This window comes from Halorubrum rutilum, assembly GCF_024494565.1.
This window is the reverse complement of sequence record NZ_JANHDN010000001.1, coordinates 112091-328554: the sequence shown is the minus strand read 5'-3', so window position 1 is coordinate 328554 and position 216464 is coordinate 112091. Positions and strand designations below refer to the sequence as shown.

Here is a 216464-nt window from a genome sequence, read left to right as displayed (position 1 = left end):
GTTCGGCCGCCTGGATCTCGGGGTAGTCGAAGTCGAGCCGCTCCACCGAGCCGTCCGGGAGGTAGCGCTCCGCCTCGCGCACCTTCCCGGGGTTCGTCGTCACGTATCTGAGCACGGATCCGGGTGGGGGCGGCCGGAACGAATAGCCGTCGGTCGCGCTCGCGCGCCGGTCGACGACGACCGCCGATCGCTCGGCGACACGCTTTTGTCAGTTCGTCTGACCGTATGCGACATGGCCCTCCCGACGTTCGAGAAGACGAAGCTGATCGGCCTCGTCGCGATCCTCTCGTTCGGACTCACGTCGCTGTTCGCCGTCCTCCTCCCGGAGGCGCTGTCGGCGCTGATACCCGCCACGTTCATCCTCGGCTTCTTCGTGCTCATCCCGCTGGTGCTGCTGCTCGGGGACGAGTTCCCGCTGGTCGAGTCCGCGGATCCCGACGGGGAGTCCGCGTCGTCGACCGCGGCGACCGAGGACCCGCTGGCGACGCTCCGGGAACGGTACGCGAGCGGCGAGATCGACGAGGCGGAGTTCGAGCGGCGGCTCGACCGACTGTTAGAGACCGAGGAACCGGACGACCGGACCGACGCCGGCGCCGCGGGCCGACGCGAGTCTCCGGGCCGACGCGAGTCTCCGGGCCGACGCGAGTCCGGGGAACGGCGCGAGCGCGAGCCGGAACCGGAGTAGCGGGCGGGGGACCGCGGCGTCGACGTCCGCCTCGGTCGTCGCCGACCCGCGAGGGACACCCTCTTATGAGTCGACCGTCAGGAACGGACGGACATGCTGATCGCCGGAACCGTCGTCGCCGACCCCGAGACCGTGATCGCCGACGGCGCCGTCGTCGTCGAGGGCGAGACGATCGCCGCGGTCGGCGAGGAGAGCACCCTCCGCGACCGCTACCCCGACCACGAGCGCCGCGCGTTCGACATCGTCGCGCCCGGCCTCGTCGGCGGCCACGTCCACTCGGTCCAGTCGCTCGGCCGGGGGATCGCCGACGACGACGCCCTCCTCGACTGGCTGTTCGACGCGGTGCTCCCGATGGAGGCCGCGATGGACGCCGAGGCGACCCGCGCCGCCGCCGAGCTCGGCTACCTCGAATGCCTCGAATCGGGGACGACCACCGTCGTCGACCACCTCTCGGTCAACCACGCGGCGCAGGCGTTCGAGGCCGCGGTCGACACCGGGATCCGCGCGCGGCTCGGGAAGGTGCTGATGGACCGGGACTCCCCCGAGGGGCTGCTGGAGGACACCGACGCCGCGCTCGCCGAGAGCGAGGCCCTAATCTCAGAGTACCACGGCGCCGCCGGCGGCCGGGTCCGGTACGCGGTCACGCCGCGGTTCGCCGTCACCTGCAGCGAGGCCTGCCTGCGGGGCTGTCGCGCGCTCGCCGACCGCCACGAGGGCGTGACGATCCACACGCACGCGAGCGAGAACGAGGACGAGATCGCCGCGGTGGAGGCGGACACGGGCAAGCGGAACGTCCTGTGGCTCGACGAGGTCGGCCTGACGGGGCCGGACGTGACCCTCGCGCACTGCGTCCACACCGACGAGCGCGAGCGCGAGGTGCTCGCCGAGACCGACACGGTCGTCGCACACTGCCCGTCGTCGAACATGAAGCTCGCCTCGGGGATCGCGCCCGTCCAGGACTACCTCGACCGCGGGATCACGGTCGCGCTCGGCAGCGACGGCCCGCCCTGTAACAACACGCTCGACCCGTTCACCGAGATGCGGCAGGCGAGCCTCCTCGGGAAGGTCGACGCCCGCGACCCGACCCGGCTCCCGGCCGCGACCGTGCTGAAGATGGCGACGACGAGCGGCGCGCGCGCCGCCGGCTTCGACCGCCTCGGGACCCTCCGCGAGGGCCACCGCGCCGACGTGATCGGCCTCACCACGGACCGCACGCGCGCCACCCCGGTCCACGACCCCCTCTCGCACCTCGTCTACGCCGCCCACGGCGACGACGTGATGTTCGCGATGGTCGACGGCGAGGTCCGGTACGACGACGGCGAACACGTCGGGATCGACGCCGAGGCGGTCCGCGCGCGCGCCACTCGGGAGGCGAAGCGCGTGGTCGAGGAGGCGGGAATCGACGCGCCCGCGCCGTGATCCCCGCGTAGCCGCCTTGTTCACCGCTTGTGGACGCGCATCCGAACGTCCTCGGACGGCTGTAGCGTCAGCTCCATGTTCACGTCGGGCGCGGGCGAACTCAACAGCTCGAACCGCACGCGTCGCGCGAGGATCGGGACGACGTGTTTCAGCTCCATCATCGCGAAGTGCATGCCGATACACTGGTGGGGACCGCCGCCGAACGGGAAGTAGGCGAACTCCGGTCGCCGATCGCTCCGCTCGGGCGTGAAGCGTTCGGGACGGAATCGGTCGGGGGCCTCGAACCATCGGTCGTCGGCGTGGACGGTGAACTGGGGGAGCAGGACCTTCGTCCCCTCGGGGATCCGATACCCGCCGAGCCGCGTCTCCTCGGTGGCTTCCCGGAACAGCATCCCCGCGGGCGGATACATCCGCATCGCCTCCTTGGCCACGCGCTCGGTGACCGCGAGTTCGGGGAGGTCGTCGGCGGTCGGCGGGCCGTCCAACGCGGTCGTAACCTCCGTTTCGAGCCGGCGCCGCTCGTCCTCGTTGGTCGCTAACAACAGCCACGTGAACGTCAGCGCCGTCGCGGTCGTCTCGTGACCGGCGATGAGGAACGTGATCAGGTGGTCGTGGATCTCCTCGTCGCTCATCGCGTACTCGTGGTCGTCCTCCCTTTCGAGCATCGTCGTCAACAGGTCGTCGTAGCGGTCCGGATTCGCTCGTCGCCGTTCGACGAGCGCGTCGACGGTCTCATCGAAAGCGTCCATGACCCGCGTGTAACGACGGTTCCTGTGCGTCGGCACCCACGACGGGAGGAGCAGTTCCGCCGCCGCGAGACCGCTCATATCGGCCATGGCTTGGAGTTCGTCTGCGGCGTCGGTGATCACCTGCCGCCGCTCCCCGAGGTCGAAGTCGAAGAGCGAGTTCGTCAGGATCGAGAGCGTCAGGCGAGAGAACTCCTCGTTGATGACGACCTCCTCGCCGTCGTCCCACTCGGCGACCAGTCGGTCGGTGGCGGCGACCATGGCCGAACTGAACCCCTCCAGCCGATCCAATCCGAACATCGGCTGGAGGAAGTGTCGCTGTCGCCGCCACTCCTCTCCGCGGGTGAAGGTGAGCCCCCGCGGTGCGATCTCGTAGTCGAGGATCTCCTTGAGCTCGTCGAAGTTCCACCGCTCGTACGTGCTCGGGTCCAACAGCACGTCACCGATGTGATCGGGATGGAAGACGGCGACCGCGTCGATACGCGGGAACTCGCAGCGGACGACGTCGCCGTACTTCGCGAGTTCGTCGAAGAACCCCATCGGTCGCCTGACGTACTGATGGGCGTTCCCCAGCACCGGGAGCCCGTCGGGGCCCGGCGGGAGTTCGTCGGCGTCGCCGTTCGGTCCCGAACCCGCGTCACCGCCCGTCATACCCGCGCGTATGCGAGCGAAATCTCATAGGTATTTTCCACCCTCGACGGCGCGCGAGGCGCCCTGACGGGGACGCTCCGGAGCCGACCGTTCGACACGGCGGACCTCCCGGCCCGTCGGTTCCGTTCGGACGCTCCCGTCTCGACCTCTCGGGGGCGTTCGTCCGCCACGTCGGGGACGCCCGGACCTCCGCAACGGAACCCGGCCGCGACGGTTCGGTCCGAAACCGCGACGGGAGTCTCCCAAACGGGGTTAATCCGCGCAAATTCGGGGCGAGGATCTTCCTCTTATACCCGCGTCGGGGCCGTTCGACGAATCACCATGACGGACCGATCGCAGTCGACGGGCGACGACTCGTACGATACCTCGACCGACGGCTTCGGCCGACGGGAGTTCGTGGCGCTCGGCGCCGGGGCGAGCGCGACGCTGCTCGCGGGCTGTGCCGGCGACGGGGCGCTCCCCTCGTCAGGCGGCTCGGACGGCTCGGACGGCGCTGACGGCTCCGACGGCTCCGACGGCTCCCAGACGCTCACCGGAAACTTCCGGCTCCTCATCAGCGACGCCCCGGCCGACATCGCCGACTTCGACCGGCTGGACGTCACGCTCAGCGAGGCCCGCGTCTTCGAGGCGCCGGAGGGCGAGGAGGAAGATGACGACGAGGAAGAGGATGACGACGAGGAAGACGGTGACGACGACGACTCCGATCAGAACGCCACGGAGACCGACGGCGACGATGAGTCGGTGAACGGAACGGCGGACGAAGACGACGGGGCGAACGAGACAGACGACGGAGACGGCGGGGACGAGGAGGACGACGCGGACGAGGGGGACGACGCGGACGAGGAACCTGAGGAAGACGACGACGAGGACGAGAGTGACCGCGGCTTCACTGTCGTGGAACTCGACGGCGCGACGGTCGACCTCACGCGGGTGATCGAGGACGACGCGATCGCCGTGTTCGACGGCGAGATCCCGGCGGGGAGCTACGAGAAGATCGAGCTCGAGGTTTCGAACGTCGAGGGGGTCGTCGGCGGCGAGACGGTCGACGTCAAGCTTCCGAGCGAGAAGCTCCAGATCACGAACGGCTTCGAGGTCACGCCCGACGAGCCGGTCAGCTTCGTCTTCGACATCAACGTCGTCAAGCGCGGGCCGAACAACGGCTACATCCTCAAGCCCGTGATCTCCGGGAGCGGAGTCGCGGGCCGCGACGTCGACGTCAACGAGATCGACGACGAGGACGACGAAGACGACGAGGACGACGAAAATGATGACGACGAGGACGGCGAGGACGGGGCCGACGACGAGGAGAGCGACGACGGAGACGCGGAAAACGGAACGGACACTGAAACCGAGACCGCTACCGGAGACGGCAGCTAGCTACGACGACGTCTCGACGGAGGGCGCGGTCGCCGACGGGCACTTCGCCCACCGCAGCGCGGCGTCGTCGTCGTTGAACGCCTCGGTGTCGACCCCCTCGACGTCGATCGTGCGCTCGAGGTAGCGGCGCTTCGAGCGCTCGCCGACGACGGCGAACCGGTCCACGCCGCGGGCGACGGCGATCTGCGCGGACTCGCGGAGCGCCCGCCGTCCGGCGTCGGAGCACGGGCGGCTCGTTCGCACCACGAGCACGACGGCGCCGACCGCGCGGTCGGCGGTGACGCTCCGCCACCGGTCGAGGAGCGCCTCGCCGTCGGCGGGGCTGAGCCCCGTCCCGTGCGGAAACTCGACGACGACCACCGCGTCGTCGGTCCGCAGCGACCAGCGCTCGCTCGGTTGCATGCCGCTACGTCTCACCTATCGGCTGATAAATACGCGTCTCGAATTATCGGTTCTGATTTCCGGGCAGCGACGCGGGCGAGAGGAACCGCCCCGAGGGCGTTCAGGCCGACGGTTCTCGCGACGGCGCGGTCGGGTCGGACCGGAGTATCGATTTCGAGATCTATCGGTCCGAATCGCTGGCGGCGGTCGTCCCGTCGTCCGTCGCCGCCTCGACGACGGCCGCCGCGAGGGCCGCGAAGTCGGCGTCCTCCGGGACGACGTCGACGTCGATCCCGCGTTCGGCCGCCGTCTCCGCGGTCGGCGCGCCGATGGCGCCCGTGACCGCGTCGGCGAGGCCCGCGACCGCCGCGTCGCGGACCCCGCGCTCCGCGGCGGCGTCGAGGAAGTGCGTCACCGTGAGCGACGAGGTGAACGCGGCGGCGTCGAGCTCGCCCGCGGCGGCCAGCTCGGCGGACTCGCCCGCGCCCGCCGGCCGCGTCAGGCGGTACAACACCGTCTCGTTCACGGTCGCGCCCGCCTCGCGGAGGCCCGACAGGAGCACGTCGCTGCCGTGGTCCGAGCGCGCCACCTCGACGCGTCCGCCGTCGACGCGCTCCGAGAGCGCCTCGACGAGCCCCGCCGAGGTGTACTCGTCGGGGACCACGTCGACGGTCCAGCCGGCCTCGCGCGCCGCGGCCGCGGTCGCGGGGCCGATGGCGGCGAGCGCCGCGTCGCCCGGCTCCCAGCCCGCCTCGGCCGCGAGCTCGACGCCGGTCTTGCTCGTGAGGACGACCCACGGGGCCGCGGCCGGGACCGCGCCCGTCGGCTCGACCGCGAGCATCGGGTCGGCGACCGGCTCGGCGCCGAGCGACTCCAGCAGGGCCGCCGCGTCGTCGATCCGCTCGTCGGCCGGGCGGAAGACGGCGACGCGGGGGACGTCGTCGCGTTCGGTCTCGGCACCGCCGTCGCTCACGCCTCTCCACCCCGATCCCGGTCGTTCCGGAGGAACTCGACGACGCGGTCCCGGGTCGCGGCCACGTCGCCGATGACGGTGACGGCGGGCGGCTCGATCCCCGCCTCGTCGCGGACGTCGACGATCGTGTCGAGCGTCCCGGTCGCGACGCGCATCTCCGGCCAGGTCGCGCGCTCGACCAGCGCGACGGGAGTGTCGCCGGCGAGGCCGGCGTCGCGGAGCTCGGCGGCGTACGCCGGGAGCTTACCCACCCCCATCAGCACGACGATCGTGCCGCCGGTCGCGGCGAGCGCGTCCCAGTCGACCGCCGACTCCTCCTTCGTCGGGTCCTCGTGGCCCGTGACGAAGGAGACGGAGGAGGCGTGGTCGCGGTGCGTCACCGGGATCCCGGCGACCGCGGGGCCCGCGATCGCCGAGGTGACGCCGGGGACGACCTCGAACGGGACCCCGGCGTCGGCGAGGTGTTCCGCCTCCTCGCCGCCCCGGCCGAAGACGAACGGGTCGCCGCCCTTCAGCCGGACGACGGACTTCCCCTCGCGCGCCAGCTCGACGAGGCGCCGGTTGGTGTACTCCTGGGGGGTCCACTCGCCGCCGGCGCGCTTGCCGACGTCCTCGCGCTTCTCGGCCGGGATCTCGTCGAGGATCTCCGGACCGGGGAGCTTGTCGTGGAGGACCACGTCGGCCGACTCGATCAGCCGGGCGGCCTTCACGGTCATGAGATCCGGGTCGCCCGGGCCGGAGCCGACGAGGTAGACGGTGCCGAGGTCGGCGTCGGCTCGCCCCTCGGTCGGCGTCGCCGCCCCTCCTCCCTCACTCATCGTCCGCCTCCTGACGGGTCCCTTCGTCCGTCTCGGCCTCATCGCGGGCGGCCGCGATCAGGTCGGCCGCGCCCCGGTCCGCCAGGTCCGCCGCGAACGACTCGGCCGCCTTCGCGTGCGACCGGATCGGGAGGTCGCGGGTGTCGGCGACCTCCTCGGTGCCGTCGGTCGAGAGCACCCGAACGCGGGTGTGGACGTGTTCGCCCTGCACGAGCGCCGAGACGCCGATGGGCGCGACGCAGCCGCCGTTGAGCTCGCCGAGGATCGTCCGCTCGACGGTGACCGCCACCCGGGTCCGCGGGTGGTCGACCGCGGAGCGCACGGCCTCGATCACGTCGGGGTCGGTCGCGGTCACCGCGATGGCGCCCTGGCCCGCCGCGGGGACGAACTCCTCGCGCGGGAGCCGGGTCGTCGGGACCTCGCGGAACAGGTCGGAGCGCCGGAGCCCGGCCTCCGCGAGGACGACGGCGTCGTACTCCGTCTCCACCTTCCGCTCCATCGCCGAGCGCTCCAGGTCGGAGAGGGAGTCGAACCACTCCTCGACGGTGGTCTCGAACTCCTCGTCGACCTCGGGCTCGTCGCCCTCGGCGTCGGCGTCGGCCTCCCCATCGCCTTCTTCGCCCGTCCCGCCCTCTTCGGCGGTCATCGCGCTCGCCTCGCCCGCGGCGATCAGCCGGCGCTCGTGTTCCGCCTGGAGCCCGGGCGCGAGCAGCTTCTCGATCCGGGTGTCGACGTTCCCGCGCAGCGGCTCGACGACGAGGTCCGGGCGCGCGGCCTTGAGCTGGGCGGTCCGCCGGAGCGAGCCCGTCCCGACGACGGCGCCATCGGGGAGGTCCGCGATCCCGAGCCCGTCGGGGTGGACGAGCACGTCGCCGGAGGGCGCGCGCTCGGGGACGCCGGCGACGACCATGTCGTCCATCCCCTCGGTGGGCACGTCCTTCAGCGAGTGGACGGCGAGGTCGGCGTCGCCGGCGAGCACCTCCTCGTCGAGCGACCGGACGAAGGCGCCGGTCTTCCCGAGCCGGTGGATCAGCTCGTCGGGGATCTGGTCGCCGCGGGTCTCGACGCGCCGGAGCTCCACGTCGCGTCGGCGGCTCGACAGCGCGTCGCGGACGGCCCCGGCCTGTCGGAGGGCCAGGTCCGACCCGCGCGTGGCGAGCCTGAGGGTCTCGGTCATACCCGGACGGAGGTCCCCCGCGTTCAAAAGGGCATTAGTTCGGGCGTGGGACCGGCGCGCGGATGAAACGGGGAACGCCGACGCGATTATTTATAACTGAACGCGGTGGCGCGCGCCTCCGAGCGGCCGCCGGTGGCGGCCGCGAAGGAGCGCCGCGCGAGGGAGTCGCTGGCACCGACGGCGCCAGCGACGAGGTTGGGGAGGTGTGAGGCTGCGGTGCGGTTGCGGTCGGGTGGGACTCAAAGGGGCAGTCGGGAGGACGAAGACGCGCGACGCAAGGACCGCAGGCGCGAACGGAGTGAGCGACGAGGACCGTGGTTCGAAACGGCGAAGCCGTTTCGTCGTCACGAGACGCCTTCGGCGTCTCGAACGACAGCGAGCGCATCGAGTCCTCCCGGCCGGGGCTTTGGAAGAGTTCGCCGTCAATCTGTCAACAATTGGTTGTAAATAACCGCCTGGGACTCTGGAAGCGTTCGTCGGTGAGACCTGGTCAACTGAGTATAGCCGAGGGTTCAAATCCCGCGCCGCGGAACCCGAGTACATGTACGCGGTCGTCGGCTGCAACGAGTGCGCGGCCATGTGGCTCCTCTCCGACCCCCGGACCAGCGACAGCGCGACCTGCCCGCGCTGCGGGAAGACGCACCGGACGGCGAAGCTCAAGCGGTTCTTCGAGTCGGAGGACCGCGACGCGGCCCGGGAGGCCCGCGCCGCGCTGCTCGCGAAGAAGCGGGACGAGAGCGCGGCGTTCGCGGAGGTCGACCACGTCTCGGAGCTCGAACGCGCCGTCGACGACGCCGGGATCGACGACCGGGAGTACCTCGAAGCGGGCGGGATCGACGCCGACGCCGTCGACGAGGCCGGCGCCCGCGCCGAGGGCGGCGAGGCGAACTCCCGGACCCGGACGGAGGTCGTCCGCGACGCGGTCGAGGCCGCCGAGGAGCCGACCGAGTCGAACGTCGTCGCGCGCGCGAGCGAGCACGGGATTCCCCCGGAGGCGGCCCGCGAGATCCTGACGAAGCTGACGCGGCGCGGCGAGCTCTCCGAGTCGCGGGGGCGGTATCGGGTGCTGTGAGCCGGCCGGAGGAACGGTCGGCGCCGCCGTCCGGCGGCCCCGGACTCGACAAAGCACTTATATCGCCGGTCTGACGTGCGACGTATGGATACGCGAACTGCCCTCCTGGCGGCCGCGGCCGCGGTGCTCGTCGTGAGCGCGGTCGGGGTCGTCGCCGCGCCGGACGCCCTCGACGATCCCCGCGAGGAGACCGAGCGCCCCGGCGACCTCCACGTCGCCGGCGTGGTCGTCTCGCCGGGCGAGGTCCGCGGCGAGACCGCGGAGCTCCGACTCGGGGTCGACCTCCGGCACCGAGGACCGCCCGTCGAGAACGTCACCGTGCGCCACCGCGCGATCGGCGCCGACTCGGGACTGCTCGTCGACGAGACGACGGTCGACGTCGGCACCGTCGACGGCGGCGGCGAACGCACGATCAACGGCTCCGTCGACGTGGAGCGCGAGGGCGGCTACCGGATCGAGACGGTCGTCTTCGCCGACGGGGAGCGCCGGGAGAGCCGGACGACCCGCGTCGGCGGCGTGGCCGCGCTCACGCCCGACTACGCCGACACGCGGGTCGGCTTCACCGAGGGGAACGTCTGGCCGACCGTCGCGGTGAGCGTGCGCGAGGCGGACAACACCACCGCGACGCTGTCGGTCTCCGTCTCGGTGACCAACCGCGGGGACACCGCCTCCGAGCCACTCGACCTCCGGCTCCTGATGCGGCAGGCCGAGTCGAACGTGATCGCCGACGAGGCCAGCGAGACCGTCGGGTCGGTCCGGCCCGGTCGGACCGACACGGTGACGATGACGGTCGAGGTGCCCGCGAACTACAACTACTACGTCGACGCGGCGCTGTGGAGCGACGACGTCCTCATCGACGAGACGCAGGGGGTCGCCAACCTGAACCCCCGCGAGACGATCTCCGCCGACGAGACCGTCGAGGAGGTGGAGTTCTCCGTCGAGGACTTCGCTGGCGGCGACGACGCGGCCGGCGGCGCCGACGGCGCGGACGCCGGCGCGCCGACCGGCGACGGGAGCACCGAGGACGGCACGCCCGGCTTCGGCCCGGTCGTCGCGCTCGCCGCGCTCCTCGCCGCGGCGCTGTACGCGCGGAGGCGAGCATGACGGGCGACGAGCGTCCCGCCGGGGACGAGAACGGACGGACGACCGACCGCGACGACGACCGATCCACCGCCGACCGCGACGACGACCCACCCGCGACCCAACCCATGACCGACACCGACGCGACCGCGACGGGCGAATCGACCGCGACGGCCGAACCGACCCCGGCCGCCGAACCGACAGAACCAATCGCGACCGACGACGGCGACCCGAACCGGTCGACCGACGGCGGGATCGGTCGGCTCTCGACCGACCGCCTTCGGGGGATCCTCGACCGGGTCGGCCTCGCCGCGCTGGTCCTGCTCGCGCTGATCGCCGGCTGGGGGTTCTACAGCCAGACCGGGGCCGCGATCCGGACGTGGCTCGACCCGGCCTACCAGCCGATCGCGCTGGCGGCGTTCAACCTCGCGATACTCCTCGTCGCGCTCGCCGGCGTGGCCCACCAGCTCTCGCGCATCCGGGCGAGCGAGTAGGCGGAGACCGCGACGGGCCGCGAGGGCGGCGTCGCCGCTCTCACTCGTCGGGCAGGTCGTCCGTGCTGGCGGGGATCCGCTCCACCCGCCCGGCGAGCGTCGCCGCGTCGCCGGCGACCGCGGAGGGCTCGACGCCGGCCTCGTTCGAGACCAGTCGCACGTGCGCCGCGAGCAGCGCGAGCGCGCGGAGCCCCTCGCCCTCGGGGTCGTCGTCGGCCCGCTGCGCGAACGTCGTGTCGACCTCGCCGTCGCGGACGACGCCGACGTGGACCGCTTCGATGTCGTCGCCGTCGAGGAGCCCGCGGGCGCGGTCGAGCTCGGCGGCGAACGCGTCGCCGCCGGAGGTGCCGTCGCCGGCGGACGCGCCGTCACTGGAGGGACTCGCGTCGGCGTCCGTCGCGTCGTCGTCGCTCATGGACTCACGTACGCGAAGCCGAGGCAAAAGCGCGGCGCTCGCCGGGACCGGTTCGGGAGCCGCGGGCGGAAAGGGGCGAACCGCGTCGAAGCCGCGGGGGACCGGCGTTACTCCTCCGGACGCGGACGGGCGATGAACAGCGCCTCTTCGAGCGTGAACGGGTCGTACACCGACTGGTGGCAGACGCAGTAGGTGCCGTTGGCGGCGTCGTACCGGGCGGACTCCTCTAACACCTTGTAGTCGGGGATACAGCAGAAGTGCGTACAGACGTTGAGGTACGCGATGAACCCCATGTCGGTGGACGCTTGGAGCCACTCGTCGTCGGAGTTCGCGACGGCCTCCTCGATCCGCGGCGAGCGGATGACGATCGCGTTCAGGTTGGTCTCGGCGTCCTCGGACCGCCACGTGACCGACGCCGGCTTGCCGACGCCGTCGTCGCCGATCCCGTTGCCCCACGTGTCGTAGTTCTCGAAGTCGTCGACGTGGATGCGCTCGCCCGCGTCGTACGTCTCGTCCTGCCAGTCGTACTTCCCGGGGGCGGCGCGGAACAGGTTGTCCGACTCGAAGTCGGGCGCGATGTTCTCCTGGGACTCGACGCCGCAGTACTGGAACCACTCGCCGGAGTAGGTCTTCCCGCCGAGCTCCTCTTGAGCGACCTGGATCTCCTGTCCCTCCTGCGTGACCGTCTGGGTCTCGGGCCAGATGCCCTCGATGAACCCGTCGTCGGTCACCCGAAGCGGGATCTGCGGGAGCCCGCGCGGCGCCGGGCCGCCGGTCTTCGCGATCGTCGTCGCGACCGTCGCGCCGCCGCCGACCCCCCCGGCGGTCGTCAGCGTGTTCACGGTCGCCGACCCCATCGCCCCGACGCCCGCGAGGGCCGCGCCCCCGACGACGCCCTTGACGAAGCGTCGTCGACCGGACTCGGCCGGATACTTGTCGGACTTACTCATACGCGCAGTTCGGGATGGATCGGTAAAAAGGGTGACGAACCGGCCACCGCGGCGGTCGATCGGTCGGACCCGACGCGGGAGCGACCCGCACGGACGGCCGGGAGCGACCCGCACGGACGACCGGGAACGACCCGCACGGACAGTCGGTCTCGACGCGGAACATGATCGATCGGGATGTTCACTCGGAAGCGAGGCAAACATTCGTCGGGACATCGCTTTTAACCCGCGGCGACCGGTGTACCTGTGGTATGGAGTTGCACAATCGAGACGTGCGGACGGACGTCAGGGAGCTCGGTGCGCTCGTGGGTGACGTCCTCGCCGCGCAGGCCTCCACGGAAGCGTACGAGACGGTGGAAGACCTTCGGAACGAGGCGATCCGGTACCGTCGCGGCGACGCGCAGAGCCGCGCCCGGCTCCACGAGTCGGTCGACGGGCTCTCGTCGAACCGCGAGGAGATCGTCGCCCGCGCGTTCACCACCTACTTCGAGCTGATCAACCTCGCCGAGGAGCGCGAGCGCGTCCGCGCCATCCGGAACGCCGACGACGAGGGCGCCCTCCACGACTCCTTCGAGGCGACGATCGCGGAGTTCGCCGAGCAGGGCGTCGAGGCGGACGAGCTGCGCGAGCTGTTGGAGGACGTCCTCATCGAGCCGACGTTCACGGCCCACCCGACCGAGGCGCGCCGCGCGACGGTGAAGGCGAAGCTCCGCTCGATCGCCAACCACTTGGAGGAGCTCGACGAGCGCAACCTCACCGAGCGCGAGCGCAACGCGACCTGGCGCGACGTCACCGCCGAGGTGACGAGCCTCTGGGGTACCCGGCAGGTCCGCCAGCGCCGCCCGGAGCCGGAAGACGAGGCGCGAAACGTCGGCTGGTACCTGGAGAACACCCTCTTCGACGTCGTCGGCGACGCCTACGAGGAGTTCGAGGAGACCATCTCGGGGGAGTACGACGACGTCGACTGCCCGAAGCTGTTCGAGTTCCGGTCGTGGGCGGGGTCGGACCGCGACGGCAACCCGTTCGTCACGCCCGAGGTCACCGACGAGACGCTGGAGCGCCAGCGGGCCGTCGCCATCGAGAAGTACCGCGACCGGTGTAAGCGCCTCTCGGCCGTGTTGAGCCAGGACGGCGAGCGGTACGCGATCGACGACCGGCTCACCGAGTCGCTCGCGGCCGACGCCGAGCGGTTCCCGACGGTCGTCGAGGAGGCGCGGGAGCGCTACCCCGACGAGCCGTACCGCCAGAAGCTCCGCCTGATGCGCGAGCGGCTCGACCGCGTGGACGATGTCCGCCCCGGCGAGTACCCCGACGGCGACGCGTTCCTCGCCGACCTCGACGTGATCGCCGAGTCGCTCCGCGCCGACGGCCAGGACGCGGTCCGCGAGTCGTTCGTCGAGCCGCTCCGCCGACAGGTGGACACGTTCGGGTTCACGCTCGCCTCGCTCGACCTCCGCGACCACCGCGAGAACCACACCGAGGCCGTCGCCGAGGCGGTCGCGAGCGAGGGCGTCGACTACCGCGGGATGGACGAGGACGCGCGTCAGGAGTTCCTCACCGGAGCCATCCTCCAGGACGACCCCGTCGTCGACGCCGACGAGCCCGGCGACGTCTCCGAGACGACCGAGCGCGTGCTGGAGCGGTTCAGCGAGCTCGCCGGCTGGCAGGAGGAGTACGGCCAGCAGGCGATCGACACCTACTGCATCTCGATGACGGAGGAGCCGAGCCACGTGCTCGAAGTGCTCTTCCTGGCCGACCAGGTCGGCGCCGTCTCGCTGCCGGACCACTGCGGGCTCGACGTCGTCCCCTTGCTGGAGACCGAGTCGGCGCTCAACGGCGCCGAGCGCATCCTCGGGGCGCTGTTCGACAACGAGGCGTACGCGGCCGCGCTGGAGAGCCGGGGCGACCTGCAGGAGGTGATGCTCGGCTACTCCGACTCCAACAAGGAGAACGGGTTCCTCGCCGCCAACTGGGACCTCTACGAGAACCAGCGGCGGATCGCGCGGTTCTGCCGCGAGGAGGACGTCACGCTCCGGCTGTTCCACGGCCGCGGCGGCTCCATCTCGCGCGGCGGCGGCCCGATGAACGAGGCGCTGCTCGCGCTGCCGAACGAGACCGTCACCGGCCAGGTGAAGTTCACCGAGCAGGGCGAGGCGATCGCCGAGAAGTACGCCAACCCGCGGATCGCCGAGCGCGAGCTCGAACAGATGCTCGACGCGCAGATCCGCGCCCGCCACGAGGCCAACGCGGAGCCCACCGAGGACGTGCCCGACGCGTGGGTCGACGCGATGACGACGATGGCGCCCGCCGCCCGCGAGACGTACCGCGACCTGCTGAACACCGACGGCTTCGTCTCCTACTTCGGGCAGGCGACGCCCATCTCCGTCGTCGAGGACCTCAACCTCGGCTCGCGGCCCGCCTCCCGCTCCGGCGAGCGCACCGTCGAGGACCTCCGCGCCATCCCGTGGGTGTTCTCGTGGACCCAGACGCGGCTCATCCTCCCCGGCTGGTACTCGCTCGCCTCCGGCATCGACGCCTACCTCGACGAGGCCGGCGAGGAGGAGGGGCTCGAAACGCTCCGCGAGATGTACGAGGAGTGGCCGTTCTTCCGGACCACCCTCGACAACGCCGGGCTCGCGCTCGCCCGCACGGAGCCGGAGATCGCCGCCGAGTACGCCGACCTCGCCGACGACGAGCTCCGCGAGCGCTTCTTCCCCGAGCTGATCGGGGAGTACGAGCGCGGCCGCGAGCTCGTCCTCGAAATCAGCGGCCGCGACCAGCTCCTCCGGCGCGAGTGGCTCGAAGAGAGCCTCGACCGGCGGAATCCCTACGTCGACCCGCTGAACCTGCTACAGGCGAACCTCCTCGGCCGCACCCACCGCACCGAAGAGGAGGAGCGCACCCTCCGGCTCACCGTCAACGGCATCGCCGCGGGGATGAAGAACACCGGATAGCGCGGCGACGAGGCGGCGGACTCCCGGTTCCTTTTTCGACCGTATAGACCGCGTCGGCGAACCAGCTACGCGAACGTGGAGGGTGCGGGCGGGAATCCTCATATTTCGTATAGCGTCATTTGATGTAAGCCTTCGAACGCGGGGCGAACCACCGGGTATCGACGGGCGGAAGCGACGGTCGAGAAATCGGAGATCCGGCGGCGAACACGCCGCGAGAGCCGCCGCTCGACGGGAGAAGCAGAGCCGGAAAGCGAATCGGCGATCTACGCGTAGCGTTCGAGTTCCGGACGGTCGAGGTCCTCGAAGACCTCGGTGGCGACCTCCGAGAGGAACGCCTCGCCCTCGTCGGAGACGCGGCGGCCCTCGCCGGCGGCGGTCGTGACGAGCCCCTCCGCTTCGAGGGCCTGCAGCGACGCGCGGATGAGCTTGCGGGAGCCGCCCGAGTGGCGGCCGGGACGGACGGCGTAGCGGTTCGAACCCCGCTTCTTCGAGCCGTACTCGGTGGCGAGCCGCTCGATGCCGACGGGCTCGTTCTGGGCGACCTTCCGGAGCAGGCTCGCGGAGCGCACGTACCAGAAGTCCTCCTGTTCCGGCGGGAGCTCCTTGCCGGAGCCGCTCTTGGCGAACTCCACCCAGTTGGGCTCGTCGATCCGGTCTTCGAGTCGCGCGGCGACCTCCTCGATGAGGGCGTCCGCCGGCACGTCGTAGATGGTTACCATTGAGTACCGATTCACCCTAGCGTCGTTTAAAACCATCGTATCGAGAGAGCCCCGTGGTAGCCGTTTTCACGGTGTTGCGGCCCTCTACCGCGGCCTCGGGCGACGCGAGCGCGGGGCGGTCGCGACCGAGACGCGCTACTCGACGTACTCGTACTTGCGCTCGTTCATCCGGCCCCAGCCGGTGAAGACGAACTCCGACTCCGGCTGCGTGAACTCCTCGATCTCGCGTTCCACGTCCATGTCGTACTCGTGGACGTCGTGGACGTCCTCGTACTCCTCCCACGCGAGGTCGTAGCGGGCCGCGAGCTGGTCGTCGATGTCGAGCCCCTCGACCTCCGCGCGCCACCCCTCGCGGATCGTCTCCGCGTGGATCTCCGCCTGTGCGCCGGAGCCGTACGAGGCGACGAGCAGCGTCTCGCCGACGAACGACCGGTCGCGCGTCAGGGCGTCGCGCAGGGCGCTGACGCGGGCGATGTGGACCGAGCTCGTGTACCAGTTGCCGACCTCCCGAGAGAGCCCCAGCGTCGGCTCGACGGCGGTGTCGTACCACGTCTGATACTGCTCGGTGGTCTTCAGCTCGTCCATGTAGTCGCTGATGGCCGCCTCGTACGCCTCGCGGTCGGCGAAGTCGTCCTCGCGGGGCTGCCGGCCGATCTCGTCGGCGAGCTCGGCCTCGTACCCCGTGTCGCGGATGACGTGGCGGTACGCGAGCAGGGCCGCCTTCCGGACCATCCCCGGGAACGGCGTGTGGAACGGGGCGTACGCGAAGTCGTCGAGCGAGATGTCGTCGGTGACCGACTCGTAGTCCTCCAGCGCCTCCCGCATCCGGGCGAGGTACACCTGCACGGAGCGCTTCCCGTCGACGCTCGGGAACTGCTGGTTCGGTTTCAGGAAGTCAGTCTCGTCCTTCGAGCCGTATCCCTGCTCCGTCGAGAGCGCGACGAGCGACGGGTCCTCGTCGATCAGCATCGCGACGGCGCCGGCGCCCTGCGTCGCCTCGCCGGGGTCGCCGCGGGCGTACAGCGCGGTGTCGGTCGTGATCACGAGCGCGGCGCGGTCGCGGTGCCGCCCGGCCCGGATCCAGTTGTACGCGTCGTCGATCGCCTGCGTCCCCGCCAGGCAGGCGAACTTGCGCTCGCCCTTGTTGGCGTGGGTGAAGTCGCCGTCGTACACCTGCTCCAGACAGCCCGCGATGTACGTCGACACCGGCTTCGAGTGGTCGAACGCCGACTCGGTGGCGACGTCGATCCGACCGATATCGGAGGGTTCGAGCCCCTTGCGGTCCATCAGCCCCTTCGCGGCGTTCGCGCCCATCGTGACGATGTCCTCGTACACGTCCGGGAACGATGAGTTGTTGAGCCCGAGCCCCTTCGTGTACTTCTTCGGATCGTCGCCCTTCTCCGGGGCGAACGTGCCCGGCAAGTCGAGCTTGAGCTTCCCGGTCCAGATCTCGACGGCGTCGATGCCGACTTCGGTCATGCACGGTCGTTCATGCGGCCGGCATATGGGTGTGTCGATGGTGGTTTACGTCGATTGTGGAATAATGCCTCTCAAAGGAACAAGTACGCCGGTTCTAATATTAATAGCCTATTCAGTACTTATGTTACTGATTATATAACTTAATTCAACTCTTGTTGCTAGATTTTGAAGCAGTGATTCTCGTTTGTCAGGTCCAATTAAATAACAAATTGTTAATTAGAATATTTCTGACACATGAAGATACCAGTTCAAGATTTACGATCATAAGCTACTATCTACACAACTATACCAAACGCTGGAACTGCACCTCCAGTTCAGCATTCTGGTTTCTTGCTTGATAAGTTACTGTGATGTCACCTTCAACAGACGGATCGAGATTAATTGTAAACAAGCCAGTTCCACTAATCGTTCCGGTACCAATCTCACCATTCGTATCGCTCACCGTCACATCAACTCCACTGCCTTGGAAAGACGACCCGCTACCTACCTGAATCTCAAGAGTATAATCACCAGCAGGAACATTCTCAGTTGTAGTCGTCACATCAAATGATTGTTTATCTGAACCGCTAGTTACCCCTTGCAACAATGCTTCGTTTCCATCATCAGCTTGCATATTCTCGAAGTCAGACAGAGTACCGGCATCTGCAGTACCACTTGACGGGTACAGTGTAGTTGTCCCACCACCATCACCACCATCGGCTCCACCATCGCCACCATCGGTTCCACCATCGCCACCATCGGTTCCACCATCGCCACCAGTCCCGCCGCCGTTCTGTGTCGGATCCTCAGGTGCTTCCTGTACGCCAACTGTATCAACCGTTAGGTTCTCAGCAGTCGTACTGAGTTCCAAGTCGTAGATGTCGTCGTTGTTGTCGTCCGTAACGCTAACGTAGGCATCTTTGCTTGTGATGTTCGTCTTGTTTTCCCAGTCGCTCTCGCTCAGCCGTGTAGGAATAGTAATAGTAAGCGGCCCATCGGGAATTTCATCTGTGGGACTTACAGCCGGCTGAAGTTCTACTGTGACCCGGCCAGTCCCGCTCCGGCGAAATTCTCTTTGAAGCGCCACGATAGTTACTTTTTCTTCATTATCAACGAGCTCTTGACCCTCGATCACCGCGATTCCGCCTCCTTCCTCGCTAGCGTCAACGTAGAGCACGGAAGCGTCGTACCACGTCGGCGACTGATCGATTTCGTTGTAGCCCGGCTGGTACTGGAGGAATCGCGTCGGAATCGTCACGGTCCCCTCTGGCGTGCCGTTCGAGATGGTGATAGGTGGTGCCTCAACGGTCCGTATCGTCCCAGCCGGCGCTGGCGGATTAATCGCAAACAGGCGAGTCGAGTAACTGGTCCCCAGTCGAACCGTCTGATACTGCGGCCGGTCGGTGCTCCCCGCCTGCAAGATCCCCGCCCTGAGCTCGACGAGGTCGTTCCGGACCTCCTCGAAGTGCTGGAACTCGACCTGTGCGTTCTGCTGCGGCACGATCTGGACCTGATACAGCGAGAGCGCGAGGATCAAGAACCCAAAGAGGATCACGGTCCCGATCACGACCGACTGGCCTCGACGGTCGCGACTGAAGCGCATTGTGAGCCATCGGCGCCGCGCGGGTATAAAATCCTCCGTCCACCGTCTCAGTCGCGATAACCGACGGCGACGCGGTCGGGCGCGGTTCATCGCCCCGACTCAGTCGTTCTCGTCTGTTTTCCGCCACGCGGTCAACCGCGTCGACGCGACGACCGCGGAGCCCACGAACCCACAGAAGAGGCGGCATGCGTCCGAAGCTGAGGGACATAGCAGCGAGCGGCGTGACGAGGAGGAACGTGACGACGAGGGCGCCGAGACCCGGCGCGAGATCGACGGCGCCGTCCGGGTCGGTCACGCCCGAGCCGGCGCTTTCGGACGGTAAGCCCGGCGATCGCCCGAGCGTTGCGGATCGGTTGAGACCCGGACTACGAGGATCCTACCCGGTCAGTAAATTGTATAGCGCGATATAAAATTTGTCTCGCACTGCCGACCCCGCCCTCCGACCGGTCCGTTTTTGCGCGCGGCGCGTGGACCCGCTCGCATGGCGAAACAGCCGCACCTGCTGGTCGAGGAGGGCGACGTCCACGAGATCGCGGTCATCCCGGGCGACCCGGGGCGCGTCGACCGGATCGCGGACATCTGTGACGACAGCGAGCTCGTCGCGCGGAACCGCGAGTACAAGGTCGTCAACGCGAGCTACGAGGGGACCGACCTCACGATCTGCTCGACCGGGATCGGCTGTCCGTCGGCCGCGATCGCGGTCGAGGAGCTCTCGCGGGTCGGCGTCGAGACGTTCCTCCGGTGCGGCACCTGCGGCGCGTTACAGGCCGAGATGGAGGTCGGCGACATGGTGGTCGCGACGGGCGCGGCCAAGGAGGAGGGGACGAGCAAGCGCTACGAGTCCGCGAACTACCCCGCGGTCCCGGCCTACGACGCGCTGCGCGAACTCGTCGACGCCGCGGAGGAGAACGGCGAGGACGTCCACGTCGGCCCGATCGTCTCCGACGACGCGTTCTACAACGAGAGCGACGCGTACGTCGACGACTGGAACGACGCGAACCTGCTCGCGATCGAGATGGAGGCCGCGACCGTCTTCGCGCTGGCACGCCGTAAGGGGCTCCGGGCCGGGGCGATCTGCACCGTCGACGGCAACCTCGTCGCGGGCACGCAGAAGGGTGCGGACTCCGACGACGAACTCCCGGCGAAGGCGAAGGACAACGTCGAACGCGCGATCCGGATCACGCTGAACGCGGTCACCGCGCTGTAAGGGAACGGCGCGGCGGCGGCCGCGGGGTCGCGGTTACTCGTCTTCCGCCCGGAACTCCACCAGCGTCAGGTCCCGGTCGAGCGCGCAGGTGTCGTGGGGCGGCTCGCCGAGCACCTGGTCGATGACGCGCTCGTCGTCGAAGTCGGCGCCGTCGGGGACGCAGTACCCGTGGCTCGGGCATTCGGTGTGGGGGCACGGGCCGGCGAGCGAGACGCGGCTGCCGGCGTACGCCTGCTTCGACGGGACGTTCGCGGGGACGGGCGCGGGCTCGACCTCGACCGCCCGGACGCCGGCGTCGTGGACGGCGCAGTCGAGGACCTGCGCGTTCTCGCGGATCCCCGTCACGCGGTAGCGGGTCCCCTCGGAGAGGTTGAGACACTGGCCCCGGTAGGGGCAGCCCTCGCAGTCGGGCGACTCCCCCTCGTAGACGAACTCGCGCCCCGTGTCCGCGAGCCGCGTGCCGATGAGCGTGACCGTGGTCATGGGCGACACGACGCCCCGCGACGCCGTAAGCCTCCCGCCTCGCGGGTGATCTCCGCGGTTCCGGAGCACCGCGGGCCCAGAGCACCGCGGTCCGGGGAGCCGAGCGCGAACGGACCGGAGGGCAAGACACATCCCCGGGCCCCGGCAACGACGACCGAACGAATGATCGCGGCGCTCGCGCGGGAGGCGAAACGGGAGGCCGAGGCGGCGAACGAGCGGCGCGTCCTCGTCCTCGCCGGCGACCGCGACCGCGGGATCGACGCGGCCTACGACGCGATCGAGGCAGTCGAGGACGGGGGCAGGGGCGGGTCGACCGCCGTCGTCTCGACCCGCGAGGGGTTCCGGTTCGAGGAGCATCGCCCCCGGAACGCGGACGAGCTGCTCGGGCGCACCCGCGAGGTCGTGGTCCTGGACTGCCACGAGCGGTTCGTCCCGAACGCGCTCGGGCGGTGCGTCGGCGCGGTCGACGGCGGCGGCCTCCTCGTCCTCCTGACGCCGGCGCTCGACGACTGGCCGTCGGTCCGCGACCGCTTCGACGACTCGCTGGCGGTCTCGCCGTACGAGGTCGGCGACGTGACCGGCCGGTTCCGCGAGCGGTTCGTCGACACCCTGCGGGCGCACCCGGGGATCGCGATCGTCTCCCTCGGTGCGGACGGGCCCGAGGGCGACGCCGTCGAGCGCGACGGGCTGACGGGAGAAACCGCGACGGGGAGCGACGCGGTCGGGAGACCGACCGCCCCGCCGGACGCGACGTTTCCCGCCGCGACGTACGAGACGTGTCTCACGACCGACCAGGCCCGAGCGGTGCGGGCGTTCGAATCGCTCGCGACGCCCGGCAACGCGGTCGTCGTCGAGGCGGACCGCGGGCGGGGGAAGTCGAGCGCGGCCGGGCTCGCGGCCGGCGCGCTCGCGCTCGCCGGCGCCGACGTGCTCGTCACGGCGCCCGCCTTCCGAAACGCCGCGGAGGTGTTCGCGCGGGCGGGCGAGCTGATCGAGTCGAGAGGCGTCGACGGCGGCGAGACCGCCGCGGGGGGCGGAGCCCGCCGCATCGACGCGCCGGGCGGCGGTCGCGTGCGATACCGCTCGCCCGCCGAGGCCGCGGAGCTGCCCGGCGACCCGGACGTCGCGGTCGTCGACGAAGCGGCCGCGCTCCCGGTGCGGCTGCTGGAGGCGTTCCTCGACGGGTCGCTCTCGGTCGCGTTCTGCACGACCGTCCACGGCTACGAGGGCGCGGGCCGCGGCTTCGCGATCCGGTTCCGCGAGCGCCTGCTCGACGGGCCGCTCGCGGTGCGGGACGTCCGCCTCGACGAGCCGATCCGGTACGCGCGGAACGACCCGGTCGAGGCGTGGGCGTCGCGGGCGCTCCTGCTCGACGCGCGGCCGGCGGTCGACGAGGCGGTCGCGGGGACGACGGTCGACGAGGCGACGTACCGCGCGCTCGCGCCGGACGACCTGCTCGCGGACGAGGCCCTGCTCGGCGAGGCGTTCGGGCTGCTGGTCGCCGCCCACTACCGCACCGAGCCGAACGACCTCGCGCGACTGCTCGACGCGCCGAACCTCTCGGCGCGGGCGCTGGTCGCCGAGGGGCGGGTCGTCGCGGTCGCGCTGCTCGCGCGCGAGGGCGGGCTCGACGCCGAGACGCGCCGGGCGATGTACGAGGGCGAGCGCGTCCGCGGCAACATGGTGCCGGACGTGCTCACGAGCCAGCTCCGCGACGAGGACGCCGCGGGGCCGCGCGGGCTCCGGACCGTGCGGATCGCGACCCACCACGCCGTCAGGGACGAGGGGTTCGGGTCCCGGCTGCTCGACGAGGTCCACGCCGAGTTCGGCGCGGCGGTCGACTACTTCTCGGTCGGCTACGGCGCGACGCCGCGCCTCCTCCGGTTCTGGGACCGGGCGGGCTACCGGACCGTCCACCTCTCGACCTCGCGCAACGACGCCTCCGGCGAGCACTCGGCGATCATGCTCCGCCCGGAGACCGAGGCCGGCCGCGACCTCCTCGCCCGCCACGCCGCCGCCTTCCGGGACCGCGAGCGCGACGGGCTCTCGGACGCCCACCGCGACGTCGATCCCGACGTGGTCGTCGGGGCGCTCCGCGCCTGCTCGGCCTCGGTTCCCCTCGACCTGACCGAGACCGAGTGGCGCTCCGTCGTCGGCGCGTCGTTCGGTCCGGGGATGTACGACAGCGCGCCGGGCGCGTTCCGGGACCTCGCGATGGCGGCGCTGGTCGGGGGGAGCGACCTCGACCAGCGGGAGGAGCGTCTCCTCGTCAGGAAGGTGTTGCAGGGCCGCCCGTGGGAGTCGGTCGCCGACGGGCTCGGCTACGTCTCGACGGCCGCCTGCATGCGCGCGCTCGGCGACGCGTACGAGCCCCTCGTCGAGCGGTACGGGACCGAGTTCGCGCTCCGAGAGTGGGAGCGGTTTATCAGCGACTGACGGGAGTGCAGCTAGCGTATATAGATGAGTCGCGGTGGCGCGTGCCGGTGAGCGGCCGACAGGCCGCGAACCGCACGCGCGAGGGACGCCGCGAGCGCAGCGAGCGGCGAGGCTGGGGAGGTACGAGGTGCGGTTGCGGTGCCGTACGGATGGGACTCAAAGGGGCAGCCGGGAGGCGGGCGCAGGCGATGCAAGCACCGGAAGGAGCGAACGAAGTGAACGACTGAGGAGCGCAGCGAGCGTGCGCCCGCCTCCCGGCTGGGGCTTTGGAGGTCTTAACCGCACCGGCGATAGCAACGACGTACAACCGAGCGGCTGGGGCTTTGTCGGTGTTCGTCGGAGATCCGACATCGACCTTTATAAACGAACGACGACGGCGACGACGAGCGCCCCCACTGCACCGAACCCGACCGATCAGATCCGGTTCTCGCGGCCGGGATCGACGTCGATCGCGTCGACGGGACAGACGTCCACGCACAGCATGCAGTCGATACACTGGTCCTCGTCGGCCGGGTTCGCCTTGCGCTCCGACTCGGGGTGGCCGGGCGTGTCGACCCACTCGAACACGTCGACCGGGCAGTCCTCCAGACAGGCGCCGTCGGCGAGGCAGATGTCGAAGTCGACGGCGACGTGCGTGCCGCGGATCCCCTGCTTCTCCGGCGGCTCGACGGGCCCCCAGACGGCGACGCCGTCCTCCTCGCCGACCTGCTCCCGGCTCTGTTCGAAGTTCGGATCGATGGCCATCGTTGCCCCCGCTTCGCCGGTCGCGGGTTTAAACTCCGCGACGAAGGCGTTCGGTCGGCCCGCGCTCGCGTCGGCCCGCACCCGCCTCGGTCCGGACGCGATGCCGCGGCCTACGGGTGCGCGTAGTACGCCAGCAGGTCCTCGGAGCCGTCGGGGCCGTCCTCCTCGTCTGTCGCCGCGGGCTCGAACGCGTCGATCCGAGCGAAGCCGACGCGCTCGAACTGGACGACTGCGTCGGGGTCGACGTCGGCGACCGCGGGCTCGGCGACCCCTCGCACGTCGCCGTCGACCGTCCGCATGAGCGTGTCGAGCCCCTCGTCGACCGGCGCCCAGTGGATCACGTCCACGTCGCCGTCGCGGACCACCTCGATGTCGGCGTCGGCGAAGACCAGCTCGTCGCCCGCGTACCGGACGCAGCCGTACCCCTTGAGCCAGACGCGCTCGCCCTCGGGCGGGAGGTCCGGCGACTCGACCGCGACCCGCCCGGCGGGAACCTCGCGGTCGCCGCGGTCGGGGTGGTCGGGGTGGAGCGGCGGGCGGCCGGCCGCGGGCGCGGGGGCGTCGCCGTCGACGACCGGCAGCTCCACGGCGGGCGCGTCCGCTCGGTCGCGGACGAAGAAGTACCGGTTCGCCTCGTCGTCGACCAGGTCGCGGTTGTTCGCGTAGACGGACGACATCGCGAGGTCGACGTCGGAGGTGGACATCCCCAGCTCCGTCATCGAGTCGACGAGGGCCCGCCCCCGAATGCCGCGGCGGCGCATCGACCGGATCGTCGGCGCGCGCGGGTCGTCCCACCCCGTCAGCTCGCCGTTTTCGATGAGCTCCTTGATCGTCGAGGTGGAGAGCGTCACGTCGTACTCGTCGACCTGGACGTGGCCCCAGTGGAGCACCTCGGGGTACTCCCAGCCGAAGTAGTCGTAGACGAACCGCTGGCGCTTCGCGGAGTCCTGCAGGTCGATGCCGCGGATGATGTGCGTGACGCCCGTGAGGTGGTCGTCGACGCCCGACTGGAAGTCCAGCATGGGCCAGCAGCGGTAGTCGCTGGCTTCCTCGCGCGGGTGCGGCGTGTCGATCAGCCGGAAGGCGACCCAGTCGCGCAGCGCGGGGTTCTTATGTTCGATATCGGTTCGGACCCGGAGGACCATCTCGCCGGCCGAGTAGTCGCCGTCGACCATGGCGTCGAACTCCTCGCGGACCGTCTCGGCGTCCTTCTCGCGGTGCGGACACGCCTCCCCGGCGTTCTTCAGCTCGGAGAACGCCTCGCCGGGACACGAGCAGGTGTACGCGCCCCCCAGGTCGATCAGCTCGCGGGCGTGGTCGTAGTAGGTCTCCAGCCGGTCCGACGCCTTCAGCACGCGGTCGGCCTCGAAGCCGAGGTACGCGATGTCCTCCAAGATGGCGTCGTACGCGTCGAGGTCGGGCCGCTTCGTCTCCGGGTCGGTGTCGTCGAACCGGCAGATGAACTCGCCGTCGTACCGCTCCTTGTACGTCCCGATGACGGCGGGCATCCGGGCGTGGCCGACGTGCCAGGGGCCGTTCGGGTTCGGCGCGGCGCGCATCACGACCGCGCCGTCCTCGGCGTTCGGGAGGTCGGGGAGGACGCGGTCGTCGTCCTCGTCGTCGGCCTCCAGCTCCGCGAGCCGGTCGGGCGCGAGCTCGCCGAGCCGCTCGCGGCGCTCGGCCTCGTCCATGTCGGCGACCCGGTTCACGACCGGCGCGACGATCCCGGGAATCTCGTCGCCGTGCGGTCGGAACTCGGGGTGCTCCCCCATCAGGGGCCCCATGATGGCGCCCACGTCCGGGTCGCTGCCGTGTTTGAGCGCGTTGAACAGCGCGGCGGCCTCGCCGGCCGCCTCGACGCGCTCGCGGAGTTCGTCGTCCATGCCCGTCGGTTGTCGGGGTCGGCTCAAAAGCGCCGCGGAACGACGGCCCGCGGGAGGCCGCCGCCCGGGGCGCGAACGGGGACGGAGGGACGACCGCGGCGGGGCCGCGGGGGAGGGGCCGCGGGTAGGGGTAGTCGAACACAGCGCGCGGACGAACTTAAACGACCGAGACCGTTCACGGCTCGACGGACGCGTTCGGGTGGGATTACGACCGTGAACGGTCGAGAGGCTTATCATGCCGGAGCCGCGACCCGTGCGGTCGCGGTTCGCCGGGTTGATGTCGCGTCGCGCCGTTGGTGACGCATGAACACGGGAGCGACTCGGGGCGCCCTCCGGCCGGCGGAGGGGTCGGCGTGGTAGGACCCATGTCGGACGCGGAGCGCGACGCGGGGAACCGCAAGATCAAGCTCGGCTTCCTCCTCCTGGTGGCCGTCTCGCCGCCCCTCATCGCGCTCCAGTGGAACCCGACGCCGCTGGAGCTGCTCGCCGCCCTCGGCGGCGGACTCCTGTTGGGGCTGCTGTTCGTGTGGTACCTCGGCCGGCTCGCGGGCGAGTTCACCGGCGGGTCGCGGCGACCGGGACGACGCCGGTAGGACCCGGCAAGCCCCGGGCCCGTCTCGGACTCACTCCCCGTCCGTCCGCAGGGGGGTCCCAGCGCCGACGGCGACGACCTCGCCCGCGCGGTCGCCGGCGACGGACCGGGACGACGACAGCGGCGAGACGCTCACCTCGCCCTCGACCGCCGCGAGCCGGTCCGAACCCGGGTCGTCGGCGACGTCGCCGCGGAGGAACTCCCGCCAGAACCGATCGCGGAGCTCCATCCCCATCTCGCCGCGCCGCTCGCCGAACTCCCACCCCTCGGGGACGTCCTCCGCCTCCGGCCCCTCCTCGCCCGGGCGGAACTCGATCACGTCGAAGCCGCGCGCGGGCTCCGTGATCCGATAGGTCGGGTCGCTCGCGGCCTCGTCGTCCGCGGCCGGCGCGTTGACGTTCAACACGTCGGCGCCGAACGGGAGCGCGACCGAGTCGCCGCTGTCGCCGTCACTCGCGTCGTCCCCCTCCGCGCGGTCGAGCAGGTCGAGGACCGCCTCGGCGGCGAGCGCGAAGTCCTCGGCGTCGAGCGTCGGCGGTACGGGCAGGTTCCCGCGGTCGTACAGCGAGACGGCGACCGCGGGCGTGCCGAGGAAGGCGGCCTCCATCGCGGCGCCGACCGTCCCGGACTGCCCGAGGATGTGCGCGCCGATGTTCGGCCCGTGATTGCAGCCGGAGACGACGACGTCCGGGTCGAGCCCGAGCGCGACCTCGGCGACGGCGACGCAGTCGGCGGGCGTGCCCTCGACCGCGTAGCCGGCGTCCGTCTCCGCGTACTCCACGGTGGTCTCCCACCACGACCGGGCGCCGCCGACCCCGGACTGGTTCCGCTTCGGCGCGACGACCGTCACGTCGTGCTCGCGCGAGAGCGCGTCCGAGAGCGCCCGGATCCCGACGGCGTCGATCCCGTCGTCGTTGGTGAGGAGGATCTCGAGGGTCATGGGCGACACTGCGGCGGGCCGGGGGAAAACGTCGCCGGTCGCGGGCGATGAGACGGACGAGGGATCCGACGCGGGAACCGGCAGGCGTCGGGCGGGTGGTACTCCGGGGCGGTCAGCGGGAGGAGAGCGGCGGAGCGGGGATCGTCGAGCGCGGAGCGACGGGCGCCGGCGGCGGTCGGTCGACGTCGGCGGTCAGTCCGCGGCGACGGTCAGTCCGCGGCGACGTGCGGCGTCGCCTCCGCCAGCTCCAGCACCTCGTCGAAGAAGCCGAGCGAGTCGTGCGGACCGGGGTTCGCCTCGGGGTGGTACTGGCGGGTGATGACGTCGAGCTCCTCGCTGTCGAGCCCCTCGACGGTGTCGTCGTTGACGTTCACCTGCGTCACCTCCAGCGGACCGGTGTCGTCGACGGTGTAGCCGTGGTTCTGCGTCGTCATCACGACCTTGTCAGTGCGGAGGTCCTTGACTGGCTGGTTGACGCCGCGGTGGCCGAACATCATCTTCTCGGTCGAGCCGCCGAGCGCGCTCGTGATCACCTGCTGGCCGAGGCAGATGCCGGCCATCGGCAGCTCGCCGGCGAACTCGTCGACGACCGCCTTGGCGGCGGCGAAGTTCTCCGGGTCGCCCGGGCCGTTCGAGACGAAGAGCACGTCGGGCTCGACGGCGGCCACGTCCTCGGGGGTCGCGTCGTACGGGAGCACGTGGACGTCGGCCCCGCGCTCGGTGAGCGAGGAGATGATCGAGCCCTTCGCGCCGCAGTCGAGCATCGCGACGTCGGCGGCGCCGCCGCCCTCGTGGACGGTCGGCTCCGACACCGACACCTGCGCGCCGATGTCGGTGTGCGCGCTCATCGGCTCGCACGCCTCCATCTCCGCGACCGCGTCGTCGGGGGTCGCGTCCGGGCCGGCGGCGATCCCGCAGGCCATCGCGCCCTCCTCGCGGACGGTCGTGACGATCTCGCGGGTGTCGACGTGGTCGACGGCCGGGACGCCCTCGCCGGCGAGCCACTCGGCGACGTCGTCGGTCAGCTCGCGGGCGATCGCCGCGCGCGGCTGGACCGACTCGGACTCGAACCGCTCGGTTCGGACGCCGTAGTTCCCGATCAGGGGGTACGAGAAGGTGAGGATCTGTTCGGCGTAGGAGGGGTCGGTGAGCGACTCCTCGTAGCCGGTGTACGCGGTCGTGAACACCAGTTCGCCACGGGTGCGCCCCGGCGCGCGGGCGCGCGCTTCGAGCACGCGTCCGTCGGCCAGCGCGATATAGGCGTCCGACATTACGAGAAACGTACGCGTAAAGGGTAATAAATGCGTCGTTCGTAGATTCGTTACGATATTCGTAACGAGTAAGTCGCCGGGGGGAGTAGGTCGGGTATGGACGACCTCGACCGTCGGATCCTCTCGATCCTGCGACGGGACGCGCGGACCCCCTACACGGAGATCGCGGACCGCGTCGGCACCTCGGAGGGGACGGTGCGCAACCGCGTCGACCGCATGACCGAGGAGGGGATCATCGAGCGGTTCACCGTCACGACCCGCACGGGCAACGTGAAGGCGATGATCGAGATCTCGGTGGAGATGAACGTCGACACCGCCGCCGTCGGCGAGCGCATGGTCGAGTGGGAGGAGGTGGACTTCGTCTGGCAGGTCTCGGGCGAGGACGACGTCGTGCTCGTCGTCGACGCGGTCGACACGCGCGCCGTCAACGAGCTGATCTCGCAGGCCCGGGAGATGGACGAGGTGAAGTCGACGAAGACGCGGCTCATCCTCGACGAGCGGCTCGGGTGATCGGTTCGACCCGTCGATTCGGCTTATCGCCTCGATCGGCCGAGCGGCGCCGTCGCTGACGGGCTGAAAAGAACGGGAGAATTCGAGCGAGCGGCGCTCGCGCGCCCGTGCGTCCGTCGGAAGCGGCGGCCGCGACGCGTCTATTCGAGCGTGCCCTGAGTGACGAGGGTGTCGTCCTCCAGGTAGTGCTCGATGTGGTGGCCGTGCTCCTCGACGTCCTTGAGGGTGTCACGGAGCAGCTCCTCGGTGTTGTAGTCGCCGAGGTTGTTGGCGAGCTGGATGTGCTCCCGGAGCATCTCCGTGATGTCGCCGAACAGCTCCAGGTCGTTCTCCAGCGACGTCCGGATGTCGTAGGAGTCGGCGTCCTCCGGGCTCACCGGGGCGTGCTCCTCGTAGTTCGCGCCGCCCGACAGCGGCACGCCGCCGAGCGCCTGCGCGCGCTCGGCGAGCACGTCCGCGCCCTCTTCGAGGTCCGCCGCGACCTCGCCGAGGTAGACGTGGATGTCGCGGAACTCGGCGCCCTCGACGAGCCAGTGGTGCTTCTTGATCTGGTGGTAGAGGACGTACGTCGCCGCGAGGTCGGTGTTGAGCGCGTCGACGAGCTGCTCGGCCTTCTCCTCGGGAACGCGGAGCGCTTCGCTCTCGTGAACGTCTCCGTAGCGTTGACGTGCCTCTTTCTGGGTACTCATGTCTACCTCTGCGTACGCGCGTGGGGCACTTAACTGTTTCCACGATGGTAAGCAGAGTTTGGTATATAGAAAATTATTTTTTCATAGTACCCATGTCGCCCGCCACGTCGAGGGGATCGGCGCACGCGGTCCGGTCCGAGATCGCCGTCGGTCCCGCTCGCGGAGGCGTCCGGTGAGACGAGGTCGCCCACGCCGGGACCGCTCCCCGTCCGACGGCGCGCCGGTCCGCCCGCGAAGGGAAACGTCTTAATGGACTACGCGCGCAGTTCGTGGTGTATGAGCAACGGCGACGACGACCCGGCCGACGCCTCCGAGGAGGCCGACGCCGCGGACGACGCGGAGGCGGACGCCGGCGAGTCGACGGACGCGGCCGCCGCGCCGGCGCGTCCCGACGAAGCGACCGAGGAGTCCCTGAACGAGTACCTCGACGAGATCGCGGCGCTCCTCGACGACGCCGAGACCGAGGCGGACCTCGACGACGTCGACGCCCTCCTCGACGACGCCGAGGCGGGGATCGCGGAGGCCGACCTCCCCGAGCCCGACGAAGACGACGAGGACGCCGACGACCCGCGCGGCGACCTCGAAGCCCGGGTCGCCGAGCTGCGCGAGGGCGTCGAGGCGGCGCGCGGCCCGTACGCCGAGGACGTCGTCGACGCGATCGAGGGTGCCGAGGCGACGCTCGAAGGGACCGAGTGGACCGCCGCCGGCCGCGACGACGCGGCCGACGCGGTGAGCGCCTTCGTCGAGGCGGCCGCCGACGCGGTCGACGACGAGGTGGACGCGGACGCGATCGAGACGGACCCGGACGCAGGCGACGGGAGCGACGACAGTGCGGGCGACGAGAGCGGCGACGACGCGGCGGCCGACGCTTCCGACGCCCCCGAGGAGGACGAGACCGACGAAACGAGCGACGACGACCGGGTCGCCGCGCTCGTCGCCGCCCTCGACGCCGTCGCGGCGGGCGTCGCGGACGCCGCCCTCGACCCCGACGACGACGCGGCGGCCATCGCCGCGCTCATCGAGGCGACGGACGAGCTGGAGGCCGCGCTCGACGACGCCGAGGAGTGGGACGACCTGGAGACCCACGAGCAGCTCCGCGCGCAGGGGTACTACGACGTGCTCGGTCACTACAAGGACTTCCCGGTGGAGTGGGCCGCGCTGAAGGAGCACGAGACGCGCGGCAACGTCGACATGATCCTGCTCGCGCTCGACTCGCTCACCTCCGACTTCATGGAGCGCCACTGCCTCGAAGCGTTCGAGCGCATGGGCAAGCGCGGGAAGACCGAGGCCTCCGTGGAGGAGCTGCTCGGCCGCGCGGAGAAGCGCGACCAGTTCGCGATCCGCATCCTCGGGAAGATGGCCGCCGAGGAGGCGACGGAGACCCTCGTGGAGTACGTCCCCGAGGAGTCGAACCCGCAGCTCCAGAAGGCGACGTTCAAGTCGCTCGGCGAGATCGGCGCGAGCGAGGCGGTCCAACCGCTCGCGGACGCGCTCGTCGACGACGACACGGAGGAACTCGTCCGTCCGCACGCGGCGCGCGCGCTCGGGCTCATCGGCGACGCCCGCGCGGTCGACCCGCTCGCGGACGTGCTCGCCGGCGAGGGCTCGGACGACGTGCGCGCCGCGGCCGGCTGGGCGCTCCGCCAGATCGGCACCCGCGAGGCGCTCGAAGCCGTCGCCGAGCACGCCGACGAGCGCTCCTTCCTCGTCTCGACCGAGGGCGAGAAGGCCCGGCGCGCGCTCGACGCGGCGTCGGCGACCGCCTGACCCCGAGGTCCGCTGACCGCGGCCGTCCGACCGTTCTTATGCGATGGCGGGGCCACCGTCCCCGTGTCGCTCGCACCGTCGCGCTCCGCGAACGACCGGGCCGCGAGCCCCTCGGCCGCCGCGAGCGTCGCCGCGGTCGCGATCGGACTGCTGGTCCTGACGGCCGCCGCGCCGGTCGCGGTCGGGGGCGACGCCGGGACCGACCCCGCGGTCGCCGGACCCGACTCCGACGGCCCCGTCGCGCAGTCCGACGGCGGGTCGGAGAACCGAACGGCCGGGGGCGACGGGCCGCGGATCGTCGAGCTGTTCCCGAACCCGACGGCGGCGGAGAACCGGGGCGAGTACCTCGTCGTCCGGCTCCCCGAGCGCGGGAACTGGTCGCTCTCGGACGGGTACTACGACGCCGCGATCCCGGCGAACGCGAGCGGCGTCGTCGCGCTCTCGATGGACCCCGCGAACGCGACGCCGCTGCTCGACGACGAGCCTGCGAGCGCCGACCGCGGGCCGACGGCGCTCCGCGCGCTCGGCGATTACTTCCCCCTCTCGGCGTCCGGCGACCGGATCGAGCTCCGCCGGAACGGGACGGCGGTCGACGTCGTCGCCTACGAGAGCGCGCCCGAGGGCCAGCGCTGGCGCGCCGACTGGGGCGAGTGGCGACCGCGGGGGTACGACCCGCGGCCCGCGGTCCGGACCGCGGACGCGACCGTGACCCCGTTCGTGTTACCGGACAGTCCGGGGCGGCCCGTCGAGCCGCTCCGCGAGGCCGAGGACCGCCTGCTGCTCGCCGGCTACATGCTGGGGTCGGAGCGCGTCGTCGACCTGCTCGTCGCCGCCGCCGACCGCGGCGTCGAGGTGCGCGTCCTCGTCGAGGGGTCGCCGGTCGGGGGGTTCTCGGCGCGGAGCGCGCGCCTCCTCGACCGGGTCGCCGCCGCCGGCGTCGAGGTCCGCGTCCTCGACGGCGACGCCGAGCGGTTCCGCTTCCACCACGCGAAGTACGCCGTCGCGGACGACCGCGCCGTGGTCCTCACGGAGAACTGGAAGGCGTCGGGCACCGGCGGCCGGACCAACCGCGGGTGGGGCGTCGTCACCGGGACGCCGCGGTCCGCGACCGCCGGCGCGACGGCCGCGGACGACCTCGCCGCCCTGTTCCGCGCCGACGCCGCGGCGCCGGACGCGCGGCCGTGGAAGGCGTTCCGCGCCGACGCCGAGTTCCACGACGGAGGCGCCGCGAACGGGAGTTACCCGACCCGGTTCGAGGCGCCCGATCCGAGGGCCGCGGACGTCGAGCTCCTGACGACGCCCGGAAACGCCGCCGACCGGCTGGTCGCGCGGATCGACGCCGCCGACGACCGCGTGTTGGCGCTGGTCCCGCGGACCGGCGGCCCGGACAACCGGCTCGTCCGGGCGCTCCGGCGGGCCGCCGACCGCGGCGTCGACGTCCACCTGCTGCTGTCGAACGCGTGGTACGACCGGGAGGAGAACCGCGCGCTCGCCGAGGCGCTCGCGGGCGAACCGATCGCGGTCGCCGTCGCGGAGCCGCGCGGCCGGTACGGGAAGGTCCACGCGAAGGGCGTCGTGATCGACGACGCCGCGGTCGTCGGGAGCCTCAACTGGAACGCGGGCGCGGCGACGGAGAACCGAGAGGTGTTGCTCGCGGTCGAGGACGAGACGGTCGCCGACTTCTACGCCCGCGCGTACGCGGCCGACTGGCGCGGCGGCGGAGTCCACCTGCCGGTCGGGTTCGCGGGCGGGCTCGGGGTCGTCGTCGCCGGCGCCGGCCTCGTCGCGTACCGGGAGGTGACGTTCGCGTGACGGGCGCGCGGGGAGCGGGCGACCGGGCGGGGCCGTCTCAGTCGTCGAGCGCGGCCGTCGACGAGAGCGCCTCATCGATCTCCGCCTCGGCCATCTTCTCGACGAGCGCCTCGATGACCGCGCTCCGGCGGCCCTTCACGAACTTGATCGAGCCGACGACGAGGTGGCCGCCGCCGGAGACGCCCGCCTCCGGGAGCTCCTCGTTCAGCTCGGTCACCATGTTCGGGATGTCGAGCCGGACCCCGTCGGACCGGAGCACGCAGAAGTCCGGCCCGTAGCCGATCGTGATGACGGGGTCGCCCGTCTCCCTGACGCGGGTGTCGTGGAGCTCGCCGGTCGTCTTCCCCGGCGCCGGGTAGGTGAACCGGTGGGCGTACTCGTCGAGGTCGATCCGGTAGAGGTGGGCGCCGGAGGCGAGCCGCTCGTGGTCGACGTGGTCGTCGAGCGCGTCGAGCTGTCGGTCGACGTCGCGCTCGGCGCGCTCGGAGAGGAACTCGACCAGCTCCTCGTGGCGCCCTTCGTCCTCGCAGCCCACGTTCAGGGCGTCGTTGACGAGCGTCTTCCCCTCGGAGTAGCGCAGCCAGTGGGCGGCGTAGTCGAGCGCCTCGCCGATGTCGAGCAGGTCGGACTCGTCGTAGCCGGCCTCGGCGGCGAGCGCGACGTAGTCGTCCATCGCCTCCGCCTTCGAGCGGTCGGAGAGCCCGGCGACCGCGGGGACGTGCTCCAGCTCCTCCGTGATGGAGGGGTCGATCAGCCGGGCGAGCTCGACGCACATCATCCCCGTCGTGACCCGGTAGTCCTCGCCGTGGAGGTACGGGTTCACGTGGGCGTCGAGCAGCGGCTCGACCGCCTCGGGATCGGGGTGGTGGTGGTCGACGGCCGCGATGGGGATGTCGTAGTGCGCGAGGTTCTCGTAGGCGGGGACGTCCTCCTCGGTCGACCCGTTGTCGAGCATCAGGAGGAAGGGGAGCTTCTGGCCGTGGCGGGCGCGCCCCTCCAGCGCGAAGTTCAGGTCCCGGGTGACGTCCTCCATCTCGTAGTACGGCGCCTTGCTCGGGAGCCGCTTGAACAGGTGGCGCGCCGCGTCGGGGTCCTCGTGGACCTCCTGAACGAAGTTCTCCAAGGCGAGCTGGACCGGGATCGCGGCGCACATCCCGTCGCCGTCGGCGTGGTGGCGGACGCGGATCGGGCGGCCGGCGAGGACGGTCCGGCGGAGCAGCCGGGCGAGCTCGCGGAGGTCGTCGTGGATCGGTTCGAACGCCTCCCACTCGACGAGCGGGTCGACGTCGGCCGGCGCGGCGCGCTCGTCCAAGGCGGCCTCGAACCGCTCGCGGGCCTCGGCGGCGCGCTCGTCGGGGAGCCGGCGCAGCGAGTCGACCTCCAGCTGGAGGGCGTTCTCGCGGGTCTCGACGGCCCCGCTGACGTGGACCATGTCGCCGACGGAGATCTCCGGGTACGCGCGGACGCCGGCCTCCTCGAAGGCGGCGCAGGAGACGACGCCGGAGGCGTCGGCGACGGCGAAGATCGTCGGACCGCCGGTCTGTTTCGCCTGGACGACCTCGCCCTCGACGGTGACCTCGTCGCCCGGGGAGAGCCCGCGGACGCGAGAGATCGTCGGCTCGTGGGCGACCGCCTCGGTGCGGTAGTCGTCGAGGGGCTCGTCGTCGAACGCGACGTCGCCGTTCTCTTTCACCTCGGTCAGCCGGACGACCAGTCGGTCGCCGACCGCGTAGTCGCCGTCGAGGTTCGACTCGTGGACGAGCCCCGAGAGGGCGTCGGAGACGTCGACGAAGACGCCGTAGTCGACGACGCCGTTGACCTCGGCGTGGTACAGCGCGTCGGTCTCGGCGTCTTCGAGGGTGCAGTCGGGCGCCAGATCGTAGACGGTCGGCCGGTCGTCGGCCGCCCCCTTCGCCGCGGCGGCGTCGGGTTCGGGGCTCGAATCGCCCCGCGTGCCGGAATCCCCGGCGGAGTTCTCGCTCATGTGACGGTATCGGGAACGGCCGGTGTTAAGGCTGTTCTCTCGCGTCTCCGCCCGTCTCGCCGGGCGATCCGGTGCGGGTCGACCCGCCGGGCGCGAGCCCGCGGTCGCGCGGTCCGGAACCCCTATGGGGCGACGGCGCCTTCGCTGGCGTATGCGACTGTTCCGCTCGGACGAGCTCCTCGGGATCGCCCGAGAGACGATGGAGTTCGTCCTCGAAGCGAGCGAGGAGACCCACCCCAACGAGTACATGGGGTTCCTCCGCGCGGACGACGCCCGGAAGCTCGATATCGACCGAGACGGACAGGTGATCACCGACGTGCTCGTCATCCCGGGCACCGAGTCGAGCCCGACGAGCGCGAGCGTGCGGACGCACATGAAGCCGAACGACATGCGGGCCGTGGGGTCCGTCCACTCGCACCCGAACGGGGCGCTCCGACCGAGCGCGGCCGACCTGGCGACGTTCGGGCAGGGGAAGGTGCACATCATCGTCGGGGCGCCGTACGGCTGGGGCGACTGGCGGGCGTTCGACAACGAGGGGAACCGGACGACCCTCGACGTGCTCGACGTCGAGGTGCCCGACGAGCACTTCTTCGACTTCACTCAGGAGGACATCGACGCGGAGATCGTCGAGGAGAGCCGCGACGGCGGCGGCTTCCTCTCGTGGTTCAGATGACGCGGGTCGTCGCGCAGGGGACGTTCGACCTGCTCCACCCCGGCCACGTGCACTACCTCGAAGACGCGGCGGCGCGCGGCGACGAGCTCCACGCCATCGTCGCGCGCCGCGCCAACGTCACCCACAAGCCCGAGCCGATCCTCTGCGCGCGCCAGCGGCGCGACATGGTGGCCGCCCTCGACGCGGTCGACGAGGCGCACCTCGGAGACCCGGAGGACGTGTTCGTCCCCATCGAGCGGCTCGACCCGGACGTGATCGTGCTGGGCTACGACCAGCACCACGACGAGGCGGGGATCGCCGAGGCGCTCGCCGCCCGCGACATCGACTGCCGCGTCGAGCGGGCGTCGGGGCGGGAGCCGCGGTACGACGAGGAGCTGCTCTCCAGCGGCGACATCGTCGAGCGCGTCCTCCGGCGGCGCGGGGGGCCGGGTGAGGGCGGCGAGGGCGGGCGCGGATAACCGGACGACGGCGGCCGGTGAGGCCTCCCGATCCCGGGGGATCCGCCGAAGCGCGGGACATATATGGGTCCGCACCCAACCTCGCGCAAGTGACGATACCCGACCGATTCCCCGCGGTCCTCGCGGCGACGGCGATGGGGGTGTACCTCCTGCTCGTCGTCGGCGCCACGACCTCGCTCACGGAGGCGGCGGCGGCCTGTTCCGGCTGGCCGCTCTGCGGCGGCGGGGCCGCGCTCCCCGCCGAGACCGCCGGCTGGATCGCGCTCGGCCACCGCGCCGTCGCCGCCGTCGTCGGCGCCCTCGTGGTCCTGTCGGTCGCGCTCGCGTGGCGCGACAGGGCGAGCCGCCGCGTCCGCGGCGCCCTCGCGGCCGCGCTCCTGCTGTTTCCGGCGCAGGCCGGCGTCGGGGCGCTCGTCGCCCTCGGCGAGCTCCCCGCCTCGCTCGGCCCCGTCCACCTCCTGCTGGGCGTGACGATCTTCGGCGCCGTCCTCGCCGCGCTCGCGTGGCGGCTGGAGGCCGAGACCGGCGTCGCCGACGACGCTCCCGTCGACTTCCAGCCGGGGACCGACGACCTCCCGCCGGTCGAGGAGGCGCCCGAACCCGAGATCCCGACGGCGACGGTCCCGCGGCTGCGGGCGACCGCGGCCGCCTACTTCCGGCTGATGAAGCCCCGCCTGATGTGGCTGCTCTGCCTGGTGGCCGCCGCGGCGATGGCGCTGGCCGGCGGACCGGGGTTCACGCCGTACGTCGTGGCCGCGACGCTCGCCGGCGGCGCGCTCTCGATCGGCGCCTCGGGGACGTTCAACCACGTGTTCGAGCGCGACATCGACAGGCGGATGCAGCGGACCAACGACCGCCCGCTGGCGACCGACCTCGTCCCGGTGCGAAACGCGCTCGCGTTCGGGGTCCTGCTGGCGGCCGTCTCCCTCGGCCTCTTCTGGACGGTGAACCCGCTGACCGCGGGCCTCGGACTGGTCGCGATCCTGTTCTACAGCGTCGTCTACACCCTCGTGCTGAAGCCGAACACGGTCCAGAACACCGTCATCGGCGGGGCGGCGGGGGCGCTGCCCGCGCTCATCGGCTGGGCGGCGGTGACCGGCGAGGTCGGCGGCGGCGGGCTGCTGCTCGCGCTGGTCATCTTCCTGTGGACGCCCGCGCACTTCTACAACCTCGCGCTGGCGTACAAGGACGACTACGAGCGCGGCGGCTTCCCGATGATGCCCGTCGTCCGCGGCGAGACGGCGACGCGCCGGCACATCGTCTGGTACCTCGGCGCGACGCTCGTCGCCGCGGTCGCGCTCGCCGCCGTCGCCGAGCCGCTCGGCGCGCTCTACGCCGCGGTCGGCGTCGCTCTCGGCGCGGTGTTCCTGTGGGCGGTCGTCCGGCTGCACTACGAGCAGACGGAGTCGGCGGCGTTCCGCGCGTTCCACGCCTCGAACGCCTACCTCGGCCTGCTGCTGTTCGCCGTCGTCTTCGACGCGCTCGTGGTCTGACGGGCGGGCCGGGCGGCGCGAATTTAAAAGCGTTCGGCGCGAACGTGGGTTCGTATGACACGAGTCGAGATAGAGTACTGCGTACCGTGCGGCATGTTGAACCGCGCTCAGGACGTCTCGGAAGCCCTGCTCACACAGTTCGGCGAGGAGCTCGACGAGGTCGCGCTGGTCACGGGCGACGACGGCGTGTTCGTCGTCCGTGCGGACGGCGAGGTCGTCTTCGACAAGACCGAGGACGAGTACGACGTGGACGCCATCGTGCGCGCCGTCAGGCCGTACGTCGGCGCGGCGGCGTGACGGTCCGTCACTCCTCGGCGTAGACCGCCCGCGCCGAGTTCGTCACCACGAGGACGCTGCTCGTCGCCATCGCGAGCGCGGCGAGCAGCGGGTTGAGCACGCCGGCGAGCGCCATCGGGATCGCCGCCGCGTTGTAGGCGAACGCCCAGCCGAGGTTCTGCCTGAGCCGCCGGTTCGTCCCGCGGGTGACCGCGAACAGCTCCGGGATCGCGGCGAGGCGGTCCTCTAGGAGGACGGCGTCCGCGGCGTCGGCCGCCAGGTCGGTCCCGCTCGCGATCGAGACGCCGAGGTCGGCCGCGGCGAGCGCCGGCGCGTCGTTGCTCCCGTCGCCGACCATGGCGACCCGCTCGGTCGCCGCGATCCGCCTGACCGTCTCCGCCTTCGCCTCGGGCGGGACCGCCGCGAACACCTCGTCCACGGCCGGGTGGTCCTCGAAGCGGCGGGCCGCCTCGGGGGCGTCGCCCGTGAGCACCACGACGCGTCGCCCGCCCTCGGCGAGGTCGGCGACGACCTCGTCCCAGCCGTCGCGGACCTCGTCGCCGACGACGAGGACGCCGACGACCGCGCCCGCCCAGCCGACGAAGACGGGCACGCGCCCGTCCGCCCGGGCCGCCTCGCCGGCCGCGTCCAGCGACGCCGGCACGGTCCACGCCGCCCCGTCGAACAGAGACCGGTGGCCGGCGACGACCGCCTCGCCGTCGATCCGGCCGCGGACGCCCCGGTCCGTGACCGTCACGTCGGCGACCGACGGGGACGAGCCGTCGGCCGTCTCGTCGTCGGGGGGGTCCGTCTCGGCCGTCCGCGCCGCCCCGCCGTCGGTCGCGGGCGTCGGACCGTCCGCGGCGGCCGAGCCGTCCGCGGCCGCGACGATCGCCTCCGCGATCGGGTGCGCGGAGGCGCGCTCGACCGCCGCCGCCCGGCGGCGGACCTCGGCCGGCGACGCGCCGTCCGCGACCGTGTCGACGAGCCGCATCTCGCCGTCGGTGAGCGTCCCCGTCTTGTCGAGCACCACCGTCTCCACGTCGGCCGCCTCCTCGAAGACGGCGTCCGAGACGATCACGATCCCGCGCCGGGCCGCGTCGCGGATCCCGGCGGCGATCGCGAGCGGGGTCGCGAGCCCGAGCGCGCACGGACAGGAGACGATGAGCACCGTGAGCCCGACCAGCGCGGCGTCGACGGGCGCCGATCCGAGCGCGAGGGTGACGCCGGCGCCGGCGACGGCGACCGCGACGACGAGCGGGACGAAGGCGGTCGCGAGCCGGTCGACGAGCCGCTGGACGCCCGACCGCGAGCTCTGGATCTCCCACAGGAGCCGGACGAGCCGGTCGAGCGTGCTCGTCGCGTCCTCGCCGACCGCGACGACGACGGGCGCGTCGGTGACGACGGTGCCGCCGCGGACCGCGTCGCCCTCGCGCTTCGTCGCCGGGAGCGACTCGCCCGTGACGAGCGCCTCGTCGACGGCGGCGGTCCCCTCGACGACGGTCCCGTCGAAGGGGACGCGCTCGCCGGGGCGCACGAGGAGCCGGTCGCCGGGGTCGACGGCCTCGGCCGCGACGGTCTCGCCGGACTCGGTGCGGACCGTCCGGTCGCCGGCCGTCGTCAGCTCCGAGAGCATCCCGGTCGCGCGCCGCTTGACGATCGACTCGTAGCGGTTGCCGGCGGTGACGACCAAGATCACGGCGATCGTCACGTCGAAGTAGAGGTCGGTGCGGCCGACGAGCAGCGCGAGCGTGCTGTAGGCGTACGAGCTCCCCGCCGCGAGCGACACGAGGAGGTCCATGTTCGGCCGCCGCGCCCGGAGGCTCACGTAGGCGCCGCGCAGGATCGGGTAGCCGGTGTAACAGAGGACGATCGAGGCGAACACCCACACCTGCGCGAACAGGTACGTGCCCGAGACGCCGCCGAGATCCGCGATCGGCTCGTAGCCGAAGTAGGTCGGATAGAGGAAGAGGACGTACCACAGCATCGCCATCATCCCGAAGAAGCCGCCGCCGATCAGGAAGCGGACGACGTCGTCGTCGCGGTCCGGTTCCGGGTCGGCCCGGTCGCTCGCGGTGTACCCCGCGACCGAGAGCCGCTCGGCGAGCTCGTCGGCGCTCACGACGTCGGGGTCGTAGTCGACGCGGATCGTGTCGGTGGCGTAGCTCGCCTCGGCGGCCGCGACGCCCTCGCGCTCGGCCGCGGTCAGCTCCAGGAACGACTCGCAGGTCGCGCAGTGCATCCCGTCGACGCGGAGGAACGTCGTCTCGCCGTCGAACGACTCGTCCGGCTCGCTCTCGGGGCGTCGCTCGTCGAGGTCGTCGGCGTCGTCGACGTCGTCCAGCGACCGGGCCACCGCGAGGCAGCCGCGACAGCAGAACTCGCCGTCGACGTCGGGAGCGGTGTGGGGGTCGCCCCCGGTCGGGAGTTCACAGAGGGTGCAGTCCGACATGCGTGGAGATGGCGCTCGGCGCCGCCGCTACGCCTCGTCCGGGTCCGCCGCGTCGGACGAGGCCGATCCGGGACGGAGGCTCCCGCCGGTCGCGACCCGGAGGCTCCCCCAGATGATCAGGACGTTCACCAGCGTCACGGCGACGACGACCTCCGCCCGGTCGGCGAGGAACACCGCCGCCGGGACGGTACCGCCCAACACGAGGAGCAGGGCCCGCTGCAGCGTGAACTCCATACCCGGAGGTGGAACGCCCGCGTCATAGATAACGGCAAGATTCCCACGGTCTGGGAACGGATCGATCGTATATATTCGGGTGTGAACTACCGCGACTCATGGCGCAGACCGAGACCGCGCGCGGCGCGACGGGCGAGGCGAGCGGTGAGGGGGACGCGGAGTTCGACCCGATCGGGACGCTCACGCTCATCGGGATCTACTTCGTCATCCTGCTGCTGGCGTGGGTGTACATCTACTACGTCGAGTTCCTCGGCCGCGATCTGGTCGTGGTGGGGTGACCGCGGATGCATATCCACGCCTACGAGAAGCTCTGGCTCGCGGCGTCGATCCTGCTGATACTGCTGCTCATCGGCTCGGTCACCTACGGCGCCGTCGGCCCCGGGGTCGCGATGGTCGCCGACAGCGAGCCGACGGTGAACGCCCAGGCGCTCGACGAGGACGAGCGGTTCTCGGAGCCCCGCGTCGAACGGGTCGGCGAGAACGAGTACGCGGCGTACGTCGTCGCGCGTCAGTTCGGCTTCCAACCTGACCCCATCGTCTTGCCGGCGAACAGCACCGTGACGTTCTACGTCACTTCCGCCGACGTGATCCACGGGTTCGAGGTCGTCGGCACGAACGCGAACACGATGGTCGTGCCCGGCGAGGTCTCCGAGCTCACCGTCGAGGTCGACGGCGCCGAGGAGTACGGGCTCATCTGTAACGAGTACTGCGGCGCCGGCCACCACGTGATGGAGGGGAAGGTGAACGTCGTCAGCCAGGCCGAGTTCGAAGAGCGGAACGAGGGGGGTGACGAGGCGTGAGCGACGCCATCGAGGCCGAGCGCTCCTTCGTCGACGAGTTCCCCGACGAGGCGCGCGTCGTCCGCGCCGCCCTCCTCAGTTCCTTCTTCGCGCTGACGCTCGGCGCGGTCTTCGGGATCGTCCAGACGCTCCACCGGACGGGGGTGTTCCGGGGGATCATCTCCTCGACCGACTACTACACGTCCCTCACCGCACACGGCGTGTTCCTCGCGATCAGCTTCACGACGTTCTTCCTCGTGGGGCTGTTCACGTGGGCGGTGACGCGCAGCCTCGACCGCCCGCTCGTCGACATCCGGATCACGTGGACGTGGTACGCGATCATGGCGGTCGGGATGACGATGACCGGCGTCTCGATCCTCGCCGGCTTTTTCCCCGCGCTCGACATGAGCGCGGACGTCCTGTTCACCTTCTACGCCCCGTTGCAGGCGCATCCCCTGTTCTACGCCGGCCTCGCCGTCTTCATCGTCGGCTCGTGGATCGCCGGCGCCGACTGGTTCCGGACGTTCCTCGCGTGGCGGCGCGACCACCCCGACGAACGAATCCCGCTGCAGACGTTCATGGTGCTGACGACGATGGCGATGTGGTACATCGCCTCGTCGGCGGTCGCGGCGTCGGTGCTCCTCTTCCTCCTGCCGTGGTCGCTCGGCTTCATCGACCAGGTGAACCCGACGCTCACCCGGACGCTGTTCTGGTTCTTCGGCCACCCGGTGGTGTACTTCTGGCTGATGCCGGCGTACCTGCTGTGGTACACCGTCCTCCCGAAGATCGCCGGCGGACGGCTGTTCAGCGACCCGCTCGCGCGCGTCGTCTTCGTGCTGTTCCTCCTGCTGTCGACCCCGGTCGGCATCCACCACCAGTACCTCGACCCCGGGATCGCCGAGGGGTTCAAGTTCATCTCGATGACGAACACGATGTTCCTGCTGTTGCCGAGCCTGCTCACGGCGTTCACGGTCGTCGCGAGCGTCGAGTACGGCGCCCGGCAGCGCGGCGGGACCGGGCTCTTAGGCTGGCTCACCGACCTCCCGTGGCGGAAGCCCGAGTTCACCGGGATGATGCTCGCGGGGCTGATGTTCGCCGCCGGCGGCTTCTCCGGGATGGTGAACGCGGGCATGAACATCAACTACATGATCCACAACACGATCTGGGTGCCGGGACACTTCCACCTCACCGTCGGCACCGCCGTCGCGCTCACGTTCATGGCCGCGACCTACTGGATCTGGCCGCAGATCTCCAACAAACCGATCTACAGCCGGCCGATCGGGCTGTTCCAGGTCGTGCTCTGGTTCGTCGGCATGGCGCTGATGTCGAACGCGATGCACGCGCAGGGGATCATGGGCGTGCCGCGCCGGACGGCGGAGCCCGAGTACAGCGGCTTCGACTACCCGACGATGTTCGGCGGGTTCGAGGAGCTCAACGTCCAGATCGCGATCGGCGGGACGCTGCTGTTCGTCTCGACGGTGCTGTTCGTCGGGAACCTCGTGCTCACGATGGGGAACCCGCGGGTCTCCGGGCTCGCCGAGTCGCTGCCGCCGGCGCTGTCCGGCCCCGACGACGCCCCGCCCGTGCTCGACAACCTCCGGCTCTGGGTGGGGATCGCGCTGACGCTCGTCGTCCTCGCGTACGCCCTCCCGCTGGCGGCGATCGTTCGGCGCGGCGGGCTGCTCGGTCCCGGCGTGGGCACGTATCCGGCGTGGCTCGTGCCGCTGCGCGACGCGCTCGTCGGCGCCGCGACCCCCCTCGTCGGCGCCGTCGGCGAGGCGGTCGCCGCGCTCGTCGAGGTGGGCCGATGAGCCTCGACAGGACCCGCGGCGGCCTCCTCGTGGCCTTCGCGGTGTTCGGCGTGATCGTCTACGAGTTCCGGACGGTCCTCGACTTCGTCGGCGTCGAGCTCCCGCTCATCCCCTACATGGCCGGCGTCTTCGCGCTCGCCGGCGTCCTGCTGTGGATCGTCACGCTCACGGGCGGCTGGCGGACCGACCCCGAGCGCGACGAGCCGGCGTAGGCGACGGCGTCGCCGCCCGACCCCGCACCGATCGGTGACGCGGCGAGACCGGTCCGGGCCGGAGTCACCGGTCCTTTTGAGACGCCGGGGCGTCGGTGGTCGCGTATGTCAACACGAGACGATCCGCTCACGTTCGGCGTGCTCAGTACCGCGGGAATCGCTCGCGACGCGGTGATCCCGGCGATCGCCGCGAGCGACCACGCGGTCGGGGCCGTCGCGTCGCGCGACCCCGACCGGGCCGCGGCGTTCGCGGAGGCGCAGTCGATCCCGCGGAACTACGGCTCCTACGAGGCCCTGCTCGACGACGGCGGGCTCGACGCCGTCTACGTCCCGCTCCCGAACGGGCTCCACGCCGAGTGGACGACCCGCGCGGCCGACGCCGGGTTCCACGTGCTCTGCGAGAAGCCGCTCGCGGTCGACGCGGCGGAGGCGCGCGAGGTGACCGAGCGCTGCGAGGACCGCGGCGTCACGCTGATGGAGGGGTTCATGTACCGGTACCACCCGCGCACCGAACGGGTCCTCGAACTGGTCGAGCGGGAACTGGACGACGTGCGCACGGTGACCTCGACGTTCCGGTTCCCGCTGTACGGCCGGCCGGACGACGTGCGCCTCGATCCGGCGCTCGCCGGGGGATCGCTGATGGACGTGGGCTGTTACCCCGTCTCGCTCGCCCGGACCGTCCTCGGCGAGCCGGAGCGGGCGTACGCGCACGCGAGCGACACCCGCGACGCCGGCGTCGACACGGAGCTCGCGGGCGTGCTGGAGTACGCGGACGGCCGGTCCGCGCGGGTCGCCTCCGGCTTCGACACGCAGCTCGTGCAGCGCTACCGGATCGACGCGACGAACGGCTGGATCGAGGTCGAGCGGGCGTTCGACGCGCCCGCGGACGAGCCGGTGGAGCTGACCTACGAGGTCGACGGCCGGCGCGGCGTCGAGACGTTCGACCCCGTGGACCAGTACCGCCTGCAGGTGGAGCACTTCGCCGACCGTATCGCCGACGGCACCGCCCCGCTGACCGACGGCGCGGAGGCGATCGCGAACATGCGGGTCGTCGACGCGCTCGCCGAGAGCGCGGCCGAGGGCGGCGCGGTGGACGTGTCGTAACGGGTCGGCGCGCGCCGGACCGCTCACCGCGGTCGACGCCGGCGCGTCGAGCGAGCGTTTATTACCGCTCGGAGCCGATATTGCCCATCATGCCCAATACCACTGCCACCGATGCCGAGTCCGGCGGAGACGAGCGGCGTCGGCGACCGGCCTCGCTCGCCGACGCGGACGCGCTCGACGCGTTCGTCGCCGACGCCGACGCCGCGCTCGTGGAGTTCTACACCGACGGCTGCGGTCTCTGCGACGGGATGAAACCCGTCCTCGCCAACGTCGCCCGCGACCTCGGCGTCGACGCCGCCCTGATCAACCCCCGCGACGACCCGCCGCTCGTCGAGCGGTTCGACGTGCGGAGCGTCCCGCTGTTCGTGCTGTTCGTCGACGGCGAACCCGTCGCCCGCCGCGCCGAGGGGTTCGTCCCCGGCGACGAGCTCGCCGCGTGGGTCCGCGAGCACGTCGAGTGATCGGACGGGGCCCGGGACGCGCTCGTCGCTCGCGGGACGAGAGACACGGAGCGAAACGAAACCGCGACCGAGCGCCGGGTCGAGCCCCGGCGAAATCGGCCTTACAGCCGACCGACGTTCTCGACGGCGACGGACTCGACGCCGTCGACGTCGGCGAACGCCTCCTCGACCGCCTCGGTGCCGCCCGCGCCGTCGGGGACGATGACGGTCGGGAGGAGGGCGACGAGGCCGAACGCGACGTCGTCGCGCTGGAAGCCGCGGATCTTCGCGCCCTGCGGGAGCGACTCCTCCAGCCGGTCCTGCAGGTCGTCGAGGTCGACGTCGGGGCTGTTCGGCATGACCTTGATCTTGGCGGCGACGTCTCCCATACTAGGGCCCTCGGAAGCCGCAGTCGTGGCACTCGTAGAGGTTGCTCTGCTTCCGGCACTTCGCGCACCGGTGGATCGTCGCCCCGCAGTCCGGGCAGGAGAAGCGCGCGGCGTTCATACCGGCCACCTGGATGCCACAGGAGACGCACTGCCGCGTGCCCTGCGTTTCACTCTCGCTCATACACTGAAACACCACCGCGCGACTTTTAACCGTTGTTCTTTGGGGTCGACGGGAGAACGCCGGGTGCGCCGCGGTACCGCGGCGCTCGCGCGTCCCGCCCGTCGAGCGCGTTCCGGTTCCGAGGCATCCCGGAGACCGATGCCGCGTCACCCGATAATCAGCGGCCCGATCAACACGCCCATCAGGTGGACCCGCCGGGCGCCGACCCGGGGCGGAGCGAGTCCCAGCACGCCGGCGACGGCGAAGATACCGACGCCGAGCGGCCCCGCGAACAGGAACGAGACGCCGGCGAGCAGCGCCAGGACGCCGAGCGAGAGGCGGGTGTAGTCCGCGTTGCCGACGACCCGGAGGTAGGCGTCCCCGACGAGGAGGACGAGCGCGAAGCCGACGGCCGCGGCGGCCCCCGCGGCGACGAGGAGGATCGGGAGCGCGAAGGGGACGCCGGCCCGGTCGATCGCGACCGTGACGCCCGTCCGCGGCGTGCCGAGCGCGACGAGCGCGAACAGCGCGAATATCGTGTTCGCCGTGTTCGCGCCGCTCGTGGCGACGACGAACCCGCGGTCGCCGTCCTCTCGCGGGACCGCCGGCAGCGCCGCGACGGCGGCGATCGCCGCGGAGACGCCGGGGACGTAGCCGACCACCGCGCCCGCGAGCGACCCGGCGCCGGCGCTCACGCCGAGGTCGCGGGGGCTCATCGTGACCCGCGCGTCGGCCTGCGGCGGGACGCCCTCGCCGCCGAGCGCGTCGACGAGCACGGGCGCGCCGAACAGCCCGGCGAACAGCGGCGCGAGGACGCCGCCGGCGTCGAGCGGCGCCGCGGGGTCGACGTCGAGCGTCGCGAGCCCGAGCGCGGCGCTCGCGAGGAACGCGAGGAACCCGCCGACCGCGGCCCGCTTCGACGACTCGGTGAGCACGAGGAAGGCGACGACGCCCGCGAGGAGCAGTGGGAGGTGCGCCCGCACCGCGGGATAGCCGCGGATCATGACCCAGGTGATCGGCACGGCGAGGGGGACCGCGAGCGCGACCGCCAGCCCGGAGCCGACCGCCGAGAGCCGGATCGCCTCGCGGCCGCGCCCCGCGATCACGAGCCGGTGACCCGGGAGCGCCGCGACCGCCGTCGCCGCGTCGGGCACGCCGAGCGCGAGCGCGGGCACGATGTCGAGGAACGAGTGGACCACCCCGGCCCCGAGCATCGCGACGCCGACGAGCAGGGGGTCGGCGGCGACCGAGGGGGCGAGCCCCGCGAGCAGCAGCGCGAAGTTGTTCGCGTGGAGGCCCGGGACGAGCCCGCTCAGCGTGCCGAGCGCGGCGCCCCCGCACAGGAACGCGAGCGCGGCGGCCGCGAACGTCGGATCGACGACCGGGCGGACGAGGGCGTCCATCGCGGGGAGGTGGCCGCGGCTTCGGTGATAAGCCGGGGGGTGCGCGGTGAGACCGAGCGCCGCGGCTCCGGGAGAGCGAAACGAACGGTCGAAAACTCGGTCTCGTTAGGCCTTCTGGGCCGCCTGCGACTTCTTCTGGGTGACGTAGCCGGCGATCCGGTTGCGGACGCCCTTCGACTCGACGGTGGTCAGGGCCGTGACGCTCTCCTTGTTCGTCTCGAAGTTCGTGTTGAACGAGTCGGGATACCGTTCGAGCAGGACGTTCCCGAGCTGCTTGATGTACTTGGGTTTGATGGCCATACCGAGCGCTACCGCCGGGCCGAACTAAAAGGGTTCGTTCCGCCGCGAGCGGCCGCGAGGCGGTATCACGCCGGTCCGTCGGCCGCGCGGTCGCTCAGGCGTCGCCGTCGCGGTCGTCGCGTCCCGCCCCGGAACGCCGCTCGGCCTCGGCGAGCGCCCGCCACCCGGTCGCCTCGTCGATGCGGGCGAACGCCTCGCGCTCGGCCGGCCCGCCGCAGCGGTCGACCACGTCGGCGAAGTAGGTCAGGCGGTCGAGCAGGTCCGCCGCGTCGAACGCGGGCACGTCGAGCCGCGAGGCGGCCACGGTGGCGTCGACGACCGCGCCGAACCCGCGGTTGACCGTCGGGACGCGCTCCCGGCGGATCTCGGCCTCGACGGGAGAGAGCGTCCACGTCCGGATCGTCGTGTCGCCCTCGGTCTCGCTCCCGACCGCCTCGGCGGTCACCTCGACCCACGCGTCGGCCGTTTCGAGGACGGGCTCGTCGACCTCGCGAACCGTCAGCGCGGCGTCGACGAACGTCCGGGGGTCGGTCGTGAACTGGACGACGCCGCCGCCGCGCTCGGTGAAGTTCCGCCACGTCCGGGTGCGGCCGTAGGTCCGCGCGGTCACGGGGTCTTCGGGATCGTCCGGGGCGTGGAGTCCGAGCGCCGCGACGTTCCACCGGTCGTTCGGGCCGAGCGTCGTCACGACCGACTCCGTGACGCCGCGGAGCGCGACCGGCCAGCCGTCGGGGGTGACGGCGTCGGCGCCCTCCGCCGACGCTCCGCGGTCCCCGTCGGGGCCCTCCCCGTTCACGGCGCCACCTCCGCGCCGCGTCGGAGCGCGACGTACAGCGCCGCGCAGGTGAGGTCCGCGGTCGTCCCGGGGTTGATCCCCTCGTCGACGAACGCGGTCGCCAGTCCCTCCGCGGCGTCGAGGTCGGCCCCGTGGACCGCGTCGGCGTCGATCGCGTCGACGCCCGCGGCGGGGTCCGGGCCGACGCCGTCCGCCCCGTCGAGCAGCGCGGCCGCCCGAGCGCTCGCCTCCCGGGCCGTTCGGGAGTCGCGGGCCGCGGCGACCAGCGTGTCGGGCTCGGCGGCGAGCAGGCCGAGGAACGCCCGCGCGGCCCGGTCGGTCAGCGGCCCCTCGTCGGAGCGGATCCACTCGGCGGCGCGGAACGTCCGGGGGAACCCCTCGACCCACTCCCGCGCGTTGCGGTCGGGGACGCGGTCCGGGTCGTCGGGGTCGGCCGAGAGCGCCAGCACGTCGCGCAGCGTCAGCCCGCGCTCGCGGAGCGCCGGCGCCGCGTCGCTCCCTCGGCGCACGTCGAGGTCGGCCGCGCCCGCGGGCGGGTCCCCGACCGCGACGTCGACGCGCTCGAACGCGCGGTAGAAGGCGACCGCGTCGGCGACGTCGGTGTCGCGGGTCGCGCGGTCGACGGCGTCGGGCCCGAGGTCGCCCGGAGGCGACGCGTCCCCGCCCGCGACCGTCGCGCGGATCAGCGGGACGAGCAGCAGCAGACAGCCGAACTGGGTGTTCGTTCCCGCGCGGTCGGCCATCCCCGCCACCGCGCGCTCGAAGGCGTCGCCGACGGGAGCCGCCTCGTCCACCGCCAGTTCGAGCCCCTCGCGGGCGCCGACCGCCCCGCCGAGGAACGCCTCGAACCGGAGGTCGGCGAGGTCGCGGCGTCGGTCGACGTTCCCGGGCTTCGGGGTCCCGGCGACTTCGAGCAGGAGCGCGAGGACCGCGTCGTCGACCGTGGCGCGGTCGGCGGTCACGGCGGCGCCTCCCGTCGGCGTTCCGACTCCCCCGCCGACAGCTCCCCGTCACGCCACGCGCGCACCGCCTCGGCGACGCGCGCGAGCTCCGTGGGATGCTCGGTCGGCCGCCCGACGCTGACGGCGTCGGCCCCGTGCGCGGCGTACTCGGCGACCGTCTCCCGGCCCCGGACGCCGTTGTTGGCGATCGCGGTGAGGCCGGCGCGGGGGGCCGCTCCGGCCGCGGCGTCGTCTCCCGCCGTCAGGTCGGCGACGACGCCCTCCGAGTCCATCGCGTCGACGTGGAGCCAGTCGCCCCCCGCCTCGGCGACCGCGTCGGCGACGGCGACGAGGTCGGCGCCGGGGACCTCGGCGCGGACCTTCACGCTCGTCGTCGCGCCGGTCGCGGCCGCGGCGGCGACGTAGTCGGTCAGCCGGTCGCGGTCGCGCAGGAGGGACTCGCCGCAGCCGACCGCGCGGAGCTCCGGCTGGCGGCAGTGGGCGTTGACCTCGCAGACCGCGTCGCGGTCGGCGCAGACCGCCGCCGCCTCGCGCACCGGCTCGACGGTCGCGCTGCGGACGTTGATCCCGGGTCGGACCGGGGCGTCGGCGAGCGCGGCGAGCTGCCGGTCGACCCACGCGAGCGGGTCGTCGGGGAGGAACTCCGTGCGCCCCCGAGCGACGAGGTCGCGCGCGGCGGCCCGGCTCGCCGGGTCGAGCGCGATCCCGCCGAGCACCGCCGCGTCGACGTGCGGGGCCGCGGCGCGCGCCCAGTCGGCGTCGGCCGCGCCGCTGAGGCTGGCGGCGACGAGGAAGGGGGCCGGTCCCCCGTCTCCGTCCGCCGTCACTCGGCCACCTCCGGATCGGTCGCCGGCGCGTCCCTCACCGCCGCCAGCGCGCGCTCGCAGGCCCGGGCGACGCGCTCGGCGTCGTCCGCGCCGTCCATCCCGGTGTCGGTGCGCTCGACGTGGCGCTCCGGGAGCTCGGTCGGGTCGGCCTCGTCGAGGACGAACGCGTCCGCGAACGGGTACGCCGCGGCGACGCCCGCGGTCGACGGGTCGCGACCGACGCCCGCCATCAGGTCGGCCGCCGGGCCGGAGAAGACCTCGTCGCCCACGAACGGCGAGACCGCGACGACCGGCGTCTCGCGGAGCGCCGCCTCGAAGCCGGGGAGCGCCAGCATCGGGCCGACGCTCGTGACGGGGTTCGACGGCCCGATCACGATGGGCTCGGCGAGGGCGTCGAGGACCTCCGCCGTCGGCTCGGCGTCGTCCGCGCCCCGGAACTCCGCGTCGGCGACGGCCGGTTCGCCCCGGCGCGCGACCCAGTACTCCTGGAAGTGGATCGTCTCGCCCGCCTCCGTGTGGATCAGCGTCGCGACCGGGTCGTCGGACATCGGGAGGAGGTCGACATCGAGCCCGAAGGCGTCGGCGAGCGTCCGAACGACCTCGGTGAGCGTGCGCCCCTCGTCGAGCAGGCTCGTTCGGGTGACGTGGACCGCGCGGTCGCGGTCGCCGATCTCCATGAACTCGCCGACGCCCGAGAACCGCCGCCACCGCGCGATCTCGCGCCCGCTCGTCTGCGCCTCGGCGTCGAGGTAGCGCGGGGCCGCGCCGAGCCCGAGCTCGTCCGCGAGCCGGCGCAGCTCCGCGTGGGTCTCGGTGGTGTCGTCCGCGATCCCCCACCACGTCTCGCGGTCGAGGACGCCGCCGCCGGCGAACAGCACCGTGTCGACGTCGGGACAGACGAGGTGGCCGCCGAGCTCGACGTCGTCGCCCGTGTTGGCGACGACCGCGATCGCCTCCGGATCCCAGACGCGGGTCGCCCCGTCGAGGAGCTTCGGCGTCCCCGTGCCGCCGGCGAGGAACGTGACCATACGCGGGCAAGGCGGCGGGCGGATTTGTATCCTCGCCTCCGTGAGCGGCGACGGCGTGAAGCGGAATGGACGTACGGCTTCGGTTATAAATGATAGACGTCGTTCAACCGATTCTTATGATTGGCGCGTGCCGCCGAGCGGCCGACAGGCCGCGAGTCGCACGCGCGAGGGAGGCGGCGGGCCGGCGCGGCTCCGCCCGCGCCGGGCCGTCCGCCGAGGCTGGGGAGGCGTGAGGTGCGGTTGCGGTGCGGGGTGGGACTCAAAGGGGCAGCCGCGAGGGCGAAGCACACCGACGCAAGGACCGCAGGGAGCGAGCAACGCGAGCGACTGAGGACCGCAGCGAGGTGCGCGAGTCCTCGCGGCTGGGGCTTTAGAGTTGATTACCGCTGATCGGCAGTCTGCCACGTATGAGCGAGCGGCTGGGCCTCTGGAGGTGTTGACCGAAGATCCACGTTCGGCTACTTATACGCGATACTCGTCTGCATCTCCTCGGTATTGAACGCGCTCCCGGCGCCGTCGTCGCCGAGGACGATCACGCCGGCACCCGACTCGGTAATCGCCTCGAACTCCTCGATCGACCGGTCGGCCGCCGCCTGCGCCCCGAGCCCGTCTTCGAGATGCCCCACGGCCCGCCGAGAGAGCGTGACGCGCGCGATGTCCTCGCCGGCGCCCGTCGCGCTCGCGCCGCCGGCCTCGGTACAGAAGAAGCCCGAGCCGACCTGCGGCACGTCGCCGACCCGACCCGCGAGCGCGAACGACCGGCCGCCCGTGGAGGTCGCCGCCGCGAACCGCTCGCCGTCCGAGGCCACCGCGCCGACCGTGTCGTGGTCGGGGGCGCGGCCCGGTTCGTCTCCGCCCGCTCCGCCGTTGTTCAACCCTCCACCGGCCCGATCGCCACCCGACCCGAACCGCGTCGCGAGCCAGCCGAGGTGCTCGCGGGGGCCGCCCCGCGGCGGGTCCTCCGCCTCGTAACGCTCGCGCGTCTCGTCGGTGAGCAGGTCGACGCCGGTCTCGGTCCCGAACTCGCTCGCGAGGTCGACGGCGTGCCCGCCCGAGACGAGGACGTGCGGCGTCTCCGAGTGGACGACGCGAGCGACGCTCGCGGCGCGTTCGACGCCCGGCATCGAGCAGGCCGCGCCGACCTCGCGGTCGGAGGTCATCACGCCCGCGTCGGTGCGGACGACGCCGTCGGACTGGACCGCGCCGCCGACGCCGGCGTTGAACCGGGGGCTCGATTCGAGAGGCGCGAGCGCCGCCTCGACCGCGTCGAGGGGGGTCTGGGCGTCGGCGCCGCGTTCGGCCGCCCGGTCGAGCGCCTGCTGTCTCGGCGCCGGTTCGTCCGGGGCGCCGCCGGCGCCGCCGTGGACGACGACGCGCATCGGGGATCGCCGTGACATACGCGAGGGTCCCGCGGCGGGCGGATAAGCCCCCGGAAAACGGCGGGTGATGACGCCGAGCACAGAGCGATCCCCGCGGCCGCCCCCCGGTCCGGCGCCGCAAGAACTATTCCCGCCGCTCGGGGAGTCGCACCCATCGTGGACGAGCATCGGGGACGCGCCGCCGCAAGCAACTCGGAGTCCCGCGTCGGGGGAGGGCCGACGGACGAGGGATCGGTCCGCCGCCGCCTCCGGGCCGCGGTCGGCGCCCGCGTCGGGATCGACCGGCGGGCCCTCGCGGCGTTCCGGGTCGCGCTCGGAGTCGTCCTCCTCGTCGACCTCGCGCTGCGCGCCCGGAACCTCACGGCCTTCTACACCGACGCCGGCGCCCTCCCGCGGTCGGCGCTCGCGGAGGCGTACCCCCTCGCCGCCCGGCTCTCGCTGCACGCGCTCTCCGGCGCGACGTGGCCCGTCGCGGCCCTGTTCCTCGTCGCCGGGGTCGCCGCCGGCGCGCTCGCGGTCGGTCACCGGAGCCGGCTCGCGGCCGCGGTCTCGCTGGTCCTGCTCGCCTCGCTGCAGGCGCGGAACCCGTTCGTGCTCAACGCTGGCGACAAACTGCTCGTGCACCTGCTCGCGGCCGGGCTGTTCTGTCCGCTCGGCGCGCGCTGGTCGGTCGACGCCGTCCGTCGCCGGGGCTCGCCCGGGGGAGGGGAGAGCGGGAACGGAAGCGGCGCGCCGGAGGGCGAGCGGTTCATCGGTCCGGCCTCCGCGCTCCCGCTGGCCGTCGTCGTGGTAATCTACGTCGCCAACGCGGTCGAGAAGCTCCGGGGGACGGCGTGGACCGGCGGCGAGGCGGTCGGCCGGGTGTTCCGGCTCACGTACCTCCACGGCCCGCTCGGGGGACTGCTGCCCGAGGCGCCGGCGCTGTTTTCGGTCGCCACCTACGGCTGGCTCGCGCTGCTCGTCGCGTCGCCGCTGCTCGTCGCGTCCGCCGGCCGGGTCAGGGCGGCCCTCGCCGGGACCCTGTTCGCCGCGCACTGCTCGATGGCGCTCACGCTCCAGCTCGGCGTCTTCCCGCTGATATCGGCGGCCGCCCTGCTCCCCTTCTTCCCGCCGTTCGTCTGGGACCGCGTCGAGGGGTTCGTCGGACCGACGGGCGCGCGGTTGCGGGGGCTCGCGGAGTCGACGCCCGCCGGCGACCCGCGACGCGAGGGACCGAGGGACCGATCGACGCGCCCCCTTCCGAGTCGGGCGCTCCGCGGCCGCGCCGTCACCGCCGTCGCCGCCGTGCTCCTCGTCTCGCTGCTCGCGTGGAACGGGATGGCCGTCGGCCTCGTCGACGCGCCCGAGCCCGTGGCGGCGACGGCGGAGCCGACCGAGTACGGGTGGGACATGTTCGCGCCGAACCCGAGCTCGATCGACGCGCGCCTCCTGGCGACGGCGACGACCGCCGACGGCGACGCGGTCGACGCGCTGTACGGCGACCCCGTCGCTCTCGACCGGCCCCCGTCGGACGCCCGGGCGTACCCGACCGCGCGCTGGCGGAAGTACCTCACCCTGCTGGCCGGCGACGGGGCGCCCGCCCGCGTCGACCCGCTCCTCGCGTACCTCTGTGATCGATCCGCGGGGCCCGCGGGCGAGGCGGTCGCGTCGGTGACCGTCGAGACGGTTGAAACCGACGTCACGGAGGGCGGGGAGACCCGGGTCCGAGAGCTCGGGACGCGGGCGTGTCGGTCGGGGTGAGGTCCGGAACGGTGGCCGCGTCCGGGACGGCCGACGGGCGGCCGCCTACTTATTGCTCCGCGCCTCGAACCGGCGGGCGTGACGGACAGCGAGCGAACCCATCCGCCGACATCGGTGCTCCTCCCGACGGTGCGCTGGACCGAGGCGTGCTCCGAGGTGGCCGCCCAGCTCGACGGGAGCGACGAGCTGCTGGTGATCTGTGACACCGGCGACGACCCGGTGGCTCGGCGTCGAGAGGGTAGGGGCGGTGTCGAGGGAGGCGACGAGGCCAGTGTTGAGGGAGACGGCGACGGCCTCCCCGACGGCGTCCGCGTCGTCGTCGCCGGGGAGCCCGAGGGCTGTTCCGGCAAGGCGAACGCGATCGCGGCCGGGATGGAGGCCGCCGAGCGCGACCGGATCGTCTGGACCGACGACGACTTCCGGCACCCGCCGGGGTGGCTCGCGGCGCTCAACGCCGACTACGACCGACGGGGGCCGACCACGGAGGTCCCCGTGTTCGTCGGGGCCGACCCGCTCGGCCGGTTCTTCGAGCCGGCGTACGTCATCGGCGGGACGCTGCCGGTCTCCCGGGGCGGGATCGCGTGGGGCGGCGCGGTCGTCTTCGAGCGCGACGACCTCGACGAGGACGCCTTCCTCGCCGACCTCCGCCGGACCGTCAGCGACGACGGGACGCTCTCGGCGCACCTCGACGTGAGCGCCGCCGACCGGACTCGGACCGTCGCGGCGGGCGGGTCGCCGCGGGAGTCGCTGGAGCGGTTCGTCCGCTTCTTCCAGATCACGCGGCGCCACGCGCCGCCGGCGACCGCGGTCAACGTCGTCCTCTCGGTCGCCCTCGCGTCGCTGTGCCTGCTCGCGCCGGTCGCGGGCGTGGCGCTCGTCACGGCGCTCGCGGGGGCGGCGTACGCGCGGTTCGGAGTCCGGCGGGCGACGTTCCTGCTCGCCGGGCCCTCGGTGATCGTCTCGCCGGTCTTCCTCGCGTACGCCCTCGCGCGGCGGACGTTCGTCTGGGGCGGTCGGCGGTACCGGTGGCGGTCGATGTTCGACGTGGACGTGGAGCCGGCCTGAGCCCGAAAACCGGCAACACCTGCGAGCGCGCCGCTCCCGCCGAAAACGGCAGGCACTTTAGGGGGCCACAAGAATCCACGGACGTTCATGAGCTACGATAAGGTCGACGTCCCCGACGACGGCGAGGCGATCACGCTCGCCGACGAGGAGACCGGCGAGCTGAACGTCCCGTCGAACCCCGTCATCCCGATCATCCACGGCGACGGGATCGGCACCGACGTCGGACCGGCGGCACAGCAGGTCCTCGACGCGGCCGCGGAGGCGACCGGCCGCTCCATCGCCTGGATGCGCGTCTACGCCGGCGCCAGCGCCCGCGAGATGTACGGCGAGAACCTCCCCGACGACACCGTCTCGGCCATCCGCGACCACCGCGTCGCGATCAAGGGCCCGCTGACGACCCCCGTCGGCGCCGGCTTCCGCTCGCTGAACGTCGCGCTCCGGAAGACGCTCGACCTGTTCGCGAACGTCCGCCCCACCTACTACATCGACGGCGTCCCCTCGCCCGTCAAGAACCCGGGCGAGATGGACATGGTCACGTTCCGAGAGAACACCGAGGATGTCTACGCCGGCATCGAGTGGGAGGCCGGCAGCGAGGGGTCCGAGCGGGTGCGCGACTTCCTCGAAGAGGACATGGACGTGGCCGACGTCATCCACGACGGCCCGGTCGGGATCGGCGTCAAGCCCATCTCCGAGTTCGGCTCGAAGCGTCTCATCCGCGAGGCGATCGACTACGCGCTCGCGAACGATCGCGACTCGGTTACGCTCGTTCACAAGGGCAACATTATGAAGTTCACCGAGGGCGCGTTCCGCGACTGGGGGTACGAGGTCGCCGAGGAGGAGTACGGCGACGACGTCATCACCGAGGACCAGCTCTGGGAGGAGCACGACGGCGAGCGGCCCGAGGGCGCCCTCGTCGTCAAGGACCGCATCGCGGACAACATGCTCCAGCAGCTGCTGACCCGCACCGACGAGTACTCCGTCATCGCGACGATGAACCTCAACGGCGACTACATGTCCGACGCCGCCGGCGCGCAGATCGGCGGCCTCGGCATCGCGCCGGGAATTAATCGGGGCCACGGTCGCTGTCTCGCCGAGCCCGTCCACGGCTCCGCGCCCAAGTACGCCGGCGAGGACAAGGTGAACCCCACCGCGATGATCCTCTCGGGCCGCGAGATGCTCGACTACCTCGGCTGGTCCGACGCCGCCGACCTCGTACGCGAGGCCGTCGAGGAGACCATCGCCTCCGGGAAGGTCACCTACGACCTCCACCGCCAGATCGAGGGCGGCGAGAAGCTCGCCACCAGCGAGTTCGCCGACGCCGTCGTCGAGAACATCGAAAAGCTCGCCTAGGCGAGCTTTTCGAGCGCCCGGAAATCCCCGATTTCCGGGAACATCAACGAGCTCGCGTAAGCGCCGCTCTCCGTCTCGTTTCGTCTTTTATTCTGCCCTGCTCCGACACCGAGCGACGGCGCCGGAAGGGTAGCGCCGAGGGAATTACCGACCGGACTCGTAGAACTCCTCGCGGTAGACGCGCCCGAAGGCGTTCCGGCGGAGGGTGCTGGCGGCCGCGTCGGGCTCGTCTTGGAACGTCGCCGCGATCACGGTGTCGGCGAACGGGATCGGGTGCCAGACGAGGTTGTCGACGTTGTCGGAGCCGATCCGGACGACGTCGTCCGCGTCGAACTCGCTGTCGGCGAGCCACGCGTCGAACTCGGCCTCGTCGCCGACGTGGACCGCGAGCAGCTCGGCGAAGGTCGCGTCGCGCGCGGTCCGGACCACTTCGGGGGTGACGCGCTCGTCGTACTCGTCGGCGTCGAACGCCATCGCCTTCGTCGCCTCGCGGACGACGACCTGCGCGACCGGCCCGACCTCCTCGTAGCGTTCGAGCGCGTCGGCGCGGGTCTCCGGAGCGAACGTCCCTCTGGTGTGCATACCTCGGGTTCGGCGTCGACCGGAAAGGGCGTTCCGTTACGCGGACGGGTCGGCGTCGGTGGTGGCGTCGTTGCCGTCCTCGGCATCGGCGGCGTCGCTTCCGGTGGCGTCGCCCTCTCCGTCCTCCTCGAACATCTTCCGCGTCAGCTCGCGGGCCTCGCGCAGCGCGGCCTCGGTCTCCGGATCGGTCGCGCTCGACTCGTCGACCGGGCCGGACGCGCCGGGAGCGCCGCGACCGCCGGGAGCGACGTGGTCTCCGCCGTGACCGTGCCCCGCGTGGTCGTGGTCCCCGAGGTCGACGTCCGGTCGCCCGCGGTCGACGGTGTCCTCGAACACCTCGTGGTACTCGGCCGTCTCGGCGTGCGGCGTCACCTCGGCCGCGAGCCCGTCGGGGTCACGGTCGTTCCAGTCGGAAATGTGCTCGTCGAGCCACGCCTCGTGGTCGTCGCCGTGGAGCATCGCCGTGAACGCGAGGTGGTGCGCGAGGTGTTCGCCGTCGCGCTGCGGGGTCTCGCAGATGGGGCACGCGTATCCCATGTATGCGCGTGAGTTTGCGCGTGAGGCGTAAATCGGCGTCGGACGAATACGGAGCTGACGACGTTTATAAGCGGATAACTCCGGGCCGGTGGTGAACACCTCCAAAGCCCCGGCCGCTCGGTTATAAACGGGTGACTGTGGAGCGGCGGTGAACACCTTCAAAGCCCCGGCCGCGAGGACTCGGTGCGGTCGCTGCGGTCCTCAGTCGCTCGCGGTGCTCGCTCCCTGCGGTCCTTGCTTCCCGCGCCGTCGTCCTCGCGGCCGCCCCTTTGAGTCCCACCCCCACAGCGACCGCACCTCCCACCTCCCCAGCCTCGTCGGCCACTCTTCGCTTCGCTCCGAGTGGCCGACTCCCTCGCGCGTGCTGCTCGGCCGCGAGGCGGCCTCGCAGGCACGCGCCACCGCACCGCACGCTTATTTATAGGCTATCGTCGCCGTCGCGCCCGGGTATCGGCATCGCGTCGTCGGACTCGGCCGTGCCACCTGAGGACGCTGCCGCCACTATAACAGCAACTTTATCACTCGCACGGGGCGAATTTCCGGTAAGACTACTCCGTTAGGAGGTTCAACAGTGACTGAAGCCAACACACAACCGGAGGTGAACATCGGTCTCGTCGGTCACGTCGACCACGGGAAGACGACGCTCGTGCAGGCGTTGTCCGGCTCGTGGACCGACCAGCACAGCGAGGAAATGAAGCGCGGCATCTCGATCCGGCTGGGGTACGCGGACGCGACGTTCCGGCGCTGCCCCGGCGTCGACGCGCCCGAGTGTTACACCGTCGACGAGGAGTGCGCGGACGGCTCCGCGAGCGAGCCGATCCGGACGGTCTCGTTCGTCGACGCGCCCGGCCACGAGACGCTGATGGCGACGATGCTCTCGGGCGCCTCGATCATGGACGGCGCCGTGCTGGTCGTGAGCGCGACCGAGGACGTCCCGCAGGCGCAGACGGAGGAGCACCTGATGGCGCTCGACCTGATCGGGATCGAGAACATCGTCGTCGCGCAGAACAAGGTCGACCTGGTCGACCGCGACCGCGCCGTCGACAACTACGAGCAGATCCGGGAGTTCGTCGAGGGCACCGTCGCGGAGGACGCGCCGATCGTCCCCGTCTCGGCCCAGCAGGAGGTCAACATGGACCTGCTCATCGACGCGATCGAGTCCGAGATCCCGACGCCGGACCGCGACCCCGGCGAGAGCGCCCGGATGTACGCGGCGCGCTCGTTCGACATCAACCGCCCGGGCGCGACCGCGGCGGACCTCAAGGGCGGCGTCGTCGGCGGCTCGCTCGTCAGCGGCGAGCTCTCGGTCGGCGACGGCCTGGAGATCCGCCCCGGCCGCGAGGTCGACGAGGGGGGCCAGACGGAGTGGCGGCCCCTCGAAACGACGGTCCGCTCGCTGCAGGCCGGCAGCAACGACGTCGAGAGCGCCCGACCGGGCGGACTGCTCGGCGTCGGCACCGGGCTCGACCCGAGCCTGACGAAGGGCGACGCGCTCGCCGGCCAGGTCGCCGGCGAGCCCGGCACGCTCCCGCCGACGCGCAACGAGTTCGAGATGCAGGTCGACCTCCTCGACCGCGTCGTCGGGAAGGAGGACGACGAGAGCGGCGAGAGCGACATCGAGGAGATCAGCACCGGCGAGCCCCTGATGCTCACGGTCGGCACCGCGACGACGGTCGGCGCGGTGACGAGCGCGCGCGACGGCGAGTGCGAGGTGAGCCTCAAGCGGCCGGTCTGCGCCGAGGCGGGCGCGCAGATCGCGATCAACCGGCGCGTCGGCGCGCGCTGGCGGCTCATCGGCGTCGGGACGCTCTCGTAGCGTGACCGACGACGCCCGCGCGGACGGCCGCGAGACGATCGACGCGGGCGGCGACCCCGACGCGGAGTTCGGGGGCGACGGCGCCCCGGTCGTCGCGCTCGACGCGAGCGCGCTGATGGCGCCGGTTGAGGCGGACCTGCGGCTGTTCGAGGAGCTCGACCGGCTCCTCGGCGCGTACGAGGCGGTCGTCCCGACGGCGGTCGTCTCGGAGCTCGACCGGCTGCAGGGCGGGAACGGCGAGGCGGCGACCGCGGCGAGCGTGGGCGCGGACCTCGCGGCGCGGGCGGAGGCGGTGGCGACGGACGAATCGTACGCCGACGACGCGCTGGTCGAGCTGGTCGCCGAGGGCCGGGTCGACGGCGTCGTCACCAACGATCGACCGCTGGCGAACCGGGTGCTGGAGGCGGGCGCACCAGTAATCGGTTTAAGGGGTCGGAACGCACTGGCGATAACGGAACCCTAGCGGACGCGGACAACCAATCATGTACAAACGAGTTCGACTCAAGGATACGGTCGAGGTGCCGCCGAAACACCTGGCGGACGTCACCGACGAGCGGGTGAAAGCCCTGCTGCAGGACAAACTGGAAGGACGAATGGACGAGGACGTCGGCAGCGTCGTGAGCGTCATCGAGGTCCACGACATCGGCGACGGCGCGGTGTTACACAACCGCCCCGGCGTCTACTACGAGGCCGAGTTCGACGCGCTGACGTACGACCCCGACATGCAGGAGGTCGCCGACGGGACGGTCGTCGAGACCGTCGAGTTCGGCGCCTTCGTCGGGATCGGGCCGGTGGACGGCCTGCTCCACGTCTCGCAGATCACCGACGAGTACCTCACGTTCGACGGGGCGAACCAGCAGCTCGCCTCCTCTGACTCCGACAAGACCCTCGGCGTCGACGACGCCGTCCGGGTCCGCGTCGTGACGAAGAGCATCGACGAGCGCAACCCCCGCGACTCGAAGATCGGGCTCACGGCGAAGCAGCCGGGGCTCGGGAAACACGAGTGGCTGGAGGGGAAGCGGCTCCACCGCGAACAGACCGGTGAGGAGGCCGACTGATGGCCGAGGACCGCCTCGCCTGCCGTGAGTGTCACCACGTCAACGACCCCGACTCGCAGACCTGCGAGCACTGCGGGTCGTCGTCGCTGACGGAGGACTGGGCGGGCTACGTCATCATCACGAAGCCCGAGGAGAGCCAGATCGCCGAGGAGATGAACGTCACGAAGGCCGGGTCGTACGCGCTGAAGGTCCGGTAGCGACGCCGACGCCTTTCACACTTCGACACTACCACCCATGCTCACGCTCCCGGACGCCATGCGCGACGCGTTCAAGGAGCCGCTCGGCCCGGTGACGACCGACGCCGACGAGCTGCTCGCGGCCGCGGCCGAGACCCGCGCCGAGCGGGACGCGCCCGACGCTCCGATCGTCGCGGTGGGCGACGTGGTGACGTACCACCTGCGAGAGGCGGGCCGCGTCCCCGACGTCGCGCTGATCGACGGCAAGACCGAGCGCGAGGCGGTCGACGCGGAGATCGAGTCCGCGCTCGCGGCCGCCGAGGACCGCCGCGTGCGCGTCGAGAACCCCGCCGCGTCGCTGTCGGCGGAACTCCTCGCGGCGCTGGGCGAGGCGCTCTCCGCCGCCGACCCGGTCATCATCGAGGTGACCGGAGAGGAGGACCTGGCCGCCCTGCCGGCGATACTCGCGGCGCCCGACGGCGCGAGCGTCGTCTACGGCCAGCCGGGCGAGGGGATGGTTCGCGTCGCGGTCACGCCGACGTCGCGCGCGGAGGCCCGAGAGCTGTTCGAGGGGCTCGACGGCGACACCGCGGCCGCGTACGAGATTTTGGGCGTCAACCCCGAGAGCTTCGACGGGGAGAACGCGGAGTGAACGAGCCGAGCAATCGGATCATTCGCCGTCGACGACGGCGGTCGCCGCGAAGACGGCGAGACCGGTCCCCAGCGCTACCGCGGTCGCCAGCCGGGGCGTGACCGGGACCGTCAAGACCGAGGCGTACGGTTCGATCCCGGTACGCCGGAGGCCGCCGAGCGCGTCGACACCCCAGTGACCGCTCGTCAGCAGCGAGAGGCCGACGGCGACGCCGAGGCCGCCGGTGACGAACCCGATTCCCGTGAGCACGTCCTCGACGGCGAGGACCGACCAGACGGCGTCGCCGGTCGGGTCGGGGCCGCGCGCGAGGTGGCGCTGGAGCGCGACGAGGCCGAGGCCGGCCCCGCCGGCCGCGACGGCCCCGACCAAGACGACCGCCGCGACGCCGAGCGGCGTCGTGACTGGCGGCCTCGTGAACACCGCCTCACGGACCGCCACGGGCAGCGTCGCGGCGAGCGGTGCCGCGAACGAAGCCAGAAGCGCGACGGCGCCGCAGACCCGGGCCTTGCGGAGCGGCGACAAGGGGACGATGACGGTCCCTGCCCGGACGAGGTCGTACTCCGAGCGGTCGGTCGGGTCGAATTGGTAGTCGTCGGGCATCTGTATGGTAATTAATCTCATGGCCCAAAGAAGTGAACCCTGATATAGAAAGGGCTATTAGTCGACGGTCAGCGAGCAGTTCGGCGGCGTCACCCCCGCTTCGAAATCCTTTTACAGCTTTCGGGGGGATATACGCCTAACTGAACCATGGACGTCGATATCATCTCCGAGGAGGAGAACCCGATGTTGCACCGCACGGACATCCGATTCGAGACGACTCACGAGGAGGCGACGCCCTCCCGCCTCTCGGTCCGCGACTCGCTCGCGGCCAAGCTGGACAAGGCCTCCGAGGAGGTCGTCGTCCACGAGCTGAACACGAAGTTCGGCATGCGCAAGACGGTCGGCTACGCGAAGGCGTACGACACCGCCGAGGACGCGCTCGACGTCGAACAGGACCACATGCTCGACCGCAACAAGATCGGCGACGAGGCCGACGCGGACGCCGAAGAGGCGTAACGCCGCGCCGGATGCGCGTTCTCGGCATCGAGGGGACCGCGTGGTGCGCCAGCGCCGCGCTGTACGACGCCGAGACCGACTCCGTTCTCATCGAATCCGACCCGTACGAGCCGGACAGCGGCGGGATTCACCCGCGCGAGGCCGCCGAACACATGTCAGAGGCGGTCCCCGAGGTCGTCGACGCGGTCCTGACGGCGGCCGAGGAAGCGCACGGCCCGGACGCGGTCGACGCGGTCGCCTTCTCGAAGGGGCCGGGGCTCGGCCCCTGTCTCCGGACCGTCGGCACGGCGGCGCGGGCGCTCGCGGGGACGCTCGATGTCCCCCTCGTCGGCGTCAACCACATGGTGGCGCACTTAGAGATCGGTCGCCACCGGTCGGGCTTCGAGAACCCGGTGTGTCTGAACGCCTCGGGGGCGAACGCGCACCTGCTCGGCCACCACGACGGTCGCTACCGCGTGCTCGGCGAGACGATGGACGCCGGCGTCGGCAACGCGATCGACAAGTTCACGCGCCACGTCGGCTGGGACCACCCCGGGGGGCCGAAGGTCGAGGCCGCGGCCGCGGAGGCGGCCGCCGAGCGCGACCCGGACGCCGATCTGGTGGACCTCCCGTACGTCGTCAAGGGGATGGACTTCTCCTTCTCGGGGATCAGCTCCGCCGCCAACCACGCGTACGACGACGGCGTGCCCGTCGGAGAGATCTGCCTCTCGCTGCAGGAGCACGCCTTCGCGATGCTGACGGAGGTGTCCGAGCGGGCGCTCTCGCTGACCGGCGCGGACGAGCTCGTGCTCGGCGGGGGCGTCGCGCAGAACGACCGGCTCCGCGAGATGCTGGGGACGATGTGCGCGGCCCGCGGCGCCGACTTCCACGCGCCGGAGCCGCGGTTCCTCCGCGACAACGCGGGGATGATCGCCGTGTTGGGCGCGAAGATGGCCGCGGCCGGCGACACGGTGTCGATCCCCGATTCCGCCATCGACCCGGACTTCCGGCCGGATCAGGTGCCCGTGACTTGGCGCGAGGGCGACGCGTCGGTCGCCCGCGGGCGGGGAGATCGAGAGCGCGAGGGCGAAAGGTCGGCGGGTGATAGTGGCGGCGACGCCGACCGGCGGGGCGCGGAGGCGACCGTGGAGATCGCGGCGCCCGACGACGGGAACGCCATCGGGAACGAGGGCCGCCGCGTGATCAAGCGCCGGATCCCCAAGCGGTACCGCCATCCCGAGCTTGACCGCGCGCTCCGACGGGACCGGACCGTCGCCGAGGCGCGCCTGACGAGCGAGGCGCGGCGGGCCGGCGTCCCGACCCCGCTGGTGTACGACGTCGACGTGCCGGCGGCGACGCTGACACTGCAGCACGTCGGCGACCGCGACCTCGCCGCCGCCCTCGACGAGCGGTGGACGGCCGCCGTCGGCCGCCACCTCGCGCGGCTCCACGGAGCGGGGATCGTGCACGGCGACCCGACGACGCGAAACGTCCGGATCGAGGGCGGTGAAGGCGGGGACGGGCGGGCGACGCTCATCGACTTCGGGCTCGCCTACCACACCGGCCACGTCGAGGACCACGCGATGGACCTCCACGTGTTCGAGGGGTCCGTCCGCGCGACGGCGAGCGACCCGGACCCGCCGATCGAGGCGTTCGAGGCCGGCTACGCCGAGGCGGGCGACGGCGAGGTGCTCGACCGGCTGCGCGAGGTCGAGGGACGCGGGCGGTACCGCTGACCGGCGACCGGAGGCGGCGGCGGTGACCCCGCGACCGGGCCGCGGTCCCGCCACGATTTATATCCCCGGCGGGCGATGTCCCGGTATGGCAGACAAACCGTCTTCGGGAGAGATACTCGGGATCCCGTACAACTTCGAGCGGCCGAGCCTCGGCCGGCTGCTGTCCTCGTACTGGCAGCCCGGCAAGGGGATGCTAGTGGAGAAGCCGTTCGGCATCGGCTACACCCTGAACCTCGCCAACTGGCGGTCGTGGGTCGTCCTCGCGGTCGCCGGCGGGCTCTACTATCAGCAGAGCCAGTCCGTCGGCGATGACGCCGGCGACGCCGACGCGGACGAAGACGGGGACGGCCCCGTCGAAGTGATCGTCGAGGACGACTGAGCGCGTCGCCGCGGTCGCTGCGATTGCCGCGAGGAGGGTCGTCGCTCCGATCGCCGCGGAGGGCGCCGGTGGACGCTCTCGTCCGGTTCTCGCGATCGATTCCGAGACGCCGTATTTTAAATACCGGAACGCCGTAACCGGAACAATGAGAGTTCAGTTCGAATGCTCGTGCTCGGAGGAGATCTCCGAGTTCACGCGCGGGGAAACGAGCCGCGGCGTCCACGTCGAATGCGGCAACTGCGGGGCGGTGTACGCGGTGACGATCACCGAGCTCGACTGACCGGAGCGCCCTCGCGCCCCGGGCACCTCTTCGGCGTCAGCCTACCGGTTCTCGACGCTCTCCGACTCCGCCGCCGGCCCGGCTCCCGCCCGATCCGCCGCCGGCCGGTCCGCGGCCGCCGCGGACTCGAAGCGGAGCCGGACCGTGGTCCCGTCGTCCGTCGCCTCGAACCCGACGGTCCCCCCTTGGGTCTCGCACATCCACTTGACGAGCCAGAGCCCGATGCTGCTCGCGTGCGAGAGGGGGGTCTCTCGCTCCGCGCGCAGCACCGCGCGCTCGTCCTCGGGGATCCCCGGACCGTTGTCGCTGACCTCTAGGCAGGTGGTCGTCCCGTTCTCCTCGATCCGCGCCTCGACTCGTCGCGTCGACGCGTCGTTGTGCGTGACCGCGTTCTCGAACACCTCGCGGATCGGGTACTCCACGGAGCGGTCGGCGCGGATCCACGCCTCCTCGGGCGTCTCCATCCGCACCGCCACGTCCGAGTCGTCGACGTCCGCGGCCGCCTCGCGGGCCGCCTCGACCAGGTCGATCCGCTCCGCGGGCGCCTCGGGCGAGGACTCCTCGATGACGCGCAGCTTCTCGCTTATCTCGACCACGTCGTCGGTCGTCTCCCGGATCGTCTCCAGGAGCGCCCGGCTCCGGTCGTCGTCGACGCGCTCGCCGAGCAGGTCCGCGTATCCCCGGATGACGTTGAGGTCGTTGCGGACGTTGTGCCGGAACACCCGACTCAACACCTGAAGCTGCTGGTTCGAGGTCTCCAGCTCCCGACGGGCCGCCTCGGCGCGGCGGCGGTGGTACGTCAACGCGCCGTAGAGGAACAGCGAGGAGACGCCGACGACCGCCCAGCCGCCCGCGAGGCGGGCGGGCGTCCACGCGGCCGCGTCGCCGGCGGCGACGGCGACCGCCACGTCGACCGCGAGGACGAGCACCGACCCCGCACAGAGGAAGCCGACCGCCAGCCCCCGCGGCGAGCGGTCGTAGATCCGGTCCAGAGAAAATTTCATAATGGTGTCTGTAAACCTCAGACTATCTCAGTCGTAAGTAACGATAGCGCGGGCCGTCTTAAATCTGACCGCGTCACCACTCCTTGCAGGCGGGACAGACGAGGGCGCCGTCGTCGAACCAGCGCCGCGCGACCGACTCGCCGCACCGGTCGCAGGCGGCGCCGTCGGTCGTCCACGTCGCGGTCGGGGTCGCTGGGTCGGCGTCGGCCGTCGCTTCTCCGTCCGCGTCGACATCGTCCGCGTCGACGCTGCCGCCGCCCGTTTCGCGTTCGTCGTCGCCGGGGGACGACTCCGCCCCTCCGTCCGCGTCGCCCCCGGCGAACTCGTCGAGCGAGTAGTCCTCGGTCATCTACGCCTCGCGGCGGAGCCGCGCCACGACGTAGTCGCGCTCCAGTTCGCCGAGAAACTCCCCGAGCCGCGGCCCCTGGGTGTCGTCGAAGAAGAGGCGGTAGCCGGCCGCGAAGAAGTCGCCGACGTCGACGTCGTGGGCCCGCGCCGTCTCGTACATCTCCGCCTGGATCGCGTCGCCGTCGTGGCCCGCGGCGACGAAGTCGGCGAGGTCGTCGAGCGCGGCGGCCACGTCGTCGTCGAACTCGGCGTCCGGCAGGTCGGTCTGAAGTCTGTAGTCGTACTCGTTGCCGGTGCGCTCGGCCCAGTTGCGCGCCTTCTCGACGCGGGCGAGCGCGGCCGCGACGACCTCGTCGGAGGCGTCCGCCGGGATGTGTCCCTCGTCGCGGGCGAGCCGCTCCCGGAAGTCGAGGTCGTCGACCATCCCGAGGACGGCCGCGAACGTGTACGGGAGCCGGACGGGCTTCTCGGTCGGCGGGTCGTCGGCGCGACCGACGACGAACGGGTAGGCGCGCTCGGCGAAGGCGGTCAGGTCCTCGTCGTCGACCTCGCCGAAGTAGGCGCGCTCGAAGCGGTCGAACCGGTCGACGAGCTGGTCAAGCCGCTCGATGTCCAGGTCGCGTGCCTTCTTCGGGTGGAGCGCGAAGAAGTAGCGGAGCACCTCGGGTTCGAGGAGGTCGAGCAGTTCCGGGACGGTGACGAGGTTCCCGGCCGACGAGGAGAGCGGCTCCCCGTTGAGCGTGAACCACTCGTACACCATCGGAACCGGCGGCTCGATCCCGAGGACGTTGCGCGCGACGTCGACGCCGGAGGGCCACGACCCCTCCGCGTGGTCCTTGCCGAACGGCTCGAAGTCAACGCCGAGCACCTCCCACTGGCCCGGCCACTCCAGGCGCCACGGGAGCTTCCCCTCGCGGAACGTGGCGGTCCCCTCGTGGCCGCACCCGTCGACGACCTCGTCGCCGACTTCCATGTCGGTGCAGACGTAGTCGACGGTCTCCGCGTCGAGGTCGACCGCGGTCACCGTCTCCGTGACCTTCCCGCACTCCGAACAGATCGGGTTGAACGGGACGTACTCGTCGTCGACCTTGTCCTGATACTCCGAGAGCACCTCGCGGACGCCGTCCAGGTCGGAGAGCACCGTCCGGGTCACGGCGTCGAAGTCGCCGTCGGCGTACAGCTCGGTGTTCGATATCATCTCGACCGGGACGCCCAGCCGGTCGGCGTCCGCCTTCAACAGGGCGGCGAAGTGGGCCGCGTACGACTCGCGCTCGCCGAACGGGTCCGGGATCGCGGTGTACGGCTTCCCGAGGTTACGGCCCAGCGCGCCGGCGTCGACCTCGCCGAGGCCGACGATCTCGCCGTCGGCGTTCGCCAGCTTCCGGGGGAGCTTGCGGAGGGGGTCCTTGTCGTCGGAGGTGAACACCTGCCGGACCTCGTGGCCGCGCTCGCGGAGCACGGCGGCGACGAAGTAGCCGCGCATGATCTCGTTGAAGTTGCCGAGGTGCGCGACGCCCGAGGGGGAGACGCCGCCCTTGATCACGATCGGATCGTCCGGGTCGCGGGCCTCGACCTCGTCGGCGACGACGTCGGCCCAGAAGGCGCGGTAGTCGCCGGCGCGCTCGGCCGCTCGTCCGTCGCCGTCGTCGGCGCCTTCCGGGGCCGCGTCCGCCGCCGCGGCGCCGACCGCGTCCCCTCCTCCCTCGGAGAGGATGTGCGGGGAGTCGTCGCCGCTCACGCGTCGCTCGCCCCCGTCCAGTAGGTCGGCTCGTCGCTGCCGATCGGGACCACGTCGGTCCCGGTGTGGTCGCCGCGGAGCACGGCGTCGACGACGGCCTCCGGGTCCGTCCCGTCGAGGACGACGGAGCGGATCCCCGCCCGGTCGATCAGCTTGGCCGCGAGCAGGTCCACGGGGGCCGAGGCGCCGGCGTCGCGGCTCATCGGGAGCACGACGTCGACGAGCTCCGCCGGCGACATCGAGCCGAACTGGGTCGCGTCCGGGTCGGCGTTGGGGTCGGCGTCGTAGACGCCGTTCGCGCTCGTCGCGTACACGAGCAGGTCGGCGTCGACGGACTCGGCGAACGCGGCGGCGACGGCGTCTGTCGTCTGACCGGGGGTGACGCCGCCCATCACCGACACCTCGCCGCGCCGGAGGGCCGCGGCCGCCTCGTCGTAGCCCGTCGCCGGCGAGAGGTTCGCGCGGCCGTCGAGCGCGGCGATCAGGAGGCGGGCGTTGAGTCGGGTGGTCCCGATGCCGAGCTGGTCGAGCTCGACCTCGTTGGCGCCGAGGTCGCGCGCCGTCCCGATGTAGTCACGGGCGACGCCGCCGCCGCCGACGACGACGCCGGCCTCGCAGCCGTCGGCGGCGATCCGTTCGATCGCCTCGGCGTACGCGGCCACCCGGTCGGGGTCGAGATCGGGCGCGAGCACGCTCCCGCCGATAGAAACGACGACTCTCATTACCGTCGCATACCCCTGTCTCGCTCTTAAGGATTATCAAGCCCGGACGCGACCGGGTCCGGGCGTCAGCCTCGCGGGCGAGCAGCCCGATCGTCGCGATCGGCGACCGCGGCCGGGAAACGCCTAAGCCGCTCGCACCCCGCTCTCGGGTATGCAACCGATAGCGATCGCGGGCCCCGGCGCGGCGGACCTGGCGGCGGCGCTCGTCGACCGACTCGACGGCCGAACCGCCGTGGTGAACGGGGCCGGCGGCGAGCGCGGCGTTCTCGACGGAGCCGACGAGAGCGACGAGGCAACCGACGGCGGCGTCGCGGTCGAGTCCCCGGCGGACCGGACCGACGCCGACGCCGAGGTGACGCTCGCGGCGAGCGGCGAGTGGACGGGGCGTGGGCGGGTCGACGGCCTCGACGACCTCCTGGACGGGTTCGCTCCCGACCACGACTACCTCGTCGCCGTCGGGGACTCCCGGCTGCGGGTGCCGACGGTCCTGCTCGGAGCGGACGCGGACCCGGAGGACGTGCCCGGGACGGTGATCGCCGCGGCGGACGGGCCGGAGGGAGTCGACCTCGATCGCCTCGTCGCCGACCTCGACGCCGCCGAACCGTGGATCACGCGCGAGACGCTCGTGCGGCGGGTCGAGGCGTCCGCGGACGCGGACCGCGCGGGTGCCGTGGCGACGTTCACCGGCCGGGTCCGGGCGCGTGACGCCCCCGGCGACGACCGCACCACCCACCTGGCCTTCGAGAAGTACGAGGGCGTCGCCGCGGAGCGCATGGACGCGATCGCGTCGGAGCTGACCGAGCGCGACGGCGTGTTCGACGTCCGGATGCACCACCGGACGGGCGTGATCGAGGCGGGCGAGGACATCGTCTTCGTCGTCGTCCTCGCGGGACACCGGCGCGAGGCGTTCCGGACCGTCGAGGACGGGATCGACCGGCTGAAAGACGAGGTGCCGATCTTCAAGAAGGAGGCGACCGAGGCCGAGGAGTTCTGGGTTCACCGGCGCGACTGACGGGCGCTCGCTCTCCGGGCGGCGGCGTCCGCGGCCGAGAGCTCCGGCCGGGGCCGCCGCGCGCACCGGACGAGGGCCGGCCTCGGTCGCGGATCTGCCGGTAACATTTGCTGGCGAGACCGAGCACGACCCGTTCGCCGAGACCAGGAGGCCCCTGCGGTAACGGAAGCGTTTGAACGGTTCTGATCGTATTATAAAATGTCTACGTCATTCTGAAACAGTTTTAAACGGTTCGTCAGACACGTTTTAGCCGCCGCGGTCGGTCTGAAACGCCGCAAAAGTCGCTGAACACCGTCCAACGGTCTCACCTTTATAACACCCTCCGGGGACAAGCGGGGAGTGTACCATGAGCGCGACTGCGAACCCCTCCGCGAACGCGGACTCCACCGACGACCTCAGCAAGGAAGAGCGGCTGAAGCGGTACCTGCTCGACCGCGCCCAGGACGGCGAGATGTACTTCAAGGGGAAGTTCATCGCCGACGACGTGGACCTCTCGCCGAAGGAGATCGGCGCCCTGATGGTGAAGCTCCGCGACTCCGCGACGGAGCTCACCGTCGAGAAGTGGTCGTACACCGGCGCGACGACCTGGCGCATCGAGCCCGCCTGACGAGGACCGTCGAACCCGCCCGTTCCCGACGAAACCACGCGCTCTCGCGCGTCCCCGCTTTCTCCCCGCGAACCCCGCCCGATCCCCGCCGTTCGGGGTCGGCCGTTTTCCAGACCCGCGTTGACGCCGACGATCGCCGCGGCGCCCGCGTCGACCGACGCGTGCGGCGGTCGACGCGGGGTTTATACTCGCCGACCGGTTACGATCGACGATGCCAGAACGCGAGGACGGGGAGCCGTCGGAGGCGTCCGACGTTCCGCGTCCGGAGCCGCTCCGGACGTTCTTCCGGATCGACGAGGTCCGCCGGGAGGACGGCCGCGTCCGGTACGTCGGGGAGTCGTACATCCCGGAGCGCACGCTGTTGCGGAAGCTGGTCCCGCAGTTCCGCGACGCCGGGTACGACGTCGACGTGGAGACGGTCGAGAGCGGCCACGTCGTCGTCGCGACGCCCTTCGACCGCGGCCGGGACGGGATCCCGTGGGTCAACGTCGCCATGTTCGCGGCGACGGTCCTGTCGACGCTGCTCGTCGGCGCCGTCGGCTGGTACTACGTCCCGATCGGGGAGATCACCGCGAACCCGCTGACCGCCTTGCGGGCGTGGCCGTTCACGGCCGCGGTGCTCGGCGTCCTGATGACCCACGAGCTCGGCCACTACGCCGCCGGCCGGTACCACGGCGTCGACGTGTCGCTCCCGTACGTCATCCCGTTCCTCCCCCCGCTCGGCACGCTCGGGGCGGTGATCCGGATGCGCGGGCGGATGCCCTCTCGGAAGGTGCTGTTCGACATCGGCGCGGCCGGGCCGATCGCGGGGCTCGTCGCCACCGTCGTCGTCACCGCGATCGGCCTCTCGCTCGACCCGATCCGCGTCCCCGCGGAGCTCGCGAACGCCTCCGGGACCGTGATCCGGTTCAACAACCCCCCGCTGCTCGACATCATCGCCGCCCTCGTCGGCCAGCCGACGGGGTACGAGGACCCGACGCTCACGGCGCACCCGGTGGTGATCGGCGGCTGGGTGGGGATGTTCTTCACGCTCCTGAACCTCCTGCCCGTCGGCCAGCTCGACGGGGGCCACATCGTCCGCGCGATGGTCGGGCCGCGTCAGGAGACGATCGCGGCGCTCGTGCCCGGCGCGCTCTTCTCCGTCGCCGCGTACCTCTACTTCTGGCGCGGCCTCGGGCTCGACGAGTCGGTCGGGCTGTGGGCGTTCTGGGGGGTGTTCGCGCTCGTGATCGCGTTCAACGGACCGGCGAACCCCGCCGACGAGGAGCGGCTCGGCTGGCCCCGGGTCGCCGTCGGGCTCGCGACGTTCGGCCTCGGCGCGCTCTGTTTCCTGCTCGTTCCGATCCAGGTCGTCACGACGTGAGGCGGGCGGCCCCGGTCAGTCGTCGCGCCGCTCCTTCATCCCCTGTCTGGTGAACTGGGGGGTGGCCCGGATGCCGCGCTTCTTCCGGAACGAGCGGTAGAGCGCGACCGCGAGCGGGACCGCGAGGAGGAGCACGATCCCCGCGAGCCGCCAGGCGTCCGCGAACGAGTAGAGGATCGTCGCGGAGAGGACGCCGACCGCGAGCAGCACCGAGTAGGCGATCCGCATCGCGAGCTTGTCGAGGACGTTGGAGTCGTCCTCGATCGTGACGTCGACGTGGAGGTCGCCGCGGTTCGCCCGTTCGAGGAAGTCATCGGCCTTCGGCGGGACCGTGAACAGCGCCTCGGTCGTGCGCTGGACCTGGCGGCCGGCGTCCTCGGCGAGGTCGCGGGCGGTCTGCTCGTAGTACCCCTCCTCGCGGAGGTACTCGGTCGCCGTCGAGATGAAGTCGAACTCGGGGTCGAGGGTGACGCAGACGCCCTCGACGACGGTCGCGACGCGCAGGACCAAGGCGAGGTCGGGCGGGAGCCGGAGGGGGAACTCGTAGATTGTCGACTCCACCTGCTCGATGATCTGGTTCACCTGGTACTGCTCGATGTCCTCGCCGCTGGCGTCGGCGATGGCCAGCTCCATCACGTTCCCCATCACCTCGCGGTCCGCCTCGGGCGAGAGGGTCCCCATCGCGATCAGCGTGTCGAGGATGGCGTCGATGTCCTGCCGGGCGACGGCGACGTAGAACTCGACGATCTTCTCCTGAATGAACGGGTCCACGCGCCCGGCCATCCCGAAGTCGTAGAAGATCACGGTGCCGTCGTCGTCGACGGCGAGGTTCCCCGGGTGGGGGTCGGCGTGGAAGACGCCGTCGTCGATGATCATCTGCAGGTACACCTCCTGGAGCGTCTCGGCGATGGCGTTGCGGTCGAACCCCGCCGCGTCGAGCTCGTCGAGCCGGTTGATCTTCACGCCCGGCACGTACTCCATCGTGAGCACTCTGGGGCCGGAGACCGCCTCGTAGGCGGTGGGGATCCGGATCCGGTCGTTGTCGGCGAAGTTCCCCCGGATCTCTTCGAGCATCTCGCGCTCGCGCTCGTAGTCCATCTCCTCGCGGATCGTCTTCGCGAACTCGTCGGCGAGGTTCTCCAGCGAGAACGCCCGCCCGCTGCCGGTGAACCGCTTGACGATCGGGATCGACCAGCGGATCGTCCGGAGGTCGGCCTCGACCAGCGACTCGATCCCGGGCCGGCGCACCTTCACGGCGACGTCGTTGCCCTCGTAGGTGGCGGTGTACACCTGTCCGAGGCTCGCGCCGCTTATCGGGTCGCGGTCGAAGTCGTCGAACGTCTCGTCGACGGGACCGAACTCGTCTTCGAGGACGACCCGCGACTCCTCCCACGGCGCCGGCGGCACGTCGTCCTGGAGCCCCTCCAGCACCTCGATGTAGGCCGGCGGGAGGATGTCGGGGCGCGTCGAGAGGATCTGCCCCAGCTTGATGAACGTCGGGCCGAGGGTGAGCAGGATGTCGAGGAGGACCGCGGCGCGCTCGCGCTGGGTCTCCGCGTCGACGTCGCGGCCCCCGCCGAACAGGAGGAACCGCTTCCGGTCCCGCCAGTAGGCGACGATAAGCGGCGAGAACTGCCGGAGGACCACGAAGAACCGCCAGTAGGCGCGAAGGTTGACCAGCGTGACCACCCGTCAGGCGTCGGCCTCGTCGGCGGGGCCGTCGTCCTCGTCGGCGTCGCCTCCGTCGGCGTCGTCGACCGGGATGGTGCGCGAGACGTCGCCGGTCCGCTTCGGGATCTCGACCTCCAGGACCCCGCGGTCCATCTCGGCGTCCGCGCCGCTCCCGTCGGCGTCGGCCGGGAGCGGGAGCTCCGCGTCGAGGAACAGCGGCCGGTCCTCGCTGACGTAGCGGAACCCCTCGGGGACTCCCTTGTCGCGGCGCCCCTCGATGACGATCCGACCGTCCTCGGCGAGGACCTCGGTCGTCTCCGCGGTCGCGCCGGGGAGGTCGACGACGAGGACGTACCCGTCGTCTGATTCGAGCAGGTCCGCAAACACCGCGTCCGGGAGGTCCCGGAGCGCGTCGCGTAGCGCTGACATGGAGACGGATACGGTCGCCGCGGCGAAAAAGGTGTGGAAAGGGGGCCAGAGAGGGGGTCGGAACGGAGGGAACGGTCAGTCGTCGAGGTCGAAATCGAGGTCGAGGTCGTTGATGTCCTCGCCCTGGGACTCCCCCGGGAGGATGTCGCCGAGGCTCGCGCCGAACGCTCCCCCGGCCCAGACGACCGCCACCCGGGAGAGCCGTTCGAGCGCGCCGGGGTCGCCCTCGTGGAGCCGCCCCCAGAGGAGCATCATGAGCACGGAGGTGAACAGCGAGACGAGCAGGATCCCGGCGTAGCGCCGCGGGACGACGCCGAGTATCGGATGGCTGATCTCGATCTGCCGGAAGTCGGCGAAGTAGAGTAGCCCGGCGGTCATGACCAGCACGAACCCCACGTGCACGAGCAGGAAGACGGGGACGCCGCTTGGGGTGACCGCGGTGAACCACGCCGCGATCTCGAAGACGCCGCCCTCGACGAGCAGGGGGAGCGCGAAGAGGACCGACCCCACGAACGCCTCGGCCATGTCGCGGGAGGTGTACTTCGTGATCCGGGTCCGGAACGCCGCGCTCCCCGGCATCCGCTCGACGAGCGAGATCGTCTGCCGGACCTTCTCCCGCTCGTGGCCCTCGTCGACGGTGTCGCTGAGGGCGTCGAGCGTCGCGAGTAGGTCGTTGATGTCGGGGTCTTCGGGACCGTTCGGAGGGGCGCGCTCGCCCGCCCCGTCGGTCGATCGCTCCGAGCCGCCCGCGTCGGGAGGCGAGCTCGATCCGACGGACCGTCGTCCCGAGTCGTCGCCGTCCATTGGCGAACGGTCGACCGGGCGTCGCAAAAGCGTGTCGACGGCCGGGAACGCGTCGGGAACGGACGCGATCGTCTCGGCGGCGGGCGCGACTGCCCGGACGGGGACTCCATCGGGGGAGAGCCGGCGGCGAACGGTTTATGTATTGGTAGATGGTAACACGGACCACGAGGTGAGTACCGACGACATCCGAGACCAGATCACGTCCCCATCGACCGTCGGCGGTACCGTGCGACCGCAATCTGTCCGATCCACTCGTTTCGCGGCGGGGCGTTCCCCCCGGATCCGACCCTCGCGCCCCGCTACCCGCGGCTTCGAAGTCACCGATCGATCGTCGACCGCTCGCGCCGCTACTCGGATCCCTCCGAGCGGCGACCGAGGAACGACGAGAGCGCCGCGTTGAACGCGGCGGGGCGTTCGAGCATCGCGAGGTGCGCGGCGCCCTCGATCGCCGCGCGCTCGCAGTCGCCGATCCGGTCCGCGAGGTAGTCGTGGTACTCGGGCGGCGTGAGGGCGTCGTGTTCGCCGACGACCGCGAGCGACGGCGCCGCGACCCCGTCGAGCCGGTCGCGCACGTCGAACGCGTGGCAGGTGCGGAAGTCGCGCTCGGTGACCGCGCGGCCGCACTCGCGCATGCCGGCGCGCGAGAACTCGGCGTACTCCGGGGGCGCGTCGTGGAAGAGGCGGTCGGGCCCGTGGAGCAGGTCGATCGCCCGGTCGAAGTCGGTCGCGAGCGCGTCCAGCAGCGGCTCGGCGACCGCGAGCCTCGCGCCCGTGCCCGCGAGGACGAGCCCGTCGAGCGGGAGCTCGCGCTCCAAGGCGATCCACAGCGCCACGGCGCCGCCGAGCGAGTTCCCGCAGAGGACGGTCGCCCTCGTCGCCTCTGCGACGGCGACGACGTCGTCCGCGTACGCGTCGAGCGTCTCGGGGCCGGGCGGCGCGTCGACGTCGTCGCTGTCGCCGTGCCCGGAGAGGTCGAGCGCGACGACCGGAAACCGGTCGCTCAGGCGCGCCTGCGCCTTCCAGACGTCCTTACTCCCGCCGCTCCCGTGAACCAAGCAGACCGTCGGGCCGTCGCCGCCCCGGTCGGAGACCCGGTACGCGGTGTCGCGGCCGTCGTGGGTGACCCGCTGCATGGTCGCCGTCCCGCGCGGGAGGTGATAAACGTCCCGCGGATGCTAACCATTCGGCAGACGCTGACCATTCGGCGGACGCTGACCATTCGGCGGACACTAACCGTCCGGCGGACGCCGTCACCCGAGGGTAAGTCGGCGGCCGGTCTCCGTCCGAAAGCGGCCCGAACCGCAACACTACCGATACGCTCGCGATATCTCACGTCATGCGATTTTTAGCGACGTATTTATATACCCTCGCGCCTAACTTGTAGTTAGCATGAATCACCAACAGACCCGATCGACCGGCGACGGTCCGCTGCTCCGCCGGTTCGAGTACGAGGACGGGTGGATCGTCGCCGCCGATCTGGGCGCCGACGCCGCGAACGTGAGCGTCGACACGGTCGGCGAGACGGCGATCGTCGTCGTCGAGGGCGATGGCGAGCCGGTCGAGTCGGAGTTCGAACTGCCGGGCCCGGCCGCGTCGAGCGCGGTCGCGAACGGCGTCGTCACGGTCGAAGGCGGCGCGGACGGAGACGAGGCCACCGAGGGCGACACGGCGGAGGGCGAGCGATGAAGCTCACCGTCAGACCGCTCAAGCAGAAGGACGCCGGTCGCCGCCTCGCGGCGATCGACCGCGTCGCGGCCGAGGAGCTCGGGCTCTCCGGCGGCGACATCGTCCGCGTCGAGGGGTCGGACGGGGCCGCGATCGCCCGCGTCTGGCCCGGCTACCCCGAGGACGACGGCACCGGCGTCGTGCGCATCGACGGGCGGCTCCGCCAGGAGGCGAACGTCGGTATCGACGACCGCGTGACGGTCGAGTCGGTCGACGTCTCGCGGGCGGAGTCGGTCACGATCGCCTTCCCGAGCCAGCTTCGGGTACGCGGGCAGATCGCCCCGTTCATCCGCGACAAGCTCTCCGGCCAGCCGGTGACCGAGGGACAGACGATCCGCACGTCGATGGGCTTCGGCCTGATGGGCGGCCAGTCGCAGGCGGTGCCGATGAAGGTCGCCTCGACGGTCCCGTCGGGGACGGTCGTCATCACCGACGACACCGAGATCGAGATCTCCGAGGTCCCGGCCGAGGAGCTCGCCGAGCGGAGCGGGAGCGGCGAGGGCGCCAGCGAGGGCCCCGACGTGACCTACGAGGACATCGGCGGGCTCGACGGCGAGCTCGAACAGGTCCGCGAGATGATCGAGCTGCCGATGCGGCACCCGGAGCTGTTCAAGCGGCTCGGCATCGACCCGCCGAAGGGCGTCCTCCTGCACGGCCCGCCGGGCACGGGGAAGACCCTGATCGCGAAGGCCGTCGCCAACGAGATCGACGCCAGCTTCCACAACATCTCCGGCCCGGAGATCATGTCGAAGTACTACGGCGAGAGCGAGGAGCAGCTCCGCGAGATCTTCGAGGAGGCCTCCGAGGAGGCGCCCTCGATCATCTTCATGGACGAGCTCGACTCGATCGCGCCCAAGCGCGAGGAGGCCGGCGGCGACGTCGAACGGCGCGTCGTGGCCCAGCTGCTCTCGCTGATGGACGGGCTCGAAGACCGCGGCGAGGTCGTCGTCATCGGGGCGACGAACCGCGTCGACGCCATCGACCCCGCGCTCCGGCGCGGCGGGCGCTTCGACCGCGAGATCGAGGTCGGCGTCCCCGACCGCGACGGGCGCAAGGAGATCCTGCAGGTCCACACGCGGAACATGCCGCTCGTGGACGGGATCGACCTCGACGAGTACGCGGAGAACACCCACGGCTTCGTCGGGGCCGACCTGGAGTCGCTCGCGAAGGAGTCCGCGATGCACGCGCTGCGCCGGATCCGCCCCGAGCTCGACCTCGAAAGCGACGAGATCGACGCCGACGTGCTGAACTCCATCCAGGTCACCGAGGCGGACTTCAAGGAGGCGATGAAGGGCATCGAGCCCTCCGCGCTCCGCGAGGTGTTCGTCGAGGTCCCGGACGTCAGCTGGGACCAGGTCGGCGGCCTCGAAGACACCAAAGAGCGCCTCCGCGAGACGATCCAGTGGCCGCTGGAGTACCCCGAGGTGTTCGAGGAGCTCGACATGCAGGCCGCCAAGGGCGTCCTGATGTACGGCCCGCCGGGCACGGGGAAGACCCTGCTCGCGAAGGCCGTCGCCAACGAGAGCGAGTCGAACTTCATCTCGATCAAGGGGCCGGAGCTGCTGAACAAGTACGTGGGCGAGTCCGAGAAGGGCGTCCGCGAGGTGTTCAGCAAGGCCCGCGAGAACGCGCCGACGATCGTGTTCTTCGACGAGATCGACTCGATCGCGAGCGAGCGCGGCCAGAACTCCGGCGACTCCGGCGTCGGCGAGCGCGTCGTCTCCCAGCTGCTGACCGAGCTCGACGGGCTCGAATCGCTGGAGGACGTCGTCGTCATCGCCACGACGAACCGCCCGGACCTCATCGACTCGGCGCTGCTCCGGCCCGGCCGGCTCGACCGCCACGTGCACGTGCCCGTGCCGGACGAGGACGCGCGCCGGAAGATCCTGGAGGTCCACACCCGGAACAAGCCGCTGGCCGACGACGTCGACCTCGACGCGCTGGCCCGGAAGACCGAGGGGTACGTCGGCGCCGACCTCGAAGCGGTCGCGCGCGAGGCGTCGATGAACGCCTCCCGGGAGTTCATCGGGAGCGTCCCGCGCGAGGAGGTCGGCGAGTCCGTCGGCAACGTCCGCGTGACGATGGCGCACTTCGAGGACGCCCTCGGCGAGGTGAACCCGAGCGTCACCCCCGAGACGCGGGAGCGCTACGAGGAGATCGAGAAGCAGTTCAAGCGGTCGGACGTCGACCGCGCGGACGCCGAGCCCGGCACCGCGTTCCAGTAGCCGGAGCGTCGGCCCGCCGGCGTTCCCCGGTCGGTCTCTGACAGCCCCGGACGCGGCGTCTTTTCAGATCACTCCCGCCGTCGACAGCAGGAAGAACGCGGCGACGAGGACGATCCCGATCGTGACCAGTCGCCACGCGAGCTTCAGCACGAACTTGCCGACGACGATGACGAGCGCGACGGCGACGAGCGCGACGAGGAGCTGTCCCGCCTGACTCCCGAGGAGCCCGGCCTGAAGCGGCAGCGACGACACCGACGCGGCGAGCGAAGCGGTCATGTCCGGCCCCACGAGCACGTCCGGCATAAGCTTGTGGGGGAGAATGAGAGGGCCCGTCCGCGGTTATTGGATTCTGATACGTACACCGGTGAAAACTGCGGAACCGGACCGAAGGAGTCGGCCGTTTGGCGGTCGCGATCGCGGTAACACGGGACAGGACGCCCAAAATCGAGAGGTATCAACCCCCCTTTTGTTCCGGTGGGAGAGCCGTCACGTCGGTCGGTTTCTCACGAGAACGACCAGTTTCACTCCGCTCTGGCCATGTTTATGTGTCCGGAACACGTGCGAGTGTAACGTAATCTGATCCGGCGTCAGACAGGCGGACCGGGAATTACATATCGTATCGAACAGGTAGCCACCTATCCGGGCCGGGAGCGGAACACAGAAGGGCCTGCTGCGACAGTACGTAGACACCATACATGAGCCAGAACGCACGTCAACCGAGCGGGGTGGCCGTCGAATGAGCAGCGACGGCGTCGCCGCCGACGAACTCGAACTGCCGATCAAACGAACCACGGGCGAGACGATGGAGGAGCGCCTCACGGCCAACGCCTACCACAACATCCTGCCCGCGCGCTACCTCCGGAAGAACGCGGACGGCGAGAACGTCGAGAGCCCCGAGGAGCTGTTCGACCGCGTCGCGCGCAACGTCGCGCTCGCGGAGGCGGTCTTCGAGGCCGAGAAGCAGGGCGTCGAGGTCACCGTCACGCCCGACCAGCTGAAGCCCGACCACCCGCGGCGCGACGAGCTCGCGGAAGAGGTGTTCGGCGCCGGCACGACCGCCGCGGACGACGCGGAGACGACGCTGACCGCGCACAACGTCAACAAGTTCGCGTACGACACCGTCGTCCCCGAGCTGCCCGAGAGCGTGCGCGACCACGTCGAGGCGACCGCGGACCGGTTCCGCGACGGGATGGAGTCGCTCTCGTTCATGCCGAACTCGCCGACCCTCATGAACGCGGGCGACGAGCTCCAGCAGCTCTCCGCCTGCTTCGTCGATTCTCCCGCGGACGACATCACCGACATCCACCAGACCGCCAAGGAGGCGGCAGAGGTGTTCCAGTCCGGCGGCGGCATGGGGTACGCGTTCTGGAAGCTCCGCCCCTACGGCGACTCCGTCGGCTCGACGGGCGGGATCGCCTCCGGCCCGATCACGTTCATGCGGACGTTCGACCAGATGTGCGAGACGATCGCGCAGGGCGGCGCGCGCCGCGGCGCCCAGATGGGCGTGATGCGCGTCTCGCACCCGGACGTGATCCAGTTCATCCACGCGAAGAACAAGGACGTCTCCCTGGCCCACTCGCTGCGCCTGAACGACCCCGACGACTTCACGCACAACTCCTTCAAGGAGGCGCTAGAGGAGGCCCGGGGCCTCATCGACGAGGACGGGAAGGTCCCCGAGCACCTCCGGAACGCGGTGGAGGGACACCTCTCGAACTTCAACATCAGCGTCGGCGTCACCGACGACTTCATGGAGGCGCTGTACAACGACGAGGAGTTCACCTTCACCAACCCGCGCACGGGTGAGCCGCACATTACGACGCCGGAGACGAAGGAGATCTACGACATGTTCGGCCTCGGCGAGCACGTCGAGGTCGGCGAGGAGCTCTCTATCCCGGCCCAGGAGCTGTGGGACGACATGATCGAGGGCGCCCACGAGAACGGCGAGCCGGGCGTCATCTACCTCGAACGCGTCAACAAGGAGCACTCGTTCGACACCGAGGAGCACCCCGACCACCGGATCCTCGCGACGAACCCCTGCGGCGAGCAACCGTTGGAGGAGTACGAGGCGTGTAACCTCGGCCACATCAACCTCTCGACGCTCGCGGCGCAGGACGCGCCGGACTGGCGCGTCTGGTCCGCGGAGCACGCCGACGAGTACGCGTCGAAGGAGGCCGCCATGTCGGCGTTCCTCGAGGAGGCGATCGACTTCGAGGAGTTCGACGAGCGGATCGACTACGGCACGCGCTTCCTCGAGAACGTCGTGACGATGTCCGACTTCCCGGTCGACAAGATCGAGCAGAAGGTCCGGGACATGCGGAAGATCGGCCTGGGGATCATGGGGCTCGCCCAGCTGTACATCCAGCTCGGCATCCAGTACGGCACCGAGGAGGGCAACGAGGTCGCCCGCCAGCTGATGACCCACATCAACCACGCGTCGAAGCGGACCTCCCACGAGCTCGCGCAGGAGCGCGGGACGTTCAACGACTGGGAGGAGTCGAAGTACGCGGACCCCACCGAGTACCGCGAGTGGTTCGAGCACTACACCGGCCTCGACGCCGACGAGTGGGCGGACGGCTTCCCGATCCGCAACCACAACACGACGACGATCGCGCCCACGGGCACGACGTCGATGATCGGGAACACCACGGGCGGCTGCGAGCCCATCTACAACGTCGCCTACTACAAGAACGTCTCCGACGACGTGCAGGGCGACGAGATGCTCGTCGAGTTCGACGACTACTTCCTGCGCACCTTAGAGGAGAACGACGTCGACGTCGACGCCGTCAAGGCGGAGGCCCAGGAGCAGATGGCCGCGAACGAGTTCGACGGCGTGGACGGCCTCGACACCGTGCCGGACGCCATCGGCGAGCTGTTCGTCGTCACCGGCGACCTCTCCGGCAAGCAGCACGCGTCGGTCCAGTGCGCCTGCCAGGAGGGCGTCGACTCCGCCATCTCGAAGACGTGTAACTTCCCGAACGACGCCACCGCCGAGGAGATGGAGGAGGTGTACCGCTACATCTACGACCACGGCGGGAAGGGCGTCACCGTCTACCGCGACGGAACCCGCTCGAAGCAGGTGCTCACGACCCGCGCGAAGAACACGGAGTTCGCCGACGAGAGCGAGGCGGCCGAGGCGATCGTCGAGCAGATCGGCGAGGTGTTCGGCGGCATCGAGGCGTTCCTCGACAACGAGGACGTGCAGGCCGCGATCGACGCGGAGATCTCGGACCTGCTCGAAGCCAGCGAGCAGCCCAGCATCGACTACAGCGAGCGCAGCCCGCGGCCCGACTCGCTGTCGGGCGTCACCCAGCGCGTCGAGACGGGGTACGGCAAGCTCTACGTCACCATCAACGAGGACGAGAACGGCCTGCCGTTCGAGCTGTTCGCGAACATCGGTCACTCCGGCGGCTACACCAACTCCTTCACCGAGGCGCTCGCGAAGGTCATCTCGACGGCGCTCCGCTCGGGCGTCGACCCCGAGGAGATCGTCGACGAGCTGCAGGGCACCCGGAGCCCGAAGGTCGCCTGGGACAAGGGCGAGCAGATCCAGTCGATCCCGGACGCGATCGGCACCGCGCTCCGCCGCTACCTCGACGACGACGTCGACAAGGGGATCCCCCAACAGCAGAGCCTCGACGACGTCGAACGCGACCTAGCGAGCGAGCCGACGAGCCAGACCGACGGCGGCGCGGTCGGCGCGGTCGACGCGGACGCGGCGACCGACGCCCCGAGCGCGAACGGGGCCGGCCCGGCGGCCGAGGACGACGCGGCCGGCGCCGACGACGCGATGCAGGAGCTCATCGCGGCGGGCGAGTCGCCCGAGTGTCCCGACTGCGGCGGGATGAACCTCTACTACTCCGAGGGCTGCAAGACGTGCGAGTCGTGCGGCTGGTCGGAGTGCTGAGAGCGTAGCGAGTCGGTCGTTCGACGCTTGCAGTGCGATTTTTACGCGTTTCCGGCCTGAACGCCTCCAAAGCCCCAACCGCGAGGACGCCGAAGGCGTCTCGTGATGACGAGAGAGCTTCGCTCTCTCGAACCACGCTCCTCAGTCACTCGTTTCACTCGCTCTTTGCGGTGCTTGCGTCGCCTGCGGCGTCCTCGCGGTTGCCCCTTTGAGTCCCACCCACACGGCGACCGCACCTCACCCCTCCCCAGCCTCGTGGGGGGGGGGGGGGGGCCCCCCCCCCCCCCCCCCCGGCCGGGGGGCCCCCCCCCCCCCGCGACTCCCTCACGCGGTGCTGCTCGGCCGCAAGGCGGCCTCGCAGGCACGCGCCACCGCACACCCGTATATCAGAGATCGTCGTTGCTGCTCGCGGTTATTTAAATACGGAATCGTTGCCGTCGATCTGCAACACGCTCTTCCGCTACCGATCGAGAGACGAGCGTACCGCTTCGACGTATTAAAAACGAAACAGAGTCGCGATCGCCGGGTCAGTCGTCTTCGAGCGCCTGCGCGATGCGCTGGAGCTGGCGGGTCGCGTCGCGGACCTCGTCGCGGAGCTGGCGCACCTCGCGCACGAGCTCCTCGTTGCCGGCCTGGTCGCCGCCCTCCTCGCCGCGGCCGCCGCCACCGCCGCCCATCCCCGGCGGACCGCCGGCCCCGCCCGGACCGCCGCCGCCCATCATGCCGGACATCATCTGCGCGAAGGGGTTGCCGCCGCCGCCACCGCCGCCCATGCCCGGCGGACCGCCGGCGCCGCCCGGACCGCCGCCGCCCATCATCTCCTCCGGGTCGGGACGGTCGCCCTCCTCGCGCTCCTGCTCGCGCCGCTCGCGGATCTCCTCGACGCGCTCGCGGAAGGACTTCTCCTCGCCGCCGTCGTCGCCCTGGCTCCCGGCGGCGTCGTCGCCCTGATCTCCGGAGGGGTCACCGCCCTGTTCTCCGCCGGCGTCGGCGTCGTCGGTCTCGTCGTCTGCCATGGAGTCCGGTTCGGTAGCCCGGCCGAAAAGGGTTGTTGCTCGGCTCTCGACGCTGCGTTTATATCGGGTCGTTTCGTGCGCGGGTCGCCCCGCGAACGCCCTCCCGAGCGTCAGGCGCGGACCGGGCGGTGACAGTTCGGGCACTCCGTCGTCTCCGTGTCGCGGCCGACCGCCGGGACGTGGTCGCCGCAGTTCGGGCACCGCGTCCGACCGCGAGCGTACTCGGTGCTCGACGGGACCGGAGACCGTTCCGTGTCGTCGGTCATAGTTCCGTGACACCAGTTATCACACTAATAGCTTGTCACTATATCCCTAAAACGCCACAAAGGCGATTGGAGCGGGAGCGAAGTCCGGTACGGGTGATCGATCGCGCACCGAGACCGTTCACTCGTGTCCGGAGACCCGGACCGGTTCGTACGGCTCCTCCAGCCACTCCGCGTCGGACGCGGAGAGGTCGATATCGAGCGCTTCGACCGCGTCTTCCAGGTGTTCGACGCTGCTCGTGCCGACGATGGGCGTGTCGACCCACTCCTTGCGGAACAGCCACGCCAGCGCGATCTGGGCCATCTTCACGCCCTTCTCGTCGGCCAGCTCCGCGACGCGCTCGTTGACCGTCGGGCCGCCGCCCTCGCGGTACGGGTGTTCGTAGAGGTGTTCCTCGGTCTCCCCGCGGAGGGTCGCGTCGACCTCCTCGTGCGGCCGAGCGAGGTAGCCGCGGGCGAGCGGGCTCCACGGCATCACGCCGATCCCCTCCTTCTCACAGAGGGGAAGCATCTCGCGCTCCTCCTCGCGGTACGCGAGGTTGTAGTGGTTCTGCATCGCCGCGAACCGCTCGTACCCCTCGCGGTCGCTCGCGTGCAGCGACTCGGCGAACTGGTGGGCCCACATCGAGGAGGCGCCGACGTACCGCACGTCGCCGCGGCGGACCGCGTCGTCGAGCGCGGCGAGCGTCTCCTCGATCGGGGTGTCGTAGTCCCAGCGGTGGATCTGGTACAGGTCGATCGTGTCGGTGCCGAGCCGGTCGAGGGAGTTCGATAGCTCCTGTTCGATCGCCTTCCGCGAGAGCCCGCCCGAGTTCGGATTCGACTCGTCCATCCGGAAGTATCCCTTCGTCGCCACGACGAACTCGTCGCGGTCGTAGCCGTCGAGCGCCTCGCCGAGGACGCGCTCCGACTCGCCGTTCGAGTACATGTTGGCGGTGTCGAAGAAGTTCACGCCGAGGTCGATCGCGCGCTCGACGAGCTCTTTCCCCTCCTCCTCGTCGAGGACCCACTCGCGCCAGTCCGAGTCGCCGAAGCTCATGCAGCCGAGACAGATCTCCGACACCGTGGTGCCGGTGTCGCCGAGCGTGGTGTACTCCATACGCCGGGCAGGCGGAGCCGGGACAAAAAACCACCCGCGGGCGGGCGGCGTCGGACCCGCGCTCTCCACCGGAGCTATGGTTCCGGAGCCCGTGCGATCCGACGTGAGCGAGCGACCGATCCAGTGGCTGCTCGGCGACCAGCTCAACCCCGAGCTCGACGCCCTCGACGACGCCGGCGAGGTGCTCCTGATCGAGGCGCACGGCTTCGCCGACCGGAAGCCGTACCACGCCCACAAGCTGACGCTCGTCTTCTCCGCGATGCGCCACTTCCGGGACGAGCTCCGCGAGCGCGGCCACGACGTGACGTACCTGAAGGCGGCGTCGTTCGGCGAGGGCCTCGACGCGTTCCTCGCCGACCGGTCCGACCCCGGCCTCCGGCTGATGCGCCCCGCGAGCCACGGCGCGGGCGAGCGCCTCCGCGAGCTCGTCGACGAGCGGGGCGGGTCGCTGGAGCTGACGGAGAACGAGCTGTTCTGGACGACGCCGACCGACTGGCGCGAGTGGGCGGACGAGCCCGAGGGGGGATGGGACGGCGGCTCGCTCCTCGACGGGGACGGGACCGCCGAACGCACCTACCGACAGGAGGGGTGGTACCGCCACGTCCGCCGCGAGACGGGCGTGCTGATGGACGGCGACGATCCCGTCGGCGGCGAGTGGAACTACGACGACCTGAACCGGGAAACGCCGCCGGACGACTGGGAGCCGCCGGAGCGCCCGCGGTTCGAGCCGGACGGGCTCACCCGCGAGACCCACGCCTGGGTCCGCGACCGCTTCGACACGTGGGGCGAGGGCTCGCTCGACGGGTTCGCGTGGCCGGTCACGCGCGCGGCGGCCCGCGAGGCCCTCGACCGGTTCGTCCGCGATGGACTTCCCTCGTTCGGCCGGTATCAGGACGCCATGGTGACGGGCGAGCCGTTCCTCTCGCACTCCCTGCTGTCGCCCGCGATCAACCTCGGCCTGCTCGACCCGCGCGAGCCGGTGCGGGCGGTCGAGGCGGCGTACGAGGAGCGCGGCGTCGAGCCCGGGGCGTACGATCCGGCCGACGGCGACGCGGCGGGCGGCACCGAGGCGACCCTCGACGCGTTCGGCGACGACGAGGGGAGCGTCGACGGCGACGAGGGGAGCGTCGACGGCGACGAGGGGAGCGTCGACGGCGACGACTCAGACGCCGACCTCCCCCCGGTCCCCCTCAACGCCGCGGAGGGGTTCGTCAGGCAGGTGCTCGGCTGGCGGGAGTTCACGCGTCACGTCTACCGCGAGGCGATGCCGGAGCTTTCGGCGGCCAACCAGTTGGACCAGACCCGGGACCTCCCGCCCGCCTACTGGGACGGCGACACCGACATGACCTGTCTCTCCGAGGCCGTCGACCACGTCCGCGAGCACGGCTACGCTCACCACATCGAGCGGCTGATGGTGCTGTCGAACTTCGCGCTGATCTACGGCGCCGACCCCGCCGAGGTGAACGAGTGGTTCCACCTCGGCTTCGTCGACGCCTACCACTGGGTGACGACGCCGAACGTGGTCGCGATGGGGTCGTTCGGCACCGACGTGCTCTCCTCGAAGCCGTACGCCTCCTCGGGGAGCTACGTGAACCGGATGAGCGACCACTGCGCGTCGTGTCCCTACGCCGTCTCCCGCACGACGGGCGAGGGCGCGTGTCCCTTCAACGCCCTCTACTGGGACTTCCTGAAGGAGAACGAGGAGACGCTCCGCGGGACGGGTCGGATGGGGCTGATGTACTCGCACGTCGACGACAAGGACGACGAGGAGTGGGCCGCGATCCGCGAGCGGGCCGCGGCGGTACGTGAGCTGGCGGCGGACGGGGAGCTGTAGGAGAATCGGGAGTCGGCGCGACGGCGCGGCGGTCCTACTCGCCGCCCGCGAGCCGCCGCAGCCGGGGGAGCGCCTGCTCGTAGCCGAGCGCGACGACGCCGACGTACAGCGCGAGCAGTCCCATCGCGACGGCCCACGCCGCGAGCGCGAGGTCGCCGGCGGCGGCCGCCGAGAGTCCGAACCGTTCGAGCACGACGCCGACCGCCGAGGCCGCGCCGGCCCCGACGACGACGGCGAGGAGTTCCGCGAGTTCGACCGCGACCGCGGGTGCTTCGACCATATCGGCCCGCGACGGTCACGGGACATGACTCTTTCGAGTGCGGCGCGGACCGCCGCGTCCCCGGCGTCGTGTATTAAAAGGGCGCTTCCGCGCGAGAGCGGCCCTTTTATTTCCGGGAGCGCGTATCACCGCGTACGCATGAGCAACGGAGACGGCGACGGTCGAAACGACCTCCGGATGCCCGACGACGACGAGGTGTTCGCGGAGGTCGTCGAGATGCTCGGCGCGAACCGGGTCCGCGTCCGCTGTGCGGACGGGAAGGAGCGGACGGCGCGTATCCCCGGGCGGATGCAGAAGCGGGTCTGGATCCGCGAGGACGACATCGTCCTCGTCGAGCCGTGGGACTGGCAAGACGAGAAGGGCGACATCGCGTGGCGCTACGAGAAGAGCGAGGCGGAGCAGCTCCGCGAGGAAGGTCACCTGCAGTAGCGCGGGCCGCGCGCGGAGCGAACCGCCACCGACCGCCGCGCCGTTTTTAAGTCCGAACGACCCCGAACGAGCGTATGCTCCGGCTCGCGATGACGACCGACGCGGAGACGTTCGATCGGGTGCGCGAGCCGCTCGCGGACCGCGGGATCGAGGTCGAGCACGTGCGAGCGAAGGAGCGGTCGCTCCGCGTCTCGGGCGGCGAAGCCGACGCGCTCGGCGAGGGTGGCGGAGGCGCGGGCGGCGACGGGAGCGAGGGGAACGCCGAGTTCGACGGCTTCGACGTCGGCTTCGTCTACCCCTCCCGGCTCATGGAGGGCGCCGTCGTCGACGCGCGGCTGTCGGTCCCGTGGGTGAACGGCCGCGACGCCGTCCTCGCCTCGCGGAACAAGGCGGGCGCGCTCGCCGCGCTCGACGACGCCGGGCTCCCGACGCCGCGCACGACGCTGGTGTCGAATCCCGTGAGCGAGGCGGTCGTGGCCGACGCGGTCTCCCGGTTCTCCTACCCCGTCGTCGTCAAGCCGAACTCCGCGACGCGGGGCGTCGGCGTCGCGACCGCGGGCGACCTCGACTCCCTGCTCGGCGTCGTCGACTACCTGAACCTCGTCCACGACTACCGCGCGACCGGCGACAAGTCGTACCTGATCCAGGAGTTCCTCCCCGACGCGCGCGACTACCGCGCGATGGTCGTCGACGGCGCGTACGCCGGCGCGGTGCGCCGGGAGCTCCCCGCGGACGCCAGAGAGCGGGGCCGGTGGAAGCACAACGTCCACCGCGGCGCCGAGGCGACCGGCGTCGACCTCCCGGAGCGCGCGCGGGAGCTGGTCGAGCGGGCGGCCGAGACCCTCGGCATCGACTACCTCGGCGTCGACCTGCTCGAAACGGACGACCGACTCGTCGTCAGCGAGACCAACGCGCGGCCGACGGTGGACGCGGCGACGAAGTACGAGCCCGACTTCTACGACCGGCTCGCGGGGCTCATCGAGCGGACCGCCGGGAGCGAGGACTGAGCGGGGGAAAGCGGTCGGGGAAGCGGGGAGTAGACGGGGGAGCAGAGCGGTCAGGGGAGGAGAGAGCGGTCGGGGAACGCGGGGCGATTACTCCAGATCGATCGAGGCGGAGTCGTCGTCGCGGTCGAACGAGACTTCGAGGACGCCGTTGTTGAACGTCGCGTTCGCGGAGTGCTCGTCGACGGGGACCGGGAGGTCGACGGTCTCGTCGTACTCCCGCCGGTCGGAGGCCGCGGAGATGGTGAGCGCCTCGCCGTCGCACTGCAGGGAGAGCTCCTCCTTCGAGACGGCGGGGAGGTCGGCCACGAGCCGCACGCCGTCGTCGGTGGCGTACGCGTCCACGTGCGTCGCCGACCCGAAGCCGGCGTCCTCGGTGCCCGGTTCGCCGCTCGCCATCTCGTTCATCATCCGTTCGATCTCCTCGAAGAAATCGCCGAACGGATCGTCACGGTCGTCTCTGTCCATACTCGACGTGAGGGTGGTGACCCCGATAAGCCTTCTGTCGGTCGCCGTTTTGGCCGGCGGGGATCCGTCGCGATCGACACCGGACGTAACGAAATCGAACGATAGTGACCATCTCGCGGGCGACTCGCCCGGATTTAAGTATCTGCGGCTCGCCTTTTTCGGATATGAGTAAATCATATCTCGCAGCGGACGACGGCGTGAGCGACGACGAGGTCGTTCGAGTGGGGCTCAACGGGTTCGGGCGGATCGGGCGCAACGTGTTCCGCGCGGTGCTGGAGTCGCCGCGGACCGAGCTCGTCGGGATCAACGACGTGATGGAGTTCGACGACATGGCGTACCTCGCGAAGTACGACACCGTCATGGGTCGGCTCGACGGCGTCGAGCGCGAGGGCGACGCGCTGACGATCGGCGGCACCTCGGTCCCGCTGTACAACGTGCAGGACCCGGCGGACCTCCCGTGGGACGAGCTCGACGTCGACGTCGCCTTAGAGTGTACGGGCGTCTTCCGGACGCGCGAGGACGCGAGCGCGCACCTCGACGGCGGCGCGGACACCGTGATCATCTCGGCGCCGCCGAAGGGCGAGGAGCCGGTCAAACAGCTCGTCTACGGCGTCAACCACGACGAGTACGAGGGCGACGACGTGATCTCGAACGCCTCCTGTACGACGAACTCCATCACGCCGGTCGCGAAGGTGCTCGACGCGGAGTTCGGCATCGACGCCGGTACGCTCACCACCGTCCACGCCTACACCGGCTCGCAGGCCCTCATCGACGGCCCGAAGGCGAAGACGCGCCGCGGCCGCGCGGCCGCCGAGAACATCGTGCCGACCTCGACGGGCGCGGCCGGCGCGGCCCAGGAGGTCCTCCCGCAGCTGGAGGGGAAGATCGACGGGATGGCGATGCGCGTCCCGGTCCCGAGCGGCTCGATCACCGAGTTCGTCGTCAGCCTCGACGAGACCGTCACCGCCGAGGCGGTCAACGACGCCTTCCGCGACGCCGCCGACTCCGGCCCGCTCGCGGGCGTCCTGGGCTACACCGACGACGAGGTCGTCTCCAGCGACATCGTCGGGCTCCCCTTCTCCAGCTACGTCGACCTCCGGTCGACGAACGTGATCGCCGGCGGGAAGCTGCTGAAGGTGCTCACCTGGTACGACAACGAGTACGGCTTCTCGAACCGGATGCTCGACATGGCCGCGTACGTCCACGACGAGGCGTAGGCGGCCGGTCGCGCTCGACGCGCCTCCCTCGACGCCGTCGCCCCGGTCGGGGCCCCGACGGCAACGTTCACCCGGAGAACCACTCGTTAAATACCCCGTCGACGACCACCCATCCATGGCCGACTTCGACACCATCGACGACCTCCCGGCAGACAAACGCGTCCTCGTCCGGCTCGACCTCAACTCCCCGATCGAGGACGGAGAACCGCAGGACAACCGCCGCTTCGACCGCCACGCGGAGACGGTCCGCGAGCTCGCCGAGGCGGGCCACCGCGTCGTCTGCATGGCCCACCAGGGCCGCCCCGGCCGCGACGACTTCACGTCGCTCGCGGGCCACGCCGCGATCCTCGCCGACCACGTCGGCCGCGACGTGGCGTTCGTCGCCGACACCTACGGCGGCGAGGCGCTGGACGCGATCGACGCGCTCGGCGCGGGCGAGGTGCTCCTCTTAGAGAACACTCGGATGTGCGAGGACGAGCTCCCGGAGGAATCACCGGAAGAGAAGGCCAAGACCGAGTTCGTCCGGACGCTCGCCCCGCGCTTCGACGCGTACGTCAACGACGCGTACTCCGCGGCCCACCGGGAGCACGCCTCGCTGGTCGGGTTCCCGCTCGCGCTCCCCGCGTACGCCGGGCGCGTGATGGAGACGGAGTACGAGGCCAACACCGCCATCGCGACCCGCGAGTTCGACGGCCCGGTGACGATGGTCGTCGGTGGGACGAAGGCGACCGACGTGATCGGCGTGATGGACGCGTTAGACGACCGGGTCGACCGGTTCCTCCTCGGCGGCGTCGCCGGCGAGCTTTTCCTCCGCGCCGCGGGCCACCCGGTCGGCCACGACGTGGGCGAGATGGACCTGTTCGACGAGCAGTGGGCGGAGAACCGCGAGCTGATCGAGTCGGTGCTCGCCGAGCGCGGCGACGCGGTCCGCCTCGCGACCGACCTCGCGTACGAGGGACCGGACGGCGGGCGCGCCGAGGTCGCCGTCGACGAAATCGACGAGAAGACCGAGGGGTACCTCGACGTGGGCTCCGAGACGGTCGCCGACTACGAGCCCCCGATCCGCGACTCCGACGCGGTGTTCGTGAAGGGCGCGCTCGGCGTCTTCGAGGACGAGCGGTTCGCCGACGGCACCGTCGGCGTGCTCGAAGCCATCGCCGAGACCGACTGCTTCTCGGTCGTCGGCGGCGGCGACACCTCGCGGGCGATCGAGATGTACGGCCTGAGCGAGGACGACTTCTCGCACGTCTCCATCGCCGGCGGCGCGTACATCCGCGCGCTGACGGGCGAGCCGCTCCCGGCCGTGGAGGCCCTGGAGGCGGCGGCCGGGCGGCGGTAGGGCTACTCCTCGTTGAGGTCGAGGTCGAACTGCTCGTTCTCGGTGACCGCGTTCAACACGACGCTCGTGTTCGACTCGCGGATGTCGGCGTCGGTGAGGATCGACTTGATCTGGTCGTTCATCCCGTCCGTGTCGGTGAACTTCCCGATCGCGATCACGTCGTAGTCGCCCGTGACCTCGTAGACGCTCACCATCTGTTTCTCCGCCTTGAGCTTCTCCGTCACGTCGGGGAGCGCGCTCCCCTCCACCTTCAGCTGGAGCACGGCCGTCACGTCGTAGCCGAGCTTGTCGTAGTCGACGATGGGCGTGTACCCGCGGATCACGCCCTCGTCTTCGAGGTCTCGGAGGTGGTTCGAGACGGTGGTCACGGACACGTCGAGCTCGTCGCCGAGGCTCCGGAGGCTCGCGCGGCCGTTACTGAGAAGCGAGTTGACGAGCTTGGCGTCGAGGTTTTCGTACGTCATCACACCTATCCACGCCGTCAGGGGTTTATAATTTTACGAACGTCCAGCAGTATTGCCGCACTGGCGGTTCATGCGCCAAGCGATAAGGCCTTTATACTGGCAGATAACGAATAGACCGTCCAGAACATGACGGACGAACACGCGAAACCAGACGGCGGCCTCACGGCCGAAGAACAGGCGGTACTCGACGAGATCGAAGAGGAGAACATCGACTTCCTGCGGCTCCAGTTCACCGACATCCTCGGCGTCGTGAAGAACGTCTCCGTCCCCGCCCACCAGGCGGAGAAGGCATTCACCGAGGGGATCTACTTCGACGGCTCCTCCATCGAGGGGTTCGTGCGGATCCAGGAGTCGGACATGCGGCTCGTCCCCGACCCCGAGACGTTCGCGGTGCTCCCGTGGCGCAACGACGGCGACTCGGGCGCGGCGCGGCTCATCTGTGACATCGTCGACACCGACGGCGAGCCGTTCGTCGGCGGTCCGCGCCAGGTGCTGAAGAGCGTCCTCGAAGACGCCGAGGAGATGGGGTACTCCGTCTCCATCGGCCCCGAGCCGGAGTTCTTCCTGTTCGAGAAGGACGAGGACGGCAACGCGACGACGATCCCGCACGACAACGGCGGCTACTTCGACCTCGCGCCCAAGGACCTCGCGTCCGACGTCCGCAAGGAGATCATCTTCACGCTGGAGGACATGGGCTTCGAGATCGAGGCCTCCCACCACGAGGTCGCCGAGGGCCAACACGAGATCAACTTCAAGTACGACGACGCGCTCGGCACGGCGGACAACATCGCCACGTTCCGCGCCGTCGTCCGCGCCGTCGCCGAGCAGCACGACCTCCACGCGACGTTCATGCCCAAGCCGATCGCCGAGATCAACGGCTCGGGGATGCACAGCCACATCTCGCTGTTCGACGAGGACGGCAACAACGCCTTCGCTGACGACGACGACGAGTTCAACCTGAGCGAGACGGCTTACCAGTTCATGGGCGGCGTTCTGAACCACGCGCAGGCGTTCACGGCCGTCACGAACCCGACCGTGAACTCCTACAAGCGCCTCGTGCCCGGCTACGAGGCGCCGATCTACGTTGCGTGGTCCGACACGAACCGCTCGGCGCTCGTCCGCGTCCCCGACGCCGCGGGCGTCTCCGCGCGCTTCGAGGTCCGCAGCCCCGACCCGTCCTGTAACCCGTACCTCGGCTACGCGGCGCTCATCGCCGCCGGGCTCCACGGGATCGAGACCGACGCCGACCCCGGCGACCCGGTCCAGGAGGATATCTACGAGTTCGACGACGCGAAGCGCGAGGAGTACGGCATCGACACGCTCCCGCCGAACCTCGGCGCCGCGGTCGAGGAGCTGGAGCAGGACGAGGTCGTCTCCGACGCGCTCGGGCCGCACGTCTCCGACAAGTTCGCCGAGGCGAAGTCCCAGGAGTTCAGCGAGTACCTCACCCAGGTCTCGGAGTGGGAGGAGGACCGCTACCTCGAGACGTTCTAGGCCGGTCCGCGTCCGCGTCGCCGATCCCCGTCTCCTTCTCAGTTATTTCCGTCCGACCAGCCGCCCGCGTCGCGGTCCGGACGGACCGCACCGATCCGCTCCGGGAGCGCGGGCAGGGCGACGACGGCGACGACCGCCGCGGTCGTCGCGGTCAGCGTGACGACGACCGAGTCGGCGAGCGCGTACGCCCCCACCCAGAGCGCGCCGGTGACGGCGAGCGCCGGGACCGCGATCCCGACCGGGACCGACGACTCGTCGCCGGCGACGAGCCGCCAACCGACCGCGCCGCCGACCCCCGTGGCGATGCCGATCCCCGCCTCGACGACCTCGCCGGTGTGTCCGCCGGCGAGGGCGACGCCGGCCGCCGCGAGCGAGACGACCGCGGCCAGCAGGAACGCCGGGGCGGGGTCGAGTTCGGTCGTCGGATCGCGCCGGTCCGCCGGCGAGGCGCTCCGTCTCCGGACTCGCGGATCGCCGGCGAGCCAGAGCGCGAGGCCGACGGTTCCCGCGCCGACGGCCAGCCCGGCGACCACGTCGACGAGGTAGTGGACCTCGATGACCACCCGGGAGGCGGCCACGGCGACGGCGACGACGCCGGCCGCGAGCAGCCGTCTCCCGCCGGTCCACGCCCGGTCGTACACGAGCGCCAGCGCGAGGTACGCCGCCGCGCCGCCAGTCGCGTGCCCGCTCGGGAAGCCGAACCCGTCCGAGAGCACCTGCGCCTCGTACCAGCCGGTCAGGAGCGCGGGAAGCCACGTCGGGACGTCGGCCGGTGGCATCGCGCCCGGCGGTCGGGGGAGGGCGAACCACGCCTTGCCGAGCGCGACGGCGGCGTACGCGCAGGTGACGACGGCGATCGCGGTCGCGCCGGCGCGGCGCGGCGAGGCCGCGAGCCGATCGCCGGCGAACCAGTAGGCGACCGCCAGCAGCCCGAAGAGGAACCACGGGTCGGCGAGGTGGGTGACGGCCGCGAAGAGGACGACGGCGACCTCGGGGAGCGCGTCGACGAGGGCGGTCTCGCCGACCCCGCGCTCCGCGGAGACGAGCCCGGTCACGGCTCAGTCGTCGCCCCGGTCCCGGGCGTAGTCGAGCGCCTTCCCGGGCGTTTCGAGCAGGTTGAGGCCGACGCCGACGAGGATGAAGAGCGTGTACAGCCCGAGCGTCGACAGCCCGAGGACGAGCATCGCCGCGATGGCGTAGAGCCCGTCGAGGAAGGAGAACGCGCCGAGTATCAGCACCGTCCCGTACAGCAGCACGAGGTACGGTCCCCACCCGCGGGCGTGGCCGCGCCGCATCCGGGACCGGACGTAGCGTTTCAGCTCCGACTCCACCGCGGGCCTGTCGACGGTGCGCCGCTCGACGTCGTCCTCGAACTCGTCGAACTCCGCCCGCAGCCGCCCGACCTCCTCCTCCAGCGCCGCGACGTCCGGCGCCCCCTGCGGCCGCTCCTCGTCGCCGGCGTCGTCAGCGCCGTCCGACTCGCCGTTCATACCCGTGGGTCGGCCGCGGTCGTGTTGTAACTGCCGGTCCGCGGCGTGGCCGACGGCGGCCGAGGCGGTCCGGGAGTCGACGCCGCCCGGCGAACCGGACGCGTCTCGCCCGGCCAACACGACGTTGACGACCCCGCCGACCACGACGACGACCGCGGCGAGGTAGAGCCACGTGACGAGCAGCAGGACCCCGCCGATGACGCCGTACACTTGGTACTGCGCGGCGCCCGCGGCGTACACCTGGAAGCCGGCCTGCAGCAGCGTCCACCCGACCGCGGCGATCAGCGCGCCCGGTAACGCCTCCCGGACCCCGATCGCGGGCTGCGGGAGCAGGTAGTACATCGGGAGGAAGACGACGGCGAGGAACGCCGGCAGCGCGAGGATGCTGGCCGCCTCCGCGGCGGGGACCGCGTCGGCGGCCGCGACGAACGCGCCGACGCCGACCATGACGGCGATCCCCACGCCGACCGCGAGGACGACGGCGGCGGCGTCGGTGACCTGCTTCAGGAAGTCCGGCGACCCCTCGACGCCGTACAGCGAGACGAACGCCGTGTCGAGCCCGCGGAACACCTTCAGGGTCGACCAGAGCAGGACGGCCACGCCGAGCACGCCGGCGCCGGTCCGGCCGCCCGCGGCGGAGATCGCGCCGACGACGGCCTCCTCGCCCGCGGGGGTGAGGAACCCTCCGGCCGACGCCGCGAGCTCGGCGGCGATAACCTCGCCGAAGACGGCGGTGGCGACGACGACGAGTAGCAGCAGCGCGGGGATCAGCGAGACGAACGCGTAGTAGGCGATGGCGGCGGCGAGGAACGTCACCTGGCGGTCGAGCGCGACGTCGACGACGCGCCGCGCCGCGCCGAAGGCGGTGGTCGAGTGTCGGGACACGCTCCGGGGTTCGGGCGATGCCGACAAAAGCGGGGCGGTGCGGCCGAGACGGCGACGAGGCCGTCAGGCCGTCCCGTCGCCGAGGACCGCCGCCCGCATCTCGGGGATCGACGCCGTGCTCTTGACGGCGGTGCCGCGGTAGTGCGCGCGGCTGGCCTCGTGCCCCGCGCCCCGCAGGCGGTCGACGAACTCGTCCATGCCGATGGCGGGCTCGCCCCACTGCTTGTACAGCCGGTGCTGGTCGTAATGCGTCGGCGTGTCGAGCTCGCGCGCGACGGTTCCGAGCAGCTCGCGGGCGCGCTTCGCCTCGCCCATGTCGTCGGACACCTCGCGGCGGACCGCGCGGGCGAAGTCGGCGTCGGCGACCGGGCCGAGCCAGATCGGACCTGCCGTGAGGACGCGGTCGCTCCCGCACTCCGGGCACGCGTCGACCGGGTCCGCGATCAGCCCGCGGGTCGGCTCCCGCCAGAGGCAGTCCTCGCAGTTGTCGACGTGGCCGAGCTCGGCGACGCGGTCGTCGGCCGCTCGCGCGCCCGACTCCAGTTCGAGGTAGGTCCGCGCGTAGTGACGCGAGACGTGCGAGACGACCGGCGTCGCCGCCTTGTCGTAGCGCGCGGCGGTGCGGACCAGCGCGGAGATCAGCGTCCGGAGCCCCATCTCGGGGTGGTAGTCGGTGTTGCGCGGGACGGCGCCGTACTTCCGGATCCCGCTGTTGAGGTGGGCGCCGCAGAGCGGCGCGGTGTCGGTCGCCGTGACGCAGACGAGGTTCCGCGCGTTCGCGAGCGCGGCGTCCGCGAAGGGGATCGGCGTCCCGTACGGGTCCAGGTCGACGACGTCGAACGGGCCCTCGTCGTACAGCAGCGCGTTGACGTCGCGGTGGACCGCCTCCCCGTCGAGGTCGTTGGCGGCGAGGTTCTCGGCCGCGAGGTCGACGGCGTCCGGGTCGACGTCGGCGCAGGTGACGTCGTACCCCTCGGCGGCGGCGCGCACTCCCCGGACCCCGGAGGCCGCCATCGCGTCGAGGTACGACGCCGCGCGCGGCTCCCGCTCGCGGTACGCGCGGAGCGCCGCGACGGTGACGTCGCGGTTCAGCTCCTGTGTCGGGTTGAAGAAGACCCCGCCGCCGGTGCCCTCGCTGGCCCCGTCGCGGGCCTCGGGGACGGAGACGGTGAGCCCGCCCTCCTCGATGTCCATGCCCCGGCTTCGGCCATCCGGCACAAAAGGACCGCGCTCCGCCGGAGCGCTCTCGTCGACCGCCCGTTCGCGGTTCCTCCGGTCCCCTCCGCGATCGCTCCGGCGATCGCGAACGGCGCGGCCGCGAAGCGGGGCTTTTAGCCCCTCACCGCGGATAGACGAACACACTGATGCACGCTACGCTCGACCGAGACCGGAGCGGCCGTCCGACGCGCGAACGCGACGCGACCGCGGGGGCGGATCGGCGATGGTGAGCCCCGCCCGCGTCGACGCGCTCACCGACCTCGCCTACGGCGCGCTGATCATCCTGTCGATCGTCCTCATCGCGACGCTGAACGGGACCGACGTCGGGGTGGCGTTCGGGATCGGGGTGTTCGCCTCCTACGTCGTCCACGTCGTCTGGAAGATGGCCCGGTTCGACCCCGACTGGATGACGCGCGAGGTCGCCGACCAGGTCGGCAAGGAGGTCGAGAAGAGCGTGGGCGAGACCGTCAACAAAGAGGTCGAGAAGAGCGTGGGCGAGACCGTCAACAAAGAGGTCGAGAAGAGCGTGGGCGAGACCGTCAGCAAGGAAGTCGAGAAGAGCGTCGGCGAGACCGTCAGCAAGGAAGTCGAGAAGACGGTGGGCGAGAAGGTCGAAGAGACGGTCGGTGAAAAGGTCGAAGAGACGGTGGGCGAGAAAGTCGAAGAGACGGTCGAGAAGACCGTGGGCGACACCGTCAACGAGGAGGTGAGCGGAGTCGCCGACGACGTCAGCGAGGAGGTGAGCGGAAAGGTCGAGGAGACGGTGGGCGAAACGGTGGAGAAGACCGTCGAGGAGACGGTGGAGAAGACCGTCGGTGAAAAGGTCGAGGAGACGGTCGAGAAGACGGTCGACGAGAAGGTCGAGGAGACCGTGGAGAAGACCGTCGAGGAGACGGTGGGCGAAAAAGTGGAGGAGACCGTCGATGAGAAGGTCGAGGAGACGGTTACCGAGAAGGTCGAGGAGACGATCGACGAGGAGGTGGGCGACGGAGAGCGAGACGGCGACGAAGGCGACGCCGAAGACCGAGACGGCGACGCAGACGACGCCGAAGACGAGAGCGACGTCGACTATCGGCGCGGCGACACGTAGCCGCCGACGGAACGGACGGCCGACGGCGACGGCTCTTGATTTCCTGAATGCGTAATTTAGCCCCGGCTATTTTGAGTTTTCCGAAGGTCATAAATCCGGACGGCCGTTACCCGATACCGGACGCATGGGCCAGCACGATTTGGATCGGAGTCTCGGGCTGTACCCGACGATGATGATCAGCATGGGCGCGATGATCGGCAGCGGGATCTTCGTGCTGCCGGCGCTGGGGTATAAGAAGGCCGGACCGGCGGTGATCGTCGCGTACGTGCTGGCCGCGGTCGTCGTCCTGCCGGCCGCGCTGTCGAAGGCCGAGATGGCGACGGCGATGCCGGAGTCCGGGGGAACGTACCTCTACATCGACCGGGCGCTCGGGCCGCTGTTCGGGACGATCGCCGGGATCGGGGCGTGGTTCTCGCTGGTGTTCAAGAGCTCGTTCGCGCTCGTCGGCCTCGGCGCGTACCTGCTGCTGTTCGCGCCGCTCTCGCAGGGGGCGGTGGTGTACGTCGCGCTGGCGCTCGCGGTCCTCGTCGTCGCCCTGAACGTCTCGGGAACGAAGATGAGCGGCGGGATCCAGGCGGTCATCGTCACCCTCGTCGTCGCCGGGCTGGTCGCGTACGTCGTCAACGCGGGACTCGTCGCCGACGGCGCGCGCTACACGCCGTTCAGGACCGACGGGACCGTCGGCGTCGTCACCGCCGCCGCCTTCGTCTTCGTCTCGTACGCCGGCGTCACGAAGATCGCGAGCGTCGCCGAGGAGGTGAAGGACCCGGCGAAGAACCTCCCGCGGGCGATGCTGGGGTCGATGGCGGTCATGACGGTCCTGTACATCGGGGTGGTCGGCGCGATCATCGGCCTCAGCGACCCGGCGGTCCTGCGGACGGGCGGGCCGGGCGGCACGGCGTCGCTCACGCCGATGGCTGACGGCGCGGGCGCGCTCCTCGGCGGCGCCGGCGTGCTCTTCATCTCCGTGATCGCCGTGGTCGCGCTCACGAGCATGGCGAACGCCGGGGTCCTCTCCTCCTCGCGGTTCCCGCTCGCGATGAGCCGCGACGACCTCCTGCCGCCCGCGCTCCGGGCCATCGACCCGCGGTTCAAGACGCCGCGGAACGCCGTGCTGCTCACCGGGATCGTGCTGGTCCTCCTCATCAGATTCGTCCCGGTGATCGAGCTGGCGAAGCTGGCGAGCGCGTTCCAGATCCTCGTCTTCTCGTTCGAGAACATGGCGCTCGTCGCCTTTCGGGTCGCCGACGCGCCCTCGTACGACCCGGAGTTCACGGCGCCCGGCTACCCGTTCGTCCAGGTGTTCGGCTTCCTCGCGGGGCTCGCCCTGCTCACGCAGATGGGAGCGGTCCCGATCCTCGGGGCGGTCGGGATCATCGTCGGGAGCGCGCTCGTCTACCTCGCGTACGGCCGGTCCCGGACCGACCGAACCGGAGCGATCGGGACGATCCTCCGCGCCCGTCGCGGCGAGGAAGAGGACGGGGTCACCCAGACGAAGCCGGAGTGAGGGGCGGCGAGGGCCGGCGGGCGAGCCGACGCGGTCAGTAGTCCCGGTTGACGACGATCACCGGGTCGCCGGTCTCGTCGGCGATCCGGTCCGCCAGCGTCCCGAAGACGCGGTCGCCGAGGCGCGACTCCGGCTCGTACATCACGACCGCGTCGTAGTCGGCCGCGACGCGGACGATCTCCTCGTCGTGCCCCTCCCCCTCGACGACCAGCGTGTCGACCGATCCGGCGTCGAACCCGTCCGCGATCAGGCGCTCTCGGGTCTCCTCGACGACGGCCTCGCCGCGCTCGCGACGCTCCTCGCCCTCGACGACGTGGAACAGGGTGATCCGCCGGGTGCCGTCCTCGCTCAACACCCGGATGAACCTCGGCAGGCGATCGAACTCGGCGACGTCCGGGAGCGGCACGAGGATCCGCTCTATCCCCTCGGTCGGCGCGGGGTCGAGCTCTGCGGCGCAGTCCTCCTCGGCCGCGATCTGCCGGATCGCGGCGGCCCGGTCCTTTCCGAACACCAGTCGCGTCCGGACGGACGCGCCGGCCTCGGCGAACGCGTCGGCGACCTCGTCAAGCGTCGCCCGCGCCCCCTCACCGAACTGTTCGCGCGCGGCGCTGACCGGGGTCTGCTCGGGGAGGTCGTAGTGACCGAGGACGACGACCGTCAGCGACGAGAGGTCCTCGATCAGCACCGGAGACAGCGGCTCCGGGTCCGGGAGTTCGAGCGGGACGAGGATCGTGTCTGCCATGGCCGGCGGTTGACCGCCCGGAACAATAAACGGCGAGACTCACGACGTCGCCGCCGGGGGCTCGTCGCCGTCGGCGAGGAACGCGTCGAGGACGTCGTCCTCGGACGACTCCTTCGGGAGCACCGTGACCACGTCGTTCGGGCGGATCGACACGTCGCCGACCGGATGGATGATCGAGCCGTCCCGTTCGATCGACGTCACGACGGTGTCGTCGGAAAGGAGCCCGTCGGTGCGGGCCTCCGACGGCGAGTGGCCGACGATCGGCGCGTCGTCGGTGACGCACACCTCGATCACGGCGGTCCCGTCCGCGAGCGTGACGGTGTCCGTGACCACCGACCCCTCCGCGTCGTCGGAGAGGAACCGGGAGTACGGGGTGTGTAGCTCCGTCTGGAGCAGCTCCTCGTCCTCGATGCGGATGTCGAGTCCGGAGAGCGTGCGCGCGATCTCGCGGAGGTCGCTCGTCTCCTCGCCGACCGCGACCACCTGCAGGTCCCGGCGCCCCGCCATCAGCACGCGGACGTTGATCACGCCCGGAATGGAGCGGGCCGCGAGCGCCAGTCGCTCCCGCTCGTCGGCGGGAACGGTGCACATGAACACCGAGGTGAGCCGCCCGCCCGCCTGCTCGAAGTCGACGATGGCCGTGTAGCCGCGGATGACTCCGGCCTCTTCGAGGCGCTCGATCCGGTTCCGGACCGTCCCCGCGGAGACGTTCATCTCCTCCGCGATCATCGGTGCGGAGGTGTTCCGCGCGTCCGACATCAGCGCGTGGATGATCTGCCGGTCGATCTCGTCGAGGTGGTGGCTCACGGTCGACCGCCTCCCGGTCCGGTCGATACCGACCCGCGCCGTCGAAGGAGCGTCATGTCCAGCCGTACCCGCCAGGCCGTAATATGGTTTACTCACGGCGCGGAGGCGCCCTCCGCCGCGAACGAACCGAGAGGCGAGACGGTCGTCGCGGAGCGCGTCTGCTCGGGGCGCAAGTCTGGCGAGAAAAGACGTCGGAGAGCGACGCTACTCGTTGCCGAACATCTGGCGCATTTCTTGCTGGGGGTTCCAAATATGTGGGCGTCTTTCGACTGTGTATGGCCGACGTCAATGACACGAACTCCACCCGCGCGAAGTTCGAGCGCGAGCAGGAGCTCCTCGAAGACGCCACCATCGACGAGGCCGACCGCCGGGCCATCCGCGAGTTCGTCACGCACCGCCGGCAGATGGAGGATAAGTCGCTCAATACACTGATAAGCGATATAGGAAACCTCCGTCGGGCCGCCGAGCGCGCCGAGACCCCACTCTTGGAGATGGACATCGGCGACGCCCGAGCCTTTGTTGGCCGGCTGGCCGCGCCGAAGGCGAGCGGCGGCTACGGGCTCGACCCCGACGGATCCGGCATGTTCGGCTACAAGCGCGTCCTCCGCGTCTTCTTCCAGTGGCTCGACGCTGAGCCCCACTACGGTGAGTATGGGTTTGGCGAGCGGATCAGCCTGCCCGACCGCAACACCAAGGAGGAGACCATCTCGAAAGACGAGCTCCTCACCGAAGACGAGATTGAGCGGCTGAAGCGCGCCTGTATGAACAACCGGGATCCCGTCCTCATCGACTTCCTCGCCGACGTCGGGGCACGCATCTCGCTGGCGACCTCGCTTCGCGTCGGCGATATCGACGGTCTGGAGACGCCGCGACCGACCTTCTCGCCGAACACCGACGCGCTCAGCCTGAAGGGCGTCCGCGACGTCTCCTACCCGATTCTCTACTCGCGGGCCGAGCTCCGAGAGTGGGTCAACCGCAACCACCCCGACCACACCGGACCGAACGGCCGCGCACACGACGAGGCACCGCTGTTCCCCGTCGTCGAACACTACGACCCCGACAACCGAGAGATGATGGCAGCACACACCTCGACCGTCCGAAAATCGATGAAGCGGGCTGCCGACCGCGCTGATATCGATGTCGAGCGTGTCCATCCCCACCACTTCCGGCACGTCTTCATGACGCGGATCAGCGACTCCGAGCTGAACGACCGCGACATCGAGCACATGTCGATGCTCGTCGACGACCGGATGCGGATGCGCGACCGCTACGATCACACCGGCGACGCCGAGCGGAACGACTCCATCTTCCAGAGTCACGGGTTCGTCGACCCCGACGAGGGTGACGAGTCCGAGGGTGCGCCCGAGATCGTCGCCTGCTCGAACTGCCGTGCCGAGGTGAAATCCACCGCATACCACTGTCCCCGGTGTGGCTTCCCGCTTCGCGAGGAGATCCAGAACGCCATCGACGCCGCCCGCGCGGAGATGCGCGAGACAACCGTCGACGCCGACGAACGGGCCGAGCGCGAAGCCGCCGCCGACGCAGCGACCGTCGTCGAGAATGACGAGCGCGTCGCTGAGGAGTTCGCGATCGAGGACGGACACCTCGACGAGTGACTCACTCGGCATCGTCGTCACCTCCGACATCCTCGTTGGCGGCCCCGCCATCATCGTCATCTCCGGCATCCTCGTCGTCACCTCCGACAGTGAGGATCGCCCGCGCGAGCCGGCCGCGTGGCGTGTCCTCACCAGCCCACTCCCGGTAGACGTCGCCGTGGCGATCGACGGCTGTCTCCGCTCGGGTCGCGTCTTTAGACGCCTGTTCGTCGTTTGATGTAGCACTCATCGGTTTACCTTCTCCAGATTCGCGGCATGGATTCCGGACCGGTAGTCGGTCCCGAACTGTGCGTCGACGGCGGCTGCGACGGCCACGCCGTGGATGTTGGAAATGCACTCTGGGGTGAGCCCGCACACCGTCGTCAACTCCTCGTTACGCCGACAGACGACGACATCGCTCACGCGGTCGTAGCGCAGCTCGTCGTTATGCGGGAGCGGCGCCTCCTCGGGCATCGCGAGCGGCTCGCCGTCCCGCCAGGCGGCTAACACCGAATCAGCAGGGTCGGACGCCCGGTCGTGGAACCGGTCGCGAGCGTGCCAGGTGGCGTGGATGCCGTTTTGGGTCTCGGCGCTCATCCCATCACCTCGACGAGGATGGTGACGCCGAGCGTCACGGCGAGGCCGACCGCCACCCACCGAGCGACCCAGCGATGCGGCTCAGTCATCAGCCTCACCTCGCCCCTGCTGATACCGCTTCCAGGAGTCGTCACCGTCAGGCGCCTCACTCGCCGGGCGGTCAGTCGCTCGGCGGGCGATCTCCTGCGCCTGATTAGCGTGAACCCCCATCTCGATCAGCCGGTCGCTCACCGCATCCCGCGTGAGCCGCTCGTCGCGATCTCGGTGGTGGTTGACCCGTTTGTGCGTCTGGCGCATATTGTGGTCCTCATAGACGTACAAGAGCCACAGCAGCGCCTCTAGGTCGTCTGGACGCGGCTTTGAGGTCCGAATCTCACCCTCACACGGGTGACAACACGCTCGCTGGTCGTCGTCTGGCCGGACTCGAAACGTTGTGCCACAGGGGCACGTCCGGACTTCCGTCGTGTTCGTTGCCTCACCGTAGCAGTTGGTCGAGCAGTACCGCCGCCCTTCAGCCTCCGAGGGTGCGAGCTCGAACTCCTTGCCACAGTGCTCGCAGGTGAGCGTGACGCGGCTTGAGCGCGCGCGACTCGAACACTCGACCGAGCAGTAGGTTCCAGTGCTGCCGGCGCCGGGCTCAAACTCCTCGCCGCAGTAGTCACACGTCTCCATCTCGACGACGCGCTCGTCGTGAACGCGGACGTGATGGATCCGCATCCCCTGCTGGGTGTCGAACGTCTCCTCACAGCCGTCCCACTCGCACGAGACTCCGTCTCCGTCTTGAACACGACCGCCGTCGGTGATCGGTTCTCCAAACTCTGCTAGAGAGCGTTGTGGCTCTCGCTCTCGCACGACGGCGAGGTCGCCACAGCTCCCGCACTCGTACCGGTGGCGGACGTGCCGATCGAGGTCTCCGCCAGCCGCTAGGGCAGTGTTGTCCATCGCCCGACCGCAACACTCCGGATTTTCGATCGGCGTGGTGTCATCGATGTAACGGACCTGAGCATCATCACGATGGAGAACGCATGGATCGGCCGCGCAGTGATGGACCGAACAGGTCCGGTCGACCCCCCCGGTTCGATTACTCGGCACGCGCCTCACCTCCGTTTGCAAACCTCGCGAAATCCGCTTGGTGATCTGCGAGACCAACGACCTCGAAAGCCGGTGCCGCGAGCGGGTCGGGGCCGAATGATCTGTAAACCTCTCCGTCGCGGGCGATGAGCTCGTTTTGTCCACGGGGCGGGAGCTGGTCACTCACCAGATCGAGGTCGACGCCACAGAAGCCGACCGACCACGTCGGGAGGCCGTGCGAGCGTGACTCAGTGACGCTGGTGACCTTCTGCTCTCGTTCCGGCGGGACAAGGATACGATCGCCGCGTTGGACGAGTTCGCTAACATCACCCGTCGTCCGTGGGAACTCCACCTCCCGAACGGATCCGTCGATTGAACGTAGTCGATTCTCCTCAACGGTGAGGCCGAGACTTGACTCGTCGACGGTTTGTGCGGTCTCCTCGTCAAGGAGTCGGACAATTGTGAACGACCGCTGACCGAAGTGATACTCGCCGCTCCGGCGTTCGTGGTCGTAATGTGATTCAACCGCCTCCTTCGCGAGTTCAGGGTTCGGGAAGAGGCCTTGCCATCGACCTTCTCGGATACAGTGGTTATCGTTGCACGTGACGAGGATGCCCTCGCGAACAGACCTGATGGTCTCGCGGTTAATCGGACGTCCGACTACTATATCATCACGATGAGCAATTTCATCGGCATCTTGACCGCCGTCTGTAATCAGGCATTGATTTCTGGTTGTCCAATTTATTTGTTTACGGACGAGTATATTATCACTGGGGAAACATTCCCTAGTTGTCAGAGGCTCACCCGCGTCCCGCTCATCCTTTCCGCTGTCAGACATCAATTCCACCCCACTTCTCGGCAGTTGACTCGATGTCCGCAGCGATCTCCCGGAGATCCTCAGCATCGAGTTCGGCAGCGTGCCGCTGGATGACCGTCCGCACCTCGTCGCGAGCGTCGGTCTCGCTCATGCTTCACCCCGCTTCTGGTACTGCTTCCAGGAGTCGTCGCCCTCGGGGCGGGCCTCCTGCTGTTCGAGCCGGCCCTGCAGCTGGGCGTACGTCGACGGCGAGACGCGGCCGACCGCGCCGACGGACTCGACACGCCAGCTCGGTGCATCGGGCTGTGCACTCCGCCGCTTCACCGGCGGGTCTTCGAGCCGGATCTCGTCGGCCGCAACAACGAGATCACACTCCGAGTAGTGCTCCTCGCCGTTCATCTTCTTCGAGATCCGGAGCCGCCGCGTCCGCCACGTGTCGCCGGTCGGCGTTTCCCACTCGGTCGGCTCTGCGGTGTCGATGACCGCCCACGGGTTCGCGTAGCCGTCCCGTTCGGTCATCGTCAGCGTCAGCTTCTCTCCGACGGTCGCTTCGAGTGCGACCTCGCGACTGTCGACCAGGGGTTCGAGCTCCGAGTCCTGGCTCGCATCAGCCCCCTCGCTGTGGACGTTCGGATTCCGACAGGCACGGCACTCCTCGACGGCTCTGTTCTCGACCCACGTCCAGTCGCGCTCACGAAGGGTGCCAGCTCCACGGACGACCGAACAGTCGGTCGTGTGGTACGTGCCGTTCGTCCCGGACTGACCGCTCGCCGTCAGTACCGCCTCCCCGCGCCGCACCGACAGCGGGATCGCGGCCTCGCTCACGACGCTCTCCGTCTCTGCGAAGTCGACGTCGCGAGGGAGCACACCGACGATGTCCTTAGCGGCCTCGCGAATCCGATGGGCACGCAGATCCGAAACGTACGGCACCTCGGTGAGCGCACCCTCCTCGGTGATGAGGATGTCCGCAACCGTCTCGATGCCGGCGTCCTCCAGTCGACTCGCGACGTTCGTCCCGACGCCGTTCGTGTGCTCGGCGAGCGTGACGACGTCCGTAGTCGCGTCGAGCTCGTCACGCGGCATTGATACTCACCTCCCGATCGAGGCGGCCAAGCGCCATCTCGACTGAGTTCGTGATCGCACTGGCGTGATGGAGATACCACGGACTCAGATCCATGATGTCCGTGTCATCACGAATCCAGATCGCGACGGGCATCTCACGCTCGAACGCGTACATGACCTCCATTGGTGTCCCGATGGACTGCGTGTCGACGTACCCGACAAGCACCGCGTCGCTTGCCAGCAGTTTCGCTTTGTCGTTGGTGACGATCTCGTCAGCGCCGACCGTCGTGTGATCGTCGGGATCGGACACGCCATCCACAACGGTCAGGTCCTCGACTGGAACGTTGTACTTCGCGAGCGGGTTCTGGAAGTCGTACTGCTCGCCGTAATCACGGCCGACACGCTCGCGCCACTCAGCGCCTCCATCATCGAGTGCCGCGACTGGCCCAGCGAGGTAGACGGTTGTCGACTTAGAGGTCGTCAACGTCACCCACCTCCGTGTCCGGGTCCTGAAGCGCACTGTATAGTCCGACGTCACTGTAGCCTGCGATGTCGACGAAGTGGTCAGCGATCAGCTCGCCAGCCTGCATCCGCGACTGCTTGACCTGCTGCATCATAATCGCGGCCTGCCACGGCGCAATATCCGACTCCAGTTGCTCGTCGAGGAACGCCGTCCACAGCGCCGCAATCTGACGGTGGTTCGTGTAGGCGTCGCCGTGGCTGTCTCGCTCTTCCGACACGACAAGCGCCGCGGCCCGACTCGCATCACCGATGTCGTACGACTCAGGCATCAGCCTCCACCTCCTCAGCTTCGCGGGCATCACCGAGCGCGCCCTGGTACTCCTCCGGGAGCGACGCGAACGGCAGGATCTCCGAGTTGATGAACGCCGCGTACGTGCCGGGGCGGTCGCCACCGTCACGCATGCTTACCACCTTGGTTGGAACTCTCGTTGTTGTGGTACGATGCGTGTTTACTGTGAGACATCAGACCGATATTTTCAGGCCGGTTATCCCATCGAACGCCGTTCTTATGATGAACATCAATGTCGCTCTGTACGGAATCAAAACCAAACTCAGCAACCGCGAGCAGTCGATGGACTAAAACCCAATCCTTTGTGGTGCCGCCTGCCTCCCCATCATGCCAGTATTCATAGCCGTTTTGGAGTGTCTGAAACTTGGCATAGGGCTTAACCTGATACGAACCGCGTGGCCGCCGATCTATGCCGTAATTCTCCATCCACCGTCTGATTGTGTCAATTGAGGCGCCACAATCGTCGGCTATCTCTCTCAATGTCTTTTCTTTTTCACAATATTCAGTTCGGAGATACGACTTATCCTTATATTTAGACATTTACGCCACCCCCGTGTCGATCTGGTCGACGGCGAGCATCGGGTAGGTGGCCGACACCCACGCGCCGGCGCTCGCGCTGGAGCTGATGACGTAGTCGCCGCCAAACTGATACTCACGCTGCTCTGTGCCGTCTCCGCTGTCGTTGGGGCTATCTTGAATAGGCCCCGTACGTGAGTTGCTCATGGGTCACTCGCAAATGCCTCGTGTAGAGGCGGTCTGTCTGTGACCTGGCCGTCGGCGCTCCAACGCCGGCGGGTTTTCACCGCGGAGGCCAGGTCAACCGATAGTTACCCCGCCCTATACTTAGTCTTTTCCCGCTACTAACTGGATACTACCAGCTATTGGCCGAATTATTAAGGGCGAGTGGATAGAAGTAGTAGGTACATCGGTGTTACTATGAGTACGACCGTCGCACGGGAGACTGAGATGCGAAAAGACGCGGATTGGATGCGGCAGCCGACTGATGACCGCATCCTGGAGGTCCTCCGCGAGGAGGGAAACATGACTCCGCGAGCAGTCTCTCGTGAAGGCGAGGTCGCTCGCGTCGACGCGACTCGGGACTACGCAGGAGGGCGGCTTCGAGAACTTTGCCGATATGGTCTCATCGAGCGCGTCGACCGAGGCCTCTACCGCCTCACCGACGACGGCCGTGCCTATCTCGACGAGGAGCTCGACGCCGCCGAGCTCGACCCGACTGATTCCTGACATCGCATTCTGGCTGTCGCTCGCGCCCGGCATAAGCGAGGGGTGCATTTCGGAGGGGGCGACCGAGTGTGTCATCGCGACCACACCCACACGCTGGCGCGCTTGGAATGTAAACCGGGGCCGTACTTCCGCCCCCCGAGCGATGTGATGGCCTCGACAACACGAGCCACCGATGCCACCGTAATAGTGTCCGATTGCTTGCCGCCAGAGTCGCGTTGCCGTCGTGCGTCTACCGCCGTGGCCGTGCACCGTCAGTTCCCGGCCCTCAACCAAGTCCGGTCTCTTACGTCATCTGGAACGCTGGTGCGGCCTCTGTGATGACGTGCCCGAGCCAGTCAGGTGGCGATCGTGTGGGGCTGTCAGTAAGTGTCCCGTCCTCGTCGAAGGTGAGCGACCAGACGTCGTCGGCGTGTGCGACCTCGATGAGCGTGGCGCCATCGGCGGTAGCGATCATGACCTCGGCTGTATCACTACCGGGGGTGTCGAAACCAAGGGACGCAATATCGACTGTTGTGTGATGTGGGGTGGAGGACACACCCTACTATGGGTGCGGCCGCTACTAAATTATGGCCATCCGTTCGGGATGCGACGCGAGACCCGAGCACTCACTTGTGACGCCCAGCTCACCTGTGTCGTGTTCCACCTCGACGACTGTCATCTCGTCACGCTCGTCGATCACGACCGCGACGGCAGCATCGGCGGCGTCGAAGCCGACCTCGATCCGGTCGAGTAGCCTCACACCAGCCGCACCTCACTCACCGCAATTTCCTCACCGGTCTTCCGGTCGATCAACACGCTGTAGCTCATCGATCTGGGCAGCCGCCCGTGCGGACACGTCCGACAGACGATCGTGTCCTCGAGGAGCTCCCAGTTGGTATGCCCCTTCGGACAGGCGTACCGCCACTTGTCGGCGCCATCACGGTCGATCGCGACCGCCATCAGGTCACCCGGAGCTCGGGCGCCGCCTTCTTCACCACGGGACCGAGCCAGCGCGGCGCCGCCCGGCCAGGGGAGCGCTGCAGTTCGCCGTACTCGTTAAACGTGAGCGTCCAGTCGCCTGTGTCGTGTTCGACGTCGACGACCGTCGTCTCGTCACGCTCGTCGATCGCGACCGCGACGGCGGCGTCGGCGGCGTCGAAGCCGAGCTCACTCAACTCGACCGTCGTTCGGGCAGCCTGTGAGGGCATACCTGCGGCGAGGAGTGGATAGACAGTAAAAGGGGGCCGTACTTCCGGGGTGATAAAGAACTAGACTAATAATTCGCCTGGGAGAGAAGTTATATATTGTTAGAATCTTGTACCATTACACATGCCACAGGAACGTGTCCGCACGACAGATGAGAGCATCTCGTCCAAAGCCAAGTCACACGACTTGGAAAACCGGCTTAAATTTAGTGATACCAACGCAGTAAAATCTGCGTTGATAGAGCGTGCTGAGTCGTCCGATGAGGACCTTGTCACATTAGAAGCGGACGATGACTATGAGTTTGCGAATAATTTGAGTAAGGAGTTCCAGGACGAACTGGACAAATAAATGTCGGACGAAGTCCCCGTTGTCGATATTTTAGCTGGTTTAGATGGGAAAGTAGAGAAGATCGGTGATGAAATAACACACGAGCGGACTACAGAGATCGACGGCGAGGAGAAGATCGTCGAGTATGCCGCTAGGCATGGCGACTGGGTATATTGGTTATCTGCTGGCTCGAATGGGCACCATGTCACTGTGACATTTGCTTTCAGTATTGTCAATAATGTAGCCACAGTGTTTAATGAACCAGATATAAAGAGCATCTTAGGTCTCGATGAGCAGAAAATCACCGAGGAGCATAAGAAGGAAGCTGCTCGGGAACTACTGTCACAGATGAGGCCAGAAAATCAGGAGAAGCTCTCGTATCATCTGATAAAACTACTATCTAGTCCAACGTCTGGATTCAGTATTGATACGATGAATACCGGGACACCTGAAGCGTTTCAAGTAACCAGGAAGATATTCCCTAATGACTCTGGTTTCTCTCAAACAGAGTTCAATCACTCTGTCCAGACAGTAGTTAGTAATGGAGTAAACGCGGTTCAGTTAGTTCAGCAAGCGTTTGATATTGAGGAGTTTGTAGAATCAGAGATGTCTCCAGATGAAGAACGGGATGTTCCGTACGTCTACTGAAATAGATACACAAGCACTAATTTGTAGCCATTTCAGTCACTAACTCAATACCGCTTGACAAATTTTTCTGCTTAGTTGAGTACAACCACCGGTGGTCGAGCCGCTCTCGCTCAACGAGGTCATAGGCACGAAGCTTGTCAAGTTTGTTCCGCCGGTCGCGACGACTGATCGGCGTCCGTTCTCGGTTCGCGTACACCTGCTCTTCAATCTCCTCGTACTGCTGGTGCAGCTCGCGCCCTGTGATCTCACCGGCGTCGCGAATCAACTCGTAGAGGACGCGATGATGGAACGGGAGTGACCGAAGATTCGCCTTCCGGATGCTGGCACGAGCGCGCTCGTAGGCGTCATCGACGTCGGCATCGTAGATGCGACCATGCTCGCGCTCGACCGCGATCTCCGCCGCTGCTCGCAGCGTCTGGATACCCTCGCGAGCGACGCCGGCGACATCGTCGGCGATTGTCTCCAGTTGGTCGCGTGTGACGGCGTTATCGACGAGCCCGACGCGCGCCCGGTCGCGAAGGATGTCGGCGAGCTCGTCGACACCGAACCGGTCAAGTTCGATCCGGCCGCCGTGGAGATACTGTCGGACGCCCGACTCAGCACGGGCGAGCCAGTCGTCTGGCTCGTGGCAGATCACAACGATCTCGACACCTGGAACTGACGTGAGCTGGCCGACCGCATCCGTCCCCGCGATGTCGTCGGCCTCGTCGAGCAGGAGGAAGAGCTCCTCACCAGCGAGCGTCTCCCGAAGCCGCGCTGGGAGCTCGTCGTTCGGAGCGTTGTCGGCAACAGTACCACCGGCGCCACGGATGGCCTCGCGGAAGAGCTCGCCGGTCGTCGTGCCGAGTGCCTGGATCCATACCCAACGCGTCCCGAACTCGCGAGCGAACTCCTGAAGGACAGTCCGCCCGAGCGCCGTCTTCCCGACGCCACTCGGACCAGCGAGCAGTGCGCCCTGATCGTGGTCTGAGCGCGCTCGGTGGAGGAGTCGGATCAGCTCCTGGACGTGAGCTTCGCGATGCCGGAGGTCAGGTGGCGGGGTCTCGTCGTCGAAGACCTCTGGACGACGTATCATACAGGTGACTGCTGATGTGGACAGGGGTAATAAACCGCCGCCTCGCTTCCGGGGGTGAGCAGACCCGTGCGAAAGGCCGCACCACGATGGTGCGACCAGCGTCAGCGTGCAAACCCCGCGTGTGCTTGTGTTGCCGGCCCTCCAAACCGGCATCGCGACCCAGGATCGGTGTGTGTTCGTTCGCCGGTATCCCTTAGTTAGGCGATCGATCCGATCCTGGTACCTTGGTATAGAATGTCATGCAATATAATCTATTCGCTGTTGTAAGGCCGACACCGAAGATGACGACACGAAAAGGGAGAGGCTGAAAAGTGAGGTGCGATTAGCGGACGTACTGCTCTTCGAAGTACCGACTTACCACATCCCGCTGTTCGCAGTCGCGGTCATGAGGGAGGTTGTCGATCGTCGTCTGGTGACCGTCCGGGCCGTCGATACGGACCTTCGCGCCGCACTCCTCACAGACGAGCCACTTCGGCTCAGTAATCGCGAGCCCGTCGACCGAGGGCGGCGTGCCGGACGCTTCAATCCGGAACTTGGTTTCAGGATCGGCGAACGAGCGCATCGCCATCTACGGCCCCTCCGTGACGCGCACCGCCGCGCGGTGTTCACCGTCGACGACGAGCTCGGTGAGCGGGTCGGCGCCACACGGCACCCACGTCCGGCCATCGTGGCGGTCAACACGACGCTCGACCTTCCAGGGCTCCCCAGCGACACGCTCGTACCGGACGCGCCGGCGCTCGCCGTGCTCGGTCTCGTAGATGACCGTCGGGAGGTCGTCGGGCGCGGTCGACGTCGAGGAGTCGCGCGCCTCCGCAGTGAGCCGGCGGCGGACGCGCTGGAGGGTCGCGCGGGCGACCTGCTGCTGGGGCGTGCTGGTCAGGTCATCGACGACCGACGCCTCGACGTCGTCGAGCAGGCTCGCGAGGTCGCCCGCCTCCTCGTCAGGCATCGTCGCCCTCCGTTGCGACGTCTTCGACGGCCTTCGCCACGTCGGCCGCCGCGTCGAGCTCATCCTTTGTCATTGGAACGGTGGCATCGTACACGTTGCCACGGTGCTGCTTGATCCCTTCGCGGATGATGGCCACGACGCCGCGCTCGTGGCCGTCGACGAGTTCACCGAGGTCTTCGCTATTGTCCTCTTCTTGCTCGGCGTCGCCGGCGCCGTAGAACGCAGCATTACAGTAGTCGATCTCGTCGCCGAACGCGACCTGCTCGCCCGGCTCGTACCCGGTGAGATCCGGCGCCCAGCCGAGCTCTTGACACCACGAGGCGATCGCGTACTGCGCGACGGCCATCTGGTCGCCGTCCCACGCGCCGTCGTAGCGCGTGCCCTCCAGGAGCAGCAGCACGAGGTAGTCGATCGGGTTGTCGGCGGCAAGCAGCTCGCCGTCGACGGCGAGCCGAAGGGAGCTCCGGTCGGCCGTCGACGCCGGGAGCTCGTCGTCCTCTTCGGCCTGGCGCAGCTGTTCGTTGACCGCCGAGGCGTGCCCGGGCTCGTCGCTCACGACTCGAACACCTCCGTCCGGCCGTCCGCCGTCGCGATGCGTGGCGCACCGCGCACGGCGGCGCCGATCCCGGTATCGAGTGCATCGCGGTTGACCCACCCAGGGATGGGGACGGCACCTCTTGCGTAATCAACCCGCCGCTGGTGCAAGCATCTCGTCCCGCGGTGGAGTGCATCCCGACAGCCGCACGTCTCAGCGACGGCGTCAACGACGTACGTCGTGTGCGGCCGGTAGACGCGGAACTCCTCATCGCGAAGGTCGCGGTCAACGTGGGTGTCGACGACCGTCATCGGCTTTGTCAGGGCGCGGGCGGCCCGCTCGTCGAACGTCCCGGGGCCGGCCGTCGCGTCGACACTGTCGGCTTTAGACATCGTCGACCTCCATGTCGCCCCACGCCTGCTCGACGGGTAGATGCATCAGCCGCGCGCTGGGGAAGTCGTAGGTCTTCCCCGGCTTGTGCGCGTTCTGTGGGTTGCCGTCGACGTACACGCACTCGTAGACGGCGTTGTCGACGTCGATCCCGGGCAGGTATGGATGCATCTTGTACGTCGCGAGGTCGTACCCTTCGGCCTCGTAGTGCGCTTCAAGATCGTCGTATGAGCGCTGCCTGACAAACACGGCCTGCCGAGTGATGACGTCGATCGCGACGCCGCCCTCGACAGGCTCGGTCTGGACGTCCTCCAGGGCATTCGCGACGCGCTGCTCGTACGGGAGCTCGGCGTCGTCGAAGTCGGCGTCGACCGCGCCCTCAGGCATCGGCCGACACCTCCGGGAGAACCTCGTCGTAGACGTCGCTGAGGAGCTCGTCACCGCACTCCTGACAGACGGAGTGCGAGAAGTTAGCCCGCTCATCATCGTGGAACGAGACCGTGATCGTGGTGAACGGATCATCGCCATCGTGACCGAACACGTAGGTGTCACCACAGACGCCGCACGTGCCTTCGGACATCAGGCACTCACCTCCGCGCCGCAGGCAACGCGCCGGACGGTCACATCCTCGCCACGCTCCAGGTCGGCGCCCTCGCAGGCGACGATGTCGTCGAGCTCCTCCAGCTGGATACCGCCGTCGTAGCGGTCAAGCTTGTGCGCGAGCACGCGGTCGACGGCGCCGTCCCAGTCGCCCTGGACGCGGACGACCGGCGTCTCGATCTCCGCGTTGATGCGCTCGTCGACGACCGTGCGCGTGCCGACGGCGACGACGTCGAGCTGGCGCTGCCGGCCGGCAAAGAGCACCTGGTCGCCCACGTCAAGGGCGCGCAGGTCGGTGATCGTCTCGGTGCTATCAGTACCGTTTTGCGGTTGGGTTTCGAATGCGGACATGCTCTCGTTTGTGGAGAGCACCGGTCGGGTGCTCCTACACCCGGCCACCCTGACTCGTTGCCAGCCGCGGCCATCCGGTGCTTCCTACTACCCAGTATGTGCTACTTGCACTTATAGATTGTGCATACTGCATAGTTAGTTTATGTATGCAGTATGCATAAGTGCTAAGTGACTGTGCGATAGACACATACTCATGGCTGTGGAACAGCAGCGTGTGATAGAAGCCGGTGATCTCACCGACGCAGATCGGGCGATACTCGATGAACTCCAGGAGGGTGCCCGAACGAAAAAGTATCTTATCGACCAGACCGGGCTCCACCGCAACACGGTCGGGAACCGTTTGGATGTGCTAGAAGCTGGTGACGTGGTCCAGTCGCTCCATGACACAACCGCGCTCTACGAGCTCGTCGACGACCCGCGCGACGACGTCGATCAAGGGAGCGTCCCGGAGGATGCGCCGGTCGAGTACGTAGTCGCACTGGAGACACACATCGAGGCAGCCAACGAGGCGCTCGATAACGACGACCCGGATACAGTCCGGCGCCACGTCCGTGCTGCCGGCGACGAGGTCGGCGAGATACGCCTGCTTGATGAGGTGGAGCGCGATGCCTGAGCCGATCGTCATCGACGAGCGCGAACTCCAGGAGCTCTACAGCGACCTCGCGGACGCGACCACAGCCGCCGCGACAGGCAACCCGAACGAGTGTGCGTCGAAGGCGGCCGACGCGAAAGAGCGCGTCCTTGAGCTCCACGAAAACGCACCGACACTGGAGGAGATCGACGCCGTCAACGACTGATCGGACAGCCGGCGAACTCGTGAGATGGGCCACAGCGACCAGGGCGGCAACGAAGCGTACGACGTCGCGGAGCTGAAACAGGCGCGGGACGCACTCCTGGATGCGTAACGAGTCTCATCACACCGGAGAGCCCCTTCAGCAGGGGGCTGGCACCCGGGGCCCCTCATGGCTGGCCGCGTGTGCGTGATGTGTCTCACCCTATCTCGTACAGTGGGTGCCAGCAAACGGCGGTACCACACCACGTGTCAAAACACTTTGCTTCGTGACAACAGGGAACGACCCTACACGCTCTTTGGTGCTCGTGACTGAGTTCGAGATATGGCCGACACGTTCAGCGTCGACTGCCCGGGCTGCGGGACGACGAAGGGGCCGATGACTGACCACGCCGGCACGATCGGCGTCCACTGCTCGTGTGGCGTTTCGTTCTCCGTCGACATCGAGGCGCGCGACATCGACGAGTGGCAGGAGCGGGATTAACAACGAGAACACGCGACAAAATGAGCGGGTGGTGAATTCTTTAGTACGGTCGCGCCCACCCGGTAGATAGCGGTCGTGTCAAAGCGCCCGCAAGTCGCCGACGAGCGGCGATCTGCGTGGATGAAATACCACGCAGGAGGTAAGGATATGTCTGATATTTCGCTTCTACCTGGGGTCACAGCTCCAGGATTTGCGGTTCTCGCAGGAGCATGGCTCGTTCACGGCGGCATCGTGGTGGTCGGCGCAGGGCTCGCCCTCGCTGGACTCGCTGCGTGGTCGTACGTGAACTGAAATGTAGCCACCAGCTGACCGCTGGTGGCACTATTCATGTTGGATTCAAAGGATGGATATGCCTGATTTCGCCCCCTCGCAGGAGCAGGCTTACTCGCCGTCACAGCGGCGAGGCATGGGCCAGGTCATGGGGCTTCGATAGCAGTTTTTCTCAGTGGCCCCGACTACTACTACTACTAGCGCGTTGAAAAGTTTTGCTAAAAACCCCGATATCAGCTCTCTCGTCCGCTCACCCGGCTCAAACCGCCGATCACTCGCGAACCACGACGCGACCTCGCGGACACGACCACGCTGGAGGAGATCGGCGCCGTCGACGACTGACCGAACTGCCGGGTAGGCCGGCTCTCGCAAAGCGGGCTACACGAGCGCCCTCAATAGTGATCCTGCGACCGCCCGGCAACGTTACTCGTCGGTCGTGTTCCCGTTGTCTTCCTGCTGGGTGGCGATCTGTTCTTGGATCCGCTGTTGCCGGATATACTGAACGTAGTACTCACTGGGCAGGACCGCGCTCACATCGCCGTCTTGAAGCCCCCTGACGAACGTCGCAGCAGGCGCGTTGACACGGAGAAGACCGTACTCCGGTCCCGCGTCCTCGACTGAGACGCCGTCGGCGTCCGCCGCGGTTTCCTCGTAGGCGCGTACCGCTTCCGCCGTCAATTCCGCTTGTGTACTCTGAAGCTCTTCTTGCGCCTCTTGTCGGGTGAGTTCCCCTTCCTCGATTTGCTCCTGAAGGTCCTCTTGAGCGGTTGTCAGTGCCTCTTGGTCCGGTTGGACCTGGATTGTCAGTGTCGCTTGCGTCGCTTCCGTCGGGTCTGGCGCTTCTGCCTCGGACTCGTCGTCATTCGCTGTCGTCTCGTTGCCGTCATCGGTTTGGGACGGCGACCCTCCAGAGCAGCCGGCGAGGGCCGCAGCGGTACTCGTCCCAGTTACGGCGAGGAAAGATCGGCGATTTGTCCCATCTGTCATTGCTCGTGTATCATCGTCTTTCTCCGAGGTATAGCTCTTCTGTACGTTCCCGGCCAGTGGCCCGTGCTGCGGAGGGTGCTGCCGCCAACGACGACTCCACGAGAGCGGCTGTCGATCTCGGTCGAGGCGCTACAGGTCGGCTCTACTGCTCGTGTGGCGCCTCTGCGAGCGTCGGCACCGAGGCGCGCGACGTCGACGAGTGGCAAGAACGGTAGCCACGCCCCAGGCGAGAATCAGAGGCCGCACGTCGACGAGACGAAAGCAACGCCACCCGCTTACCTCATACTCTCACACGGGCTCGCTCGCGGGCGCGTCATGCGTACGCGTAGATACAACACGACTGATCAAGTACGGCCGAACAGCGCCGTTCGCAGCGGAGACACGCCTGCGCACCGGGAAACGGGGTGTCTCCCGGCGATACCGTTATTAGTCAATCGGCGATATCATGCACAATGGCATATTCTCTCGTCACCGAAGCGGAGTTTTGTTGGGTCCTCGACTGGCTTGGGCCGGCAGGCACCAGTGAAATCGCTGCGCACCTCCCGATCTCACATAGTGGCACCCATGCGCGCTTGCGACGGTTTGATGGCGCGTACGTCGAGCACGAGGAACCCCCACAAGGCGATTTCACATGGTGGCTAACTGATGCTGGTCGCGCTGTGGTTGACGAGGCCGACCTCCCGCCGATCGAAGAGGTAGATCTTGAGGAATACTTTGCCGGGCGCCAGACCACCCTCAACCCGAACACGATCCTCTACGAGATCGCGATTTATCAGGACGAGTGGACGCCGACGAGTGTGCTGTACGATGCGCTCCCGTACGGGACATCGACGATTCGGCGCCGCCTGACGAACATGTACGACGACGGGATCGTCGAGCGCGACGACAGCCAGAAAACAAACCACTGGCGGCTGACCGAGGCCGGCCGCGAGCAACTCGCCGAGGCTGACGACACCACGCCACACGACGATACCAAGCGCATCTTCGAAGAACCTCCTGTTTGAACGGATCGGTTTGCGTCGCTCGTCACACTGTGTTGGGCCACCGGCGTGTCGCCGTCGCGGACAATTGGTGTTGGTGCCGGTGGTCGATCCGCCCCGGCGCCAGCCACACCGAGCACAGAACCGGATCGGGCCGGACCCAGATCCCCCACGCCGTCTGCTGTCGGATTCGTCCCCGACTGATGTCGTGGACTGCCTCCGTGGCCCGCTGTGATGGCTACCGACGCCACACCGGCGAGACGCCTGTGCACTGGCCATACACAGTCTTTCGCGCCGATACCGTTATTAGTCAGGTGGCGAAATAATACAGCATGTCTTATTCTCTCGTCACCGAAGCCGAGTTCTGTTGGGTCCTCGATTGGATCGGCCCGGCGGGCACACGTGAGATATCCGAACACCTCCCAACCTCATATAAGGGCGCTTACATGCGCTTGCGACGCTTCGATGGCACCTACGTCGAGCACGAGGAACCCCCGCAACGCGATTTTAAGTGGTGGCTGACTGACGCTGGTCGCGCCGTGGTTGACGAGGCCGATCTCCCGCCGATCGAAGAGGTGGATCTTGAGGAGTACTTTGCCGGACGCCAGACCAGCCTCAACCCGAACACCATCCTCCACGAGATTGCCATCTACGAAGCCGAGTGGACACCGACGAGCATGCTGTACGATGCGCTCCCATACGCGAAATCGACGATTCGCGTCCGGCTGATGGATATGCACGACAAGGGGGTCGTCGAGCGCGACGATAGTCAGAAGACGAACCATTGGCGGCTGACCGCGGCCGGCCGCGAGCAACTCGCCGAGGCTGACGATACCACGCCACACGACGATACTAAGCGCATCTTCGAACAAAGCAGCCTGTAGACGGATCGGTTTGTGTCGCCGTCGCGGACGCTTGGTGTGGGTGCCGGTTGTCGGTCCGCCCCGGCACCAGCCACACCCAGCACAGAACCGGGCCGGACCGCGATCCTCACGCCGCCAGCTGTGAGCCAGATCCCAACACTGCCGGTACAAGGACTGTGTGACCAACTCACATGAATAGGGTGTCACGGTGACGAATTGCGAGGTACAGCCGCTCTATTGCCCTCATATGTTACTTGCGGCACACGTTCGCGTCACCGTTAGCATTAACATAGGTGCGCACAACGTGTGGGTTGTAGCGTGCCGACAGGCTACACTGAACCACCCAGAAAATGAGACACGGATGACAGCGGTATGAGCGAAGCAATGACAAACGAGGATAGCAACGGTCCGATGGCGCGGACGACGATCGAGGTCGACCGCCAGGTCTGGCGGCAAGTGCGCGCCGAGGCCGTGAGTGAAGGTAAAAATGTCTCCGAAAAGCTCGAGGAGATCCTGCGGGCACACGTCGAGCTTGAGGACGACAATGCGTAACCAACTTATTATGGTACACAATCGGACCCGGTTGCCCGGGTATAACGACGGAGGAATCGCATGACAGGCGGTCAAACGACGCGCGTGGGGGCGACGAGCCCACACGACGAGGTGACAGCATGAATATACCGCAGAAACTTGGTACTGGTGCGGCTATCTTCATGGCCGTGCTGATGGTGCTGTCGGTGGCTGCTGCGCCCGCAGCTGCGCAGTCAGTTGACAGCACGAGTTCGGCTACTAACGTTGCCGTTGATTCTGATAGTACCAGTCAGACGGTTACTATCGACGTGTCTGGGCTGTCAACAGGCACCCAAGATAGGAACTCCTTTATTGTTGATTTGGAGGAAGCTGGTATTGCTGGTGCTGACTTTAGCAATGCACAGGCGAGTGTTCAAGACACTTCAGGCGATAGTAGTAGTATATCAGAGAATGTCCAGTACGCTAACGTTGTAGTAATTGATGGTTCTCCTGAACTGCGAGTTGTTGTTGAAGAAGCAGCAACGGGCACAACCTCATTCACCGCCGCTGTTGATATTACTAATATTGACACGAATGGCGTTAGTTCGGGAGAGAGTCTCCGATACGATGTGCTATTCGACCTTGAAGACGGTCGCATCGGCTCGTGGGATCAGTTCGCGGTTGAAGATACCGAGGCAGTTGATTTCACCACCACGTCGGTGAAAATCGGTAACACTGGCTACGACACGATCAGTGCTGCACTAACCAACGCCGAAGCTGGTGACACCGTCGAAGTTGGACCGGGAACGTACAGCGAAAATAACATCGAAGATAGCCTTTCGGTCGACGATGTGACCCTCGTGGCTACTCAAGGGCCAAGCCAGACAACAATTCAGGCCGCCGGAGGGTCGATCTTCACCGCCGACGGTGATTACTCCGGTCTGACTGTTGAGGGCTTTACTCTCGACATCAACACCGGTTCCGCATCGACCGTTGAAGAACCAGTTCAGGGCCTCACGCTCCAAGATAACGTCTTCTCGGGTGACCCCGACGGTGGTGCGATGCTGGACATTGATGAAGGTGCCAGCGTCACCCTCCAGAACAACACGTTCAACGGAGCAGATGCCGACTCCAGCGGTGACGGTGCGATCGTCTTCACCGATGGATCTGGTGGCGACATCTCGCTCACCGCCAACACAATTACTGACTTCAGCGCCGATAACGGTATGATCGGTGTTGACTTCAGTAACGCCGACGACACGAACACACTGACGGTTGAGAGCAACTCCTTCGAAAACAACGCTCGCCACGTCAGTGATGGGACTGATGTCTCTCTGGACAACGTCTTCAGCAACAACGACTTCAACAAGTACGCAATTGTTGAGGACTCCTCAGACAACATCCAGACCGCGATCTTCGGCCAGCTTGACGCTGCCCGGACTGAAGGGACTGGCGATCTGCTTGACAGTGAAACCGTCATCCTCACTGGTGAACACACCCTCACCGGAACGATTAGCACGGCCACTGGCTCCGCCGCAAGTGACGTGACAATCCGGTCGGCAAGTAGTGCTGCTGCTGAGGATGTTGTCGTAACTGGTGCAGCTGGTAGCGACATCTTCCAGATCGACACCAGTAACGCTGGTGTTAGCAACATTAACGTCCAAGATCTGACGCTCAGGACGAGTGGTGGTGCATCCGCAGCAATTGATGACAACGACGGCAGTAACGCCATCGATGGCTTGACCGTCGAAAATGTCCAGTTTGAGCTTGCTAACGACCATACTGGTATTGAGGCCAATGCCGGCTCGGAAATCCAGGGTGTGTCGATCAGCGATAACACCTTCACGCCGCGCAGTCAGGGTAACAACTACGTTGCTATTAATCTGGCCGACGCCGGCGCTGGTAGTGGTACCCGACTAAGTGACGATGGTTCTCCGACTGAGGCTGTCATCTCTGGAAACACTATCTCCGCCGCTGATAGCGGGATCCTAGTGATTCCGGACGATCAGGATTCAGACAACCTCGCGGTTGCCATCGAAAACAACGATATCGAACTACTGGATAATGGTGGCCAGGGTATCGACATTCAGCAGGATGAGGCTGGGACACAAGGTGCAACCCCCGGCGATGACAAGATTAACGCAGACGAGATTGTCATTGACGGAAACACGATCACCAGCGGCGACGCAGGTAGCAATGCAGAGGCGGTTCGCATTGCTGACAACCCTGCTGGCTCGGTCAACACGATCGAAGTGACGAACAACGACATCTCGAATATCAACGATGGCGCTGGTAGTGGGACGGCTCTCGATATCAGTGCCTCCGGTGTGACTGTCGAAAACAACGAGCTCGCAAGCAACGCCCTGCACTTCGACGACGCCGGGGACAACTACGACGAGCAGACGGTACTCGACGACAATACCGTTGAGCCTGTTGTCCTAATCCTCGATGAAGAGGGCGGCACCATCCAGGAGAACGCCGTCTACGGTACGTTCAAGGCTGGTGTGGAGTCTACTAGTACTAGTGGCCAGTACGTTGAGGTTGGCTCGGGTGTCTACGAGGAAAGTGGCGTCACGACGCAGCACGCAGATGTGACGATCGCATCCGCTGACGGCGCTTCAAACACGGTAATCACGACCGAAGCAGCCAGCCCCATCCTCAACGTCGACACTGACGATGTTGTCGTTGAAGGGCTGACATTCAACCCGACAGCTGATAACAACAACCCCGACGTGGAAGTTGGTGGTGCTGAAGATCCGGTGATCCAGAACAACGTGTTCAATGGCCCCGGAACGGGTGACCGCACCGCGATCGCTCTGGACACTATCACCGATGGCGGTGATGGTATTCCGACCGTGTCGGACAACACCATCAGCGGATACGCGCTTGGTGTGAACCACAACGATGACGGCGTCAACACGAACGTGGTTCGCAACACCATCACGGACAACGCAGTTGGCATCCAAGCCAGCAGTGGCACGGATGACCTCACGATCCACTTCAACGACCTCGTTGACAACACCGTTGACGTTGACCTCAATGGTCAGGATGGTCAGAGCCTCCGCGCCAACTGGTGGGGCGACGACACTGCCCCGAGCGTCACCGAAGATGACGCTAACGAAGGGGATGTGACGAACGCTGGCACGGCAGGTAACGTCGTGACCGCGCCATGGTTGACTGAGTCGGTCGACACGCTGCCGACCGATCAGTACGTGGTTGTGGACGACCCGCGTGACCGTGTGGCTGGGACAGATTCGGCAACCGCCCTCGTCGCTGTGCTTGATGACGACCTTGCCGGCGATGCTGACGACACTAACACGGTGCTCACAGCGGATCCGAGTGGCCCGCTGAGTAATCTTGGAACACCCAATGCTGGTACCGGCGCGGACGCGGCAGATCCGCTCGTGTACAATAACATCCAGAGCACCGAGACCGGGGAGTTCACGCTAACCGCCCAGAATACGGACGGTCTCGTGACATCTGGTTCGGCTGTCCAAACGTTCGTGAGCAGCCCGGCTGGCGTTGAAGTGACCGCTGACACGGAAACGCTCGTCGCCGATGACAGCCAGACCGCTAACGTCACGCTCCAAGTTGTCGACGAGAATGGGAACCCGCTGAGTTCCAATAATGACGCAGTCTCGTTCGCTATCGACAACAGCTCGGATGCGGGTGTCAACACGATCATCCGTGAACAGAACACCGACGCAAACGGGCAGGCCCAGCTCCAGTTCTCCGCTGACACGGCTGGAGTCGATGTTGAAGTGACTGGCATCTACAATGACCAGGGCTTCTCTGACTCGGTGACAATCACCACAGTTGAAGAAGCGCAGGCCAACTTCTCGGTCGATCTGGTTGATGGTCCGACGACCATCACCCAGAACGAGTCCTTCAGTGCCACGGTGAACGTGACCAACACTGGTGACGCTGCTGGCACGCAGGACATCACGTACGACCTCGACGACGAGGCTGGCCTCTCGCAGCTCTCGGCCAGTCAGGAGATCTCCCTCGACGCGGGTAGCTCGACGGAGGTCACCTTCGAGGTCGCTGCGAGCGACACGAACAGCCTCGACACGGGCAACTACACGCACGTGTTCGCGTCCGACGATGACGAACTCACCGTCGACGCAGAGGTTGTCGCCCCGACTGACTCGCCGCTTGACGGTGCGGCTGGCGAGTTCGACGATGATGGTGACGGCACCATCACCGCCTCCGAACTCGGTGACGCCGTCAACGCGTTCGGCCAGGGTAACCTGACCGCTGCCGAACTCGGTGAGGTCGTCAACGCGTTCGGTCAGTCGTAAGTAACCACCCGCTCCCACACGGGTTCTTTGCGGTGCGGCTGCGGCTTGCGGCTTCATTTTTTGGACGGCTCACGCGTTGAGTGACAACACTATCGAGCAGACAGTAGCTCAACAGCGCGCTCACTCGGCGTGAACCGTGCGTCACTCGCAAACAGTGACGCGTATCAGTTGTTGGTAATACGATTTCTTTATTCGCCAGGTCAGTCGTCCTCGCAGACGACTTCGCGGAGTTTTCCGAGCAGCTCGGGGTTCGACTCGTGGATGTGCTTCATATCGCGGTGGGCTTCAGAATGGCAGCCCTCGCAAAGGGTTATCAAGTTCTCGGGGACGTCAGGGCCGCCAGCGACCACAGGTATGATGTGATGAACATTCGCGCTTTTTGCGGCCTCAAGATTGTCAATCACTTCATCACCACATCTCTGGTAGGTGTGATCATCACGTTCCAAGGCGATTTCCCGGCGCTAAGGTTCAGGATCACGCCCCGCACCAATCGATTTGCTTCGGCAGGAACCGGAACAGAAGCTGGAGTTGTATTCCTGGTATGACGGGACTTCATACGGTTCTCCACACCACTCGCAGGATAGTTCTACCATCTCCCGCAAACTGTCCCCATGAACCCGGGTGTGATGGCTGCGCATTGACCCTTCACTGGCAAAATTGTCCTTGCCGCAAGTAGGGCACTCGACGCTACTCATCATCCGTCCTCGCGTGGGTCTTCAACAAATTCGTAGAGTCCTCCCTGATTTACTTGCTTGACCCATCCAGCATTTTTCAGATTTCGGAGTGCGTACTCAACCTGCCCCTTGTCAAGAGAGGAGCTCTGACGCAGGAAGAGGGGATTCACACGGCCCCAAGGGTCACCGGAGTCGCGGCCTTCCTTGAACAGGTCGATGACAGCTTCCTCCCGATCATTCGGCTCGTAGTTCTCGTTGACCATCTGTTGTTCTTGCATCGTGGGCACGGGACATAATACTCAGTTCTTTGCCTAATGCTTTTTGGAGCATTATGCTGAATATTTTGCTTAGCATAAAGACTAAGTAGTATCCCACTGTAGAGGGTAGTGAGAAGCGCGGGACGCCTCGCAGAAGGTGAGGCCGGTGTTGAAGCCACCGACCCCGCGCTTCCGGAAGGAAGCATGCCAATGAAGACATCTGCCGGACTTCAGACTTCCGGCACGACGGACGAATCGACCGGTAAAGCGCGAATCGAAGGCCCGATCCCGGAGTTCGACAAGTACGGCGACTACACCGGCTACGACTACTTCCGGTGTACCGGTTGCGGCATCGAAGCGATGCGCCACCGCGACCTCCGCGACGGCGGATGCAAGTGCGACGGTGGGGGGCCCTGATGCAGCGCCGTACGTTCCTCGGCGCTGCGGCGGCGCTCACGACGCTCCCCACGGTCGAAGCGGCCAGCACCGGCGACGAAGCTCCGGACACGCAGGTGTGCGACGTCTGTGACGCTGAGAAGCCCGCGGAGATGGTCGAACGGACGACCGTCGAAACCATCGCCCCGCTCGAAGCAGACATCTGCCGGGCGTGCCAGCACGTCCAGAACCACGAGATGGGCGACGGGCAGTGCATGCAGTGTGGCGACGACGTCTCTCCCGGCTTTTACTTCGAGGTGAAGTTCCCGCTCGGCGCGGCTGAACTCCCCGGGATGCTCGCTGGCCAGCTGTGTGGCGACTGCGCTGGATGGCTCGCCTGCGACATCAACTACAACGGCATCGACGCCGACGACGACGCCAGCGACCAGCTGATCACCATCATCGACGAAGAGACCCGGCGGATGAACGAACTGGAGGAGTTGGAATGACGCTCCCCGACCCGACCGACGTGATCGCGCCGCGGGGCGACGATCTTCCCTACGAGACCTCGGGCTACCTCCAAGAGATGATGGGTGGCGCGTACCCGGACGGTGTGGTGCTGGACTACCACGGGTTGAAGCTGCACAACCGGTGCCAGTGCAAGAACGGCGTCCCCGTGTACGACATCTACACCGCCGACGAGAACTACGTTGAGACGGTCAACCTCAACGCCTTCCGGACGATCACCGAAGTCGAACAACTCCTTGACGAGATCGTGGCCTACGATCCGACCGACCGCGACGAGTGGGTGAGTAGCCGATGAGCAGCACCCCACTCCCGACGACGGTCGGCCAGTGTCACTCGCTCGCCGTCACGCCGGTCGGCGTGGACGTCGGCGTGAAGAACCTCATCGCGGCAGTCCCGGCGAACGGCGACGTGGAGTCGGCGTTCACCATCGAGGGCAGCCACATCCGGACGCGCCACGAGGCGCTTGTGGAAGCGATGCGGGCGCTCCAGGGCGCGAAGTTCGACAGCACCGAGGGGCAGATCCAACTGTTCGCGGCGCTCTGGCACCAGATTCGCCCACAGGTCTACGACGCGGCTGTCCGCGTCGTTCGGTACGCTCAGGAATTCGCCGGACCGATGCTGGTGCTCGAAGACCTGTCGTTCTGTGGAGCGACGTTGTGGGAGCGCCGGACAGCCGACGACGTCGGGACGTGGTTGCTCCCGGCGCTCCAGCACGCTATCGCGGTGAAGGCCCGCGACGCGGGCATCCCGGTGACGTACATCGATCCGAAGTACACGACGCAGCAGTGCCACGTCTGCGGCGAACCCGGCTCTGTCAGCCAGGATGCCGTGGAGTGCACCACCGAGGACTGTCCCGTCGGCACAGTCTCCCGAGACGAGAGTGCCGCCCTCAGCATCGCACAGCGAGCCGATCTCGCTGAAACAACCGAAGTGACCCATCACGCAGATGATTGAAAACATCGACCGCGACGTGTTCGTACGGATTCAGACCGACCTACTGGTGGTCGGCGACAGCATCATGACCGACCGGCATCACGCCTCGAACGGTAACTACGAGGATGATGACCCGCAGAACCAGATCGGCGGCATCATCCCTGCCTTTCCGCTCTCCGGCTGGCTCCGCCACGGGATGGAAGAGACTGTTCAGGAGTACGGCGGAACGGCCTGCCATCCCGGCGAGGCCAACGCGAACTTCATGAAGGACGGCGTGTACGACCGCGACCTCAACGCCGGCTACCACGAGAAGGGCACGTGCACTGACGACCCGAAGGAAGACGACGGCTGTGTGGTCTTCGACCTCTTCGGCGGCTTCGGTGGCATCCCCGGCAAGGTGATGCGCCGCCCGATCAAGTTCAACCCCGTCCGCTCCAGCGTAGACTACACGCGCGGTCAGGCCGAGGGTCACTACCGCCGGCTCAACCGGAACGTCGTCTCCCGGAACCGTGAGGACAACCGCGAACCGCTGCGGAACGCGGAGATCGACGCCGTCGCCAACCTCGATGGCTGCTGGCACCTCTCCTTCCGGGAGATGAAGCCGGAGTTCATCGGCTTGCTAGCCGAAGGCATCGACTTCCTCGATGCTCACAAGACCGACTTCATGCACCAGCTGGGCGGTGCCCGCAACTTCGGTGCGGGGGTCGTCGATTGCCACCTGATCAACCCACTCTACGAGGAGCGCGAACTGAAGCGTGTCTTCGACCGCGGGAAAGGCAACACGAACGCGATGGACGAGAAGAACGACCAGTGGGCCGAAGAGTACCGCCCGGCGTTCGTCGACGCGCTCGAGGAGTGCATCGAGGAGGGACCATGAGTGACGAGATGGTGGCGGTCTACCGCCACGATGCGCACAAAATGAACGGCCAGCCCCACGACTACGCTCCAGAGACGTTCGCGGGCGTCCCCGTGAACCAGACGGTCTCCCACGGCGCGGACGGTGATGCGTCGGCGCTGAGCCGACCCAGCGGCCAGCCTGAGCAGACCGTCGAGAACCACGAGACGCTCTACCGGCTCTCGCTGCTGACGGGCGACTCTCACTACGACGCCGAGAATTTCTCGCGTCCGCGCCTCTCTGAGGCCATCAGCGACCTGCTAACAGGCTCCGATCCAGAGGCGATGCATCGGGCGTGGCTCTCTTCGGACGTAGCGAGCGGGTTCAACGAGAGCATCTACTACCCGTACACGAGCCTGAAGTACCACACGCTGCTTGTGGCGGCGCTCTTGGACAACTACCGCTCCGGGCACGCGTTTGAGGATCTGCTGTTGGTCGTGGACGTCTCCGAGGAGATCGTGCCCCACCGGACGGTCTACGCGGGCGACCGCTTCACGCTCCGCATCGACGAGAGCGCGGGCAGGAACCCGTGGGCGTGCCTTGGAAGCCGCCCGTGGCGTTCGTGGGCGTCCACCTGGGCGCGCCTGACCGCACATCCGCTCGATGTCGATACTCACAAGCACGACATGGTGTTGGACGCGAACCTTCGCCGGATCTGGAGCTGGTCAACGGCACTACAGTACATCGAGGACTACGAGCGCGAGGTGGACTCATGACCCGCATCCAGCAGGTCCACTGGGAGCTCAACATGGACTACCTCGGGCATCCCTACTACGTCTCGGGGAACGCGATCTACCACGCACTCGGGATGCAGCTGGACCACGACGCTCACCAGCACATCAACGCCAGCCACGGGATGTTCGTGCCCGGTCAGTTCGGAAGGTTTCTCGAGGAACACAGTGAATCCGGCGTCCGGCCGTACATGGGATCGTCGCTCCCCGACATGGAGTCCTACGATGACCTGTTCCTCTTCCGGCACCCCGACCACCCGTGGCTGCTTGACTCTCGCCCCCGGGATGCGCTCAACACTCACGACATCCGATTTCAGAGCGGAATGCCCGCGCTGGCTCACCAGACCATCATGGGTCGACCCGATGATGCTCGGAAACAGCAGCAGACCACGCGCTGGTACGTGAACGCCTACCTGCACGCCGATGACCCCGATCTCCTGCCGCTGGGCGAGGACGTGCTTGACGGGCTCCAGTTCGGTGGGAAGCGCAACTACGGTTACGGCATGACCACCCTGAAAGACACCCAGGTCGTGGACCTCAACGAACTGGACTACTCCCGGCTCGAAGGCGGCGAGGGGTTCATCCTCGAACTCGTGACGCCGTTCGTACTCCGGTCAGAGTACCCGGCGGCGAACAACGTGGACGTGCCGTGGTGGTGGAGCGTGGACGACGAAGCGCAGCTACGCCACCGCCTGGAGAAGGTTGTCGAAGGGGACGACGTGTACGAGTTGGAGACGGTCGATCACGGCGTGGTCGTCGGCTACGACGGCGACCGGGCGATTGAGACCGCGAAGAACGGCATCACTCGCGTCGGGAACCACTCGAAGTACGGCTTCGGAGAGTTCCGGGTCAAACCGGTGCCGAAGCGAGGTGATAATCAAGAAGGAGATACTACCAGTAAAAGTAATCTGGTTCGTGATAGTACGATAGAAACGAGCCCCTGAGAGGGCCAATCCTCTCCTCGGTATCCAAGGGGTTAGTTTCACAGAGACAGATTAATAAAGATAATCGGATCACCGAGAACTGTTGGAGTGGTACGCCAGTCTTCTCCGGGAGCGCGTCGGCCACGGCCTCAAGGTCGACGCCGACCCGCTCGTCGACGACGTCAAGCTGCTCGTCGTAGTCGCCGTCGGCGAGCCGGTCGGCGATCGGGAGTACCCGACGTCGGAACCGCCATAGGTCGGGCCACCGACCCAGATACTGCCGCGCTGCGAGCAGCAGCACGAGCGCGAGCGCCGGCACAGCGATCGGCCCCCAAACGTCGACGGTGGCTAGTGGGTCACGAGCGATGCGTCTCAACGTGTCGAGCGTCAGTAGCGTTTGCATAGTGATTCCTCGTCGCGTCTTACCCAACAGCGCGGGTCCTGTCGCTGCTGGTGTAGGTTAAGATTCGATCACGATCGGCGTCGACACAGACATCGGGCGGCGCGTTAGGCTGTCAGAAATAGAGGTTACTTTCTGACAAGGAGCACTCTAACGAACTCGCGCTCAGCTTCTCGTTAGACTTGGAAAAATTCTGTTGTGCGACCAGCCCTATTGGGATTGTCCGAATGCGGTGACGACATCTCCGAGTTCGGCAGCGGTCAGGTTACCCTGGCCGAACGCGTTGACGGCGTCTCCGAGTTCGGAGGCCGTGATCGTGCCGTCACCGTCGTCATCGTATTCGCCGGCTGTGCCACCGAGCGGTGACTCAGCACGTTCCACCGAGAGCGTGATGCTATCCTGCTCATACGTATCGGTCGGGGCGGCCGTTTCAACTGTCAGGTTGCCTGTCGTCTCGAAGGCGACCGTCACAGTCCCATCAGCACCAGTTTGGACAGTCCGATTTGGCAGCGCAATCGGGATGCCAGCGACTGGTTCGCTTGTGTTGGTATTGCTAAGGGTGAGTGTCACATTTTCGCCGACTACAACGGTGTTGCTGTCTGCAGTAAGGTTCAGCGGAATCAGCGACCCATTAGGCATGTCGGCCTCAACTACAGTAAGTGTGAGCGTGTCGGCTAGGTATTCAGCGCCGGGAGCCCCAGTCGTAATGAGCCTCTTGTCTCCCGAGGTGGTGAACGAGACGGACACGGTTCCATTTGTGTTGGTTTGAACGGTCCGGTTCGGCAGATCAACAGTTGCGTTAGCGACCGGGTCGTTGGTGGCGTCATTGGTGACAGAGAGTGTGACGTTCTCACCGACTGCGACGGTGTCGCTGTCAGCTGTAAGGCTCAGTGGGTCTGGTTCGACTGGGTCTCCAGCCGTTGTCTCGGCCGTCTCCACGATTGTGAACAGCGAGAACCCATCGGTCTGTGTCTGGACAATAAACGAGGCCGCCGTTGTATCAATCCAGCTCGTTGAGAGGCTTTCGAAGCTCCCTGTGTTGTCGTTGAATCGCACCACGCGAATGTTCGCCGGATCATCAATATTCGAGCGCGAGAGCGTGAACTCGAGCGTGGCCGAACTGCTCTCAATCTCTGTGTCGCTTGGATCTATCTCGACCGCGGACACGACCTCTGCACTCTCGTCAACTGTCGACACATCCTCTTCGAGATCGTCTTTACTCTGGCTACCAGTGTCTGGAAGCTCGTCAGACACCGAGACCGTGACACTTCCGTCTTCGTCCGTATTCGATTGAATTGTCGTACTGGAGACCGTCGATGAGTCTGTCTCATCAACCGTTGTTGAGCCATCGCTGATCTGGTCGGCTGACGTAAATGAGGGGTCTGGATTGTCGGTATTGATTTGCGCATCTGCCCACGGCTCAAACTCGACACTGCCAGTAATGCTTGCCCCAGATGTTTGAGCCGGATTCGCCGCTGTGCTCGGACCATTCGCATCGCCCCACCAGTTGAGGGTAGCGTCGAGCGTACCACTACCAGCAAAGTCGACTCCAGTAGCGCCAGCGGGGAAATTATTCTCCGAGACGGTTATGTCAGCGCCGTCAATATTTATGTTGTTCCCCGCTCCAACGGCCCCCGGAATAGCGATTGCCGTCCCACTCGCAGCGAACGAATTCCGACTGATCGTGCCGTGTCTGGCTTCAAATTCAATCGCGTTTGTGCTATAACTATCAAAGTCGTTATTAGTAACGACATTTTGCGAACTCTCAGATGTTGCAGATGCTAATCCAGAGCCATAGGATGACTGACCTCCGAAGAAGAGGTGTTTGCCAACATCTCCAGCACTGCTCGTGAACGTGTTTTGATCAAACGTAATCTCTTCGTGATCGCCGCCAATGAACGCTGTAACCTCGCCGCTACCAGCAACAAGCGTATTCTTTGAGAACGTAACATCCGTTATTTCTGTGCTTCCCGCACCTGTAGCAGTGTCAACTGCATTATCGTTACTCCCGGCTTCTATCCTGAATCCGGTAACAGTAATTCCGGGATGATTCGACGGAATAAATACGGTTGCGGGCTGGGTCCCTTGGCCAACAAGTGTCGTACTCTTTGCACCAGCTCCCGAGAGCGTGAGGTCATCTGTGCCGAGTTTTATATCCTCAGTGTATGTTCCTGACTCGACTTGGATGGTGTCGCCAGAGTTAGCGTTAGTAACCGCACTACTGATTGTCCCGTACCGCCGATCTCCGATAGATACGGGAAGCGTATCTTCATCGACGAGTGCACGAAGCTCCGGGTAGTCATTTTCCTGAGTAGTCCAGATGCGTCCAAAGTCGAACTCAGACATCGTATCGATCGGAGCCGATCCCTGCAAATCGTTGCTTGAGAGGGATTCAACGTCTGAAAGGGATTTTTTTGCTGGTTGGTCTGGCCCACTCTGTCCAGGGCCGCGGGCGTCTGCAGACTCACCGTTAATTTCGACAGTGGAATCATAGTAGACACTCTGATCCACGACAGTAATCCCCTCAGAACCGACTTCATCTTCAAGCAGTCCCGTCACACCACCGAAGACGTTCGCTGTCTCAGGGTCGTCAATAAGAGATTCGGCTGAACCAGTAGCATATGTGTTCTCCAGTGTCACAGAGCCACCTGTAATCGCACCAATAACCCCGCCTGCACGGCCTGCAGCCGTCTTCGGACCCTCTACCTCAAGCCTAGCGTCTGAGTATGAGTCGGTGATTGTTAGACTAGCAGTACTTCTTCCGACAATTCCACCACCATTATTAGCAAATGAGAGGCTTGCGTCAGTGGCCGATTCAGTGATCGTCGTCTCAATTGTGGTGTACCCAATGATGCCTCCCGCTTCATTAGCACCGTTCCCGTCAGTGTTGAGATTTAACGAGCCGGTGAACTCACTCCTTTCGATTCTTAGGGTTCCACTTCCTTTTGCAAGGCCAACGAGACCGCCATGGTTGTCACCTATGGAACCAGTATTTTGGGTTATTTTGCCACTTACCGTGGTTCCTGTAATCGTTGTTGTTCCAGCGGCCCCGATGACGCCCACTAGACCACCCTGAGCGCCGTTCCCATCCACTTCAACATTCGCGGATGAGTCTGTAATAGATGCACCAGGACCACCTACCGAGGTAAGTCCAATCTTCCCAACAAGGCCGCCAATGCGACTGGCATCATCGTTTGAGGTGGTAACAGTAATACTACCATCTGCATCTACACGTTCAAGCTTCACAGATTTAGAGAAAGTTGCTCCAACGACCAGCCCACCACCGAAGGCCAAGTTGTTATCTGCTTCAACGCTGGAACCGGTAACGGTCACGTCAGATAACGTGCCACCGTCCATCAATCCAGCAACAACGCCAGTTGTATCGGTACCACCAGTGACGCTCGCACCGTCTATTGTTAGGTCCTCTACCACCCCACCGTTGATTGTGCCAAACAGGGCAGCGTGACCACTTGAATCAACCTGCAAGTCGTTGATCGTGTTGCCTTGGCCATCTAGCGTACCGCTGAACCCAGAAATTGGATCGAACCCATCACTCTCGACAACCTCGCGATAACCAGTGGTATCTTCATCGAGATCGCTGGCAAGTTCGTAGTTAGCACCAGGGTCATCACGAACGGCATCAAGATCGGCCCAGTCATCAATCAGATACGGGTCCTCTGCCGTTCCGGACCCTTCATCGGGGACTGCGGCCGCATTCCCCGTAAACGCCGTCGTCATCGCAACAACGGACAGAACCATCATCACCGCCAGAAAGAGCGCACGAGCCTTCACACGATAGTCGCTACTCATGCTCTCACCCCTGACGGCACCGCTACGGCTGCTGTAGCTCGGGGCTTCCGCGCTCGCACACACAGACGACGGTGGTTCATCATACTATCACCCTCTCGGTTTGCGAGCTGACGGTAGGAAGGCGTATTCTGGCCGAATCGCACACCAAGCGGTTGAGTGTGGCTCGACCAGCCGCTGGTTGAGTACTGGTGCGACGTGCGTGGTACGGGTGGGGGTGCCCATTCATTTCAACCAACATAAACTATCTATCTGACTTGTCTTAAAAATATTGGCCAAGCAGACCAACTCAGGTTGATAAAGACCGATAGCGCATACCTACCAACGTGGACGGTGTAGGCAACCACTCGGTCTTAGACATCGGCTGTGGCGAGTGGTTCGTGAGCGATGTGGCTCAGCGTGTCGAGTGTCAGTATACGCTGGATACGCATGGTGAATATCGCAAATTTTACTTGGCACTTCGGTGTGTATCACCGCGAGGGCAGACGCCCTCCAGCGAGGGGCAATCGTGTGCTCCCACGACCGCCCCTCCAGTCCTTGCTCGGTGAGTCTCGTGTCAGTCTGTTAGAAGCGTAGACTGTCTGGGTGGCTACTCAGCCTCACGACTGGTCAGGGAGCAGTTGAATCTTGACCTCAGCGTATAGTTCGTCAGCGTCGGGGTCGTAGCATAACTTCCCAACAGCCGTCTCGGTGTCGGGATTGTAGTCAGTGCCCGCTTCGACGCTGTTGAGTGCGTTGGTGAGCGCATCAGTACGAGCCTGTTGCGTCGTCTCGGTCGTCGTGACTGTCTCACCATCGCGTTGCTTATCGGCCCACTCAGGATCGTCGTTGCCCCAGTAAGTCTGTGTGATGCGATACGTCTCGTCGTCGTAGCGGAGTGTGAGTCGTGTCATAGTTTCCCAACCCAATTATCTCCATCTGAAACCAACTGTGTTTTGTACTTGTTTGATAGATTACTTTCCAGCGCAAGCACGTTGTCGCCAGCTGGAGTAACCGCTGTTTTATCTTCTACTGTTAGTCCAGGTCCAGAACCACTTCCTGTGTAGTAGTCCCACAGTACAGAACCATCGCTTAGTGAGAGTGCGTAGACGGAATTAGCAGTGGCAAAAACGGCGTTGTTTTTGATTGCTACACCTGCCTGACTATCATTCCCTGTATTTGTAGACCACTGCTCAGTCCCGTCGTTTAGTGAGAGCGCGTACACATTACCGTCCCCACTCGCCATGACAGCAATATTGTCGGTGAACGCCACGCCCGATTCTACACCCGACCCTGTTGAGTACGACCACTGTTCAGTACCATCACTTAGTGACACTCCATATATTTTGTTCGTATCAGACCCAAAAACAACAGTACCGTTTCGTATACCTATATCTGACCGCACCCTATCATTCACCGAGAACTCCCACTCTCCACCCCCATCTGATACTGACCTCGCGTACACGGCACCAGTATCGTCCGCATAAACAACGGTCCCATCACTGACTGCGACACCTGACTGTATATCGTCGGCAGGGGTCGCACTCCACTTTTCTGAACCGTCGTTGAGTGACAAAGCGAGGAGATCTTCGTAATAACCCGCAAATACCGTGTTATTACTAATTGCAATTCCGCTCGTAAAATCAAAGGCACCAGTTGAGTACGTCCACTGTTCAGTACCATCACTCAGTGACACAGCATACAAGCCACCAACATCTGTGTCACCAGCACTACTTGCAAAAACAACAATACCATCGCTGATAGCTACACCTGCGTCTACGGCAGCACCAGTTGAGTACGTCCACTGTTCAGTACCATCACTCAGTGACACACCGTATACAGTTCCATCATCATTTCCGAAAACAACAGTACCATCCTTACTGGTTACCGAAGATCGTACATAAGAGGGGGACGAAAATGACCACTGTTGACTATCTAAACTCGTAACAATCTTAGTAAGCGGATACCAGACTCCTCCCTCACCATTAGTAGGATCGGGTGTTTCAGTCGGTTCGGTTTCTTGAAAGTATATTTTCCCCGCATCAACAGCAGCCTGAGCGTCTGAATCCGTGTATGGGGAGTGATGTTGATCGCTTTGGACGTTCGTGAGATTCGCGTGGTCTTTGACGAGATCAGCAGTATCCGCTATCTCATCGTTGTGTTCGGTCCCCGATGGGTCAGTAAATGAGTCGCTGAACCCCCCATCGCTCGCACTGACCGATGCCACATCTATCCCATCTGTGTCACTTGGGAGCTGGTAGACCCCGTCACCGTCCGGGTCCGACCATGTGGCCAGCCGCTTGAGCGAGCCCGCGATCGTCGACCAGTGGATTGCCTCGCTGCGGGTGTAGACCACGGTCCCGTTCGGGAGCTCGCTAGCCGCCGCACTCGCCGCGGCCTCGTCGGGAAACGTGAGCGTCCCATCAGCAGCGACAAGCCGCCACTGACCGGACACCTCGTCCGCCGCCGTGTCGACCGCGCCGATCTTCAGCGCGCCGGCAGCCGACACACTCCCGGTGGTCACGATCAGCTGCGGCGAGTTACTCGTCCCCACGTTCGGATCGACGTAGAGGTGGTTCACTGCCCCACTCTCCAGCTGGACCGTCCGCCCGTCCAGATGCGTGGCGAGCTGGACGAGGTCGCGCTCGCCACTCCGCTGGGTGCCGTCATTGAGCGTCCACTCGGCGAGCGCCGACTCGAGGATGTGGGCGGCCTTGCCCTCTCCCACCTCGATGCTGGGCGCCGCCGGATCGTACCCGGAGAGGGCGAACCCGTCGATGATGCGCCCAACGGGGATCGTGCCGACGAGCGAGCCGATACTCTCGGCCGCGTTCCCCTCTCCAGATTGGACGAGTGTGTACTCAGCCATCAGCTGAACCTCCCGTGGCCGTCGAAGCAGCCATCGCCGAATTCGGTGAACGTGTCATCCTGATCGTCCTGGTCGCGCTGTGCGTCCTGCTCCTCGGCATCGTTCTGGTCGTTCTGTGCGTCCTGATCGTCCGTCTCGGCTGTCGTGTCTGTGTCAGTCATGGTTGATTGCACTGCAGTCAGTCACGGCCCGGTGCCACAGGAATAGTAAACTCCTCTGAGTGGCCGGATTCGACGGTCTTGGCGGCGAATTCGTCGATCGCCAGCACAACACCGTCGGCGTCAGGGTCGCCATCGAAGACGGCCATCTCGGAGATGGCGGTCCCACCAGCCACTTCGGTGCCACCCTTCACGCGGATGATCACCTCGAACGCGCCGGTGGTGGTGGTCTCGACGAGCTCGACGTTGTTGTTCGAGACATCGGCCAGGTACTCGCGCGTGGCGAGGCCCGTGGCCGTGGTCGATTCGTTTTGTCCGGACCCGAGTGCCACGAACGCGACCGCCTCCCGCAGGCGGTCGCCGATGGCCTCGAGTCCCTGATCAGTGAGTGTTGTCACAGGTGTCTGGGTCTGTTTTCGTCATCGCAAGCAGTCAAGAAGCGTTACAGCGTCTGCAGGCCCTCGCCTTCCGGGTCATCGGGAGAACGGAGAGGGGCAACGAGACGGTCAACCAGTTGCGTGAGCCACCGAATGCTTTTGCCGACGCGAACTCAACACTCGCCTATGGGCGTGTACACTGCAGATATCGCCGACCTCTTCGAGATGGGTGAGAACGACACACCTCGCGAACCGCTCGGAACGCGCCTTCGTGGGCGCGCTTCGGACGTCGATGTAGATCCCGTCGACGCTGTTCGTGAGATGCGCGAGCAGATATGAGGTTGTGCTTGGATACGAACATCATTCTCGCGACCGTCATCGACGACAGTGACACCGCCGACGTGGCAGCCACGCTTTTGGACACCCAGAGCCACGACTTTGTCATCTCGGCGCTGACGACGATGGAATTGCGGGCTGTCCTCACGAAGCGAGAACGACTTCCACAGGACGACGTTGAAGCGATCATCACGGATCTCACACGCGACGTCAACGTCTTCATTCCCGATAGCGGGGATTTCACTACGGCAGTGAAACTGCAGCGTGACACGCTCCTGTATCCGATGGATGCGATGATTCTCGCCTGCGCAGAGGGCGCAAATGCAACGCTTGTCTCCTTCGATTCGGAACTGCAAGAACACGGTGCAGTCGCCCCATCTGAGGTGCCCGAAAATGGACAGTGAGAGCGAGCTCAAACATGTTGATGGCCGTGCCTGCTGTCCGCAGGAGGGCTGTGACTGGTGGGTGCCAGCCGGGATGGAATATCTCTATGCCTGGCACCGTCGTGAGCACGAGTGATGGGTGGGTTGCAGCAACTCGCTAGCTGAACTCGCCCGTCCCGAACTGCTCCGTCCCGAAGGTTCCCGCACTGTCGACAGTCTCGTGCTGTGTGTCGGCCGCCCGAACAGTCGGCGTCGCCGACGCTGAGACGTGCATCACCGTGATCTCGGTCTCCCCGGACACGACCTGTACCCCAGCCGGAGAGAGCCGATTGTGCACGGGTTCCCGGAGCTCCACAACTGACGGGTCGGCGAGGTCAGCGAGCTCACGCACCGTCCCGCTTTGGTGGGCGCTCCACGCCTCGTTTTCGAGTGTGACCTCGTACTGCTGGGTGTCGAAGTCCTCGGTGAGCGAGACGTCGTCGGCTGTCGCGAGAACGCCGGCGGCGATCGCCGTCTCCACGCCGGGAACCGTCCCGCGGCCGTCGAACGCCGCCACAAGGCCAAGCAGGAACGACCGGTATTGCTCGTCATCACGCCCACGCCGGCGGCCGAGCACGCCGAAGTCACGACCGAGCTCGTCGAGCGCCTGCCCGCTCGCAGCACGCGGCTGGACCGACGCGAGCACGGCGTCGACCGCGGCGTCGACGTCGTCGGCCTCGACTTGCAGCTCGGCGAGCCACTGCTGCAGCGTCGTATCGTCATCCTGCGGAAGTGGGTACGGCACCCGCTCACCAAGCGGGACATCGGCGTCTGCATCGCGCTCAAGCATCTAGACCACCGTGACCGAGACCGTCCCCGGGATAGCCTTCTCGCGAGCACCGATCACGCGGTCGTCAGCAATCGTTCCCGAGGAGTCCGACACAGTCAGCGAGTCGATGCCCGTCACATCCGGATCCTCGGTCATCAGCGTCGCGACGATGCTGTCGCGGACGACATCCTCCCCGATGCCCAGCTCGCCGATGTACTCCGTCACGGCGCTCTCGAGTGCACTGGCGTCAGCACCAGTCCCGGTGACGTCCGCAGTCACGTCGATCGTGATCTGCGTCGGGCGGATCAGGTTGTGCTGGATACCGACCGGACGGAGTTCGTCGATCCGGGCTTGAACCTCCGCGTCCGAGGGCCCGCCGTCGACGATGACGTCCGCGTACACCGGGGTTGCGTCTTTGAACTCGTCGACGATCACGTCGGCCGTCGCGACGCCGTCGAACGCGGAGACGATGCCGCCCTCGATGCCGCCCGTGGTGCCGCCGCCGGAGTTCTGGACGATCGCCTGCTGGGCCCGCGCCCGGAGCTCGGCGTTCGTCTCGGCGTCTTCCCCGCCGGTCGTCGCCGCGGGGTTCGTGACGCCCTGGACGCCCTGCGGCGGCGACGGCATCACGGTGATCGTGTCCGAGCCGACGTTGTACTCGCTGCCACGCTCGGCTGCCTCGATCGACGCGGTGACCGTGGTCGAGCCGTCGGCGGGCGTCACCTCCTCGGTCGTGACGAACGCCCGCGACTCTGTGCCGCCGGTGGTCACGCGGAAGCCCTCGTCGACGACGACTGCGTCACTTGTCGTGGTGATCTCGAGCTCGCCCGTCGCGAACGCGCCGGGGTCGCGTGTCACCGAGTTCTGCGCCGCCTTCGCATCGAGGTCAGCATCCCGCATCATGCTGTTCAGCAGGTCGAGGTCGACGCTGCCACCCTCGCTCGCGGGCGTGAGCCCGAGCTCGTCGAGGTCATCGGTGGTGATCGGCCCGCCGGCGTAGGCGATCCACCCCGATAGCTGGGCGGCGAGGGTGGCGTGCCAGAGTACTGCCAGCAGCGAGGCGTAGCCCTCGTCGGTGAGCGCCTTCTCCGGGCTGTTCGGCGACCAGTTCGTCAGGTCCGCGTCGGATGCGATCACCCGGTCGCGGATGTCGGTGTAAATGTCGCTCTGTGTGGGTGGTGAAATAGGCACAGTATCGTACCTCCAGTTGATCCGCAGGGTGTCGGTCAGACGGTGAAGACGAACTCGCCGCGCGTGCCGGTCGTCGCCTCGACGACCAGCTGGACCTCGGCCGTCCGCCGGGCGTCATCGGGCTGGGTGATCGTGGCGTCGACGAGCTGCTGGATGCGGCCGATGTCCGACACGACCGACCGCACGAGAATCCGCACATCCTCGCGGAGGTTCGGGTTGAACCGCCGGCCGCGAAGGTCCTCCTCACGGGCAGCCCGTCCCAGCGCGAACGCGAGGTCGCGCTCAAGGACCGCCAGCCCGGACGTCTTCCCGATCGACCCAGTCTCCGACGCGACGACGTCCCACGACTGTTCGAACTCGATGCCGGTGCCGAATCGCTCGGCGTCTGTTAGCTCAGCCATTGGTAATGTGTTGTGTGAATCTGGGTCCGAGACAAAGATTGATACACAGCGGACATTGATTTAGTGAATGATGCCTACTGCGGACCGCGACGCCGCCCAAGACCGGATTGTTGACTATCTTCTCGGGCGCCTTGCAGACGAGAAGCCGTTTGTGAAGAGCCGCTATGTAGCGGCCGATCTGGGTATTTCGGCTAAGCGTGCGGGGCATCTCTTGTCTCGGATCGAAAGCGACGATCCTCGCGTTGAGTTAGAACGCCGCGGTGGCACCTCCGATGGGACAACATGGGAGATTGCACGACCAGATACACAGGAGTCGTGACTTGTAGGCAACTGCTCCTATTCACGGTGGGCAGGGAAAGATTGACACATCAGTCAGGAGTGCCTCGCCATTTGGGTCATCGGCGTCTGTTGATTCAGCCATGCGTGTGTGTCAGCGCGTTAGTCCCGCCGGCGTCGACGATCGACGCTGTCCCGCCGCTCCTGGGATCAGTCGTCGAGTCGCCAACGCGCATCACCGGGTTGCCGTCGACCGTGATCGGCGGTGACTGGTCCGGGACGAGATCGTGTGTCTGATAGTCGGTACAGCCGCCGGTCGGGCTCACTGCATGCCCGTGACTCGGGAAGTGCATCCGGTCGCCATGCGTGGCGAGTCCATCCCCGTCGAGGGTGACGGCTGCGGCGTTGTCGGCGTCCTGAACAGTTCCTGACGCTGTCTCGCCGCACACTGAGGGGTGGCCGGTCGCCTCACAGGACGCGCCGACGAGTGCGAGTGTGTCAGTTGCCACGAGGCATCACCACGAGAGCGTCGAGCCGTCGGTCACGTAGTCGAGCGACTCGAGGAACCACTGGAAGTTCCCAGCGCCGTCCGAGACGATGCCGTAGCCCGAGCCGTCGCCGATCTGGAACTCACCTGTCGACAGGTTCAGCTCTAGTCCCATGTCGGGGGCGTCGCTGTCCTCGGGCTGGCGCGTGACGCGGACGACGTCGTCGCCGGCGTCCGTCGACGCGATCTCGATCGTCGCGCCCTTTCGGCGGAGGCGGATGTCGCCTGCCGACGCGGTCGGCGCCCGGTCGTCATCGGCGTCGCCGTAGATCGCACCGTCGACGTACGGGTCGTCACCGTTCCGATACCCCACGAGGACGAGGTCGCCCTCGCGCGGGACGACCGCCACGCCCGCACCGGGCTGTCGAACCGGGATCTCCCGATGCTGCTGGTCGACCTCGCCACCGGGCGGGACGGCGACGTCGGCCTCGTGGTTCGACGGCTGCGACTCCTCGCCGGTATGTGCGCGCACAGCAACGACGCGCCCGACGCGTGGCGGGCTGCTCGCGTCGCTGATGCGGCGGAGTGTGTCGCCTCGTCGATTCGGGTCGAGTTCGTCAGTCACGACACCACCCCGCCGCACTGGATGGTCGTCCGGAAACCATCCTGACTCGTGATCCGATGCTGAATACCACTCACGAGATACTCACCTGTGTCGATCGTGTCGAGCGGCGAGACCGTGTCGTACGGCCGGATAGTCGGGTCGCCGGCCACCGTGATCGTGCCGGTGCCGCGCTGGCGTTTGAGTTCCGTCAGGATGGCCTCCGCGGCGTTCTCGGCCATCGCCTTCGTCTTGATCCGGGAGTCTTGGTGGGTGAACTGTGGCTCGCCGTCGCCGGCGGTCGCACGGACTGACTCCGAGGCGACGAGATGCATGGACTGCTGGCCCTTTCGCGAGGCCGGCGACGCACCCTCGACGCGGACGGACTGGTACGGCATGGTGCGCTCGCCCGGTGCGGCGTCGACGACCTGCTCGAGTTCATGCCGTGTCGTCCGCGCGCCGATCAACTGTGTGAGGTACACGCTATCGGCGGTGTCGACGCCCCAGACCGCATTCCCCCAGTCAGAGACGTCCTCCAGAATCTTGTCACAGCGCTCTTCGGAGAACTCCGCCGATGTCGTCTCTGCCGGCAGGTCGATCATCGCTGACGACCGCGCGTTGAAGTCCGCCGCGCCGAGTGCGGCCTTAGCAATCGTCGCGATATCGGCTTCGGTGAACGATTGCGTCAGCGTCGCCCGCTTCAGCTCATGGACAACGTCGTTCGCGATGAGGTGCACGAACCCGCTTCGCTGCTCGGCTTTCGTCACGCTTCCCGTGAAGATCGTCTCGCCCTGGAGCGAACAGGAGACGATGCGATCCTCTGTTGGCGGCGTCTCCATGAGAATGTCCGCCTCGAGTTCGGCGCTTGTGTTGAACCGGTCGATGTCGTAGGTGAGCCCGTCCGGGGATGTCGACCCAGCCGGCGTCTCACCGCCGAGCACGATGCGGTATGTCTCGCCGCCAACGGAGACGGAGCCGTAGACGGGCTCGGTCGCGATTGGCATCAGCGCACCTCCAACAGCGACACGGTGTACGTGTACCAGCGCTGGTCCGGGTCGCCGTCGGGATCATCGCCGCCGCCGAACGGGTCGGTATCGACGCCATCGACGAAGACGTCTCCCGAATGCCTCGCGTGGCGGAGGCCGACGACCTCGCCGTCGAGCTCGTCGAGCGCGGTCGCGTTCGCCCGTGTGGTTGTGCCCCGCAGGGTGAACTTCCGCGCCTTACGCCCCATCGGCTGGATGACCGTCGCAGTGTTGTCGGCCTCTGATTGTGGGAGCACCTCCAGTTCTGCCTTCTTCCCCGAGCCAGAACTGGAGAGTTCAGGGTGTGGGAAATCGGTGAATTCGACCGGCCCGAGGCGTGTCTGTGGGCGTGTGTCAGTCATGGATGACTCGCTATCCGGTTGGGTGCCCGCCCTCTCGCCGGCTTTGTTTCCTAAGTCGTCTGATGACCTTGTCAGCCGTCTGGTCGGCGTTGCCGCTGCGGTCCTCGACGACGAGCGTGTCGATGTTGACCGACTGATCCGTCGAGCCCGATCCAGTCGTCGCTGCCGGTGCAGCTGGCGGCGGACCTTCTCCGTCGGATCCACCTAGACCAGACGAACCATCACCATCGTCACCTTCGTCGCCGAACTTCGCGGCGTCAAGCTCGACACCGCCAGCCTCATCGATCTCCTCTGAGGTTTTCCTGACCATGTCGAGCACTGGGCCAAGGACGTTGTTAGCCACTCTCGCAAGCGCTTTGATCTTGCGCTGCATCCAGTCGATTCTGTTGTTGGCGTAGTCCATTATTTCGGCCCAGTTCGAGATCGCGAATGACAGTAGCCCTATCGGGCCGAGGAGAAGGGAGACCGGTCCGAGGAAGTCGCCGAGTGCCTTCGCAGTGCCGAGAACAGTGTTGAGGAGCATCTCCTGAACTTCTACGAGGGTGTTCCACGTTCCTGTCAGGACACCGGCGGCATCATCGAGGAGGCCAAAGTGTGACGCTAGCCCAAGAACAGCGCCGCCAACGGCTGCGATAGCGAGCCCGGTTGCGGTAACTGGGCCTAGCAGGGTTCCGATGGCAGCAATCAGTCCTTTGGTCGCTACCGTAGACGCAAACGTCGATGCAGAGTAGGCGGCCATCGCCGAACTCGCAATAGAGGCTGCCCCAGCAGCGAGAACCATTCCAGCGGCCGCGTTCTGTATCGGGCTCGGAAGTGCCTGAAATGTGCCAAGCAGCCCACCCAGAACGAAGAGGCTCGCGTTCAGGGGTGGTAAGAGGACATCCGAGGCAGCGATCCCGACTTCAGCAAGTCCCGCTGCGACCGGGACCGCAGCTGCTGCGAGCTGAAACAGGTCAGGGCCGACACGTGCGGTGGCGTCGCCGAGGAAGTTGATGAGTTGCGGGAGGTCACTGATCGCGCCGTCAAGCCGACTGAACAGCGGCGCGAGGCGCTCGGTCTGGTCGGCCAGCGCTGCGAACGCCTCAGGCGACGTCGCGACCGCGGCTTCACGCAGCCCACTTGCGACGCCGATCACGGTATCGTCGACGGCCTGCAGCGACGTCGACGCGTCTTCGGCAACGTCGACGACGGCCTCGAGGTTCCGCAGGGCGAACTGTTGCGTGACGTCGGCGTTCTGGATTGGGGCAAATGCATCAGCCAGTTGGTCCTTGAAGTTCGCGAACAACTCTTCTCGAGCGGCCGCCGCGTCCTCTAGCTCGCTGGACATGGCGGCCATCTCCTCTGCCCGCGCCTGGATGCCGGCAGCGGTGAGCCCGCCGGCGGCGAGGCCGCCGAGTCCGCTGAAGCCGGCAATGCCACTGAGGGCCGACCCGAGCCCGAGTACTGCAGGAGTCGCAGCGGCGGCGACGGCGCCGACACGGGTCAGTGGACCGGAGAGCCCCGCAACGTTTGCTCGGACCGAGCTCGAAGCAGCACTCTCAGCGGCACCGCTGAACGCGCCCAGCTGGGCCGCCGATTGCGTCGCTTCGTCACCAACTGATTCGAGGCGCTGCTCGAAGAGCGCGGCCGCGGCGGAGGCCTCTGCCTGCTGTTGGGCTACCTCGCCCATGCCCTCGGCGTAGACGGCCCCCTGTGCGGCGCCTTCAGCGAGCTCGGAGTTCGCCTTTCCGAGCGACCGCGCGAGGTCCGTCGCCTCCTCGTCGGTCCGCGCCGCGGCTGTCGCGAGTTCCGCACCCGCCACGGCCCCTTCGCGCATCGAGTCGGCGACCCGGTCCGCGGATGCGGCAGTCGTCTCAAGCGACTTCGAGATCTCGTTGGTGGCGACGAGTTTCGCTTTGAGCGTTTCTAGTTCCATTTAGTATCGACCTCGATTCGTGTCGGGTTGCTGTTTCTCGCGACGGATGCGTCGGGCTTCGGCGACAAAGACGGCTTGCGCCTCAGTCAGGTCGCGGACGTTGTCAACCTCTGGCAGCCCGAACTGCTCAATGTTCTCCAACAGATTCTGGGCTTTATCTCTCCGAGCGAAACTCGACGACGTCGTCGTCCGCCTGCGACACCTCCAGTACGGTGCGGAGCGCCTCCTCGAACGCCCGGTCGGGGAAGGCCGGCGACAGGATGATGTTCTTGGTCTTCTGGTCCGACAGCGAGGGGTGATTGAAGCTATCAACGATCGCGTTGATCGCTGTCCTGGTCCCCTCCTCGTCGAGGAGCATGCTCCGCGTGGCCTCGGCAAGGTCGACGTCGTGCTCTTTGAGCAGCGACATCACCTCGTCCTCGTCCATCTCCTCGAGCTCATCCTCGTCGATGTCGAGCTCTTCCAGGTCGAGGACGGGGTCGAAGTAGCCGTCAGGGAGCTGCGAGAGCAGGTCGTTCTTTTGTGGCTTCGGGAGTGGCCTCACGTCCCACTCGATGGGCTGGTCGTTGTACACGAACGTGAACGTGCCGTTGGCTCGGTCACCGCCCGTGATCTCGTCGTAGACGTCGAGTGCGTTGTTGCTCATGGTGGGTTACGCTAGAGGTTGATCGGGCGATGCTTGTCGGCCTGGAAGGGGATCTCGGTGGTCGTCTTGTCGCCACCGGGGAACTCCCGGCCGAACGACTCGATCTTCACCTCGGTGAAGCGGTCGCCGCCCTCGCTGCCGAAGATCTCGATGCGGATGTCGTCGACGGGCATCCCCTGCTCGTCCATGAGGAGCCGCTTGAGCTCCGCCTTCGAGCCCTCGGCCTCGATCGTTCCTGCGGCCCGCTTGCCCGTGTACGCCGACGGCTTCTCCATCGAGTCGTTGAACTCCGACTCGGCGATGTCGTAGCTGATCTCGTAGTCGGCGTTTGTGAACGGCACGTTGCGAGTCCCATTCGGCGTCTCGACCGTGAGCTCTCCGTCCTTGCCAGTCTCGTTCTGATCCATGTATTGTTACCTCAGGTGTTGATGGTCGCGGAGAACTCGATCGTGTCGACGATGCCCTCCGGCGTGAACCCGAAGCTCACGTTGAGCTTGCGCGGGTTGGCGTCGTCCTCGACCGCGGTCACGAACCAGTTCGTCTCCGTCCGCGAGTTCGGTTCGAGCACGCCGTCATCGACGAGGTCGACGATCTCATCGCCGAGCCGACTCTCGATGAGCCGGGTCGTGTCGTCGTTGGCGATGTCGCCCCGCGTGGCCCGGCCGATGGCCCGAGCAGCGAGGATGAGCTGGTCGGCCAGTCGACGGGCGAAGTAGCTCCGCGTCCACCCGGTCGCCGTCGACGTCGAGAGGTTGCCCTCGATCGACACCGCGCCGGCGTTCGACAGCGGGATGACGCCCTCGTCTTCGAGCGCCTCCTGGTCGGGGACGTTCAGCGTCTGGGTGAGCTCACCGACGCCGGTGAGCGTCTGGCCGATGACCGACTCGTCCGTGTCGACGCCACCGAACACGCCGGCGACTTCTCCAGACACAGTGTAGGAACTGTTCGCCTGTCGGACGGGGCCGGTGACGAACAGCGCGTCGTTGTCGAGGTTGTCCGCGTAGGCGTCGACGTCGATCGATGCCGAGCCGTCGGCGGCCGTCGCGTTCGGCTGGGCGTCGCCGGCGACGCGCACCATCTTCCACTGGTTCTCTCGCAGCGGGACGGCCGTCGCGATGGCGTCCGAGATGATGGACTCGGCCTCGGACCGGACGTACCAGAGGCCTTCCTCCTGCTCCTGGATGACGCCGGTCGCCGCGTCGAAGGCGTCCTGCCACTGGTAGTACTTGTAGTCGACCTCGTAGTCGTCGGTGTCGCCGGCTTCGACCTCGCCCGAGAAGGGGTTGACTGCGACTTCGTCGTCGGCGAGGTCGCCCGTCTGCGGCGGCGATTCGTACCGCCACACGGGCGTCGCCTCCTGCCCGGCGGTCGTGTTCTGGACCGTGATCTCGGCGGTGTCCTCGAGGATGGGTGCGTTGCCAAGCTCGCCACTGCCGCCGGCGATCGCCTCGCCGGTGACGGACTGCTTGGCGGGCATCACGCCATACATCATGGAGTAGGCGACGCCGTTCGCGGCTGCCCCGCGGAACAGCTCGACGAGCTCGGAGTCAGCGCCGAACGTCGATGCGAGTTCGCCCGGGCCCGACACCTGCGTCGGGTCGTTTGTCTGTGCGCTACCACTGCCCGGATCGCCGGCGCCGAAGAGGACGATCTTCTGTGCGGTGTCGAGGTTCAGCGCCCCGATACCGCCGCCTTCGACGTCGACAAAGATCCGGGCTGGATTGCCGTAGGTTGTCATTGCGTATCAGTTGGAAACCGTCAGTTCGATGGCGACGTCGTCGCCGCCCGAAGCAGTGCCACTCGTCGGCGTCTCGACGACCTCGACGTACTCCGTGTCGGTCGTGACCCGGTCGGTGAATGTGACTGTCAGGTCATGTCGCCAGCGCCGGATGCCCGGCCCGGCGAGGTCATCCTGCCGACGCCCATCGCCGACAAGGAACTCCTCGATCCCATCGGCCGTACCGCCCGCCCCATCGGGAAGTGGGATGTCTGGGCCCTGCGAGTCGTGCCGGTATAGTGCCCGCTCGAAGTTACCCCCGAGTTCGGTCGCGTCGAGCTGGGCATTCCCGGCAGCGACCCTGATGTCGGCCTGGATCTCGACGTCCTCCCACGTCGGCTCGAAGATCTCTCCGGTTCGGTTACCGGAGTCATCAGTCGTGTAGCCGACGCGATCAGTATTCCACTGCTCCGCCCGTGCGCCGGCGATGAACTGCAGTTCCACGACCGGCTGTTTGAGGCGGCTGTTCGCCCCCGGCGCGTCGATCTCTTCGGTGATGTAGTCGCCACCATCGAATGCTGTCGACTGCGTGAGTGCAGCGACGATGGCGTCGAGAACGTCTTGGGGTGTCATCTAGCTGAAGGCCTTCTTCGCGAGGGCGTCGATCTCGGCCTGGATGTTACGGGCGAGATCGGAGCGATGCTCCCGGAGTGCTGGCCGCATGAACGGTTGGGCAGGCGTTCCGGGGTGCTGGACAGAGCGCTTGCGGATGAGGTGGCCGTCCTCACCCTCGAAGTACAGAAACTCACCGGTCGTCGGCGTGATCACGTGCGGCGCTGACCCGAATTCGACGTCGGGCGCATAATCGACGGGGGTGCCGATGATGTACTCCGCGAGATCGATCCGGCGGAACGCGATCGACCACCGAAGCGTCCCGCTGTCGACCGCGACGAGTCGCTTGGCCGTCCGCTCGATCTGCTTGACCGTCTCCCGCGTGCCTTCGTCGACGGCGTCATCCATACCGTCGGCGAATTCACGGAGGCCCTCGGCGAACTCGGCGAAGTCATCGGCCGACTCCTCGAACCCATCAATGCGCACGCTCGGACCTCATGCGTTAGAGGACGAACTCCGTAGTGTCCTGACTCGAGTCTGCGTCTGAGCCCTCGATACTCGACCGCAGCGAGCGGTAGACGTCGTGGACCTCGGTCGCGAACTCCATCGTGTCATCGCCAGCGCCGCCGTACATCTGTCCCGAGAGCGCGTCCTCTGGGTGCTCGGGCCCAATGAACAGCAGATAGCTTGCGTAGGCGTTGGCAGCCTTCGCGTGGAGTGTCGTCGCGTCGCCGATTACGACGCCGTCGTTGACGTCGGCTTCGAGCTTGCTCTCGGCCGTCTCCGCCGCGTCGAGCTTGGCGTCGGAGTCTCCCTCCCACAGGTCCGGTCCTGTCAGCGGGATATCGTCGACTGACTCGATGTACTTGAGATCCGATTCGGCGTCGTAGCTCACGGATGATCACTACTCCTCGAGGGCCGCTTCGATAGCGTCCGTCGCGCCGGTGCGGTCCCGCCCCGCCTCCTCGGCGTCGAGCAGCGCCTGCAGTTCTGCGTCTGAGTACGCTTCCTCGTCGAGGTGTGCCTCGAGCTCGGCGTTCGTGTACTCGCCGGGATCGACCGGTGCCGAGACCGACTCGTCGTCCGCCGCGTCCGGCGACGGCTCATCATCAGCTTCGCCGTCACCGTCGGGGCTGTCCGACTCGTCTTCGGCGCCTCCATCAACGTACTCGAGTCGGACGTACCGCTCAGCGAGTCGTCGGGCGAGTGTTTCGCCCTCGACGGTCGCGGTGCCGCCCTCGAACGCGAGCTCTCCATCGGGGTGTGCCCCGAGTGTGAGCGTGGCGTCGTCGGCCACGTCGTCAGCGAGCCGAACTTCGTGGGGCATGTGGTGTCACCCTTCTACTCTCACGGCCGCCTCACTGAATTTCTCAGTCCAGCCGTAGGCCGCCTTGATCTTCGTCTTGATTGAGTCGGCGTCGAAGTCCGTCTTCTGATCGGTGTCGACCGGCTGCCACTCGCCCTCGTAGCCGAACTGGCTCGAATCGACGAGGATGGCCTCCGGATTCGCCGTCGCGTTCAGCGCGACGTTGGTGGTGAACATGTAGGTGATGCCACCGAACTCACCGATCTCGCCGTTGCGGACGACCTCGTCACCGATATCCGTCCCGCGTTCGGCGAGGAAGTTGGTGATCGACTCCTTGCCGGTCGGGCCGACAAGCGCCATGTCGGCGGTGAAGCCGTCCTCGCCACGGTTGGCGAGCTCGGTCGCGCCGGCGTTGACGTCCTGGAACGAGAGCGTGCCGTCCGCATCGCCGACTGCCTCCCCAGCAGGCGCAGCGCCATCGAGCACCGCGAACGCGGCGCGGTCCAGCCGCTTGGCCATGTTCTTCGCATGGCCGTCGAAGTGGTCCTGCAGGAGGTCGAAGACGTTGTCGTTGATGTCCTCCTCGGGGATCTTCGAGCCCTTCTTGAAGATCTGGCGGACGATACGCGGGCGACCGTACTCTTCACGGTCGTAGGAGGTGTCCGCGCCGGGCTCGACTTCTTCGGGTTCGCCCAGCTCCTCCGCAGGAACGGGGATCTCGTACTCTTCGCCAGCTCCGTCCGGGACGTCTTCGTCCTGGAAGAACTCGCGAACGACGGTGCGTGCGTCGACGCGATCCGCGGCGAATTCGCGGACGGTCGTCGGGTCGACAATCTGATTGACGTTAGGAAGTGCCATGATGTGGTGTCTCTGTGGGTGTCAGTTGGTGATGGTCTCGGCGGCTCTACACGTCGACATGGGCGTAGCCGTCGGGGACATTCGGGATACCACCCGGTGCCGCACCCTCGGCGTACATCGTCATGATGCCCTTCGTCGACGTGCCAGCAGCGAGCTGGCCTTCGGTCGCCGACGAGCCGAGTTCGACGCCGCCGGCGACGCCGGCCGCGACGTTCGCGACCACCGGCCCGGAGTAGGTGACGAGCACGTCGTCGCCGGCCTCGTAACCGTCGCCTTGGTTGTAGCCGACGATGCCGTACACCACCGGGTTGTCCGTGCCGTCGGCGGTGACGAGCTCGTCGTTCGCGTCGAGTGCGACAGCGTCACCGCCCGACAGCGCTTCACCTGCGGTCCGGGTCTCGGTGTGCTGAGCGTCGCCCTTGTGGGACTGGCCGGGTCGGAGGCTCATGCTTCACCTCCGGTCAGGTCGGCGAGTTCAGCTTCGACACGCTCACGCTCCTTCTCGACGAGCGGGCCCTCCTTGTCGTCGAGGTTGTCGAGCTTGGCCTCGAGTTCGGCCTTCTCCTCCTGCTCGGCCGCAGAGAGGTTTGCCTCGGCCCCCTCGCCGCTGCCCGAGCGGATGAACGGCTCCGTCCCGCTGTCGTCAGTCGAGAAGTCGGCCTCCTCGATCTTCGCGGAGAGCTCAGCGAGCGTGTAGTTCTCGGCCAGCTCATCCTCATCGAAGACGGTGTCTGCCGCAGCGAGCGCGGCCGCATACTGCTCGCGGGCCGCCTCGTTCTGCTCGCGGAGTTCTTCGACCTCGTCTTCGAGTTCGGCGATCCGGTCGTCAGTCTCGTCTTCGAGCTCCTCGACGCGAGCCTCTTTCTCAGACAGTTCCGCTTCCGTCTCTTCGAGGTCTGCCTCGAGGTCGTTGATCTGTTCGTCCTTCTCGTCGAGGCGTTCGAGGAACGCCTCAACATCCTTGTCGTCGTTGTCGTCGCTCATGGGTGTGTCAGAATCAGTGGTGGTGTCAGTATCGCTACCGTCCGGGACCTCGCCTTGCGGGTCATCGGGCTGGGGCGGTGACACCGTATCCCCCAGTACTGCGTCCGCTGCCTCAGACAACACAGCGGGATCGGTGCGGAGATCGCCGGCCGACAGCGCCGACTCGCTCATGTCGAGCCGGAGTTTGTCCGCGGTGATCGGCGGCGTCGAGAACGCTTGGTTGAGGGCCCGGAGTCTCTCGTACAGCTCCTCGCGAGTGACGCCGCCACGCGGGCCGACGCTGTAGGCCGCCACGACGTTGCCACGTCGGAGGTATCCCTCGGCGTCGACGACGGGATAGCTCGACGCCGACTTCGTGTCGCCGTCAAACAGGAAGTACTCCTCGTAGCCGTCCGAGGGGATCGCACTCCGGTCGAGTTTGCCGTCTCGCGTGCCACGGAAGCGAACACCACCAGCCGACTGGTAGGCGTTCAGCGCTGCCTCGACATCGAACGCATCGTCATCGAGTGCCCCTTGGACATCGGCCGCCGAGAGCGCTGCCACGGCCGGGTTCTGGTTGGCCGGCCCCGGAGCCGTGTAGTTCGCCTCCGACGCGCCGCGCTTCGGCGTCGCGAGGCCAGTGTACTCGTAGTCGCGCATGATCACCGCGCCGGTCTCGTCGTGCTGGTCAACCGTACTCGGGTTGCCTGCCTCGATCGAGACCTCGCGCTGGCCCGATGCAAGTTCCTCGGCGACGTCGGGATCGTCGATGCCGGCCTCGTAGACGACGCCGAGATTCGCCTGATAGGCCGCGCGGAGAACCTCGCCGACAGCCTCTCGCTCGCCGTCGCCGTGAATCTTGTAGACGGTCCGACCTTCGAGTGTGGGAGCCGCCTGTTTGAGCTCGGCCGCCGGCCAGTACTTTGGCCCGTTGAGGCCACGGGTTAGCTCATCGGCCCCGTGCGCGACGCCGTGAACGACCTGTGCATAGTCGTCGGCGTCGCGCTCGCGGCAGTAGGCGATGCGACTCTCTGTCGTTGCTGTCTGTGGCATAAACTGTGTCTCGCGTCCGTACCGGGAGGGCCTCGCCCCGGCGGGGTCATCGGTAGGTTATCAGTTTACTGAGGGAAGCAGCACACAGCGATCATTCGGGTGGATCGGAGGACGGAGCCCGTATTCACCGGCGAGATGATCCGGCTCATCCTCACCTGGTTCGAACGTGAACGTCGCCTCATGAATGTCTGATAGCGGTACTTCTCGTCCGTCGAGTCGCTCGCAGATTGGGCATACACGGGAGTCGTTCGCGTCAGACCACTCGCCGTGGGCGACACTGTCGACATCGGCGCGGCGGTAGCGCTCGATCGTGCTCTCCGAGTAGGCGTTCACCGTCTCCGTCCGGGCGAGCGTTTCTGCTCGCGTTTTTTGTAGCGTCTCGACTTCTTTCGTCAGCTTACTGGCAGTCTTCCGCGGATTCCAGCCTTCGTCGATCCCCTCCAGCAGTGTCTCGCGGACAGGCTCAACGGCGTCCTCGTCGATGCTCTGCAGGTTGTCATACGTCCGGGTGTAGACCTCCTGGAGCGCCCGCCGCGGTGCGGGCATGTCGAACAGCGCCTCGATGAGGTCTGTGTCACCGTCACCGGGAAGCGAACCAACACTGACGCCTTCCGACTGGAGTCGGCTCCGCGACTGTTGCCACGCTCGGGCGAAGGCCTGGCGGAGGTACTCGCCCGTCCAGTGGTCGCCGCGCCGGACACGCTCACGAGCCAGTGGCTCGAAGATATCCGCTTGGAGGCGCTGCTGGTACCACACGAGAAACGCCCCTACCTTCGCGGAGTCCGTCTGAAAGCGGTAGACGTTGGGCGCGTCGTCGGGAAGGTCGGACTGGCTCGCTGCCGCGCTCCCGTTCTCGGCGAGGCCGAAGATGTCCTCACTGTAGCCGACCCACTCGCGGATGCGGCCGCGGAGCCGGCGGAAGCGACGACGGATCTCCTTCCGCATCGCCTCGCGGACGTCTTCAGGCACTTCGGACATAGGTCAGTCACCCGGGAGTGTACCGTGTAGCGAGTTCTGCCGTAGGTCGTGGACCCATCAGCCCGGCGGCCTTGTCCGCATGCTCTTCCCAGATGGTGGTTGCCTCGGACGGTGTGATCCCGGCGGCCGTCACCGTGCGATCGTGGATGCTGTAGTCGTCCGCCGGCCACTCGGTGTCCCCGACCTCGACCGCGCCAGCAGCTGCATCATCGAGTGCATCGAGGAACGCCTCAAGCGTGTCTTGGTCCTCGAAGGGGTCGCCCCCGACGTTGCCGAAGTAGACACCACCGTCAGCGAGGTGCGCGTTGTAGGCTTTGTCATACTCTTGGAGCGGATCGCCACAGTACGGACAGAGCCGGCGTCCGTTCGCATCGGTGTCGGCCTCGTCGAACTGCTCGAACTGCTCACCCTCGCGCTCACAGTACGCTTCGTCAGCCTCGAGGCGATACGAGACGCCGTTCGTCGCCGGGCCGAACACGTGGTTGTCATCCGGCGAGTCCGATGGTGTAGCCAGTGACGCCCCAGTGAACTCGTCAAACGCCGCCCGAACACGCGGGTCGGCTTCATCGAGCGCTTCGAGCTCGGCCGCCTCGCCATCGCCGTCGAGTATCTCGTCGGTGTCCATCTCGAGGATAGTCCCGACGATCTCCTCACGCGGGATGATGACATCGGCACCGCCCTTCGGACCCGCCGCCGTCGCCAGCCCGTTCATCAGCGAGGCGAACGCCTCCGGATCGAACTCCTCGTTGCGCAGCGGCGACTCCGCATCCTCCGGGCGGATCTGGAGCCGTGGGACGACGTCAAGCGACTTGTCGCTGTGTGCGTCGCCGTAGAGGAACTCTTTGGCCTTCTGTATCAGCGGCTTCTGAAGGTCTGCCTCCAACCGGTTGCGCTCGCGTTCGACTTCGTCGCGGTAGTCCTCGCGCTGCTCTTTCGTGATGTCGCGATTGATGTCGCCGGCGAACCCGACTCGGTACAGCGGCGTCGGCATCGCCGCAAGCACCATCTCGATCTCCTGTTGGATCTGCGCGACTGCATCCGGGACTGCCCCTTCGAGCTCTTGGATCTCGACCGGAACGTTCGTCCCCGACACCGTATCCGGCGAGTTGACGTCGAGGTCGCTCCGGATTTTCTTGGCGAGCTCGCGATCGTCAGTGTCGACCTTCGCGATGATGTTCGCGAATGCCGTGTTCAAGATCGCCTGGTCGATGTGTTCGAGTTTGTTGTAGACTGCCTGGGCCCGACCAACAACCGACGCTGAGTCCGGACGACCGAACAGCGAGCCCGTGTCGGCGTCATACGCGGACACAGTGATGTCGTCGAGTGCAAAGGGGATCTCATCCCGTTCGTCCGTCCCGAAGACGTCGTCGTACTGGGCGATCGCCGCGGTCTTGCCCGCCGGCGTCTCCGGAGCCGCCTCACGCGAGTTGTCGCCGAGGTTCTGGATGGCGACCGACTCGAAGTCGTTAGTCTCGTCGTCCGGGCGGAGCACGATGTTCTTCCCTTCGCGAGTGTAGGCCGTGACCGACTCCGTCTTGATCGGCCGGAGGGCGAGCAAGCGTTTCCGGTCGGTCGGCTCGCCCCACGCGTGTTCGACGATCGCGGTTCCGCGACGGCCACGCCGGTCCTTGACGACAGCCTCAAGAAGGTCAACCGCCGAGGCGTCGAAGTCCCAGCCGTCGACGTAGCTCTCTGCGAGCCAGCGTTCGAGCGCGTCATCGAGATCCATCCCCTGATACTCCGAGTCAGGGTAGTCGCTGGGGACAGTCGGTGTGTCAGCCTCACCACCCGGCAGCCGTGCGTCGAGGATCACCGACACGCCCGGTTCGAGGACGTCAGACGCGAAGTTCTGGACCGGAACACGGATCAGTGGGTTGTTGTCGTACGCGTCGATCCACTGCTGGATGTCATCCTGATCCGGCTCTGCCGTGTGTTCGCGACTGCCGATGAGGATCGGTTGCTTGTCCCGGGCCTGGGGCTGCGCCTCAGCGTCGTCGTCGCCGTCCCCATCGGCGAGCGCTGCCGTCGTGTCGTCGGGGACCGACCGGCCAGTGGAAGCATCACGCATTGGTCAGGTCACTCCGTCCGGTTGTACGCAGCCACGTGGTCGCGATCAACCACGACCGGGTGCTCGCTGTCGGTCGGGTGGAGCTTGAGCTCGTCAGGATACTCGTCGACCCAGTCAATCCCTGCCCACGTCGTTTCACGGCCCTGTGCGTCGGCTGTGTCTCTCGTCCAGAGTACTGTTACCTGCATGATTGGTTGAATTAGAACACGATGGCATCGTCCGGGTCGAAGCCGCCGTCGGTACACTCGGCCGCCCAGACTGCCTGTGCCGCTGCGTCAAGGAAGTCCGGCGACCGACCGAGTCGCTCCTCGACCTTTTCTTTGGAGTTGACCGTCACGACCTCCGCGCCGTGCTCACCCCGCGAGTCGATCGTCTTCGTGCCGTACTCGATCGTCCGGCCGCCGATGACCAGCTCCTCGCGGAGGTCCGTGTCGATGTACGTCGCATCCGGGAGGACGTCGCCGAGAGCGGCCAGCGCCTCCGCCCGCTGCGAGGCGTAGTTCACGAGGCCGTACGGGTTGTCGTCGTCCGTGCCCTCCGTGAGCGGCTTCTTATCGCTCCCGAAGCGGTGGACGTCGGGCAGCCGGTCGTCGAGGTAGCTCGCGAGGCCGCTCCCCTCGCCCGAGGCGTCCACGGCGACCGGGTGGTAACGGTCGCCGCCGAGCCGCGAGTCGTGCATGAGCGCCGTCTCCTGCGCCGGGTAGTCCGCATCCTGCGTCGTGTAGCGAACCTCGAAGTCGCCGTTCCGGAAGTAGGTGATCGCGACCGTCCGGTCACTGCCCGGGCCGGCGACGTCGATCCCGGTCCCGAGCGGCCGGTTGGTCGTGTCGGCCGAGCCGAAGTAGTTCGTCGCGGCCGGATCCGTGTACGCCTGCTTCGCCGTGTTCGCCTTGTACGGCCGGTACGCACTGGCTGTGTCCGGCGGGATGACACCCGCACGCCGGCGGTACCATCGCGTGTCGAGGCCTTTCTGTCGCTCGTGTGCCGTCCGCGCCTGCTCGATGCCCGGCCACGGCTCATCGTTGAAGCTCTCCCAGTCGTCGCGGATCTTCCCCAGCGTGGCCAGCCCGTCGATCAGCGGCCCGTCTGCCTCACCTGTCTCGACCTGGACGTTGTGGCTCTCGAAGCTCGACAGCTGGACTGTCTCCCACGTCGGATCGTCCATCAGGTCCGCGACGACGTTCGTCGAGTCGACCGGCGGGTTCGAGATAGCGATGAGACGGTCGCGGTGGTCGGTCACCAGCGACGTCATCGCGTCGAGGACGTCTTTGTCGATCGCCTTCTTGTCGGCCTCCTCGATGATGCCGAGCGTGTAGGCCGTGTGGACGCCTTCGAGCTCGCCGGCGTCCTCGGGACTGGCCGCCTCGAAGTAGTGTTCGGGCTCGCCGTCGATCTCGATGCGCGGCGGCTGTTGCTTGTACGTCCCCGGCAGGCCGACGCCTTCGAGTGCGTTGTCGTGAAGCGCCTCGATCGGCTTACAGAACGTCCGCTTCAGCTTGGCGTACGTCCCGCTCGTCCCGAAGGCGATCGCCGGGTACTTCGTCAGCAGCCAGACGTTGACGATCGCTGCGAGGATGTACGACTTCCCCAGCCCGTTCGCCGTGACGACGACCACCTTCTCGTTGTTGACGAGCGCCCGGCAGATGCGCTGCTGGGCCGCCGTGACCGTGAGCCCGAGATAGTCCTCGATGGCGTCTTCGAGCCACGTCTCGTCGCCACGCTTGGCCCGAGTGGCGTAGTGCTCCGGGGGACGAACGGACGGCCCGTCGCCGTCGACGTCGTCGGTGGTGGCTGGGGTGCTACTCATCGTCGTCCTCCGTGTCGAAGTAACCCTCATCCACTTGCTCGGCGAGGATTTCGTAGAACGCGCCTTCCTGAACCTTCTCCCAGTCAGTCATCGTCGCCCTCGTACGCACCTTTCAGCGACTCAAGGAGCGCGCCCTCTAGGTCGGTGTTCAGGTTGATGTCGGTCTCGTAGATGCCGAGGACGTCCGCCTTCTCGCGCATGTGGGAGGCGGCCTCTTGGCGGGCGTAGCTCCGCCCGACGCGGTCAGGCTGATCGCGCTGAAGGCCGACGACGGCTTTTCGGTACTCGGGGCGACGTCCACGCTTCGCGCCGACGGGGTACTCCTCGCCCGGCTGGATGTGGCGAGGGTCGTTCGTGAACGCGATCGGGATGTCGCGTTCGTCAGCCCACTCGGGCCATCGGTCGTCGTCGGGGTCGAGCTGCTCCCAGTCGGAAACACGGAGATCGGTCTCGCCCTCGTTGACCTCCATCTGCGGGACCATCGCCAACACCGGCTCGTCGTCGACGGCGAGTTCGTCGTGGTCCTCGATCGCCTGCTGGTAGAGTCGCTCAAACCGTTCGGCGGCTTGGAGACGAACGTTCGCGTTCTCCTCTTCGATCGCCTGGATTATCTCTTCCTTCGGCTTCTCGTTGAGGTAGTTCCGGATCGTCGACGTCGTCAGGTCAGCGATCCCTTCGCGCTCGAAGCGGTCTCGAACCTCTTTGGCTGAGAGATTGTCGAGATAGTGCCACTTTAGCGCGAGGTTGACTCGGCGGTCTCTGTTGCTCATGGGGTAGAAGCGTCCCGCAGCGTCCTGGCGGGTTTTATATTTTAAATGGGGGCCGTCGTGGATAGCGTCGACATCACGATGCCGGTGTCGGGTGTGTCAGCAAACAGTGAATTCGTGAATTCACCGTAGCTTCTCGATGTCGAGTCGGATCGGCGCGGGCGCACCGAGCAGCCAGCCAGACGTCGTCCCGCAGTACTGGCAGGTGAACTCGGTGGCTTCGTCGTCGCGTTCGTCGATCGTCGCGTCCTTCTGATGCAGGAGGTCGTGGTCGCAACCGGGACAGAACGCCGCCGACGACTGGCGCTCGATCGGCCACAGTGACGGCGACCCGCACCCGCCACACTTCTGGGCCGGTGCGTCGCGGTCTTCGAAGGCCTGCCGGACAAGCCGGTCTTCGCGGCAGTCGTGACAGCGGACACGCTCCCACGAGTGGAAGCTAAGCCAGCAGCGGATGCGGTTGACCAGTGTTGCCGGGCGCTGGTGTTCCTCTGAGAGCATAATTACGTAATTACTAGCGCGCCGACTGGAGATCCGTGACGACCTTCGACGACGTGAGTGTCGGAACCTCTTCGATCCGGTTCTCCAGCTCGCCGAGGCGCTCAAGGACCTCGGCGTCGGCGTCTGCCTCGTGGACGATCTCAACGTTGTCGCCCCGGAGCGCTGGGAGAACAACCTCTTGGAACTGCTCGGCGCGGGTCCGGTCGTCGTCCGGAAGCAACGCGTCAAGCTCGTCGACGACGTCGTCCGGGAGCGAGATGGTCGTGGTCATAATTACGTAATTACTCCTCGCGACAGTCACTGCAGACCGGTCCGTCGTCCTCGTCAGCGCCCGATTGCCACTTCGATGGCGCATCGAACAAGTACTGCGTGTCGCACTCGGAGCAGGTCCACGCCATCACTCGCCCTCGTCGCTGCTCTCCTCGTCGCCTTGGAGCTCTTGAGCGGCGGCGACGCCCTCGCCCATTGAGTCGTCCCAGAGGTGATAGCCAGCGCCGAGCACGATCGCGACAGCGCCGAGCAGGATCAGCGTGTCAGCTTCGCGGCCGGTCCACTCCATCCCGAGCCACGTTCCGAAAAACGCGAGGATGATGACGCCAGCGACAAGCGTTCGGATAGGCTTCTCTTGCATTAGTCCTCGTCTTGCGTGTCCTCTTGGCTGAGGTCGATGCTGATCGGAAGCGAGTCGGCGGCCGCCTCCATCAGCTCGCGCTCGATACCCCAGAGTCTCCCGACAAGTAAGAACACCAGCGCTGTAAAAATCCCGTAGTACGGCGGGGCCACCGCCTCGATCCCCTCAAACGTGAGTGACAGCGTGATGGCGAGCCACACGAGCACGAGCGCGCCAGCGGTGATGCTTGCGAGGGGTCGATGTCCGTTAGGCATGATGGACTTCGCGAGGCAGTGGGCCTCGTCTTGAGGGTCGCTGAGAGGTGGCGTCATGAGACATCCATCAGGGGCTGACACTGGCATGGTCTCTCGGAGTCCAGCCGGCAGCCGCACTCGGAGCACCGATTCGGTCTGTACGTCGACGGTCGAGGGACATCTGTTCGAGTCATGGTCCTAGCGGTAGGCGCGCAGGTCGAGCGGGTCGCGCATCGTCAACCACGCGCGGGAGCTCGACGGGTCGTAGAACGCGAGCGGGCTCGCCTCGCCCTCAGTCGTGACGACGGACACCGTGTCCGTGTCGAACTGGTGTGAGGCGGTGGGGTCCTGATGCATCATTCTCCGATTTTCCCGTCGAACTTCCGCGGGTCGATCGGGAACACGCCGGTGACGCCGTCGTCGCTCACGCCGTGACACGTCGCGATGTCCGGCTCGTTGAGCCCGTCAACCTCACCGAGCTTCCGCGGGTACTCACCGACGGGCAGCGGCGACGCCGTGACGAAGATCGGCGGGCCGTTCCACGGGATCCTGCCGCTCACGTGATAGTGGCCCATCCAGATGATGTCGACCGCCTGCCCGAAGTTGAGCGAGTCGACGACCGTCGAGAGCCACTCCTTCTTTCGCGACGACGTCTCCGCCTGCGGCTTCCGGTCCTGGCCGTGGCGGAGCTGGCCGTGGATCGCGCCGTCGCGGAGCCAGAACGGTGTCGGCGACCCTGCCCGGCCGATGTTGAACCCGACGTTCTCACAGTAGCCGACCTCCGCGAGCTCGCCGACCGCGTTCCGGATCGACTTGTAGAGGAGGAGGTCGGCGTTGGCCTGTTTCGAGGAGCCGGACGCGCGGATGTCGCCGTGGTTGCCCGCCTGGCAGATGATGACGACGTTGTCGAACGCCTGCGAGTAGGCTTTCACCTGCCGCATCAGCGGCGGGTGGAGCGTGTCGGTCTGCTCGTCGAGCCACTGGTCGAGGTTCTCGTGTTGGCCCTCGTAGATGCCCTCATTGGTGACGAAGTCGCCACCCCAGAGCAGGTACGCCGTGTCGTAGGCGCTCCCGTGCTTTTCCTTGAGAGCAAGTGACCGATCCGTGATGTAGTCGATGATCGGTGGGAGGTCCTCACTCTGGTGGACGACCGAGTCGTCGTACCCACGGACGAGGTCGCCGGCGTGGAGGTCCGTCATGTGGACTACCCAGTCCTCGTTGCCGTCCGTGGCTGTCGTCTCGATCTCCGGCGTGTCGATCCGCTTCCACGCCTTGACGAGCTCGTTGTGACGCTTCTCCCACCAGCGGTTTGCTTTCCGGGTGCGAGTGCCCTTGTGTTCGCTCGACCGGAGCGTGTGGTCGCCTTCGATCTCGAAGAGGTCGGCCGTCTCGTCGTGGTATATCTGCCACCCCTTCGCTTCGAGCGTCTGGAAGTAGCTCTCGACGACCGACGGCGACTCACCGAGGTCCTCGGCGAGCTCCTCCGTGTCAGTCGCGGTTTGGAGCTGATGGAGGATGTACCGCTCGCGTTCCGTCAGGTCGGACGGGTCTGGTTCCTCCGGAAACGTGGTGTCCTCGTCGTCGTCTCCATCGTCCTGATCGGCAGCGCTGGCCTTCCAGCCTGGCGAGCCGTCAACGAACCACTCGTTCGTCTCGCGGTCGAACTCCAGCGGGACGCCCTTATCCTTTAGCGCGTTGCGATGCGACTCGACGGTCGTCAGCGCAACGTCGAACTCCTCGGCGATATCCCGGGACGTCGCCGGGAGCATCTCCAGGAGGTCGCGCTGGCGCTCGGTGAACTCAGGTGTGTCGTCGTCCATCTGGAGGTGAAACGGAGGGGTGTTACTGCGTCTCGAACGGCCGCGCGGGGAGTCGAACCCCGGACAGGGTAGCCCCGTAGAGGGCTTGGATCTCGCCACTCCCAATAGGGGCGTCTGTCACCTCCACAGGCACGGCAAGGCGACCGGACTTGGCAGGTTTGAACCGAACCGAACGGAACGATCGACGCGAATGTCCTCACGAAGGACGAGCATGTCACGATCTCGCCGCGTGGCTGCCGGTCGCTCGTGTGGCGCTGCACTCCCTCGGGCGCTGACCTGGTCTGGGCCCCCTCGGAGAAAAGCCGAGTGAGAACCACGCCCTCAGGAGATGGATCGACTCGGATTCGAACCGAGGCGTGCGACGTCTTCAGCGTCGAGCTCTCCCAGACTGAGCTATCGATCCGGTCGCTCCGCGTCGGACTCTGTCGTTCGGTACGTCAGCCCGTCCACGTCGACGATCAGGAGACCGTCCGGGCCGCGCACGTCGCCAGCGGGCTCGAACCCCACGACGTCGCCCTCGAGTTGCCGGTCGCCGAACGGGAACGCAACACGGTCGTACTGCGAGGCGCTCATGCCGGGAGCTCACCTCGCACCTGGTCGGGGGCGGCGTCCTCCCGCGTGACGGCGCGTCGGATGGCCGCCTCGGTCGCCTCGCCGAGACAGTCGTCGACGTGTTCGCCGTCGCGACGGCGGCGGAGTGCCTCCCGAGCGAGCGTCTTACGATGGAGGGTGACACCCTTCTCGTCGAGTGTCCGGATGGTCGCTTTGAGGAGTTCGCGGAACTTCGCCGGCGAGACCGCGCGCTCCTGGCAGGGGGTCGTGGCGGGCTCGTCGGTGTCGTCGAGCCATCCGAGCGCGGTCGCGAGTTCGTGGGCATCGGTCCGGTGATCGTCCCAGTAGCGGTCCCAGGGTGATTCGGTCCCGCAGCGGTCGCAGAACGTGCCCTGTTGGTCGCTGACGGTATCCGCGGGCCCGTAGTCGACGACCGTGTGATCACGATGGCGTTCGTGATGGGTCTCGTACTCCCGCGTGAGCCCGCCGCGTGTCGGGTTCTGCCGCTCGACGCGGATGACTCTGTGACAGGAGTTACACACGTCCGATGCGTCGAGCACGTGCTCGTGGTAGGCGGGTTGCTCAGGCATAGTTGCAAAAAACTCACGACCAACCGTCTCTCCGGTCCTGTCGTGTCGCGGCGGGTGTGGTGCCGTCATCAGCCCGATCGCCTCTGGTGCTGGCACCCGGCCGCGCCGGTCACCCGGCTGTCGTCACCCGTGTGTTGCTTGGCCAAACTCTTATACGAACCCCCGAGCGCAGATCCTGCGATCACTCGGCAACACTCCATTCAGACGTCGGTGGATCCTCATGACGTGGATCACAGGAGACGAGTCCTGCCTGATGGAGTCGGCGGAGCGCACTCAGCACCGTCCGCTCCGAACGACACAGGTCGTAAGCGAGCTTCCGGACGGTTCGGGGCCCGGATGCCGCTTTTAATTCGAGATAGACGACTGTTGACGACCATGGGAGCTCAGCGAGCTGGTCGCGAGTGTGAGCATCGAGATCACTGACAGCGACATCACTCATCGTCGCCTCCGTGGACGCGCTCCTCGTGACAGTCGCGCTGGCGCTCGGTCGCGAAATAGGCGAAGCACTCGTCGCAGCTGTAGTACGGCGTCACGAATTGGCCCCCACGACGGCGCCGCGCTGGCGACTCCAGGAGACCTCCTCGCCGTCTTCGTCGACAAGCACCGCCACGGACTCGGCGTCACGCTTGGCGGCCCGCTCGCGGCGCTCTGCGGGTGAGAGCCCGGCCTGCGCGAGCCCCTCGCCGTGTTCGTCGAGCTCGGCCTTCCGCGCTTCGAGCGCGTCGATGACGCGATCGCGCGGCTCACGGTCGTCCTGCATCGCCAGCCAACGTTCGACGCCGAGCCAGTAGTCGACGAGCTCGGTCGAGACAATCCCGCGAATCCGAGCGAAGATGAGCTCGCCCGTGGTGCCGTCGCCGTTGTCCGCGGCGACGTCCTCGACGAGGAACCGCGCCGGATTCTCGCCGAGGCGCTCGCTTTCTGTGGCGTTGAGGTCCGGCACCTCGGTCGCCTGCTCGTTGTGCTGGGTGGTCGCCGGCATCAAGCATCACCCACCCAGCGGATGCCGCCACCGCCCGGCTCGTAGGCGCGACCATCGTTCTTTGCGGCCTCGATGAGGTCCCACGGCGACTGGATCCCCTCATCTTCGAGTGCATCGACGACGTCGCCGATCTCGGCGCCGCCCGCGGTGTCCGGCTGGAGGTCGGTGACCGTCTGCTCTAGGAGCTTGATCTTCTGCTTTTGGCTCATCGAGCGGCCCGTCTCCTGGACGTCCGCGTCGTAGACGCCATCCTCATCGGTGCCGTAGTCGCGCATCGATTCGCCGACGACGTTCGTCGCGAACTGGACGTGGCGCATCTCGATGGTCTCCGAGAACTCGAACTTCGCCGCCGCTTCCGCGATGCGGACGATCCCCTCCAGTTTCCGGAACGTCACCGGGACAGGTGACTCCTCGTCGTAGCCGTTCAGCGAGCGCAGGTCGGTGAAGCTCTCGTCGAGCCACTCTTTCACCTCCTGGCTTGCGAACACCGGCTCAGGCTGCTGTTTCGCGAGGGCGATCCACTTCCGGAGGAGGTCACGATCGACCGGCGTCGCGATCGTCTCGGCGACCTCATCGGCGACATCCAGCCCCGCCATCTGCCGCTTCGCGGCGTCGCGAGCGTCGAGGATGTGCCGGGAGATCGTACTGTCACGCTCGGGGTCGGGTTGGTCAGTGAGCGTGAACACGAGGTCGAACCGACTCAGGAGGTTGCTCTCGAAGTCGAACTGGTCCTGGACGTTCTCGTACGGGTTGAACCGTCCGTACTTGGGGTTGCCCGCCGCGACCACTGCCGTCTCCGTCCGGAGCGTCGCGTTGATCCCCCACTTGTTGACGGAGATCCGCTGTTTGCTCATCGGGTCGAGCATCGCCGCGCGGACGTCGGCCGGCATGTCGTCGAGCTCGTCGACACAGACGGCGCCCTTGTGTGCCTTCACGAACGCGCCCGCTTCGAGCGCAGAGCCGCCGTCGCCGAAGTCGTCCTGGACGGCGGAGGCGGTGACGCCGGCGACAGTCGCGCCCTTCCCACTCACGCCGACCGTCCGCCACCCGAGGTCTTCGACGCGGTCGATAAGCTTCGACTTCGCGGTGCCGGGGTCGCCCAGCAGGAGGACGTGGAACTCGCCGCGGTCGTGGGTGCCGTCAGGGTAGACCGTCTTCGACCCGCCGACCATCGCGAGGATGAGCACGCGCTTGATCGCGTCGTTGCCGTGGATCTTCGGCGCGAGCGACTCGGCTGCGAGGTCGAGCGGGTCACCCTCGGCGCCGTCCGCGAGCTCGTGAATGCGTTCGCGCTCCTCGGGCGTGGTATCCACGTCGGTGTGGTCCGTCTCGTCGACGGCGAGCGCGCCGGCGTCGACGTACGGCTCGAACTTCCCGGTCTTCTGGTTGCCCTGCGTCTGCTGCTCAAGGTGGATCGTCCCGGCGACGGTGACGCGGTCGCCCGCGGTGACGATATCGGCGAGGTCGTCCTCGACGAAGACGTCGATCTCGGTGCCGCTCCCCTCGGCGATCTCCGGCGGCGTCGCGAGGCGGAACTGCTGGGCGTCGACGAACCCCGACTGGTCGAAGTTGACGCGGAAGGGGCCCTGTCGCTCACAGCCCTGGCACTCGTGCGGTTCCTGGAAGCCTGAGTCGCTCTGGGCGATGTAGGTCATCGTCCCGCAGCGCTGGCACTCGAACGCCGCCTCGACGATCTTCGAGTACTCGTCGGTGACCTTCGACACCTCGCCCGTGATCGCACGGTAGTTACTCGCCTGGTCCGTCGGGGAGAACCCGCCCGGGTAGTAGGTGTGCTCGGGCGGCAGGTTCGACACGCGGACGTGCGCGTTCGCGAGGTCGACATCAGCCGGGAGGTCGTAGTTGCGGAGCGCTTCCTCCAGGTACTCGCCCATCTCCCCGGGCTTTGTGAGGACGTCCTCGGCGATCTCCCGGTCGAACTCGTAGAGCTCGTCGTAGTCGATGACGAGTGACTTCTGGTCATCGTACCGCTGGGCGAGCGTGCCGACCGCGTCACGGTACCGTTCCCGGTAGAACCGGATCAGCGTCTCAGTCAGCGTCTCGTTCTCCTTGCGTCGGTCGTGGGTGGTGGACATCGTGGGTTTTTGTCCGCGAATAAAGCCCGTCCAACCGCTCGGACCGTCGAACGACGCCGGCCAGACGCCGGCCAGAACGACGGCCTCACAGCTAACGGACCATTGCTTACACAGCGCTGCTTGTGGTGATCTATGAGGAGTACAAGCGGCGGCGGAATCCCACGGGAGAAGACCGCCATCGCTAGCGCACCTCCTCCGAGGCGGTTTTATTCGCGGACGAAAACACGGCACCGCGCTTCGCCTCCTGGGCGTCGACGGTGAGGCTGCGGTTGCCGTTCGCCGGCGTCCGTACTTCGAAGCCGCGGACGTCGGCGGCGAGCTGCATCAACGTGTAGCAGTAGTCCGCCGAGGGTTCGCCCTCGAACACCTCCCACTTGATGTCGTCGTAGTCGAGCGCGGCGACGCCGCTCCCGGCCGTGGCCTTCTGGAAGGCGTGCTCGCGGACGAGGCCGACACGCTCGGCGCGGCTCAGCTGCTGGTAATCACGATCGTCGTCGAACTCCGAGAGCCGGAGCTCCAGCACGGCCACCTCTTCCTGGAGTTCGTTGATCTCGTCTTCGAGGTCGTCCACGCGGTTGGCCTTCGCGAGCGCTCGCTGCGCGATTGCGAGCGCGTCACGGGCGGAGACATCCTCGTCAGACATCGTCGACCACCTCGCCCGCGTCGGCGTCGTCGGGGCAGACGGGACGTTCGCGGCCGTCGTCAAGGCGGATGACGACCTCGGCGTCGGCGGTACAGCCGAGGGCGGTACAGACCGCCATCAGGCCGTCACCCCCGGAGCAGCTGCTAGCGGTGTCTGATCAGGATATCCGGATACGTCTCTTCGGTTTGCTAAGAAAGAAAGAGAAACCGTTAGCGGGCCTAAGGCCCGCGGATATTCAGTCGTCTGAGCCGAACATCTGGCGCATCATCGGGTGCATCTCCATCAGCTGCTCCTCGGCGATCTCCTCGTACAGCTTGTACGTGATCGAGACCGCGAGCAGCAGGCCGGTCCCGGAGACCGAACCGATGGTGCCGAGCAGGTTCGCCATCACGGCGAGGAACCCGACGAGTGCGCCGCCGATGACGGTCACCTGCGGGATGTACCGCTCCATCACCTTCTCGACGACCTGCGGGTTCCGGCGGAAGCCGGGGATCTGCATCCCGGAGTTCTGGATCTGCTTGGCGGTCGCCTCCGGGCCCATCCCGGTCGTCTCGACCCAGAAGATGGCGAAGATCGCCCCGCCGACGATCATGAAGGTGAGGTCGATCCCGAGCCGGATCGCGATCATCCACGGTTCGCCGGTCGCCGTGCCGCGGAACCACATCCACTGCTCCGGCTGCTGGATGGGGTTCAGGTAGTAGAACAGCCCGGACGTGGGCTGTCCCTGATCGCTGTACATCCCCAGCCAGGCCGGCATCCCCGCCCACTGCGAGGAGAGGAGCTGCCCGACGAACTGGATGTTCGCCTGCAGCGCGCGGACGAGGATCATCGGCAGGACGGACGCGTAGATGAGCTTCACCGGGAACCGGCCGCGCGCGCCCTTCACCCGGGCGTGCGACAGCGGGATCTCGACGCGGACCGACTCCGCGTAGACGACGATCCCGAAGATGAACACCGTCGTGAACAGCGCGAGGAGGTTTCCGGGCGCGAACAGCAGCGAGTCGATCCCGCCGGCGGTGAACGGCGACCCCAGCTCGGTGCCGCCCGTGGCGATCGCGTACCAGTTCGCCAGGAAGCCCCGCGCACCGAGCGCGGAGAAGCTGAAGAAGCCGCCGACGATCTGCTGGCTCACCGACGCGATGATGAACAGCCCGACGCCGGAGCCGACGCCCCACTTGCTCACGATCTCGTCCATGAACAGAAGGAGGACGCCGCCGACGAAGATCTGCGCGAAGATCAGCGCCTGAACGCCGAACGTCCCGATACCGAGCGCCTGCCCGACGGCCGAATCCGCGGGCAGGAACCCGCCGGTGAACACCATCGGCGCCGCCGTCAGCGCCGTCACGATGATCACCAACAGCTTCTGGAGGCCCTGATACAGGACCTGGTCGCGCGGGTCGTCGGTGTCGAGTCCGAGGAGGTTCGCACCGCCCAACAGCTGGAGGACGATGGACGCCGTGACGATCGGTCCGATACCGACCTGTAACAGCGAGCCGGACGAGCCGGCGAGCACCGACCGGAACTGCCCGAAGAAGTCGGATCCCTGTCCGACCGCCAACCCGAACGGGTTGATGTTGGTCAGGAAGAAGTAGACGACCAGGATGCCGGCCGTCCACGTGAGCTTCCGTTTGAACGGGACGTGCCCCGCCGGTCGCTCCACGACGGGCATCCGCGAGAGCACCGGTTCGGCGGCCTCCTTCCAGCTCATGATTACGCCTCGTCAGTCTCGTCGTCTGAAGTGTTTTCTGATTCGGCGGCGGCCTCCTCGGCGCGCTCGGAGAGCGTCGCCTCGCCGCCGGCCTCCTCGATCAGTTCGACCGCGCCGGCGGTGAACGCGTCGGCCGTGACGTGGAGCTCGCGGCGGACCTGTCCGCCGCCGAGCACCTTCACCACGTCGGCGTCGCGGCCGTCGTCGACGACGTCGCGCGCGTCGATCACGTACGCGTCGCCGTCCTCCTCGGCGAGGCCCTCCGCGGCGTACAGCGCCGCGTCCTCGTCGAGCTTCTGGACCTTGACTTCGAGGACGTCCGTCTGCGCGTCCTCGGGCCGCTTGAAGCCGTACTTGCCGAGCGGTCCGTAGTTGTGGAACTCGTGTTTCGCGCGGCCGGCCGCGCCGCGGCCGCCGCGGTGACCGGCGCCGCGCCGGTTCTTGTGCGTGCCGCCGCCGTGGGTGCGAGACCCGCGCTGTCGCCGTTTCTTGCTCGTCATCGCATCGCCTCCAGGAGGTCGTCGATCTCCTCGGTCGTGTGTCTCCCGAGTTCGCCGCCCTCGATCACGGGATGCTTGATTCCCTCGTGACCGCCGCGGGGCGCGTGGAGCCGGAGCGTCGGCGAGAGGCCCTGCTCGCGCAGGGTCGTCTCCTCGTCGACGAGCGCCTCCGCCAGCGCCTCCAGGTCGGCGTAGTCGGTGTTCGATTCGATCCACTCGTCGTCGACATCGGCCGAGCCCTCCAGGGGCTCGCCGCGTCGCGCGATGGTGGTCGCGACCGCGTCGACGCTCGGTTCCCCGAACGCGACGACGTCGTTGACCTTCGTGATCATGCCGCGGTACGAGTCCGTCTCGGGGACGAACGTCGCGTGGTTGACGCGCCCGACGTTCAGCATGTCGAGCGTGTCCTCGACGCCGTACTCGAGGTTGACGTCGCCGCGGAGCTGGACGATCGCCTGCATCACTCGCTCACCTCGTCGTAGTGGACCTCGCGCGCGTGCTGGGGAGTGCGGGACTGCGCCGCGTTCTCCAAGGCGTTGAACGTCGCCTTCGCGAGGTTCACCGTGGTGCGGGTGTTGCCGTCGGAGTTCGTCCAGGCGTCCTCGACGCCGGCGAGCTCTAAGATGTTCCGGACCGTCTCCGCGGCCGCGAGGCCCAGCCCCTGCGGGGCCGGCTTGATCTCGACCGTGACGGAGCCGGCCTTCCCGGTCGCCGTCCGGGTCAGGGAGTTGGTGCCGCCGGGCTGGTCCTCCCAGGAGCCGGAGCCGCGGTCGACGGAGATGATGTTCAGCTTCGCGACGTCGATCGCCTTCTGGATGGCGCCGCCGACCTGGTCGTCCCGGGCCTGCGCGTAGCCGAGATAGCCGTCGCGGTTGCCCACGGCGACCACGCAGCGGAACTTCACGCGGCGGCCGGAGTCGGTCATGCGCTGGACCATGTTGATGTCCAGCACCTCGTCTTCCAGCCCCGGGAGGAGCTGGTCGACGATCTCGGCCTCCTTCAGCGGGAGGCCGGAGTCGAGCGCCTGTTCCATTGACGAGATGTCGCCGTTCTGCACCTTGCGGCCGAGTCGCGTCCGCGGTTCCCAGCCGTCGTTGTGTCTACTCATGGTCCTCCTGGATTGTCGCGAGCACGTCGTCGAAGTGCTCGGGTACGTCGGCCGCGTCGAACTCGCCGCCGTACAGCGGCTCGTCGAGCTGCTCGTCGTACGCGGCGATGTGCTCGCCTCGCGTACGCGACCAGTCGGCCAGCACGCCGTCGTTGTGCGGGATCTCGAGGCCGGCGTCGATCGCTCCTTCCTGTACTGCGAACGTCTTGTTGCCGGGCGTCGCCGTGTTGAGCCCGATGTCGAGGACGGCCTCGTCGAGGCCGGCGTCGACGGCGCGGGCCCCCGCGAGGTACCCCGTGAGGTACGCGCTGGGGAGGTTCCCCGTAGGGGCCTCCCAGCCGTACGCAGCGAGGTCCTCGCTGGAGGCGGCCGCGTGGGTCTCGTCGCCGTCGGGTCCGGGAGTCACCAGCTGCGCCCTGACGTGAGCGTTGCTCACCCGAGCGACCAGGCGAGGCTTGCCCGATTTCAGCAGGCGCAACCTCTGATGGTAATCCGTCCGGACCTCGCGGCGGCGCCGCATCGGCACCTTGTATCGTGGTCCTGTCGCCATTAGTCCGTCACCTCGTAACCGTACTGCGTCTGGATGTACGCCTCCAGTCGCGCCACGTCCTCGAACTCGCCGCCGCTCGCCTTGTTGTAGAGCGTGCGGTACTCGCTGGCGTCGAGGACGTCCTCGTCGTCGCGGAGCTCCTTCAGGCGGGCGCGCTGCGCGCGGATCCGCGCCTTCCAGTCGTCCTTCGTGTTCTGTCGCGCGCCGGCCTTCCCCTTCCGGGTCCCGGCGCCGGACTTGTGTCCGTACGAGCGCTTCTCGGCGCGCTCGCGGGCCTGTCCGCGGGAGTTCGTCTTCGCGTCCTTCGCGCGGATCGTGCCCTGCTCGATGAGCTCGCGGACGTCCTCTCGCGTGATGGCGTCCTCGATCTCCTCCTGTGCCTCGGGGTCGAGCCAGACGCGGCCCTTGCCGACGTCTAACTCGTCCGCCGCGAGCCGCTTCTGTGCTTTCAGGTCACTCATCGTCGTCGACCTCCACTTCGACGTAGGTCGGGTTCAGCACGCGGATCTCGCGCTCCGCCGCCTCGTCTTCGATCAGTTCGCGCTTGCGACCGCCGACCTTCGAGGCGATCCGCACCGCCTGCGTGTCACCGTCGACGCCCTCGAGGTCGTCCGTGTTGTGCACGCGGACCTCCTCGAAGCCGCTCGGGTGCAGGTCGCGGGCCGCCTTCGGCGAGCGGAAGCCGGCCTCGACGACGGGCCCCTTCGCCTTCATGCGGCGGCGCTGCTTGGAGAGCCCGCCGCGCGGCTTGCGCCACGACGTCGGGATCCGCTTCTTCTTGTGGTAGTCCTGCCGGTTGAACTGCGGTTTCCCCTCGCGGTGCTTCTGTGCGAGCGCGCGAGCGGTCTCGTCGTCCAGCGCCGGCGTCTTGTCGGCGTGGCCGCGGGGGCGAAGCTCCGTCTCGACCGCCTCGTCGGATTCGGCCTCGTCGGCCGCCTCCTCCTCGGTCTCGTCTTCGATCTCCGCGTCCGCCTCCTCGTCGACCTCCAGCCCGCCGACGTCGGCCTTGATGCGCGCCGCGAGCGCGTTGCCGACGCCGTCGACCTCGGAGAGCTCCGATTGGGAGGCGGCCTTCACGTCCTCGACCGTCTCGTAGCCGGCCTCGCGAAGGGCGTCCGCCTTCGAGGGACCGACGCCGCTGATGTCTTCCAGTTCGTCTGCCATCGGTTAGGCACCTCCGGTCGGCTTCTCGACGATGTACACGCCGTCCTGGAAGACGCGCGTGTCCTTGTCGGTCACCTTCGTCAGCTGTTCGATGTCGGCGGCGGTCTGCCCCACGGCCTCCTTGTCGGAGCCCGAGAGCGTGACCGTCTCGCCGTCGACCTGTACGTCCGTGTCCCCGCGGATCGGGGTGCGTCGCTGTGCTCGCTCGCCGAGGAAGTTCTCGATGACGACCTCGTCGCCCTCCACGGTCACCTGCATCGGGAAGTGGGCGTAGTACACTTCCATCGTGTACTCCCATCCGTCGGTGACGCCGTGGATCATGTTGGCGACGTGGCTCTCGAAGGTGCCGACCGTGGCGTTCGTCTTCGCGTCCTCGCTCTCGGAGGCGATCGCGACGACACCGTCCTCGACCGTGACCTCGACGTCGGGGTACCAGAGGCGTCGCGTGACGCTCCCGTTGGGACCCTCGACGGTGAGTTCGAGGTGGTCGGTCTCGGCGGAGACGTCGTCCGGAATCTCGATTTCGACTCTGTTCATTGTTAGTAGACGTATGCGATCACTTGGCCGCCGATGCCCTCCTCGCGGGCCTCGTAGTGGCTCATGACGCCGTGGCTCGTCGTGACGATGAGCGTCCCGTAGTCGCGGGCGGGGAGGTATCGCTTCTCCCACTTCTCGAACTCGTCTGCGCCCGCGGAGTAGCGGGGCTTGACGGCGCCACACTCGTTGATCGCGCCTTTCAGTTCGACCTCGAACTTCCCGGCCTTCCCGTCGTCGACGTACTCGAAGCCGTCGACGTACCCGCGGTCGTAGAGGACCTCGAGGACGGAGCCGATGATGTTGGAGGCGGGCTCAACCGTGTACGACAGGTGGCCAACGCTCTCGGCGTTGTCCATGCCGGCGAGCGCGTTGGTGAATGGATCGTTTCCTGTCATGATTAGCTGTACTTCTCGAATCCCATGTCTCGGGCGACCTCGCGGAAACACTGCCGGCAGAGGTTGATGTCGTACTTCCCGACGAGCCCCTGCTCGCGGTCGCACCGCCGGCAGCTGTGCCGGGAGTCGGTGCGCTTCGCCGCGTGTTCGCCCGTGTCGTTGTTCGCTTCGCTCATTCCGTTACCTCTACGTCGAAGTTGGTCTCGAGGAACGCGGCCGCGTCCTCGACGGTCATCCGGTGGTTCGCGGGGATAGACGCCGTCGCCTTGTCCCGCTTCGACACGCGGTAGCCGGGCCGGACGATCGTCGTCGTCACGTCGAGCCCGTAGATGCCGATGTTCGGGTCGTACTCCTGGCTCGGGAAGTCGGTGTGGTCCTCGACCCCGAAGCTCAGGTTGCCCGTGTCGTCGAACTGGCTCCGCGAGACGTCGACGACGTCGAGCGCGGTCGCGAGGAAGTCGTGCGCGTCCTCGCCCCGCAGCGTCACCTTGACGCCGATCGGGTCGCCCTTGCGGATCCCGAACTCGGCGATGGTGCGCTTCGAGGTGGTCCGGACCGACTGCTGGCCCGTGATCTCCTCGATGATCTCCTCGGCGTCGGCGAGCGGCTCACCGCCCTGCCCGACGCCCATGTGGACGACGACCTTTTCCAGGTACGGCTCGCGCATCTCGTGGGCGGCGCTCTCGGACTCACTCATCCGAATCACCCGCCTCCTCGGCGTCGGTCGCGTCGTCCTCCTCGCCCGTGAAGTTCTCGTCGATGACGACGAGGTACTCCTCGACCGTCTCGTAGCCGCCGTCGTCGTCGTCGACGTACACGGTGTTCGAGCCCGAGCCGAGCGTCACGTCGATGTCGTCGACCTCGCCGATCCGGCCGGCGTGCTGGCCGGCGACGGCGGTGACCAGGGCGCCCTCCTCGTACTCGAAGTGGGCGACGATCTCCTTCGACTCGTTGTCGACGACGATCGAGTCCTTGGTGTCGTACGGCGCGTCGTCGTCGACGCGGACGTTCGCCCCGTCGTGGAGCGTCAGCTGGACGGCGCCGCCGGGGACGACGGTCTTGTTCGTGATCTTCCCGAGCCGGCTGCCCGCGGCCTCCTCGTCGACGGGGGTCAGCGCGAGCCGACCGCCCTCGTCGGGGAAGACGCGGAAGAACTCCCCGCGCTCGGGGAACGCCAGGATGTCGAACATCCCGATCGGACGCTGCTCGTCCGACACCGCGTCCCCGTTGACGAGGACCGAGTCGTTGTTCAGCGCGTAGCGCGCCTCCTTCGTCGAGTCGACGTAGCCGAGCACGTCCCGCAGCAGGACGACGAGCGGAACGCCCGCCTCGCCGTGCGGGCCCGCGCCCGCCTTCACGGTGAACGTGTTCGTCTTGCGCTCGACCGGCCAGGAGTTCGGTACCGACAGTCGCTTCTGGTGTCGCGTCATTCGTTGTCCTCCCGGAGCCGCGCCGCACGGCGGTCGTCTTCCAGGTCCAGATCGGTCACCCGGACGTTGCTCGCCGGGATGGGACGGGGAACCTCCTCCCCGTCCGCCTTCTCGACGGTGACGTCCTCGACGGTGATCCGTTCCGCGGACAGGTCGACGGCGACGACCTCCGCCTCCGTCCCGGCCGCGTCGCCGCGAAGCACCTCGACGGTGTCGCCGGCGTTGACGCGGACGTTGCGCTGTCCGTACTCCTCGCGGAGGTCGTCCGTGAGGGTGGCCCGGACCTGGTTCTGCCGCTCGTGGAGCGGCGCGGTCTCCGACCGTTTTCGCTGTTTGCGTGGCTGTTTCGTCATGATCAGACGATCATCGTCGCGGTCGAGGCGATGCTCCCGAATCGTTCGGCGACCTCGCGGGCGACGGGGCCCTTGATCTCCGTGCCCCGCGGCTCCTCGAGGTCGTCGATGACGACGGCCGCGTTGTCCTCGAACTTCACTCGGGTCCCGCTCGGGCGGCGGATCGGCTTGCGCTGGCGGACGACGACCGCCTCCAGCACCTGCCGCCGCATCTCCGGGGTCCCCTTGGTGACCGAGACGGTCACCTTGTCGCCGATACCTGCCTTCGGGTGGCGGTTCTTCGTGCCGGAGTAGCCCGACACGGAGATCACCTTCAGCTCGCGGGCGCCGGTGTTGTCGGCGCACGCGATCAGCGAGCCCTTCGAGAGCCCCTGCGTGACGTCGGCCTTGAGGGCCTCCATCACCGATCACCCGACAGGTTCTCGACGACGACGTGGGACTTCGTCTTCGAGAGCGGTCGCGTCTCCGCGATCGTCACTTCGTCACCGACTTCGAGCGAGTCGAGCACGCCCGGCACGTGGGCCGGGATGCGCGAGCGACGCTTCATGTACCGGTCGTATTTCGGTACGAACACGTCGTACTCTCGCTCGACGATGACGGTCTTTTCCATATCCGTCGACACGACCGTTCCCTCCCGGGTCTGGCCGCGGACGGAGAGCTGCCCGTGGAACGGGCACTTCTCGTAGTCGTAATCCTCCGGGTTGTCTGGCTCCGGAGGCGTGGGTACGTCGATTCCTATCGCCATTGTGTGACACCTCGTTCGGTGCGTTCGGCGGGCCGATGCCGCAACCGATCGCCATCCACCGTCACGTAGACCGCGTCTTTGCACTCGCCGCGGTGGCTCGCCGGATCCGCGCCGTCACCGGTGACGACGCTTTCGGACCCGGACGGGCCAGACTGACGGGGGCGGACCCCCGTAGTATCCGACCCGAGTTGGGACGCGGACCCCGACGACTGCGCGCCGTCGGCGGCTTCATCTGTGCGAGCGGTCGGCGTCTCGACGACGCCGAACTCGAACGTCGCGCCCGACTTGGGCACGCGCTTGTCCCCCGACGGCGTCCGGACCACGAGGGTGCCGAACGTCTCGGACAGCACGCGGCCGGCGACGCCCGCGTGGGCGTCGCTGGCGGCGTCGGCCACCCGAACCGGGAGGCCGACGAGTTCGTGCCGGACGAGCGTGTCGGGGGATATCATCGTTATTCGTCCTCGAAGTCGCCTTCTTCCTGCTGGATCGTCTTGATCCGCGCGATCGTCTTCTTCAGCTCCTTCACGCGGCCCGGGCTCTCCGGCATGCCGCCGGCCGCGCGCTGCGCCTTGGAGTTGAGCAGCTCGGTCTCCAGCTCCTCGAGCTCGACCTGGCGCTCGGCCGCCGTCATGTCGCGGATCTCGTCGGTGTAGAGGATCGCCATTATTCGTCCTCCTCCTCGTCGTCCGCGGCTTCCATCTCGGCGACCAGGTCCGCCGCCTCCGATTCGATCTCCTCGTCGAGCTCGTCGACGTCGTCCGCCTCGGCGTCGCCGACCGGTTCCTCGGCGGCGACGTCGGTCGCCTCCGCGGCCGTGTCCTGCGTCTCCTCGACGACCTCTTCGACGACCTCCTCGTCGATGAGGTCGGTCGGGTCCTCGTCGGGCACCTCGACGTCGTCGTCGTCCGCGCCGACGTCGGGGACCTCCTCGGGCTCCTCTTCGAGGAGCGCCTCGACGCCCTCGTCGTCACCGGCGGCGGCGGCCTGCTCGACCTCCGGGACCTCGGCGTCCTCGCGGACCTCGAAGTCGTCCGGGAGCTGCGCGCCCGGCGGGATGATCTTCACGTTGACGCCGATCGTCCCGAGCTTCATCACCGCGACGCCCTGGCCGTGGTCGACGACCTCCTCCGCGGGCTCGCCGTTGTGCTTGATATAGCCGCGGTTGAACTTCTCGACGCGCGAGCGCGCGCCGGTGACCTTCCCGCTCAGGACGATCTCGGCGCCCAGCGCGCCGGCGTCCATGATCCGGTCGATCGTCGTGTGACCGGCCTTCCGGAAGTACCAGCCGCGTTCGAGGGCGTTCGCGAGACGGTCCGCGACGATCTGGGCGTTCAGGTCGGGCTCGTCGACCTCCTGAACGTCGATCTGCGGGTCGTCCATGTCGAAGCGGTCCTCCAGCTCGGTGGTGATCTTGCGGATGTTCTTCCCGCCCTTCCCGATCACCATGCCGGGCTTCTCGGCCTTCAGGACGATCTGCGTGCCCATCGGCGTCTTGGCGACGTCCATGCCGCCGTAGCCGGCTCGGCCGAGCTCGTCCGCGAAGAACTCGTTGATCTGTGAACGGCGCAGGCCGTCCTCGATGAATTGGTGTTCGTCAGCCATTAGTCGTCGGCCTCCGGGTCCTCGATGATGAGCTCGACATCGGCGAGGGTGGTGTTCCACTGCGTGGCGCCCGCGGCCCGCGGGTTCCGTCCGGGTCGCTCGCCGACCTTGTGCGGGGCGACGTGTTTGATGACCATCTCGTCGCCGTCGAACCCCTGTTCGGTCGCGTTGTTCTTGACGTTCTCTAAGAGCTTCAGGAAGTCCTTGGCGGCCTTCTCGGGGTACCGTCCCGCGTCCCAGCCGTCGATGTCGGAGCGGTGGCCCGCGCCGGCGTTGTGCTGGCGCATGGGCACCGACGTCTCCTCGTCGATGACCTCCTGGAGGAACTCCTCGGCGTCGGCGACGGTCTCGCCTTTGATCTCCCGGGAGATCTCCTTGCTGTCCTTCACGCTGATGGGCCGGTCGCGGAGCATCCCCTTGGCGGTGGTCTCCGGGTCGGCCTCGACGCTGTAGTTGATTCCCATTGTTACTTGAGGGGCACGAACTTCGAGGACCGGGTCGCGCCGATGCCGGCCTGACCGTGTTCGACGGTGCTTCGCGTGAGGTGGAACTCGCCCAGGTAGTGTCCGATCATCTGGGGCTCGACCTGCACGCGTTCGAAGCTGTGTCCGTTGTACACGGAGAAGGTGACGCCGACGAACTCCGGCAGCACCGGCATGTCGCGCAGGTGCGTCCGGATCGGGTCGTCCGCCGTCGTCTCCTTGTCGCGGCTCCGCACCGTCTCCAGCAGCTTCTGCTGTTCGGTGCCGAGGCCGCGAACGATGCTTCGCCGCTGGCGTGCGGGGAGCAGTTCCGCGACCTCTTCGACGTCCATCTCCTGCAGCTCGTCGAGCGAGTGACCGCGGTAGGCGAACTCCTTGCCCTCGCGGCCGGTTCGGTAGTTGGAACTCATTTGTTGCCACCTCGTCCGGTGCGCTTGGATGCGATGTCACCCACCTTCCGTCCCGGCGGGGCGTCCCGCGAGACGGACTTCGGCTGGCCGGGGTGTTGGCGACCGCCCCCGCCGAAGGGGTGGTCGACGGCGTTCATCGCGACGCCGCGCACGCGCGGGTATTTGGTCCCGCGCGCCTTCATCTTGTGGTGCTTGTTGCCGGCCTTGACGAAGGGCTTCTCCGTCCGGCCGCCGCCCGCGACCACGCCGATCGTGGCGCGGCACTGCGGGTCGAGCCGCTTCACTTCCCCGCTGGGGAGCTGGACGACCGCGACGTCGCGGTCGTGGGTGAGAAGCGTCGCGGACACGCCGGAGGCGCGCGCGAACTTCCCGCCGTCCCCGCGGTTGCTCTCGACGTTACAGACCGGGACGCCCTCGGGGATCTCGGCCAGCGGGAGCGTGTTCCCGGGCTTGATCTCCGCCGAGACGCCGACCTGGATCGTCTCGCCCACGCGCACGCCTTCCGGCGCGAGCACGAGCCGACGGTCGTCGTCCTCGAACTCGACCTCCGCGAGGGGGGCCGAGCGGGCGGGGTCGTGTTCGATCCCGACGATCTCGCCGGTGACCGTGTCCACGTCTTCGAGCTTCTTGTGCGACAGTTCCGCCTTGTAGCGGTGGGAGGGGGCCCGGAACGTCGGGCCGCCGCGTCCACGCCGCTGTCCTTGGATTCGTCGTCCCATCTCAGAACACCCCGATGCGCGAGGCGATTTCGGTCGCGTCGTCGTCCTCGGAGAGCGTGACGGTCGCCTTCTTCTTGCCCTTCGAGGTCACCTGCGTGTTCACGTCGGTGACGGTGACGTCGTAGCGGTCCTGGACCTCCTCGCGGACGTCGGGCTTCGTCGCGTCGACGTCGACGAGGAACAGCAGCTTGTTCTTGAAGTCCATCTCGTTCATCGCCTGCTCGGTGACGAGCGGGTGCTCGATGACGGAGTTCATCGGTCGGCCACCTCCTCGACGGCGCTCTCGGTCCACAGCGTGAGTCGCCCCGGGTGTCCGCCGGGCGCGAGGTCCTCCGCGTTGACCTCGCCCGCGGTCGCGACGTCGACGCCCGCGAGGTTGCGGGCGGCGCGGGACGGCTCCTCGCTGGTGACGACGAGGACGGACTTCGGCTGGCTGTACTTGCGGCCGCGGGCCTTGCCCTGTCCGGCGCGGACGGAGCGGCCCTCCTCGGCGCGCTCGATGTCGGCGTCGGCGCCGACGGCCTCCAGCACGCCCAGGGCGTCCTGGGTCTTCTGGAGGTCCTCGAACTCGTCGCTCACGACGAGCGGGAGCGCGAGGTCGTCGTCGAACGCGTGGCCGCGCTCGGCGACGAGCTCGGCGTCGGTCGTGGCCGCGACGGCCGACCGGATCGCGAACTGCCGCTCCTTGTCGTTCAGTTTCTTGCTCTGGTCCTTCTCGGCCTTCGGCGGGTGCGCGGCGCGGCCCGAGACGGCGCTCGGGACGCGGCGGGCGACGTTCTCGGAGCGCGGGATATGTGCGAGCCCGCGCCCGGAGCCGAACGACTCCGCGGGAGTCCGCAGCCCGGCGAACTCGTCGGCGCCGTAGGCCTGTTTCCGGTTGGCCTGTGCGGCGGAGACCGCCCGACCGATGAGGTCCGGTCGGAACGCGGTCTCGAAGATCGCCGGCAGCTCGATACTGCCCGCGTCCCCGCCGTCCAGGTCGTGTACTGTTGCGTTCATGTGTTATCCCTGGTTGGATGCGGTGGATACGTACCGGACCTCGGGGTCGAGGCGCGGCTGGTCGTTCGGCCGGATGGCCGGGCGGAACCGAAGCAGGCGCTGGTCCGGACCGGGCAGCGAGCCCTTGATGAGCGCGTACTCGCCGTCGACCTCGCCGTAGTTGACGAAGCCGCCGTCGACGGAGGCGTCGTCGCCCTCGCCGAAGTCGATGAGGCGCTTGTTGAGCTCGGTGCGCTGGTGGTAGCCGGTCTGCCCCTGCTGGGGGACGGTGGAGCGCACGCGGGAGGGGTTCCACGGACCGAGGTTGCCGATCCGGCGCCGCCATCCCTGGCGGGCGTGTTTGCCCTTCCGCTTCTGGACGCCCCAGCGCTTGACGGGACCCTGGGTCCCCTTCCCCTTCGTGATGCCCGAGACGTCGGTGTACTGACCGGCGCGGAAGACGTCGCCGAACTCGTGGGCGCCGCCCTCCCCGACCAGGTCGAGCCCGAAGTCGACGCGCTCCTTGAGGGAGCCGCCGCCGACTCGGGTCTCCATGACGTCGGGCTTCTTCTTGGGTACGTTCGCGAGCTCCGAGGGGACGGTGTGGGTGATGACGCGGACGTCGTCGACGACGTCGTCGTCGAGCAACGCGCGCAGCTCCTCGGCGTCCTCCTCGAAGGTGTCTTCCGCCGGGAGGTCGAGGGCGCGGTCGAGCTCCTCGTGGAACTCGGTCGCCCAGACCTCTTCGACCGGCTTCTTTCCGTACGCCGTCTGTTCGTAGGCACGCAGGGCCACCGCGTACATCGGCGGCGTCTCGACGACGGTGACGGGAACGGACTCTTCCATCCCCTCACGCGGCGAGTTGGCCTCGTCGTTGACCATCACGACGTGCGTCATTCCGGCCTTGTAGCCGGCGAACCCCTGCAGCGCGGGGGCTCCGTCGTCGTCTGGCCACGAGCGAATGCGCGGGACCTCTCGGTCTGCGCGGGTGCGCGGGCCGTAGCCCAGCGAGCCTTTTCGTGGTCGGCTTGGTTGTGGCATGTGTTTACTCCGTGAGTGTGAGCGAGCCGAGAGTCACGAACAGAGCCTCCTCCGTTCGGACGACCTCGCTCGCCTGTGCCGGGATCGTATTCAGCCAGAGGTCGAACCCCGGATCGGGTTCGACCGGACGGCCGTCGGCGACGGCCGCCCGAATGTCGTCGGGCGAGAGCCCGAGCATCTCCGGAAGCCCCCGCTCGGGCGCGCCGAAGGCGACGGCGTAGCCGCCGGCCTCCCGCGCGTCCGAGACGATGCCGCCGAGCCGCGAGACGGAGAGTTCCTCCCCGTGTCGCGACGTCGCGACGGCCAGTCCGTCGCCGGCGAGCGCTTCCGACAGGTCCGCGGCCACGACCTGGAAGCCGTCCTCCGGCTTCCCGGTGATGCGGGCGCGGACCGGTTCTCTCGAAGAGACCCTGATGGTGACGCGCTCCCCCCGCTCGACCTCCGTTCCGGAGGGGACGAGCAGGGAGATCGGGTGTTCCCGCAGCGGGGAATTGACCCGGACGCGGCCTTCAGGTCCGACCTCGGTCACGAGTCCCTGTGTTTTCGACTCTCCCCCGTTCGGGGTCGAGCCGGTCCGCCACGGCACGCGGAGCGGCGGGAGCACGCCGGCGTACCGGAGCTCGTCGCGCTCCCCCCAGAGGTCCTTGCGGAGCCCCGGAGGGGTCGCGGCGTACCCCAGCACGGTCCGAACGTACTCGCCGCCCCGTCGCCGCTCGCCTTCCCGGTCCGGGAAGACGACCAGTCGATCCGCCCGGAACACCGCCGCCGCGCGGGCGACGTAGCCGAGTTTGCGAGTCGCCTCGCGATCGTCCTCGGCCTCCCGGACGACCGAAGACGGGACGCAGATCGTGAGTCCGTCTTCGGTACGCATCGTGGCGAGACTGTACCCCTCGATTTCGGACGGCACCGTAAAAGGATAGCGGTCCGGATTTCGGACTGTGGCGCGTTCACACGGGGTCTGGCGGGCGATTCGGGCGACGATCGAGGGAGTCCGTCGCACGGTCCGAGTGCGACCGCCGCGGTTCAGTCCGGGACAATCCGCGCGACCGGCGCGTCCGCGTCGTCGACAGCGACGTAGAGGTGACCCGTGGCCGGCTCGACCGCGAGCGCCCGGACGCGCCAGCCGCGGTCGGCGAGCAGCGGGTCGCGCTCGGTGACGTCGGCGCCGGCGGCGCCCGCCCCCTCGACCGCGAACCGACCCAGGTACTGCGCGGCGAGCGTGCCGGCGAACAGGTCGCCGCGCCACTCGGGAAAGGCGTCGCCGTCGTAGAAGACGGCGCCGCTCGGCGGGAACCCGCCGGAGCCGCACGGCCAGTAGTGGACGGGCGCGACGGCGTCGTCCCGCTCGTCGTGGCCGGGCGCGACGGGGTCGTCGGTCCCGTACCGACACGCCTCGCTGGCTATCGGCCAGCCGTAGTTGCCGCCGCGCTCGACGACGTTGATCTCGTCGCCGTCCTCCTCGCCGTGCTCGCACTGCCAGACCGCCCCCGTCTCGGGCCGTACCGCCATCGCCTGCGGGTTCCGGTGACCGTAGCTGTACACCGCGTCCGCCGCGTCCGGCTCGCCGACGAACGGGTTGTCGGGGTGGGCGTCGCCGTCGGGGGTCAGCCGGAGCGTCGCGCCGAGCTCGTTCGACCGGTCCTGCGAGACGTGGTCCGGCCCGAAGTCGGTGTCCCGCCGGTCGCCGACCGTGACGAACAGCGCGCCGTCGGGGCCGAACGTCGCCCGCGAGCCGAAGTGGAGGTCCGTGTCGCGGAACGGCTCGGCGACGCGGACCGCCTCGAACGCCGACAGCGTCGGGGCGTCGCCGCCGTCGAGCGAGAGCCGGCCGGCGCCGACGTGGGTCGTCGCGCCGTCCGCGTCGCCGCCGGCGGGCGAGTCCTCGGCGCGCGCCGAGTACGTGAGGTACACGCGCGCGTCGTCCGGGTAATCGGGGTGGACCGCGACGTCGAGCAGGCCGCCCTGTCCGGCCGCGAACGCCTCGGGCGCGCCAGCGACCGCCTCGACGCTCCCGTCCGCGGGGTCGACGAGCGACAGTCGGCCGGGCCGTTCGGTGACCAGCAGGCGGCCGTCGCCCGGGAGGAACGCGAGGCCCCACGGGCTTTCGAACCCCTCGGCGACGGTCTCGACCGCGTAGTCGACGTCGGCGCCGTCGTCGGGCGTGGGGTCGGAGCCGTCGCCGGATCCATCGGTACCGTCCGCGCCGGTGCCCTCGCCGTCGCCGAGACAGCCGGCGACCGCGGGGAGCGCGGCGGCGCCCGTGACCCCGACGGCGGCGCGGAGGGCGGTGCGTCTGTCGATGCGGTCGGAGGTGTCGGTCATCGTTCGGGTGCGTCTGGGACCGCGGCACCGATGACCCTTCCGCCGACCCTCGTTCGGAACCCTTATATCTCCGACTCGGACTATGTGCAGACGCGAAGCACGCACCGGTAGTGTAGTGGTATCACGCAACCTTGCCATGGTTGCAACCCGAGTTCAAATCTCGGCCGGTGCATTTTGCGAACGGAGTGAGCAAAATCACCGAGAGGGATTTGAACTCAGAAAGACGCAGCCCGCGCAGCGAGCGGAGCGAGCGAGCAGGACCGTCTTTCCCTAGTTCAAATCTCGGCCGGTGGATCTTCTCGCTGCGCTCGAAGATCCACCGGCCTGACTCCCCGCTCGCGCTGCTCGCGGGGAGTCTCGGCCGGTGCCGTTCTTAATCACACGAGGCGAGTTCTGGAGGGTCTCGTAACGGTCGCGACCCCCGACTGACGGATCGGGTTTCTCTCACGGCACCGCACAGCGACCGCACCTCACGCCTCCCCAGCCTCGTCGCTGGCACCCTCCGCTTCGCTCCGGGAGCCAGCGACTCCCTCGCACGCGCCGTTCGCGCCAGCCGGGCGCTCACGGGCGCGCGCCACGGCATAGGTTTTCGTCGGGGCATCGTTCGCCGACCGGTAGTTTCAATCGGCGATCCGTCGAACCCGTGCGTGTGACCGTTCCAACGAAGACGCTCCCGAGCGGCGCCGAGCTGCCGGCGCTCGGACTGGGCACGTACGACCTCGACGACGACGAGACGGCGGCGAGCGTGCGCGCGGCGCTCGACGCCGGCTACGCGCACGTCGACACGGCCGAGGGGTATCACAACGAGGAAGCGATCGGCGAGGTCCTCGCCGAGTACGACCGCGACGACGTCTTCCTCACCTCGAAGGTGCTCGCGAAGAACCTCAACTACGAGTCGGTGATCGAGTCGTGCGAGGCGTCGCTCGACCGGCTCGGGGTCGACTACCTCGACTTATACCTCATCCACTGGCCGAACCCGGCCATCTCGCTGCGCGAGACGCTCCGGGCGATGGCCGAGCTGCGCGACCGCGGGCTCGTCCGCGACGTCGGCGTCTCGAACTTCAGCGCGTACCAACTGAGCTGCGCGCACCACGTCTCGGACGTCCCGATCGCGGTGAACCAGATCGAGTTCCACCCGTGGTTCCAGCGCCCGGACCTCGTCGACTACTGCCGCGAGACCGACACCGCGATCGAGGCGGCCGCGCCGCTCGCGCGGACGGACGTGTTCGGCGACGAGGTCGTCGCCGAGCTGGCGGAGAAGTACGATAAACACCCCGCACAGGTCGTGATCCGGTGGGCGATCGACCGGGGCGTCGTCCCGCTCCCGCGGTCGTCGACGCCGGACCACGTCCGGGCCAACGCCGACCTCGACTGGGCGCTCGACGACGCCGACCGGCGGCGCCTCGACGAGCGCGACCGCGACGCGCCGGTGTACGACACTCCGGCCCGCGACTGGACGAGCGACGTGTACGGCATCGAGCGGTAGGGACTCGTGACCGGCGGTCGTCGCTCGCCCTCCTCACGCCGCGTCGTCGCCGAGCGCGACCGGCCGCCCGGTGTCGGCCGACTCGTAGATCCCGTCGAGCGCGCGCATGTCCGTGAGCGCGTGCTCGCCGTCCGGGTGGAACGGCTCGTCCGCCAGCAGCTGGTGGCCGAAGTACGCGAACTCCTCCTCGATCTGGTGGACCTGGTCGAAGTCGAGGTCGACGCGGGTCCCGTCGCGGACGACCGCGAACCCGCGGTCCTCGCGCTCGTAGAACGCCGGGTCGAGGACGAGCCTGGCCTCGGTGCCGGTGACCTCCAGCCGGCTCGCGTGCTGGGCGTTCTGGCTCACCGTGCACAGCGCGTCCACGCCGTCGGGGAACTCCAGCCGGAACGTCGCGTGCTCGTCGACGCCGGCGAACGCCTCGTGCTCCGAGCGGGTCCGCCCCGACACGCGCTCCGGGTCCTCGCCGAGCGCGAACCGCGCGGTGTTGATCGGGTAGACCCCGAGGTCCATGGCCGCGCAGCCGCCGGACAGCGCCGGGTCGAGCCGCCACTGGTCGGCGTCGCCGTCGAGCTCGCCGAGCATCGTCTGCGACATCGCCGCGTGGACGCCGACCACGTCGCCGGCGACGCCCGCGTCGAGGAGGTCGCGCAGCCGCCGGACGGCGGGGTCGGTCTGCATCCGGTAGCCGACCATCAGGGGGACGCCGGCGTCCTCGCACGCGGCCACGAGCCTGCGGGCGCGGTCGAGGGTCGCTTCGAGCGGCTTCTCGCAGAGGACCGCCTTCCCCTGCGCCGCGGCGGCCCGGACGTACTCCAGGTGGGTCGCGTTGGGCGTCGCGACGTACACGGCGTCGTACGCGTCCGCGACGGCGCCCGCCCGGAACTCGTCGGGCGTGACGCCGGTCACGTCGCGCTCGGCGGCGACGGCCTCGACGGCGTCCTCGTCGACGTCGGTGACGACCGTCGCCTCGGTGTACGCCGACCGCGAGATGCCCGGCAGCGCCCAGTCGCGGGCGAACCAGCCGGCGCCGACGACCGCGACTCGGACGGGGTCGGTGACGGCGGTCGGGTCGAGCGTCTCCCAGTCCCGGCGCGTGAACTCGTCGAGGTACTCCGCGAAGGCGGCTTCCATGCCGGACCGTCGGCGCGGGGGCCTCAAATAACCTCGACACGGCGGCCGCCGACCGCGGCGGCGACGCCCTCACCACGGCCCGTCGTAGTTCACCCGCGGCCGGTCGACGTCGACGCCGAGTTCGCGGAGCGCCGCGGTCGCGTTCTGAACGGGCGAGGGCGCCGGGCGGTCGAGCGCGTCTGCCGTCGCCTCGGCGAACCGGACGGTCCAGTCCCCGCCGACGACGACCGTCGCGCGGCGCGGGATGTCCGAATGCCCCTCCCACGAGTCGGCGAGCAGGTCGTACGACTCCGCGACGCCGCCGTGGAAGTCCGAGACGACCGGGAAGGGGAGGTCGAACCGGTCGGCGTACGCGAACCCCGCGTACAGCGAGTCGCCCGTGAGCGCGACGACGGCGAGGTCGTCGCGGTCGTGCCAGCCCGCGTCCCGCACCGCGGCGAACTCGGCCGTGCAGGTCGGGACGAAGTCCGCGGGGGCGAAACAGAGCGCGACCGCATCGTGCGCCTCAACGAGCCGGAACAGCGCCAGCTCGTCGGCGCGCTCGCCCGTGACCGCGGGCGCGGCGAAGTCCGGGGCCGTGTCGCCGACGTCGATCATGCGGGTGTCACGGGGATCGGTGCGCGCGCCCGGAGTAAATAGCCACGCCCCGGCCGTGCGGGAACGAACGGAGCGGGCCCCATGCCGCTCGATAGTGGGCGCGTTGACGGGTGCTACCGTCCCTCTCGACGGGAGTTATACGCGTGGGACGCGGAGTATGGTCGTGATCGGACCCCACGCGGAGACGCTGCTCGCCCTCGTCGGTACCTACGGGGCCGTCGCCGTCTTCGCCGTCTTCGCCCTCGAAGGGGCCCTCGTAGGGAAGGTGTTACCGGCGCGGACGCTGTTCGTCGCGGCGGTGGTCGCCGCGGGCGTCGAGGCGGTCGCGGTGCTCCCGGTGTTCGCCGCGGCGGTGACCGGCGCGACGGTCGGGCAGTCCCTCCTCTTCGTCGGCGTCCGCCGGTTCGACGCGGACCCGACGTCGCTCCCCCTCGTTCCGGTCGGCGAGGCGCGGCTGGACGGCGCGGGGCGCTGGTTCGACCGGTGGGGGCTCCCCGCGGTGGCGGCCTCGAACGCGGTGCCCGGCACGCGCGGCTGGCTCGCCGTGCCGACCGCGAACGCCTCGTCTGTCACCGCGCCGCGGTTCGCCGCCGCGTCGCTGGTCGGGTCCGCCGCCTACGCCGGCGCGCTGCTCGCGGTCGGGCTGGCCGTCGGCTTCGGGCTCGACGGCGCGGTCGGCGCGTACGGGAGCGAGCTGGTCGCGGCGCTGTAGGCCGGGCAGACCCGTCCCGCCCTCACAGCACGGTCCCGTGTTTCTTCTCCGGCAGGTCCTTCTCCACGCCCTCGTAGAAGGCGAACCGGGCCGCGAGCTCCTCGCGGAGCGTCGACGGGGGGACGATCTCGTCGATGACGACCTCGCTGGCCATCCGATGGACGTCGATGTCCTCGCGGTACTCCTCGCGGAGGCGCTCCTCCTCGGCCGCGCGCTCGTCGGGGTCGTCGATCGCGGCGAGCCTCCGGGCGTAGACGGCGTTGATCGCGGCCTCGGGCCCCATGATACCGATCTCGCCCGAGGGGAGCCCGATCACGCTCTCGGGGTCGTAGGCGGGCCCGCCCATCGCGTAGATCCCCGCGCCGTACGCCTTCCGGACGACGACGGTCTGCTTCGGCACCGTCGCGGAGGAGGTGGCGTAGATCATCTTCTTCCCCTTCTCCAGGATTGCGTCCTTCTCGACCCCCGAGCCGGCCATGAAGCCGGGCGTGTCACAGAGGTACAACAGGGGGATCCCGTAGGCGTCGCAGGTCCAGATGAACTCCGCGGCCTTCTCCGCGGCGTCCGGGAAGATCGCGCCCGAGCGCTCCGTCGGCTGGTTCGCGACGACGCCGACGGGGCGGCCGTCGATCCGACAGAACGCCGTGACGATCTCCGGGCCGTACCCCTCCTTCAGCTCGAACACCGACTCCGCGTCGGCGATCCGGTCGAGCAGGTCGCGGGCGTCGTACGGGCGGTTCGGCGCCTCCGGGATCACCTCGTCGATCCCCTCGGGCGAGTATTTCGGGGGCTTCGTCTCGCGTTTCGGGGGCTTCTCGCCCGCCCGGTCGGGGAGGTAGCCGATCAGGTCGGCGACGAGCTCGCGGGCGTGCTCCTCGTCGCGGGCGATCAGGTCCGCGGAGCCGGACTCCTCGGCGTGGACGCGGGGGCCGCCCAGCTCCTCCAGCTCGATCTCCTCGCCGGTGACCATCTCCACCATCCGCGGGGAGGCGATCGCCATCGCGGACATCCCCTCGACCATCACGGTGAAGTCGGCGAAGACGGGCGTGTAGGCGGCGCCGGCGATACAGGGGCCGTAGAGGACGCAGATCTGCGGCACGGCGCCGGAGAGCATCGAGTGGTTGTAGTAGTACTTCCCGATCCCCTCGCGGTTGGCGAAGAAGCCGGTCTGCTGGTCGATCCGACCGCCCGAGGAGTCCATCAGGTAGAGCACCGGCTTGCCCGTCTTCAGGGCCCGCTGCTGCATCCGGAGGAACTTCTCGACGCCCTTCGCGGCCATCGACCCGGCCTTCACGGTGAAGTCGTTGGCCATGAAGTGGACGTCGCGCCCCTCGAACTCGGCGGCCCCGGTGAGCAGGCCGTCGGCGGGGAGGCGGTCGCCGGACCCCTCGGGCTCGTCGCCCTCGTCGTCGGCGTCGCGATTCGGCGCGTTCGGGTGCCAGTCGTCGAACGCGGCGAACTTCCCGTCCTCGAAGTGGAGCCCGGCCGGGTCGCCGTCGCTCGCGCTCGCGTCGCCCGCGCCGCGCGTCCCGCCCTCGCCGCCGAACCAGAGGTCAAGCCGGTCGCGGACGAACAGCTTCCCCCGCTCCGCGAGCCGCTCGCGGTACTTCTCCGGTCCCCCCTGCAGGATGTCGTCGATCTCCGCCCGGAGGTCGCGCTCGCGGTCGGTGGGGCCGAGGTCGTCGTCGAGGGGGTAGGCCGTCTCGGGGGGCTCGGCGCTCGCGGCGGGCTCCGCCGCGTCGCCGACGTGGACGTCGACGTCGACGCCGAGGTGCTCCGCGAGCGACTTCGCGATCGCCTCGGCCTCCTCCGGCGTCGCCGCCGCGCCGACGTGGACTCTCATGGGCGCAAGATTTGCGGAGAGTCCTAAACAGTTTTCCATGCGGGTTCGGACGCCGCCGACCCCGGCTCGGCGGCGCCGGTCAGTCCAGCGCCGCCTGCAGCCGCTCGATCAGCTCCTCGTTGCCGACGTACAGCGGCACGCGGTCGTGGACGCCCTCTGGCTCGACGTCGAGGATGTCGATCTCGCCGTCGGTGGCCGCGCCGCCCGCCCGCTCGACGACGTAGGCGATCGGGTTCGCCTCGAAGGAGAGCCGGAGCTTCCCCTCGGGCGCGTCGACGAGCGCCGGGTACGCGAAGATCCCGCCGTAGGTGAGCACCTGGTTCACGTCGCCGACCATGGCGCCGCCGTACCGGAGCTTCAGCTCGTCCTCGATCTCGCGGGCGTAGGCGGTGAAGTCGTCGGGCCAGTCCGGGACGCGCCCGCCGAACCCGTAGACGAGGGGGTGGTCGGGGAGCGTCAGGTCGGCCTCGACGACGGAGCGGGAGACGGCGGGGCCGTCGTCGCCACCGCCGCCGGGATCGGCCTCCACCACCTCCTCGCGGACGCCCGACTCGTCGGCGACGACCATCGTCGTGATCGGGCCGTAGAGGACGTAGCCGGCGGCGACGAGGTCGCGACCGGTCGCGGGCAGCGGGGCGTCGTAGACCCCGACGACGGTGCCCATCGCGTTGTTCGACCGGAGGTTCGAGGAGCCGTCGAGGGGGTCGATCGCGACCGCGTAGGGACCGCCGTCGCCGTCGCTCCCGACCGCGCCGCCGGCGTCGACGGCGGCCTCGCGCTCCTCGCTGACGAACGAGCCGACGCCGTCGATCGCGGTGATCGCCTCGCCGAGCAGCTCGTCGGCGTAGAGGTCGCCGGCCAGCACCGACTCGCCCGAGGGGTTGTCCGTCCCGCTCTCGACGCGGCGGCCGGGGAGCGCGGCGCGGATCTCGGGGGCGGTCGCGGCGACCGCGTCGAAGACGGCCTCGACGGTCGAGTCGGCGGGATCGGCGCCGCCGGGGTCGGCGTCGTCGTCGGCGCGGTCGTCGCCGGGGTCGGGATCGCTCATCAGTCGGCGCTCTCGGCGGCCGCGAGCGCCTCGACCGGGGACTCCTCGTCGAAGATCACGGCCTCCAAGGCGTCGAGGATGCGCTCGGGCTCGTCGCGCTGGAAGACGTTCCGGCCGACCGCGATCCCGGTCGCGCCCGCGTCGATGGCGTTCGAGACGTTCCGGAGGAACTCCTCGTCGTCGCGCATCGTTCCGCCGGACATCACGACGTTGGCGGGGCCGGCCATCTCGACGGCGTGGCCCATCGCCTCGGCGGAGCCGGGGTACTTCACCTTCACCACGTCGGCGCCGAGCTCCAGGCCGAGCCGCGCGCCGTACGAGATCACGTCCGGGCTCCCGTCGTTGCGGAGCCCCTGACCGCGCGGGTACGACCACATGACGACGCCCATGTCGTGGGCGCGGGCGCCCTCCTGGGCCCGGCGGAACTCCTCGGCCATCTCGACCTCGTGGTTCGAGCCGCCGTAGACGGTGAACCCGATCGCGTCGGCGCCGAGCTCGGCCGCGTACTCCGGCGTGCAGTTGACCGCGCTGTCCGGCTCGCCCATCCAGAGGTTCGAGGTCCCGTTGAGCTTCAACAGGAGGTTCACCTCGTCCTCGTAGTCCGGGTAGTACGCCTCGGCGAGCCCCTTCTGGACGGCCAGCGAGGTGACCGCCTCGTGGGTGGCGAGCTCGAAGATCCGCTCGGGGTCGGCCGTGTCCGGGTTCGGCTCGAAGTCGACCGGTCCGTGCTCGATCCCGTGGTCGTACGCCAGGATCAGCGATTTGCCGTCGCGGGAGATGTCGTCGGCGGCGTGAGGAAGCATCAGTACGTACTCCCGTTACATCGATAAAAAACGCTATGGTCGTTTCGGCGGACGTAAAGAAACGAATTCGGCGGGCTCGGCCCGCTTCGCTCGCGTTCAAAAGGGAGGTTCGCGTGGTTCATACTTACTACTCAGATAGTTAATTATCTCTCGTCCGAAACGATCCCCGCCGGAGCGGGTCGCGGTGGAGAAGGAGGTCGCGGTGGAGAAGGAGGTCGCGGTCGGGCAGGGGATCGCAACCGATTCGAGAGTCGCAACCGGTCGAGGAGCCGGAACCGACCGGAGGGATCGCGCCGACGGAGCCGCAATACTTACCAGCCGCGGCGGGGCAGCGATTCGCATGCGGGAGCTATCCGACATCGACGTCGTCGGCGTGGTAGGGGCCGGCACGATGGGCAACGGGATCGCGCAGGTCGCCGCGACCGCCGGCTACGAGGTCGTGATGCGCGACATCGAACGGGAGTACGTCGAGCGCGGCCTCGGAAGTATCGACGACAGCCTCGACCGGTTGGCGTCGAAGGGCGCCCTCGACGAGGACCCCGGTGCGATCCGCGACCGGATCGCGGGCACCACGGACCTCGACGACCTCGCGACCGCCGACCTCGTCGTCGAGGCGGCGGTCGAGGAGATGGACGTGAAACGGGACGTCTTCGCCGACCTCGACGACGTGACCGACGACGACGTCGTCCTCGCGACGAACACCTCGACGCTGTCGATCACGACCATCGCGAGCGCCACGGACCGCGCGAGCGACGTGATCGGCCTCCACTTCATGAACCCGGTTCCGGTCATGGACGGCGTGGAGGTCGTCGTCGGGGAGCGCACCGCGGACCCGGTCGTCGAGTTCGCGCACGCCTTCGCCGCGGACCTCGGCAAGGAGACGTGGGAGGCCGACGACAAGCCCGGCTTCGTCACGAACCGGATCCTGATGCCGTGGATCAACGAGGGCGTCCGCGCCTTCGACGAGGGCGTCGCCGACAAGGCCGACATCGACCGCGGAATGAAGCTCGGGACGAACGTCCCGATGGGGCCCTTAGAGCTCGCCGACCACATCGGCCTCGACGTGGTCCTCGACGCCAGCGAGACGCTCCACGCGGAGCTCGGCGACCGCTACAAGCCGGCGTACCTCGTCAAGCGCAAGGTGGAGGCCGGCGACCTCGGCAAGAAGACGGGGCGCGGGTTCTACGAGTACGGCGAGTAGGGGAAGACGAGGGAGACGAGAGAGGCGGCCGGGGCGCGCCCGACTCAGGCGCCCTTCGCGTCCCGGTCGTCGTCCGCGGTCCACCGGCGCGCGCCGGGGAGGAGCCCGACCAGTTTCGTCACGTAGCCGAACCGGAACAGCCCCAGCTGCGAGAGCGCGCCGAGGGCGAACACGGCGACGAAGGCCGGCGCGCTGACGTCGAACAGGAGCGGCTCGACCGACGGCCCGGCGGCGGCCGCGTCGAGCGTCGCGGGGGTGATCGACCGCGACGCGAACGCCGCGCCGATGAACGCGGTCGAGACGACGAGCGTCGTCCGGCTCAGGACGAACCCGAGCAGCGCGCCGACCGCGACGCCCGCGAGCGTCGCGCCGACCAGCAGGAGCGTCCCCTCGATCCCGGCCGCGTCGGCCGCGTACAGCGGGCCGACCGCGAACCGACCGGCGAAGCCGCCGACCAGCCCGCCGATGGCGACGACGGCGAACGAGAGCCCGGCGTACGCGAGGAAGCCGCCGACGGCGGCGCCGACCGCGACCGCGACGCTCGTCAGGACCAGCCCGTCGACCGCGAGCAGCCCGACGAGGCCCGGCGCGGCGAGGTAGCCCGCGCCGCCCCCGACGAGCAGCCCGGTCAGCGTGACGGCGTAGACGGAGACCGCGGCGCCGACGAACGCGAGGAGCAGCCCCGCGAGGACGAGTCCGGCGTTGACTGGGGTGAGCATACGCCCGGCTTTTCGCCGGCGACGGTTAAAAGCCGCCGGACCGGGCGGTCGCGGCGGTCCCGCCGCTGAGGGGACCGGTCGGTCCCGTCGACCTCACCGCGCCCGCCGCCCCGCCTGCCGGTCGACGTGACGGGTGTAACCGCCGACGGCGAGGCCGAAGCCGACGACGAGCAGCAGGAAGCCGAGCAGCCGGCTCGTCCCGATCGTCTGGGTCGCGAGGAGCAGGCCGAAGGCGAACGCGAAGACGCCGGCGACGGCCACCGCGACGTCGACGAGCGGCGACGGCTGGACGGTCTCGCAGTGGGGACAGACCCGGGCGTCGCTCGGGATCGGCTCGCGGCAGTCGACGCAGCGAACGCGGTCGTTCGGCACGTGGACGGGGTTGGCGGGTCACGAACTTATAAGCGATCGACCGCTACTCCGGTGTCGCTCTCCGAGCACTCCGCTGATCGTTTATAAATAAATCTCGCCCGATCGACGGTAGACGCCTCCGAAGTCCCGGCCGCTCGACTGTGCGTGACTGGCTGCGGATCGACGGTAGACTCCCACAAAGCCCCAGTCGCGAGACGGGCGCACGCTCGCTGTGCTCCTCAGTCGCTCGTTTCACTCGCTCCTTGCGGTGCTTACGTCGCCTGCGCCCGCCTCGCGACTGCCCCTTCGAGTCCCGCCCCGCACAGCACCGCAACCGCGCCTCACGCCTCCCCAGCCTCGGCGGACGGGTCAGCGCGGGCGATGCCGCGCTGACCCGCCGCCTCCCTCGCGGTCGCCGCGCCGCCCCCGGGGGGGGCCGCGCGGGGGCGCGCCACGGGGATCAGTCGCAGTCGGGACACGGATCGGTTGCGGTCGGGACACGGATTTCGTAGATAGCGGCGGTCGGTCGCCCTCAGTCCGCCGCGACCGCGCCGGCGTCGTCGCTCGCGCCGAGCGTCTCCTCGACCTGCGTCACGACCGCCGCGAACGCGACGACCGCGAGCGCCGCGCCGACCGCGAAGGGGACGACGAAGCCGAAGCCGACGAGCCAGCCGGACGCGAGGGGACCGAGCGCGATGCCGAAGCCGAATCCCATCGTGAGGACGGAGAGGGTCGTCCCGGACTCGCCCTCCCGCGCGAGGTCGCCGGCGATCGCGAGCGACGGCGCGAAGACGAACGCGACGGCGACGCCCTGTCCCAGCCGGACGAGCGTCATCACGATCGGGTCCGTGACGATCCCCTGCAGCAGCGTCGTCGGGACGAGGAGGACGAAGCCGGCGAGCAGGAACGGCCGGCGCCCGATCCGGTCGCTGGCCTGGCCGACCGGCACCTGCAGGAGGACGTTCGCGACGGTGACCGCGCCGAACTGGACTCCGAACCACACCGGCGCCTGGTCGAGCCGGACGTTCACCTGGTTCTGGAGCGTCGCGAACAGCGCGATACACATCCCCATCGCCACCGTCGCCAGCCCGAGCGCGAACACGGGGTCGAGCAGGCGGTCGCCCTCGCCCCGCACGCGGATCGAGAGGTCGTCGCTCGCCTCGCTGGACTCGGCCGCGTCGCGGACCAGGAGGAAGACGAGGGCGAAGCTGAGGTACGCCCCGCCGCAGGCGGCGGCGAAGGCGGCGTCGAAGCCGTCGATCACGGGGAGTCCGACCGCCGTGAGGTCGTACGGGCCCGCCTCGACGACGGCGCCGGCCAGCACCGGCCCGAAGCCGAAGCCGATCAGCCGGAAGGTGTTGTAGACGCCGAAGTTGCCGCCGCGGTCGGCGTCGGCCGCCGCGTACTCGTTGACCAGCGCGACCGTCGCGGGGATGATCAGGGACGCGCCGAACCCCTGTATCGCCCGCAGGACGACCAGCTGCCAGTAGACGGTCGCGACGGTGTACAGCCCGCTCGCGGTCCCCAAGAGGAGGATGCCGATCAGCACGAAGGGTCGCCGGACGCCCATCCGGTCGGAGAGCCGTCCGGTGACCGGCTGCGAGAGGCTGTTGAGGAAGCCGAACAGCGAGAGGACGATCCCGATGAGCAGCGGCTCGGTCACGGTGACCGACGCCGCGCCGACGCCGACCTCCGTCCCGAGGAGCGCGCTGACGTCGATCAGGTCGCTCGCGACGTACAGCGGCAGCACGACGATGAGGAAGGAGTTGCCGGCGGCCCCGACCATCCGGGCGAGCGCGAGCACGATGACCCGTCGGTCGGTGTCGGCGATACCGGAGAGCGTCCCCATTTTCTTCCGCTTCGGTCGGGATTACAAAGGCGTTTGCGAACGGCGGGAGTCGTTCCGGTTCCGGGCGGTCCGGTCCGACTCGCGGAGGGTCGAGGCGAGGAGGCCGTCGACTCCTACGCCTCCGCCAGCGGCGGGCGACGGCGCTCGATCCCGCGGATCTCGAACCTCGCGCCGCCCTCGGCCGACTCGGTCGCCGAGACGGTCCAGCCGTGGGCGGTGGCGATCTCCTGGACGATCGCCAGCCCGAAGCCGGTGTTCCCCTCGACGCCGCTCTGGCCGGGCTCGAAGAGGTCGTCGGCGACCCCCTCCGGGATCCCCGGCCCGTCATCGGCGACGTAGAAGCCGCCGTCGAGGTCGCCGACGCGGACCGTCACGTCCGGGCCGCCGTGCTCCACGGCGTTCCGGATGAGGTTCTCGAAGAGGTTCCGGAGCCGGTCGGGGTCGGCTAGCGCCTCGCGGTCGGTCTCGACCGCCAGCTCGGCCGCGCCGGTGTCGACTGTCTCCCAGCTGTCCGCGGCGACCGCCGCGAGGTCGACCGACTCGGGGTCGCCGACGGTGTCGCCCTCGCGGGCGAGGGTGAGCGTGTGCTCGACGATCGACTCGATCCGGTCGAGGGCGGCGGCGGCGGCGTCGAGGTGCTCGTCGGCCTCGTCCGTCGTCATCTGCGCCAGGTCGACGCGGCCCTGCGCGACGTTGAGCGGGTTCCGGAGGTCGTGCGAGACGATGCCGGCGAAGGAGTCGAGCCGCTCGTTCTGGCGTTCGAGCGCCGCCTCGCGCTCCTTGAACCCCGTGATGTCCTCCTGGAAGCCGACCCACTCGGTGACCCGCCCGTCCGCGTCACGGATGGGGGCGATGCTGACCCGGTTCCAGAACTCGGTGCCGTCCTTCCGGTAGTTCAGCAGCTCGACGCTCGTCGGCTCCTCGGCCTCGACCGCTCGGCGGAGCTCGGAGACGGGCTCCTCGTCGGTGTCGGGCCCCTGCAGGAACCGGCAGTTCACGCCGATCGACTCCTCGCGATCGTAGCCGGTCATCTCGACGAACCGGTCGTTGACGTACACCATCGGGTTGTCCGGCAGGTCGGGGTCCGTGATGGTGATGCCGACGGGCGCCTCGTCGAGCGCGCGGGTCTTCGTCTCCAGCTCCTCGCGCCGCTCCACCTCGTCCGAGACGTCGCGCAGGATACCGACGCTCCCCTCGAAGCACTCCCCGTCGTACGGCAGCGCCGCCATGTGGTCCCGGCAGGGGACCGGCTCGCCCTCCCTCGGGACGATGTCGACCGGGAAGTGCTGGACGTCGGGGCCGTCGTCGGAGAGGATGGTGCCGAGCCGGTCCTCCGCCTCCTCGACGGCCTCGTCGTCCTTGATGAAGCCCGGCGGACTGCCGATTATCTCCTCGCGGTCGTAGCCGGTCAGCTCCGCGAACGGCTCGTTGACGAACCGGAAGACGCCGGTCTCGTCGACGACGTAGACCGGGTAGCCGAGCGCCTCGATGACGGTGGAGTAGCGGTCCGCGATCTCCCGGGTGCGGTGCTCGTCGACCGCCTGGTGAACCCGGTTCGCGAGCCGGCGGAGCTGCTCCGGGCCGCCCTTCTGGAAGTAGCCGGTGACGCCGGCGTTGAGCGCCTGGCTCGCGATCTCCTCGCTCCCCTTCCCGGTGTACAGCACGAAGGGGATCGAGCGGTCGGTCTCGCGGAGCCGCTCGAAGAACGCCAGCCCGTCCATGCCGGGCATGTCGTAGTCGCTGACGATGCAGTCGAACCGACCGCCGTCGAGCTCGTCCAGCGCGTCCGAGGGCGACGTGACGCTCGTCACCGCGACAGACTCCAGTTCGCGTTCCAGGTACGCCTCCGTCAGGTCGAGCACGGAGGGGTCGTCGTCGACGTGTAACACGTCGATCCGTTCGGGCATGGCACCCGGTACGGGGCGGCCCGTTAAACGAATACCGCCCCGGGTATCAGTTCTGAGGATCGAACCGGCGGAGGGCGCGGGGCGGGGCCGGACGGCGGGACGCCGAACGACGAGACGCCGACCCCCGGTTCCACTACCGCCGCGCGTGGCTGATTCTTAAGGCGACGGGGCGCGGAGCCTCGGGCGATGGCGGGCGGCACGCTCCCCGGGACGGCGACCGACGAGGCGGACGGGAGCGACCGCGTCGTGTTCCACGTCGACATGGACTGTTTTTACGCCTCCTGCGAGCGCTTGCGGCGCCCCGAGCTCGCGGGCGAGCCCGTGGTCGTCGGCATGGGGTACGAGGAGGGCGAGACGATCGGCGCGGTCGCGACCGCGAGCTACGAGGCCCGCGCGTTCGGCGTCGAGAGCGCGATGCCGATCTCGGAGGCGCTCGACCTGCTCCCCCGCCGCGCCGACGCCGACCCCGACGACCCGGACGCGCCGGACCCCGAGGCGGCCGGCCGGTACCTCCCCGTCGACCTCGACTTCTACAAGGCGGTCGCGGGCGACGTGAAGGCCGTCCTCCGCGACTGCGCCGACACGCTCCGCGAGGTGAGCGTCGACGAGGCGTACCTCGACGTCACCGACCGGACCGCGTGGGACGTCGCCGGGGGGAGCGCGGCGGCGGGGGAGAGCGACGGCGGCGGTCCTCCGCCGAGCGCCGCGGCCGGCCCCGCCGAGGCGCGGACCCTCGCGGAGGGGTACGCCCGGCACGTCAAGGAGCGCATCGAGCGCGAGGCCGGGGTGCCGGCGAGCGTCGGCGTGGCGCCGAACATGTCGACCGCGAAGGTCGCCAGCGACGCCGACAAGCCGGACGGGCTCGTGGTCGTGCCGCCGGGCGCGGTCGAGTCGTTCCTCGCGCCGCTCCCGACCGCCGAGATCCACGGCGTCGGCCCCGTGACGGAGCGGACGCTCGCCGAGATGGGGATCGAGACCGCCGCCGACCTCGCGGCCGCCGACCCCGACCGCCTCGCCGACGAGCTGGGCGAGCGCGGCCCGGAACTGCACCGGCGCGCCCGCGGCGACGACGACCGGGAGGTCACCCCGACCGGGCTCCCCAAGAGCCTCTCGCGGGAGTCGTCGCTGTCGCCGACGGCGGACGAGGGGACGAAGCGAGAGACCGTGGCGGCGCTCGCGGCCGACGTGGCCCGGCGGACCCGCGAGCGCGGGTGCCTCTACCGCACCATCGGGATCAAGGCGGTCCAGCCGCCCTACGACGTCAACACCCGGGCGCGGAGCCTCCCCGGGCCGGTCGACGACCCCGACCTCGTGGAGTCGGTCGCGTTCGACCTCCTCGACGAGTTCGCCGACGACCGCGTCCGCAAGCTCGGCGTGCGCGTCTCCAACCTCGACTTCGCCGAGAGCGACCAGTCGACCCTCGGAGGGTTCGACGCGGGCGAGGGGACGGGGGGCGGAGGCGGGACCGCGAGCGACCGCGGCCGCGAGGGCCGGACGCGCTCGGTCGCCACCGACGGCGACGGCGGCAAGCTCACCGACTGGGTCGGCGGTGAGCCGAGCGCCGGGGACCGGGGCGAGACGGACGAGTCGCGGGACCGGCGGGCGAGCGAGCGCGGTGAGGGCCAGGCGTCGCTCGGGGAGTGGGGGTGAGGCTCGGCCGCGGGGCCGCCGACGAGGACCGTCGGCGACGCCGCGAGCGAGAGCGGTAGCGACGCCGGGACCGGCGCGTGGATTTATCAGGCGACCGCGACGATCCGGGAACGTGTCCCTCGCTCGCCGCGTCCTCCTCGGCTCGAATCGGAACGGCTCGCCGCGTCGGAACCGGCTCCTCGCCCCGCCGCTGTTGTTCCTCGCCTCCTTCGCCGCCTACGCGCTCGGGGTCTTCGAGGTCTCCGGCGGGGTCGTGTTCCTCGCGGGACAGGCGGCGCTCCTCGGCGCCGTCGCGGCCGTAGCCCTCGCCTATCGACGGGCCGGGCTGGCGCTCGCGTGGGCGGCCGTCTACGGCGCGCTCCTCGGGTACAGCGCCGACCACTACCTGCTCGGGCTCTCCGGGCGCCCGGCCGGGGAGCGAGTCGCCGCGCTGCTGTCGGTCGACGGCCTCGTCTTCGTCGGCGTCGAGGCCCTGGTCTTGGGCACGCTCGCGTGGGTCGCCGGCGCGGTCGCGGTCCGCGCGGTCGAGGCGTTCCGGGCTCGAAGCGGATCGGATCCGACCGAGTGAGGGGATTTAGGTGCCCGAGCGCCGACCCGGACGCATGGACGATCTGGCGTGGGAGACGCTCGGCACCGAGATCGACTACCGCTGTCCCGGCTTCGACGTGCGTCGCGACGAAGTGCGGTTCCCGGGCGGCGAGACCGACGGCTTCCACTACGTCGACGAGCCGCCGGCGGTCGTGGTGCTCCCGTTGACCCCCGACGGCGACGTCGTCGTCATCGACGAGTGGCGGCAGGCGGTCGGCCGGGTCAACCGCGGGCTCCCGGCCGGGACGGTCGAGCCGGAGGACGCCGCCGACCTCGAACGGGCCGCGGCCCGCGAGCTCGCCGAGGAGACGGGGTACGAGGCCGACGCCTTCGAGCGCCTGACGACCGTCGAGCCGACGAACGGGATGGCGGACGCGGTCCACCACCACTTCCTCGCGACGGGCTGCGAACCGACGGCCGAGCGCGACCTCGACCACAACGAGTCGATCGCGGTCGAGACGGTCCCGTACGACGACCTGCTGTCGGCCGTCGTCGACGAGGGGCTGCGCGACGGGCGGGCCGTGACCGCCGTGCTCTGGTACGAGCTGCTGCACCGGTGAGGCGGGAGTGGGGCCGGCGACGACCGCACCCGGGGCCCCGGCACGAACAGCCCTATTATGCGTGGGCCCGTACGCCGGGTAATGGCTGACCCCTCCAGCGACGACGGGAATCGACGGGAGCCGGGGGCTTCCGGCGGCGAACCGAGCGCTCCCGACGGCGGCGAGCCGGCGGACGGCTCGACCGCGCCCGGCGACGGGCCGGCGACCGCCGACGACGCCGTCGCCTCGACCGCGCCGGAGGGCCCGGGCGGTCGCGCCGTCGCGGTCGCGATCGGGACGGCCCTGCTCCTGGGGGTCCTCGGTCCCGCGATCGCCCTCGCCAGCGGGGGCGTGGTGCTCGGGATCAACACCGTGACCGGCGGGCTCCCGCTCGCCGCGAGCCTCGCGCTCACGCTGGTGTTGGGCCAGTACGTCGCGTTCGGCGGGCTGGCGCTCGGCTACCTCGCGTGGCGGGGGCTCGACCGCGCCGGGATCGTCGCGTACCTCGGGGTGCGGCGGCCGAGCCTGAAGGAGATCGGCCTCGTGATCGGGAGCTGGGCGCTCATCCTGGTCGCGATCACGGCCGTCTCGGCCGTGATCCAGCAGCTCGGCACCGAGACCGCGTCCAATCAGAGCGCGGAGCTGGCGATGCAGAACCCCGCGATCATTCCCCTCCTCGTCGCGGCGTCGTTCCTCGTGATCGGGCCCTCCGAGGAGATCCTGTACCGCGGCGTCGTGCAGGGGCGGCTCCGGGAGACGCTGTCGCCGGCGCCCGCGATCCTCATCGCCTCCGCGATCTTCGCGGCGGTCCACGTGATGGCGCTGACGGGCGGGATCTCCGGGCGACTCACCACAATCGCCATCCTCTTCTTCCCGAGCATCGTCTTCGGCGCGGTGTACGAGTACACCGGGAACCTCGTCGTTCCGGCGCTGCTCCACGGCCTCCACAACGCCGTCATCTTCACGATCCTGTACATCACCATCGCTTACAGCGACGAGCTCCGAGCAGCGGCCGGCGGCAGCGCGGCGCTGCTACCGGTTTGATTCGTCAGGCAGCGAATCGAGGGTTCCTTCGACGGCGACGGGATGTTGTAAGCGACTGAGGCGGCGGCGCGTGCCTCCGAGCACCCGCAGGGTGTGAGGAGCACGCGCGAGGGAAGTCGGTGGTCCGGAGCGAAGCGGAGGACCACCGACGAGGTTGGGGAGGCGTGAGGCTGCGGTCGCGGTGCTGTGCGGGGCGGGGCTCAAAGGGGCAGCCGGGAGGCGGGCGCAGGCGACGTAAGCACCGCAACGAGGAAGCGAACAAAGTGAGCGACCGAGTGAGGAGCGCAGCGAGCGTGCGCCCGTCTCCCGGCTGGGGCTTTGGAGGTGTTTACCGGGGATCCGGTGACACCCACGTGTAACCGAGCGGCTGGGGCTTTGGGGGTGTCCACCAAGACCGAACAAGCAATGAGTTATAACCAAACGAGCGAAACACCATCAGCTATCGAGTAGCGGTGGACTGAGGGGAGTAAGCCCCCTTCGGTTCGTCCCGACATTCGGCTGAGCGTCCGCGCCGTGGCCGGACTACCTTGTGGCGCGGACTTGCACCGGCGAGGATTCGCCGTTCCATCCGTTCCCGCCCGTCGATCCTCCTCGGGTTAACTCCCTTCCCTCGCGGGTCGGTTCGCTCGTTCGCGGGTGACCCCGCGAACGCCGCCGGTCGCCGAGCCGACCGAACGCGATTCACAGGTCGGGGCGGGGGGTGTCGTTGCTGTTCCAGAGCCAGCCGTCTCCGACTCCGGGCGTGTGCCCGGTCGCCCGTCCGGCCGGTGGGGGGACTTTCCTCATGCCGGAGGCACGGGAGTCGGGCTCCCTCTGTCCGGCCCGACGTTCGCCGGGGGCGCGAATAAGCGATTCGGTCGGGGGTCGGCCGAGCCCGATTGGCGGGCGAGACGGGGACGGTCGGAGCCGAGACGGGAACGATCGGAGCCGAAACGATGGCGATCGGGACCGAGACGGGGACGCTCGGCGGTGACGCCGTGCTATCGATTCGCAAGGGAAGCGTTCAAGTCGTCAGCAACGTAATGGTCCTTTATGTCCGAGGCCCAGACCGTTCAGCTGTCGTACGACGACGGTGCACGAGCGGTCGAACTCGCGCGGGAGGCGGTCGAGTCGTTCGTCCGACACGGACAACGCGAACAACCCGGCAGCATGCGCGAGGCGTTCTACGCCCGCACCGGGGCGTTCGTTCGACTGGAGTCCACCAGGGGCCGAGGCCGGCTCCGCGGCTGCGCCGGCGCGTGGGAGACCTCCGACCAGCTCGGCCACGCGATCGTCGAGGCCGCGATCAAGGCCGCCTCCGACGACTCCTGCGGCTCGGAGGTCGAGCCGCAGGAGCTCGACAACCTCACCGTCTCCGTGTTCGTCGTCTCGAACACGGTGCTCACCAACGACCCCCTCGCCGACCTGGAGATCGGCACCCACGGCGTCGCCGTCGACGGCGGCAACTCGCACGGCTGGCTCTACCCGACCGTGCCCGTCGAGAACGGCTGGTCCGGCGCCGAGTTCCTCTCGCGCGCCTGCCGGAAGGCGAAGCTGGCCCCGGACGCTTGGCAGGACGAGGAGACGATGGTGACGCTCATCGAGGGCCAGGTGTTCCGAGAGCGCGCCGACGGCGGCGCCGTCGAGGAGCTGTAACCGGCCGGAACCGCGGCCGATCCGCGCACTTCTTCGCCCCCTATCCGTCCGTTCCGTACCCGACCGCCTCCGCGTCCGCGAGCGCGCGCTTTGTCGCGCCCGCGAGGTCGGCGATGTCGTCGGCGACGACCTCGCCGTCGCGGATCGCCGGCTCCATGAGCGACTCCGCGTCCTCGGGGCCCGAGCGGTCGGCGAGCCCGACCGCGTGTGCGCCGTCGGCGGTGCGGTAGACGGCCTTCGCGCCCGAGAGCTTGCCGCGCTTCGCGGCCGGCTCGCCGTCGACGGCGACGACATCGAGCGCGAAGTCGACCGGGTCGGCGTTGGAGACGTACCCGCCCACGCCGAAGCCGTCGACGACGTCCCGAAGCTCCCGGAGGTCGGCGGGACCGAGCCCGCCGGAGACGTACACGTCGACGTCGGCGTGGCCGCGGGCGTCGAGCTCCCACTGGACTTCGCGAACGATGTGTCTGAAGTCGCCGCGGCGCGAGCCGGTGGTGTCGAGCCGGACGCCGTCCAGCCGGTCGCCGAGCGCGTCGACCGCCCGGAGCGTCTCGTCGACCTCGTCGGAGTAGGTGTCACAGAGCGCGATCCGGGGCACCGACTCGTCGACGGCCTCGTCGAAGGCGCGCCACGCGGCCTCCTGTGCGCCGCGGCCGAAGCAGATGGAGAGCGCGTGGGGCATCGTCCCCGACGCCTCCCGGCCGATGAGGTCACCGGCGGCGACGTGCGAGAACCCGTCGAACCCCGCGACGAGCGCCGACCGCTCGACCGCCGCCGTCATCGAGGGGTGGACGTGGCGCGCGCCGAAGGAGAGCACCGACGACTCCGGCGCCGCGACCCGGCAGTCGAGCGCGGCGGTCGCCATCCCCGAGGCGTGCGAGAGGAAGCCGAGGAGGGCGGTCTCCAGCCGCGCGAACGCGAGGTACGGCCCCTCGATCCGCATCACCGGGCCGCCGTCGAACAGCCGGCCCTCGGGGACCGCGTCGACGTCGACGTCGCGCCCCTCCAACAGCGCGAGCGCGTCCTTCAGCCCGGCGAACAGCTCGAAGTCGCCGTCGGGGAACTGGTCGGCGGTCACCTCGGCGACGACCCGCGGGTTCCGGCCGGCGCCCTCCAGCGCGGCCTCGGTCCGCTCGAAGTAGGCGTCCGTCGCCCGACCGTCGCGGATCGCGGCCGCGTCGACGATGTCGAACTCGGTCATGTCACGGAACAGGCCCGCGCGAGAGAAAAGCGGTCCGGGTCCGACGCCGACGCTCCACCGACCTCCGGCCCGCCGGCGCCGGTCAGTCTCGGGTCCGGCGCGCGAGCAGCGACACCGCCGCCAGCAGTCCGAGGAGGGCGGCGACGACCCCGAACCCGGGGGCCGCGTCTCCGGTCGAGGCGTCCGGTCCCGACGAGCCGTCGGCGTCGTCGCCGTCGATCCCCTCGTCGGTCCCGTCGTCACCGTCCGAACCGCCCTCGTCGCCCGCGCCGCCGTCGCCGGTGTCATCGGTCCCGTCGCCGTCGGTCGCGGGCGGCGCGAGGTCCGCGTCGGGACGCACTTCAAGGACGCCGTCGGGCGTCGGGGCGTGCGCGATCGTCACGCGAGTCCCGTCGCGCACGACGCCGTAGGCGCCGGGGAAGTCGCCGCCGTCGATCTCGTACACCCGGCCCGCCTCGTACTCGTCGCCGCCGTGAGCGGTGATCATCGTGACGTACGTCTCGCGGAAGTCGGCGGCGTCGCCGGGGGTCTGCCACTCCGTCACCCAGACGTAGCCGTCGCGGGCGTCGTCGCCGTCGCCGGCGCGGTACGGGTAGAGCTCGTCGCCCGCCCAGCCGTCGGTCGACTCGTGGGCGTAGTTGTAGTTCGCGCGGGTCCGGAGCTCCTCGTCCGGCCGCGTGTGGATCCGGACGTTCTCGCGGGGGCTCGCGTCCGGGTCGAGCACCGGGTACCCGTACTCGAAGCTCTGGTACCAGAACATCACGAACATCGACGCCTCGCCGGTCGTCTCAGCGCCGTCGACCCCCTGGTCGGGATACGTCTCCCACTCGCCGGTCGCGGCGTCCTCGAACGTCACGTTACGGGTCTCGTACTCTGGGTTCCGGTGGATCACCTCGGCGGTGCTCCCCGGCGGCTCGGTCATCGTCTCGTTGACGGCCTCCCACCCGCCCTCGTCGACCAGCTCCTCGACGTAGAGCGCGCCGTCCGAGTACGGCTGGAGCACGGTCTGGAGGATGCCGAAGTTGAAGTCGGCCGGCGACCCGCCGCCCCCGCCGCTCGGCGCGTCGAGGCAGGTCCAGTCGGCCGCGCAGCGGGCGGCGTACAGCTCCTCGACGTGAACGGCCTCGCCCTCGACGATCCCGTCGACCGCGAGGTCGCCGTCCTGCGTGGCGCCGGCGTATCGGGGCCGCGTGAGGTCGTGGTACTGGTCCTGCATCCCGTGGACGAGCTCGTGCGCCAGCGTCGAGGGGTCGATCCGGGCCTCCTCGCCCTCGGGGACGACGAGGACGATCCGGTCCTGCGCCGGCGAGTAGAAGCCGGAGACGGCGCCGCCGAACACCGCGTCGATCTCGTCGTTCGCGTTCTCGTCCTCGCCGACGACGAACAGCGCCTCCCACACCTGGTCGTTCCAGCGCCGGAACGCCTCGTCGGTCGAGCCGTTCCCGCCGCTCGCGGTGTCGTTGGCGTACTCGCTCCGGGTGACGGTCGCGACCGGCACGTCCTCCCGGAACGGCCGCTCGCGGAGGTGCTCGACGCGCGCCATCGTCAGGTGCGTCAGCGCCTCCAGCTCGGACTCGTTGAGCCCGTCGCTCTGGTTGAAGGAGAGCTCCTCCTCGTAGTGGGTCCCGTTCCAGCAGCCGACGAGGTCGGCGCCGTCGCCGGCCTCGCACTCGGCCGCGGTCGCGCTGGCCGGCGCGGCGCCCCCGGCGGCCGCCGAGTTGACCGCGACGCTTTCGGCGACCGGACCGGCGGCGACCGGGCCGGCGGCGGCGACCCCGCCGACGCCGAGCGAGAGGAGGGCGATCGCGGCGGCGACGACCGAGAGGGTGAGAACCCGTCGCATAGGGGCGATTACGACCGACCGGATAAGTAGTTTGTCGGTGCGGCGGCTCCGGGGGCGCCGTCGGTGCGGCGGTCGGCCCGGGGACGGTCCGCGGTGGCGGCCCGGACGCACCCGGCGGTCGGCCCGGACGCACCCGGCGGTCGGCCCGGACGCGCCCGACGGTCGCCCCCGCTCCGGCTTCGGATTTTTGGGTCGCGACGCCCAACCGTCGCCCATGCCGTACGATCCGACCGAAACCGCGGTGATCGTCGTCGACATGCAGAACGGGTTCTGTCACCCGGACGGGAGCCTCTACGCCGAGCCGAGCGAGGCGGCGATCGGGCCGGTGACGGCGCTGGTCGAACGGGCGCGCGAGGCCGGCGCGAGCGTCGTCTACACCCGCGACGTCCACCCGCCGGAGCAGTTCGACGACGCGCACTACTACGACGAGTTCGACCGCTGGGGCGAGCACGTCGTCGAGGGGTCGTGGGACGCCGAGCTCGTCGAGGGGCTCGACGTGGGCGAGGCCGACCACGTCGTCGAGAAGCACACCTACGACGCCTTCTACAACACCGATCTGGAGGGACACCTCGACGCGCACGGGATCTCTGACCTGCTGATCTGCGGGACGCTCGCGAACGTCTGCGTCCTCCACACCGCCGGCAGCGCGGGGCTCCGCGACTACCGGCCCGTCGTCGTCGAGGACGCGCTGGGGTACATCACCGAGGACCACCGCGAGTACGCCGTCGACCACGCGGACTGGCTGTTCGGCGAGACGACGGCCCTCGGGGACGTCGAGTTCGCGGAGGCGTGAATCGGCCGGCGCGTCGTTATCAGCCGCGCAAATCGGCGTGTAACCCTTTTGAACCCCGGCGGGAACGGTCGGGTATGGAACTCTCTCGACGCGGGATGCTCGCGGGCGTCGGCGCCGCCTGCGCGGTCGGCGCCGTCGGGTTCGCCGGGGCGACGGCGGTGTCGGACGGCGGGGCCGCGAGCGACGCCGGCGCGGGCGGCGGCGGACCGATCGACGGCGACCCGGTGGGCGGGGGTTCGGCCGGGGCGGGCGAGAGCGGCGGCTCGGCCGGCGCGGTCGACGCCGACCCGGACGCCCCGTTCGAGGCGCGGCTCCTCCGCGACGGGGAGGTCGACCGGCGGCTGTTCGGCGCGGCCGACCTCGACGAGGTGGAGGGCGTCTTCGACGGCGACGGCGAGTACCTCGTGTACGTCGCGCTCGACGGCGACGGGGTCGACGCCTTCCAGGAGCGGCTGGCGGCGTCGGGCGCGGTCGGCGAGCCGGAGCGGTTCGTCGCGTCGATGACGCTCGACGGGACCGAGGTCCGGCGGGTCGAGCTGGACGAGCCGACGGTGAGCGCGCTGACCGACGACGGGTGGGGCGGGGTGCTGACGCTCCCGTTCGGCGAGGAGCGCGTCGCGGAGTCGGTGTACGAGTCGCTGGCGGCGACCTGACTCGTTAGGGACGACGGTGATGACCGGGGGGCGATCCGCGGCGCGGAGGGGGATCTGTTATGCCTCCGGCGTCGGTACGGGACGGTATGACCGAGGGCGACGGCGACGGGACCGCTTCGGAGGAGACGGCGGCCGGCCGGGGCGGCCGACCGTGCCCGCGCTGCGGGACGCCGATGTACCATCGACACTGCAAGTACGTCTGTCCGGCTCACGGCGTCGTCTACGACTGTAGCGACACCTTCTACTGAGCGCGGAGCGCCGCGGCGCCCCGGTTTTCGCTCGACCGGACCCCCTTCGCGTCTCTCGGATCGAGACGGAATCAACGGGCGTCGGGGTGAAAACAACAATGGATGTGCGAACTGTTATGTTCTTGGAGGTCGATTTTTCTGCCATGACCGGCGACCCGCTCTCGACCCTCTTCGCCGACCGCCAGGGGTCATCATGGTAGAGCACACCCAGGTTGCCCGGAGCAAGCGGATCCAGCGTCGCACGGGGAAGACGTTCCACGTCGCCACGCGGCTGCTGCCGGAGCGGATCCGCCACGCCACGTACGTGCTGTACGGCTTCTTCCGGATCGCCGACGAGGTCGTCGACGCGGAGGACACCGACCCCCCGGCCGAACAGCGCGCCGAGCTCGACCGGCTCCGGCGGGCCGCGCTCGGCGAGGAGGCGACGGACGACCCGGTGCTGGAGGCGTTCGCCGAGATCAAGGCCGAGCACGGGATCGCCGACGAGGACGTCCACTCGTTCGTCGACGCGATGGAGAGCGACATCGACACCGACCGCTACGAGACGTACGAGGAGCTGGAGGCGTACATGGACGGCTCCGCGGCCGCGGTCGGCCGGATGATGACGGCGATCATGGAGCTCGACGAGGAGACCGAGGCCGCGGCGCTCCCGCACGCCACCAAGCTCGGCGAGGCGTTCCAGATGACGAACTTCATCCGGGACGTCCGGGAGGACGTCGTGGAGCGCGACCGGATCTACCTCCCCTTGGAGACGCTCCGGCGGCACGACGTGACCGAGGAGCAGATCCTCGACCTCGAGTTCGACGCGAACGTCGCGGCCGCGATCCGCGAGGAGCTCGCCCGGACGGAGCGGCTCTACGAGGAGGGGGTCGCGGGGATCAAGTACCTCCCCGAGGACTGCCAGCTGGCGGTGCTGCTCGCGGCGGTGCTGTACGCTGACCACCACCGGCTCATTCGGAACCTGGGGTACGACACGGTGTCGACGACGCCGGAGCTCTCCTTTACCCGCAAGATCTCGCTGCTCGTCCGGACGCGCTGGAAGTGGCAGTGGAACAGGGACCCCGAGGCGGTGTTCTACGAGATGTGCCGCGGCTTCGACGGCGCCCGCGACCACCGGGAGCACGGGCCGCACGGCTCGGGCGTCGCGCAGTCGGACTGAGCGTGGGGGATCCGGGGCGCCGGGGACCGGGGCGTCGGGGGTCGGAATGAACCGGTCCCGCTTCGTCGGCCTCGCGCTGCTCGCCTTCGGACTCGTCTTTCTGTCGTTCGTCGTCCGCGGCACGACCCGCCTCCTCGCGCCGTACGAGCTGGCCGTGGCGCTGTCGGCGCCGATCCTCTTTGTCGCCGCGGGGCTGCTTGCGGTCCTCGTCGTCCTCGCGACGCTCGACGTGACGGGAGTTAGAGAGTTGGAGTGATCGACTTCTCCGCGCTGAACGCCTCCAACGCCCCGGCTGCTCGGCCGAACGCGACCGGCGACATCGAGATCAACCGCACGGCCCTAACCGCTCGACGATACGCTCCTGGCATCGAATCCGCGACGGACACCCCCAAAGCCCCAGCCGCGAGGACGACTTACGCTCGCTGCGCTCCTCAGTCGCTCGTTTCACTCGCTCCTCAGTCGCTCGTTTCACTCGCTCCTTGCGGTGCTTACGTCGCCTGAGTCGTCCTCGCGGCTGCCCCTTTGAGTCCCACCCCGCCCGCACAGCGACCGCACCTCACGCCTCCCCAGCCTCGGCGGACGGGTCAGCGCGGGCGATGCCGCGCAGAACCCCCCCCACCCCCGCGCGCTCCTCTTGGCCGCCGAGGGCGGCCACTCGGAGGCACGCGCCACCGCACCGGTTTATGACTGGTTGTCGTCGTCGCTCGCGGTTATTTAAATACCGCACAACAGAAGCCCAGTCGGTGACATCCGGGCGTCCGACCGAGGTGGGCGAAGTCGGAACGCCCTTTTGACCGCGGCTCGCAGGGGTCGTATGAACGTACGAACCGTTGCCGACCTCTCGCCGGCCGAGCGGCGCGCCCTCTTCGAGCGCGACGCCGGCGTCGACGCGGTCCGCGACGACGTGAGCGAGATCGTCGGCCGAGTGCGCGAGGAGGGCGACGTCGCCCTGCGGGAGTTCGCCGAGGAGTTCGACGGCGTGACGGTCGGCAACATCGACGTGACGGACGACGCCGAGCGCGCGCACGCCGAACTGGACGACGCGGACGACCCGGTCCTCGACGCGGTCCGCGAGGCCGCCGCCAACGTACGGGCGTTCCACGAGCGGCAGCGCCCCGAGGACTGGCGCGACGAGTTCGGCGGCCGGGAGCTGGGCCGCCGGTTCCGCCCGATCGACCGCGCGGGGGTGTACGTGCCCGGCGGCGCGGCGGCGTACCCCTCCAGCGCGCTGATGGGCGTCATCCCGGCGGTCGTCGCCGGCGTCGACCACGTCGCCGTCGCGACCCCGCCGGCCGAGGAGCTGAACCGGGTCACGCTCGCGGCGATCCACGAGGCCGGCGCCGACGCCGTCTATCAGGTCGGCGGCGCGCAGGCGATCGCCGCGCTCGCGTACGGCACCGAGACGGTGACGAACGCGCAGAAGGTGGTCGGCCCCGGCAACAAGTGGGTCACCGCCGCGAAGGCGGTCGTGCAGGGCGACGTCGAGATCGACTTCCTCGCGGGGCCGAGCGAGGTGCTCGTGCTCGCCGACGACACGGCCGACCCCGAGCTCGTCGCGGCCGACCTCGTCGCGCAGGCCGAGCACGACCCGAACGCCTCGGTCGTCGCGGTCACCGCCGACGCCGACCTCGCCGAGGCGGTCGCCGAGGCGGTCGACGCACAGGCCGCGGGGCGCGAGCGCGAGGAGACGATCCGCGCCGCCCTCGACAACGAGGCCTCGGGCGTGCTCCACGCGCGCTCGATGCCCGAGGCGGTGCTGTTCGCCGAGGAGTACGCCGCCGAGCACCTCTCGATCGTCGCCGACGACGACGAGGCCCTCCTCGACCGGATCTCGAACGCGGGCTCCGTCTTCCTCGGCCCGTACTCCCCCGTGGCCGCCGGCGACTACGCAACCGGCACGAACCACGTGCTGCCGACGAACGGCGGCGCGAAGCGCTACGGCGGGCTCTCAGTCGACACCTTCCTCCGGTCGTCGACGGTCCAGCGGCTCGACCGCGACGCGCTCGCCGACCTCTCGGAGACGGTCACGACGCTCGCGGAGGCCGAGGGGTTGGAGGCGCACGCCGAGAGCGTCCGGAAGCGGTTCGAGTGACTTACCGTCCCGCTGCCTCCCCGCACCCCGCCCCTGCCTGACCCGGAGCGGACGCTTGTCTCCGGAGCGGTATATACTGTCACAGATCAGTCCGAGCGGGTACGGGACGGTTCGTTCCCGCACAGTGTGTGCCGCCCCACCACAGAGCGGTTTAGACGGCCATATTCGGCTCATAGCAGGCTTCTTGCCCGTAAAACGCGGTTTTCGATCCGCAATGGTGGAAGACAGCGGCCAACGGCGGGAGTCGAGTTCGCGGCGTAAGTTCATCATGGCCGGCGGAGCGGTCGGCATCGCCGGACTGGCAGGCTGTACCGGTGGGAGCAGCGGCGGTAGCGGTAACGACGAGGCCGGCGCGGGCTTGGACGGCGGCGACGGCGGGGACGGCGGTGACGGGGGATCGGGCGACCCGATGCTTGCGGACGCCTCGGAGTTCGATCCAGCCGAGCCCAACTGGGAGGAGAATAACTACCTGATGACGGCGGTCTCGGAGAACGACTACTTCCAGGGGAGCCAGACGGACCTGGAGAACATGCGGAACCAGGACGTCGAGGAGATAGCTCACGGCGACCCGCCACGGGAGCTGCCCGACGACGAGAGCGAGTGGGTCGACCCCGACCCGCTCATTTTCGTGGACAAGCCCGGCGAGTCCGGCCAGACGCAGTACCAGGATACCATCCAGCCGCTGCTGGACCGACTCGAAGAGACCACGGGCCGGACGGTCGAGTGGCAGCCCGTCGACTCCAACGCGGCGACGGTCGAGTCGTTTCGGGCGGGACGCGGACACTTGGGCGATATCTCGACCGGAACGTCCGCCTTCGGGGTCAACCTCGGCGGCGTCGTCCCGTTCGCGGTCCCGATAAGTCCCTCCGGACAGTTCGGCTACCGGCTGCTGGCGGTCACCCGCGACGACGAGCACGATATCCAGTCGGTCAACGACTTCGCGCGCGACGACGTCGAGATCGCACACTCCGAACCGGCGTCGAACTCGGGCAATCAGGCGCCGTCGGCGCTTTTCGACCAGTTCTTCGACGTGACGGCCGGAGAGGACTACGAGGTCAACTTCTCGGGCGGCCACGACCAGACCGCCCGCGGCATCGCGGTGGGCGACTACGACGCCGGGCCGATCTGCAGCACCTGCGTCGACGACCTCGTCCAGGCGACAGAGGACATCGACTACGACGATTTCAAAGTGGTCTGGGCGAGCAACCCGTTCCCGCCGGGTCCGATGGTCCACCGCTACGACCTCCACCCGGACATCGTCGAAGGGATCAAAGAAGCGACCATCGGGACCGACTGGACGGACACCGAGTACGCCGAAAACACCGGTGAGGCCGAGTACGTCGAAATCGACTACAAGAACGTCTTCAACGACATCCTGATCATCCAGCGGTACAACGGCGTCGAGTACGAGAGCGGGAACCTGTAACGATGCTCGAAACGGACAGCCTCGGAAAGACGTACCCGACCGGTGACGAGGCGCTCAGCGACGTTTCCGTGCGGATCGACGGCCGCGAGGTCGTCGCGATGATCGGGCCGAGCGGGGCCGGCAAGAGCACGTTCGTCCGGTGTATCAACCGGCTGGTCGAGCCGACGACGGGGAGCGTTCGCCTCGACGAGACGGAGCTGACCGCGCTGGACGACGACGGGCTGCGGGACGCGCGCCGGAACATCGGGATGGTGTTCCAGGAGTACAACCTCGTCGAGCGGCTCACCGTGATGGAGAACGTGCTCTCCGGGCGGCTCGGCTACGTCTCGAACTGGGCGGCTCTCCGACGGAACTTCCCGCCGGAGGACGTCGAGCGCGCCTACGAGCTCTTGGACCTCGTCGGGCTCGACGGCATGGAGGACAAGCGGGTCGACGAGCTCTCCGGCGGGCAGCGCCAGCGCGTCGGCATCGCGAGGGCGGTCGTCCAGGAGCCGAAGATCCTGCTGGCCGACGAGCCGACCTCGAGCCTCGACCCCGAGACCTCCCGCGACGTGATGGAACTGCTCACCGACATCGCCGAGGACCGCGACGTGCCCGTGCTGATCAACATCCACGAGGTCGACCTCGCGGAGGCGTACGCGGACCGAATCCTCGGGCTCCACGCCGGCGAACTCGTCTTCGACGGGCCGGCGAGCGACCTCACCGACGAGTCGAAGGGAATCATCTACCGCGGCGAGGAGCCGCCGGAATCGGCCGCGACGGACCCGGACTGGCTGTCGGGTCCGGACGACGAGTCGAACTCGCGGAACGGGCAGAACGCCGGGTCCGACCGCCTGCCCGCGGAGGACTGACCCGTGGCGACCGAGTCGTCTTCGCCGACGGGGTCAACGGGCGCGGCGGATCGGCGGACGTGGCGGCGCCCGACCGCGTTCCGGAACCGGTACACGAAGTGGGCGGTGTACGGGGCCGTCCTCGCGCTCGTCGTCTGGTCGGTGGCGAGCCTACAGATCACCCTCGGGCGGTTCCTCTCGGGACTCGGCTACGGCTACGAGCTGATCGACTCGATGCTGCCACCCGAGACCGGCAGCGAATACACGCTCAGGCTGTTCGACCGCATGATCGAGACGATCGCGATGGCGATGGTCGCCACCGTCGCCGGGATCGCGATCAGCCTGCCGGTCGCGTTCGGAGCGGCGGAGAACCTCGCGCCGCGGCCGGTGTACTACCTGAGCCGCGGGATCATCAGCGCCACGCGCGCCATCGATGGACTGATCGTCGCGATCATCGCTGTCATCGCGCTCGGGTTCGGCCCGCTCGCGGGGATCGTCGCGATCAGCTTCAAGACGATCGGCTTCTTCTCGAAACTGTTCGCCGAGGACCTGGAGGACATCGACGTGGGCGGTGTCGAGGCAGTCCGAGCGACCGGCGCGACAGGCTTTCAGAGCGTGGTCTACGGGGTCGTCCCACAGGTCGTTCCGCGGTTCGCCGGCCTCGCCGTCTACCGATGGGACATCAACATCCGGTCGTCAACGATCGTCGGGATCGTCGGCGCCGGTGGGATCGGCGTCCTCCTCCAGCGAGCCTACCAACGGTACGAGTACGACTACGTGGCGGCGATCCTCGTCGCGATCATCGCCGTGGTCCTCGTCGCCGAGTTCGTGAGTGCCGTCGTCAGGCGGAGGGTCCAGTAATGGCGGGCGCCACGCGCGAGTGGAGCCGGTTCGACGCGCGCGAGCGGCTCTTCCGGATCGGGTCCGTCGCCGTCGCCGTCGCCGTCGTGGTCGCCTCGTGGGAGTGGCTCGACATGAGCCTCCAGTACGTGAGCACCGCGCCGGCGCAGGTCGGCGACCTCTTCGGGCGGATGGTCCCGCCGGACTGGGGGTACCTGCCGAACGCGGTCGGCCCGCTCGCCGAGACGATACAGATCGCCGTCGTCGGGACGATCGCGGCGGTGATGATGGCGGCCCCGGTCGCGTACATCTCCGCCGAGAACACGACGCCGAACCGGGCGACGTACGCCTTGGGGAAGCTCATCGTCACCGTCTCGCGGTCGGTCCACACGATCGTCTGGGCGCTGCTGTTCGTCGTGATGCTCGGGCCGGGCGCGCTCGCGGGGACCGTCGCGACCGCGGTCCGGTCGATCGGGTTTCTCGCGAAGCTCCTCGGCGAGGAGATCGAGGAGATCGACTTTGGACAGGTGGATGGAGTCCGCGCGACCGGCGCGAGCCCCGCTCAGCTGCTTATCTACGGGATCGTCCCGCAGATCAAGCCCGCCTTAGTCGGGCTCAGCGTGTACCGCTGGGACATCAACGTCCGCGCGGCGACGATCCTCGGGTTCGTCGGTGCCGGCGGGATCGGCGTCCAGCTGTTCGAGGCGATCGACTCGTTCGCGTGGCGGACGGTGTCGGCGCTTCTGGTCGCCATCCTCGGCGTCGTGCTGGTGAGCGAGGGGGTGTCGGCGTACGCCCGCCGGAAGGTGCGCTGAAACTCCCTGTCTGCGGGGCAGTCCCGGCTTCGGTCCGCCGAGATGGAACGGTAGGTAAGTACGAACGGCTCGCGCCGCGGTCGATCCGCGAACGGACGACGAGACACGAGATACATGATAATGACTCACGATACCGACGCCCGGACTGACGGACGGAACGACGAAGTCGTCCTCTTCGACATGGACGGCGTGGTCCTCGACGGCTGGGGGACCGATTCGGCGGTCCACGCCCGCGCGCTCGACGACGTCCTCGACGAGCGCGGACTGGAGGTCGCCGGCGACCGCCGCCGCTCGCTCGAATCGGACGCGTACGACGAGGGGTTCCGTGACGCCTGCGCGGCGCTCGGCGTCGACCCGGCGGCGCTGTTCCGCGCCCGCGAGGAGCGGAGCGCGAAGCGCTCGGTCGAGCGGCTGGCGGCCGGGACGAGACGGCTCTGTCCCGACGTCGACGCGATCGACGCGGTCGCCGAGCGCGTCCCGGTCGGGCTCGTGAGCAACAACTACCACCCGACCGTCGAGTTCGTCGTCGACCACTTCCGGCTCGACGCGTTCTCGTTCGTCCGCGGCCGGGACCTCGGCCCCGAGGGGTTCCGCCGCCGCAAGCCGGACCCGTACTACCTCGACGAGGCCCTCGACGCGCTCGGCGCCCGCGGCGGGCTCTACGTCGGCGACCGCGCGACCGACGTGATCGCCGCCGAGCGCGCCGGGCTCGACGGAGTGTTCCTCAGGCGCGAGCACAACGCCGACCTTGACCTCGGCGTCGAGCCGGCGGCCGAGATCGGGAGCCTCCGCGAGCTGATCGGGCTCGTCGATGCTGGCTCGCCCGAGGGGGCGGGGCGTCCGAGAGCGAACGGCGCGGACGACCGAACGCGGTGAGCGAGTTCGGCGAGCGCGGTGGGTGCGGGATTCGGAGGATCGGAGCGACGGTCACCCCGCCCCGTCGCCGTCGTCCTCCTCGGACGCGACCTCCGGGTACCACGCCGGCGGGACCGCGGCGGTGTCGCCGAGGCGGTCGTACCGGAACGCGACCCGGACCCGCTCCCCGGTCGGTTCGTGGACGTACGTCGCCGACAGTTCGAGCACCAGCCCGTCGGCGGTGACGAACGCGACCGACCGGAAGTCGTCGACCTCGTCGCCGAGCGCGCGCGGCTCGCCGCGCACCTCGATCCGGTACAGCGGGACCTCGGTGGCGGCCGCGCGGACGGTCGACTCGCTCCCGTTCAGAAACCGCCGGATCGGCTCCTCGGCGACCGTCGCGGCGAGCCTCGTCGCGTTCGGCGCCGCCGAGGGGGCGACGCGGCGGGTCTCCACGCCCGCCGGCCCCGCGGCCCGCTGGTAGACGGCGTCGCCGTCGGCGAACACCTCGACGACCCCGTCGCGGGTCGCGTTCACGACCGACGCGTTCGCGGAGCCGGTGAGCCGGTACCGGCGCGCCGACGCGACCGCGACCTCGACGCCGCCGTCGCCGGCGATCCCCACGCGACCGCCGGTCGCCGCGTCGAGATCGGTCGCGTTCGCCGGGCCCGAGGCGACGAGGAGGACGGACGCGGACGAGAGGTTCGCCGCGGTGGCGACGTGAGCCTCGGCGAGCGCGTCCGGGTCGTACACCCCGGTCAGGAAGACGCCGGGCGGCGTCCTGGCGGTCGACCCGATCGTCCCCGTGAGCGCCTCCTCGTCGAGCCCGAGGGACGCCGCGTCGTCGAGCGCGGCCGCGCCGCGCTCCGCGGACTCGGCCGTCCCGATCGCGCTCGCTGCGGCCGCGTACTCCCCGTCGGCCGGCGGCGAGGGCGCGACCGGGGCCGCGTCGCCGGCGGCGGGTCCGAACCCGGGGACGCCGGCGAGCGCGGGCGGTCCGCCGGCGGCGAGGACCGCGACGGCAGCCGCCAGCAGCGCGACGAGGACGACGGCGAGGAGCGCGCCTCGCCCGTCGATCGCCGCCGCCCGTCGGACCCGCGAGAGGCGGCGTCGGACGCCCTCCCGCCCCCCGTCGTCGGTCGCCGCGGCGGTCGCGAGGGAGACGCCGAACCGCTCGCGGAACAGGCGGTCCGCCGCGTCACGGTCGACCCCGTAGAGGAGCCGCTCGCGGAGGTCGGCCGGGGAGAGGTACGTCGCGCCGACCGCCTCGGCCCGCCGACGCGGCGAGGCGGAGAAGGGCCGTCGCGACCCGTCGCCGACGACCGCGTCGGCGTCGTCCGGGACGGGCGTCCCGACCGCGACGCGCCGCTCTCGGCCGTCGCGTCGGACGACGACGACGTTCGACTCGTCCGCCCGACGGACTCGCTCCCAGCCGCGCGCGGTCCACAGCGCGGCAACGAACTCGCGCCGCTCGGCCGCCGAGAGCGACCGGTACCGCCGGGCGAACGCCGCCTCTGACGGGACGCTCACGGGGCCAGTAGGCGTTCGAGCCACACAAACGTACCGCGGACGGTCGCGCTGGCCGGGACACCGGTCGGCGGGGATCGGAGGCGAGCGGCGCGGCCGGCGAACGTAACCGTCATCGGCAACGACGGGCGGGGTTCCGCCGGCAGGGTTTTTACCGTGCGAACGGAACTGGTTCGTATGAGCACCGAAACGGTCGACGCGTCGAGCGACCCGGCGATCGAGGTGACCCCCGACGCCGCGGAAGAGGCGCTCTCCCTGCTGGAGGGCGAGGACCTCGACACGGAGGAGGCCGGGCTCCGGCTGTTCGTCCAGCAGGGCGGCTGCGCGGGCCTCTCGTACGGGATGCGGTTCGACACGGAGCCGGAGGACGACGACCTCGTCGTCGAACACCACGGGCTCCGCGTGTTCGTCGACCCCGCGAGCCGGAACTACATCGGCGGGAGCAAGCTCGACTACGAGCACGGCCTGCAGGCGGCCGGCTTCGAGGTCGAGAACCCGAACGTCGTCTCCGAGTGCGGCTGCGGCGAGTCGTTCCGGACGTGAGGCGACGCGCCGGCCGCCCCTCCCCGCGTCGCCGTCGACGCACGTTTTTAACCGGTTCCGACCGGTAGTGACGGGTATGAGTCTCGACGGGTCGACGACGACCGACGGCGAGCGGGTGTACACCGATCGGACGATGGCCGAGCGGGGCGCCGAGGGGCCGTTCTACGTCGTCTTCGCGGACGCCGACGGGTCGGATCGGTGGGGATTCCGCTGCGGGAACTGCGAGTCGTTCGACACCGCGATGGACACGATGGGCCGGATCCAGTGCACGGAGTGCGGCAACATCCGAAAGCCCGACGAGTGGGACGCAGCGCACGAATAACCGCCGTCGAGAAATCGTGAGAAGGTTTATCACGGACGACGGCGAACGACGAGACAGATGGCCACTGCGAGCATCCCACCGACGACCGAGGCCAGAGACGTCTTCCGTGAACTCGGCTACACCGTCTCCGAGGGCGGACAGGAGTTCGTCGCGGAGCGGAAGTGGCGACGCGTGCTCGTGACGGTGCTTTGCATGGACGACGACGACCTGGACCCGTATCTGACGGACGGCGGCGAGACCCCGCGGCTTCGCTGTTTCGTCACGTGGCGCGACCGGGCCGGCGACCTCCGCGACCGCCTCGTCTCGAAGAAGCCCCCGTACGACTGGGCGGTCATCGGCATCGACGCCGACGGCGAGGACTTCGCGGTGATGGAAGGCGCGCCCGGCAGCCCCTGACGGCGTTTTCACCGCCCCGTTTTATACTCCCGTGCGTCCAATCAACGCGTGACATGGTGTTCAAGAAGATCACGCTGATCGGGACGAGCGAGGAGAGCTTCGACGCCGCCGCGGACGACGCGATCGACCGCGCCGAGGACACGCTCGAAAACGTCTACTGGGCGGAGGTCGAGGAGTTCGGCGTGGAGCTACAGAGCGCGGCCGACCGGGAGTACCAGGCGGAGGTCGAGGTCGCGTTCGAGCTGTCGGACTGAGGCGTCGAGAGCCTCGGACGAAGCGCCGAAAGCCTCGGACGAAGCGCCGAAAGCCTCGGACGAAGCGCCGAAAGCCTCGGACGAAGCGCCGAAAGCCTCGGACGAAGCGCCGAAAGCCTCGGACGAAGCGCCGAGAGCCGTCGAGGCGAGACGCTCGCGGGGGAGTCGCGGGCGGGTTCCGTTTTTTATGACCCCTTCGAGAAGCGCGGCCGAGCGCGCAGGCTATCGTCTCGACTGACACGTCTTCGTCGCGTGACGTCCGCCATTACCGCCGTTCCCGGGGGTCCGGCGGCGAGAGTGGGCGTCTCTGACCTACATATTTATGTGGAGTGGACACACACGGACAATCGTTAACAATGGTAAGTTCAGATTCGAATGTCGGAAACAAGAGTAACCGAACTGGCGATGTCGAGACGGATTCGGAAACCCGATCGTCGGTCGATCGACGACGGTTCCTGCAGGCCGCCGGCGCCGGCGCGACCGTCGCGCTGGCCGG

The 216464-nt window shown here is 68.4% G+C and carries 251 protein-coding genes, 2 tRNA genes and 1 other RNA gene (2 of these 254 running past the window's edge); 95 read left to right on the top strand and 159 right to left on the bottom strand.

Features of this window, described 5'->3' with window-relative positions:
• Nucleotides 1–115, bottom strand: partial view of a non-canonical purine NTP pyrophosphatase gene (locus NO900_RS01800; RefSeq protein ID WP_256407498.1) — the start only. 539 nt of this gene lie to the left of the window's left edge; the window shows 115 of its 654 coding nt (coding positions 1–115); it begins with the start codon at nt 113–115; its stop codon lies beyond the left edge, outside the window.
• Nucleotides 116–232: 117 nt separating this feature from the next.
• On the opposite strand from NO900_RS01800, the gene NO900_RS01795 reads away from it, so the two are divergent.
• Both NO900_RS01795 and NO900_RS01790 read left to right on the top strand, forming a co-directional pair.
• Nucleotides 233–685 (top strand): SHOCT domain-containing protein, encoded by a 453-nt coding sequence (locus tag NO900_RS01795; protein WP_256407497.1) that lies wholly within the window; start codon nt 233–235, stop codon nt 683–685.
• A gap of 93 nt (nt 686–778) precedes the next feature.
• Nucleotides 779–2104 (top strand): 5'-deoxyadenosine deaminase, encoded by a 1326-nt coding sequence (locus tag NO900_RS01790; RefSeq protein WP_256407496.1) that lies wholly within the window; start codon nt 779–781, stop codon nt 2102–2104.
• Nucleotides 2105–2124: 20 nt separating this feature from the next.
• On the opposite strand, the gene NO900_RS01785 is transcribed toward NO900_RS01790, so the two are convergent.
• On the bottom strand, nt 2125–3501 hold the full coding sequence (locus tag NO900_RS01785) for a cytochrome P450 (RefSeq protein WP_256407495.1): 1377 nt from the start codon (nt 3499–3501) through the stop codon (nt 2125–2127).
• A gap of 321 nt (nt 3502–3822) precedes the next feature.
• Here NO900_RS01785 and NO900_RS01780 point away from each other — a divergent pair, with 321 nt between their 5' ends.
• Entirely contained in the window at nt 3823–4878 is a 1056-nt protein-coding gene (locus NO900_RS01780) for a DUF4382 domain-containing protein (RefSeq protein ID WP_256407494.1), read from the top strand.
• On the opposite strand, the gene NO900_RS01775 is transcribed toward NO900_RS01780, so the two are convergent.
• The 4 genes from NO900_RS01775 to hemC form a co-directional block, all read right to left on the bottom strand.
• A complete protein-coding gene (locus NO900_RS01775; protein WP_256407493.1) occupies nt 4879–5280 on the bottom strand; it encodes a hypothetical protein in 402 nt (133 codons plus the stop codon).
• A 160-nt stretch (nt 5281–5440) separates the two neighbouring features.
• Nucleotides 5441–6232: a uroporphyrinogen-III synthase gene (locus tag NO900_RS01770; protein WP_256407492.1), complete on the bottom strand. Its 792-nt coding sequence runs from the start codon at nt 6230–6232 to the stop codon at nt 5441–5443.
• Complete coding sequence (cobA, locus tag NO900_RS01765) at nt 6229–7050, bottom strand: uroporphyrinogen-III C-methyltransferase (protein ID WP_256407491.1); 822 nt, start codon at nt 7048–7050, stop codon at nt 6229–6231. Before cobA ends, NO900_RS01770 begins: the two co-directional genes overlap by 4 nt.
• Nucleotides 7043–8227 carry a hydroxymethylbilane synthase gene (gene hemC / locus NO900_RS01760; RefSeq protein ID WP_256407490.1) on the bottom strand — a complete coding sequence of 395 codons (1185 nt, stop codon included), beginning with the start codon at nt 8225–8227 and terminating at the stop codon, nt 7043–7045. Before hemC ends, cobA begins: the two co-directional genes overlap by 8 nt.
• 541 nt (nt 8228–8768) lie before the next feature.
• On the opposite strand from hemC, the gene NO900_RS01755 reads away from it, so the two are divergent.
• The 3 genes from NO900_RS01755 (at nt 8769) to NO900_RS01745 (ending at nt 10873) form a co-directional block, all read left to right on the top strand.
• On the top strand, nt 8769–9299 hold the full coding sequence (locus tag NO900_RS01755; RefSeq protein WP_256407489.1) for a DUF5817 domain-containing protein: 531 nt from the start codon (nt 8769–8771) through the stop codon (nt 9297–9299).
• A gap of 84 nt (nt 9300–9383) precedes the next feature.
• Nucleotides 9384–10403, top strand: coding sequence for a DUF7490 domain-containing protein (locus NO900_RS01750; RefSeq protein WP_256407488.1), 1020 nt, complete (start codon nt 9384–9386; stop codon nt 10401–10403).
• The gene (locus tag NO900_RS01745; RefSeq protein ID WP_256407487.1) at nt 10400–10873 is read left to right on the top strand and encodes a DUF8060 family membrane protein; all 474 of its coding nucleotides are present in this window, start codon (nt 10400–10402) and stop codon (nt 10871–10873) included. The genes NO900_RS01750 and NO900_RS01745 overlap by 4 nt, the downstream gene beginning before the upstream one ends.
• Before the next feature lie 40 nt (nt 10874–10913).
• Here the strand turns inward: NO900_RS01745 and NO900_RS01740 are convergent, their stop codons facing one another.
• Both NO900_RS01740 and NO900_RS01735 read right to left on the bottom strand, forming a co-directional pair.
• Nucleotides 10914–11288, bottom strand: coding sequence for a DUF8113 family protein (locus tag NO900_RS01740; protein ID WP_256407486.1), 375 nt, complete (start codon nt 11286–11288; stop codon nt 10914–10916).
• Between the two features lie 107 nt (nt 11289–11395).
• Nucleotides 11396–12238, bottom strand: coding sequence for a Rieske (2Fe-2S) protein (locus NO900_RS01735; RefSeq protein ID WP_256407485.1), 843 nt, complete (start codon nt 12236–12238; stop codon nt 11396–11398).
• Nucleotides 12239–12486: 248 nt separating this feature from the next.
• Here NO900_RS01735 and ppc point away from each other — a divergent pair, with 248 nt between their 5' ends.
• Nucleotides 12487–15189, top strand: coding sequence for a phosphoenolpyruvate carboxylase (ppc, locus tag NO900_RS01730; protein ID WP_256407484.1), 2703 nt, complete (start codon nt 12487–12489; stop codon nt 15187–15189).
• A 263-nt stretch (nt 15190–15452) separates the two neighbouring features.
• On the opposite strand, the gene NO900_RS01725 is transcribed toward ppc, so the two are convergent.
• From NO900_RS01725 to NO900_RS01715, 3 genes are all read right to left on the bottom strand, one after another.
• Complete coding sequence (locus tag NO900_RS01725; RefSeq protein WP_256407483.1) at nt 15453–15908, bottom strand: 30S ribosomal protein S19e; 456 nt, start codon at nt 15906–15908, stop codon at nt 15453–15455.
• A gap of 135 nt (nt 15909–16043) precedes the next feature.
• The gene (gene hmgB / locus NO900_RS01720) at nt 16044–17387 is read right to left on the bottom strand and encodes a hydroxymethylglutaryl-CoA synthase (RefSeq protein ID WP_256407482.1); all 1344 of its coding nucleotides are present in this window, start codon (nt 17385–17387) and stop codon (nt 16044–16046) included.
• Nucleotides 17388–17670: 283 nt separating this feature from the next.
• On the bottom strand, nt 17671–18969 hold the full coding sequence (locus tag NO900_RS01715) for a hypothetical protein (protein ID WP_256407481.1): 1299 nt from the start codon (nt 18967–18969) through the stop codon (nt 17671–17673).
• Nucleotides 18970–19450: 481 nt separating this feature from the next.
• Between NO900_RS01715 and NO900_RS01710 the strand changes: the two genes are divergently transcribed.
• Nucleotides 19451–20176, top strand: a complete 726-nt coding sequence (locus tag NO900_RS01710; protein WP_256407480.1) for a guanosine phosphorylase — start codon at nt 19451–19453, stop codon at nt 20174–20176.
• A 33-nt stretch (nt 20177–20209) separates the two neighbouring features.
• On the opposite strand, the gene NO900_RS01705 is transcribed toward NO900_RS01710, so the two are convergent.
• Nucleotides 20210–20659, bottom strand: a complete 450-nt coding sequence (locus NO900_RS01705) for a UPF0179 family protein (RefSeq protein ID WP_256407479.1) — start codon at nt 20657–20659, stop codon at nt 20210–20212.
• Nucleotides 20660–20821: 162 nt separating this feature from the next.
• Between NO900_RS01705 and tmcA the strand changes: the two genes are divergently transcribed.
• On the top strand, nt 20822–23095 hold the full coding sequence (gene tmcA, locus NO900_RS01700) for a tRNA(Met) cytidine acetyltransferase TmcA (RefSeq protein ID WP_256407478.1): 2274 nt from the start codon (nt 20822–20824) through the stop codon (nt 23093–23095).
• Between the two features lie 414 nt (nt 23096–23509).
• On the opposite strand, the gene NO900_RS01695 is transcribed toward tmcA, so the two are convergent.
• Together NO900_RS01695 and NO900_RS01690 are read right to left on the bottom strand one after the other, a co-directional pair.
• Nucleotides 23510–23839 (bottom strand): 4Fe-4S dicluster domain-containing protein, encoded by a 330-nt coding sequence (locus NO900_RS01695; RefSeq protein ID WP_092567127.1) that lies wholly within the window; start codon nt 23837–23839, stop codon nt 23510–23512.
• 110 nt (nt 23840–23949) lie between these two features.
• A complete protein-coding gene (locus NO900_RS01690; RefSeq protein ID WP_256407477.1) occupies nt 23950–25722 on the bottom strand; it encodes a glutamate--tRNA ligase in 1773 nt (590 codons plus the stop codon).
• 365 nt (nt 25723–26087) lie between these two features.
• Between NO900_RS01690 and NO900_RS01685 the strand changes: the two genes are divergently transcribed.
• A complete protein-coding gene (locus NO900_RS01685; protein ID WP_256407811.1) occupies nt 26088–26315 on the top strand; it encodes a hypothetical protein in 228 nt (75 codons plus the stop codon).
• 30 nt (nt 26316–26345) lie between these two features.
• Here the strand turns inward: NO900_RS01685 and surE are convergent, their stop codons facing one another.
• A complete protein-coding gene (gene surE, locus NO900_RS01680; RefSeq protein WP_256407476.1) occupies nt 26346–27254 on the bottom strand; it encodes a 5'/3'-nucleotidase SurE in 909 nt (302 codons plus the stop codon).
• 209 nt (nt 27255–27463) lie between these two features.
• A complete protein-coding gene (carA, locus tag NO900_RS01675; RefSeq protein WP_256407475.1) occupies nt 27464–28525 on the bottom strand; it encodes a glutamine-hydrolyzing carbamoyl-phosphate synthase small subunit in 1062 nt (353 codons plus the stop codon).
• 96 nt (nt 28526–28621) lie between these two features.
• Between carA and NO900_RS01670 the strand changes: the two genes are divergently transcribed.
• Nucleotides 28622–29035 (top strand): Lrp/AsnC family transcriptional regulator, encoded by a 414-nt coding sequence (locus tag NO900_RS01670; protein ID WP_256407474.1) that lies wholly within the window; start codon nt 28622–28624, stop codon nt 29033–29035.
• 140 nt (nt 29036–29175) lie between these two features.
• Here NO900_RS01670 and dpsA read toward each other — a convergent pair whose 3' ends face one another.
• On the bottom strand, nt 29176–29724 hold the full coding sequence (dpsA, locus tag NO900_RS01665; protein ID WP_256407473.1) for a DNA starvation/stationary phase protection protein DpsA: 549 nt from the start codon (nt 29722–29724) through the stop codon (nt 29176–29178).
• Nucleotides 29725–30000: 276 nt separating this feature from the next.
• On the opposite strand from dpsA, the gene NO900_RS17440 reads away from it, so the two are divergent.
• Nucleotides 30001–31491 carry a HEAT repeat domain-containing protein gene (locus NO900_RS17440; protein WP_303654641.1) on the top strand — a complete coding sequence of 497 codons (1491 nt, stop codon included), beginning with the start codon at nt 30001–30003 and terminating at the stop codon, nt 31489–31491.
• 63 nt (nt 31492–31554) lie between these two features.
• On the top strand, nt 31555–33303 hold the full coding sequence (locus NO900_RS01655; RefSeq protein WP_256407472.1) for a phospholipase D-like domain-containing protein: 1749 nt from the start codon (nt 31555–31557) through the stop codon (nt 33301–33303).
• 37 nt (nt 33304–33340) lie between these two features.
• Here the strand turns inward: NO900_RS01655 and han are convergent, their stop codons facing one another.
• A complete protein-coding gene (gene han, locus NO900_RS01650) occupies nt 33341–35287 on the bottom strand; it encodes a Hef-associated nuclease (protein WP_256407471.1) in 1947 nt (648 codons plus the stop codon).
• Nucleotides 35288–35438: 151 nt separating this feature from the next.
• Here han and NO900_RS01645 point away from each other — a divergent pair, with 151 nt between their 5' ends.
• From NO900_RS01645 to NO900_RS01630, 4 genes are all read left to right on the top strand, one after another.
• Nucleotides 35439–35960 carry a Mov34/MPN/PAD-1 family protein gene (locus NO900_RS01645; protein WP_256407470.1) on the top strand — a complete coding sequence of 174 codons (522 nt, stop codon included), beginning with the start codon at nt 35439–35441 and terminating at the stop codon, nt 35958–35960.
• Nucleotides 35957–36418 (top strand): FAD synthase family protein, encoded by a 462-nt coding sequence (locus NO900_RS01640; protein WP_256407469.1) that lies wholly within the window; start codon nt 35957–35959, stop codon nt 36416–36418. The genes NO900_RS01645 and NO900_RS01640 overlap by 4 nt, the downstream gene beginning before the upstream one ends.
• An 89-nt stretch (nt 36419–36507) precedes the next feature.
• Nucleotides 36508–37911 (top strand): heme o synthase, encoded by a 1404-nt coding sequence (locus NO900_RS01635; RefSeq protein ID WP_256407468.1) that lies wholly within the window; start codon nt 36508–36510, stop codon nt 37909–37911.
• A gap of 54 nt (nt 37912–37965) precedes the next feature.
• Nucleotides 37966–38208, top strand: coding sequence for an Rdx family protein (locus tag NO900_RS01630; RefSeq protein WP_256407467.1), 243 nt, complete (start codon nt 37966–37968; stop codon nt 38206–38208).
• A 7-nt stretch (nt 38209–38215) separates the two neighbouring features.
• Here NO900_RS01630 and NO900_RS01625 read toward each other — a convergent pair whose 3' ends face one another.
• Nucleotides 38216–40639: a heavy metal translocating P-type ATPase gene (locus tag NO900_RS01625; protein WP_256407466.1), complete on the bottom strand. Its 2424-nt coding sequence runs from the start codon at nt 40637–40639 to the stop codon at nt 38216–38218.
• A gap of 27 nt (nt 40640–40666) precedes the next feature.
• Nucleotides 40667–40873 carry a DUF8131 family protein gene (locus NO900_RS01620; protein ID WP_256407465.1) on the bottom strand — a complete coding sequence of 69 codons (207 nt, stop codon included), beginning with the start codon at nt 40871–40873 and terminating at the stop codon, nt 40667–40669.
• A gap of 98 nt (nt 40874–40971) precedes the next feature.
• Here NO900_RS01620 and NO900_RS01615 point away from each other — a divergent pair, with 98 nt between their 5' ends.
• The 6 genes from NO900_RS01615 (at nt 40972) to NO900_RS01590 (ending at nt 45240) form a co-directional block, all read left to right on the top strand.
• On the top strand, nt 40972–41151 hold the full coding sequence (locus tag NO900_RS01615) for a hypothetical protein (RefSeq protein WP_256407464.1): 180 nt from the start codon (nt 40972–40974) through the stop codon (nt 41149–41151).
• 6 nt (nt 41152–41157) lie between these two features.
• A complete protein-coding gene (locus NO900_RS01610; RefSeq protein WP_256407463.1) occupies nt 41158–41673 on the top strand; it encodes a cytochrome c oxidase subunit II in 516 nt (171 codons plus the stop codon).
• The gene (locus NO900_RS01605) at nt 41670–43463 is read left to right on the top strand and encodes a b(o/a)3-type cytochrome-c oxidase subunit 1 (RefSeq protein ID WP_256407462.1); all 1794 of its coding nucleotides are present in this window, start codon (nt 41670–41672) and stop codon (nt 43461–43463) included. The genes NO900_RS01610 and NO900_RS01605 overlap by 4 nt, the downstream gene beginning before the upstream one ends.
• The gene (locus tag NO900_RS01600) at nt 43460–43675 is read left to right on the top strand and encodes a CbaC protein (RefSeq protein WP_256407461.1); all 216 of its coding nucleotides are present in this window, start codon (nt 43460–43462) and stop codon (nt 43673–43675) included. The genes NO900_RS01605 and NO900_RS01600 overlap by 4 nt, the downstream gene beginning before the upstream one ends.
• A gap of 105 nt (nt 43676–43780) precedes the next feature.
• Nucleotides 43781–44779 carry a Gfo/Idh/MocA family protein gene (locus NO900_RS01595; protein WP_256407460.1) on the top strand — a complete coding sequence of 333 codons (999 nt, stop codon included), beginning with the start codon at nt 43781–43783 and terminating at the stop codon, nt 44777–44779.
• Between the two features lie 86 nt (nt 44780–44865).
• Entirely contained in the window at nt 44866–45240 is a 375-nt protein-coding gene (locus NO900_RS01590) for a thioredoxin family protein (RefSeq protein ID WP_379791523.1), read from the top strand.
• Between the two features lie 101 nt (nt 45241–45341).
• On the opposite strand, the gene NO900_RS01585 is transcribed toward NO900_RS01590, so the two are convergent.
• From NO900_RS01585 to NO900_RS01545, 9 genes are all read right to left on the bottom strand, one after another.
• Nucleotides 45342–45608 (bottom strand): elongation factor 1-beta, encoded by a 267-nt coding sequence (locus NO900_RS01585; RefSeq protein WP_256407458.1) that lies wholly within the window; start codon nt 45606–45608, stop codon nt 45342–45344.
• A 1-nt stretch (nt 45609) separates the two neighbouring features.
• Nucleotides 45610–45789 (bottom strand): HVO_2753 family zinc finger protein, encoded by a 180-nt coding sequence (locus NO900_RS01580; protein WP_092565370.1) that lies wholly within the window; start codon nt 45787–45789, stop codon nt 45610–45612.
• Nucleotides 45790–45935: 146 nt separating this feature from the next.
• Entirely contained in the window at nt 45936–47171 is a 1236-nt protein-coding gene (locus NO900_RS01575; protein WP_256407457.1) for a tripartite tricarboxylate transporter permease, read from the bottom strand.
• A 105-nt stretch (nt 47172–47276) separates the two neighbouring features.
• Nucleotides 47277–47471, bottom strand: coding sequence for a 30S ribosomal protein S17e (locus NO900_RS01570; protein ID WP_256407456.1), 195 nt, complete (start codon nt 47469–47471; stop codon nt 47277–47279).
• Nucleotides 47472–47565: 94 nt separating this feature from the next.
• A complete protein-coding gene (locus tag NO900_RS01565; RefSeq protein WP_256407455.1) occupies nt 47566–48267 on the bottom strand; it encodes a DUF447 domain-containing protein in 702 nt (233 codons plus the stop codon).
• Nucleotides 48264–49229 (bottom strand): triphosphoribosyl-dephospho-CoA synthase, encoded by a 966-nt coding sequence (locus NO900_RS01560; RefSeq protein WP_256407454.1) that lies wholly within the window; start codon nt 49227–49229, stop codon nt 48264–48266. The genes NO900_RS01565 and NO900_RS01560 overlap by 4 nt, the downstream gene beginning before the upstream one ends.
• Complete coding sequence (locus NO900_RS01555; protein ID WP_256407453.1) at nt 49226–50056, bottom strand: beta/alpha barrel domain-containing protein; 831 nt, start codon at nt 50054–50056, stop codon at nt 49226–49228. The genes NO900_RS01560 and NO900_RS01555 overlap by 4 nt, the downstream gene beginning before the upstream one ends.
• Nucleotides 50053–51084 carry a 2-phospho-L-lactate transferase gene (gene cofD / locus NO900_RS01550; RefSeq protein ID WP_256407452.1) on the bottom strand — a complete coding sequence of 344 codons (1032 nt, stop codon included), beginning with the start codon at nt 51082–51084 and terminating at the stop codon, nt 50053–50055. Before cofD ends, NO900_RS01555 begins: the two co-directional genes overlap by 4 nt.
• A 458-nt stretch (nt 51085–51542) precedes the next feature.
• The gene (locus NO900_RS01545; protein WP_256407810.1) at nt 51543–52463 is read right to left on the bottom strand and encodes an isoaspartyl peptidase/L-asparaginase; all 921 of its coding nucleotides are present in this window, start codon (nt 52461–52463) and stop codon (nt 51543–51545) included.
• Nucleotides 52464–52619: 156 nt separating this feature from the next.
• Between NO900_RS01545 and NO900_RS01540 the strand changes: the two genes are divergently transcribed.
• The 3 genes from NO900_RS01540 to icd all read left to right on the top strand — a co-directional run bounded on the left by NO900_RS01540 (nt 52620) and on the right by icd (nt 56618).
• The gene (locus NO900_RS01540; protein ID WP_256407451.1) at nt 52620–54203 is read left to right on the top strand and encodes an HTTM domain-containing protein; all 1584 of its coding nucleotides are present in this window, start codon (nt 52620–52622) and stop codon (nt 54201–54203) included.
• Between the two features lie 78 nt (nt 54204–54281).
• A complete protein-coding gene (locus NO900_RS01535) occupies nt 54282–55268 on the top strand; it encodes a glycosyltransferase (RefSeq protein WP_256407450.1) in 987 nt (328 codons plus the stop codon).
• Nucleotides 55269–55355: 87 nt separating this feature from the next.
• The gene (gene icd / locus NO900_RS01530) at nt 55356–56618 is read left to right on the top strand and encodes an isocitrate dehydrogenase (NADP(+)) (protein ID WP_256407449.1); all 1263 of its coding nucleotides are present in this window, start codon (nt 55356–55358) and stop codon (nt 56616–56618) included.
• Between the two features lie 144 nt (nt 56619–56762).
• On the opposite strand, the gene NO900_RS01525 is transcribed toward icd, so the two are convergent.
• Together NO900_RS01525 and NO900_RS01520 are read right to left on the bottom strand one after the other, a co-directional pair.
• Complete coding sequence (locus NO900_RS01525; RefSeq protein WP_256407448.1) at nt 56763–57200, bottom strand: DUF5809 family protein; 438 nt, start codon at nt 57198–57200, stop codon at nt 56763–56765.
• Nucleotides 57201–57236: 36 nt separating this feature from the next.
• Entirely contained in the window at nt 57237–57737 is a 501-nt protein-coding gene (locus NO900_RS01520; RefSeq protein ID WP_256407447.1) for a DUF5810 domain-containing protein, read from the bottom strand.
• Nucleotides 57738–58308: 571 nt separating this feature from the next.
• Between NO900_RS01520 and NO900_RS01515 the strand changes: the two genes are divergently transcribed.
• Genes NO900_RS01515 through NO900_RS01495 form a run of 5 tightly spaced genes read left to right on the top strand, consistent with a single transcriptional unit; the run spans nt 58309 to nt 61439 of the window.
• On the top strand, nt 58309–59553 hold the full coding sequence (locus NO900_RS01515) for a translation initiation factor IF-2 subunit gamma (RefSeq protein WP_256407446.1): 1245 nt from the start codon (nt 58309–58311) through the stop codon (nt 59551–59553).
• Nucleotide 59554: 1 nt separating this feature from the next.
• Nucleotides 59555–60016 (top strand): type II toxin-antitoxin system VapC family toxin, encoded by a 462-nt coding sequence (locus NO900_RS01510; protein WP_256407445.1) that lies wholly within the window; start codon nt 59555–59557, stop codon nt 60014–60016.
• Between the two features lie 19 nt (nt 60017–60035).
• Nucleotides 60036–60611, top strand: coding sequence for a DNA-directed RNA polymerase (locus NO900_RS01505; protein WP_092566032.1), 576 nt, complete (start codon nt 60036–60038; stop codon nt 60609–60611).
• Nucleotides 60611–60808 carry a transcription elongation factor subunit Spt4 gene (gene spt4, locus NO900_RS01500; protein WP_008001262.1) on the top strand — a complete coding sequence of 66 codons (198 nt, stop codon included), beginning with the start codon at nt 60611–60613 and terminating at the stop codon, nt 60806–60808. Before NO900_RS01505 ends, spt4 begins: the two co-directional genes overlap by 1 nt.
• 37 nt (nt 60809–60845) lie before the next feature.
• Nucleotides 60846–61439, top strand: coding sequence for a GTP-dependent dephospho-CoA kinase family protein (locus tag NO900_RS01495; RefSeq protein ID WP_256407444.1), 594 nt, complete (start codon nt 60846–60848; stop codon nt 61437–61439).
• A gap of 18 nt (nt 61440–61457) precedes the next feature.
• Here NO900_RS01495 and NO900_RS01490 read toward each other — a convergent pair whose 3' ends face one another.
• Nucleotides 61458–62039 (bottom strand): hypothetical protein, encoded by a 582-nt coding sequence (locus tag NO900_RS01490; protein WP_256407443.1) that lies wholly within the window; start codon nt 62037–62039, stop codon nt 61458–61460.
• A 147-nt stretch (nt 62040–62186) separates the two neighbouring features.
• Between NO900_RS01490 and NO900_RS01485 the strand changes: the two genes are divergently transcribed.
• From NO900_RS01485 to NO900_RS01470, 4 genes are all read left to right on the top strand, one after another.
• Nucleotides 62187–62495, top strand: coding sequence for a 30S ribosomal protein S24e (locus NO900_RS01485; protein ID WP_092566026.1), 309 nt, complete (start codon nt 62187–62189; stop codon nt 62493–62495).
• An 11-nt stretch (nt 62496–62506) separates the two neighbouring features.
• Entirely contained in the window at nt 62507–64210 is a 1704-nt protein-coding gene (locus NO900_RS01480; RefSeq protein WP_256407442.1) for a bifunctional N(6)-L-threonylcarbamoyladenine synthase/serine/threonine protein kinase, read from the top strand.
• Nucleotides 64211–64295: 85 nt separating this feature from the next.
• Complete coding sequence (locus NO900_RS01475) at nt 64296–64589, top strand: DUF5808 domain-containing protein (RefSeq protein WP_256407441.1); 294 nt, start codon at nt 64296–64298, stop codon at nt 64587–64589.
• A gap of 145 nt (nt 64590–64734) precedes the next feature.
• Complete coding sequence (locus NO900_RS01470; RefSeq protein ID WP_254921679.1) at nt 64735–64869, top strand: hypothetical protein; 135 nt, start codon at nt 64735–64737, stop codon at nt 64867–64869.
• Nucleotides 64870–64910: 41 nt separating this feature from the next.
• Here the strand turns inward: NO900_RS01470 and NO900_RS01465 are convergent, their stop codons facing one another.
• The 4 genes from NO900_RS01465 to pyrH all read right to left on the bottom strand — a co-directional run bounded on the left by NO900_RS01465 (nt 64911) and on the right by pyrH (nt 68681).
• On the bottom strand, nt 64911–65873 hold the full coding sequence (locus NO900_RS01465; protein WP_256407440.1) for a sensor histidine kinase: 963 nt from the start codon (nt 65871–65873) through the stop codon (nt 64911–64913).
• A 73-nt stretch (nt 65874–65946) separates the two neighbouring features.
• Nucleotides 65947–66222, bottom strand: coding sequence for a DUF7573 domain-containing protein (locus NO900_RS01460; protein ID WP_256407439.1), 276 nt, complete (start codon nt 66220–66222; stop codon nt 65947–65949).
• Entirely contained in the window at nt 66223–67959 is a 1737-nt protein-coding gene (gene lysS, locus NO900_RS01455) for a lysine--tRNA ligase (protein ID WP_256407438.1), read from the bottom strand.
• Complete coding sequence (gene pyrH / locus NO900_RS01450; RefSeq protein WP_256407437.1) at nt 67956–68681, bottom strand: UMP kinase; 726 nt, start codon at nt 68679–68681, stop codon at nt 67956–67958. Before pyrH ends, lysS begins: the two co-directional genes overlap by 4 nt.
• 151 nt (nt 68682–68832) lie before the next feature.
• Between pyrH and NO900_RS01445 the strand changes: the two genes are divergently transcribed.
• The 3 genes from NO900_RS01445 (at nt 68833) to NO900_RS01435 (ending at nt 71663) form a co-directional block, all read left to right on the top strand.
• On the top strand, nt 68833–69693 hold the full coding sequence (locus NO900_RS01445; RefSeq protein WP_256407436.1) for a molybdopterin synthase: 861 nt from the start codon (nt 68833–68835) through the stop codon (nt 69691–69693).
• Nucleotides 69694–70039: 346 nt separating this feature from the next.
• Nucleotides 70040–70300 (top strand): DUF7123 family protein, encoded by a 261-nt coding sequence (locus NO900_RS01440; protein WP_256407435.1) that lies wholly within the window; start codon nt 70040–70042, stop codon nt 70298–70300.
• A 211-nt stretch (nt 70301–70511) separates the two neighbouring features.
• Nucleotides 70512–71663 (top strand): site-2 protease family protein, encoded by a 1152-nt coding sequence (locus NO900_RS01435; protein WP_256407434.1) that lies wholly within the window; start codon nt 70512–70514, stop codon nt 71661–71663.
• A 15-nt stretch (nt 71664–71678) separates the two neighbouring features.
• Here NO900_RS01435 and NO900_RS01430 read toward each other — a convergent pair whose 3' ends face one another.
• The 4 genes from NO900_RS01430 to NO900_RS01415 all read right to left on the bottom strand — a co-directional run bounded on the left by NO900_RS01430 (nt 71679) and on the right by NO900_RS01415 (nt 75700).
• Entirely contained in the window at nt 71679–73352 is a 1674-nt protein-coding gene (locus NO900_RS01430) for an ABC1 kinase family protein (protein ID WP_256407433.1), read from the bottom strand.
• A gap of 3 nt (nt 73353–73355) precedes the next feature.
• Nucleotides 73356–73763, bottom strand: a complete 408-nt coding sequence (locus tag NO900_RS01425) for an Hsp20/alpha crystallin family protein (RefSeq protein WP_256407432.1) — start codon at nt 73761–73763, stop codon at nt 73356–73358.
• 75 nt (nt 73764–73838) lie between these two features.
• Entirely contained in the window at nt 73839–74567 is a 729-nt protein-coding gene (locus tag NO900_RS01420; RefSeq protein ID WP_256407431.1) for a DUF2391 domain-containing protein, read from the bottom strand.
• A gap of 347 nt (nt 74568–74914) precedes the next feature.
• Nucleotides 74915–75700: an alpha/beta fold hydrolase gene (locus NO900_RS01415; protein ID WP_256407430.1), complete on the bottom strand. Its 786-nt coding sequence runs from the start codon at nt 75698–75700 to the stop codon at nt 74915–74917.
• A gap of 256 nt (nt 75701–75956) precedes the next feature.
• Here NO900_RS01415 and NO900_RS01410 point away from each other — a divergent pair, with 256 nt between their 5' ends.
• Both NO900_RS01410 and NO900_RS01405 read left to right on the top strand, forming a co-directional pair.
• Nucleotides 75957–76253, top strand: a complete 297-nt coding sequence (locus tag NO900_RS01410; RefSeq protein ID WP_256407429.1) for a DUF7127 family protein — start codon at nt 75957–75959, stop codon at nt 76251–76253.
• The gene (locus NO900_RS01405; RefSeq protein ID WP_256407428.1) at nt 76250–78517 is read left to right on the top strand and encodes a CDC48 family AAA ATPase; all 2268 of its coding nucleotides are present in this window, start codon (nt 76250–76252) and stop codon (nt 78515–78517) included. Before NO900_RS01410 ends, NO900_RS01405 begins: the two co-directional genes overlap by 4 nt.
• 63 nt (nt 78518–78580) lie before the next feature.
• On the opposite strand, the gene NO900_RS01400 is transcribed toward NO900_RS01405, so the two are convergent.
• Nucleotides 78581–78820, bottom strand: coding sequence for a DUF8029 family protein (locus tag NO900_RS01400; protein ID WP_256407427.1), 240 nt, complete (start codon nt 78818–78820; stop codon nt 78581–78583).
• 433 nt (nt 78821–79253) lie between these two features.
• On the opposite strand from NO900_RS01400, the gene NO900_RS01395 reads away from it, so the two are divergent.
• Nucleotides 79254–82421: an adenosylcobalamin-dependent ribonucleoside-diphosphate reductase gene (locus NO900_RS01395; protein ID WP_256407426.1), complete on the top strand. Its 3168-nt coding sequence runs from the start codon at nt 79254–79256 to the stop codon at nt 82419–82421.
• Nucleotides 82422–82948: 527 nt separating this feature from the next.
• On the opposite strand, the gene NO900_RS01390 is transcribed toward NO900_RS01395, so the two are convergent.
• The 3 genes from NO900_RS01390 to NO900_RS01380 form a co-directional block, all read right to left on the bottom strand.
• Nucleotides 82949–83437, bottom strand: coding sequence for a hypothetical protein (locus tag NO900_RS01390; RefSeq protein WP_256407425.1), 489 nt, complete (start codon nt 83435–83437; stop codon nt 82949–82951).
• A gap of 110 nt (nt 83438–83547) precedes the next feature.
• Nucleotides 83548–83703 carry a hypothetical protein gene (locus tag NO900_RS01385; protein ID WP_256407424.1) on the bottom strand — a complete coding sequence of 52 codons (156 nt, stop codon included), beginning with the start codon at nt 83701–83703 and terminating at the stop codon, nt 83548–83550.
• A 118-nt stretch (nt 83704–83821) separates the two neighbouring features.
• On the bottom strand, nt 83822–84799 hold the full coding sequence (locus NO900_RS01380; RefSeq protein ID WP_256407423.1) for an aldo/keto reductase: 978 nt from the start codon (nt 84797–84799) through the stop codon (nt 83822–83824).
• A 76-nt stretch (nt 84800–84875) separates the two neighbouring features.
• On the opposite strand from NO900_RS01380, the gene NO900_RS01375 reads away from it, so the two are divergent.
• On the top strand, nt 84876–86633 hold the full coding sequence (locus NO900_RS01375; protein ID WP_303654640.1) for a cryptochrome/photolyase family protein: 1758 nt from the start codon (nt 84876–84878) through the stop codon (nt 86631–86633).
• Nucleotides 86634–86667: 34 nt separating this feature from the next.
• Here the strand turns inward: NO900_RS01375 and NO900_RS01370 are convergent, their stop codons facing one another.
• Nucleotides 86668–86913, bottom strand: coding sequence for a DUF8151 family protein (locus tag NO900_RS01370; RefSeq protein WP_092566207.1), 246 nt, complete (start codon nt 86911–86913; stop codon nt 86668–86670).
• A 138-nt stretch (nt 86914–87051) separates the two neighbouring features.
• Here NO900_RS01370 and eif1A point away from each other — a divergent pair, with 138 nt between their 5' ends.
• Together eif1A and NO900_RS01360 are read left to right on the top strand one after the other, a co-directional pair.
• Nucleotides 87052–87342: a translation initiation factor eIF-1A gene (gene eif1A, locus NO900_RS01365; protein WP_094527997.1), complete on the top strand. Its 291-nt coding sequence runs from the start codon at nt 87052–87054 to the stop codon at nt 87340–87342.
• Between the two features lie 74 nt (nt 87343–87416).
• Nucleotides 87417–88349, top strand: coding sequence for an ATP-grasp domain-containing protein (locus NO900_RS01360; protein ID WP_256407421.1), 933 nt, complete (start codon nt 87417–87419; stop codon nt 88347–88349).
• 87 nt (nt 88350–88436) lie between these two features.
• Here NO900_RS01360 and NO900_RS01355 read toward each other — a convergent pair whose 3' ends face one another.
• Complete coding sequence (locus NO900_RS01355) at nt 88437–88814, bottom strand: Hsp20/alpha crystallin family protein (protein ID WP_092566213.1); 378 nt, start codon at nt 88812–88814, stop codon at nt 88437–88439.
• Nucleotides 88815–88978: 164 nt separating this feature from the next.
• On the opposite strand from NO900_RS01355, the gene gap reads away from it, so the two are divergent.
• Nucleotides 88979–90031 carry a type I glyceraldehyde-3-phosphate dehydrogenase gene (gap, locus tag NO900_RS01350; RefSeq protein WP_256407420.1) on the top strand — a complete coding sequence of 351 codons (1053 nt, stop codon included), beginning with the start codon at nt 88979–88981 and terminating at the stop codon, nt 90029–90031.
• Nucleotides 90032–90146: 115 nt separating this feature from the next.
• Entirely contained in the window at nt 90147–91370 is a 1224-nt protein-coding gene (locus NO900_RS01345) for a phosphoglycerate kinase (protein WP_256407419.1), read from the top strand.
• Between the two features lie 2 nt (nt 91371–91372).
• Here NO900_RS01345 and lrp read toward each other — a convergent pair whose 3' ends face one another.
• Nucleotides 91373–91834: an HTH-type transcriptional regulator Lrp gene (gene lrp / locus NO900_RS01340; RefSeq protein WP_092566218.1), complete on the bottom strand. Its 462-nt coding sequence runs from the start codon at nt 91832–91834 to the stop codon at nt 91373–91375.
• A gap of 126 nt (nt 91835–91960) precedes the next feature.
• Here lrp and glnA point away from each other — a divergent pair, with 126 nt between their 5' ends.
• A complete protein-coding gene (glnA, locus tag NO900_RS01335; protein WP_256407418.1) occupies nt 91961–93328 on the top strand; it encodes a type I glutamate--ammonia ligase in 1368 nt (455 codons plus the stop codon).
• A 38-nt stretch (nt 93329–93366) separates the two neighbouring features.
• On the opposite strand, the gene NO900_RS01330 is transcribed toward glnA, so the two are convergent.
• From NO900_RS01330 to NO900_RS01320, 3 genes are all read right to left on the bottom strand, one after another.
• A complete protein-coding gene (locus tag NO900_RS01330) occupies nt 93367–94383 on the bottom strand; it encodes a phosphatase PAP2 family protein (protein WP_256407417.1) in 1017 nt (338 codons plus the stop codon).
• Nucleotides 94384–94386: 3 nt separating this feature from the next.
• Entirely contained in the window at nt 94387–95703 is a 1317-nt protein-coding gene (locus NO900_RS01325) for a YihY/virulence factor BrkB family protein (protein ID WP_256407416.1), read from the bottom strand.
• A 63-nt stretch (nt 95704–95766) separates the two neighbouring features.
• Entirely contained in the window at nt 95767–96897 is a 1131-nt protein-coding gene (locus NO900_RS01320) for a tRNA (guanine(26)-N(2))-dimethyltransferase (RefSeq protein ID WP_256407415.1), read from the bottom strand.
• Nucleotides 96898–97144: 247 nt separating this feature from the next.
• Between NO900_RS01320 and NO900_RS01315 the strand changes: the two genes are divergently transcribed.
• The gene (locus NO900_RS01315; RefSeq protein WP_256407414.1) at nt 97145–98011 is read left to right on the top strand and encodes a hypothetical protein; all 867 of its coding nucleotides are present in this window, start codon (nt 97145–97147) and stop codon (nt 98009–98011) included.
• Nucleotides 98012–98135: 124 nt separating this feature from the next.
• A complete protein-coding gene (locus NO900_RS01310; RefSeq protein WP_256407413.1) occupies nt 98136–99518 on the top strand; it encodes an APC family permease in 1383 nt (460 codons plus the stop codon).
• Between the two features lie 34 nt (nt 99519–99552).
• On the opposite strand, the gene NO900_RS01305 is transcribed toward NO900_RS01310, so the two are convergent.
• Together NO900_RS01305 and NO900_RS01300 are read right to left on the bottom strand one after the other, a co-directional pair.
• Nucleotides 99553–100260, bottom strand: a complete 708-nt coding sequence (locus NO900_RS01305; protein ID WP_256407412.1) for a universal stress protein — start codon at nt 100258–100260, stop codon at nt 99553–99555.
• Nucleotides 100261–100299: 39 nt separating this feature from the next.
• Nucleotides 100300–101067 (bottom strand): Lrp/AsnC family transcriptional regulator, encoded by a 768-nt coding sequence (locus NO900_RS01300; protein ID WP_256407411.1) that lies wholly within the window; start codon nt 101065–101067, stop codon nt 100300–100302.
• A gap of 275 nt (nt 101068–101342) precedes the next feature.
• Between NO900_RS01300 and NO900_RS01295 the strand changes: the two genes are divergently transcribed.
• Nucleotides 101343–102683, top strand: a complete 1341-nt coding sequence (locus tag NO900_RS01295; RefSeq protein ID WP_256407410.1) for a site-specific integrase — start codon at nt 101343–101345, stop codon at nt 102681–102683.
• Between the two features lies 1 nt (nt 102684).
• Here the strand turns inward: NO900_RS01295 and NO900_RS01290 are convergent, their stop codons facing one another.
• From NO900_RS01290 to NO900_RS01240, 11 genes are all read right to left on the bottom strand, one after another.
• Nucleotides 102685–102912, bottom strand: coding sequence for a hypothetical protein (locus NO900_RS01290; protein WP_256407409.1), 228 nt, complete (start codon nt 102910–102912; stop codon nt 102685–102687).
• Nucleotides 102909–103259 (bottom strand): hypothetical protein, encoded by a 351-nt coding sequence (locus NO900_RS01285; RefSeq protein WP_256407408.1) that lies wholly within the window; start codon nt 103257–103259, stop codon nt 102909–102911. The genes NO900_RS01290 and NO900_RS01285 overlap by 4 nt, the downstream gene beginning before the upstream one ends.
• 81 nt (nt 103260–103340) lie before the next feature.
• The gene (locus NO900_RS01280; protein ID WP_256407407.1) at nt 103341–104201 is read right to left on the bottom strand and encodes an eL24 family ribosomal protein; all 861 of its coding nucleotides are present in this window, start codon (nt 104199–104201) and stop codon (nt 103341–103343) included.
• A gap of 139 nt (nt 104202–104340) precedes the next feature.
• Nucleotides 104341–105168, bottom strand: coding sequence for a hypothetical protein (locus tag NO900_RS01275; protein ID WP_256407406.1), 828 nt, complete (start codon nt 105166–105168; stop codon nt 104341–104343).
• The gene (locus tag NO900_RS01270) at nt 105161–105298 is read right to left on the bottom strand and encodes a hypothetical protein (RefSeq protein WP_256407405.1); all 138 of its coding nucleotides are present in this window, start codon (nt 105296–105298) and stop codon (nt 105161–105163) included. The genes NO900_RS01275 and NO900_RS01270 overlap by 8 nt, the downstream gene beginning before the upstream one ends.
• Complete coding sequence (locus NO900_RS01265) at nt 105295–106230, bottom strand: helix-hairpin-helix domain-containing protein (RefSeq protein ID WP_256407404.1); 936 nt, start codon at nt 106228–106230, stop codon at nt 105295–105297. Before NO900_RS01265 ends, NO900_RS01270 begins: the two co-directional genes overlap by 4 nt.
• Nucleotides 106220–106693: a hypothetical protein gene (locus tag NO900_RS01260; RefSeq protein ID WP_256407403.1), complete on the bottom strand. Its 474-nt coding sequence runs from the start codon at nt 106691–106693 to the stop codon at nt 106220–106222. Before NO900_RS01260 ends, NO900_RS01265 begins: the two co-directional genes overlap by 11 nt.
• Nucleotides 106680–107000, bottom strand: a complete 321-nt coding sequence (locus tag NO900_RS01255) for a DUF6378 domain-containing protein (RefSeq protein WP_256407402.1) — start codon at nt 106998–107000, stop codon at nt 106680–106682. The genes NO900_RS01260 and NO900_RS01255 overlap by 14 nt, the downstream gene beginning before the upstream one ends.
• Nucleotides 106993–107133 carry a hypothetical protein gene (locus NO900_RS01250; RefSeq protein ID WP_256407401.1) on the bottom strand — a complete coding sequence of 47 codons (141 nt, stop codon included), beginning with the start codon at nt 107131–107133 and terminating at the stop codon, nt 106993–106995. The genes NO900_RS01255 and NO900_RS01250 overlap by 8 nt, the downstream gene beginning before the upstream one ends.
• Nucleotides 107126–107446, bottom strand: a complete 321-nt coding sequence (locus NO900_RS01245) for an HNH endonuclease (RefSeq protein ID WP_256407400.1) — start codon at nt 107444–107446, stop codon at nt 107126–107128. The genes NO900_RS01250 and NO900_RS01245 overlap by 8 nt, the downstream gene beginning before the upstream one ends.
• A gap of 114 nt (nt 107447–107560) precedes the next feature.
• Nucleotides 107561–107743 carry a hypothetical protein gene (locus tag NO900_RS01240; protein ID WP_256407399.1) on the bottom strand — a complete coding sequence of 61 codons (183 nt, stop codon included), beginning with the start codon at nt 107741–107743 and terminating at the stop codon, nt 107561–107563.
• A 213-nt stretch (nt 107744–107956) separates the two neighbouring features.
• On the opposite strand from NO900_RS01240, the gene NO900_RS01235 reads away from it, so the two are divergent.
• The gene (locus tag NO900_RS01235) at nt 107957–108265 is read left to right on the top strand and encodes a DUF2161 domain-containing phosphodiesterase (protein WP_256407398.1); all 309 of its coding nucleotides are present in this window, start codon (nt 107957–107959) and stop codon (nt 108263–108265) included.
• A gap of 283 nt (nt 108266–108548) precedes the next feature.
• Here the strand turns inward: NO900_RS01235 and NO900_RS01230 are convergent, their stop codons facing one another.
• From NO900_RS01230 to NO900_RS01215, 4 genes are read right to left on the bottom strand one after another with little or no spacing between them, the layout of a single operon-like run.
• Complete coding sequence (locus NO900_RS01230) at nt 108549–108800, bottom strand: hypothetical protein (RefSeq protein WP_256407397.1); 252 nt, start codon at nt 108798–108800, stop codon at nt 108549–108551.
• Between the two features lie 24 nt (nt 108801–108824).
• Nucleotides 108825–109004: a hypothetical protein gene (locus tag NO900_RS01225; protein WP_256407396.1), complete on the bottom strand. Its 180-nt coding sequence runs from the start codon at nt 109002–109004 to the stop codon at nt 108825–108827.
• The gene (locus tag NO900_RS01220; RefSeq protein WP_256407395.1) at nt 109001–109204 is read right to left on the bottom strand and encodes a hypothetical protein; all 204 of its coding nucleotides are present in this window, start codon (nt 109202–109204) and stop codon (nt 109001–109003) included. Before NO900_RS01220 ends, NO900_RS01225 begins: the two co-directional genes overlap by 4 nt.
• Complete coding sequence (locus NO900_RS01215; RefSeq protein ID WP_256407394.1) at nt 109204–109452, bottom strand: hypothetical protein; 249 nt, start codon at nt 109450–109452, stop codon at nt 109204–109206. Before NO900_RS01215 ends, NO900_RS01220 begins: the two co-directional genes overlap by 1 nt.
• Nucleotides 109453–109573: 121 nt before the next feature.
• On the opposite strand from NO900_RS01215, the gene NO900_RS01210 reads away from it, so the two are divergent.
• On the top strand, nt 109574–109798 hold the full coding sequence (locus NO900_RS01210; RefSeq protein WP_256407393.1) for a hypothetical protein: 225 nt from the start codon (nt 109574–109576) through the stop codon (nt 109796–109798).
• On the top strand, nt 109799–110425 hold the full coding sequence (locus NO900_RS01205; protein ID WP_256407392.1) for a type III secretion system chaperone family protein: 627 nt from the start codon (nt 109799–109801) through the stop codon (nt 110423–110425).
• Nucleotides 110426–110441: 16 nt separating this feature from the next.
• On the opposite strand, the gene NO900_RS01200 is transcribed toward NO900_RS01205, so the two are convergent.
• The 8 genes from NO900_RS01200 to NO900_RS01165 all read right to left on the bottom strand — a co-directional run bounded on the left by NO900_RS01200 (nt 110442) and on the right by NO900_RS01165 (nt 114325).
• The gene (locus NO900_RS01200; protein ID WP_256407391.1) at nt 110442–111500 is read right to left on the bottom strand and encodes a Cdc6/Cdc18 family protein; all 1059 of its coding nucleotides are present in this window, start codon (nt 111498–111500) and stop codon (nt 110442–110444) included.
• 322 nt (nt 111501–111822) lie between these two features.
• A complete protein-coding gene (locus NO900_RS01195; RefSeq protein ID WP_256407390.1) occupies nt 111823–112068 on the bottom strand; it encodes a hypothetical protein in 246 nt (81 codons plus the stop codon).
• Nucleotides 112069–112449, bottom strand: a complete 381-nt coding sequence (locus NO900_RS01190) for a hypothetical protein (protein WP_256407389.1) — start codon at nt 112447–112449, stop codon at nt 112069–112071.
• Nucleotides 112442–113005, bottom strand: a complete 564-nt coding sequence (locus NO900_RS01185) for a hypothetical protein (protein WP_256407388.1) — start codon at nt 113003–113005, stop codon at nt 112442–112444. The genes NO900_RS01190 and NO900_RS01185 overlap by 8 nt, the downstream gene beginning before the upstream one ends.
• Nucleotides 113002–113376: a hypothetical protein gene (locus NO900_RS01180; RefSeq protein ID WP_256407387.1), complete on the bottom strand. Its 375-nt coding sequence runs from the start codon at nt 113374–113376 to the stop codon at nt 113002–113004. The genes NO900_RS01185 and NO900_RS01180 overlap by 4 nt, the downstream gene beginning before the upstream one ends.
• Nucleotides 113369–113761 (bottom strand): hypothetical protein, encoded by a 393-nt coding sequence (locus NO900_RS01175; protein WP_256407386.1) that lies wholly within the window; start codon nt 113759–113761, stop codon nt 113369–113371. Before NO900_RS01175 ends, NO900_RS01180 begins: the two co-directional genes overlap by 8 nt.
• Nucleotides 113754–113954, bottom strand: coding sequence for a hypothetical protein (locus NO900_RS01170; RefSeq protein WP_256407385.1), 201 nt, complete (start codon nt 113952–113954; stop codon nt 113754–113756). The genes NO900_RS01175 and NO900_RS01170 overlap by 8 nt, the downstream gene beginning before the upstream one ends.
• Nucleotides 113954–114325, bottom strand: a complete 372-nt coding sequence (locus tag NO900_RS01165; RefSeq protein WP_256407384.1) for a hypothetical protein — start codon at nt 114323–114325, stop codon at nt 113954–113956. The genes NO900_RS01170 and NO900_RS01165 overlap by 1 nt, the downstream gene beginning before the upstream one ends.
• 193 nt (nt 114326–114518) lie before the next feature.
• On the opposite strand from NO900_RS01165, the gene NO900_RS01160 reads away from it, so the two are divergent.
• From NO900_RS01160 to NO900_RS01150, 3 genes are all read left to right on the top strand, one after another.
• Nucleotides 114519–114938: a hypothetical protein gene (locus NO900_RS01160; protein WP_256407383.1), complete on the top strand. Its 420-nt coding sequence runs from the start codon at nt 114519–114521 to the stop codon at nt 114936–114938.
• Nucleotides 114931–115122: a hypothetical protein gene (locus tag NO900_RS01155; protein ID WP_256407382.1), complete on the top strand. Its 192-nt coding sequence runs from the start codon at nt 114931–114933 to the stop codon at nt 115120–115122. Before NO900_RS01160 ends, NO900_RS01155 begins: the two co-directional genes overlap by 8 nt.
• Before the next feature lie 318 nt (nt 115123–115440).
• A complete protein-coding gene (locus NO900_RS01150) occupies nt 115441–115599 on the top strand; it encodes a hypothetical protein (RefSeq protein ID WP_256407381.1) in 159 nt (52 codons plus the stop codon).
• Nucleotides 115600–116292: 693 nt separating this feature from the next.
• On the opposite strand, the gene NO900_RS01145 is transcribed toward NO900_RS01150, so the two are convergent.
• On the bottom strand, nt 116293–116856 hold the full coding sequence (locus NO900_RS01145) for a prolipoprotein diacylglyceryl transferase (protein WP_256407380.1): 564 nt from the start codon (nt 116854–116856) through the stop codon (nt 116293–116295).
• 452 nt (nt 116857–117308) lie between these two features.
• Between NO900_RS01145 and NO900_RS01140 the strand changes: the two genes are divergently transcribed.
• The 4 genes from NO900_RS01140 (at nt 117309) to NO900_RS01125 (ending at nt 123510) form a co-directional block, all read left to right on the top strand.
• Nucleotides 117309–117860 carry a hypothetical protein gene (locus NO900_RS01140; RefSeq protein ID WP_256407378.1) on the top strand — a complete coding sequence of 184 codons (552 nt, stop codon included), beginning with the start codon at nt 117309–117311 and terminating at the stop codon, nt 117858–117860.
• A 308-nt stretch (nt 117861–118168) separates the two neighbouring features.
• Entirely contained in the window at nt 118169–118720 is a 552-nt protein-coding gene (locus tag NO900_RS01135; RefSeq protein WP_256407377.1) for a hypothetical protein, read from the top strand.
• A 351-nt stretch (nt 118721–119071) separates the two neighbouring features.
• Nucleotides 119072–119251 (top strand): hypothetical protein, encoded by a 180-nt coding sequence (locus NO900_RS01130; protein WP_256407376.1) that lies wholly within the window; start codon nt 119072–119074, stop codon nt 119249–119251.
• 119 nt (nt 119252–119370) lie between these two features.
• Complete coding sequence (locus NO900_RS01125) at nt 119371–123510, top strand: NosD domain-containing protein (RefSeq protein WP_256407375.1); 4140 nt, start codon at nt 119371–119373, stop codon at nt 123508–123510.
• 200 nt (nt 123511–123710) lie between these two features.
• Here NO900_RS01125 and NO900_RS01120 read toward each other — a convergent pair whose 3' ends face one another.
• Together NO900_RS01120 and NO900_RS01115 are read right to left on the bottom strand one after the other, a co-directional pair.
• Nucleotides 123711–123956, bottom strand: coding sequence for an HNH endonuclease (locus NO900_RS01120; protein WP_256407374.1), 246 nt, complete (start codon nt 123954–123956; stop codon nt 123711–123713).
• Between the two features lie 248 nt (nt 123957–124204).
• Entirely contained in the window at nt 124205–124447 is a 243-nt protein-coding gene (locus NO900_RS01115; RefSeq protein WP_256407373.1) for a MarR family transcriptional regulator, read from the bottom strand.
• A gap of 204 nt (nt 124448–124651) precedes the next feature.
• On the opposite strand from NO900_RS01115, the gene NO900_RS01110 reads away from it, so the two are divergent.
• From NO900_RS01110 to NO900_RS01080, 7 genes are read left to right on the top strand one after another with little or no spacing between them, the layout of a single operon-like run.
• Nucleotides 124652–124858: a DUF8118 domain-containing protein gene (locus NO900_RS01110; RefSeq protein ID WP_256407372.1), complete on the top strand. Its 207-nt coding sequence runs from the start codon at nt 124652–124654 to the stop codon at nt 124856–124858.
• Entirely contained in the window at nt 124858–125325 is a 468-nt protein-coding gene (locus NO900_RS01105) for a hypothetical protein (protein ID WP_256407371.1), read from the top strand. The genes NO900_RS01110 and NO900_RS01105 overlap by 1 nt, the downstream gene beginning before the upstream one ends.
• On the top strand, nt 125322–125639 hold the full coding sequence (locus tag NO900_RS01100; RefSeq protein ID WP_256407370.1) for a hypothetical protein: 318 nt from the start codon (nt 125322–125324) through the stop codon (nt 125637–125639). Before NO900_RS01105 ends, NO900_RS01100 begins: the two co-directional genes overlap by 4 nt.
• Nucleotides 125636–126298, top strand: coding sequence for a zinc ribbon domain-containing protein (locus NO900_RS01095; RefSeq protein ID WP_256407369.1), 663 nt, complete (start codon nt 125636–125638; stop codon nt 126296–126298). The genes NO900_RS01100 and NO900_RS01095 overlap by 4 nt, the downstream gene beginning before the upstream one ends.
• Nucleotides 126291–127154: a hypothetical protein gene (locus NO900_RS01090; RefSeq protein WP_256407368.1), complete on the top strand. Its 864-nt coding sequence runs from the start codon at nt 126291–126293 to the stop codon at nt 127152–127154. The genes NO900_RS01095 and NO900_RS01090 overlap by 8 nt, the downstream gene beginning before the upstream one ends.
• Nucleotides 127151–127888 carry a DUF8168 family protein gene (locus tag NO900_RS01085; protein WP_256407367.1) on the top strand — a complete coding sequence of 246 codons (738 nt, stop codon included), beginning with the start codon at nt 127151–127153 and terminating at the stop codon, nt 127886–127888. Before NO900_RS01090 ends, NO900_RS01085 begins: the two co-directional genes overlap by 4 nt.
• Nucleotides 127885–128847, top strand: a complete 963-nt coding sequence (locus tag NO900_RS01080; protein ID WP_256407366.1) for a hypothetical protein — start codon at nt 127885–127887, stop codon at nt 128845–128847. Before NO900_RS01085 ends, NO900_RS01080 begins: the two co-directional genes overlap by 4 nt.
• On the opposite strand, the gene NO900_RS01075 is transcribed toward NO900_RS01080, so the two are convergent.
• The 6 genes from NO900_RS01075 to NO900_RS01050 all read right to left on the bottom strand — a co-directional run bounded on the left by NO900_RS01075 (nt 128795) and on the right by NO900_RS01050 (nt 136437).
• A complete protein-coding gene (locus NO900_RS01075; protein ID WP_256407365.1) occupies nt 128795–129229 on the bottom strand; it encodes a hypothetical protein in 435 nt (144 codons plus the stop codon). The genes NO900_RS01080 and NO900_RS01075 overlap by 53 nt on opposite strands.
• 207 nt (nt 129230–129436) lie before the next feature.
• Nucleotides 129437–133036: a surface glycoprotein gene (locus NO900_RS01070; RefSeq protein ID WP_256407364.1), complete on the bottom strand. Its 3600-nt coding sequence runs from the start codon at nt 133034–133036 to the stop codon at nt 129437–129439.
• Between the two features lie 596 nt (nt 133037–133632).
• A complete protein-coding gene (locus NO900_RS01065) occupies nt 133633–133926 on the bottom strand; it encodes a hypothetical protein (protein ID WP_256407363.1) in 294 nt (97 codons plus the stop codon).
• Nucleotides 133923–135881, bottom strand: a complete 1959-nt coding sequence (locus NO900_RS01060; protein WP_256407362.1) for an outer membrane protein assembly factor BamB family protein — start codon at nt 135879–135881, stop codon at nt 133923–133925. The genes NO900_RS01065 and NO900_RS01060 overlap by 4 nt, the downstream gene beginning before the upstream one ends.
• Nucleotides 135881–136042, bottom strand: coding sequence for a hypothetical protein (locus NO900_RS01055; RefSeq protein WP_256407361.1), 162 nt, complete (start codon nt 136040–136042; stop codon nt 135881–135883). Before NO900_RS01055 ends, NO900_RS01060 begins: the two co-directional genes overlap by 1 nt.
• Before the next feature lie 17 nt (nt 136043–136059).
• Nucleotides 136060–136437, bottom strand: coding sequence for a hypothetical protein (locus NO900_RS01050; RefSeq protein WP_256407360.1), 378 nt, complete (start codon nt 136435–136437; stop codon nt 136060–136062).
• A gap of 165 nt (nt 136438–136602) precedes the next feature.
• Here NO900_RS01050 and NO900_RS01045 point away from each other — a divergent pair, with 165 nt between their 5' ends.
• Both NO900_RS01045 and NO900_RS01040 read left to right on the top strand, forming a co-directional pair.
• Nucleotides 136603–136755, top strand: a complete 153-nt coding sequence (locus NO900_RS01045; RefSeq protein WP_256407359.1) for a hypothetical protein — start codon at nt 136603–136605, stop codon at nt 136753–136755.
• 8 nt (nt 136756–136763) lie between these two features.
• A complete protein-coding gene (locus NO900_RS01040; protein ID WP_256407358.1) occupies nt 136764–137156 on the top strand; it encodes a type II toxin-antitoxin system VapC family toxin in 393 nt (130 codons plus the stop codon).
• A gap of 136 nt (nt 137157–137292) precedes the next feature.
• Here the strand turns inward: NO900_RS01040 and NO900_RS01035 are convergent, their stop codons facing one another.
• From NO900_RS01035 to NO900_RS01025, 3 genes are read right to left on the bottom strand one after another with little or no spacing between them, the layout of a single operon-like run.
• Nucleotides 137293–137964, bottom strand: a complete 672-nt coding sequence (locus tag NO900_RS01035) for a hypothetical protein (protein ID WP_256407357.1) — start codon at nt 137962–137964, stop codon at nt 137293–137295.
• A complete protein-coding gene (locus NO900_RS01030; RefSeq protein WP_256407356.1) occupies nt 137965–139134 on the bottom strand; it encodes a baseplate J/gp47 family protein in 1170 nt (389 codons plus the stop codon).
• A 35-nt stretch (nt 139135–139169) separates the two neighbouring features.
• Nucleotides 139170–139535, bottom strand: coding sequence for a hypothetical protein (locus NO900_RS01025; protein ID WP_256407355.1), 366 nt, complete (start codon nt 139533–139535; stop codon nt 139170–139172).
• Nucleotides 139536–139602: 67 nt separating this feature from the next.
• Here NO900_RS01025 and NO900_RS17585 point away from each other — a divergent pair, with 67 nt between their 5' ends.
• The gene (locus NO900_RS17585; protein ID WP_425492654.1) at nt 139603–139854 is read left to right on the top strand and encodes a DUF7123 family protein; all 252 of its coding nucleotides are present in this window, start codon (nt 139603–139605) and stop codon (nt 139852–139854) included.
• Nucleotides 139855–139948: 94 nt separating this feature from the next.
• Here NO900_RS17585 and NO900_RS01020 read toward each other — a convergent pair whose 3' ends face one another.
• From NO900_RS01020 to NO900_RS00730, 59 genes are all read right to left on the bottom strand, one after another.
• Nucleotides 139949–140320, bottom strand: coding sequence for a hypothetical protein (locus tag NO900_RS01020; protein WP_256407354.1), 372 nt, complete (start codon nt 140318–140320; stop codon nt 139949–139951).
• Between the two features lie 6 nt (nt 140321–140326).
• Nucleotides 140327–140830: a hypothetical protein gene (locus NO900_RS01015; protein ID WP_256407353.1), complete on the bottom strand. Its 504-nt coding sequence runs from the start codon at nt 140828–140830 to the stop codon at nt 140327–140329.
• A gap of 89 nt (nt 140831–140919) precedes the next feature.
• Nucleotides 140920–141903 carry a hypothetical protein gene (locus tag NO900_RS01010; RefSeq protein WP_256407352.1) on the bottom strand — a complete coding sequence of 328 codons (984 nt, stop codon included), beginning with the start codon at nt 141901–141903 and terminating at the stop codon, nt 140920–140922.
• Complete coding sequence (locus tag NO900_RS01005; protein ID WP_256407351.1) at nt 141903–142286, bottom strand: hypothetical protein; 384 nt, start codon at nt 142284–142286, stop codon at nt 141903–141905. Before NO900_RS01005 ends, NO900_RS01010 begins: the two co-directional genes overlap by 1 nt.
• A 10-nt stretch (nt 142287–142296) precedes the next feature.
• Entirely contained in the window at nt 142297–144201 is a 1905-nt protein-coding gene (locus tag NO900_RS01000; protein WP_256407350.1) for a hypothetical protein, read from the bottom strand.
• Nucleotides 144202–144355: 154 nt separating this feature from the next.
• Nucleotides 144356–144847 (bottom strand): hypothetical protein, encoded by a 492-nt coding sequence (locus NO900_RS00995; protein WP_256407349.1) that lies wholly within the window; start codon nt 144845–144847, stop codon nt 144356–144358.
• Between the two features lie 11 nt (nt 144848–144858).
• Entirely contained in the window at nt 144859–145254 is a 396-nt protein-coding gene (locus NO900_RS00990; RefSeq protein ID WP_256407348.1) for a hypothetical protein, read from the bottom strand.
• 11 nt (nt 145255–145265) lie between these two features.
• On the bottom strand, nt 145266–146585 hold the full coding sequence (locus tag NO900_RS00985) for a hypothetical protein (RefSeq protein ID WP_256407347.1): 1320 nt from the start codon (nt 146583–146585) through the stop codon (nt 145266–145268).
• Nucleotides 146586–146591: 6 nt separating this feature from the next.
• A complete protein-coding gene (locus tag NO900_RS00980) occupies nt 146592–147197 on the bottom strand; it encodes a hypothetical protein (protein WP_256407346.1) in 606 nt (201 codons plus the stop codon).
• On the bottom strand, nt 147198–147662 hold the full coding sequence (locus NO900_RS00975; RefSeq protein ID WP_256407345.1) for an HK97 gp10 family phage protein: 465 nt from the start codon (nt 147660–147662) through the stop codon (nt 147198–147200).
• 16 nt (nt 147663–147678) lie between these two features.
• The gene (locus tag NO900_RS00970) at nt 147679–148071 is read right to left on the bottom strand and encodes a hypothetical protein (protein WP_256407344.1); all 393 of its coding nucleotides are present in this window, start codon (nt 148069–148071) and stop codon (nt 147679–147681) included.
• 9 nt (nt 148072–148080) lie between these two features.
• The gene (locus NO900_RS00965) at nt 148081–148473 is read right to left on the bottom strand and encodes a hypothetical protein (protein ID WP_256407343.1); all 393 of its coding nucleotides are present in this window, start codon (nt 148471–148473) and stop codon (nt 148081–148083) included.
• Nucleotides 148474–148509: 36 nt separating this feature from the next.
• Entirely contained in the window at nt 148510–149340 is an 831-nt protein-coding gene (locus NO900_RS00960; protein WP_256407342.1) for a phage major capsid protein, read from the bottom strand.
• Between the two features lie 46 nt (nt 149341–149386).
• Nucleotides 149387–149788: a hypothetical protein gene (locus tag NO900_RS00955; protein ID WP_256407341.1), complete on the bottom strand. Its 402-nt coding sequence runs from the start codon at nt 149786–149788 to the stop codon at nt 149387–149389.
• Nucleotides 149785–151356 carry a hypothetical protein gene (locus NO900_RS00950; RefSeq protein ID WP_256407340.1) on the bottom strand — a complete coding sequence of 524 codons (1572 nt, stop codon included), beginning with the start codon at nt 151354–151356 and terminating at the stop codon, nt 149785–149787. The genes NO900_RS00955 and NO900_RS00950 overlap by 4 nt, the downstream gene beginning before the upstream one ends.
• A 60-nt stretch (nt 151357–151416) precedes the next feature.
• A complete protein-coding gene (locus NO900_RS17510) occupies nt 151417–152325 on the bottom strand; it encodes a phage minor head protein (RefSeq protein ID WP_256407339.1) in 909 nt (302 codons plus the stop codon).
• A gap of 16 nt (nt 152326–152341) precedes the next feature.
• Entirely contained in the window at nt 152342–154402 is a 2061-nt protein-coding gene (locus NO900_RS00940; RefSeq protein WP_256407338.1) for a hypothetical protein, read from the bottom strand.
• An 8-nt stretch (nt 154403–154410) separates the two neighbouring features.
• Nucleotides 154411–154590 (bottom strand): hypothetical protein, encoded by a 180-nt coding sequence (locus tag NO900_RS00935; protein ID WP_256407337.1) that lies wholly within the window; start codon nt 154588–154590, stop codon nt 154411–154413.
• A gap of 11 nt (nt 154591–154601) precedes the next feature.
• Complete coding sequence (locus NO900_RS00930; RefSeq protein WP_256407336.1) at nt 154602–156209, bottom strand: hypothetical protein; 1608 nt, start codon at nt 156207–156209, stop codon at nt 154602–154604.
• An 83-nt stretch (nt 156210–156292) separates the two neighbouring features.
• Complete coding sequence (locus NO900_RS00925) at nt 156293–156979, bottom strand: hypothetical protein (RefSeq protein WP_256407335.1); 687 nt, start codon at nt 156977–156979, stop codon at nt 156293–156295.
• Nucleotides 156980–157099: 120 nt separating this feature from the next.
• Nucleotides 157100–157477, bottom strand: coding sequence for a hypothetical protein (locus NO900_RS00920; protein WP_256407334.1), 378 nt, complete (start codon nt 157475–157477; stop codon nt 157100–157102).
• 13 nt (nt 157478–157490) lie between these two features.
• The gene (locus NO900_RS00915) at nt 157491–157748 is read right to left on the bottom strand and encodes a hypothetical protein (protein WP_256407333.1); all 258 of its coding nucleotides are present in this window, start codon (nt 157746–157748) and stop codon (nt 157491–157493) included.
• Nucleotides 157749–157874: 126 nt separating this feature from the next.
• On the bottom strand, nt 157875–158108 hold the full coding sequence (locus tag NO900_RS00910; protein WP_256407332.1) for a hypothetical protein: 234 nt from the start codon (nt 158106–158108) through the stop codon (nt 157875–157877).
• A complete protein-coding gene (locus NO900_RS00905; RefSeq protein WP_256407331.1) occupies nt 158108–158362 on the bottom strand; it encodes a hypothetical protein in 255 nt (84 codons plus the stop codon). The genes NO900_RS00910 and NO900_RS00905 overlap by 1 nt, the downstream gene beginning before the upstream one ends.
• A gap of 177 nt (nt 158363–158539) precedes the next feature.
• Complete coding sequence (locus NO900_RS00900; RefSeq protein ID WP_256407330.1) at nt 158540–158698, bottom strand: hypothetical protein; 159 nt, start codon at nt 158696–158698, stop codon at nt 158540–158542.
• A complete protein-coding gene (locus NO900_RS00895; RefSeq protein ID WP_256407329.1) occupies nt 158698–160161 on the bottom strand; it encodes a helix-turn-helix domain-containing protein in 1464 nt (487 codons plus the stop codon). The genes NO900_RS00900 and NO900_RS00895 overlap by 1 nt, the downstream gene beginning before the upstream one ends.
• Nucleotides 160162–160490: 329 nt before the next feature.
• Nucleotides 160491–160564: transfer RNA gene (locus NO900_RS00890), tRNA-Phe, on the bottom strand.
• Nucleotides 160555–160734: a hypothetical protein gene (locus NO900_RS00885; protein WP_256407328.1), complete on the bottom strand. Its 180-nt coding sequence runs from the start codon at nt 160732–160734 to the stop codon at nt 160555–160557. The genes NO900_RS00890 and NO900_RS00885 overlap by 10 nt, the downstream gene beginning before the upstream one ends.
• Complete coding sequence (locus NO900_RS00880) at nt 160731–161303, bottom strand: peptide ABC transporter substrate-binding protein (protein WP_256407327.1); 573 nt, start codon at nt 161301–161303, stop codon at nt 160731–160733. Before NO900_RS00880 ends, NO900_RS00885 begins: the two co-directional genes overlap by 4 nt.
• Before the next feature lie 529 nt (nt 161304–161832).
• Nucleotides 161833–162285 (bottom strand): DUF8129 domain-containing protein, encoded by a 453-nt coding sequence (locus NO900_RS00875; RefSeq protein WP_256407326.1) that lies wholly within the window; start codon nt 162283–162285, stop codon nt 161833–161835.
• Nucleotides 162285–164378 (bottom strand): minichromosome maintenance protein MCM, encoded by a 2094-nt coding sequence (locus NO900_RS00870; RefSeq protein ID WP_256407325.1) that lies wholly within the window; start codon nt 164376–164378, stop codon nt 162285–162287. Before NO900_RS00870 ends, NO900_RS00875 begins: the two co-directional genes overlap by 1 nt.
• A gap of 181 nt (nt 164379–164559) precedes the next feature.
• Nucleotides 164560–165021 (bottom strand): hypothetical protein, encoded by a 462-nt coding sequence (locus tag NO900_RS00865; RefSeq protein WP_256407324.1) that lies wholly within the window; start codon nt 165019–165021, stop codon nt 164560–164562.
• On the bottom strand, nt 165014–165139 hold the full coding sequence (locus NO900_RS00860; protein WP_256407323.1) for a hypothetical protein: 126 nt from the start codon (nt 165137–165139) through the stop codon (nt 165014–165016). The genes NO900_RS00865 and NO900_RS00860 overlap by 8 nt, the downstream gene beginning before the upstream one ends.
• 117 nt (nt 165140–165256) lie before the next feature.
• Nucleotides 165257–166729 (bottom strand): preprotein translocase subunit SecY, encoded by a 1473-nt coding sequence (gene secY, locus NO900_RS00855; protein WP_256407322.1) that lies wholly within the window; start codon nt 166727–166729, stop codon nt 165257–165259.
• A gap of 2 nt (nt 166730–166731) precedes the next feature.
• A complete protein-coding gene (locus NO900_RS00850; RefSeq protein ID WP_256407321.1) occupies nt 166732–167229 on the bottom strand; it encodes an uL15m family ribosomal protein in 498 nt (165 codons plus the stop codon).
• Nucleotides 167226–167690: a 50S ribosomal protein L30 gene (locus NO900_RS00845; protein WP_256407320.1), complete on the bottom strand. Its 465-nt coding sequence runs from the start codon at nt 167688–167690 to the stop codon at nt 167226–167228. The genes NO900_RS00850 and NO900_RS00845 overlap by 4 nt, the downstream gene beginning before the upstream one ends.
• The gene (locus NO900_RS00840) at nt 167690–168337 is read right to left on the bottom strand and encodes a 30S ribosomal protein S5 (protein ID WP_092566242.1); all 648 of its coding nucleotides are present in this window, start codon (nt 168335–168337) and stop codon (nt 167690–167692) included. Before NO900_RS00840 ends, NO900_RS00845 begins: the two co-directional genes overlap by 1 nt.
• Nucleotides 168330–168887, bottom strand: coding sequence for a 50S ribosomal protein L18 (locus NO900_RS00835; protein ID WP_256407319.1), 558 nt, complete (start codon nt 168885–168887; stop codon nt 168330–168332). The genes NO900_RS00840 and NO900_RS00835 overlap by 8 nt, the downstream gene beginning before the upstream one ends.
• Nucleotides 168887–169348, bottom strand: a complete 462-nt coding sequence (locus NO900_RS00830) for a 50S ribosomal protein L19e (protein ID WP_256407318.1) — start codon at nt 169346–169348, stop codon at nt 168887–168889. The genes NO900_RS00835 and NO900_RS00830 overlap by 1 nt, the downstream gene beginning before the upstream one ends.
• Entirely contained in the window at nt 169341–170051 is a 711-nt protein-coding gene (locus tag NO900_RS00825; protein ID WP_256407317.1) for a 50S ribosomal protein L32e, read from the bottom strand. The genes NO900_RS00830 and NO900_RS00825 overlap by 8 nt, the downstream gene beginning before the upstream one ends.
• Nucleotides 170052–170054: 3 nt before the next feature.
• Nucleotides 170055–170588, bottom strand: coding sequence for a 50S ribosomal protein L6 (locus NO900_RS00820; protein ID WP_256407316.1), 534 nt, complete (start codon nt 170586–170588; stop codon nt 170055–170057).
• 2 nt (nt 170589–170590) lie between these two features.
• Nucleotides 170591–170983, bottom strand: a complete 393-nt coding sequence (locus NO900_RS00815; RefSeq protein WP_004047215.1) for a 30S ribosomal protein S8 — start codon at nt 170981–170983, stop codon at nt 170591–170593.
• A gap of 2 nt (nt 170984–170985) precedes the next feature.
• On the bottom strand, nt 170986–171159 hold the full coding sequence (locus NO900_RS00810; protein WP_256407315.1) for a 30S ribosomal protein S14: 174 nt from the start codon (nt 171157–171159) through the stop codon (nt 170986–170988).
• A complete protein-coding gene (locus NO900_RS00805; protein ID WP_256407314.1) occupies nt 171156–171680 on the bottom strand; it encodes a 50S ribosomal protein L5 in 525 nt (174 codons plus the stop codon). Before NO900_RS00805 ends, NO900_RS00810 begins: the two co-directional genes overlap by 4 nt.
• The gene (locus tag NO900_RS00800; protein ID WP_256407313.1) at nt 171673–172413 is read right to left on the bottom strand and encodes a 30S ribosomal protein S4e; all 741 of its coding nucleotides are present in this window, start codon (nt 172411–172413) and stop codon (nt 171673–171675) included. The genes NO900_RS00805 and NO900_RS00800 overlap by 8 nt, the downstream gene beginning before the upstream one ends.
• Nucleotides 172410–172766, bottom strand: coding sequence for a 50S ribosomal protein L24 (gene rplX / locus NO900_RS00795; RefSeq protein WP_256407312.1), 357 nt, complete (start codon nt 172764–172766; stop codon nt 172410–172412). Before rplX ends, NO900_RS00800 begins: the two co-directional genes overlap by 4 nt.
• Before the next feature lie 2 nt (nt 172767–172768).
• The gene (locus tag NO900_RS00790) at nt 172769–173167 is read right to left on the bottom strand and encodes a 50S ribosomal protein L14 (protein ID WP_256407311.1); all 399 of its coding nucleotides are present in this window, start codon (nt 173165–173167) and stop codon (nt 172769–172771) included.
• A complete protein-coding gene (locus NO900_RS00785; protein WP_256407310.1) occupies nt 173167–173511 on the bottom strand; it encodes a 30S ribosomal protein S17 in 345 nt (114 codons plus the stop codon). The genes NO900_RS00790 and NO900_RS00785 overlap by 1 nt, the downstream gene beginning before the upstream one ends.
• Nucleotides 173502–173960 carry a ribonuclease P protein component 1 gene (locus NO900_RS00780; protein WP_256407309.1) on the bottom strand — a complete coding sequence of 153 codons (459 nt, stop codon included), beginning with the start codon at nt 173958–173960 and terminating at the stop codon, nt 173502–173504. Before NO900_RS00780 ends, NO900_RS00785 begins: the two co-directional genes overlap by 10 nt.
• A 2-nt stretch (nt 173961–173962) precedes the next feature.
• Nucleotides 173963–174175 carry a 50S ribosomal protein L29 gene (gene rpmC / locus NO900_RS00775; protein WP_156586269.1) on the bottom strand — a complete coding sequence of 71 codons (213 nt, stop codon included), beginning with the start codon at nt 174173–174175 and terminating at the stop codon, nt 173963–173965.
• Nucleotides 174175–175113 carry a 30S ribosomal protein S3 gene (locus NO900_RS00770; protein ID WP_256407308.1) on the bottom strand — a complete coding sequence of 313 codons (939 nt, stop codon included), beginning with the start codon at nt 175111–175113 and terminating at the stop codon, nt 174175–174177. Before NO900_RS00770 ends, rpmC begins: the two co-directional genes overlap by 1 nt.
• Entirely contained in the window at nt 175113–175577 is a 465-nt protein-coding gene (locus tag NO900_RS00765; RefSeq protein ID WP_256407307.1) for a 50S ribosomal protein L22, read from the bottom strand. Before NO900_RS00765 ends, NO900_RS00770 begins: the two co-directional genes overlap by 1 nt.
• A 2-nt stretch (nt 175578–175579) precedes the next feature.
• Nucleotides 175580–176005, bottom strand: a complete 426-nt coding sequence (locus tag NO900_RS00760; RefSeq protein WP_256407306.1) for a 30S ribosomal protein S19 — start codon at nt 176003–176005, stop codon at nt 175580–175582.
• A complete protein-coding gene (locus NO900_RS00755) occupies nt 176002–176724 on the bottom strand; it encodes a 50S ribosomal protein L2 (RefSeq protein ID WP_049930183.1) in 723 nt (240 codons plus the stop codon). Before NO900_RS00755 ends, NO900_RS00760 begins: the two co-directional genes overlap by 4 nt.
• A 1-nt stretch (nt 176725) precedes the next feature.
• The gene (locus NO900_RS00750; RefSeq protein ID WP_256407305.1) at nt 176726–176980 is read right to left on the bottom strand and encodes a 50S ribosomal protein L23; all 255 of its coding nucleotides are present in this window, start codon (nt 176978–176980) and stop codon (nt 176726–176728) included.
• Nucleotides 176977–177723: a 50S ribosomal protein L4 gene (gene rpl4p, locus NO900_RS00745; protein ID WP_256407304.1), complete on the bottom strand. Its 747-nt coding sequence runs from the start codon at nt 177721–177723 to the stop codon at nt 176977–176979. Before rpl4p ends, NO900_RS00750 begins: the two co-directional genes overlap by 4 nt.
• A 3-nt stretch (nt 177724–177726) precedes the next feature.
• A complete protein-coding gene (locus NO900_RS00740) occupies nt 177727–178743 on the bottom strand; it encodes a 50S ribosomal protein L3 (protein ID WP_256407303.1) in 1017 nt (338 codons plus the stop codon).
• Between the two features lie 4 nt (nt 178744–178747).
• Complete coding sequence (locus tag NO900_RS00735; RefSeq protein WP_256407302.1) at nt 178748–179614, bottom strand: RNA methyltransferase; 867 nt, start codon at nt 179612–179614, stop codon at nt 178748–178750.
• Between the two features lie 152 nt (nt 179615–179766).
• Entirely contained in the window at nt 179767–181065 is a 1299-nt protein-coding gene (locus NO900_RS00730; RefSeq protein WP_256407301.1) for a PQQ-dependent sugar dehydrogenase, read from the bottom strand.
• Nucleotides 181066–181166: 101 nt separating this feature from the next.
• On the opposite strand from NO900_RS00730, the gene NO900_RS00725 reads away from it, so the two are divergent.
• Nucleotides 181167–181237 (top strand) — tRNA-Gly (locus tag NO900_RS00725).
• A gap of 477 nt (nt 181238–181714) precedes the next feature.
• A complete protein-coding gene (locus tag NO900_RS00720; protein ID WP_256407300.1) occupies nt 181715–182551 on the top strand; it encodes an aldo/keto reductase in 837 nt (278 codons plus the stop codon).
• A gap of 33 nt (nt 182552–182584) precedes the next feature.
• Here the strand turns inward: NO900_RS00720 and gfo6 are convergent, their stop codons facing one another.
• Nucleotides 182585–183685, bottom strand: coding sequence for a D-xylose 1-dehydrogenase Gfo6 (gfo6, locus tag NO900_RS00715; RefSeq protein WP_256407299.1), 1101 nt, complete (start codon nt 183683–183685; stop codon nt 182585–182587).
• Nucleotides 183686–183754: 69 nt separating this feature from the next.
• The gene (locus NO900_RS00710; RefSeq protein ID WP_256407298.1) at nt 183755–184282 is read right to left on the bottom strand and encodes a redoxin domain-containing protein; all 528 of its coding nucleotides are present in this window, start codon (nt 184280–184282) and stop codon (nt 183755–183757) included.
• Nucleotides 184283–184445: 163 nt separating this feature from the next.
• Between NO900_RS00710 and NO900_RS00705 the strand changes: the two genes are divergently transcribed.
• Nucleotides 184446–184994, top strand: coding sequence for a DedA family protein (locus NO900_RS00705; protein ID WP_256407809.1), 549 nt, complete (start codon nt 184446–184448; stop codon nt 184992–184994).
• A 22-nt stretch (nt 184995–185016) separates the two neighbouring features.
• On the opposite strand, the gene NO900_RS00700 is transcribed toward NO900_RS00705, so the two are convergent.
• The 3 genes from NO900_RS00700 to NO900_RS00690 form a co-directional block, all read right to left on the bottom strand.
• The gene (locus NO900_RS00700) at nt 185017–186837 is read right to left on the bottom strand and encodes an acyl-CoA carboxylase subunit beta (protein ID WP_256407297.1); all 1821 of its coding nucleotides are present in this window, start codon (nt 186835–186837) and stop codon (nt 185017–185019) included.
• A 79-nt stretch (nt 186838–186916) separates the two neighbouring features.
• A complete protein-coding gene (locus NO900_RS00695; RefSeq protein ID WP_256407296.1) occupies nt 186917–187885 on the bottom strand; it encodes a class 1 fructose-bisphosphatase in 969 nt (322 codons plus the stop codon).
• Nucleotides 187885–188688 carry a class I fructose-bisphosphate aldolase gene (locus tag NO900_RS00690; protein WP_256407295.1) on the bottom strand — a complete coding sequence of 268 codons (804 nt, stop codon included), beginning with the start codon at nt 188686–188688 and terminating at the stop codon, nt 187885–187887. Before NO900_RS00690 ends, NO900_RS00695 begins: the two co-directional genes overlap by 1 nt.
• A gap of 340 nt (nt 188689–189028) precedes the next feature.
• Between NO900_RS00690 and NO900_RS00685 the strand changes: the two genes are divergently transcribed.
• Entirely contained in the window at nt 189029–189889 is an 861-nt protein-coding gene (locus NO900_RS00685) for a 3-hydroxyacyl-CoA dehydrogenase family protein (protein WP_256407294.1), read from the top strand.
• A 44-nt stretch (nt 189890–189933) separates the two neighbouring features.
• Here the strand turns inward: NO900_RS00685 and NO900_RS00680 are convergent, their stop codons facing one another.
• The 4 genes from NO900_RS00680 to NO900_RS00665 form a co-directional block, all read right to left on the bottom strand.
• On the bottom strand, nt 189934–190608 hold the full coding sequence (locus NO900_RS00680) for a phosphate ABC transporter permease (protein ID WP_256407293.1): 675 nt from the start codon (nt 190606–190608) through the stop codon (nt 189934–189936).
• A gap of 93 nt (nt 190609–190701) precedes the next feature.
• Complete coding sequence (locus tag NO900_RS00675; protein WP_256407292.1) at nt 190702–190980, bottom strand: zinc ribbon domain-containing protein; 279 nt, start codon at nt 190978–190980, stop codon at nt 190702–190704.
• Between the two features lie 511 nt (nt 190981–191491).
• The gene (locus NO900_RS00670) at nt 191492–192808 is read right to left on the bottom strand and encodes an MFS transporter (protein ID WP_256407291.1); all 1317 of its coding nucleotides are present in this window, start codon (nt 192806–192808) and stop codon (nt 191492–191494) included.
• A 113-nt stretch (nt 192809–192921) separates the two neighbouring features.
• On the bottom strand, nt 192922–194715 hold the full coding sequence (locus tag NO900_RS00665) for a PAS domain-containing protein (RefSeq protein ID WP_256407290.1): 1794 nt from the start codon (nt 194713–194715) through the stop codon (nt 192922–192924).
• A 186-nt stretch (nt 194716–194901) separates the two neighbouring features.
• Here NO900_RS00665 and NO900_RS00660 point away from each other — a divergent pair, with 186 nt between their 5' ends.
• The 4 genes from NO900_RS00660 (at nt 194902) to NO900_RS00645 (ending at nt 198536) form a co-directional block, all read left to right on the top strand.
• Nucleotides 194902–196365, top strand: a complete 1464-nt coding sequence (locus NO900_RS00660; protein ID WP_256407289.1) for a Y-family DNA polymerase — start codon at nt 194902–194904, stop codon at nt 196363–196365.
• 112 nt (nt 196366–196477) lie between these two features.
• Entirely contained in the window at nt 196478–196933 is a 456-nt protein-coding gene (locus NO900_RS00655) for a hypothetical protein (protein ID WP_256407288.1), read from the top strand.
• A gap of 34 nt (nt 196934–196967) precedes the next feature.
• The gene (locus tag NO900_RS00650) at nt 196968–197513 is read left to right on the top strand and encodes an NUDIX hydrolase (protein ID WP_256407287.1); all 546 of its coding nucleotides are present in this window, start codon (nt 196968–196970) and stop codon (nt 197511–197513) included.
• Nucleotides 197514–197594: 81 nt separating this feature from the next.
• Nucleotides 197595–198536 carry a CPBP family intramembrane glutamic endopeptidase gene (locus NO900_RS00645; protein WP_256407286.1) on the top strand — a complete coding sequence of 314 codons (942 nt, stop codon included), beginning with the start codon at nt 197595–197597 and terminating at the stop codon, nt 198534–198536.
• Between the two features lie 455 nt (nt 198537–198991).
• On the opposite strand, the gene rnpB is transcribed toward NO900_RS00645, so the two are convergent.
• Nucleotides 198992–199354: RNase P RNA component (rnpB, locus tag NO900_RS00640), an RNA gene on the bottom strand.
• A gap of 214 nt (nt 199355–199568) precedes the next feature.
• Between rnpB and NO900_RS00635 the strand changes: the two genes are divergently transcribed.
• Entirely contained in the window at nt 199569–200171 is a 603-nt protein-coding gene (locus tag NO900_RS00635; protein WP_256407285.1) for a TIGR00296 family protein, read from the top strand.
• 40 nt (nt 200172–200211) lie between these two features.
• Here NO900_RS00635 and NO900_RS00630 read toward each other — a convergent pair whose 3' ends face one another.
• A complete protein-coding gene (locus NO900_RS00630; RefSeq protein ID WP_256407284.1) occupies nt 200212–201372 on the bottom strand; it encodes a nicotinate phosphoribosyltransferase in 1161 nt (386 codons plus the stop codon).
• A gap of 82 nt (nt 201373–201454) precedes the next feature.
• Nucleotides 201455–203215 carry an Hvo_1808 family surface protein gene (locus NO900_RS00625; RefSeq protein WP_256407283.1) on the bottom strand — a complete coding sequence of 587 codons (1761 nt, stop codon included), beginning with the start codon at nt 203213–203215 and terminating at the stop codon, nt 201455–201457.
• A 214-nt stretch (nt 203216–203429) separates the two neighbouring features.
• Here NO900_RS00625 and NO900_RS00620 point away from each other — a divergent pair, with 214 nt between their 5' ends.
• The 11 genes from NO900_RS00620 (at nt 203430) to NO900_RS00570 (ending at nt 212947) form a co-directional block, all read left to right on the top strand.
• Nucleotides 203430–204008, top strand: a complete 579-nt coding sequence (locus NO900_RS00620; RefSeq protein ID WP_256407282.1) for a cysteine hydrolase family protein — start codon at nt 203430–203432, stop codon at nt 204006–204008.
• A 74-nt stretch (nt 204009–204082) separates the two neighbouring features.
• Nucleotides 204083–204661: a hypothetical protein gene (locus NO900_RS00615; RefSeq protein WP_256407281.1), complete on the top strand. Its 579-nt coding sequence runs from the start codon at nt 204083–204085 to the stop codon at nt 204659–204661.
• Between the two features lie 86 nt (nt 204662–204747).
• The gene (locus NO900_RS00610) at nt 204748–204909 is read left to right on the top strand and encodes an HVO_2523 family zinc finger protein (RefSeq protein ID WP_256407280.1); all 162 of its coding nucleotides are present in this window, start codon (nt 204748–204750) and stop codon (nt 204907–204909) included.
• 193 nt (nt 204910–205102) lie between these two features.
• Nucleotides 205103–206068: a phytoene/squalene synthase family protein gene (locus NO900_RS00605; protein WP_256407279.1), complete on the top strand. Its 966-nt coding sequence runs from the start codon at nt 205103–205105 to the stop codon at nt 206066–206068.
• Nucleotides 206069–206114: 46 nt separating this feature from the next.
• A complete protein-coding gene (locus tag NO900_RS00600) occupies nt 206115–206324 on the top strand; it encodes a hypothetical protein (protein ID WP_256407278.1) in 210 nt (69 codons plus the stop codon).
• A gap of 558 nt (nt 206325–206882) precedes the next feature.
• Nucleotides 206883–208160: a histidinol dehydrogenase gene (hisD, locus tag NO900_RS00595; RefSeq protein WP_256407277.1), complete on the top strand. Its 1278-nt coding sequence runs from the start codon at nt 206883–206885 to the stop codon at nt 208158–208160.
• A 214-nt stretch (nt 208161–208374) separates the two neighbouring features.
• Complete coding sequence (phnD, locus tag NO900_RS00590; RefSeq protein WP_256407276.1) at nt 208375–209586, top strand: phosphate/phosphite/phosphonate ABC transporter substrate-binding protein; 1212 nt, start codon at nt 208375–208377, stop codon at nt 209584–209586.
• A gap of 2 nt (nt 209587–209588) precedes the next feature.
• Nucleotides 209589–210437 (top strand): phosphonate ABC transporter ATP-binding protein, encoded by an 849-nt coding sequence (gene phnC / locus NO900_RS00585; protein ID WP_256407275.1) that lies wholly within the window; start codon nt 209589–209591, stop codon nt 210435–210437.
• Between the two features lie 3 nt (nt 210438–210440).
• A complete protein-coding gene (gene phnE, locus NO900_RS00580; RefSeq protein ID WP_256407274.1) occupies nt 210441–211277 on the top strand; it encodes a phosphonate ABC transporter, permease protein PhnE in 837 nt (278 codons plus the stop codon).
• Complete coding sequence (gene phnE / locus NO900_RS00575; RefSeq protein ID WP_256407273.1) at nt 211277–212071, top strand: phosphonate ABC transporter, permease protein PhnE; 795 nt, start codon at nt 211277–211279, stop codon at nt 212069–212071. The genes phnE (NO900_RS00580) and phnE (NO900_RS00575) overlap by 1 nt, the downstream gene beginning before the upstream one ends.
• Before the next feature lie 114 nt (nt 212072–212185).
• Entirely contained in the window at nt 212186–212947 is a 762-nt protein-coding gene (locus tag NO900_RS00570) for an HAD family hydrolase (protein ID WP_379791418.1), read from the top strand.
• Between the two features lie 51 nt (nt 212948–212998).
• Here NO900_RS00570 and NO900_RS00565 read toward each other — a convergent pair whose 3' ends face one another.
• Nucleotides 212999–214456, bottom strand: coding sequence for a hypothetical protein (locus NO900_RS00565; protein ID WP_256407271.1), 1458 nt, complete (start codon nt 214454–214456; stop codon nt 212999–213001).
• A gap of 174 nt (nt 214457–214630) precedes the next feature.
• Here NO900_RS00565 and NO900_RS00560 point away from each other — a divergent pair, with 174 nt between their 5' ends.
• The 5 genes from NO900_RS00560 to NO900_RS00540 all read left to right on the top strand — a co-directional run.
• A complete protein-coding gene (locus NO900_RS00560) occupies nt 214631–214996 on the top strand; it encodes a HesB/IscA family protein (RefSeq protein WP_256407270.1) in 366 nt (121 codons plus the stop codon).
• Nucleotides 214997–215072: 76 nt separating this feature from the next.
• A complete protein-coding gene (locus tag NO900_RS00555) occupies nt 215073–215318 on the top strand; it encodes a DUF5816 domain-containing protein (protein ID WP_256407269.1) in 246 nt (81 codons plus the stop codon).
• Nucleotides 215319–215375: 57 nt separating this feature from the next.
• The gene (locus NO900_RS00550) at nt 215376–215714 is read left to right on the top strand and encodes a DUF7116 family protein (RefSeq protein ID WP_092566821.1); all 339 of its coding nucleotides are present in this window, start codon (nt 215376–215378) and stop codon (nt 215712–215714) included.
• A gap of 53 nt (nt 215715–215767) precedes the next feature.
• Nucleotides 215768–215968: a dodecin gene (locus tag NO900_RS00545; RefSeq protein ID WP_256407268.1), complete on the top strand. Its 201-nt coding sequence runs from the start codon at nt 215768–215770 to the stop codon at nt 215966–215968.
• 356 nt (nt 215969–216324) lie between these two features.
• Nucleotides 216325–216464 carry the start of an ABC transporter substrate-binding protein gene (locus NO900_RS00540; RefSeq protein ID WP_303654637.1) on the top strand. The gene runs 1186 nt beyond the window's last position, so 140 of the gene's 1326 nt are visible here — the first part of the coding sequence; it begins with the start codon at nt 216325–216327; the stop codon falls past the right edge of the window.

What these genes read in the sequence shown, in the direction of transcription:
- NO900_RS01795 (WP_256407497.1), top strand. Translation starts at nt 233, where the DNA reads ATGGCCCTCCCGACGTTCGAGAAGACGAAGCTGATCGGCCTCGTCGCG.
- NO900_RS01790 (WP_256407496.1), top strand. Translation starts at nt 779, where the DNA reads ATGCTGATCGCCGGAACCGTCGTCGCCGACCCCGAGACCGTGATCGCC.
- NO900_RS01785 (WP_256407495.1), bottom strand. Translation starts at nt 3,501, where the DNA reads ATGACGGGCGGTGACGCGGGTTCGGGACCGAACGGCGACGCCGACGAA.
- NO900_RS01780 (WP_256407494.1), top strand. Translation starts at nt 3,823, where the DNA reads ATGACGGACCGATCGCAGTCGACGGGCGACGACTCGTACGATACCTCG.
- NO900_RS01775 (WP_256407493.1), bottom strand. Translation starts at nt 5,280, where the DNA reads ATGCAACCGAGCGAGCGCTGGTCGCTGCGGACCGACGACGCGGTGGTC.
- cobA (WP_256407491.1), bottom strand. Translation starts at nt 7,050, where the DNA reads ATGAGTGAGGGAGGAGGGGCGGCGACGCCGACCGAGGGGCGAGCCGAC.
- hemC (WP_256407490.1), bottom strand. Translation starts at nt 8,227, where the DNA reads ATGACCGAGACCCTCAGGCTCGCCACGCGCGGGTCGGACCTGGCCCTC.
- NO900_RS01755 (WP_256407489.1), top strand. Translation starts at nt 8,769, where the DNA reads ATGTACGCGGTCGTCGGCTGCAACGAGTGCGCGGCCATGTGGCTCCTC.
- NO900_RS01750 (WP_256407488.1), top strand. Translation starts at nt 9,384, where the DNA reads ATGGATACGCGAACTGCCCTCCTGGCGGCCGCGGCCGCGGTGCTCGTC.
- NO900_RS01745 (WP_256407487.1), top strand. Translation starts at nt 10,400, where the DNA reads ATGACGGGCGACGAGCGTCCCGCCGGGGACGAGAACGGACGGACGACC.
- NO900_RS01740 (WP_256407486.1), bottom strand. Translation starts at nt 11,288, where the DNA reads ATGAGCGACGACGACGCGACGGACGCCGACGCGAGTCCCTCCAGTGAC.
- NO900_RS01735 (WP_256407485.1), bottom strand. Translation starts at nt 12,238, where the DNA reads ATGAGTAAGTCCGACAAGTATCCGGCCGAGTCCGGTCGACGACGCTTC.
- ppc (WP_256407484.1), top strand. Translation starts at nt 12,487, where the DNA reads ATGGAGTTGCACAATCGAGACGTGCGGACGGACGTCAGGGAGCTCGGT.
- NO900_RS01725 (WP_256407483.1), bottom strand. Translation starts at nt 15,908, where the DNA reads ATGGTAACCATCTACGACGTGCCGGCGGACGCCCTCATCGAGGAGGTC.
- hmgB (WP_256407482.1), bottom strand. Translation starts at nt 17,387, where the DNA reads ATGACCGAAGTCGGCATCGACGCCGTCGAGATCTGGACCGGGAAGCTC.
- NO900_RS01715 (WP_256407481.1), bottom strand. Translation starts at nt 18,969, where the DNA reads ATGCGCTTCAGTCGCGACCGTCGAGGCCAGTCGGTCGTGATCGGGACC.
- NO900_RS01710 (WP_256407480.1), top strand. Translation starts at nt 19,451, where the DNA reads ATGGCGAAACAGCCGCACCTGCTGGTCGAGGAGGGCGACGTCCACGAG.
- NO900_RS01705 (WP_256407479.1), bottom strand. Translation starts at nt 20,659, where the DNA reads ATGACCACGGTCACGCTCATCGGCACGCGGCTCGCGGACACGGGGCGC.
- tmcA (WP_256407478.1), top strand. Translation starts at nt 20,822, where the DNA reads ATGATCGCGGCGCTCGCGCGGGAGGCGAAACGGGAGGCCGAGGCGGCG.
- NO900_RS01695 (WP_092567127.1), bottom strand. Translation starts at nt 23,839, where the DNA reads ATGGCCATCGATCCGAACTTCGAACAGAGCCGGGAGCAGGTCGGCGAG.
- NO900_RS01690 (WP_256407477.1), bottom strand. Translation starts at nt 25,722, where the DNA reads ATGGACGACGAACTCCGCGAGCGCGTCGAGGCGGCCGGCGAGGCCGCC.
- NO900_RS01685 (WP_256407811.1), top strand. Translation starts at nt 26,088, where the DNA reads ATGTCGGACGCGGAGCGCGACGCGGGGAACCGCAAGATCAAGCTCGGC.
- surE (WP_256407476.1), bottom strand. Translation starts at nt 27,254, where the DNA reads ATGACCCTCGAGATCCTCCTCACCAACGACGACGGGATCGACGCCGTC.
- carA (WP_256407475.1), bottom strand. Translation starts at nt 28,525, where the DNA reads ATGTCGGACGCCTATATCGCGCTGGCCGACGGACGCGTGCTCGAAGCG.
- NO900_RS01670 (WP_256407474.1), top strand. Translation starts at nt 28,622, where the DNA reads ATGGACGACCTCGACCGTCGGATCCTCTCGATCCTGCGACGGGACGCG.
- dpsA (WP_256407473.1), bottom strand. Translation starts at nt 29,724, where the DNA reads ATGAGTACCCAGAAAGAGGCACGTCAACGCTACGGAGACGTTCACGAG.
- NO900_RS17440 (WP_303654641.1), top strand. Translation starts at nt 30,001, where the DNA reads ATGAGCAACGGCGACGACGACCCGGCCGACGCCTCCGAGGAGGCCGAC.
- han (WP_256407471.1), bottom strand. Translation starts at nt 35,287, where the DNA reads ATGAGCGAGAACTCCGCCGGGGATTCCGGCACGCGGGGCGATTCGAGC.
- NO900_RS01645 (WP_256407470.1), top strand. Translation starts at nt 35,439, where the DNA reads ATGCGACTGTTCCGCTCGGACGAGCTCCTCGGGATCGCCCGAGAGACG.
- NO900_RS01640 (WP_256407469.1), top strand. Translation starts at nt 35,957, where the DNA reads ATGACGCGGGTCGTCGCGCAGGGGACGTTCGACCTGCTCCACCCCGGC.
- NO900_RS01630 (WP_256407467.1), top strand. Translation starts at nt 37,966, where the DNA reads ATGACACGAGTCGAGATAGAGTACTGCGTACCGTGCGGCATGTTGAAC.
- NO900_RS01625 (WP_256407466.1), bottom strand. Translation starts at nt 40,639, where the DNA reads ATGTCGGACTGCACCCTCTGTGAACTCCCGACCGGGGGCGACCCCCAC.
- NO900_RS01620 (WP_256407465.1), bottom strand. Translation starts at nt 40,873, where the DNA reads ATGGAGTTCACGCTGCAGCGGGCCCTGCTCCTCGTGTTGGGCGGTACC.
- NO900_RS01615 (WP_256407464.1), top strand. Translation starts at nt 40,972, where the DNA reads ATGGCGCAGACCGAGACCGCGCGCGGCGCGACGGGCGAGGCGAGCGGT.
- NO900_RS01610 (WP_256407463.1), top strand. Translation starts at nt 41,158, where the DNA reads ATGCATATCCACGCCTACGAGAAGCTCTGGCTCGCGGCGTCGATCCTG.
- NO900_RS01600 (WP_256407461.1), top strand. Translation starts at nt 43,460, where the DNA reads ATGAGCCTCGACAGGACCCGCGGCGGCCTCCTCGTGGCCTTCGCGGTG.
- NO900_RS01595 (WP_256407460.1), top strand. Translation starts at nt 43,781, where the DNA reads ATGTCAACACGAGACGATCCGCTCACGTTCGGCGTGCTCAGTACCGCG.
- NO900_RS01585 (WP_256407458.1), bottom strand. Translation starts at nt 45,608, where the DNA reads ATGGGAGACGTCGCCGCCAAGATCAAGGTCATGCCGAACAGCCCCGAC.
- NO900_RS01580 (WP_092565370.1), bottom strand. Translation starts at nt 45,789, where the DNA reads ATGAGCGAGAGTGAAACGCAGGGCACGCGGCAGTGCGTCTCCTGTGGC.
- NO900_RS01575 (WP_256407457.1), bottom strand. Translation starts at nt 47,171, where the DNA reads ATGGACGCCCTCGTCCGCCCGGTCGTCGATCCGACGTTCGCGGCCGCC.
- NO900_RS01570 (WP_256407456.1), bottom strand. Translation starts at nt 47,471, where the DNA reads ATGGCCATCAAACCCAAGTACATCAAGCAGCTCGGGAACGTCCTGCTC.
- cofD (WP_256407452.1), bottom strand. Translation starts at nt 51,084, where the DNA reads ATGGTCACGTTCCTCGCCGGCGGCACGGGGACGCCGAAGCTCCTCGAC.
- NO900_RS01545 (WP_256407810.1), bottom strand. Translation starts at nt 52,463, where the DNA reads ATGCGCGTCGTCGTCCACGGCGGCGCCGGCGGCGCCCCGGACGAACCG.
- icd (WP_256407449.1), top strand. Translation starts at nt 55,356, where the DNA reads ATGAGCTACGATAAGGTCGACGTCCCCGACGACGGCGAGGCGATCACG.
- NO900_RS01525 (WP_256407448.1), bottom strand. Translation starts at nt 57,200, where the DNA reads ATGCACACCAGAGGGACGTTCGCTCCGGAGACCCGCGCCGACGCGCTC.
- NO900_RS01520 (WP_256407447.1), bottom strand. Translation starts at nt 57,737, where the DNA reads ATGGGATACGCGTGCCCCATCTGCGAGACCCCGCAGCGCGACGGCGAA.
- NO900_RS01505 (WP_092566032.1), top strand. Translation starts at nt 60,036, where the DNA reads ATGTACAAACGAGTTCGACTCAAGGATACGGTCGAGGTGCCGCCGAAA.
- spt4 (WP_008001262.1), top strand. Translation starts at nt 60,611, where the DNA reads ATGGCCGAGGACCGCCTCGCCTGCCGTGAGTGTCACCACGTCAACGAC.
- NO900_RS01495 (WP_256407444.1), top strand. Translation starts at nt 60,846, where the DNA reads ATGCTCACGCTCCCGGACGCCATGCGCGACGCGTTCAAGGAGCCGCTC.
- NO900_RS01490 (WP_256407443.1), bottom strand. Translation starts at nt 62,039, where the DNA reads ATGCCCGACGACTACCAATTCGACCCGACCGACCGCTCGGAGTACGAC.
- NO900_RS01485 (WP_092566026.1), top strand. Translation starts at nt 62,187, where the DNA reads ATGGACGTCGATATCATCTCCGAGGAGGAGAACCCGATGTTGCACCGC.
- NO900_RS01480 (WP_256407442.1), top strand. Translation starts at nt 62,507, where the DNA reads ATGCGCGTTCTCGGCATCGAGGGGACCGCGTGGTGCGCCAGCGCCGCG.
- NO900_RS01475 (WP_256407441.1), top strand. Translation starts at nt 64,296, where the DNA reads ATGGCAGACAAACCGTCTTCGGGAGAGATACTCGGGATCCCGTACAAC.
- NO900_RS01470 (WP_254921679.1), top strand. Translation starts at nt 64,735, where the DNA reads ATGAGAGTTCAGTTCGAATGCTCGTGCTCGGAGGAGATCTCCGAGTTC.
- NO900_RS01465 (WP_256407440.1), bottom strand. Translation starts at nt 65,873, where the DNA reads ATGAAATTTTCTCTGGACCGGATCTACGACCGCTCGCCGCGGGGGCTG.
- NO900_RS01460 (WP_256407439.1), bottom strand. Translation starts at nt 66,222, where the DNA reads ATGACCGAGGACTACTCGCTCGACGAGTTCGCCGGGGGCGACGCGGAC.
- pyrH (WP_256407437.1), bottom strand. Translation starts at nt 68,681, where the DNA reads ATGAGAGTCGTCGTTTCTATCGGCGGGAGCGTGCTCGCGCCCGATCTC.
- NO900_RS01445 (WP_256407436.1), top strand. Translation starts at nt 68,833, where the DNA reads ATGCAACCGATAGCGATCGCGGGCCCCGGCGCGGCGGACCTGGCGGCG.
- NO900_RS01440 (WP_256407435.1), top strand. Translation starts at nt 70,040, where the DNA reads ATGAGCGCGACTGCGAACCCCTCCGCGAACGCGGACTCCACCGACGAC.
- NO900_RS01435 (WP_256407434.1), top strand. Translation starts at nt 70,512, where the DNA reads ATGCCAGAACGCGAGGACGGGGAGCCGTCGGAGGCGTCCGACGTTCCG.
- NO900_RS01425 (WP_256407432.1), bottom strand. Translation starts at nt 73,763, where the DNA reads ATGTCAGCGCTACGCGACGCGCTCCGGGACCTCCCGGACGCGGTGTTT.
- NO900_RS01420 (WP_256407431.1), bottom strand. Translation starts at nt 74,567, where the DNA reads ATGGACGGCGACGACTCGGGACGACGGTCCGTCGGATCGAGCTCGCCT.
- NO900_RS01415 (WP_256407430.1), bottom strand. Translation starts at nt 75,700, where the DNA reads ATGCAGCGGGTCACCCACGACGGCCGCGACACCGCGTACCGGGTCTCC.
- NO900_RS01410 (WP_256407429.1), top strand. Translation starts at nt 75,957, where the DNA reads ATGAATCACCAACAGACCCGATCGACCGGCGACGGTCCGCTGCTCCGC.
- NO900_RS01405 (WP_256407428.1), top strand. Translation starts at nt 76,250, where the DNA reads ATGAAGCTCACCGTCAGACCGCTCAAGCAGAAGGACGCCGGTCGCCGC.
- NO900_RS01400 (WP_256407427.1), bottom strand. Translation starts at nt 78,820, where the DNA reads ATGCCGGACGTGCTCGTGGGGCCGGACATGACCGCTTCGCTCGCCGCG.
- NO900_RS01395 (WP_256407426.1), top strand. Translation starts at nt 79,254, where the DNA reads ATGAGCAGCGACGGCGTCGCCGCCGACGAACTCGAACTGCCGATCAAA.
- NO900_RS01390 (WP_256407425.1), bottom strand. Translation starts at nt 83,437, where the DNA reads ATGGCAGACGACGAGACCGACGACGCCGACGCCGGCGGAGAACAGGGC.
- NO900_RS01385 (WP_256407424.1), bottom strand. Translation starts at nt 83,703, where the DNA reads ATGACCGACGACACGGAACGGTCTCCGGTCCCGTCGAGCACCGAGTAC.
- NO900_RS01380 (WP_256407423.1), bottom strand. Translation starts at nt 84,799, where the DNA reads ATGGAGTACACCACGCTCGGCGACACCGGCACCACGGTGTCGGAGATC.
- NO900_RS01375 (WP_303654640.1), top strand. Translation starts at nt 84,876, where the DNA reads ATGGTTCCGGAGCCCGTGCGATCCGACGTGAGCGAGCGACCGATCCAG.
- NO900_RS01370 (WP_092566207.1), bottom strand. Translation starts at nt 86,913, where the DNA reads ATGGTCGAAGCACCCGCGGTCGCGGTCGAACTCGCGGAACTCCTCGCC.
- eif1A (WP_094527997.1), top strand. Translation starts at nt 87,052, where the DNA reads ATGAGCAACGGAGACGGCGACGGTCGAAACGACCTCCGGATGCCCGAC.
- NO900_RS01360 (WP_256407421.1), top strand. Translation starts at nt 87,417, where the DNA reads ATGCTCCGGCTCGCGATGACGACCGACGCGGAGACGTTCGATCGGGTG.
- NO900_RS01355 (WP_092566213.1), bottom strand. Translation starts at nt 88,814, where the DNA reads ATGGACAGAGACGACCGTGACGATCCGTTCGGCGATTTCTTCGAGGAG.
- gap (WP_256407420.1), top strand. Translation starts at nt 88,979, where the DNA reads ATGAGTAAATCATATCTCGCAGCGGACGACGGCGTGAGCGACGACGAG.
- NO900_RS01345 (WP_256407419.1), top strand. Translation starts at nt 90,147, where the DNA reads ATGGCCGACTTCGACACCATCGACGACCTCCCGGCAGACAAACGCGTC.
- lrp (WP_092566218.1), bottom strand. Translation starts at nt 91,834, where the DNA reads ATGACGTACGAAAACCTCGACGCCAAGCTCGTCAACTCGCTTCTCAGT.
- glnA (WP_256407418.1), top strand. Translation starts at nt 91,961, where the DNA reads ATGACGGACGAACACGCGAAACCAGACGGCGGCCTCACGGCCGAAGAA.
- NO900_RS01320 (WP_256407415.1), bottom strand. Translation starts at nt 96,897, where the DNA reads ATGGACATCGAGGAGGGCGGGCTCACCGTCTCCGTCCCCGAGGCCCGC.
- NO900_RS01315 (WP_256407414.1), top strand. Translation starts at nt 97,145, where the DNA reads ATGGTGAGCCCCGCCCGCGTCGACGCGCTCACCGACCTCGCCTACGGC.
- NO900_RS01310 (WP_256407413.1), top strand. Translation starts at nt 98,136, where the DNA reads ATGGGCCAGCACGATTTGGATCGGAGTCTCGGGCTGTACCCGACGATG.
- NO900_RS01305 (WP_256407412.1), bottom strand. Translation starts at nt 100,260, where the DNA reads ATGGCAGACACGATCCTCGTCCCGCTCGAACTCCCGGACCCGGAGCCG.
- NO900_RS01295 (WP_256407410.1), top strand. Translation starts at nt 101,343, where the DNA reads ATGGCCGACGTCAATGACACGAACTCCACCCGCGCGAAGTTCGAGCGC.
- NO900_RS01290 (WP_256407409.1), bottom strand. Translation starts at nt 102,912, where the DNA reads ATGAGTGCTACATCAAACGACGAACAGGCGTCTAAAGACGCGACCCGA.
- NO900_RS01285 (WP_256407408.1), bottom strand. Translation starts at nt 103,259, where the DNA reads ATGAGCGCCGAGACCCAAAACGGCATCCACGCCACCTGGCACGCTCGC.
- NO900_RS01280 (WP_256407407.1), bottom strand. Translation starts at nt 104,201, where the DNA reads ATGGACAACACTGCCCTAGCGGCTGGCGGAGACCTCGATCGGCACGTC.
- NO900_RS01275 (WP_256407406.1), bottom strand. Translation starts at nt 105,168, where the DNA reads ATGTCTGACAGCGGAAAGGATGAGCGGGACGCGGGTGAGCCTCTGACA.
- NO900_RS01270 (WP_256407405.1), bottom strand. Translation starts at nt 105,298, where the DNA reads ATGAGCGAGACCGACGCTCGCGACGAGGTGCGGACGGTCATCCAGCGG.
- NO900_RS01265 (WP_256407404.1), bottom strand. Translation starts at nt 106,230, where the DNA reads ATGCCGCGTGACGAGCTCGACGCGACTACGGACGTCGTCACGCTCGCC.
- NO900_RS01255 (WP_256407402.1), bottom strand. Translation starts at nt 107,000, where the DNA reads ATGCCTGAGTCGTACGACATCGGTGATGCGAGTCGGGCCGCGGCGCTT.
- NO900_RS01250 (WP_256407401.1), bottom strand. Translation starts at nt 107,133, where the DNA reads ATGCGTGACGGTGGCGACCGCCCCGGCACGTACGCGGCGTTCATCAAC.
- NO900_RS01245 (WP_256407400.1), bottom strand. Translation starts at nt 107,446, where the DNA reads ATGGAGAATTACGGCATAGATCGGCGGCCACGCGGTTCGTATCAGGTT.
- NO900_RS01240 (WP_256407399.1), bottom strand. Translation starts at nt 107,743, where the DNA reads ATGAGCAACTCACGTACGGGGCCTATTCAAGATAGCCCCAACGACAGC.
- NO900_RS01235 (WP_256407398.1), top strand. Translation starts at nt 107,957, where the DNA reads ATGAGTACGACCGTCGCACGGGAGACTGAGATGCGAAAAGACGCGGAT.
- NO900_RS01220 (WP_256407395.1), bottom strand. Translation starts at nt 109,204, where the DNA reads ATGGCGGTCGCGATCGACCGTGATGGCGCCGACAAGTGGCGGTACGCC.
- NO900_RS01215 (WP_256407394.1), bottom strand. Translation starts at nt 109,452, where the DNA reads ATGCCCTCACAGGCTGCCCGAACGACGGTCGAGTTGAGTGAGCTCGGC.
- NO900_RS01210 (WP_256407393.1), top strand. Translation starts at nt 109,574, where the DNA reads ATGCCACAGGAACGTGTCCGCACGACAGATGAGAGCATCTCGTCCAAA.
- NO900_RS01205 (WP_256407392.1), top strand. Translation starts at nt 109,799, where the DNA reads ATGTCGGACGAAGTCCCCGTTGTCGATATTTTAGCTGGTTTAGATGGG.
- NO900_RS01200 (WP_256407391.1), bottom strand. Translation starts at nt 111,500, where the DNA reads ATGATACGTCGTCCAGAGGTCTTCGACGACGAGACCCCGCCACCTGAC.
- NO900_RS01195 (WP_256407390.1), bottom strand. Translation starts at nt 112,068, where the DNA reads ATGGCGATGCGCTCGTTCGCCGATCCTGAAACCAAGTTCCGGATTGAA.
- NO900_RS01190 (WP_256407389.1), bottom strand. Translation starts at nt 112,449, where the DNA reads ATGCCTGACGAGGAGGCGGGCGACCTCGCGAGCCTGCTCGACGACGTC.
- NO900_RS01180 (WP_256407387.1), bottom strand. Translation starts at nt 113,376, where the DNA reads ATGTCTAAAGCCGACAGTGTCGACGCGACGGCCGGCCCCGGGACGTTC.
- NO900_RS01175 (WP_256407386.1), bottom strand. Translation starts at nt 113,761, where the DNA reads ATGCCTGAGGGCGCGGTCGACGCCGACTTCGACGACGCCGAGCTCCCG.
- NO900_RS01170 (WP_256407385.1), bottom strand. Translation starts at nt 113,954, where the DNA reads ATGTCCGAAGGCACGTGCGGCGTCTGTGGTGACACCTACGTGTTCGGT.
- NO900_RS01165 (WP_256407384.1), bottom strand. Translation starts at nt 114,325, where the DNA reads ATGTCCGCATTCGAAACCCAACCGCAAAACGGTACTGATAGCACCGAG.
- NO900_RS01160 (WP_256407383.1), top strand. Translation starts at nt 114,519, where the DNA reads ATGGCTGTGGAACAGCAGCGTGTGATAGAAGCCGGTGATCTCACCGAC.
- NO900_RS01155 (WP_256407382.1), top strand. Translation starts at nt 114,931, where the DNA reads ATGCCTGAGCCGATCGTCATCGACGAGCGCGAACTCCAGGAGCTCTAC.
- NO900_RS01150 (WP_256407381.1), top strand. Translation starts at nt 115,441, where the DNA reads ATGGCCGACACGTTCAGCGTCGACTGCCCGGGCTGCGGGACGACGAAG.
- NO900_RS01145 (WP_256407380.1), bottom strand. Translation starts at nt 116,856, where the DNA reads ATGACAGATGGGACAAATCGCCGATCTTTCCTCGCCGTAACTGGGACG.
- NO900_RS01140 (WP_256407378.1), top strand. Translation starts at nt 117,309, where the DNA reads ATGGCATATTCTCTCGTCACCGAAGCGGAGTTTTGTTGGGTCCTCGAC.
- NO900_RS01135 (WP_256407377.1), top strand. Translation starts at nt 118,169, where the DNA reads ATGTCTTATTCTCTCGTCACCGAAGCCGAGTTCTGTTGGGTCCTCGAT.
- NO900_RS01130 (WP_256407376.1), top strand. Translation starts at nt 119,072, where the DNA reads ATGAGCGAAGCAATGACAAACGAGGATAGCAACGGTCCGATGGCGCGG.
- NO900_RS01125 (WP_256407375.1), top strand. Translation starts at nt 119,371, where the DNA reads ATGAATATACCGCAGAAACTTGGTACTGGTGCGGCTATCTTCATGGCC.
- NO900_RS01115 (WP_256407373.1), bottom strand. Translation starts at nt 124,447, where the DNA reads ATGGTCAACGAGAACTACGAGCCGAATGATCGGGAGGAAGCTGTCATC.
- NO900_RS01110 (WP_256407372.1), top strand. Translation starts at nt 124,652, where the DNA reads ATGAAGACATCTGCCGGACTTCAGACTTCCGGCACGACGGACGAATCG.
- NO900_RS01105 (WP_256407371.1), top strand. Translation starts at nt 124,858, where the DNA reads ATGCAGCGCCGTACGTTCCTCGGCGCTGCGGCGGCGCTCACGACGCTC.
- NO900_RS01100 (WP_256407370.1), top strand. Translation starts at nt 125,322, where the DNA reads ATGACGCTCCCCGACCCGACCGACGTGATCGCGCCGCGGGGCGACGAT.
- NO900_RS01095 (WP_256407369.1), top strand. Translation starts at nt 125,636, where the DNA reads ATGAGCAGCACCCCACTCCCGACGACGGTCGGCCAGTGTCACTCGCTC.
- NO900_RS01090 (WP_256407368.1), top strand. Translation starts at nt 126,291, where the DNA reads ATGATTGAAAACATCGACCGCGACGTGTTCGTACGGATTCAGACCGAC.
- NO900_RS01085 (WP_256407367.1), top strand. Translation starts at nt 127,151, where the DNA reads ATGAGTGACGAGATGGTGGCGGTCTACCGCCACGATGCGCACAAAATG.
- NO900_RS01080 (WP_256407366.1), top strand. Translation starts at nt 127,885, where the DNA reads ATGACCCGCATCCAGCAGGTCCACTGGGAGCTCAACATGGACTACCTC.
- NO900_RS01075 (WP_256407365.1), bottom strand. Translation starts at nt 129,229, where the DNA reads ATGCAAACGCTACTGACGCTCGACACGTTGAGACGCATCGCTCGTGAC.
- NO900_RS01070 (WP_256407364.1), bottom strand. Translation starts at nt 133,036, where the DNA reads ATGAGTAGCGACTATCGTGTGAAGGCTCGTGCGCTCTTTCTGGCGGTG.
- NO900_RS01065 (WP_256407363.1), bottom strand. Translation starts at nt 133,926, where the DNA reads ATGACACGACTCACACTCCGCTACGACGACGAGACGTATCGCATCACA.
- NO900_RS01060 (WP_256407362.1), bottom strand. Translation starts at nt 135,881, where the DNA reads ATGGCTGAGTACACACTCGTCCAATCTGGAGAGGGGAACGCGGCCGAG.
- NO900_RS01055 (WP_256407361.1), bottom strand. Translation starts at nt 136,042, where the DNA reads ATGACTGACACAGACACGACAGCCGAGACGGACGATCAGGACGCACAG.
- NO900_RS01045 (WP_256407359.1), top strand. Translation starts at nt 136,603, where the DNA reads ATGGGCGTGTACACTGCAGATATCGCCGACCTCTTCGAGATGGGTGAG.
- NO900_RS01035 (WP_256407357.1), bottom strand. Translation starts at nt 137,964, where the DNA reads ATGCTTGAGCGCGATGCAGACGCCGATGTCCCGCTTGGTGAGCGGGTG.
- NO900_RS01025 (WP_256407355.1), bottom strand. Translation starts at nt 139,535, where the DNA reads ATGGCTGAGCTAACAGACGCCGAGCGATTCGGCACCGGCATCGAGTTC.
- NO900_RS17585 (WP_425492654.1), top strand. Translation starts at nt 139,603, where the DNA reads ATGATGCCTACTGCGGACCGCGACGCCGCCCAAGACCGGATTGTTGAC.
- NO900_RS01010 (WP_256407352.1), bottom strand. Translation starts at nt 141,903, where the DNA reads ATGCCAATCGCGACCGAGCCCGTCTACGGCTCCGTCTCCGTTGGCGGC.
- NO900_RS01005 (WP_256407351.1), bottom strand. Translation starts at nt 142,286, where the DNA reads ATGACTGACACACGCCCACAGACACGCCTCGGGCCGGTCGAATTCACC.
- NO900_RS01000 (WP_256407350.1), bottom strand. Translation starts at nt 144,201, where the DNA reads ATGGAACTAGAAACGCTCAAAGCGAAACTCGTCGCCACCAACGAGATC.
- NO900_RS00995 (WP_256407349.1), bottom strand. Translation starts at nt 144,847, where the DNA reads ATGAGCAACAACGCACTCGACGTCTACGACGAGATCACGGGCGGTGAC.
- NO900_RS00990 (WP_256407348.1), bottom strand. Translation starts at nt 145,254, where the DNA reads ATGGATCAGAACGAGACTGGCAAGGACGGAGAGCTCACGGTCGAGACG.
- NO900_RS00985 (WP_256407347.1), bottom strand. Translation starts at nt 146,585, where the DNA reads ATGACAACCTACGGCAATCCAGCCCGGATCTTTGTCGACGTCGAAGGC.
- NO900_RS00980 (WP_256407346.1), bottom strand. Translation starts at nt 147,197, where the DNA reads ATGACACCCCAAGACGTTCTCGACGCCATCGTCGCTGCACTCACGCAG.
- NO900_RS00960 (WP_256407342.1), bottom strand. Translation starts at nt 149,340, where the DNA reads ATGGCACTTCCTAACGTCAATCAGATTGTCGACCCGACGACCGTCCGC.
- NO900_RS00955 (WP_256407341.1), bottom strand. Translation starts at nt 149,788, where the DNA reads ATGAGCCTCCGACCCGGCCAGTCCCACAAGGGCGACGCTCAGCACACC.
- NO900_RS00950 (WP_256407340.1), bottom strand. Translation starts at nt 151,356, where the DNA reads ATGCCACAGACAGCAACGACAGAGAGTCGCATCGCCTACTGCCGCGAG.
- NO900_RS00940 (WP_256407338.1), bottom strand. Translation starts at nt 154,402, where the DNA reads ATGCGTGATGCTTCCACTGGCCGGTCGGTCCCCGACGACACGACGGCA.
- NO900_RS00935 (WP_256407337.1), bottom strand. Translation starts at nt 154,590, where the DNA reads ATGCAGGTAACAGTACTCTGGACGAGAGACACAGCCGACGCACAGGGC.
- NO900_RS00930 (WP_256407336.1), bottom strand. Translation starts at nt 156,209, where the DNA reads ATGAGTAGCACCCCAGCCACCACCGACGACGTCGACGGCGACGGGCCG.
- NO900_RS00925 (WP_256407335.1), bottom strand. Translation starts at nt 156,979, where the DNA reads ATGAGCAACAGAGACCGCCGAGTCAACCTCGCGCTAAAGTGGCACTAT.
- NO900_RS00920 (WP_256407334.1), bottom strand. Translation starts at nt 157,477, where the DNA reads ATGCTCTCAGAGGAACACCAGCGCCCGGCAACACTGGTCAACCGCATC.
- NO900_RS00915 (WP_256407333.1), bottom strand. Translation starts at nt 157,748, where the DNA reads ATGACCACGACCATCTCGCTCCCGGACGACGTCGTCGACGAGCTTGAC.
- NO900_RS00910 (WP_256407332.1), bottom strand. Translation starts at nt 158,108, where the DNA reads ATGCAAGAGAAGCCTATCCGAACGCTTGTCGCTGGCGTCATCATCCTC.
- NO900_RS00905 (WP_256407331.1), bottom strand. Translation starts at nt 158,362, where the DNA reads ATGCCTAACGGACATCGACCCCTCGCAAGCATCACCGCTGGCGCGCTC.
- NO900_RS00900 (WP_256407330.1), bottom strand. Translation starts at nt 158,698, where the DNA reads ATGCATCAGGACCCCACCGCCTCACACCAGTTCGACACGGACACGGTG.
- NO900_RS00895 (WP_256407329.1), bottom strand. Translation starts at nt 160,161, where the DNA reads ATGGACGACGACACACCTGAGTTCACCGAGCGCCAGCGCGACCTCCTG.
- NO900_RS00885 (WP_256407328.1), bottom strand. Translation starts at nt 160,734, where the DNA reads ATGAGCGCCTCGCAGTACGACCGTGTTGCGTTCCCGTTCGGCGACCGG.
- NO900_RS00880 (WP_256407327.1), bottom strand. Translation starts at nt 161,303, where the DNA reads ATGCCTGAGCAACCCGCCTACCACGAGCACGTGCTCGACGCATCGGAC.
- NO900_RS00875 (WP_256407326.1), bottom strand. Translation starts at nt 162,285, where the DNA reads ATGCCGGCGACCACCCAGCACAACGAGCAGGCGACCGAGGTGCCGGAC.
- NO900_RS00870 (WP_256407325.1), bottom strand. Translation starts at nt 164,378, where the DNA reads ATGTCCACCACCCACGACCGACGCAAGGAGAACGAGACGCTGACTGAG.
- NO900_RS00865 (WP_256407324.1), bottom strand. Translation starts at nt 165,021, where the DNA reads ATGTCTGACGAGGATGTCTCCGCCCGTGACGCGCTCGCAATCGCGCAG.
- NO900_RS00860 (WP_256407323.1), bottom strand. Translation starts at nt 165,139, where the DNA reads ATGGCGGTCTGTACCGCCCTCGGCTGTACCGCCGACGCCGAGGTCGTC.
- secY (WP_256407322.1), bottom strand. Translation starts at nt 166,729, where the DNA reads ATGAGCTGGAAGGAGGCCGCCGAACCGGTGCTCTCGCGGATGCCCGTC.
- NO900_RS00850 (WP_256407321.1), bottom strand. Translation starts at nt 167,229, where the DNA reads ATGACGAGCAAGAAACGGCGACAGCGCGGGTCTCGCACCCACGGCGGC.
- NO900_RS00845 (WP_256407320.1), bottom strand. Translation starts at nt 167,690, where the DNA reads ATGCAGGCGATCGTCCAGCTCCGCGGCGACGTCAACCTCGAGTACGGC.
- NO900_RS00840 (WP_092566242.1), bottom strand. Translation starts at nt 168,337, where the DNA reads ATGAGTAGACACAACGACGGCTGGGAACCGCGGACGCGACTCGGCCGC.
- NO900_RS00835 (WP_256407319.1), bottom strand. Translation starts at nt 168,887, where the DNA reads ATGGCGACAGGACCACGATACAAGGTGCCGATGCGGCGCCGCCGCGAG.
- NO900_RS00830 (WP_256407318.1), bottom strand. Translation starts at nt 169,348, where the DNA reads ATGAGTGACCTGAAAGCACAGAAGCGGCTCGCGGCGGACGAGTTAGAC.
- NO900_RS00825 (WP_256407317.1), bottom strand. Translation starts at nt 170,051, where the DNA reads ATGGCAGACGAACTGGAAGACATCAGCGGCGTCGGTCCCTCGAAGGCG.
- NO900_RS00820 (WP_256407316.1), bottom strand. Translation starts at nt 170,588, where the DNA reads ATGAACAGAGTCGAAATCGAGATTCCGGACGACGTCTCCGCCGAGACC.
- NO900_RS00815 (WP_004047215.1), bottom strand. Translation starts at nt 170,983, where the DNA reads ATGACAGGAAACGATCCATTCACCAACGCGCTCGCCGGCATGGACAAC.
- NO900_RS00810 (WP_256407315.1), bottom strand. Translation starts at nt 171,159, where the DNA reads ATGAGCGAAGCGAACAACGACACGGGCGAACACGCGGCGAAGCGCACC.
- NO900_RS00805 (WP_256407314.1), bottom strand. Translation starts at nt 171,680, where the DNA reads ATGAGTGAGTCCGAGAGCGCCGCCCACGAGATGCGCGAGCCGTACCTG.
- NO900_RS00800 (WP_256407313.1), bottom strand. Translation starts at nt 172,413, where the DNA reads ATGACGCGACACCAGAAGCGACTGTCGGTACCGAACTCCTGGCCGGTC.
- rplX (WP_256407312.1), bottom strand. Translation starts at nt 172,766, where the DNA reads ATGACGAAACAGCCACGCAAACAGCGAAAACGGTCGGAGACCGCGCCG.
- NO900_RS00790 (WP_256407311.1), bottom strand. Translation starts at nt 173,167, where the DNA reads ATGGAGGCCCTCAAGGCCGACGTCACGCAGGGGCTCTCGAAGGGCTCG.
- NO900_RS00785 (WP_256407310.1), bottom strand. Translation starts at nt 173,511, where the DNA reads ATGGCGATAGGAATCGACGTACCCACGCCTCCGGAGCCAGACAACCCG.
- NO900_RS00780 (WP_256407309.1), bottom strand. Translation starts at nt 173,960, where the DNA reads ATGATATCCCCCGACACGCTCGTCCGGCACGAACTCGTCGGCCTCCCG.
- rpmC (WP_156586269.1), bottom strand. Translation starts at nt 174,175, where the DNA reads ATGGCGATCCTCTACACCGACGAGATCCGCGACATGACGGCGGCCGAG.
- NO900_RS00770 (WP_256407308.1), bottom strand. Translation starts at nt 175,113, where the DNA reads ATGGCTGACGAACACCAATTCATCGAGGACGGCCTGCGCCGTTCACAG.
- NO900_RS00765 (WP_256407307.1), bottom strand. Translation starts at nt 175,577, where the DNA reads ATGGGAATCAACTACAGCGTCGAGGCCGACCCGGAGACCACCGCCAAG.
- NO900_RS00760 (WP_256407306.1), bottom strand. Translation starts at nt 176,005, where the DNA reads ATGAGTTCCAACTACCGAACCGGCCGCGAGGGCAAGGAGTTCGCCTAC.
- NO900_RS00755 (WP_049930183.1), bottom strand. Translation starts at nt 176,724, where the DNA reads ATGGGACGACGAATCCAAGGACAGCGGCGTGGACGCGGCGGCCCGACG.
- NO900_RS00750 (WP_256407305.1), bottom strand. Translation starts at nt 176,980, where the DNA reads ATGAACTCCGTCATCGAGCACCCGCTCGTCACCGAGCAGGCGATGAAC.
- rpl4p (WP_256407304.1), bottom strand. Translation starts at nt 177,723, where the DNA reads ATGAACGCAACAGTACACGACCTGGACGGCGGGGACGCGGGCAGTATC.
- NO900_RS00740 (WP_256407303.1), bottom strand. Translation starts at nt 178,743, where the DNA reads ATGCCACAACCAAGCCGACCACGAAAAGGCTCGCTGGGCTACGGCCCG.
- NO900_RS00735 (WP_256407302.1), bottom strand. Translation starts at nt 179,614, where the DNA reads ATGCGTACCGAAGACGGACTCACGATCTGCGTCCCGTCTTCGGTCGTC.
- NO900_RS00730 (WP_256407301.1), bottom strand. Translation starts at nt 181,065, where the DNA reads ATGACCGACACCTCCGACCGCATCGACAGACGCACCGCCCTCCGCGCC.
- gfo6 (WP_256407299.1), bottom strand. Translation starts at nt 183,685, where the DNA reads ATGGAAGCCGCCTTCGCGGAGTACCTCGACGAGTTCACGCGCCGGGAC.
- NO900_RS00710 (WP_256407298.1), bottom strand. Translation starts at nt 184,282, where the DNA reads ATGATCGACGTCGGCGACACGGCCCCGGACTTCGCCGCGCCCGCGGTC.
- NO900_RS00700 (WP_256407297.1), bottom strand. Translation starts at nt 186,837, where the DNA reads ATGAGAGTCCACGTCGGCGCGGCGGCGACGCCGGAGGAGGCCGAGGCG.
- NO900_RS00695 (WP_256407296.1), bottom strand. Translation starts at nt 187,885, where the DNA reads ATGAGCGATCCCGACCCCGGCGACGACCGCGCCGACGACGACGCCGAC.
- NO900_RS00690 (WP_256407295.1), bottom strand. Translation starts at nt 188,688, where the DNA reads ATGCTTCCTCACGCCGCCGACGACATCTCCCGCGACGGCAAATCGCTG.
- NO900_RS00685 (WP_256407294.1), top strand. Translation starts at nt 189,029, where the DNA reads ATGCGGGAGCTATCCGACATCGACGTCGTCGGCGTGGTAGGGGCCGGC.
- NO900_RS00680 (WP_256407293.1), bottom strand. Translation starts at nt 190,608, where the DNA reads ATGCTCACCCCAGTCAACGCCGGACTCGTCCTCGCGGGGCTGCTCCTC.
- NO900_RS00670 (WP_256407291.1), bottom strand. Translation starts at nt 192,808, where the DNA reads ATGGGGACGCTCTCCGGTATCGCCGACACCGACCGACGGGTCATCGTG.
- NO900_RS00665 (WP_256407290.1), bottom strand. Translation starts at nt 194,715, where the DNA reads ATGCCCGAACGGATCGACGTGTTACACGTCGACGACGACCCCTCCGTG.
- NO900_RS00660 (WP_256407289.1), top strand. Translation starts at nt 194,902, where the DNA reads ATGGCGGGCGGCACGCTCCCCGGGACGGCGACCGACGAGGCGGACGGG.
- NO900_RS00650 (WP_256407287.1), top strand. Translation starts at nt 196,968, where the DNA reads ATGGACGATCTGGCGTGGGAGACGCTCGGCACCGAGATCGACTACCGC.
- NO900_RS00645 (WP_256407286.1), top strand. Translation starts at nt 197,595, where the DNA reads ATGGCTGACCCCTCCAGCGACGACGGGAATCGACGGGAGCCGGGGGCT.
- NO900_RS00635 (WP_256407285.1), top strand. Translation starts at nt 199,569, where the DNA reads ATGTCCGAGGCCCAGACCGTTCAGCTGTCGTACGACGACGGTGCACGA.
- NO900_RS00630 (WP_256407284.1), bottom strand. Translation starts at nt 201,372, where the DNA reads ATGACCGAGTTCGACATCGTCGACGCGGCCGCGATCCGCGACGGTCGG.
- NO900_RS00625 (WP_256407283.1), bottom strand. Translation starts at nt 203,215, where the DNA reads ATGCGACGGGTTCTCACCCTCTCGGTCGTCGCCGCCGCGATCGCCCTC.
- NO900_RS00620 (WP_256407282.1), top strand. Translation starts at nt 203,430, where the DNA reads ATGCCGTACGATCCGACCGAAACCGCGGTGATCGTCGTCGACATGCAG.
- NO900_RS00615 (WP_256407281.1), top strand. Translation starts at nt 204,083, where the DNA reads ATGGAACTCTCTCGACGCGGGATGCTCGCGGGCGTCGGCGCCGCCTGC.
- NO900_RS00610 (WP_256407280.1), top strand. Translation starts at nt 204,748, where the DNA reads ATGACCGAGGGCGACGGCGACGGGACCGCTTCGGAGGAGACGGCGGCC.
- NO900_RS00605 (WP_256407279.1), top strand. Translation starts at nt 205,103, where the DNA reads ATGGTAGAGCACACCCAGGTTGCCCGGAGCAAGCGGATCCAGCGTCGC.
- NO900_RS00600 (WP_256407278.1), top strand. Translation starts at nt 206,115, where the DNA reads ATGAACCGGTCCCGCTTCGTCGGCCTCGCGCTGCTCGCCTTCGGACTC.
- hisD (WP_256407277.1), top strand. Translation starts at nt 206,883, where the DNA reads ATGAACGTACGAACCGTTGCCGACCTCTCGCCGGCCGAGCGGCGCGCC.
- phnD (WP_256407276.1), top strand. Translation starts at nt 208,375, where the DNA reads ATGGTGGAAGACAGCGGCCAACGGCGGGAGTCGAGTTCGCGGCGTAAG.
- phnC (WP_256407275.1), top strand. Translation starts at nt 209,589, where the DNA reads ATGCTCGAAACGGACAGCCTCGGAAAGACGTACCCGACCGGTGACGAG.
- phnE (WP_256407273.1), top strand. Translation starts at nt 211,277, where the DNA reads ATGGCGGGCGCCACGCGCGAGTGGAGCCGGTTCGACGCGCGCGAGCGG.
- NO900_RS00570 (WP_379791418.1), top strand. Translation starts at nt 212,186, where the DNA reads ATGATAATGACTCACGATACCGACGCCCGGACTGACGGACGGAACGAC.
- NO900_RS00560 (WP_256407270.1), top strand. Translation starts at nt 214,631, where the DNA reads ATGAGCACCGAAACGGTCGACGCGTCGAGCGACCCGGCGATCGAGGTG.
- NO900_RS00555 (WP_256407269.1), top strand. Translation starts at nt 215,073, where the DNA reads ATGAGTCTCGACGGGTCGACGACGACCGACGGCGAGCGGGTGTACACC.
- NO900_RS00550 (WP_092566821.1), top strand. Translation starts at nt 215,376, where the DNA reads ATGGCCACTGCGAGCATCCCACCGACGACCGAGGCCAGAGACGTCTTC.
- NO900_RS00545 (WP_256407268.1), top strand. Translation starts at nt 215,768, where the DNA reads ATGGTGTTCAAGAAGATCACGCTGATCGGGACGAGCGAGGAGAGCTTC.